The sequence below is a fragment of the Pseudomonas sp. No.21 genome, from assembly GCF_054558415.1.
In genome coordinates this window covers 112,462-343,147 of sequence record NZ_BAAJNO010000002.1, presented here as the reverse complement: position 1 = coordinate 343,147, position 230,686 = coordinate 112,462, and the positions used below count along the sequence as shown (strand labels likewise).

197 protein-coding genes, 2 tRNA genes, 2 pseudogenes and 1 riboswitch (1 of these 202 cut by a window edge) are annotated in these 230,686 nt (G+C 66.9%); of the genes and pseudogenes, 118 read left to right on the top strand and 83 right to left on the bottom strand.

All coding sequences use genetic code 11. The annotated features are described in order from the left end of the window. From ACYJSS_RS04275 to glnE, 11 genes are all read right to left on the bottom strand, one after another. Positions 1-430, bottom strand: partial view of a glycosyltransferase family 2 protein gene (locus ACYJSS_RS04275; RefSeq protein ID WP_111259836.1) — the 5' end (the start) only. The gene continues 473 nt to the left of window position 1, outside the view; 430 of the gene's 903 nt are visible here — the first part of the coding sequence; its start codon is at positions 428-430; the stop codon falls past the left edge of the window. Then, on the bottom strand, positions 420-2,177 hold the full coding sequence (locus ACYJSS_RS04270) for a carbamoyltransferase family protein (RefSeq protein WP_111259835.1): 1,758 nt from the start codon (positions 2,175-2,177) through the stop codon (positions 420-422). Before ACYJSS_RS04270 ends, ACYJSS_RS04275 begins: the two co-directional genes overlap by 11 nt. A gap of 113 nt (positions 2,178-2,290) precedes the next feature. Beyond that, positions 2,291-3,727: a lipopolysaccharide kinase InaA family protein gene (locus ACYJSS_RS04265; RefSeq protein ID WP_236204332.1), complete on the bottom strand. Its 1,437-nt coding sequence runs from the start codon at positions 3,725-3,727 to the stop codon at positions 2,291-2,293. After that, positions 3,724-4,479, bottom strand: coding sequence for a lipopolysaccharide kinase InaA family protein (locus ACYJSS_RS04260; RefSeq protein WP_111259833.1), 756 nt, complete (start codon positions 4,477-4,479; stop codon positions 3,724-3,726). The genes ACYJSS_RS04265 and ACYJSS_RS04260 overlap by 4 nt, the downstream gene beginning before the upstream one ends. After that, complete coding sequence (locus ACYJSS_RS04255) at positions 4,476-5,213, bottom strand: lipopolysaccharide kinase InaA family protein (protein ID WP_111259832.1); 738 nt, start codon at positions 5,211-5,213, stop codon at positions 4,476-4,478. The genes ACYJSS_RS04260 and ACYJSS_RS04255 overlap by 4 nt, the downstream gene beginning before the upstream one ends. Continuing rightward, complete coding sequence (gene rfaP / locus ACYJSS_RS04250) at positions 5,210-6,025, bottom strand: lipopolysaccharide core heptose(I) kinase RfaP (RefSeq protein WP_111259831.1); 816 nt, start codon at positions 6,023-6,025, stop codon at positions 5,210-5,212. Before rfaP ends, ACYJSS_RS04255 begins: the two co-directional genes overlap by 4 nt. Beyond that, the gene (locus tag ACYJSS_RS04245; RefSeq protein ID WP_111259830.1) at positions 6,022-7,143 is read right to left on the bottom strand and encodes a glycosyltransferase family 4 protein; all 1,122 of its coding nucleotides are present in this window, start codon (positions 7,141-7,143) and stop codon (positions 6,022-6,024) included. The genes rfaP and ACYJSS_RS04245 overlap by 4 nt, the downstream gene beginning before the upstream one ends. Next, the gene (gene waaC, locus ACYJSS_RS04240; protein ID WP_236204333.1) at positions 7,143-8,204 is read right to left on the bottom strand and encodes a lipopolysaccharide heptosyltransferase I; all 1,062 of its coding nucleotides are present in this window, start codon (positions 8,202-8,204) and stop codon (positions 7,143-7,145) included. The genes ACYJSS_RS04245 and waaC overlap by 1 nt, the downstream gene beginning before the upstream one ends. Beyond that, on the bottom strand, positions 8,201-9,238 hold the full coding sequence (gene waaF, locus ACYJSS_RS04235) for a lipopolysaccharide heptosyltransferase II (protein ID WP_111259828.1): 1,038 nt from the start codon (positions 9,236-9,238) through the stop codon (positions 8,201-8,203). The genes waaC and waaF overlap by 4 nt, the downstream gene beginning before the upstream one ends. 94 nt (positions 9,239-9,332) lie before the next feature. Then, the gene (gene ilvE, locus ACYJSS_RS04230) at positions 9,333-10,256 is read right to left on the bottom strand and encodes a branched-chain-amino-acid transaminase (protein ID WP_111259827.1); all 924 of its coding nucleotides are present in this window, start codon (positions 10,254-10,256) and stop codon (positions 9,333-9,335) included. Between the two features lie 186 nt (positions 10,257-10,442). Beyond that, entirely contained in the window at positions 10,443-13,391 is a 2,949-nt protein-coding gene (gene glnE / locus ACYJSS_RS04225) for a bifunctional [glutamate--ammonia ligase]-adenylyl-L-tyrosine phosphorylase/[glutamate--ammonia-ligase] adenylyltransferase (protein ID WP_236204334.1), read from the bottom strand. A 238-nt stretch (positions 13,392-13,629) separates the two neighbouring features. Between glnE and aceE the strand changes: the two genes are divergently transcribed. Together aceE and aceF are read left to right on the top strand one after the other, a co-directional pair. Beyond that, a complete protein-coding gene (aceE, locus tag ACYJSS_RS04220; RefSeq protein WP_111259825.1) occupies positions 13,630-16,275 on the top strand; it encodes a pyruvate dehydrogenase (acetyl-transferring), homodimeric type in 2,646 nt (881 codons plus the stop codon). Positions 16,276-16,286: 11 nt separating this feature from the next. Beyond that, entirely contained in the window at positions 16,287-18,266 is a 1,980-nt protein-coding gene (gene aceF / locus ACYJSS_RS04215; protein WP_236204335.1) for a dihydrolipoyllysine-residue acetyltransferase, read from the top strand. A gap of 219 nt (positions 18,267-18,485) precedes the next feature. Here aceF and ACYJSS_RS04210 read toward each other — a convergent pair whose 3' ends face one another. Further along, positions 18,486-18,965 (bottom strand): hypothetical protein, encoded by a 480-nt coding sequence (locus ACYJSS_RS04210; RefSeq protein ID WP_236204336.1) that lies wholly within the window; start codon positions 18,963-18,965, stop codon positions 18,486-18,488. 129 nt (positions 18,966-19,094) lie between these two features. On the opposite strand from ACYJSS_RS04210, the gene ACYJSS_RS04205 reads away from it, so the two are divergent. Beyond that, the gene (locus tag ACYJSS_RS04205) at positions 19,095-21,800 is read left to right on the top strand and encodes a putative bifunctional diguanylate cyclase/phosphodiesterase (RefSeq protein WP_236204337.1); all 2,706 of its coding nucleotides are present in this window, start codon (positions 19,095-19,097) and stop codon (positions 21,798-21,800) included. Between the two features lie 95 nt (positions 21,801-21,895). Continuing rightward, positions 21,896-22,543 carry a peptide-methionine (S)-S-oxide reductase MsrA gene (gene msrA / locus ACYJSS_RS04200; RefSeq protein ID WP_236204338.1) on the top strand — a complete coding sequence of 216 codons (648 nt, stop codon included), beginning with the start codon at positions 21,896-21,898 and terminating at the stop codon, positions 22,541-22,543. Positions 22,544-22,672: 129 nt separating this feature from the next. Here the strand turns inward: msrA and ACYJSS_RS04195 are convergent, their stop codons facing one another. Next, entirely contained in the window at positions 22,673-23,512 is an 840-nt protein-coding gene (locus ACYJSS_RS04195) for a 23S rRNA (adenine(2030)-N(6))-methyltransferase RlmJ (protein ID WP_111259821.1), read from the bottom strand. Between the two features lie 139 nt (positions 23,513-23,651). Between ACYJSS_RS04195 and ACYJSS_RS04190 the strand changes: the two genes are divergently transcribed. From ACYJSS_RS04190 to selO, 4 genes are all read left to right on the top strand, one after another. After that, on the top strand, positions 23,652-25,454 hold the full coding sequence (locus tag ACYJSS_RS04190) for an acyl-CoA dehydrogenase (protein ID WP_236204339.1): 1,803 nt from the start codon (positions 23,652-23,654) through the stop codon (positions 25,452-25,454). A gap of 359 nt (positions 25,455-25,813) precedes the next feature. After that, positions 25,814-27,562, top strand: a complete 1,749-nt coding sequence (locus ACYJSS_RS04185) for a potassium/proton antiporter (protein ID WP_111259819.1) — start codon at positions 25,814-25,816, stop codon at positions 27,560-27,562. Positions 27,563-27,641: 79 nt separating this feature from the next. Beyond that, positions 27,642-30,956 (top strand): mechanosensitive channel MscK, encoded by a 3,315-nt coding sequence (gene mscK / locus ACYJSS_RS04180; RefSeq protein ID WP_111259818.1) that lies wholly within the window; start codon positions 27,642-27,644, stop codon positions 30,954-30,956. Between the two features lie 70 nt (positions 30,957-31,026). After that, positions 31,027-32,487 (top strand): protein adenylyltransferase SelO, encoded by a 1,461-nt coding sequence (gene selO / locus ACYJSS_RS04175; protein ID WP_111259817.1) that lies wholly within the window; start codon positions 31,027-31,029, stop codon positions 32,485-32,487. Between the two features lie 22 nt (positions 32,488-32,509). Here the strand turns inward: selO and ACYJSS_RS04170 are convergent, their stop codons facing one another. Both ACYJSS_RS04170 and ACYJSS_RS04165 read right to left on the bottom strand, forming a co-directional pair. Further along, positions 32,510-33,967, bottom strand: a complete 1,458-nt coding sequence (locus tag ACYJSS_RS04170; protein WP_111259816.1) for an alpha/beta hydrolase — start codon at positions 33,965-33,967, stop codon at positions 32,510-32,512. A 27-nt stretch (positions 33,968-33,994) separates the two neighbouring features. Next, positions 33,995-34,693, bottom strand: coding sequence for an aspartate/glutamate racemase family protein (locus ACYJSS_RS04165; RefSeq protein WP_111259815.1), 699 nt, complete (start codon positions 34,691-34,693; stop codon positions 33,995-33,997). 242 nt (positions 34,694-34,935) lie between these two features. Here ACYJSS_RS04165 and ACYJSS_RS04160 point away from each other — a divergent pair, with 242 nt between their 5' ends. The 3 genes from ACYJSS_RS04160 (at position 34,936) to trxC (ending at position 37,819) form a co-directional block, all read left to right on the top strand. After that, a complete protein-coding gene (locus ACYJSS_RS04160) occupies positions 34,936-35,913 on the top strand; it encodes a sulfite exporter TauE/SafE family protein (protein ID WP_111259814.1) in 978 nt (325 codons plus the stop codon). A 130-nt stretch (positions 35,914-36,043) separates the two neighbouring features. Next, on the top strand, positions 36,044-37,321 hold the full coding sequence (locus ACYJSS_RS04155; RefSeq protein WP_111259813.1) for a bifunctional O-acetylhomoserine aminocarboxypropyltransferase/cysteine synthase: 1,278 nt from the start codon (positions 36,044-36,046) through the stop codon (positions 37,319-37,321). A 63-nt stretch (positions 37,322-37,384) separates the two neighbouring features. Continuing rightward, positions 37,385-37,819 carry a thioredoxin TrxC gene (gene trxC / locus ACYJSS_RS04150; protein ID WP_111259812.1) on the top strand — a complete coding sequence of 145 codons (435 nt, stop codon included), beginning with the start codon at positions 37,385-37,387 and terminating at the stop codon, positions 37,817-37,819. A 25-nt stretch (positions 37,820-37,844) separates the two neighbouring features. Here trxC and ACYJSS_RS04145 read toward each other — a convergent pair whose 3' ends face one another. Then, positions 37,845-38,288, bottom strand: a complete 444-nt coding sequence (locus ACYJSS_RS04145) for a VOC family protein (protein WP_236204340.1) — start codon at positions 38,286-38,288, stop codon at positions 37,845-37,847. A 214-nt stretch (positions 38,289-38,502) separates the two neighbouring features. On the opposite strand from ACYJSS_RS04145, the gene ACYJSS_RS04140 reads away from it, so the two are divergent. Together ACYJSS_RS04140 and ACYJSS_RS04135 are read left to right on the top strand one after the other, a co-directional pair. After that, positions 38,503-38,946: a YiiD C-terminal domain-containing protein gene (locus ACYJSS_RS04140; RefSeq protein ID WP_236204341.1), complete on the top strand. Its 444-nt coding sequence runs from the start codon at positions 38,503-38,505 to the stop codon at positions 38,944-38,946. A gap of 79 nt (positions 38,947-39,025) precedes the next feature. Next, complete coding sequence (locus ACYJSS_RS04135) at positions 39,026-39,844, top strand: universal stress protein (protein ID WP_111259809.1); 819 nt, start codon at positions 39,026-39,028, stop codon at positions 39,842-39,844. 39 nt (positions 39,845-39,883) lie between these two features. Here ACYJSS_RS04135 and ACYJSS_RS04130 read toward each other — a convergent pair whose 3' ends face one another. Beyond that, positions 39,884-40,651 carry a ParA family protein gene (locus tag ACYJSS_RS04130; RefSeq protein ID WP_236204342.1) on the bottom strand — a complete coding sequence of 256 codons (768 nt, stop codon included), beginning with the start codon at positions 40,649-40,651 and terminating at the stop codon, positions 39,884-39,886. 253 nt (positions 40,652-40,904) lie between these two features. Here ACYJSS_RS04130 and ACYJSS_RS04125 point away from each other — a divergent pair, with 253 nt between their 5' ends. The 23 genes from ACYJSS_RS04125 to ACYJSS_RS04015 all read left to right on the top strand — a co-directional run bounded on the left by ACYJSS_RS04125 (position 40,905) and on the right by ACYJSS_RS04015 (position 60,750). Then, the gene (locus ACYJSS_RS04125; RefSeq protein WP_111259807.1) at positions 40,905-41,627 is read left to right on the top strand and encodes a beta-ketoacyl synthase chain length factor; all 723 of its coding nucleotides are present in this window, start codon (positions 40,905-40,907) and stop codon (positions 41,625-41,627) included. Continuing rightward, the gene (locus ACYJSS_RS04120; RefSeq protein WP_111259806.1) at positions 41,600-42,412 is read left to right on the top strand and encodes a lysophospholipid acyltransferase family protein; all 813 of its coding nucleotides are present in this window, start codon (positions 41,600-41,602) and stop codon (positions 42,410-42,412) included. Before ACYJSS_RS04125 ends, ACYJSS_RS04120 begins: the two co-directional genes overlap by 28 nt. Beyond that, positions 42,393-42,653, top strand: coding sequence for a phosphopantetheine-binding protein (locus ACYJSS_RS04115; protein ID WP_021219835.1), 261 nt, complete (start codon positions 42,393-42,395; stop codon positions 42,651-42,653). The genes ACYJSS_RS04120 and ACYJSS_RS04115 overlap by 20 nt, the downstream gene beginning before the upstream one ends. 13 nt (positions 42,654-42,666) lie before the next feature. Further along, complete coding sequence (locus tag ACYJSS_RS04110) at positions 42,667-42,921, top strand: acyl carrier protein (protein WP_021219836.1); 255 nt, start codon at positions 42,667-42,669, stop codon at positions 42,919-42,921. Beyond that, complete coding sequence (locus ACYJSS_RS04105) at positions 42,918-43,463, top strand: COG4648 family protein (protein ID WP_111259805.1); 546 nt, start codon at positions 42,918-42,920, stop codon at positions 43,461-43,463. The genes ACYJSS_RS04110 and ACYJSS_RS04105 overlap by 4 nt, the downstream gene beginning before the upstream one ends. After that, on the top strand, positions 43,460-45,130 hold the full coding sequence (locus ACYJSS_RS04100) for an acyl-CoA synthetase family protein (protein WP_236204343.1): 1,671 nt from the start codon (positions 43,460-43,462) through the stop codon (positions 45,128-45,130). Before ACYJSS_RS04105 ends, ACYJSS_RS04100 begins: the two co-directional genes overlap by 4 nt. A gap of 405 nt (positions 45,131-45,535) precedes the next feature. Next, entirely contained in the window at positions 45,536-46,276 is a 741-nt protein-coding gene (locus ACYJSS_RS04095; protein WP_111259904.1) for a glycosyltransferase family 2 protein, read from the top strand. Next, positions 46,273-47,205, top strand: coding sequence for an LpxL/LpxP family acyltransferase (locus tag ACYJSS_RS04090; RefSeq protein ID WP_111259803.1), 933 nt, complete (start codon positions 46,273-46,275; stop codon positions 47,203-47,205). The genes ACYJSS_RS04095 and ACYJSS_RS04090 overlap by 4 nt, the downstream gene beginning before the upstream one ends. Then, entirely contained in the window at positions 47,186-48,727 is a 1,542-nt protein-coding gene (locus tag ACYJSS_RS04085) for an HAL/PAL/TAL family ammonia-lyase (protein ID WP_111259802.1), read from the top strand. Before ACYJSS_RS04090 ends, ACYJSS_RS04085 begins: the two co-directional genes overlap by 20 nt. Continuing rightward, complete coding sequence (locus ACYJSS_RS04080) at positions 48,720-49,145, top strand: acyl-CoA thioesterase (RefSeq protein WP_111259801.1); 426 nt, start codon at positions 48,720-48,722, stop codon at positions 49,143-49,145. The genes ACYJSS_RS04085 and ACYJSS_RS04080 overlap by 8 nt, the downstream gene beginning before the upstream one ends. Then, positions 49,142-49,747: an outer membrane lipoprotein carrier protein LolA gene (locus tag ACYJSS_RS04075; RefSeq protein ID WP_111259800.1), complete on the top strand. Its 606-nt coding sequence runs from the start codon at positions 49,142-49,144 to the stop codon at positions 49,745-49,747. The genes ACYJSS_RS04080 and ACYJSS_RS04075 overlap by 4 nt, the downstream gene beginning before the upstream one ends. Continuing rightward, positions 49,716-52,067 (top strand): MMPL family transporter, encoded by a 2,352-nt coding sequence (locus ACYJSS_RS04070; protein WP_111259903.1) that lies wholly within the window; start codon positions 49,716-49,718, stop codon positions 52,065-52,067. The genes ACYJSS_RS04075 and ACYJSS_RS04070 overlap by 32 nt, the downstream gene beginning before the upstream one ends. Next, positions 52,064-53,221, top strand: coding sequence for a cation:proton antiporter (locus tag ACYJSS_RS04065; RefSeq protein WP_111259799.1), 1,158 nt, complete (start codon positions 52,064-52,066; stop codon positions 53,219-53,221). The genes ACYJSS_RS04070 and ACYJSS_RS04065 overlap by 4 nt, the downstream gene beginning before the upstream one ends. Then, the gene (locus ACYJSS_RS04060; protein WP_111259798.1) at positions 53,208-54,449 is read left to right on the top strand and encodes an NAD(P)/FAD-dependent oxidoreductase; all 1,242 of its coding nucleotides are present in this window, start codon (positions 53,208-53,210) and stop codon (positions 54,447-54,449) included. Before ACYJSS_RS04065 ends, ACYJSS_RS04060 begins: the two co-directional genes overlap by 14 nt. An 11-nt stretch (positions 54,450-54,460) precedes the next feature. Further along, positions 54,461-55,189, top strand: a complete 729-nt coding sequence (locus ACYJSS_RS04055) for a class I SAM-dependent methyltransferase (RefSeq protein WP_111259797.1) — start codon at positions 54,461-54,463, stop codon at positions 55,187-55,189. After that, complete coding sequence (locus ACYJSS_RS04050) at positions 55,186-55,677, top strand: DUF3261 domain-containing protein (protein ID WP_111259796.1); 492 nt, start codon at positions 55,186-55,188, stop codon at positions 55,675-55,677. Before ACYJSS_RS04055 ends, ACYJSS_RS04050 begins: the two co-directional genes overlap by 4 nt. After that, entirely contained in the window at positions 55,674-56,861 is a 1,188-nt protein-coding gene (locus ACYJSS_RS04045; RefSeq protein WP_111259795.1) for a beta-ketoacyl-ACP synthase, read from the top strand. Before ACYJSS_RS04050 ends, ACYJSS_RS04045 begins: the two co-directional genes overlap by 4 nt. Further along, positions 56,858-57,307, top strand: coding sequence for a hotdog family protein (locus tag ACYJSS_RS04040; RefSeq protein WP_236204344.1), 450 nt, complete (start codon positions 56,858-56,860; stop codon positions 57,305-57,307). The genes ACYJSS_RS04045 and ACYJSS_RS04040 overlap by 4 nt, the downstream gene beginning before the upstream one ends. Beyond that, positions 57,304-58,032 (top strand): 3-oxoacyl-ACP reductase FabG, encoded by a 729-nt coding sequence (fabG, locus tag ACYJSS_RS04035; protein WP_111259793.1) that lies wholly within the window; start codon positions 57,304-57,306, stop codon positions 58,030-58,032. Before ACYJSS_RS04040 ends, fabG begins: the two co-directional genes overlap by 4 nt. After that, positions 58,032-59,258: a beta-ketoacyl-ACP synthase gene (locus ACYJSS_RS04030; RefSeq protein WP_111259792.1), complete on the top strand. Its 1,227-nt coding sequence runs from the start codon at positions 58,032-58,034 to the stop codon at positions 59,256-59,258. Before fabG ends, ACYJSS_RS04030 begins: the two co-directional genes overlap by 1 nt. 45 nt (positions 59,259-59,303) lie before the next feature. Beyond that, positions 59,304-59,750 carry an excinuclease gene (locus ACYJSS_RS04025; protein WP_111259791.1) on the top strand — a complete coding sequence of 149 codons (447 nt, stop codon included), beginning with the start codon at positions 59,304-59,306 and terminating at the stop codon, positions 59,748-59,750. Positions 59,751-59,878: 128 nt separating this feature from the next. Then, positions 59,879-60,106, top strand: a complete 228-nt coding sequence (locus ACYJSS_RS04020; RefSeq protein ID WP_111259790.1) for a hypothetical protein — start codon at positions 59,879-59,881, stop codon at positions 60,104-60,106. Between the two features lie 140 nt (positions 60,107-60,246). Then, positions 60,247-60,750 (top strand): hypothetical protein, encoded by a 504-nt coding sequence (locus ACYJSS_RS04015; RefSeq protein ID WP_236204345.1) that lies wholly within the window; start codon positions 60,247-60,249, stop codon positions 60,748-60,750. 48 nt (positions 60,751-60,798) lie between these two features. Here ACYJSS_RS04015 and hemE read toward each other — a convergent pair whose 3' ends face one another. The 11 genes from hemE to ACYJSS_RS03960 form a co-directional block, all read right to left on the bottom strand. Further along, positions 60,799-61,866 carry a uroporphyrinogen decarboxylase gene (gene hemE, locus ACYJSS_RS04010; RefSeq protein WP_236204346.1) on the bottom strand — a complete coding sequence of 356 codons (1,068 nt, stop codon included), beginning with the start codon at positions 61,864-61,866 and terminating at the stop codon, positions 60,799-60,801. 364 nt (positions 61,867-62,230) lie between these two features. After that, positions 62,231-63,649, bottom strand: coding sequence for an FAD-dependent oxidoreductase (locus ACYJSS_RS04005; protein ID WP_111259788.1), 1,419 nt, complete (start codon positions 63,647-63,649; stop codon positions 62,231-62,233). A 101-nt stretch (positions 63,650-63,750) separates the two neighbouring features. Next, positions 63,751-68,196 carry a glutamate synthase large subunit gene (gene gltB, locus ACYJSS_RS04000; RefSeq protein WP_111259787.1) on the bottom strand — a complete coding sequence of 1,482 codons (4,446 nt, stop codon included), beginning with the start codon at positions 68,194-68,196 and terminating at the stop codon, positions 63,751-63,753. 253 nt (positions 68,197-68,449) lie between these two features. Next, positions 68,450-70,123: an AAA family ATPase gene (locus ACYJSS_RS03995; RefSeq protein ID WP_111259786.1), complete on the bottom strand. Its 1,674-nt coding sequence runs from the start codon at positions 70,121-70,123 to the stop codon at positions 68,450-68,452. Between the two features lie 10 nt (positions 70,124-70,133). Then, a complete protein-coding gene (gene aroB / locus ACYJSS_RS03990; protein WP_111259785.1) occupies positions 70,134-71,237 on the bottom strand; it encodes a 3-dehydroquinate synthase in 1,104 nt (367 codons plus the stop codon). Positions 71,238-71,288: 51 nt separating this feature from the next. After that, positions 71,289-71,807, bottom strand: a complete 519-nt coding sequence (gene aroK / locus ACYJSS_RS03985; protein WP_236204347.1) for a shikimate kinase AroK — start codon at positions 71,805-71,807, stop codon at positions 71,289-71,291. A 5-nt stretch (positions 71,808-71,812) separates the two neighbouring features. Next, positions 71,813-73,891, bottom strand: a complete 2,079-nt coding sequence (gene pilQ, locus ACYJSS_RS03980; protein WP_111262833.1) for a type IV pilus secretin PilQ — start codon at positions 73,889-73,891, stop codon at positions 71,813-71,815. 53 nt (positions 73,892-73,944) lie between these two features. Beyond that, positions 73,945-74,478 carry a type 4a pilus biogenesis lipoprotein PilP gene (gene pilP, locus ACYJSS_RS03975; RefSeq protein ID WP_111262832.1) on the bottom strand — a complete coding sequence of 178 codons (534 nt, stop codon included), beginning with the start codon at positions 74,476-74,478 and terminating at the stop codon, positions 73,945-73,947. Continuing rightward, positions 74,475-75,098: a type 4a pilus biogenesis protein PilO gene (gene pilO / locus ACYJSS_RS03970; protein WP_111262831.1), complete on the bottom strand. Its 624-nt coding sequence runs from the start codon at positions 75,096-75,098 to the stop codon at positions 74,475-74,477. Before pilO ends, pilP begins: the two co-directional genes overlap by 4 nt. Continuing rightward, positions 75,095-75,667, bottom strand: a complete 573-nt coding sequence (locus ACYJSS_RS03965) for a PilN domain-containing protein (protein ID WP_111262830.1) — start codon at positions 75,665-75,667, stop codon at positions 75,095-75,097. Before ACYJSS_RS03965 ends, pilO begins: the two co-directional genes overlap by 4 nt. Continuing rightward, positions 75,667-76,731 carry a pilus assembly protein PilM gene (locus ACYJSS_RS03960; protein ID WP_111262829.1) on the bottom strand — a complete coding sequence of 355 codons (1,065 nt, stop codon included), beginning with the start codon at positions 76,729-76,731 and terminating at the stop codon, positions 75,667-75,669. The genes ACYJSS_RS03965 and ACYJSS_RS03960 overlap by 1 nt, the downstream gene beginning before the upstream one ends. A 184-nt stretch (positions 76,732-76,915) precedes the next feature. Between ACYJSS_RS03960 and ACYJSS_RS03955 the strand changes: the two genes are divergently transcribed. After that, positions 76,916-79,336: a penicillin-binding protein 1A gene (locus ACYJSS_RS03955; protein WP_178082990.1), complete on the top strand. Its 2,421-nt coding sequence runs from the start codon at positions 76,916-76,918 to the stop codon at positions 79,334-79,336. Positions 79,337-79,449: 113 nt separating this feature from the next. On the opposite strand, the gene ACYJSS_RS03950 is transcribed toward ACYJSS_RS03955, so the two are convergent. The 3 genes from ACYJSS_RS03950 to rpmE all read right to left on the bottom strand — a co-directional run bounded on the left by ACYJSS_RS03950 (position 79,450) and on the right by rpmE (position 82,683). Further along, positions 79,450-80,718, bottom strand: coding sequence for a malic enzyme-like NAD(P)-binding protein (locus ACYJSS_RS03950; RefSeq protein ID WP_111262827.1), 1,269 nt, complete (start codon positions 80,716-80,718; stop codon positions 79,450-79,452). A 99-nt stretch (positions 80,719-80,817) separates the two neighbouring features. Then, positions 80,818-82,272: a M48 family metalloprotease gene (locus ACYJSS_RS03945; protein WP_459479319.1), complete on the bottom strand. Its 1,455-nt coding sequence runs from the start codon at positions 82,270-82,272 to the stop codon at positions 80,818-80,820. Positions 82,273-82,470: 198 nt separating this feature from the next. Further along, positions 82,471-82,683, bottom strand: a complete 213-nt coding sequence (gene rpmE / locus ACYJSS_RS03940; protein WP_111262825.1) for a 50S ribosomal protein L31 — start codon at positions 82,681-82,683, stop codon at positions 82,471-82,473. Positions 82,684-82,845: 162 nt separating this feature from the next. On the opposite strand from rpmE, the gene ACYJSS_RS03935 reads away from it, so the two are divergent. The 10 genes from ACYJSS_RS03935 to ACYJSS_RS03890 all read left to right on the top strand — a co-directional run bounded on the left by ACYJSS_RS03935 (position 82,846) and on the right by ACYJSS_RS03890 (position 95,650). After that, positions 82,846-85,065, top strand: coding sequence for a primosomal protein N' (locus ACYJSS_RS03935; protein ID WP_236204349.1), 2,220 nt, complete (start codon positions 82,846-82,848; stop codon positions 85,063-85,065). Between the two features lie 147 nt (positions 85,066-85,212). Further along, a complete protein-coding gene (gene argS, locus ACYJSS_RS03930; protein WP_111262823.1) occupies positions 85,213-86,952 on the top strand; it encodes an arginine--tRNA ligase in 1,740 nt (579 codons plus the stop codon). A gap of 6 nt (positions 86,953-86,958) precedes the next feature. Continuing rightward, entirely contained in the window at positions 86,959-87,657 is a 699-nt protein-coding gene (locus ACYJSS_RS03925) for an SPOR domain-containing protein (protein WP_111262822.1), read from the top strand. A 96-nt stretch (positions 87,658-87,753) separates the two neighbouring features. Continuing rightward, a complete protein-coding gene (hslV, locus tag ACYJSS_RS03920; RefSeq protein WP_031288432.1) occupies positions 87,754-88,284 on the top strand; it encodes an ATP-dependent protease subunit HslV in 531 nt (176 codons plus the stop codon). Positions 88,285-88,310: 26 nt separating this feature from the next. After that, positions 88,311-89,648 (top strand): ATP-dependent protease ATPase subunit HslU, encoded by a 1,338-nt coding sequence (gene hslU, locus ACYJSS_RS03915; RefSeq protein WP_043245825.1) that lies wholly within the window; start codon positions 88,311-88,313, stop codon positions 89,646-89,648. A gap of 106 nt (positions 89,649-89,754) precedes the next feature. Beyond that, a complete protein-coding gene (locus tag ACYJSS_RS03910; protein WP_236204350.1) occupies positions 89,755-90,126 on the top strand; it encodes a gamma-butyrobetaine hydroxylase family protein in 372 nt (123 codons plus the stop codon). Positions 90,127-90,417: 291 nt separating this feature from the next. Beyond that, positions 90,418-92,097 carry a class II poly(R)-hydroxyalkanoic acid synthase gene (gene phaC, locus ACYJSS_RS03905; protein WP_111262820.1) on the top strand — a complete coding sequence of 560 codons (1,680 nt, stop codon included), beginning with the start codon at positions 90,418-90,420 and terminating at the stop codon, positions 92,095-92,097. 152 nt (positions 92,098-92,249) lie between these two features. Beyond that, the gene (gene phaZ, locus ACYJSS_RS03900) at positions 92,250-93,107 is read left to right on the top strand and encodes a poly(3-hydroxyalkanoate) depolymerase (RefSeq protein ID WP_111262819.1); all 858 of its coding nucleotides are present in this window, start codon (positions 92,250-92,252) and stop codon (positions 93,105-93,107) included. Between the two features lie 184 nt (positions 93,108-93,291). Beyond that, entirely contained in the window at positions 93,292-94,974 is a 1,683-nt protein-coding gene (gene phaC, locus ACYJSS_RS03895; RefSeq protein ID WP_236204351.1) for a class II poly(R)-hydroxyalkanoic acid synthase, read from the top strand. 61 nt (positions 94,975-95,035) lie between these two features. Then, positions 95,036-95,650, top strand: coding sequence for a TetR/AcrR family transcriptional regulator (locus ACYJSS_RS03890; protein ID WP_111262817.1), 615 nt, complete (start codon positions 95,036-95,038; stop codon positions 95,648-95,650). A 46-nt stretch (positions 95,651-95,696) separates the two neighbouring features. Here ACYJSS_RS03890 and ACYJSS_RS03885 read toward each other — a convergent pair whose 3' ends face one another. The 3 genes from ACYJSS_RS03885 to ACYJSS_RS03875 all read right to left on the bottom strand — a co-directional run bounded on the left by ACYJSS_RS03885 (position 95,697) and on the right by ACYJSS_RS03875 (position 97,565). After that, positions 95,697-96,638, bottom strand: a complete 942-nt coding sequence (locus ACYJSS_RS03885; RefSeq protein ID WP_236204352.1) for a phasin family protein — start codon at positions 96,636-96,638, stop codon at positions 95,697-95,699. Between the two features lie 10 nt (positions 96,639-96,648). Further along, positions 96,649-97,089, bottom strand: coding sequence for a phasin family protein (locus ACYJSS_RS03880; protein WP_111262815.1), 441 nt, complete (start codon positions 97,087-97,089; stop codon positions 96,649-96,651). Between the two features lie 200 nt (positions 97,090-97,289). Beyond that, positions 97,290-97,565, bottom strand: coding sequence for a polyhydroxyalkanoic acid system family protein (locus tag ACYJSS_RS03875; RefSeq protein WP_111262814.1), 276 nt, complete (start codon positions 97,563-97,565; stop codon positions 97,290-97,292). Between the two features lie 142 nt (positions 97,566-97,707). Between ACYJSS_RS03875 and ubiE the strand changes: the two genes are divergently transcribed. The 12 genes and pseudogenes from ubiE to ACYJSS_RS03815 all read left to right on the top strand — a co-directional run bounded on the left by ubiE (position 97,708) and on the right by ACYJSS_RS03815 (position 106,180). Further along, the gene (gene ubiE / locus ACYJSS_RS03870; protein ID WP_111262836.1) at positions 97,708-98,478 is read left to right on the top strand and encodes a bifunctional demethylmenaquinone methyltransferase/2-methoxy-6-polyprenyl-1,4-benzoquinol methylase UbiE; all 771 of its coding nucleotides are present in this window, start codon (positions 97,708-97,710) and stop codon (positions 98,476-98,478) included. Next, positions 98,478-99,095 (top strand): ubiquinone biosynthesis accessory factor UbiJ, encoded by a 618-nt coding sequence (locus tag ACYJSS_RS03865; protein WP_111262813.1) that lies wholly within the window; start codon positions 98,478-98,480, stop codon positions 99,093-99,095. The genes ubiE and ACYJSS_RS03865 overlap by 1 nt, the downstream gene beginning before the upstream one ends. After that, entirely contained in the window at positions 99,092-100,687 is a 1,596-nt protein-coding gene (gene ubiB, locus ACYJSS_RS03860) for a ubiquinone biosynthesis regulatory protein kinase UbiB (protein ID WP_111262812.1), read from the top strand. Before ACYJSS_RS03865 ends, ubiB begins: the two co-directional genes overlap by 4 nt. An 80-nt stretch (positions 100,688-100,767) precedes the next feature. Next, positions 100,768-101,169 (top strand): phosphoribosyl-AMP cyclohydrolase, encoded by a 402-nt coding sequence (gene hisI, locus ACYJSS_RS03855; protein ID WP_111262811.1) that lies wholly within the window; start codon positions 100,768-100,770, stop codon positions 101,167-101,169. Then, complete coding sequence (locus ACYJSS_RS03850; RefSeq protein WP_111262810.1) at positions 101,162-101,497, top strand: phosphoribosyl-ATP diphosphatase; 336 nt, start codon at positions 101,162-101,164, stop codon at positions 101,495-101,497. Before hisI ends, ACYJSS_RS03850 begins: the two co-directional genes overlap by 8 nt. Before the next feature lie 23 nt (positions 101,498-101,520). Next, on the top strand, positions 101,521-101,787 hold the full coding sequence (locus ACYJSS_RS03845; protein ID WP_111262809.1) for a twin-arginine translocase TatA/TatE family subunit: 267 nt from the start codon (positions 101,521-101,523) through the stop codon (positions 101,785-101,787). A 6-nt stretch (positions 101,788-101,793) separates the two neighbouring features. Further along, positions 101,794-102,204, top strand: coding sequence for a Sec-independent protein translocase protein TatB (tatB, locus tag ACYJSS_RS03840; RefSeq protein WP_111262808.1), 411 nt, complete (start codon positions 101,794-101,796; stop codon positions 102,202-102,204). Continuing rightward, on the top strand, positions 102,201-102,995 hold the full coding sequence (tatC, locus tag ACYJSS_RS03835) for a twin-arginine translocase subunit TatC (protein ID WP_111262807.1): 795 nt from the start codon (positions 102,201-102,203) through the stop codon (positions 102,993-102,995). The genes tatB and tatC overlap by 4 nt, the downstream gene beginning before the upstream one ends. Next, complete coding sequence (locus ACYJSS_RS03830; protein WP_111262806.1) at positions 102,992-103,699, top strand: 16S rRNA (uracil(1498)-N(3))-methyltransferase; 708 nt, start codon at positions 102,992-102,994, stop codon at positions 103,697-103,699. Before tatC ends, ACYJSS_RS03830 begins: the two co-directional genes overlap by 4 nt. 72 nt (positions 103,700-103,771) lie before the next feature. Continuing rightward, positions 103,772-104,785 (top strand): annotated as a pseudogene (locus tag ACYJSS_RS03825) (methyl-accepting chemotaxis protein); the annotation flags it as partial. Between the two features lie 30 nt (positions 104,786-104,815). Beyond that, entirely contained in the window at positions 104,816-105,688 is an 873-nt protein-coding gene (locus tag ACYJSS_RS03820) for a methyl-accepting chemotaxis protein (protein WP_373874581.1), read from the top strand. Between the two features lie 57 nt (positions 105,689-105,745). Continuing rightward, positions 105,746-106,180: a UPF0158 family protein gene (locus ACYJSS_RS03815; RefSeq protein ID WP_111262804.1), complete on the top strand. Its 435-nt coding sequence runs from the start codon at positions 105,746-105,748 to the stop codon at positions 106,178-106,180. A 58-nt stretch (positions 106,181-106,238) separates the two neighbouring features. Here the strand turns inward: ACYJSS_RS03815 and ACYJSS_RS03810 are convergent, their stop codons facing one another. The 5 genes from ACYJSS_RS03810 to pip form a co-directional block, all read right to left on the bottom strand. Continuing rightward, the gene (locus ACYJSS_RS03810) at positions 106,239-106,973 is read right to left on the bottom strand and encodes an amino acid ABC transporter ATP-binding protein (protein ID WP_111262835.1); all 735 of its coding nucleotides are present in this window, start codon (positions 106,971-106,973) and stop codon (positions 106,239-106,241) included. After that, entirely contained in the window at positions 106,966-107,928 is a 963-nt protein-coding gene (locus tag ACYJSS_RS03805; RefSeq protein WP_111262803.1) for an amino acid ABC transporter permease, read from the bottom strand. Before ACYJSS_RS03805 ends, ACYJSS_RS03810 begins: the two co-directional genes overlap by 8 nt. 110 nt (positions 107,929-108,038) lie before the next feature. Next, a complete protein-coding gene (locus tag ACYJSS_RS03800; RefSeq protein ID WP_111262802.1) occupies positions 108,039-108,830 on the bottom strand; it encodes a transporter substrate-binding domain-containing protein in 792 nt (263 codons plus the stop codon). Positions 108,831-108,968: 138 nt separating this feature from the next. Beyond that, on the bottom strand, positions 108,969-109,406 hold the full coding sequence (gene dtd, locus ACYJSS_RS03795) for a D-aminoacyl-tRNA deacylase (RefSeq protein ID WP_111262801.1): 438 nt from the start codon (positions 109,404-109,406) through the stop codon (positions 108,969-108,971). Further along, complete coding sequence (pip, locus tag ACYJSS_RS03790; RefSeq protein ID WP_111262800.1) at positions 109,406-110,380, bottom strand: prolyl aminopeptidase; 975 nt, start codon at positions 110,378-110,380, stop codon at positions 109,406-109,408. The genes dtd and pip overlap by 1 nt, the downstream gene beginning before the upstream one ends. Positions 110,381-110,472: 92 nt before the next feature. Between pip and ACYJSS_RS03785 the strand changes: the two genes are divergently transcribed. Both ACYJSS_RS03785 and ACYJSS_RS03780 read left to right on the top strand, forming a co-directional pair. Next, positions 110,473-110,904 carry a hypothetical protein gene (locus tag ACYJSS_RS03785; protein ID WP_111262799.1) on the top strand — a complete coding sequence of 144 codons (432 nt, stop codon included), beginning with the start codon at positions 110,473-110,475 and terminating at the stop codon, positions 110,902-110,904. Further along, positions 110,901-111,374 (top strand): NUDIX domain-containing protein, encoded by a 474-nt coding sequence (locus ACYJSS_RS03780; protein WP_111262798.1) that lies wholly within the window; start codon positions 110,901-110,903, stop codon positions 111,372-111,374. The genes ACYJSS_RS03785 and ACYJSS_RS03780 overlap by 4 nt, the downstream gene beginning before the upstream one ends. A 193-nt stretch (positions 111,375-111,567) precedes the next feature. Here the strand turns inward: ACYJSS_RS03780 and hutG are convergent, their stop codons facing one another. The 11 genes from hutG to hutC all read right to left on the bottom strand — a co-directional run bounded on the left by hutG (position 111,568) and on the right by hutC (position 124,430). Beyond that, a complete protein-coding gene (gene hutG, locus ACYJSS_RS03775) occupies positions 111,568-112,371 on the bottom strand; it encodes an N-formylglutamate deformylase (protein WP_236204354.1) in 804 nt (267 codons plus the stop codon). After that, the gene (gene hutI, locus ACYJSS_RS03770) at positions 112,364-113,572 is read right to left on the bottom strand and encodes an imidazolonepropionase (RefSeq protein WP_236204355.1); all 1,209 of its coding nucleotides are present in this window, start codon (positions 113,570-113,572) and stop codon (positions 112,364-112,366) included. Before hutI ends, hutG begins: the two co-directional genes overlap by 8 nt. Beyond that, positions 113,569-115,122: an HAL/PAL/TAL family ammonia-lyase gene (locus ACYJSS_RS03765; RefSeq protein ID WP_236204356.1), complete on the bottom strand. Its 1,554-nt coding sequence runs from the start codon at positions 115,120-115,122 to the stop codon at positions 113,569-113,571. The genes hutI and ACYJSS_RS03765 overlap by 4 nt, the downstream gene beginning before the upstream one ends. Before the next feature lie 7 nt (positions 115,123-115,129). Beyond that, complete coding sequence (locus ACYJSS_RS03760; RefSeq protein WP_173171091.1) at positions 115,130-115,945, bottom strand: quaternary amine ABC transporter ATP-binding protein; 816 nt, start codon at positions 115,943-115,945, stop codon at positions 115,130-115,132. Beyond that, positions 115,942-116,793, bottom strand: a complete 852-nt coding sequence (locus tag ACYJSS_RS03755) for an ABC transporter permease (protein WP_111262793.1) — start codon at positions 116,791-116,793, stop codon at positions 115,942-115,944. Before ACYJSS_RS03755 ends, ACYJSS_RS03760 begins: the two co-directional genes overlap by 4 nt. Before the next feature lie 43 nt (positions 116,794-116,836). After that, positions 116,837-117,805 (bottom strand): ABC transporter substrate-binding protein, encoded by a 969-nt coding sequence (locus ACYJSS_RS03750; protein ID WP_111262792.1) that lies wholly within the window; start codon positions 117,803-117,805, stop codon positions 116,837-116,839. Between the two features lie 346 nt (positions 117,806-118,151). Next, positions 118,152-119,471 carry a Na+/H+ antiporter family protein gene (locus tag ACYJSS_RS03745; RefSeq protein ID WP_236204357.1) on the bottom strand — a complete coding sequence of 440 codons (1,320 nt, stop codon included), beginning with the start codon at positions 119,469-119,471 and terminating at the stop codon, positions 118,152-118,154. 59 nt (positions 119,472-119,530) lie between these two features. Then, positions 119,531-121,063 carry a histidine ammonia-lyase gene (gene hutH, locus ACYJSS_RS03740; protein ID WP_236204358.1) on the bottom strand — a complete coding sequence of 511 codons (1,533 nt, stop codon included), beginning with the start codon at positions 121,061-121,063 and terminating at the stop codon, positions 119,531-119,533. Between the two features lie 2 nt (positions 121,064-121,065). After that, positions 121,066-122,736 (bottom strand): urocanate hydratase, encoded by a 1,671-nt coding sequence (gene hutU / locus ACYJSS_RS03735; RefSeq protein WP_111262789.1) that lies wholly within the window; start codon positions 122,734-122,736, stop codon positions 121,066-121,068. A 441-nt stretch (positions 122,737-123,177) separates the two neighbouring features. Next, a complete protein-coding gene (locus ACYJSS_RS03730) occupies positions 123,178-123,765 on the bottom strand; it encodes a HutD/Ves family protein (RefSeq protein WP_236204359.1) in 588 nt (195 codons plus the stop codon). Then, positions 123,762-124,430 (bottom strand): histidine utilization repressor, encoded by a 669-nt coding sequence (hutC, locus tag ACYJSS_RS03725; RefSeq protein WP_111262834.1) that lies wholly within the window; start codon positions 124,428-124,430, stop codon positions 123,762-123,764. Before hutC ends, ACYJSS_RS03730 begins: the two co-directional genes overlap by 4 nt. 202 nt (positions 124,431-124,632) lie before the next feature. On the opposite strand from hutC, the gene ACYJSS_RS03720 reads away from it, so the two are divergent. After that, the gene (locus tag ACYJSS_RS03720) at positions 124,633-125,991 is read left to right on the top strand and encodes a formimidoylglutamate deiminase (protein ID WP_236204360.1); all 1,359 of its coding nucleotides are present in this window, start codon (positions 124,633-124,635) and stop codon (positions 125,989-125,991) included. 3 nt (positions 125,992-125,994) lie between these two features. Here the strand turns inward: ACYJSS_RS03720 and ACYJSS_RS03715 are convergent, their stop codons facing one another. The 7 genes from ACYJSS_RS03715 to ACYJSS_RS03685 form a co-directional block, all read right to left on the bottom strand. Continuing rightward, positions 125,995-126,552 (bottom strand): lipocalin family protein, encoded by a 558-nt coding sequence (locus ACYJSS_RS03715; RefSeq protein WP_111262786.1) that lies wholly within the window; start codon positions 126,550-126,552, stop codon positions 125,995-125,997. After that, on the bottom strand, positions 126,549-126,803 hold the full coding sequence (locus tag ACYJSS_RS03710) for a hypothetical protein (protein WP_111262785.1): 255 nt from the start codon (positions 126,801-126,803) through the stop codon (positions 126,549-126,551). Before ACYJSS_RS03710 ends, ACYJSS_RS03715 begins: the two co-directional genes overlap by 4 nt. 68 nt (positions 126,804-126,871) lie before the next feature. Then, positions 126,872-127,471, bottom strand: coding sequence for a DUF924 family protein (locus ACYJSS_RS03705; RefSeq protein ID WP_236204361.1), 600 nt, complete (start codon positions 127,469-127,471; stop codon positions 126,872-126,874). Positions 127,472-127,474: 3 nt separating this feature from the next. Then, positions 127,475-128,485, bottom strand: coding sequence for a class 1 fructose-bisphosphatase (locus tag ACYJSS_RS03700; protein WP_111262783.1), 1,011 nt, complete (start codon positions 128,483-128,485; stop codon positions 127,475-127,477). 174 nt (positions 128,486-128,659) lie between these two features. Beyond that, the gene (locus tag ACYJSS_RS03695; protein ID WP_236204362.1) at positions 128,660-130,309 is read right to left on the bottom strand and encodes a histidine kinase N-terminal 7TM domain-containing diguanylate cyclase; all 1,650 of its coding nucleotides are present in this window, start codon (positions 130,307-130,309) and stop codon (positions 128,660-128,662) included. A 213-nt stretch (positions 130,310-130,522) separates the two neighbouring features. Beyond that, positions 130,523-131,899 (bottom strand): DUF3999 domain-containing protein, encoded by a 1,377-nt coding sequence (locus ACYJSS_RS03690; RefSeq protein ID WP_111262781.1) that lies wholly within the window; start codon positions 131,897-131,899, stop codon positions 130,523-130,525. Continuing rightward, positions 131,896-135,564 carry a DUF2339 domain-containing protein gene (locus ACYJSS_RS03685; RefSeq protein WP_236204363.1) on the bottom strand — a complete coding sequence of 1,223 codons (3,669 nt, stop codon included), beginning with the start codon at positions 135,562-135,564 and terminating at the stop codon, positions 131,896-131,898. The genes ACYJSS_RS03690 and ACYJSS_RS03685 overlap by 4 nt, the downstream gene beginning before the upstream one ends. Positions 135,565-135,829: 265 nt before the next feature. Between ACYJSS_RS03685 and ACYJSS_RS03680 the strand changes: the two genes are divergently transcribed. Beyond that, complete coding sequence (locus ACYJSS_RS03680) at positions 135,830-136,225, top strand: YkgJ family cysteine cluster protein (RefSeq protein WP_111264837.1); 396 nt, start codon at positions 135,830-135,832, stop codon at positions 136,223-136,225. Positions 136,226-136,376: 151 nt separating this feature from the next. Here ACYJSS_RS03680 and ACYJSS_RS03675 read toward each other — a convergent pair whose 3' ends face one another. Together ACYJSS_RS03675 and ACYJSS_RS03670 are read right to left on the bottom strand one after the other, a co-directional pair. Continuing rightward, on the bottom strand, positions 136,377-137,285 hold the full coding sequence (locus tag ACYJSS_RS03675) for a DUF808 domain-containing protein (protein WP_236204364.1): 909 nt from the start codon (positions 137,283-137,285) through the stop codon (positions 136,377-136,379). Between the two features lie 147 nt (positions 137,286-137,432). Then, positions 137,433-139,217 (bottom strand): phosphoethanolamine transferase CptA, encoded by a 1,785-nt coding sequence (locus tag ACYJSS_RS03670; RefSeq protein ID WP_236204365.1) that lies wholly within the window; start codon positions 139,215-139,217, stop codon positions 137,433-137,435. A gap of 198 nt (positions 139,218-139,415) precedes the next feature. Here ACYJSS_RS03670 and ACYJSS_RS03665 point away from each other — a divergent pair, with 198 nt between their 5' ends. From ACYJSS_RS03665 to ACYJSS_RS03635, 7 genes are all read left to right on the top strand, one after another. After that, entirely contained in the window at positions 139,416-139,877 is a 462-nt protein-coding gene (locus ACYJSS_RS03665) for a cell division protein (protein WP_236204421.1), read from the top strand. Between the two features lie 436 nt (positions 139,878-140,313). Then, the gene (locus ACYJSS_RS03660) at positions 140,314-141,795 is read left to right on the top strand and encodes a M4 family metallopeptidase (RefSeq protein ID WP_111264273.1); all 1,482 of its coding nucleotides are present in this window, start codon (positions 140,314-140,316) and stop codon (positions 141,793-141,795) included. A 239-nt stretch (positions 141,796-142,034) separates the two neighbouring features. Then, the gene (locus ACYJSS_RS03655) at positions 142,035-143,678 is read left to right on the top strand and encodes a methyl-accepting chemotaxis protein (protein ID WP_236204366.1); all 1,644 of its coding nucleotides are present in this window, start codon (positions 142,035-142,037) and stop codon (positions 143,676-143,678) included. 56 nt (positions 143,679-143,734) lie between these two features. Further along, a riboswitch (glycine riboswitch) is annotated at positions 143,735-143,825 on the top strand. Positions 143,826-143,945: 120 nt separating this feature from the next. Next, positions 143,946-144,566, top strand: coding sequence for a trimeric intracellular cation channel family protein (locus ACYJSS_RS03650; protein WP_111264271.1), 621 nt, complete (start codon positions 143,946-143,948; stop codon positions 144,564-144,566). Positions 144,567-144,866: 300 nt separating this feature from the next. Further along, the gene (locus tag ACYJSS_RS03645) at positions 144,867-146,441 is read left to right on the top strand and encodes a diguanylate cyclase (RefSeq protein WP_459479301.1); all 1,575 of its coding nucleotides are present in this window, start codon (positions 144,867-144,869) and stop codon (positions 146,439-146,441) included. 112 nt (positions 146,442-146,553) lie between these two features. Beyond that, on the top strand, positions 146,554-152,292 hold the full coding sequence (locus ACYJSS_RS03640) for a two-partner secretion domain-containing protein (RefSeq protein ID WP_275672209.1): 5,739 nt from the start codon (positions 146,554-146,556) through the stop codon (positions 152,290-152,292). Between the two features lie 2 nt (positions 152,293-152,294). After that, entirely contained in the window at positions 152,295-153,947 is a 1,653-nt protein-coding gene (locus ACYJSS_RS03635; RefSeq protein ID WP_236204368.1) for a ShlB/FhaC/HecB family hemolysin secretion/activation protein, read from the top strand. A 193-nt stretch (positions 153,948-154,140) separates the two neighbouring features. Here ACYJSS_RS03635 and ACYJSS_RS03630 read toward each other — a convergent pair whose 3' ends face one another. The 3 genes from ACYJSS_RS03630 to thiI all read right to left on the bottom strand — a co-directional run bounded on the left by ACYJSS_RS03630 (position 154,141) and on the right by thiI (position 157,997). After that, a complete protein-coding gene (locus tag ACYJSS_RS03630) occupies positions 154,141-154,491 on the bottom strand; it encodes a hypothetical protein (protein ID WP_111264268.1) in 351 nt (116 codons plus the stop codon). A gap of 104 nt (positions 154,492-154,595) precedes the next feature. Next, the gene (gene typA / locus ACYJSS_RS03625; protein ID WP_111264267.1) at positions 154,596-156,413 is read right to left on the bottom strand and encodes a translational GTPase TypA; all 1,818 of its coding nucleotides are present in this window, start codon (positions 156,411-156,413) and stop codon (positions 154,596-154,598) included. 129 nt (positions 156,414-156,542) lie between these two features. Continuing rightward, entirely contained in the window at positions 156,543-157,997 is a 1,455-nt protein-coding gene (gene thiI, locus ACYJSS_RS03620; RefSeq protein ID WP_236204369.1) for a tRNA uracil 4-sulfurtransferase ThiI, read from the bottom strand. 332 nt (positions 157,998-158,329) lie between these two features. On the opposite strand from thiI, the gene glnA reads away from it, so the two are divergent. The 5 genes from glnA to ntrC all read left to right on the top strand — a co-directional run bounded on the left by glnA (position 158,330) and on the right by ntrC (position 163,841). Continuing rightward, a complete protein-coding gene (gene glnA, locus ACYJSS_RS03615; protein WP_111264265.1) occupies positions 158,330-159,736 on the top strand; it encodes a glutamate--ammonia ligase in 1,407 nt (468 codons plus the stop codon). Between the two features lie 212 nt (positions 159,737-159,948). Further along, positions 159,949-160,509, top strand: coding sequence for a DUF4124 domain-containing protein (locus ACYJSS_RS03610; RefSeq protein WP_236204370.1), 561 nt, complete (start codon positions 159,949-159,951; stop codon positions 160,507-160,509). Positions 160,510-160,512: 3 nt separating this feature from the next. Further along, entirely contained in the window at positions 160,513-161,133 is a 621-nt protein-coding gene (locus ACYJSS_RS03605) for a DUF4124 domain-containing protein (protein WP_111264263.1), read from the top strand. A gap of 189 nt (positions 161,134-161,322) precedes the next feature. Beyond that, entirely contained in the window at positions 161,323-162,408 is a 1,086-nt protein-coding gene (glnL, locus tag ACYJSS_RS03600) for a nitrogen regulation protein NR(II) (protein ID WP_111264262.1), read from the top strand. Continuing rightward, the gene (gene ntrC, locus ACYJSS_RS03595; RefSeq protein WP_111264261.1) at positions 162,405-163,841 is read left to right on the top strand and encodes a nitrogen regulation protein NR(I); all 1,437 of its coding nucleotides are present in this window, start codon (positions 162,405-162,407) and stop codon (positions 163,839-163,841) included. Before glnL ends, ntrC begins: the two co-directional genes overlap by 4 nt. 846 nt (positions 163,842-164,687) lie before the next feature. Here the strand turns inward: ntrC and ACYJSS_RS03590 are convergent. Continuing rightward, on the bottom strand, positions 164,688-165,128 hold the full coding sequence (locus tag ACYJSS_RS03590) for a hypothetical protein (protein ID WP_111264748.1): 441 nt from the start codon (positions 165,126-165,128) through the stop codon (positions 164,688-164,690). On the opposite strand from ACYJSS_RS03590, the gene trmL reads away from it, so the two are divergent. Next, complete coding sequence (trmL, locus tag ACYJSS_RS03585) at positions 165,127-165,588, top strand: tRNA (uridine(34)/cytosine(34)/5-carboxymethylaminomethyluridine(34)-2'-O)-methyltransferase TrmL (RefSeq protein ID WP_111264747.1); 462 nt, start codon at positions 165,127-165,129, stop codon at positions 165,586-165,588. The two genes, ACYJSS_RS03590 and trmL, sit on opposite strands and share 2 nt — an antisense overlap. Before the next feature lie 64 nt (positions 165,589-165,652). Here the strand turns inward: trmL and secB are convergent, their stop codons facing one another. Genes secB through ACYJSS_RS03570 form a run of 3 tightly spaced genes read right to left on the bottom strand, consistent with a single transcriptional unit; the run spans position 165,653 to position 166,845 of the window. Further along, positions 165,653-166,138, bottom strand: coding sequence for a protein-export chaperone SecB (secB, locus tag ACYJSS_RS03580; RefSeq protein WP_021218677.1), 486 nt, complete (start codon positions 166,136-166,138; stop codon positions 165,653-165,655). Positions 166,139-166,174: 36 nt separating this feature from the next. Next, entirely contained in the window at positions 166,175-166,429 is a 255-nt protein-coding gene (gene grxC, locus ACYJSS_RS03575) for a glutaredoxin 3 (protein WP_111264746.1), read from the bottom strand. Positions 166,430-166,431: 2 nt separating this feature from the next. Then, positions 166,432-166,845 carry a rhodanese-like domain-containing protein gene (locus ACYJSS_RS03570; RefSeq protein ID WP_111264745.1) on the bottom strand — a complete coding sequence of 138 codons (414 nt, stop codon included), beginning with the start codon at positions 166,843-166,845 and terminating at the stop codon, positions 166,432-166,434. A gap of 144 nt (positions 166,846-166,989) precedes the next feature. On the opposite strand from ACYJSS_RS03570, the gene gpmI reads away from it, so the two are divergent. The 5 genes from gpmI (at position 166,990) to ACYJSS_RS03545 (ending at position 173,840) form a co-directional block, all read left to right on the top strand. Next, positions 166,990-168,525 (top strand): 2,3-bisphosphoglycerate-independent phosphoglycerate mutase, encoded by a 1,536-nt coding sequence (gpmI, locus tag ACYJSS_RS03565; RefSeq protein WP_111264744.1) that lies wholly within the window; start codon positions 166,990-166,992, stop codon positions 168,523-168,525. A 128-nt stretch (positions 168,526-168,653) separates the two neighbouring features. Further along, positions 168,654-169,913: a murein hydrolase activator EnvC family protein gene (locus ACYJSS_RS03560; protein WP_111264743.1), complete on the top strand. Its 1,260-nt coding sequence runs from the start codon at positions 168,654-168,656 to the stop codon at positions 169,911-169,913. Between the two features lie 31 nt (positions 169,914-169,944). Then, positions 169,945-171,273 carry a S41 family peptidase gene (locus tag ACYJSS_RS03555; RefSeq protein WP_111264742.1) on the top strand — a complete coding sequence of 443 codons (1,329 nt, stop codon included), beginning with the start codon at positions 169,945-169,947 and terminating at the stop codon, positions 171,271-171,273. 1 nt (position 171,274) lies between these two features. Further along, positions 171,275-172,252 (top strand): divergent polysaccharide deacetylase family protein, encoded by a 978-nt coding sequence (locus ACYJSS_RS03550; RefSeq protein WP_236204371.1) that lies wholly within the window; start codon positions 171,275-171,277, stop codon positions 172,250-172,252. A gap of 97 nt (positions 172,253-172,349) precedes the next feature. Continuing rightward, positions 172,350-173,840, top strand: coding sequence for a beta propeller repeat protein (locus ACYJSS_RS03545; RefSeq protein WP_111260735.1), 1,491 nt, complete (start codon positions 172,350-172,352; stop codon positions 173,838-173,840). Between the two features lie 398 nt (positions 173,841-174,238). Here ACYJSS_RS03545 and ACYJSS_RS03540 read toward each other — a convergent pair whose 3' ends face one another. The 8 genes from ACYJSS_RS03540 to ACYJSS_RS03505 form a co-directional block, all read right to left on the bottom strand. Then, entirely contained in the window at positions 174,239-174,994 is a 756-nt protein-coding gene (locus ACYJSS_RS03540) for a substrate-binding periplasmic protein (RefSeq protein WP_111260736.1), read from the bottom strand. A gap of 131 nt (positions 174,995-175,125) precedes the next feature. Next, positions 175,126-175,881, bottom strand: a complete 756-nt coding sequence (locus ACYJSS_RS03535) for a substrate-binding periplasmic protein (RefSeq protein ID WP_111260737.1) — start codon at positions 175,879-175,881, stop codon at positions 175,126-175,128. A 137-nt stretch (positions 175,882-176,018) separates the two neighbouring features. Further along, a complete protein-coding gene (gene hisF / locus ACYJSS_RS03530; RefSeq protein ID WP_111260738.1) occupies positions 176,019-176,789 on the bottom strand; it encodes an imidazole glycerol phosphate synthase subunit HisF in 771 nt (256 codons plus the stop codon). A gap of 83 nt (positions 176,790-176,872) precedes the next feature. After that, complete coding sequence (gene hisA, locus ACYJSS_RS03525; RefSeq protein ID WP_111260739.1) at positions 176,873-177,619, bottom strand: 1-(5-phosphoribosyl)-5-[(5-phosphoribosylamino)methylideneamino]imidazole-4-carboxamide isomerase; 747 nt, start codon at positions 177,617-177,619, stop codon at positions 176,873-176,875. 95 nt (positions 177,620-177,714) lie between these two features. After that, positions 177,715-177,975: a DUF2164 domain-containing protein gene (locus tag ACYJSS_RS03520; RefSeq protein ID WP_111260740.1), complete on the bottom strand. Its 261-nt coding sequence runs from the start codon at positions 177,973-177,975 to the stop codon at positions 177,715-177,717. Positions 177,976-177,978: 3 nt separating this feature from the next. After that, positions 177,979-178,617 carry an imidazole glycerol phosphate synthase subunit HisH gene (hisH, locus tag ACYJSS_RS03515; protein WP_111260741.1) on the bottom strand — a complete coding sequence of 213 codons (639 nt, stop codon included), beginning with the start codon at positions 178,615-178,617 and terminating at the stop codon, positions 177,979-177,981. Then, on the bottom strand, positions 178,617-179,210 hold the full coding sequence (gene hisB / locus ACYJSS_RS03510; protein WP_111260742.1) for an imidazoleglycerol-phosphate dehydratase HisB: 594 nt from the start codon (positions 179,208-179,210) through the stop codon (positions 178,617-178,619). Before hisB ends, hisH begins: the two co-directional genes overlap by 1 nt. 151 nt (positions 179,211-179,361) lie before the next feature. After that, entirely contained in the window at positions 179,362-181,017 is a 1,656-nt protein-coding gene (locus ACYJSS_RS03505; RefSeq protein WP_111260743.1) for an OFA family MFS transporter, read from the bottom strand. A 160-nt stretch (positions 181,018-181,177) separates the two neighbouring features. On the opposite strand from ACYJSS_RS03505, the gene ACYJSS_RS03500 reads away from it, so the two are divergent. Continuing rightward, positions 181,178-181,576 (top strand): acetyl-CoA sensor PanZ family protein, encoded by a 399-nt coding sequence (locus tag ACYJSS_RS03500; protein WP_111260744.1) that lies wholly within the window; start codon positions 181,178-181,180, stop codon positions 181,574-181,576. Positions 181,577-181,579: 3 nt separating this feature from the next. Here the strand turns inward: ACYJSS_RS03500 and ACYJSS_RS03495 are convergent, their stop codons facing one another. After that, on the bottom strand, positions 181,580-182,797 hold the full coding sequence (locus ACYJSS_RS03495; protein ID WP_236204372.1) for a sterol desaturase family protein: 1,218 nt from the start codon (positions 182,795-182,797) through the stop codon (positions 181,580-181,582). A 213-nt stretch (positions 182,798-183,010) separates the two neighbouring features. Here ACYJSS_RS03495 and ACYJSS_RS03490 point away from each other — a divergent pair, with 213 nt between their 5' ends. The 6 genes from ACYJSS_RS03490 to ACYJSS_RS03465 all read left to right on the top strand — a co-directional run bounded on the left by ACYJSS_RS03490 (position 183,011) and on the right by ACYJSS_RS03465 (position 187,505). Then, complete coding sequence (locus ACYJSS_RS03490) at positions 183,011-185,236, top strand: AsmA family protein (RefSeq protein WP_236204373.1); 2,226 nt, start codon at positions 183,011-183,013, stop codon at positions 185,234-185,236. Then, complete coding sequence (mutY, locus tag ACYJSS_RS03485; protein ID WP_111260747.1) at positions 185,233-186,300, top strand: A/G-specific adenine glycosylase; 1,068 nt, start codon at positions 185,233-185,235, stop codon at positions 186,298-186,300. Before ACYJSS_RS03490 ends, mutY begins: the two co-directional genes overlap by 4 nt. After that, positions 186,297-186,569, top strand: a complete 273-nt coding sequence (locus ACYJSS_RS03480; protein WP_111260748.1) for an oxidative damage protection protein — start codon at positions 186,297-186,299, stop codon at positions 186,567-186,569. Before mutY ends, ACYJSS_RS03480 begins: the two co-directional genes overlap by 4 nt. A 77-nt stretch (positions 186,570-186,646) precedes the next feature. Beyond that, a tRNA-Phe gene (locus ACYJSS_RS03475) sits at positions 186,647-186,722 on the top strand. Positions 186,723-186,871: 149 nt separating this feature from the next. Further along, entirely contained in the window at positions 186,872-187,321 is a 450-nt protein-coding gene (locus ACYJSS_RS03470; RefSeq protein WP_111260749.1) for a lysozyme inhibitor LprI family protein, read from the top strand. Positions 187,322-187,376: 55 nt separating this feature from the next. Then, a complete protein-coding gene (locus tag ACYJSS_RS03465; RefSeq protein ID WP_256604778.1) occupies positions 187,377-187,505 on the top strand; it encodes a hypothetical protein in 129 nt (42 codons plus the stop codon). 6 nt (positions 187,506-187,511) lie between these two features. Here ACYJSS_RS03465 and ACYJSS_RS03460 read toward each other — a convergent pair whose 3' ends face one another. From ACYJSS_RS03460 to ACYJSS_RS03445, 4 genes are read right to left on the bottom strand one after another with little or no spacing between them, the layout of a single operon-like run. Further along, the gene (locus ACYJSS_RS03460) at positions 187,512-188,696 is read right to left on the bottom strand and encodes a hybrid sensor histidine kinase/response regulator (protein ID WP_459479288.1); all 1,185 of its coding nucleotides are present in this window, start codon (positions 188,694-188,696) and stop codon (positions 187,512-187,514) included. After that, on the bottom strand, positions 188,686-189,270 hold the full coding sequence (locus tag ACYJSS_RS03455) for a chemotaxis protein CheB (protein WP_111260751.1): 585 nt from the start codon (positions 189,268-189,270) through the stop codon (positions 188,686-188,688). The genes ACYJSS_RS03460 and ACYJSS_RS03455 overlap by 11 nt, the downstream gene beginning before the upstream one ends. Next, positions 189,267-190,085: a CheR family methyltransferase gene (locus tag ACYJSS_RS03450; RefSeq protein ID WP_111260752.1), complete on the bottom strand. Its 819-nt coding sequence runs from the start codon at positions 190,083-190,085 to the stop codon at positions 189,267-189,269. Before ACYJSS_RS03450 ends, ACYJSS_RS03455 begins: the two co-directional genes overlap by 4 nt. Before the next feature lies 1 nt (position 190,086). Further along, a complete protein-coding gene (locus tag ACYJSS_RS03445; protein WP_111260753.1) occupies positions 190,087-193,587 on the bottom strand; it encodes a response regulator in 3,501 nt (1,166 codons plus the stop codon). A gap of 355 nt (positions 193,588-193,942) precedes the next feature. On the opposite strand from ACYJSS_RS03445, the gene ACYJSS_RS03440 reads away from it, so the two are divergent. From ACYJSS_RS03440 to ACYJSS_RS03355, 18 genes are all read left to right on the top strand, one after another. Then, the gene (locus tag ACYJSS_RS03440) at positions 193,943-196,411 is read left to right on the top strand and encodes an ATP-binding protein (RefSeq protein ID WP_236204376.1); all 2,469 of its coding nucleotides are present in this window, start codon (positions 193,943-193,945) and stop codon (positions 196,409-196,411) included. 265 nt (positions 196,412-196,676) lie between these two features. Further along, a complete protein-coding gene (locus ACYJSS_RS03435; RefSeq protein WP_111260755.1) occupies positions 196,677-197,450 on the top strand; it encodes an ABC transporter ATP-binding protein in 774 nt (257 codons plus the stop codon). Positions 197,451-197,467: 17 nt separating this feature from the next. Continuing rightward, on the top strand, positions 197,468-198,220 hold the full coding sequence (locus tag ACYJSS_RS03430) for an ABC transporter substrate-binding protein (RefSeq protein WP_021218649.1): 753 nt from the start codon (positions 197,468-197,470) through the stop codon (positions 198,218-198,220). Between the two features lie 56 nt (positions 198,221-198,276). Beyond that, positions 198,277-198,972 (top strand): ABC transporter permease, encoded by a 696-nt coding sequence (locus tag ACYJSS_RS03425; protein WP_173170942.1) that lies wholly within the window; start codon positions 198,277-198,279, stop codon positions 198,970-198,972. Beyond that, positions 198,969-199,658 (top strand): ABC transporter permease, encoded by a 690-nt coding sequence (locus tag ACYJSS_RS03420; RefSeq protein ID WP_213626877.1) that lies wholly within the window; start codon positions 198,969-198,971, stop codon positions 199,656-199,658. Before ACYJSS_RS03425 ends, ACYJSS_RS03420 begins: the two co-directional genes overlap by 4 nt. A gap of 69 nt (positions 199,659-199,727) precedes the next feature. Further along, positions 199,728-200,987: a methyltransferase gene (locus tag ACYJSS_RS03415; protein WP_111260758.1), complete on the top strand. Its 1,260-nt coding sequence runs from the start codon at positions 199,728-199,730 to the stop codon at positions 200,985-200,987. A gap of 235 nt (positions 200,988-201,222) precedes the next feature. After that, a tRNA-Thr gene (locus ACYJSS_RS03410) sits at positions 201,223-201,298 on the top strand. 204 nt (positions 201,299-201,502) lie between these two features. Further along, complete coding sequence (locus tag ACYJSS_RS03405; protein WP_111260759.1) at positions 201,503-202,507, top strand: glycosyltransferase family 2 protein; 1,005 nt, start codon at positions 201,503-201,505, stop codon at positions 202,505-202,507. 9 nt (positions 202,508-202,516) lie between these two features. Continuing rightward, positions 202,517-203,872 (top strand): ABC transporter permease, encoded by a 1,356-nt coding sequence (locus ACYJSS_RS03400; protein WP_111260760.1) that lies wholly within the window; start codon positions 202,517-202,519, stop codon positions 203,870-203,872. Next, a complete protein-coding gene (locus ACYJSS_RS03395) occupies positions 203,869-204,576 on the top strand; it encodes an ABC transporter ATP-binding protein (RefSeq protein WP_111260761.1) in 708 nt (235 codons plus the stop codon). The genes ACYJSS_RS03400 and ACYJSS_RS03395 overlap by 4 nt, the downstream gene beginning before the upstream one ends. Before the next feature lie 40 nt (positions 204,577-204,616). Then, positions 204,617-205,885: a rhamnan synthesis F family protein gene (locus ACYJSS_RS03390; protein ID WP_111260762.1), complete on the top strand. Its 1,269-nt coding sequence runs from the start codon at positions 204,617-204,619 to the stop codon at positions 205,883-205,885. Then, entirely contained in the window at positions 205,882-206,847 is a 966-nt protein-coding gene (locus ACYJSS_RS03385) for a hypothetical protein (protein ID WP_111260763.1), read from the top strand. The genes ACYJSS_RS03390 and ACYJSS_RS03385 overlap by 4 nt, the downstream gene beginning before the upstream one ends. 81 nt (positions 206,848-206,928) lie before the next feature. Next, positions 206,929-207,993, top strand: a complete 1,065-nt coding sequence (gene rfbB, locus ACYJSS_RS03380) for a dTDP-glucose 4,6-dehydratase (RefSeq protein WP_111260764.1) — start codon at positions 206,929-206,931, stop codon at positions 207,991-207,993. Further along, positions 207,990-208,862 (top strand): glucose-1-phosphate thymidylyltransferase RfbA, encoded by an 873-nt coding sequence (gene rfbA, locus ACYJSS_RS03375; protein ID WP_236204377.1) that lies wholly within the window; start codon positions 207,990-207,992, stop codon positions 208,860-208,862. The genes rfbB and rfbA overlap by 4 nt, the downstream gene beginning before the upstream one ends. Further along, positions 208,859-209,404, top strand: a complete 546-nt coding sequence (gene rfbC / locus ACYJSS_RS03370) for a dTDP-4-dehydrorhamnose 3,5-epimerase (RefSeq protein WP_111260766.1) — start codon at positions 208,859-208,861, stop codon at positions 209,402-209,404. The genes rfbA and rfbC overlap by 4 nt, the downstream gene beginning before the upstream one ends. Then, positions 209,401-210,267 (top strand): dTDP-4-dehydrorhamnose reductase, encoded by an 867-nt coding sequence (rfbD, locus tag ACYJSS_RS03365; protein ID WP_111260767.1) that lies wholly within the window; start codon positions 209,401-209,403, stop codon positions 210,265-210,267. The genes rfbC and rfbD overlap by 4 nt, the downstream gene beginning before the upstream one ends. A gap of 48 nt (positions 210,268-210,315) precedes the next feature. Continuing rightward, on the top strand, positions 210,316-212,127 hold the full coding sequence (locus ACYJSS_RS03360; protein WP_111260768.1) for a sensor histidine kinase: 1,812 nt from the start codon (positions 210,316-210,318) through the stop codon (positions 212,125-212,127). Continuing rightward, positions 212,124-213,497, top strand: a complete 1,374-nt coding sequence (locus ACYJSS_RS03355) for a sigma-54-dependent transcriptional regulator (protein WP_111260769.1) — start codon at positions 212,124-212,126, stop codon at positions 213,495-213,497. The genes ACYJSS_RS03360 and ACYJSS_RS03355 overlap by 4 nt, the downstream gene beginning before the upstream one ends. A gap of 295 nt (positions 213,498-213,792) precedes the next feature. Here ACYJSS_RS03355 and ACYJSS_RS03350 read toward each other — a convergent pair. Continuing rightward, positions 213,793-214,131: pseudogene (locus tag ACYJSS_RS03350) on the bottom strand (DUF5064 family protein); the annotation flags it as partial. A gap of 387 nt (positions 214,132-214,518) precedes the next feature. Here ACYJSS_RS03350 and arcD point away from each other — a divergent pair. The 5 genes from arcD to ACYJSS_RS03325 all read left to right on the top strand — a co-directional run bounded on the left by arcD (position 214,519) and on the right by ACYJSS_RS03325 (position 221,601). Continuing rightward, positions 214,519-215,946 (top strand): arginine-ornithine antiporter, encoded by a 1,428-nt coding sequence (arcD, locus tag ACYJSS_RS03345; RefSeq protein ID WP_111260771.1) that lies wholly within the window; start codon positions 214,519-214,521, stop codon positions 215,944-215,946. Between the two features lie 18 nt (positions 215,947-215,964). Next, a complete protein-coding gene (gene arcA / locus ACYJSS_RS03340) occupies positions 215,965-217,215 on the top strand; it encodes an arginine deiminase (protein ID WP_111260772.1) in 1,251 nt (416 codons plus the stop codon). A gap of 108 nt (positions 217,216-217,323) precedes the next feature. Further along, positions 217,324-218,334 (top strand): ornithine carbamoyltransferase, encoded by a 1,011-nt coding sequence (locus ACYJSS_RS03335; protein WP_236204378.1) that lies wholly within the window; start codon positions 217,324-217,326, stop codon positions 218,332-218,334. A 135-nt stretch (positions 218,335-218,469) separates the two neighbouring features. Further along, positions 218,470-219,399 carry a carbamate kinase gene (gene arcC / locus ACYJSS_RS03330; protein WP_111260774.1) on the top strand — a complete coding sequence of 310 codons (930 nt, stop codon included), beginning with the start codon at positions 218,470-218,472 and terminating at the stop codon, positions 219,397-219,399. A 294-nt stretch (positions 219,400-219,693) separates the two neighbouring features. Beyond that, positions 219,694-221,601: a beta-ketoacyl synthase gene (locus ACYJSS_RS03325; RefSeq protein WP_236204379.1), complete on the top strand. Its 1,908-nt coding sequence runs from the start codon at positions 219,694-219,696 to the stop codon at positions 221,599-221,601. Between the two features lie 72 nt (positions 221,602-221,673). On the opposite strand, the gene cysQ is transcribed toward ACYJSS_RS03325, so the two are convergent. Then, positions 221,674-222,492 (bottom strand): 3'(2'),5'-bisphosphate nucleotidase CysQ, encoded by an 819-nt coding sequence (cysQ, locus tag ACYJSS_RS03320; RefSeq protein ID WP_236204380.1) that lies wholly within the window; start codon positions 222,490-222,492, stop codon positions 221,674-221,676. Continuing rightward, entirely contained in the window at positions 222,489-223,055 is a 567-nt protein-coding gene (gene nudE / locus ACYJSS_RS03315) for an ADP compounds hydrolase NudE (protein ID WP_021218631.1), read from the bottom strand. Before nudE ends, cysQ begins: the two co-directional genes overlap by 4 nt. A gap of 132 nt (positions 223,056-223,187) precedes the next feature. Between nudE and yrfG the strand changes: the two genes are divergently transcribed. From yrfG to ACYJSS_RS03280, 7 genes are all read left to right on the top strand, one after another. Beyond that, positions 223,188-223,850 carry a GMP/IMP nucleotidase gene (yrfG, locus tag ACYJSS_RS03310; RefSeq protein WP_043240479.1) on the top strand — a complete coding sequence of 221 codons (663 nt, stop codon included), beginning with the start codon at positions 223,188-223,190 and terminating at the stop codon, positions 223,848-223,850. A 16-nt stretch (positions 223,851-223,866) separates the two neighbouring features. Further along, on the top strand, positions 223,867-224,757 hold the full coding sequence (locus ACYJSS_RS03305; protein ID WP_236204381.1) for a LysR family transcriptional regulator: 891 nt from the start codon (positions 223,867-223,869) through the stop codon (positions 224,755-224,757). A 94-nt stretch (positions 224,758-224,851) separates the two neighbouring features. Beyond that, on the top strand, positions 224,852-225,697 hold the full coding sequence (gene fdhD, locus ACYJSS_RS03300; RefSeq protein ID WP_236204382.1) for a formate dehydrogenase accessory sulfurtransferase FdhD: 846 nt from the start codon (positions 224,852-224,854) through the stop codon (positions 225,695-225,697). Beyond that, on the top strand, positions 225,694-228,015 hold the full coding sequence (locus ACYJSS_RS03295; protein WP_236204383.1) for an FdhF/YdeP family oxidoreductase: 2,322 nt from the start codon (positions 225,694-225,696) through the stop codon (positions 228,013-228,015). The genes fdhD and ACYJSS_RS03295 overlap by 4 nt, the downstream gene beginning before the upstream one ends. Positions 228,016-228,428: 413 nt before the next feature. After that, entirely contained in the window at positions 228,429-228,914 is a 486-nt protein-coding gene (locus ACYJSS_RS03290; protein ID WP_111260781.1) for a YMGG-like glycine zipper-containing protein, read from the top strand. Between the two features lie 137 nt (positions 228,915-229,051). Beyond that, the gene (locus ACYJSS_RS03285; RefSeq protein WP_236204384.1) at positions 229,052-229,450 is read left to right on the top strand and encodes a hypothetical protein; all 399 of its coding nucleotides are present in this window, start codon (positions 229,052-229,054) and stop codon (positions 229,448-229,450) included. Positions 229,451-229,509: 59 nt separating this feature from the next. Next, positions 229,510-230,112, top strand: a complete 603-nt coding sequence (locus ACYJSS_RS03280) for a nucleotidyltransferase family protein (protein ID WP_236204385.1) — start codon at positions 229,510-229,512, stop codon at positions 230,110-230,112. 29 nt (positions 230,113-230,141) lie between these two features. Here the strand turns inward: ACYJSS_RS03280 and ACYJSS_RS03275 are convergent, their stop codons facing one another. Continuing rightward, the gene (locus tag ACYJSS_RS03275) at positions 230,142-230,681 is read right to left on the bottom strand and encodes a DUF2087 domain-containing protein (protein ID WP_236204386.1); all 540 of its coding nucleotides are present in this window, start codon (positions 230,679-230,681) and stop codon (positions 230,142-230,144) included. Between the last annotated feature and the right edge of the window lie 5 nt (positions 230,682-230,686).

The following is a 230,686-nucleotide window of genomic DNA, read 5'->3' as shown; positions in this document are numbered from 1 at the left end:
CACCTTCAGGAACCTGCGAGGCAGGGTGTTCGCGCTCACGACCATCAGGCTGTACCGCGACATGGCCGGCCAGCCACAACCCAATGCTGGGCTCGGCACGCAACTGCTCGCACAGGCGGGGCAGCATGCCGGGTACCAACTCATCATCGGCGTCCAACAGCAGGATGTAGTGCCCACCCGCGAGGCGTACACCGTGGTTACGCGCAGCGGAGGGGCCTGCGTTTTCCTGCCGTACACCTTGGAAGCGCTCGCCATAGCGAGCGGCCAGCGTTTCGAATACAACCGGAGTGTCATCGCTGGAACCATCGTCGATGACCCAGAGTTCCACATCAGCGTCGGCCTGCGAGAGCACCGATTCGACCGCTCGCGGCAACACCCTGGCGTAGTTGTATGCCGGGATGATGACGCTGAGCAGCGGATTAACCGACATTGTCATACCAGTCCACGCCATCCTTGACGACCAATACATCCTCCATGATCAGGTACTGCAGGTCCGAGCCGTAGAACATGTTCAGCGCGTCGGTGGGCGAGCAGATCATCGGCTCGCCACGACGGTTGAGGGAGGTGTTCAGGGAGACGCCGTTACCGGTCAGTTTCTCCAGTTCGAGCATCAGGTCGTACCAGCGCGGGTTGTGGCGGCGCTCCAGGACCTGGGCGCGGGAGGTGCCGTCCTCGTGCACGACTTCGGAAACGCGCTCCTTCCACTCGTCGTTGACCTCGAAGGTGAAGGTCATGAACGGACTCGGGTGGTCCACCTTGAGCATCTTCGGCGCCACGGTGTCGAGCATCGACGGGCAGAAGGGCCTCCAGCGCTCACGGAACTTGATCTGCTCGTTGATGCGGTCGGCGACGCCGGGGATGCTCGGGCAACCGATGATGGAGCGGCCACCCAGGGCGCGCGGACCGAACTCCATGCGGCCCTGGAACCAGGCCACCGGATTGCCGGCGACCATGATGCTGGCGATGCGCTGCGGGGTGTTCTCGATGCGTTTGAACACCGGTTTGTTCGGGTGTTTGGCGCAGGCGGCGATGACGTCCTCGTTGGAGAACGACGGGCCGAGGTAGACGTGCTCCATCTTCTCCACCGGCACGCCGCGCTTGTGCGAGATGTAGGCGGCGGCGCCGACGGCGGTGCCGGCGTCACCGGAAGCGGGCTGCACGAACAGCTCCTTCACGTCCGGGCGGGCGATGATCTTCTGGTTCAGCTTGACGTTCAGTGCGCAGCCACCAGCGAAGGCGATCTTGCCGGTCTCGCGCAGGATGTCGCCGAGGTAGTACTCCATCATCTCCAGCGCCAGCTTCTCGAACAGCGCCTGCATGCTGGCGGCGTAGTGGATGTAAGGGTCGTCGGCGATGTCGCCCTGGCGCTTCGGGCCGAGCCACTCGATCAGCTTGGGCGAGAAGTAGTAGCCCTTGCCGTTTTCCTTGTAGCGGCGGAAGCCGATGACGTTGGCGTATTCGGTGTTGATCACCAGCTCGCCGTTCTCGAACTTGGCCAGGCGCGAGAAATCGTACTTGGCGGCGTCACCATAGGGCGCCATGCCCATGACCTTGAACTCACCGTCGAGCATCTCGAAGCCAAGGTACTCGGTGATTGCGCCATAGAGGCCGCCGAGGGAGTCCGGGTCGAAGAACTCCTTGATCTTGTGGATCTTGCCGTTCTCGCCCCAGCCGAAGAAGGTGGTGGCGTACTCGCCCTTGCCGTCGATCCCGAGGATGGCGGTCTTTTCCTTGAAGCCGGAGCAGTGGTAAGCGCTGGAGGCGTGGGCCAGGTGGTGTTCCACCGGCTCGATCTTCACCTTCTTGGCGTCGAAACCCAGTTGCTCCAGGCACCAGACGATCTTATTGCGGTAGCGCTTGTAGCGACGGTTGCCCATGAGGATCGCGTCCAGAGCGCGATCCGGTGCGTACCAGTAGCGCTTGGCGTACTGCCAGCGGGCCTTGCCGAAGAGGCTGATGGGCGCGAAGGGGATGGCCACAACATCGACGTCGGAAGGCTTGATACCGGCCTGCTCCAGGCAGAACTTGGCCGATTCGTAGGGCATGCGGTTCTTCGCGTGCTTGTCGCGCACGAAGCGCTCTTCTTCGGCGGCCGCGATCAGCTTGCCGTCGATGTAGAGCGCAGCGGACGGATCATGGCTGAGGGCGCCGGAAAGGCCGAGAATCGTCAGTGCCACAGTGTTATGCCTCTTCAAAGCAGCTGGAAGCACGGAGCGGGAAGCGCGAGCTTGCAGCGGTCATGGGGTTCACGCCCCGTAGGGCTCTTTCTTCCAGCTTCAAGCTCACGACTTCAAGCTGTCTTGGGTAAACGTCGGTCCAGCAACTGGTACAACGCCGAGTCGGCAGGCCAGTTGCGCAGGAAGCGGGCGCGATCACGGGCATAGGCCTTGGCGAAGCTGCGCTCGCTGCGGTGCTGCTGCACCGCGTCGAGATCGATGAGGCACCAGGCGCCGTCCTGCCAGAACAGGTTGTGTCCCTTGAGATCGCCATGGCTGATGCGCTCGCGGATCAACGCGGCGAACAAGCGGTCCAGCGCCTGCAGATCGGACTCTGCCGGCAGGCCATTGCCCTGCGGATCGACCTGGGCGTCTCGAAAACGGGCGATTATATCGTGCCCGGACAGATATTCGGTAATCAGGTAGGCACGCCCCCGGAGCCAGCACCAGCGGCGCTCGACCATCGCCAGCGGGCGCGGCGTGGCGATGCCGAGGAAGGCCAGGCGATTGCCCTCCTTCCAGCTGTGCCAGGCGCGGCTCGGGCGCCAGAAGCGCTTGAGCCAATGCAGCGGGCCCTTGATGTTGTAGCGCTTGAGCAACATCGGCCGCCCATCGATTTCCACCTGCGCCACGGTGGCGGTGCCGCCACCCTTGAGCAGGCGACCGGCGGCGATGGCCGCATCGGGATCGGCCAGCACCGGCGCCAGGGCACCCAGCGAATCACGCCGGGCAGCGCGGAAGCCGAAGGCCGAGCCGATCACGCTGAACAAGCTGCAATCGCGCCCGACCTTGCCGAGGAAGTCACGCAGGCGCCAGCGGCGTACCCGGGCGATTTCCTTCTGCAGCATCTCCAGCGGCAGCGCGTGCTCGCCGTTGGCCAGCAGGTAATGCACCAGCAGTTCTTCGAGGAAGGGGTCGAGGCTCGCCGGCAACTGGGCGAAGAACACGCCGAGATTGGCCAGCACCTTGTCCCGCGCCAGGCACTGCCCGGGGGTCTCGCCGCGCACGCCGCCGCCATCGATCAATTGCAGCGAACCCTGGTGGCGGAGAATGTTGTCCAGGTGCAGGTCTTCCTGGACCAGGCCCTTGCCGTGCAGTTGGCCGACCAGCGCCAGGGCCTCGCCCAGCACGGCCTGCTGGCCATCGGAGAGCGGCGCCTCGGCTTCAACCGCGCGCCAGTCGTCCCACAGGCTGCGGGCGCCTTCCAGGTAATCGAACAGCAGCCAGCCGCCCTGCCCCGCCACGAAACCCTGGGCCAGCAGCGCCGGCGTCGGCAGGCCCTGCCCGGCGAGCAGCCGTGCACCGGTCAATTCGCGCTGGTAGTGACGCTCCGCCTTGGCGCCCACCATCAGCTTGGCGAGCACGTCGCGCCCCTGCCAGCGGGCACGCCCGACATAACGCTGCCCGGGCAGCACGCGGAACAGCTGGGTCAGCTCCAGGCCGCCCTCGGCATCCACGAGCAGCGGCAGGGTCGGCGCACGACCGGCGTCGGCGAGTTCAGCCAGCTTCAAGCGCGGCGCTCCTTGTTGCGACGGCGCGCACCGAGGCGCCGGACCCAGGTGTCGACATCGCTGCTGGAGTGCCCGGCGCCCAGGTAGGCCACCAGCAGCTCGCGCAGTTCGCTCTCGCCCCAGGGGTTGGCCCGGCGCACCAGCGGCTCGAGGTCCTTGACCCGGTCACGACGGCCCAGCAGCAGTGGCCGGGTCTTCTCCAGGTCGATCAGGCAGCTCTCGTAATGCCCGCCGATCTCGCGCAGGAAGATGTGCTTGGGGTAGAAGCAGCCATGCACCTGGCCGGCCGCATGCAGCCGGCGGGCAAGGGTGCCCACGGCGAGGATGATCGCCGCGCGCTGGTCCTCGCCCAGGGAGGGCCAGCGATCCAGCAGCTCGGCCAGCTCGGTCCAGCCGTCCAGTGCGCGCGTCAGCAGGATGGCCCGGCGCTCGCCGTGCACCTCCCGCTCGGCGAAGAACGCGGCGCGCAGGGCCGGGACGTCCAGCGCCTGGTAGCGCTGGATATTGCGGAATTCACGGGCGAAGGTCGGCTCGCCGAAGGGCCGCGCCAGGCTGCGGCTGAGGTAGTTGCTCTGCCGCTTGAGGTAGTAGGCGGCATCGCCCAGGTCGAGGCGGAACACGCTGCTCCAGCCTCCCCGGCCGGTGTTGGGGGCGTCCACGGCCTCGAGCTGCAGGTTCCACAGCGCCTCGAAACTGTCGAGACCATGGCGGGCCAGGATGTCCCGGTCGCTGGTGGCGATGAAGTCGCTCATTCGCGTCCCTCGAAGAAACCGATGATCTGCCTGATCCGTCGCTTGTCACTGACGTTCAGGCGCTGGCGCCCGCGGTACTGCAGGTAGAAGCGCAGGCGCTGGGTGCGGCTCAGCTGGTACTTGGCGACCTTGTCCAGGCAGGCCAGGTCCTTGACGATGCGGCGCCGCAGGAAGGGGCCGAACCAGAAGGCGCCGGTGGGGCAATCGATGAGGAACAGCTCGCCCTCGTCGTTGACCAGCAGGTTGCGCCACTTCAGGTCGTTGTGGGCGAAGTGGTGGTCGTGCATGGCTCGGGTGGCGCGGGCCAGCTGGCGGCTGACGCCATCGACCCAGGTCGCGTCATCCAGGCGGGCGTCGTCGCGCTGCGCCAGGGCCGCCATGTCGGAGGTGCGTTCCAGCTCGCGAGTGATCAGCGCGCCACGGTGGAAGCGGCCCAAGCGTCGCTCCAGGCCCCAGCCCACCACCGGCGCCGTGGGGATGCCCCACTTGCTGAAATTCTTGAGGTTCTGCCACTCGGCCTTGACCCGCGGCCGGCCGATCCAGCGGCGCAGGCCCTTGCCCGCGCCCCAGTAGCGCTTGACGTAGTAGCGGATGCCGGCGTGCTCGACCCGCAGCACCTCGGAGAGCGGGTCACCGGTGATCCAGTCCCCTTGCAGCGCGAACACCGCATCGAGATCGCCGAACAGCCGGGCGACATCGGCGTCGAGCCCGGGCGCCAGTTTCCAGTCACTCAATCTGCGGCTCCTTCCACGTACTTGCGCTGGTAGCGCGCCAGCAGGCGAGCGGCTTTCTGCTCCATCCAGGCCAGCAGGCCGATCTCGTCCCGCAGCACCTGGCGCAGGGGCTGCTGGAAGTAGACCTTGAGGAAGCGCAGCTTGTCGTGCCGGGTCAGGCCGATGTTCAGCGCGGAGAAGTACAGCGCCGCCAGGTCCTTGTCGCGCCAGCGGCGCGGCGTGCTCTCGCGCACCTGGGCGCGGTGCAGGTCGATCACCGAGAGACGGAAGTCCCCTGCCGTGACCGGCTTGTCGGTGTGCAGGAGGAAGTGGCAGATGTAGCAGTCGCGGTGGTTGACCCCGGCGCGGTGCATCTCGCGCACCATGCGCGCCACCTCGTCGATCAGGGCGCGCTTGAGCGCCGGGGCCGGCGGGTTCTGCACCCAGTCGAGGCTGAAGTCCTCGAGGCTGATGGTCGGCGCCAGCTCCTCGGTGATGATGAAGGAATGCTGCTGCGCGGGGTTGCTGCCACGCTCGCCGAAGGCCGCCGCGGTCATGGTCGGCACCCCGGCGCGATGCAGGCGCTGGATGGCCGCCCACTCCAGGCCGGCGCCCAGCACCGGCGCCTTGGCGGTGACCAGGTTCTTGAAGATCTCGCCCCAGCCGATGCCACGGTGGATCTTCACGAAGTAGCCGCGCCCGTCGACCTCGGTGCGCAGGGTGCGCCGGGCCTCCAGCTCGCGGAACACCTCGCCCTGCAGCTTCTCCACCTCGGCGAACGGGTCACGCCCGGCCCAGAGGTCCTTGAAGGGTTGTTCCAGCATCAGCTTCATGGCCGTGCCTGCAGGATCACGTCGGCCGCGCGCTGCGGCATGCTGTAGAGGTCCGCCGTGTCGGCGAAGGCCAGGCCGTTGCGGGCCCATTCGGTGCGGGCGTTATCGTCGTCGAGCATTTCGGCCAGCATGCGGTTCAGCTGCTCCTGTTCGAAGGGGCTCGGCACCACGCGGCCTGCCCTGGCCTCGTCGATGTAGTGGGCGTAGCCGCAGACGTCGGTCACCAGGACCGGCAACCCGGCGACCAGCGCCTCCAGCAGCACGGTCCCGGTGTTTTCGTTGTAGGCGGGGTGGATCAGCAGGTCGGCGCCCAGCAGGAAGCGCGGGATGTCGCTGCGCCCCTTGAGGATCTCGACCTGGTCGGAAATGCCCAGCGCCTTCATCTGCAGGATGAAGGGCTTGGGGTCGTCCTGGCCGATGACGATCAGCCGGGTACGCGTCTTCAGTGCCCTGGGCAGCGCGGCGAGTGCACGCAGGCTGCGGTCGAGGCCCTTGGTCTTGAAGCCGGAACCGATCTGCACCAGCAGCAACTGGTCGTCCGTCAGCCTGAATTCACGGCGGAACTCGGCGCGGATCTCGGCGGCGTTGGCCGGGGCACGGCGGTCGGCGGCGATGCCCGGCGGCAGCAGGTGGAAGCGCTCGGCCGGCGTGGCGTAGTGCTTCACGAACAAGGGCTGCTGCACCTCGGAGATCATCAGCACCTCGGTCTTCGACTCGGGGGCGAATACCGCGCGCTCGTAGTCGGAGAAGTGCTTGTAGCGACCCCACTTGCGATACAGGCCGTTGCGCAGGGTCTGCGCCTTGTCCTCGAAGCACGGATCGGCGGCGTAGTAGACGTCCAGGCCCGGCATCTTGTTGAAGCCGATCACCCGGTCCACCGGGCGCCTGGCCAGGTCGGCCTCGACCCAGGCGGTGAATTTCTCGTTGCGCTTGTGGTTGAACAGCGCCTTGACCGGCGCGATCAGCACCTCGAAGCCGTCCGGGATGTCGCCTTCCCAGATCATGGTGTAGACGCGGATGGCATGCCCACGGCGCTGGCAGTCCTGGGCGATGCGCATGAAGTCACGCTGCAGGCCACCGAACGGGAAGTACTTGTAGAGCACGAATGCCAGTTGCATCAGTGTGTGTCCTCGGTCAGCAGCAGGGCCTCCAGCTGGGTGGCCACGCGCTGCGGGTTCAGCCGGGTGAAGCACAGGGGCTGCTCGCGCTTGAGGTCGAAGCGTCGCTTGTCGTCCTCGGTCGGCTGGTAGGTGCAGGTCTTCTTCAGGCACGGCGCGCAAGGGAAGTCGCTGCCCAGGTGCACCTGCGAACGCCCATAGGCACCGGTGAAGCCGGGATTGGTCGGCCCGTAGAGCGACAAGGTCGGCACATCCAGCGCCGCCGCCAGGTGCCCCAGGCCGGTGTCGACCGCTACGCAGGCACGCGCGCCGGCCAGTACCTTGGCCATCCCCGCCAGTGACAATCTGGGGAGCACCGCGGCGTTTTCCAAGCCCTCGGCAATGCGCTCGGCCCGAGCCTTCTCATTCGGATTGCCCCAGGGCAGGCGCAGGTTCCAGCCGTGCTCGCAGACCCGCTCGGCGAGGTCGCGCCAGTAGGCTTCGGGCCAGTGCTTGGTATCCCAGGTGGTGCCGTGGAGGAACAGCAGGTAAGGCGCGCCACCTGGCGCATCGGCCAGTTGCGCACGGTTGAGGCCGTAATCGCCGGTGGTCGCAGGCAGCGGGTAGTCCAGCGCCTTGGCGAACAGCTGGCGTACGCGCTCGACGGCGTGCTGCCCCCAGGCCACCGAGTGGGCCTGGTCGTAGAAGCGGGCGGCGACGGGCTCGCGGGCGGATTCGCGGTCCAGCCCGGCCACCGGTGCCTTGGCGTAACGGGTCAGCCAGGCGCTCTTGAACAGCCCTTGTACGTCGATCACCAGGTCGTAGCGGGTCTCGCGCAGGCGCGCCTTGAAGCGCTTCCACTCGCCGCTGCGGATGGTCTGCACGATGTTCTTGCGCCAGCGGCGGATGGCAACCGGGATGACCTGTGCCACGGCTGGGTGCCAGGCGGGGATCTCGGCGAACCCCTCCTCCACCACCCAGTCGAACTGGATGCCGGGAATGGCACGGGCGGCATCGGTGAGCGCCGGCAGCGTGTGGATCACATCACCCAGGGACGAGGTCTTGACCAGCAAAACCCTCATTCAGCGACCTCGGCCGGGTCGGCCACCAGGCGCCCCAGGGCATCCATCACCGGACGCGGCTTGAGCTGGCGCAGGCAGTTGTAGTGGCCGAAGCGGCAGGTGCGGTCGAAGCAGGGGCTGCACTCCAGACCCAGGCGCACCACTTCGACCTGTTCCGCCAACGGCGGGGTGAACAGCGGCGAGGTGGAGCCATAGACGGCCACCAGGGGACGGTTGAGCGCGGCGGCCACGTGCATCAGGCCGGAGTCGTTGGAGACCACGGCACCGGAGCAGGACATCAGGTCGATGGCTTCGGCCAGGCTGGTCTGCCCGGCGAGGTTGATCACCTCTTCGCGCAGGCCCGGGATCAGGCGCATGCGGATGTCTTCGCCACCGGGGTGGTCGTTCTTCGAGCCGAACAGCCAGACCTGCCAGCCATCGCGCACCTTCAGCTCGGCGACCTTGGCGTAGTGCTCGGCCGGCCAGCGCTTGGCCTCGCCGAACTCGGCGCCGGGGCACAGGGCCAGGACGGGGCGATCGAGGCTCAGGCCGAACTTGGCCAATGCCGCGTCGCGGCTCGCCGGGTCGATCTCCAGGGTCGGTCGCGGGTAGGGCTGCGGCAAATCGGCACCGGGCTCGTAGGCCAGGGCCATGAAGCGCTCGATCATCAGCGGGTAGCGGGACTTGTCCAGCTTGCGGATGTCGTTGAGCAGGCCATAGCGCAGCTCGCCCTTCCAGCCCGTGCGCTTGGGAATCCCGGCGAAGAAGGGCACCAGCGCCGACTTCAGCGAGTTGGGCAGGAGGATCGCCTGGTCATAGCGACCGGCGAGGGATTTGCCGATGCGGCGGCGCGTGGCCAGCTCCAGCACGCCGTGGCCGAGCGGGAAGCTCAGGGCCTGGCGCACTTCGGGCATGCGCTCGAGGATGGGCCGGCTCCACTCGGGTGCCAGGACGTCGATCTGGCAGTCGCCATGGCGGGCCTTCAGGCACTGGAAGAGTGTCTGCGCCATCACCATGTCGCCCACCCAGGAGGGGCCAACGATCAGAATATTCATAAAGGCAGCTTCGGGGCCTCAAGCGACAAGCCGCAAGCGCCAAGCAGTACCCACTGCTTGCGGCTTGCGGCTTGCACTGTGCAGCCTTGTCTATTTATTTGACCAGGGTACGCCACTCGGCGTGCGCGGCGGTCTTGCCGGTCACCAGGTCGAAGTAGGCCTTCTGCAGCTTCTCGGTCACCGGGCCACGGCTGCCGATGCCGATCTTGCGACCGTCGACTTCGCGGATCGGGGTCACTTCGGCGGCGGTGCCGGTGAAGAAGGCCTCGTCGGCGATGTACACCTCGTCACGGGTGATGCGTTTCTCCACCAGCTTCAGGCCCTGCTCTTCGGCCAGGCGCAGCACGGTGTTGCGGGTGATGCCGTTGAGGCAGGCGGTCACCTCGGGGGTGTAGAGCACGCCGTCCTTGATGATGAAGATGTTCTCGCCGGAACCCTCGGCCACGTAGCCTTCAGGGTCCAGCATCAGGGCCTCGTCGGCGCCGCCGGAAATGGCTTCCTGCAGGGCCAGCATCGAGTTGATGTAGGCACCGTTGGACTTGGCCCGGGTCATGGAGATATTCACGTGGTGGCGGGTGAAGGAGCTGGTACGCACCTTGATGCCCTTCTGCAGCGCTTCCTCGCCCATGTACGCGCCCCAGTTCCAGGCGGCGACGATGACGTGGACCTTCAGGCCGGTGGCGCGCAGGCCCATGCCTTCGCTTCCGTAGAACACCATCGGGCGGATGTAGGCGCTTTCTAGGTTGTTCTCACGCACGGCGGCGCGGGTGGCCTCGTTGATCTCGTCCTTGGACCACGGGATCTGCATGTTCATGATGTGAGCGGAGTCGAACAGGCGGTCGGTGTGCGCCTGCAGGCGGAAGATCGCCGTGCCGTCGGGGGTGTTGTAGGCGCGCACGCCTTCGAACACGCCCATCCCGTAGTGCAGGGTATGGGTCAGCACGTGAGTGGTCGCTTCGCGCCACGGCACCAGTTCGCCGTCATACCAGATCACGCCATCACGATCGGCCATCGACATATTTGCCAGCTCCTCAAGGGTTCGATTGATTCAGCACGGCGAGTTAGCAGGCTGTTGAAAAACTAACTGCGTTGCCGCTACGGCGTTGAAAACGCCCTCAAAATGCTCATTTGCCACACGTAAACTGCGCTTTCCGGCCGTTTTCGCCTTGTATCGGCTGCCTCGTCTACGTTCTTCAACGGCCTGCTAGCTCAAGCCCAACTCGCGCCAGATCCGCATCACGCCTTGGCGCTCCGCGTGAAACTGGTCACCACTCACTACGCCCGGCTGCTTCTGCAACGCCTGCCGGTGGGCGGCGGAGCGGTAGGCCTTGTAGGCCTCCTGCAGCAGGCTGACCGCCTCACCGGACAGCAATCCGACCTGCTCGAGGCCGTCGAGAATGCGGATGTTATCGGTGTAGCGCACCAGCTCAGGGTGCTGTCGCGACCAGGCAAGGGCCGCATATTGCACCATAAATTCGATATCGACGATACCGCCGGCGTCCTGCTTCAGATCGAAGGGAACGGTGCTTTCGAAGGCGTTCGCAGCGGTTCCCGCCGCAGTTTCGCGCGTTCCCAGGGTGGTACGCATCTTCGCCCGCATCTCGCTGACGTCCTGCTGCAGGGTGGCCAGATCGCGCTCGCGCCCCAGCACCGCCAGGCGTACCGAGTCGAACGCCGTCGCCACGCGCTTGCAGCCCACCAGCACACGGGCGCGCACCAGCGCCTGGTGTTCCCAGGTCCAGGCCTCGTTCTCCTGGTAGCGCTGGAAGGCACCCAGCGAGCTCACCAGCAGGCCGGACGCGCCGGAGGGGCGCAAGCGCATGTCCACTTCGTAGAGCGAGCCGGAGGTGGTCTGGGTGGTGAGCAGGTGGATGATGCGCTGGCCCAGGCGGGTGAAGAACTGCGCACCATCGATGGGCTTGGCGCCATCGGTCTCCGCCTGCGGATCGCCGTCATGGATGAACACCAGGTCGAGGTCGGAGCCATGGCCGAACTCCAGGCCGCCGACCTTGCCGTAGCCGACGATGATGAAGTCCGGGTCGCAGGCGCTGCCATCCGCGCGACGCGGCGCACCATGGCGGGCCACGGTGTGGCGCCAGGCCAGGGCCAGTACCTGGTCGAGAATGGCTTCGGCCAGCCAGGTCAGGTAGTCGCTGACCTTCATCAGCGGCAAGGTGCCGGCGATCTCGGAGGCCGCCACCCGCAGGCTGTGGGCCAGCTTGAAGTGACGCAGGGCCTCCATCTGCTGCTCGAGGTCGTCCTCGGGAATGCGGGTCAGCCGCTCACGCAGCTCGGCGGCGAGCTCGGGGGCCAGCGGCGGATGGTAGAGACGGCCTTCGTTGAGCAGCTCGTCCAGCAGCAGCGGGTAGCGGGCGATCTGCTCGGCGATCCAGGGGCTGGCGGCGCAGAGGGTGATCAGGCGTTCCAAGGCGCCAGGGTTCTCGCTGAGCAGCACCAGGTAGGCCGAGCGCCGGGCCACCTTCTCCACCAGCGGCAGCACGCGCTCCAGCACGAGGTCCGGCTTGCCGTGCTCGCTGGCCATGTTCAGCAAGCGCGGGATGAAGGCGTCCATGCGCTCGCGCCCGAGGCGCTGCATGGCGCGCAGCTGCGGGCCGTTGCGCAGGTCGACCAGGCGCTTGAGGGCGGCCAGCGGCTCAAGGAAGCCGGCTTCGCTCAACTGCCGGCAGGCGCTCTCTTCATCCAGGGCGTCTTCCCACAGCGGCAGCCACTCGCCGCCGATGCAAGCGTCCTGCGGGCCGGCGCCCTCGTCTTCGTCCGGGTCGGCGATGACCTGGTGGAAATGCCACTCGATACGGCCGCGCCAGTACATAAGGCGCTCATGGAAGGCCGACCAATCGTCGAAGCCCATGATGAAGGCGACGCGGGCGCGGTCCAGGTCGTTGTCCGGGAGCATCTGCGTCTGCCGGTCGGCGATGGCCTGCAAGGCGTGCTCGGTGTAACGCAGGAAGGCATAGCCGTCGCGTAGCTCGGCGACCACCGCCGGTGGCAGGTAGCCCTGGCCTTCGAGCGTCGCCAGCACCTTGAGCAGCGGGCGCTGCTGCAGGCTCAGGTCGCGACCGCCATGGATGAGCTGGAAGGCCTGGGCGATGAACTCAACCTCGCGGATGCCGCCGGAGCCGAGCTTGACGTTCTCGGTCATGCCCTTGCGGCGCACTTCCTGCTGGATCAGCTGCTTCATCGAACGCAGCGCCTCGATGGCCGAGAAGTCCAGGTAGCGGCGATAGACGAAGGGCCGCAGCATCTCCAGCAACTGCGCGCCGGCCTGCTGGTCACCGCCGACCACCCGCGCCTTGATCATCGCGTAGCGCTCCCAGTCGCGCCCCTGGTCCTGGTAGTACTGCTCCAGCGCATTGAAGCTGAGCACCAGCGCGCCGGACGAGCCGTAGGGGCGCAGGCGCATGTCGACGCGGAAGGCGAAACCGTCGACGGTGATGGCGTCCAGCGCCTTGATCAGCTTCTGGCCGAGGCGGATGAAGAACTCCTGGTTATCCAGCGCACGCTTGGCGCCTTCGGTCTCGCCGCCCTCGGGGTAGCCGAAGATCAGGTCGATGTCCGAGGACAGGTTCAGCTCATGGGCGCCCAGCTTGCCCATGCCGAGGATGACCAAATGCTGCGGCTGCCCGGAGCGGCGCCCGGTTGGGGTGCCGAACTGCGCGCAGTGGCGGCTGTAGAGCCAGTGGTAGGCGCCGTCGATGCAGGCATCGGCGAGATCGGAGAGATCACGGCAGGTTTCCGCGAGGTCCGCCTGGCGGGTCAGATCGCGCCAGATGATGCGCACTTGCTGGCGATTGCGAAAACGCCTCAGGTGGTGCGCCAGCTCGTCCTCACTCCCACAGGCGGAGATGACCGAACCCAATTTTGTACACAATTCACCACTTTTAAGTGTACATTCCAGCTCGCCCGATTCCGCCAGCTGCATGAGCATCGCCGGATCGCGCCGCGTCTGCTCGGCCACGAAATCACTGGCTGCGCAAACCCGCAGGAACGCCTGCTTCCGTTCGTCGGGCCAGCCGTCGAATACCGCACGCAGGGATTCCGGAAGGCCCTCCTGATCGGAGGTGAAGGCCTGGCGAGCACGGTCGGCGAGCGATTGCAGTTGCGGAGGGAGGGCGACAAGCGGGGGCAGGCTCATGGTCTATCCTGTGATCGGCGTACGCCGGGCCTGTGGTTGCTGGCCTCGCGCCGCCCATCTGTAGTTTTACTACGAAAGATTGTGTCCAGAGTGCTGAAACGGCCGTCGAAATGTAGTAAAACTACACAAGGCCGGTTCGACCCCCGGTAAATCCAAGAATTAGCAATCTGCCAGCCCATAAGGCTGTCAGTGAACATAGGCGTCCGATTCTGGAAGCCTTTCCGCCCTGGAGCAAGCCATGCAAGACCTCGATCCCGTCGAAACCCAGGAATGGCTGGACGCCCTGGAATCGGTTCTCGACAAAGAAGGCGAAGACCGCGCGCACTACCTGATGACCCGTATGGGTGAACTCGCTACCCGTAGCGGTTCGCAGCTTCCCTATGCCATCACCACGCCGTACCGCAACACGATCCCCGTCACCCACGAAGCACGCATGCCTGGCGACCTGTTCATGGAACGCCGCATTCGCTCGCTGGTACGCTGGAACGCGCTGGCAATGGTCATGCGCACCAACCTGAAGGACTCCGACCTGGGCGGTCACATCTCCAGCTTCGCGTCCTCGGCGACCCTCTACGACATCGGCTTCAACTACTTCTTCCAGGCCCCGACCGACGAACACGGCGGCGACCTGATCTACTTCCAGGGCCACGCCTCCCCCGGCGTCTACGCCCGCGCCTTCATGGAAGGCCGCATCACCGAAGAGCAGATGAACAACTTCCGCCAGGAGGTCGACGGCAACGGCCTGTCGTCCTACCCGCACCCCTGGCTGATGCCGGACTTCTGGCAGTTCCCCACCGTATCCATGGGCCTCGGCCCGATCCAGGCGATCTACCAGGCGCGCTTCATGAAGTACCTGGAAAGCCGCGGCTTCATCCCCGCCGGCAAGCAGAAGGTCTGGTGCTTCATGGGCGACGGCGAGTGCGACGAGCCCGAATCCCTCGGCGCCATCTCCCTGGCCGGCCGCGAGAAACTGGACAACCTGATCTTCGTCATCAACTGCAACCTGCAGCGCCTCGACGGCCCGGTACGCGGCAACGGCAAGATCATCCAGGAACTCGAAGGCGTCTTCCGTGGCGCCCAGTGGAACGTCAACAAGGTCATCTGGGGCCGCTTCTGGGACCCGCTGCTGGCCAAGGACGTCGACGGCATCCTGCAGCGCCGCATGGACGAAGTCATCGACGGCGAATACCAGAACTACAAGGCCAAGGACGGCGCGTTCGTCCGCGAGCACTTCTTCAACACCCCCGAACTCAAGGCCATGGTCGCCGACCTGTCCGACGACGAGATCTGGAAGCTCAACCGTGGCGGCCACGACCCGTACAAGGTCTATGCGGCCTACCACCAGGCGGTCAACCACAAGGACCAGCCCACCGTCATCCTGGCCAAGACCATCAAGGGTTACGGCACCGGTGCCGGCGAAGCGAAGAACACCGCGCACAACACCAAGAAGGTCGACGTCGACAGCCTGAAGTCGTTCCGCGACCGCTTCGACATCCCGGTGAAGGACGACGAGCTGGAGAACCTGCCCTTCTTCAAACCCGAGGAAGGCAGCGCCGAAGCCCGTTACCTGAGCGAGCGCCGTGCCGCCCTGGGTGGCTTCGTGCCCCAGCGTCGCGCCAAGAGCTTCAGCATCCCCACCCCGCCGCTGGACACCCTCAAGGCCATCCTCGACGGCTCGGGTGACCGTGAGATCTCCACCACCATGGCCTTCGTGCGGATCCTCTCGCAACTGGTCAAGGACAAGGAAATCGGCCAGCGCATCGTCCCCATCATCCCGGACGAAGCCCGCACCTTCGGCATGGAAGGCATGTTCCGCCAGCTGGGCATCTACTCCTCCGTCGGCCAGCTCTACGAGCCCGTCGACAAGGACCAGGTGATGTTCTACCGCGAGGACAAGAAGGGCCAGATCCTCGAGGAAGGCATCAACGAAGCGGGCGCCATGAGCTCCTTCATCGCCGCCGGCACCTCGTACTCCAGCCACAACCAGCCGATGCTGCCGTTCTACATCTTCTATTCGATGTTCGGCTTCCAGCGCATCGGCGACCTGGCCTGGGCCGCTGGCGACAGCCGCACCCGTGGCTTCCTGATCGGCGGCACCGCCGGCCGTACCACGCTCAACGGCGAAGGCCTGCAGCACGAGGACGGCCACAGCCACATGCTGGCCGGCACCATCCCCAACTGCCGCACCTTCGACCCCACCTATGGCTATGAGCTCGCGGTGATCATCCGCGAAGGCATGCGCCAGATGACCGAAGAGCAGCAGGACGTCTTCTACTACATCACCGTGATGAACGAGGCCTACACCCAGCCCGCCATGCCGGCCGGTGTCGAGGAAGGCATCATCAAGGGCATGTACCTGCTCGAAGAGGACAAGAAGGAAGCCGCGCACCACGTGCAGCTGCTGGGCTCGGGCACCATCCTGCGCGAAGTCCGCGAAGCGGCGAAGATCCTCCGCGACGAGTTCAACGTCGGCGCCGATGTCTGGAGCGTCACCAGCTTCAACGAACTGCGCCGCGACGGCCTGGCCATCGAGCGCCACAACCGCCTGCACCCGGGCCAGAAGCCCAAGTCGACCTACGTCGAGCAGTGCCTGAATGGCCGCAAGGGCCCGGTCGTGGCCTCCACCGACTACATGAAGCTGTTCGCCGAACAGATTCGCCAGTGGGTGCCGAGCAAGGAATTCAAGGTCCTGGGTACCGACGGCTTCGGCCGCAGCGACAGCCGCAAGAAGCTGCGCCACTTCTTCGAAGTGGACCGCTACTGGGTCGTCCTGGCGGCACTGGAAGCCCTCGCGGATCGTGGCGACATCGAACCGAAAGTGGTGGCCGAGGCCATCGCCAAGTTCGGCATCGACCCCGATAAGCGCAACCCCCTGGACTGCTGAGGAGACGCATTGTGAGTGAGTTGATCCGCGTACCCGATATCGGCGGCGAAGGCGAAGTGATCGAGATCCTGGTCAAGGTCGGCGACCGCGTCGAAGCCGACCAGAGCCTGGTCACCCTGGAATCCGACAAGGCCAGCATGGAAGTCCCCTCGCCCAAGGCCGGCGTGGTGAAGAGCCTGAAGGTTAAGATCGGCGACCGCCTCAAGGAAGGCGACGACCTGATCGAACTGGACGTCGAGGGCGCCGCTGCTGCGGCACCCGCGCCCCAGGCTCCGGCCGCTGCGCCCAAGGAACAAGAGCAGCCCGCCGCGGCGCCGGCACCCGCTGCCGCCGCCACCACTGAAAGCGTCCAGGACGTGCACGTCCCGGACATCGGTTCCGACAGCAAGGCCAAGGTGATCGAGATCCTGGTCAAGGCCGGCGATCGCGTCGAAGCCGACCAGAGCCTGATCACCCTGGAGTCCGACAAGGCCAGCATGGAGATCCCCTCGCCCGCCGCCGGCGTGGTCGAGAGCGTCGTGGTCACGCTGGATGCCGAAGTCGGCACCGGCGACCTGATCATCAAGCTGCGCACCGCAGGCGCCGCCCCGGCCGCCGCCAAGGCTGCCGAAGCACCTGCCGCCGCACCGGCTCCGGCCCCCGCTGCCGCCCCGGCCGCTCCGGCTGTCGAAGCCGTGCAGGACGTCCACGTCCCGGACATCGGCTCCGACAGCAAGGCCAAGGTGATCGAGATCCTGGTCAAGGCCGGCGATCGCGTCGAAGCCGACCAGAGCCTGATCACCCTGGAATCCGACAAGGCCAGCATGGAGATCCCCTCGCCCGCCGCCGGCGTGGTCGAGAGCGTCGTGGTCAAGCTGGATGCCGAAGTCGGCACCGGCGACCTGATCCTCAAGCTGCGCACCGCAAGCGCCGCCCCGGCTGCCGCACCAGCACCCGCCGCGCAGGACAGCCAGCCGGTGCATCGCGTACCAGCGGGCGCCAGCCCGGCCGTGGCCGCCGAAGTCAACGCCATCGCCTCGCTGTCGGCCGCCGCCGCCGGCAGCCCCGGCGCACCGGCGCGCTCCGACGGCGCCAAGGTCCATGCCGGCCCGGCCGTGCGCCAGCTGGCCCGCGAGTTCGGCGTCGAGCTGGGCGCGGTCACTGCCACCGGCCCGCACGGTCGTGTGCTCAAGGAAGACGTGCAGGCCTATGTCAAGGCCGTGATGCAGAAGTCCAAGGACGCCCCGGCAGCCGCCGCGGGTGCTACCGCTGGCGCCGGCATCCCGCCGATCCCCACCGTCGACTTCAGCAAGTTCGGTGAGATCGAGGAAGTGGCGATGACCCGCCTGATGCAGGTCGGCGCTGCCAACCTGCACCGCAGCTGGCTCAACGTCCCCCACGTGACCCAGTTCGACTCCTCCGACATCACCGAGCTGGAAGCCTTCCGCGTCGCCCAGAAAGCCGTCGCCGAGAAAGCCGGCGTCAAGCTGACCGTGCTGCCGCTGCTGCTCAAGGCCTGCGCCTACCTGCTCAAGGAAATGCCGGACTTCAACAGCTCCCTCGCCCCCAGCGGCAAGGCGTTGATCCGCAAGAAGTACGTGCACATCGGCTTCGCCGTGGACACCCCGGACGGCCTGCTGGTCCCGGTGATCCGCAACGTCGACCAGAAGAGCCTGCTGCAACTGGCTGCCGAAGCCGCCGCCCTGGCCGAAAAGGCCCGGACCAAGAAGCTCTCGGCGGACGACATGCAAGGCGCCTGCTTCACCATCTCCAGCCTCGGCCACATTGGCGGCAACGGCTTCACGCCGATCGTCAACGCGCCGGAAGTGGCGATCCTCGGCGTGTCCAAGGCCACCATCCAGCCGGTATGGGACGGCAAGGCCTTCCAGCCGCGCCTGATGCTGCCGCTGTCGCTGTCCTACGACCACCGTGTGATCAACGGTGCCGCCGCCGCGCGCTTCACCAAGCGCCTGGGTGACGTGTTGGCGGATATCCGCACCATGCTGCTGTAAACCTTTGCTTCATCGCGAGCACGCCACGCTCGCACCTCGACCCCGCCCCTTTAGGCGGGGTTTTTTTTGCCCTGGATTCACGCAAGGACACGCCTGCCGACGCAAAGGCCCGGTCCTGCGGTGGCCCGCATCGCGTCATCGAAGGAAGGAGGGAGGGAGGAGGGAGGAGGGAGAGGCGGAACCCACCCGCACCGGCAGGTGGGTCCGGTTGCAGCCGGGTCAGCCCTTCTGCAGGTTGCGGATCAGGAAGCTGAACGCCTTGGCCAACTGCCCGGCACCGTCCAGGTCACGCACGATGGTCAGCATCGGCTCGCTGGAGCCCGGCACGTTGAGCACACAGGCCTGGCCCTCGCGCGGGCAGGCATAGCTGATGCTCGGATCGACGCCGAACACCGGCAGCAGCCGGTTGCGCACCGCGACGCCGGTCCCCGTCGTGGCCCGGATTTCCTCGCGCAGCATCAGCTCACCCGGCCGCGCCAGGCTCACCTGGTACTGCAGGTCACGCCGATCACTGGAGCCGACCTGGTAACCGGCGCTTAGGGCATAGGTCTTCAGCAGCGCATTGGTGTGCGCGAACAGCGCCTTGCGCTCGTCATCGGTCAGGTAGAGACGCTTGATCTCGGCCAGGTAGCGGGTCTGCTCAGCGCTGCTGAGAACCGGCTCCGAACCGGCCGCCGAGACCGGTGATAAAAAAAACATACCGCACAGCACCAAAGCCCCACCAAGTTGTCTTGTCAGCCCCATCCGCATGATGCACCCTTGCCCGACGCCATATTAAGAAGTGGGCCGAGGCCCGACTCGGTCAGCATACTGGAACCCCCCCGCCCGATGAAAAGCCATCCCGATGCCGCCAGCCGTACGGTGGCCGAGGTTGTGACGCAGTTGCCAGTCCCTTCGCGGCTTGGCCTCATGCGTTTCGAGCGGATCAACGAGGCCAGCTGGGCGCTGCTGTTCCTCGACCCCAATTGCGAACGCCATATCGGCATGCCGGCCACCGAGCTCTGCGCCCTGGTCGGCTCCCCCTACGCCAGCCTGATGTCCCCCGAAGCCCGCTACCGCCTTCACGACGAAATCCAGCGCCAGCTGGCCGGCGGTGCCAGCTACCAGGTGCAGTACAGCCTGCACACGACCGACGGCGTGCGCACCATCCTCGAGCTCGGCGAAGCCTTCCAGCAGCACGGCCGCAGCCTGCTTCGCGGCTACCTGCTGCCGGTGGATGCCGAGGATGCCGAAGCGGGTGAAGACACCGACCAGCGCCTCAGCGAACTGGAAGCCCAGAACACCCGCCTCAAGAGCTCCCTGGACCTCTATCAGCGCTCCCAGGAAGACCACCTGCAACACCTGATCCGCTCCCGCGCGCAGCAGAGCCTGATCGTGCGCCTGGCCCGCCACCGCTACGGTGCCGGCGACCCCGCCCTGGAGGCGGCCAAGCTGATCACCCAGGCCGCCTGCGAAGCCTACGAAGTGTCCCGCGCGTCCCTGTGGATGTTCGACGACGACCTGTTGCGCGCCATCAACCTCTACCGGCGCGACCAGGACCACCACGAACACCCGGACGCCATCGACGTCAGCCGCTACCCGCAGTACCTCGAAGCCCTGCACAGCGGGCGCGCCATCGACGCCCACAATGCCCAGCGCGACCCCCGCACCAGCGAGCTGGCGGACGACTACCTCAAGCCCCAGGGCATCGTCGCCCTGCTCGATGCCAGCGTGCGCATCGGCGGCGATGTGGTCGGCGTGCTGTGCCTGGAGCACACCGGCGGCCAGCGCGTCTGGCAGACCGACGAGATCGCCTTCGCCGGCGAGTTGGCCGACCAGTTCGCCCAGGTCCTGGTCAACCAGCAGCGCCTCGACGCCACCAACGCCCTGCACCTGTTCCAGCGCGCCGTCGAGCAGAGCGCCAGCGCCTTCCTGCTGGTGGACCGCGACGGCCTGGTGGAGTACGTCAACCCCAGCTTCACCGCCATCACCCAGTACAGCTCGGATGAAGTCCATGGCCGCCGCCTGTCCGACCTGCCGGCCCTGGAGAACCTCAGCGACCTGCTGTTCGACGCCCGCTCCAGCCTCTCCACCAGCAACAGCTGGCAGGGCGAGTTCCGCAGCCGGCGCAAGAACCTGGAGCCCTACTGGGGCCAGTTGTCCATCTCCAAGGTGTTCGGCGAGAACGGCGAGCTGACGCACTACATCGGCATCTACGAGGACGTCACCCACAACAAGCTGGCCCAGCAGCGCATCGAGAAGCTGGCCTACACCGACAACCTCACCGGGCTGGGCAACCGCCCGTACTTCATCCGCAGCCTGGAGGAGCGCTTCCAGAGCGACCTCGAATCGCCCCTCTGCCTGCTGCTGGTGGACATCGACAACTTCAAGCGCATCAACGACAGCCTCGGCCACCAGACCGGCGACAAGCTCCTGGTCAGCCTCGCCCGCCGCCTGCGCAACACCCTCGGCCAGGGCGACATCCTCGCGCGCTTCGCCAGCAACGAGTTCGCCGTGCTGCTCGACGGCGCCGACCTGGAAAGCGGGCAGAGAACCGCCGGGCAGATCCTCCACACCCTCGACAAGCCGCTGTTCGTCGACAACCAGCTGATCAGCGTCACCGGCTCCCTCGGCCTCGCCTGCGCACCGCAGCACGGGCGCGACCCGCAGACCCTGATGAAGCACGCCGGCCTCGCCCTGCACAAAGCCAAGGCCAACGGCAAGCACCAGCTGCAGCTGTTCACCGAAACCCTCAATGCCGAGGCCAGCTACAAGCTGTTCGTCGAGAACAACCTGCGCCGCGCCCTGGCGCAGAACGAGCTGGAAGTCTTCTACCAGCCCAAGCTCTGCCTCAAGACCGGGCAACTGCTGGGCATGGAGGCGCTGCTGCGCTGGCAGCACCCGGAGCGCGGCATGATCCGCCCCGACCAGTTCATCAGCGTCGCCGAGGAAACCGGGATGATCATCCCCATCGGCAAGTGGGTGATCCGCGAAGCCTGCCGCATGAGCCGACGCCTCAGCGCCTCGGGCATGGGCGATGTGCAGGTGGCGATCAACCTCTCGCCCAAGCAGTTCAGCGACCCGGACCTGGTGGGCTCCATCGCCGCCATCCTCCACGAGGAGCAACTGCCCCCGGGGCTGCTGGAACTGGAGCTGACCGAAGGCCTGCTGCTGGAAGCGACCGACGACACCAAGCACCAGCTCAACCGCCTCAAGACCCTCGGCCTGACCCTGGCCATGGACGACTTCGGCACCGGCTACTCCTCCCTCAGCTACCTGAAGAAGTTCCCGATCGACGTCATCAAGATCGACCGCAGCTTCATCAAGGACATCCCCGATAACCAGGACGACATGGAAATCACCTCGGCGGTGATCGCCATGGCCCACAACCTCAAGCTCAAGGTCGTCGCCGAAGGCATCGAGAGCGCCCAGCAGCTGGCCTTCCTCCGCCGCCAGCGCTGCGATGTCGGCCAGGGCTACCTGTTCGACCAGCCCATCCCCGGGCACCTGCTGGTGGAAAGCCTGCGCCGCTACCCCTGCCGCCCGCAGCCCTGAGCCCTGAGCCCTGAGCCCTGAGCCCTGAGCCTGCTGTAACATCGGCCATTCCCGCAGGTCTATCGACCAGCCAGCCGCCCTTCGAGGAGAACGCCATGGTCCTGCGCTCGCAGATCCTTGCCCACAAAATCGAGCTGCCCACCGCGGCACAGGCATTGCCCGGCCGCGAATCGCCGATGCCGGTTCCCGATGCCCACTACGTCAATGGCCGCCCCCTGCAGGCGCCCTTCCCCGCCCACCTGCAACAGGCGGTGTTCGGCCTCGGCTGCTTCTGGGGCGCCGAGCGCCGTTTCTGGCAACAGGAAGGCGTCTGGACCACTGCGGTCGGCTACGCCGGCGGCCACACCCCGAACCCGACCTACGACGAAGTCTGCTCCGGCCTCACCGGGCACACCGAGGTCGTCCTGGTGGTATTCGACCCGCAGGTGATCAGCTACGAGAAACTGCTCTCGGTGTTCTGGGAAGCCCACAACCCGACCCAGGGCATGCGCCAGGGCAACGACATCGGCACCCAGTACCGCTCGGCCATCTACTGCAGCGACGCCACCCAGCTGGAAGCCGCCAGGGCCAGCGAAGCACGCTTCCAGGCCGAATTGAGCAAATCCGGCTTCGGCGCCATCACCACCGAGATCGACGAAATGCCGCCCTTCTATTACGCCGAGGCGTACCACCAGCAGTACCTGGCGAAGAATCCGGGGGGTTATTGCGGGTTGGGGGGGACGGGGGTTTGTATGCCGGTTTAGAGCTTGAGGCTGGAAGCTTGAAGCTGGAAGAAGGAGCGCCGGCCTGAGGCCTCTGGCTTCCGGCTTCAAGCTTCAAGCTTCAAGCTTCAAGCTTCAAGCTTCAAGCTTCAAGCTTCAAGCTTCAAGCTATCAACTGTCCGCAATAATCCAGTCCAACCGCCAACCACCCTGGCTCTGCGCAAGCTTGTCGCTCAGCCAGGGCAGCAGCTGGCGCAGTTCCTCTTCGATTCCCCACGGCGGGTTGGCGATGGCCAGGCCCGAGCCGTTGAGGCCGAGGGCGTTGTCCGCCGGGTGCACCATCAGCTCCACGCGCAGCAGCTTGGGCGCGCCGGAGGCCTCCAGGCCCTGGTAGAAGCGCTTGAGCTGGCGCTGGTCCTTGATCGGGTACCAGATCGCCACGACCGTCTGGCGCATGCGGCCGATGGCTTCCTTTAGCGCGGTGACGCAGCGCTCCAACTCGTCTGCTTTCTCGAAGGGCGGGTCGATCAGCATCAGCGCGCGCTTCTCCGCCGTCGGCAGCAGGGCCCGGGGCAGGTGCCAGCCTTCGCCCAGGTGAACGGCAACGCGGCGGTCGCCGGCCATGTTCTCCTTCAGCGCCTGGCCGTCTTCCGGGTGCTTCTCGTTCAGGTGCAGGCGGTCCTGCGGGCGGGTCAGCCGGCGAGCCAGTTCGGGGGAGCCGGGGTAATGACGAAGCTCGCCCTCCGGGTTCAGCGCCTGCAGCACGCCGAGGTAATCCACCATCAGCGCCGGCAGGTCGGGCTGGCCCCAGAGCCGGCCGATGCCCTCCTCCCATTCCCCGGTGCGGCTGGCCTGGTCGCCGGCCAGGTCGTAGAGGCCGACGCCGGCATGGCTGTCGAGGTAGGCGAAGGGCGCCTCCTTGCGCGACAGCAGGGCGATCAGGCGGGCCAGGGTCAGGTGTTTGAGCACATCGGCATGGTTGCCGGCATGAAAGGCGTGACGGTAGTTCATGGTGTGGGAATCCTCGCGAGGCGCGCAGTTTACCAGCCGCGACGCTGGCCGGGTTTTGCCGCTTTATCACCCTTATGGATGTTGCTAGGCGACCTTCATTCACCGATCTAGACTCCGGCCATCCAACCGGAGATCCGACATGTCCGAGACCCTGCTCAGTTCCCGCAACCTGGCCTTCGAACTCTACGAAGTGCTGGACGCCGAAGCCCTGACCCAGCGCGAGCGCTTCGCCGATCACAACCGCGAAACCTTCGACGCCGCCATCGGCACCGCCCGCAGCATCGCCGAGAAATACTTCGCCCCGCACAACCGCAAGGGCGACGAGATCGAGCCGGAATACCACGACGGCGCCGCCACGCTGATCCCGGAAGTGAAACCCGCCGTGGACGCCTTCCTCGAAGCCGGCTTCCTCAACGCCACCCGCAGCTTCGAGCAGGGTGGCATGCAGTTGCCTACCCTGCTGTCCCAGGCCTGCTTCGCCCACTTCCAGTCGGCCAACGTCGGCAGCTCGGCCTACCCCTTCCTCACCATGGGCGCGGCCAACCTGATCGAGAGCTTCGGCAGCGACGAGCAGAAGCAGCGCTTCCTGCAGCCGATGATCGAGGGCCGTTTCTTCGGCACCATGGCGCTCACCGAGCCCCACGCCGGCTCCTCGCTGTCGGACATCCGCACCCGCGCCGAACCGGCCGGCGACGGCACCTACCGCATCAAGGGCAACAAGATCTTCATCTCCGGCGGCGACCACCCGCTGTCGGACAACATCGTGCACATGGTGCTGGCCAAGCTGCCGGACGCCCCGCCCGGGGTGAAAGGCATCTCGCTGTTCATCGTGCCCAAGTTCCTGGTCAACGACGACGGCTCCCTCGGCAAGCGCAACGACGTGATCCTCGCCGGCCTGTTCCACAAGATGGGCTACCGCGGCACCACCTCCACCGCGCTGAACTTCGGCGACAACGGCGACTGCGTCGGCTACCTGGTGGGCAAGCCCCACGCCGGCCTTTCCTACATGTTCCAGATGATGAACGAGGCCCGCATCGGCGTCGGCATGGGCGCGGTGATGCTCGGCTACGCCGGCTACCTCTACTCCCTGGAATACGCCCGCGAGCGCCCGCAAGGCCGCCTGCCCGATGGCAAGGACCCGACCAGCGCCCAGGTGGCGATCATCGAGCACGCCGACGTGCGCCGCATGCTGCTGACCCAGAAGGCCTACGTGGAAGGCGCCTTCGACCTGGGCCTGTACGCCGCGCGCCTGTTCGACGACACCCAGACCCTCGCCACCGAGCAAGAGCGCAAGCAGGCCCATGAACTACTCGACCTGCTCACCCCCATCGTCAAGTCCTGGCCCTCGGAGTTCTGCCTCAAGGCCAACGAGCTGGCGGTGCAGATCCTCGGCGGCCACGGCTACACCCGCGAATACCCGGTGGAGCAGTACTACCGCGACAATCGCCTCAACCCCATCCACGAAGGCACCCACGGCATCCAGTCGCTGGACCTGCTGGGGCGCAAGGTGGCGCAGAATAACGGCGCCGGCCTCAAGCAACTGACCCGCCTGATCAACGACACCTGCCAGCGCGCCGCCGCCCATGGCTCCCTCGACGCCCTGCGCCAGCCGCTGGAGCAGGCCGTCGCGCGCCTCTCCGCCGTGACCCTGGCACTGCTCGGCGACCTGATGCAGGGCAAGGTCAACCAGGCCCTGGCCAACTCCGCGCTCTACCTCAACGCCTTCGGCCACGCGGTGATCGGCTGGCGCTGGCTGGAGCAGGCGATCCGCGCCGAGGAAGGCCTGGCCAGCGGCAACCCCGCCGACGCCGACTTCTACAAGGGCAAGCTGCAGGCCGCGCGCTACTTCCTCACCTGGGAAGTGCCGAGCGTCCATCACGCCCTGGCCATCCTCGAGGCCCGCGACGACACCTGCCTGGAGATGCGCGACGCCTGGTTCTGATTCCAACGCTTTCAGGGTTTCCCTGCCCCGCGCACATGCGGGGCTTTTTTTGCCCGCGTCGCGCTGCGCCACCGACGACGGTGCAAGGGGGGACGCGTCATCCCCGCGAACGCGGGGACCCACTGGAACGCCCATCGGTATCGTCCCTTCTCCCTCGGCAAAGCGGGCTCGGAGAACATCCTGACCGCCTGGTCGATTCCATGAACGGACGGCTCGGCTGCGGTCGAAAAAACCTGAGGATTTCTACCGATCAGCGCTTGCGGCGCGTTGCGGGTAGCAGGTTAGAATCCAGCTGGCATGCACGCTGCATGCATCCCTCCAGCGTCACCCCCCGACATCGTTACCAGGAGCTTCAATACGTGGATGCAGCCACCATCAATAGCCTGTTCCTGATCGGCGCGTTGCTGGTCGGCGCAAGCATTCTGGTGAGCTCGGTTTCCTCGCGCCTGGGCATCCCCATCCTGGTCATCATCCTTGCCGTCGGCATGGTCGCCGGCATCGACGGCCCGGGCGGGATCGGCTTCAGCAACTACCCGCTGGCCTACCTGGTGGGCAACCTGGCGCTGGCCATCATCCTGCTCGACGGCGGCCTGCGCACGCGGGTCTCCAGCTTCCGCGTGGCCTTGTGGCCGGCGCTGTCGCTGGCCACGGTCGGCGTGCTGATCACCACCGGGCTGACCGGCATGGCCGCCGCCTGGCTGTTCGACCTGGACGTCATGCAGGGCCTGCTGATCGGCGCCATCGTCGGCTCCACCGACGCCGCGGCGGTGTTCTCCCTGCTCGGCGGCAAGGGCCTCAACGAACGGGTCACCGCCACCCTGGAGATCGAATCCGGCAGCAACGACCCGATGGCGGTGTTCCTCACCGTCACCCTGATCGACATGCTGGCCAAGGGGCAGACCGAGATCAGCCTGTCCTTCCTCGGCCACCTGGTCAGCGAGTTCGGCATCGGCGCGCTGCTCGGCCTCTCCGGTGGCTGGCTGCTGCTGCAACTGATCAACCGCATCAACCTGCCCAACGGCCTCTATCCCCTGCTGGTGGTGAGCGGCGGCCTGCTGGTGTTCGCCCTCACCAACTTCCTGCACGGCAGCGGCATCCTCGCCGCCTACCTTTGCGGCCTGGTGCTGGGCAACCGGCCGATCCGCTCGCGGCACAGCATCCTGCACATGCTCGACGGCATGGCCTGGCTGGCGCAGATCGGCATGTTCCTCGTGCTCGGCCTGCTGGTCACGCCCCACGACCTGCTGCCCATCGCCGTCCCCGCCCTGGGCCTGGCGCTGTGGATGATCCTCTTCGCCCGCCCGCTGTCGGTGATGATCGGGCTGATCCCCTTCCGTGCCTTCCACGACCGCGAGAAGGCCTTCATCGCCTGGGTCGGCCTGCGCGGCGCGGTGCCGATCATCCTCGCGGTGTTCCCGATGATGGCCGGCCTGCCCCATTCGCAGCTGTACTTCAACCTGGCCTTCTTCATCGTCCTCGTGTCCCTGCTGCTGCAGGGCGCCAGCCTGCCACTCGCGGCCAGGCTGCTGCGGGTGACGGTGCCGCCGGAGCCGGCGCCCATCTCCCGCGCCGGGCTGGAGATCCACCCCACCAGCGAGTGGGAGCTGTTCGTCTACCGCCTGGGCGCGGAGAAGTGGTGCATCGGCGCCGCCCTGCGCGAACTGAAGATGCCCGAAGGCACCCGCATCGCCGCCCTGTTCCGTGGCACCGAGCTGCTCCACCCCTCGGGCTCCACCGTGCTGGAGGCCGGCGACATCCTCTGCGTGATCGGCCACGAGCATGATCTTCCCGCCCTCGGCAAGCTGTTCAGCCAGGCGCCCCAGCGCGGCCTGGACCTGCGCTTCTTCGGCGACTTCGTCCTCGAAGGCGACGCCCAGCTGTCCGCCGTCGCCTCGCTCTACGGCCTGAAGCTGGAGGACATCGATGGCAGCCAGCCGCTGGGACGCTTCATCGCCCACGAGATCGGCGGCGAGCCCATCGTCGGCGACCAGGTGGAATGGAACGGCCTGACCTGGACCGTGGCCCTGATGGAAGGGAACAAGGTGCGCAAGGTGGGCGTCAAATTCCCCGAAGGTCATGGCCGTCCAGGCCCCGGACTGTTCCTCTGAAGGCGCGGCACATCCCAGCACGGGGCCGCGTCCTGACATATCATCAACCGCACTTTTTCCAGAGCCGCCCCACGCGACCATGTCTTTTTTGCGCCCTCTCCTCGCCGCCGCCCTCATCGGCTTCTGCCTCGGTGCCACGCCCGTGCATGCCGCCGAACCACCGACCAGCGCCAAGGTCCAGCAGAGCCTGGACAACCTCGCCAGCCGCAAGCTGGCGGAAGCCGACCAGAAGGCCGTGCAGCAGGTGCTGGAGCAGACGCTCACCCAGCTGAGCAACCAGGCCGACAGCGAGAAACGCCTGGCCGACCTCAAGCGCCAGCTCAACGATGCACCGCGCCAGATCGCCGACGCCCAGCGTGAATTCACCCGCCTGAAGGCCAGCAAACCGGTCGATGTCGGCGAGCGCTACGGCAAATACTCCCTGGCCCAGCTCGACCAGTTGCTCAACCAGCGCAGCAGCCAGCTGGCCGGCTGGCAGAAGGACCTGGCCGAGGCCAACAGCCTGATCATCACCGCGCAGACCCGTCCCGAGCGCGCCCAGGCCGAGATCAGCAGCAACCAGGTGCGCACCCAGCAGCTCAACGCCATCCTCAAGGTCGGCAAGGACACCGGCAAGGTGATCACCGACGAGCAGCGCGACCAGTACAACGCCGAGCTGGCCGCCCTCGACGCCCAGACCCAGCTGCGCCGCCAGGAGCTGGCCGGCAACAGCCTGCTGCAGGACCTGGGCAACAGCCGCCGCGACCTGCTGGTCGAGCGCATCCACCGCCTGGAGCAGGAAACCCAGGCCCTGCAGTCGCTGATCAACGACAAGCGCCGGGAAAGCTCCGAGCAGACGGTGGCCGAACTCTCCCGCGAGGCGCAGAAGGCCACCCCCGACAGCCTGCTGGCGGCCGAAAGCTCCACCAACCTCAAGCTCTCCGACTACCTGCTGCGTTCCACCGACCGCCTCAACGAGCTGACCCAGCAGAACCTGCAGACCCGCCAGCAGCTGGACACCCTCAACCAGGCCGACCAGGCGCTGGAAGAGCAGATCAGCGTGCTCAAGGGCAGCCTGCTGCTGTCGAAGATCCTCTACCAGCAGAAGCAGGCCCTGCCGCACCTGAAGCTCGACGGCGACCTGGCCGACGAGATCGCCGACATCCGCCTCTACCAGTTCGAGCTCAGCCAGCAGCGCGACAAGCTCAACAACCCCCAGGCCTACGTCGACGACCTGCTGTCGCGCCAGCCCGCCGACCAGGTGACGCCGGAGCTGCGCGCCACCCTGCTCGACCTGGCCACCACCCGCACCGAACTGTTCGACCGCCTGAGCCGCGAGCTCAACGCCCTGCTCAACGAGTCCATCACCCTGCAGCTCAACCAGAAGCAGCTGCAGAGCACCTCCCAGGCGCTGCGCGCGACCCTGGAGGAGCAGATGTTCTGGATCCCCAGCAACAAGCCGCTGGACCTCGCCTGGCTGAAAAGCGCACCGCACTACCTCAAGCGCCAGCTGATGGACGTGCCCTGGGGCTCGGGCGTGGCCGAGCTGGGTGAAGGCCTGGTCGACCGTCCCTGGCTGTTCATCCCCCTGCTGCTGATGATCGGCGCGCTGTTGTGGCGCCGCAGCTGGCTCTACGAGAAGCTCACCGAGCTGCACCAGGACATCGGCCACTACAAGCGCGACAGCCAGATGCACACGCCCCTGGCACTGCTGCTGAACATTCTCCTGGCGATGCCGGTGACGCTGTTCCTCGCCCTCTGTGGCCTGGCCCTGCAGATCGACGCCCGCGGCCAGAACGCCACCCTCGGCGCCGCGCTGATGGAGATGGCCCAGGCCTGGCTGGTGTTCTACACCCTCTACCGCATCCTCGCCCCGGGCGGCGTCGCCGAGCTGCACTTCCGCTGGCCGCGCCCGCAGGTGGCGCTGCTGAGCAAGCAGATCCGCCGTCTCGGCATGGTGGTGATGGCCCTGGTGGCCGTGGTCACCGTGGCCGAGCACCAGCCCCAGGCCCTGGCCGAGGACGTCATCGGCATCATCGTCGTCATCACCTGCTACGCCCTGATGGCCCTGGTGCTGAGCAACCTGCTGCTGGCCGAGCCGATGCGCGAGCACACCTCGCCCTTCCGCTTCCTCATCGGCCTGGGCTTCACCCTGCTGCCGCTGGTGTTCATCGTCGCCGTCGGCTTCGGCTACTACTACACCTCGCTCAAGCTCACCGACCGCCTGATCAACACCCTCTACCTGCTGATCCTCACCCTGATCATCGAGGCCGCCTTCGTCCGCGGCCTGGCCGTCGCCGCCCGGCGCCTGGCCTACGCCCGCGCGCTGGCCAAGCGCCAGGCGCAGACCAAGGAGAACGCCGAAGGCGAGGAAGTGGCGGTGGAAGAGCCGACCCTGGACATCGAGCAGGTCAACCAGCAGTCCCTGCGCCTGATCCGCCTGGCCCTGCTCGGCGTCTTCATCGCCTCGATGTACCTGGTCTGGGCCGACCTGATCAGCGTCTTCGCCTACCTCGACGAAGTGACGCTCTACCAGTACGCCACCGGCACCGGCGCCGCCGCCACCCAGGTGCCCATCAGCCTGCTGGACGTGCTCGGCGCGCTGATCATCGCCGGCATCACCGCCGCGCTCGCACGCAACCTGCCGGGCCTCCTGGAAGTGCTGGTGCTGTCGCGCCTGAATCTGGCCCAGGGCAGTGCCTACGCCACCACCACGTTGCTCTCCTACGCCATCGCCGGCATCGGTTTCGTCAGCGCCCTGTCCACCCTCGGGGTCAGCTGGGACAAGCTGCAGTGGCTGGTGGCCGCGCTCTCGGTGGGTATCGGCTTCGGCATGCAGGCGATCTTCGCCAACTTCATCTCCGGCCTGATCCTGCTGTTCGAGCGCCCGGTGCGCATCGGCGACCTGGTGACCATCGGCACCGTCACCGGCACGGTGAACCGGATCCGCATCCGCGCCACCCACATCACCGACAGCGACCGCAAGGAAGTCATCGTTCCCAACCAGACCTTCCTCACCAGCCAGTTGATCAACTGGACGCTGACCGACACCGTCACGCGCATCGTGCTGGTCTACAACGTCAACCGCGGCGCCGACCTGGAGCTGGTGCGCAAGCTGCTGCTGCAAGCCACCCAGGAGAACACCCGCGTGCTGCGCGACCCGGCCCCCAACGTGCAGCTGAAGACCTACGGCGCCAGCACCCTGGAACACGAGCTGAAGATCTACGTGCGCGAACTGGGCGACCGGGGCCTGGCCACGGACGAGCTGAACCGGCGCATCGACCAGCTGTTCCAGGAGCACGGCATCAACATCTCCTCGGTGCCGAAGATGGACGTCATCCTCAGCCGCAAGAGCGTCGAGCACGCCCCCGCCGAGGAACAGGCGGCCGACGCCGCCGAAGAGCGCGCCAAGTAAGCCACCGCCACGCGGGGACCACCCATCCCCGCGATTTCCCCCGGCCCCGGCCGCGTGACAAGCTGAGCCCATGAAAAAACTCGACGACCTGCAGTTCGACAACCGCTTCGCCCGCCTGGGCGACGCCTTCTCCATCGAAGTCCTGCCCGACCCGCTGGACGACCCGCACCTGGTGGTGGCGAGCCCGGCGGCGATGGCCCTGCTCGACCTCGACCCGGCGCAAGCCGAGGAGCCCGTGTTCGCCGAGCTGTTCGCCGGGCACACGCTCTGGTCCGACGCCGCCCCGCGCGCCATGGTCTATTCCGGGCACCAGTTCGGCAGCTACAACCCGCGCCTGGGCGACGGCCGCGGCCTGCTGCTGGGCGAGGTGGTCAACCAGGCCGGCGAGCACTGGGACCTGCACCTCAAGGGCGCCGGCCAGACCCCCTACTCGCGCATGGGCGACGGCCGCGCGGTGCTGCGCAGCTCGATCCGCGAGTTCCTTGCCAGCGAGCACCTGCACGCCCTGGGCATCCCCAGCAGCCGCGCGCTGTGCGTCACCGGCTCCAGCACCCCGGTGTACCGCGAGAAGAAGGAGACCGGCGCCATGGTCCTGCGCCTGGCGCCGAGCCACGTGCGCTTCGGCCACTTCGAATACTTCTACTACACCCGCCAGCACGAGCAGTTGAAGACCCTCGGCGAGCACGTGCTGGCCTGCCATTTCCCCGAGTGCCTGGAGGCCGAGGAGCCCTGGCTGGCGATGTTCCGCGAAATCATCGAGCGCAACGCCGGGATGATCGCCCGCTGGCAGGCCTACGGCTTCTGCCACGGGGTGATGAACACCGACAACATGTCGATCCTCGGCATCACCTTCGACTACGGCCCCTACGCCTTCCTCGACGACTTCGACGCCAACCACATCTGCAACCACTCCGACGACAGCGGGCGCTACAGCTTCAGCAACCAGGTGCCCATCGCCCACTGGAACCTCGCCGCCCTGGCCCAGGCGCTGACGCCCCACATCGCCGTGGACGCCCTGCGCGAGGCGCTGGAGCTGTTCCTGCCGCTGTACCAGGCGGCCTGGCTGGACCTGATGCGCCGCCGCCTGGGCCTCACCCGCGCCGAAGAGGGCGACGAGGCCCTGGTGCAGCGCCTGCTGCAACTGATGCAGACCAGCGCGGTGGACTACACGCTGTTCTTCCGCCGCCTCGGCGAGACCACGCCCGAACAGGCGGTCGCGGTGCTGCGCGACGAGTTCGTCGACCTCGCCGGCTTCGATGCCTGGGCGGCGCAGTACGTGGAACGCGCCACCGGCGAAGGCGACGACCAGGACGCCCGCCGCCAGCGCATGCACGCGGTGAACCCGAAGTACATCCTGCGCAACTACCTGGCCCAGCGCGCCATCGAGGCCGCCGAGCAGGGCGACTTCGCCGAGGTGCGCCAGCTGCACGCCGTGCTCGCACGCCCCTTCGACGAGCAGCCCGGCATGGAGCGCTACGCCGAGCGGCCCCCGGAGTGGGGCAAGCACCTGGAGATCAGCTGCTCCTCCTGAGCCCCAGCGCGCGGCGAGGCCCTCAGCGCGCCAGCCCCTCCACCTGCTCCAGCCGCTGCAGCAGGTAGGGGAAGAAGGGATTGGACGTCGCCCGTTGCAGGGCGTCCATGTTCATCACCAGCACCCCGCGCTCACCCCGCAGCGACAGGTTGCCCAGGTGGATGCCGAAGTCGTCCGCCGCATCGGGGTGGCGGCCGTAGAGCCCGTCGCTGTCGGGGAACGGCAGCGCCACGTGGGACAGCGAGAACAGCTCGCGCGGGAAGGCCATGTCCAGGGGCCGGACCCACTCCTCGCGGCCACCGGCCTCGATCACCCGCTCGACCACCTCCCGGCTGCTCGCCGTGGCGTTGGTGATCACCGCCGTGCGATAGGCACGCGGTGGCGGCGGCAACAGCCGCGCCAGCGCCAGGCTGGCGTCCGGGCGCAACAGCGGGCCGAAGTCCACCGAGCGATTGATGTCGAACAGCACCAGCTCGCTGCCGTTGTCCGGGACCAGACGATAGAGCGACGCCACCACCGCCGAGGTGCTCACGGTCGCATCCACCACCGACTGGAAGGTCAGCAGCGGCGGCAGGCCCCGCAACCCGTCGCGCCGCGAGGCGCTCAGCAGCTGCTCCTGCAGCGCGGCGGTGAGCTGGTAGGACTGGCGCGCGCCGTTGACCGGGAAGGAGTTGTACTTGAAGGGGTTGTACTCGGGCAGCAGGTCGAGCCAGGCCGCCTTGGCGAAGGCCGGGAACACCGCCGGCAGGCCCGCCAGCCCGGCGAAACGCGCGTAGCCGGCGACCCCCAGCATGGGCGAGAGCAGCACCAGGCGTTCGGCACGCGGCAGGGACGGGTCCTCCAGCGCATCCAGCGAATATTTCAACGCCAGCGCACCGCCGTTGGAATAGCCCACCAGCCGCAACGGCCGCTGCGCCCCCACCAGCCGCCGGGCCTCGCGCATGGCCAGGCGGGTGGCGGCCAGCCACTGTTCCCAGCTCACGTCGGTCAGCGCCGCCGGCACCGTGCCGTGCCCGGGCAGGCGCAGGCCGAGCACCACAAAGCCCGCCTGGCGGTAACGCAGCGCCAGGTGGCGCAGGCTGTAGGGCGAATCGGTGAGGCCGTGCAGCATCACCACCGCGCCCACCGGCTCGCCTTCGGGACGCAGCACATAGGAGCGATTCCAGTCCTGGCGGAAACGGCCGGGGTACAGCGGGCTGCCCGGGAAATAGCGGTTGGCCGGCACCTGCTCCTCGGCGTCCAGCTGCTCGCTGACCTGTGCACGCACCTGCTCGAAGACGCGCGCCTCGGCGTTCATCCAGGCGCTCCAGTCGGCCTGGTCGAGCTCGCGCTCGTCGAGTTCCTCCGGCACGAACCTGTGCCAGGGCTCGAGTGTCGGCTCGCCCTGGATGTCCAGCACCCGCACGGCGAACACCAGTGACAGCGCCAAGGCCAGCAGCAGCGCGCCCCGGCCCGCCCACCGGATGATCCCAGCCCGCATCGTTCCCGCTCCGTCATGCCCCATGGTTCAGCCTTCGGCCAGCATCCAGCGCAGGCCCATGCGCACATGCTGCTCGGTGCTGTCCACCAGGGGCAGCGGTGAGTCGCAGCCCTCCAGCAGCAGGCCGATCTCGGTGCAGCCGAGGATCGCCGCCTGGGCACCCGCGGCTTGCAGCTGGCGCAGCTGGTCGAGGTAGAACGCCCGCGCCTCGGGGAGGAAGCGGCCCAGGCACAGCTCCTGGAAGATCACCCGGTCGATCTCCGCCATCGCCGTGGCGTCGGGCACCTGTACCTGGATGCCGAAACGCTCGTCCAGGCGCCGCCGGTAGAAATCCTCCTGCATGGTGAAGCGCGTGCCCAGCAGCGCCGCCCGCCCGCAGCCCAGCGCCTGCAGGGCCTCGCCCACACCATCGCCGATATGCAGCAGGGGGATGTCCACCGCCGCCTCGATCGCCGCCGCGACCTTGTGCATGGTGTTGGTGGCCAGCAGCAGGGCACCGGCGCCGGCGCGCTCCAATCCTTGCGCGGCGGCGGCCAGTTGGTGCCCGGCCTCGTCCCAGCCGCCGGACTTCTGCAGCGCGGCGATGCCGGCGAAATCCACCGAGTGCAGCAGCAACGGCGCCGAATGCAGGCCGCCGAGCTGGTCACGCACGCCCTCGTTGAGCAGCCGGTAGTAGCTCAGGGTCGACTCCCAGCTCATGCCGCCCAGTACACCCAATGTCCTCATCGCCACCTCTGCGCCAAAAGATCAAATCCTAGCCCAGCATCCCGGGGCGCCGGGCATACAGTTGCCGGGCAATCGGTGCGTACAGCCCCACGCTCGAGCGCCGCTGCGCACCGCCTCCGTCCAACAAAATTGGAATATGAACCTGCGGAAATCTTCTTAGACTCTCTAAGCAAAGCCGCTTATCTTCGCCGCCTGCTTATTCCGGCCTGTTCTACCACCCACTGTCAGGCGCCGTACCCCGCATGAAGATCCGCAACCTCGACCTCAGCCAGAGCCCGATCAACACCGAGCACGAGGCACTGGGCATTCCTCCCGTCGAGGATTTCGTCAGTCACCCCGACAACCATCCGGTGCTGCGCGCCGCGATGTGGTTCGCCGTGCTGGTGCTGGTCAGCCTGCTGGGCTTCCTCGCCTGGCGCCTGTTCTTCGGCGACCACGGCGGTGCCACCGGCCTGGACATCATCGAGCGTACCCTGAGCAGCCCGACCTTCTGGAGCGCCGTGGCCGTGGGCTTCCTCGCCCAGGTGGTCGATGGCGCGCTGGGCATGGCCTACGGCATCACCGCGACCACCTTCCTGCTCACCGCCGGCGCCTCGCCAGCGGCGGCCAGCGCCAGCGTGCACATCGCCGAAGTCTTCACCACCGGCCTCTCCGGCATCTCCCACGTGAAGCTGGGCAACGTCAACAAGTCCCTGTTCCTGCGCCTGCTGGTGCCGGGCATCATCGGCGCCGTGCTCGGCGCGGTGCTGATCACCACCTTCGACGGTGCCGCGCTCAAGCCCTTCATTTCCGCCTACCTGCTGCTGATGGGCCTGTACATCCTCAGCAAGGCCTACCGCCATGTGGCCCAGCGCCGGGCGCCGAAGCACGTGGCCAAGCTGGCCCTGTTCGGCGGTTTCGTCGACGCCGCCGGCGGCGGTGGCTGGGGCCCGGTGGTCACCAGCAGCCTGCTGGGCTCGGGCAGCGACCCGCGCACCACCATCGGCTCGGTGAACTTCGCCGAGTTCTTCCTGACCATTTCCAGCGCCACCTCCTTCATCCTCCTGGCCGGTGAGCTGAACACCTGGATGCTGGTGGCCGGGCTGGTCTTCGGCGGCCTGTTCGCGGCGCCCTTCGCCGCCATGCTGTGCAAGAAGCTGCCGGCGCGCACCCTGCTGACCCTGGTCGGCACCCTGATCACCCTGATCAGCGCCTTCAACATCTACATGGCCCTGCGCTGATCGGGCGGTTCTAGCCACCGAACTTTTCGGTCTAGCCGCGCCAGCCGCTGATTGCTCCAGGTCATTGACCGCACCCCTTCCGCTTTCACATGCTGCGCTCCTTCATCAGCCCCGAAGGAACGCAGCCACAATGAAACCGGAAACCCTCGCCATCCACGCCGGCTACAGCCCCGACCCGACCACGCGTGCGGTGGCGGTACCGATCTACCAGACCACCTCCTACGCCTTCGACGACACCCAGCACGGCGCCGACCTGTTCGACCTCAAGGTGCCCGGCAACATCTACACCCGCATCATGAACCCCACCAACGACGTGCTGGAGAAGCGCATCGCCGCGCTCGAAGGCGGCGTCGGCGCCCTGGCCGTGGCCTCGGGCATGGCCGCCATCACCTACGCCATCCAGACCGTCGCCGAAGCCGGCGACAACATCGTCTCGGTGGCCAAGCTCTACGGCGGCACCTACAACCTCTTCGCCCACACCCTGCCGCGCTCCGGCATCCAGGTACGCTTCGCCGCCCACGACGACATCGCCGCCCTGGAAGCACTGATCGACGAACGCACCAAGGCGGTGTTCTGCGAATCCATCGGCAACCCGGCGGGCAACATCATCGACCTCGCCGCCCTGGCCGCCGCCGCGCACCGCCATGGCGTGCCGCTGATCGTCGACAACACCGTGGCCACGCCCATCCTCTGCCGCCCCTTCGAACACGGCGCGGACATCGTCGTGCACTCGCTGACCAAGTACATCGGCGGCCATGGCAACAGCATCGGCGGCATCGTCGTCGACTCCGGGAAGTTCCCCTGGGCCGAAAACAAGGCGCGTTTCCCGCTGCTCAACACCCCGGACGCCTCCTACCACGGCGTGACCTACACCGAAGCCTTCGGCCCTGCAGCCTTCATCGGCCGCTGCCGCGTGGTGCCGCTGCGCAACATGGGCGCGGCGCTGTCGCCGTTCAACGCCTTCCTCATCCTCCAGGGGCTGGAAACCCTGCCCCTGCGCATGGAGCGCCACACCGAGAACGCGCTGAAGGTCGCCCACTTCCTCCAGGCCCACCCGCAGGTGGCCTGGGTGAAATACGCCGGCCTGCCGGACCACCCCGAGCACGAACTGGCCCAGCGCTACACGGCGGGCAAGCCGGCGGCGATCCTGTCCTTCGGCATCGTCGGCGGCGCGGAAGCCGGCGCACGCTTCATCGACGCGCTGAAGCTGGTGGTGCGCCTGGTGAACATCGGCGACGCCAAGTCCCTGGCCTGCCACCCGGCCTCCACCACCCACCGCCAGCTCAACGACGAGGAGCTGGAGAAGGCCGGCGTGCCGCGCGACATGGTGCGCCTGTCCATCGGCATCGAGCACATCGACGACATCCTCGCCGACCTCAGCCAGTCCCTCGAGGCCGCGCGGGGCTGATGCCCAGGGGTTGATATTCGGCGGGTCGGCTCCAGATCAGGGGAATCTGTTCCGGAGCCGACCATGACCGACCCCCTGATGATCCCCTGCGCCCACTGCGCCGGGCTCAACCGCATCCCCGCCGAGCGTCTGGGCGACTCGCCCCGCTGCGGTCACTGCAAGTCCGCCGTGGTCCCTGCCACGCCCTTCGACCTGAACGAAGCCGGCTTCGCCAAGCAACTGCGCGGCGACCTGCCCTTGCTGGTGGACGTCTGGGCCGACTGGTGCGGTCCCTGCAAGGCCTTCGCCCCCACCTACCAGCAGGCCGCCGCCCAGCTCCAGGGCCGCTGCCGCCTGGGCAAGCTGGACAGCGAGGCCAACCGCCAGCTGGCCGGGCAGCTCAACATCCGCTCCATTCCCACGCTGATCCTGTTCAAGGGCGGCGTCGAAGTCGCCCGGCAGAGCGGCGCCCTGCCCCTGCCGCAGTTGCTGGGCTGGCTGAAGAGCCAGGGGATCTAGAACGCCGGGGCGGGCTCAGCTCCGGCTAGCCTTGCCCGGCGTACATCTCGTTCAGCGCCCGCTGCATCTCCTCGGCGGAAACCTGCCGCGTGTGCGTGGAAATGGTCCAGGTATTGCCGAACGGATCGATGACCCGGCCCTCCCGCGAGCCGAAGAACATGTCGCTCACGGGGCTCAGCTCCCGAGCGCCTTCGCGGATCGCCCGGGCGAAGGTCGCGTCCGAATCGGGCACATAGATCTGCGCCAGCAGCGGCTGCTCCGGCCAGCCGTCCATGGCCTCGCCGAGGTTCACCCGCGAGTCGCCGAACCTCAGCTCGCAATGCACCACCTTGCCGTCCGGCGTCGTCAGGCGCAGCAGCTCCTCGGCGTCGAACACCGCCTGGTAGAACCTGACGGCGCTGGCCAGGTCGCTGACGATGCTGTTCGGTGTGACGGTGTTGAATCCCTGCGGCTTGAAGGTGGCGTTCATGGGCTTTCCCTGCTGGTTCGAGCGAGCGCGACATGCGCAGGCCCACTACTACCCTAGGCAATGAAGCACGTCCGTTACAGGCTCAACCTCCCGGTGAAAGTCCCACCTAACGGCCGGGTCCTGATCGTTTCGGTCACCCGGGCTGGTCGTCCCGGTCATTGCCGGCAGCGCGCATCCGGCTAGGCTCCTGGCATTCGCCCCGCCGGAGATCGTCATGCAATTCAACGAAGAGATGGCCCGCCACTTCACCGAGGACAAGATCGCCTTCGTGCGCCGCACGGGCCTGAAGGCCCTGACCCTGGAGCCCGGCTACGTGAAGCTGCTGGTGCCCCTGGCCGGCAACGAGAACCACATCGGCACCCTGTACGCCGGCGCCCTCTTCACCCTGGCGGAGATCCCCGGCGGCGCGCTGTTCATCACCAGCTTCGACACCCGCCGCTTCTACCCCATCATCAAGGACATGAGCCTGCGCTTCCGCCGCCCGGCCAAGGGCGACATCAGCGTCGAGGCGCGCCTCGGCGCCGAGGAGATCGAGCGCATCCAGGCCGAGGCGAGCGCCAACGGCAAGGCCGACTACCTGCTGGAGCTGGACCTGGTGGACGCCAGCGGCGAGGTGGTGGCGCAGAGCCGCGGGCTTTACCAGCTGCGTGCCCACTGAGCCAGGGGCGGATTGCCCTGGATCAAGTTGCCGCGCGGCGAATTGCCCCAGAGTGGCACCTCACCCGGAGGTGCCATCCATGTTCAGCCATATCCTCATCGCCCATGACCTGAGCCGCGAGGCCGACCTCGCCCTGCAACGCGCCGTGGACCTCGCGCGCCAGTACGACGCCCGCCTGACCCTGCTGCACGTGCTCGAAGACCACCTGCCCAACGCGCTGCAGGAAAGCCTGCGCGAAGCCGCTCAGCGCCTGTTCCAGCAACGCCTGGAGCAGCTCGGTGCGCCTCCCACCCAGGTGCTGCTGCGCAAGGGCCGCCCGGCGCTGCAGATTCTCGAAGAGGTGGAAGAGAGCCAGGCCGACCTGCTGGTGATCGGCAACCACCACCACAACGCACCGGAGCTGTTCATCGGCACCACACTGGAGCGTGTCGCCCGGCACATCGACATCCCCTTGCTGCTGGCGGTGGGCGAGAGGCCCGCCCCCTACCGCAAGGGCTTCACCGCGCTGGACTTCTCCCTCTGCGCCTGCGACGCCCTGCGCAGCGCCTGCAGCCTGCTGACCGCCGAAGGCCACCTGCAGGCCGTGAACGTGATGGAGGTGACCGGCCGCCTGCTGGCCAAGGCGGGCAGCGCCGGCGAATACCTCAAGACCCAGCGCGAGCTGCTGGAGCAATTGCTGAAGGATGAACTGGGCAACGTGAAGGCCGCCCCGAAGATCAGCCTGCAGGTCACCCACGGAACCCTGCCACGCGCCCTGGACGAGGCCATCGCCGCGACCCAGCCGCAGTTCATCACCCTCGGCAGCCACGGCCGCAGCATGATCTCCCAGGCGCTACTGGGCAGCCTGGCGCTGCATTACCTGCAGCGCCCGCCCTGTGATGTGCTGGTGGTGAAGTAGGAAGTCGAGCCGCAAGCTTCAAGCTTCAAGCTTCAAGCTTCAAGCTTCTAGAAGATTGTGCAGTTCGATGAATTGCTGGGTCAGCTTGTGGCCGCGGTCCAGGTGGATCAGCGGGGTGCAGGCCTGGTGGGACTCGCGCATCCTCACCGAGCTCATCAGGTTCACCGGCAGCACCGGCAGGCCCTCGGCGATGAGTTCGTCCAGCAGTTGCTGGGGCAGGCTGGCGCGGGGCTGGAACTGGTTGACCACGATGCCTTCGACCTCCAGGCCCTCGTTGTGGTCTTCCTTCAGCTCTTCGATCTCGGCCAGCAGGCCGTAGAGGGCATTGCGCGAGAAGCTGTCGCAATCGAAGGGGATCAGCACGCGATCCGCCGCGATCAGCGCCGAAACCGTGTAGAAATTCAAGGCCGGCGGCGTATCCAGGTAGATGCGGTCGTAGTCCTCGGCCAGCTCGTCCAGCAGCTTCGCCAGCTTGTTGATCTTGTGCTTGGCCTCGAGCTTGGGCTGCAGGTCGGCCAGCTCCGCCGTGGCGGTGATCACATGCAGGTTGTCGAAGGGCGTCTCGTAGATATCCACCTTGCCCTTCTTGCTGAAGGGCCCGGACGACAGGGTCTGCTTGAAGAAATCGGCGATCCCCATGGGAATGTCGTCGCCGGTGAGGCCGGTCAGGTAGTGGGTGGAGTTGGCCTGTGTGTCGAGGTCGATCAGCAGCGTGCGATAGCCCTCCGAGGCACTGACCGCCGCCAGGTTGCAGGCGATGCTCGACTTGCCTACGCCGCCCTTCTGATTGAACACCACTCGCCGCATCGCACACCTCCCGGATCCCTTGGATAGTCCCGGATTCTATGCAAAGCCCGTGACAAGGGCGAGCACTGCCGGGGCTTTCTTACCGGCGGGTATTTATGTGCCTTACATCTGAAGATTGTGTCTGAAGTTTGCGAAGTAACACGGCGCTCGGGGATAATGCGGCACTTTGCTATGGCGTCATCGACAAGGCCTTTGTCGTTCAGGGATTGCCAGTCGACAAGGACGCCCACAGGGGCCGAAAAGAGCTCTTAGCGTGACTCACTTCAGCATCGAACAATGGCGTGCCTGGGCCCCGGGCCTGGAAAGCGAGGACGACTGGCGCGCCTGGTGCAGGCAGCCGTTCGCGCCCGCCGACACCGAAATCCAGCCCGATGTCTCCTTCCTCCCCGCCATGCAGCGGCGTCGCCTGTCGCGCCTCGCACGCATGGCGATGAGCGTCGCCTGGCCCCTGGCCGCCGAGGGCGAGCAACTGCCCATGGTGTTCGCCTCGCGCCACGGCGAGACGCCGCGCACCCTGGCACTGCTGCAGGACCTGGCGCGCGGCGAGCCGCTGTCACCCACCCAGTTCAGCCTCTCGGTGCACAACGCGATCATCGGCCAGTGGTCGATCCTGCGCGGCGACACCAGCGAGATGACCGCCCTGGCCGCCGAAGGCGACGGCCTGGAGCACGCGGTCCTGGAAGCTGCCGGCATGCTCGCCGAGGGTGCCCCGGCCGTGCTGCTGGTGGTCACCGAGGAAAGCCCGCCGGAGATCTACCGCCCCTGGGTGGAGGATGTGCCCTTCCCCTACGCCGTCGCCCTCAGGCTCGCGCCCGGCGACCAGTGGCAGCTGAGGCTGTCCCCCGAAGCGCCGGAACAGGCGCCGGAACCCTGGCCCCACGCACTGGGCCTGCTGCAAGCACTGCTCAACGATCTGCCCCACCGTCAGCATCAATGGAAGAGCCGTAAATGGACCTGGCAACGCAACCGGCCCTGAACGCCCGCCCCAACGCCCCCTACTGGTGGCGCCTGATCGCCACCGCCCTGTCCTTCACCCTGTTCGGGGTCGGCGGGGTGCTGCTGCGCATCGTCGTGTTCCCGCTGCTCTCGCTGCTGCCGGGCGACGCCACCGACCACCGCCGCCGTGCCCGCGCCACCACCAGCCGGCTGTTCTGGCTGTTCGTCCAGTTCATGTACCGCAGCGGCGTGCTCACCTACGAGGTTGAAGGCGCGGAACGCCTGGGGCGCCCCGGGCAGATGATCATCGCCAACCACCCCTCGCTGATCGACGTGGTGGTGCTGATCGCCCTGATCCGCGACACCAACTGCGTGGTCAAGCAGAGCCTGTGGGACAACCCCTGCATGCGCGGCCCGATCCGCGCCGCCCAGTACATCAGCAACAGCGGCAGCATGGACATGCTCGACGAGGCCGCCGCCGCCCTGCAGGAAGGCCAGACCCTGATTGTCTTCCCCGAAGGCACCCGCACCACGCCGGGGCAGGCCCCGCAGTTCCACCGTGGCGCGGCCGCCATCGCCCTGCGCGGCGCCCGCATCGTCACCCCGGTGACCATCAGCGTGACCCCGACCACCCTGACCAAGGCCGAGCCCTGGTACAGCATTCCGTCGCGGCGCTTCCACTTCCACCTGCGCGTCGGCCACGACATCGACCCGCAGAGCTTCGCCTCACAGGGGTCGGCACCCATCGCTTCGCGCCGCCTCAACGACCATCTGCATCAACATTTCATGAAGGAGCTCGGCCTGGATGAGCGCTCTGCAGCTTGAGATCAAGAACCTGATCATCGAGGCCCTGGGCCTCGAAGACATCGGCCCCGACGACATCGACGCCGAACAGACCCTGTTCGGCGAAGGCCTGGGCCTGGACTCGGTGGACGCCCTGGAACTGGGCCTGGCCATCCAGAAGCGCTTCGGCATCAAGATCGACGCCGATGCCAAGGACACCCGCAAACACTTTGCCAACGTGGCCAGCCTCGCGGCCTTCGTCTCGGCACAGAAAGCCGCCTGAGGAAAAGACCGCGATGCAAACCCGTGACGAGATCTTCACCACCCTGCGCGACGCCCTGGTCGAACTCTTCGAGCTGGACCCGGCGCAGATCAGCCTGGAATCCAACCTCTACGAGGACCTGGAGATCGACAGCATCGACGCCGTCGACCTGATCGACCACATCAAGCGCCACACCGGCCGCAAGATCGCCGCCGAGGACTTCAAGGCCGTGCGCACCGTCAGCGACGTGGTCGAGGCCGTGCACCGCCTGGTGAACGAGCCCGCATGAGCCGCCTGATCGGGCTGCTGCTGGTGCTGGCCGGGCTGGGCTACCCCTTCGCCGTGTACTACGGCATGGAGCACCTGTCGCCGCGCCTGTTCGCCCTGCTGCTGGGCGGCCTCTGGCTGGCCCGCAGCCTGAGCGCCGCGCAACGCCCCGGCAACCGCTGGACGGCCGTCGCCGCCCTGGGTTTCTGCCTGCTGCTGGGGCTGGTCAACCAGGCCGAACTGCTGCGCTGGTACCCGGTGCTGATGAGCGCCGCACTGCTGGGCCTGTTCGGCGCCAGCCTGTTCCACGGCACCCCGCTGGTGGAACGCCTGGCACGCCTGCGCGAGCCCGAACTGCCCGAGGTGGCGGTGCGCTACACCCGTCGCGTCACCGCCGTCTGGGCCGGGTTCTTCCTCGCCAACGGCCTGGTCGCCGCCGGCCTCACCCTGTGGGCACCGCTGAGCTGGTGGACCCTCTACACCGGCTTCATCGCCTACCTGCTGATGGGCCTGCTGTTCGCTGGCGAATGGCTGGTGCGCCAGCGTGTACGGAGGTTCGCGTGAGCTGGATCGCCCTGCAGGACCTGCTGCTGCAGGCCGACCCGCGACGCCCGGTCACCCTGGCACCGGCACTGGACCAGACCGCCCTCGCCGAGCAGGCCCTGCGCCTGGCCGGTGCCTTCCAGGCCCGCGGCATCCAGCGCATTGCGCTGTATCTGGAAGACGGCGCCGAGCTGGCCGCAGCCCTGCTGGGCGCCTGGCGCGCCGGCATCGAGGTGCTGCTGCCGGCCGACGCCCAGGCGCAGACCCGCAAGCGCCTGGGCGAACACTGCGACCTCTGGCTCGACGGCCTCGATGGCCTCGATGGCCTCGACGCCGAGCCCCTGGCCCCCGCCGCGCTGGACCTGGAGGCCTGCCGCCTGGTGCTGTGCACCTCCGGCTCCAGCGGCGAAGCCAAGCTGATCGACAAGACCCTGCGCCAGCTGGCCAACGAAGTCGAAGCCCTGGAAGCCCTCTGGGGCGCCGACCTGGCCGGTGCCACCCTGGTCGCCAGCGTCTCCGCCCAGCACATCTACGGCCTGCTGTTCCGCGTGCTCTGGCCCCTGTGCGCCGGCCGCCCCTTCGTGCGCCGGGCCCAGCCCTTCGCCGAGGACATCCAGCAGGCCAGCCTGGAGGCCGGCGACTTCGCCTGGATCGCCAGCCCCGCCCTGCTCAAGCGCATGGGCGACAACCTCGACTGGCCCGCCCTGCGCGGCGTGCGCCGGGTGTTCTCCTCCGGCGGCGCCCTGCCCGAAGACGCCGCTGCCGAGCTGCAGCAGCGCCTCGGCCAGTGGCCCACCGAGATCTACGGCAGCTCCGAGACCGGCGGCATCGCCTGGCGCCAGGGCGGCGCCCTGTGGCAGCCCTTCGCCGGCGTGGCGGTCGGCCAGGACGCCGACGGCGCCCTGTACCTCGCCTCGCCCTACCTGCCCGCCGGCCACCGCGAGCAGACCGCCGATGCCGTGCGCATCGACGCCGACGGCCGCTTCGAACTGCTCGGCCGCCTCGACCGCATCGTCAAGCTGGAAGAAAAACGCATCTCCCTGCCCATGCTGGAGCAGGCCCTGGGCGAACACCCCTTCGTCGCCGAAGCGCGCCTGGGCGTGGTGCAGGAAGGCCGCGCCTTCCTCGGCGCGCTGGTGGCCCTGAGCGCCGAGGGCATCCATGCCCTGCGCAACCAGGGTCGGCGCACCGTCACCGAAACCCTGCGCCGCCACCTGGCCGGCCACTGCGAAGCCATCGCCCTGCCGCGCCGCTGGCGCCTCGTGCGGCAACTGCCGTGGAGCAGCCAGGGCAAGCTGCCCCAGGCGCTGGTGGAGAACCTGGTCAAGGCCCCCCGCCCGAAGACGGTGGAGCCGCTGGCCAGCCGCGAGATCGACGGCGAATGGCAGCTGGATCTGGAAGTACCGCTGGACCTGGCGCACTTCTCCGGCCACTTCCCGCGCACCCCGGTGCTGCCCGGCGTGGTGCAGATCGACTGGGCCCAGCACCTCGCCCGCCAGGTGATGGCCCTGCCCCCGCGCTTCGCCGGCATGGAGGTGCTGAAGTTCCAGCAACTGGTCCGCCCCGGCGACCGCCTGCAGCTGTCCCTGCGCTTCGACACCGACAAGGGCAAGCTCTACTTCGCCTACCGCAACGGCGAAGCCGCCTGCTCCTCCGGGCGCATCCTGCTGGTGGCCGACCATGCGTAAGGCCTTCGCCACCCTGAACGGCACGCGCGCCGGTTCCCACAGCGTTCAAGAACGCGTGCTGCACGAGGTTCCTGCGCAGTACATGGCCCTCTCCAGCTCGGCGGGTGGGGCGGGGACAACGCCCCTTCAGGAGGCCGAGCGGAATCGTTGCAGAGGGAGTCGAGCGGCATGGATGCCGCGAGAGGCGCGATCTGGCCAGGGATGGCCTGTCGCGCCGGGCTCCCGGCGCAACGATGGGAGCGAGGGCACCCCGGCGCAGCCGGGGCCGGATGCAGGGGCAAGCCCTTTTGGTTCCTTTTGGGGCGACTGCCAAAAGGGACTCGCCCGGCAAGGCGAAACAGAGACTCGACGCACACTCGGCCATGAACCGGGCCCCGAAACCCACCCGCAATGCCCGATGCCGACATGAACCCGTTCAAGCCCTGCGCCGTCATCCCCGTCTACAACCACGAGCATGCCCTGCCCCTGGTGGTCGACGCCCTGCGCCAGCACGGCCTGCCCTGCGTGCTGGTGGACGACGCCTCCAGCCCCGCCTGCGCCCAGGTGATGGACCAGTTGGCCACCCAGCCCGACGTCCACCTGGTGCGCCTGGCAGTGAACCAGGGCAAGGGCGGCGCCGTCATGGCCGGCCTGCGCGAAGCCGGCCGGCTGGGCTTCTCCCACGCCCTGCAGGTGGACGCCGACGGCCAGCACGACCTCGCCGACGTGCAGCGCTTTCTCGCCGCCGCCCAGGCCCGCCCGGGCGAGCTGATCTGCGGCTACCCGCAGTACGACGAAAGCGTGCCGAAAAGCCGCCTCTACGCCCGCTACCTGACCCACGTCTGGGTGTGGATCAACAGCCTCTCGCTGTCGATCCGCGACGGCATGTGCGGCTTCCGCGTCTACCCCCTGGCCCCGACCCTGGCGCTCACCGAGTCCACCCGCCTCGGCAAGCGCATGGACTTCGACCCGGAGGTCCTGGTGCGCCTGGCCTGGCGCAACCAGCCCATGCACTGGCTGCCGACCAAGGTGCACTACCCGCTGGACGGGCTCTCGCACTTCCGCCTGTTCCACGACAACGCGCTGATCTCCAAGATGCACGCCAAGCTGTTCTTCGGCATGCTCCTGCGCGCACCACTGATCCTCTGGCGCAGGTGCCGGCCATGAGCGAGGGGCACTGGGCGCGTCAGGACGAACGCGGCAGCTTCCTGCTGATGAAACTCACCGCCCTGGCGGTGCGCCACCTGGGCCGTCGCGTGCTCAGCCCGCTGCTCTACGTCATCGTCTTCTACTTCTTCCTCTTCGGTGCCAAGGCCCGCCGCAGCGCCCGGCGCTACCAGGCCAACCTCGCCGCCTGGAGCGGTCGCCCGGAGCTGGCGCCCACCCTCGGCTCGGTGTTCGCCCAGTTCATGGCCTTCGCCGACGCCCTGCTGGACAAGCTCGACATCTGGCGCGGCAAGCTGCCCCTGGAGCGCATCGAACTGGTGGACCCGACCGGCCTGCGCCAGCGGTTGCGTGGCGGGCGCGGCCAACTGCTGGTCGGCGCCCACCTGGGCAACCTGGAGGTGTGCCGCGCCCTGGCCGAGCTGGGCGAGAAGGTGCAGATGAACGTGTTGGTGCACACCCGCCACGCCGAGCGCTTCAACCGCCTGCTGGGCGAGGCCGGCGCCAGCCACCTGCGACTGATCCAGGTCAGCGAGCTGGACCCGGCGATCATGCTGCAACTGAGCGAGCGCCTGGAGCGCGGCGAGTGGCTGGCGATCGCCGGCGACCGCGTGCCGCTGCATGGCGGGCGCACCGTCCAGGTCGACTTCCTCGGCCACCCGGCCGCCTTCCCCCAGGGCCCCTGGCTGCTGGCCGGGCTGCTCAAGTGCCCGCTCAACCTGATGACCTGCCTGAAGATCGACGGCCGCTACAAGGTCTTCCTCGAACCCTTCGCCGAGCGCGTGCAATGGCGCCGCAGCGAGCGTGACGCGGTGATCGAAGGCTGGGTCCAACGCTATGCCCAGCGCCTCGGCGAGCTGTGCCTGAAGGCCCCCGAGCAATGGTTCAACTTCTATCCGTTCTGGAACGAACATGACGACACATCAGCCTGAACCCGTGGTCTTCGGCGAGCTGCCGCTGTCCATCGAGCAGGTCGTGGCCCTCTCCCAGCGCCGCGCCCCCGCCCTGCTGCAGGGCGACGCCGCCTGGCGCGAGCGCATCGCCAAGGGCGCGCGCTTCCTCGACACCCTGCTGGACAAGGAAGGCGTGATCTACGGCGTCACCACCGGCTATGGCGACTCCTGCGTGGTGGCCGTGCCGCTGGAGCAGGTCGAGGCCCTGCCGCGCCACCTGTTCACCTTCCACGGCTGCGGCCTGGGCAAGGTGCTGGACGAGGCCGCCACCCGCGCGGTGCTGGCGGCCCGCCTGCAGTCGCTGTGCCACGGCGTTTCCGGCGTGCGCGTGGAGCTGCTGGAGCGCCTGCAGGCCTTCCTCGAGCACGACGTGCTGCCGGTGATCCCGGAAGAGGGCTCGGTGGGCGCCAGCGGCGACCTCACCCCGCTGTCCTATGTGGCCGCCACCCTCTCCGGCCAGCGTGACGTGTTCTACAAGGGCCAGCGCCGCAGCGCCGCCGAGGTGCACGCCGAACTGGGCTGGGCGCCCCTGGTGCTGCGCCCCAAGGAAGCCCTGGCGCTGATGAACGGCACCGCCGTGATGACCGCCCTGGCCTGCCTGGCCTACGCCCGCGCCGACTACCTGCTGCAACTGGCCACCCGCATCACCGCGCTCAACGTGGTGGCGCTGGAGGGCAACCCGGAGCACTTCGACGAGCGCCTGTTCGCCGCCAAGCCGCACCCGGGGCAGATGCAGGTGGCCGCCTGGCTGCGCCAGGACCTGGCCATCGACGCGCCCACGCCGCCGCTGCACCGCCTGCAGGACCGCTACTCGCTGCGCTGCGCCCCCCATGTGCTGGGCGTGCTGGCCGACAGCCTGGGCCTGCTGCGGCAGTTCATCGAGACCGAGCTGAACAGCGCCAACGACAACCCGCTGATCGATGCCGAGGCCGAGCGCGTGCTTCACGGCGGGCACTTCTACGGCGGCCACATCGCCTTCGCCATGGACAGCCTGAAGAACCTGGTGGGCAACGTCGCCGACCTGCTCGACCGCCAGCTCGCCCTGCTGGTGGACGTGCGCTACAACCACGGCCTGCCGAGCAACCTCTCCGGCGCGCCCCAGGCCACGGCGATGATCAACCACGGCTTCAAGGCCGTGCAGATCGGCGCCAGCGCCTGGACCGCCGAGGCGCTGAAGAACACCATGCCGGCCAGCGTCTTCTCGCGCTCCACCGAATGCCACAACCAGGACAAGGTGAGCATGGGCACCATCGCCGCCCGCGACGCCCTGCGCAGCCTGGAACTCACCGAGCAGGTGGCCGCCGCCACCCTGCTGGCCGCCAACCAGGGCGTCTGGCTGCGCCAGCGCGAGAACCCGCGCGCGCTGCCCGAGCCGCTGACCGCCATGCACCGGCAACTGGCCGGGGACTTCCCGCCGGTGATCGAGGACCGCGCCCTGGAAGGCGAGCTGCGCCTGTGCCTGGAGCGTATCCGCGCCCGCCACTGGAGGCTCTATGCGTAGCGCCGGGGTGATCCAGGCCGAGGTGGAAGTCCTCGTGCCCTTCTTCGACGTCGACATGATGGAAGTGGTCTGGCACGGCCACTACGTCAAGTACCTGGAAGTGGCCCGTTGCGCCCTGCTCGACAAGCTCGGCCACAACTACTCGCAGATGCGTGACGCCGGCTACGCCTGGCCCATCATCGACCTGCAGCTGCGCTACATCCGTGGCGCCCGCTTCGGCCAGAGGATCGTCGTGCGTGCCGACCTGGTGGAATGGGAGAACCGCCTGAAGATCAACTACCTGATCACCGACGCCGCCACCGGTGAGCGCCTGACCCGGGGCAGCAGCGTGCAGGTGGCGGTGGAGATCGCCACCCGCGAAATGCTGCTGGCCTCGCCCAGGGTGTTCGTCGATGCCGTGGAGCGGGCACTGCCATGACCGCCCGCCTGCTGCGCGCCGCGCTGCTGGTGCCAGCCCTGCTGGCGGGCTCGCTCGCCCACGCCTTCGACCTCGACCAGCTCGCCGCGCAACTGGGCAAGCCCGCCGTGGTGCGCGGCCCCTTCGTGCAGGAGAAACACCTGCGCGCCCTGCCCAGGCCGCTGACCAGCGAAGGGCACTTCGTGCTCTCCCGCGAGCAGGGGCTGCTCTGGCTGCTGCGTAAACCGCTGCAGCAGGACTACCGCATCGGCGCCGCCGGCATCGCCCGTCGTGTCGACGGCCACTGGCAGGCCCAGCCCGGCCAGGACGTCGCCGCCCAGCAGAGCCGCCTGTTCCTCGCCGTGCTCAAGGGTGACCACCAGGGCCTGGCCCGCGACTTCCAGTTGCAGCTCAGCGGCGACGCCGCGCACTGGCAGCTGCACCTGACGCCGAACTCCCTGCTGCTCAAGCAGATCTTCAGTGCCATCCAGATCGAGGGTGGCGCCCTGGTGGAACGCATCGAACTGCGGGAGACCCAGGGCGACAGCACCGTGCTGCGCCTGCCGGCGAGCGAAGCGGGCGATGCCCTCGATGCCACGGAGGCGCGCGACCTTGCGCCCTGAACGCCTGCTGCCACGCCTGTTCCTGCTGGGCCTCGTTGCCCTGCTGGCGCTGGCCGCCTGGCAATGGCGCAACGGCCCGCCGGTGGCCGCCGACATGCTCGCCCTGCTGCCCCAGGGCGCCGGCGATGCCTGGGTGCAACGTGCCGAACAACGCATGCAGGAGCCGCTGAACCGCGAGGTCCTGCTGCTGGTGGGCCACACCGACGCCGGCCGTGCCCAGGCACTGGCCCGGCGCATCGCCGAGCGCTGGCAGCAGGAGCCGCGCTTCGAGCGCGTGCACTGGAGCCTGCAGGCCGACCTGCCGGCCTTGCGCCAGCAACTGCGGGACAACCGCCTGGCGCTGCTGCCCCGGGCCGATCGCGCGCTGCTGGAGCAGGAACCCGGGCGCTTCATCGCCCAACGCGCGGAACGCCTGTTCGACCCCTTCTCCGCCGTCGCCCTGGTGCCGACCGAAAGCGACTGGCTGGGCCTCGCCGGCCTCGCGCAGAAGGCACTGGTGCCCGCCAGCCGGGTGCAGGCCGACCTGGCCAGCGGCGCCCTGCAGGTGCAGGACGGCGATACCACCTGGGTGCTGCTGCGTGCCCGCACCCGGGACGGCGCCTTCGACATGCAGGCACCGCCCTGGCTGGCCGGCGAAGTGGCCGGCGCCCGCCGGCAGGTCGAAGCCGATGGCGGTCGCCTGCTCGCCGCCAGCGGCCTGCTCCACGCCGCCGCCGGGCAGGCCAAGGCCGCCCGCGAGATCAGCCTGATCGGTGGCGGCGCCAGCCTCGGCACGCTGTTGCTGATGCTGCTGGTGTTCCGCCGCCCGCGCACCCTGCTCAGCCTGTTGCCGGTGGGCCTGGCCCTGGGCGCGGGCTGCAGCGCCTGCGTGCTGGTGTTCGGCGAGATCAACGCGCTGACCCTGGTGCTCGGCGCCAGCCTCACCGGCGTCGCCGCCGACTACCCGCTGCACTACCTGAGCAAGAGCTGGACCGGCCAGCCCTGGCGCGCCTGGCAGGCGGTGCGCGACACCCTGCCGGGGCTCAGCCTGAGCCTGGGCACCAACCTGATCGGCTACCTGGCCCTGGCCTTCACCCCCTTCCCGGCATTGACCCAGATCGCGGTGTTCTCCGCCGCCGGCCTGGTCACTGCCTACCTCTGCTCGGTGTGCCTGCTGCCAGCGCTGCTGGGCAACCTGCGCCTGACACCACCACGCGCGCCCCTGCACCTGGCCGAGCGCCTGCTGGAGGGCCGCGAGCGCCTGCTGGCACGCACCGGCAGCCTGCCCTGGCTGCTGGCCCTGCTGGCCTTCAGTGCCGCCGGCCTGTGGCAGGTGCAGCTGCAGAACGACCTGCGCCAGTGGCTCGGTGCCGAGCCGCGCCTGCTCGACGAGGCCCGCGAGATCGCCCGCCTCACCGGCCTGCAGCCCACCAGCCAGTTCTTCCTGGTGCGCGGCGACAGCCAGGAGCAGATGCTCCAGCGCCAGGCCGAGCTGGCCGAGCGCCTCGACCGCGCCGTGGCCGACGGCAACCTGCAGGGCTACCGCGCCCTCAGCCAGCTGGTCCCACCCGGCACCGAGCGCCAGGCCCTGCGTGATGCCCTGGCGCGCCTGCCGCAACACTGGCAGCCATTGCTGGAGCTTGGCATCCCCGCCCAAGCGCTGGAGAACGAGATCGCCCAGCTGCGCACGCAGCCCGTGCAGGACCTCGACACGGCCCTGGCCGGCACCCTGGGCGAGGCCTGGCGCCCGCTCTGGCTGGGCGTCGACGCCCAGGGCCGCGCCGCCGGCATCGTCAGCCTGCAGGGCCTGGCCTCGCCAATGCTGATGGCCGACGCCGCCGAGGGCCTGGAAGGCGTGCAACTGGTCGACCGCATCGGCGAGCTGAACCGCCTGTTCGCCGCCACCCAGCTCAGCGCTGCGGAACTCAAGCTGGCGTCCTGCCTGGCCATCCTCCTCCTGCTGTGCATCCCCTTCGGCTTCGGCGGTTCGCTGCGCATCGTGGCGCTGCCGCTGCTGGCGGCGCTGGCCGCCCTGGCGTGCCTCGGCTGGCTGGGCCAGCCGCTGACCCTGTTCAGCCTGTTCGGCCTGCTGCTGGTCACCGCCATCGGCGTGGACTACGCGATCCTCATGCGCGAGGCGGTGGGCGGCGCGGCGGTGAGCCTGCTGGGCACGCTGCTGTCGGGCCTGACCAGTTGGCTGTCGTTCGGCCTGCTGCTGCTCAGCCAGACCCCGGCCATCGCCAACTTCGGCCTGACCATCAGCCTCGGGCTGTTCTTCTGCTTCCTGCTGGCGCCCTGGGCGCAGGCCGCGCAACCCCATGGCAAGGAGGTGCCGGCATGAGCGTCGTCCTGTTCTGGATCGGCCTGCTGGCGCTGTTCGCCCTGGCCACCTGGCTGGGTCGCCTGCTGGGCCTGATCCCCATCGTCAGCCAACTGTTGCTGGCCAGTTTCGGCCTGCCCCTGGTGATGCTCTGGCTGGCCGCGCCGGTGGGCCTGGACAACGCCCAGGTGCTGGCCGCGCCCTGGCTCGAGCCGCTGTACGGCGTGGCCTTCACCCTGCTGCTGGGGCACATCCTCAGCGATGTGATCGACCTGCGCCTGGAAGCGGCCAGCGTGAAGATCGCCCTGCCGAGCTTCTTCCTGCCGTTCTTCTGCGGCCTGGGCTGTGCCCTCTGGCTGCTGCCCGCCGACGGCCTGCTCTCGGCCACCGCCGTGGGCCTGCTGTTCGCCCTGACGGCGATCCCGGTGCTGTTCCTCTACCTGCGCCACCTGGGCTACGCCGAGGCGAGCATACGCCGCCTGCTGCAGGCGGCGATCCTGATGGACCTGATGTGCTGGAGCATCTTCGCCCTGGCCCAGGGCAGCGCCGCGCCCGGCACGCTGCTCTGGCCGCTGCTGGCCGCCCTGCTGCCCCTGGCGCTGCACCTGGCGCGGGTGCGGGCGCCGCTGGCCTACAGCCTGGCCTTCTTCGCGCTGCTGCTGACGCTGCAGCAGCTCGAGCTCAACGCCCTGGTGTTCGGCATCGCCTACCTGCTGGTGATGGCCCTGCTGCGCGTGCCGTTCCGCCTGCCGCTGCCGGTGCGCGTCTTCCATGGCGCGCAGGTGTGGCTGGCGGTGCCGCTGATCCTCGCCTTCGGCCTGCTGCAGATCGACTGGCACACGGCCTGGCAGAACTATTCCTGGCTGCAGTTCGGCGCCCTGCTGGTGTTGCCCATCGTCAGCAAGCTGGCGGGCAACTGGCTGGGCCTGTCCTGGGCCGAGGGCCGCCTGGCGGCCAGCCCGGTGAAGTGGCGCGAGACCGTGCTGCTCAATACCCGCGGCCTGACCGAGATCGTCTTCCTCAACCTTCTGTTCCAGCAGCACATCATCAGCGCGCAGCTGTATTTCGCGCTGATGCTGATGGGACTGATCGCCACCCTGTTGCCGGCCCTGACGCGCAGAGCGCACGCGGTCGCCACCCCCGCCCCGGAAAGGAGTCCCCATGAAGCCCATTGAAATCCAGCAGCGCCAGGTCGTGGTCATCGGTGCCGGCCCCTCCGGCGCCATCGCCGCCGCCCTGCTCAAGCGCAAGGGCCACGACGTGCTGATCCTCGAACGCCAGCGCTTCCCGCGCTTCTCCATCGGCGAGAGCCTGCTGTCCCATTGCCTGGACTTCATCGAAGAAGCGGGGATGCTCGACGCGGTCATGGCCGCCGGCTTCCAGATCAAGCACGGCGCGGCCTTCGCCTGGGGCGAGCGCTACACCGCCTTCGACTTCCGCGACAAGTTCACCCCCGGCAAGGGCACCACCTTCCAGGTACAGCGGGCCGACTTCGACAAGCTGCTGGCCGACCAGGCGGCGCTGCAGGGCGTGGAAATCCGCTACGAGGAAGAGATAGTCGCCGCCGAGTTCGGGGGTGATTGCCCGCAGCTCACCGTGCGCCGCCTGGATGGCAGCGAGTACCAGGTGGAGACCGCCTTCGTCCTCGACGGCAGCGGCTACGGCCGGGTGCTGCCGCGCCTGCTGGACCTGGAGGCGCCGTCCAGCTTCCCGGTGCGCCAGGCGGTGTTCACCCATATCGAGGACCGCATCGAGGACGCCGGCTTCGACCGCGAGAAGATCCTCATCAGCATCCACCCCGAGCACCGTGACATCTGGTTCTGGCTGATCCCCTTCAGCAACGGCCGCTGCTCCCTGGGCGTGGTGGGCGAGGCCGGCCGCTATGCGGGCCGCCCCGAGGACCTGGATGCCTGCCTCAAGGGCTTCATCGCCGAGACGCCGAACCTGCGCCGCCTGCTGGCCAATGCCGTGTGGGACACCCCGGCCCGCTCCCTGGGCGGCTACTCGGCCAACGTGAAGGCCTTGCACGGCCCGGGCTTCGCCCTGCTGGGCAACGCGGCCGAGTTCCTCGACCCGGTGTTCTCCTCCGGCGTGACCATCGCCATGCGCTCGGCGAGCATGGCCGCGGCCGTGCTCGACCGGCAGCTGGACGGCGAGCAGGTGGACTGGGAAAGCGAGTTCGCCACGCCGCTGAAGAAGGGCGTGGACACCTTCCGTGCCTATGTCGAGGGCTGGTACGAGGGCAGCTTCCAGGACGTGATCTTCCATGAAGGCGGGTCGCCGGAAATCCGCGGGATGATCTGCTCGATCCTCGCCGGCTACGCCTGGGACGCGCGCAACCCCTTCGTCGCCGAGCCCAAGCGCCGCCTGCGCATGATCAGCGAATTCTGCGCCACGGAATGAGGGAGCCGACCATGGAACGCGCCGCCGCCACCTACGTCGAGGAGACCCGCTTCGGCTTCTGGTTCCTGCAGAGCCGCACCTGGCAGCACCACGTGCTGCGCGTGGCGATCAACGACCTCAGGGGCCTGTTCACCGAGCCGCTGCCGGAGGCGCCGGTGCTGCTGGACGCCGGCTGCGGCCAGGGCAAGTCCTTCCGCCTGCTGGCCGAGGCCTTCGCCCCGGCGCGGATGATCGGCCTGGACGCCGACCCGCACAGCCTCGACTGCTCCCGCGCCGAGGCCGGTCGCCTGGGGCTGGAGGTGCAACTGGTGAGCAGCGACTGCGCCGCGATCGCCCTGCCGGACGCCAGCGTCGACGTCCTCTTCTGCCACCAGACCTTCCACCACCTGGTGGAACAGGAACGCGCCCTGGCCGAATTCTGGCGGGTGCTGAAGCCGGGCGGCTACCTGCTGTTCGCCGAATCCACCCGCTACTACATCGACACCTGGGTGATCCGCTGGCTGTTCCGCCACCCGATGCACGTGCAGCGCACCGCCGAGCAGTACCTGGACATGCTGCGCGGCCAGGGCTTCGTCTTCGAGGCGCGCAACGTGTCCTACCCCTACCTGTGGTGGAGCCGCTCCGCCGATTTCGGCCTGCTGGAGCGCTGGGGCCTGCGCAACCCGCCGCCACCCGGCCGGCGCAACGAGACCTTGGTCAACGCCGTGGCACGCAAACCCCTGGAGAATGACGGCCGATGAAGCGCCTGCTGCTCGCCGGCCTGTACCTGCTGCTCGCCGCCTGTGCGGCGCGTACGCCGGTGCCCGAGCACCCACCCGTGCTGGACCTGCCGCAGTCCTTGCAGGTGCAACGCCAGGCCGAGGGCGAGGTCCGCGACTGGCTGCTGGTGGTGCAGGCCGAGGGGCCGGCACTGCGCTGGTCGCTGTTCGACCCGCTGGGCGTGCCCCTGTCGCGCCAGCTGCTGCAGGACGGTTCCTGGCGCGACGACGGCCTGCTGCCGCCCAACGACGAGGCCCGCGAGCTCTTCGCCGCGCTGCTCTACGCCCTGGCCCCGGCCGAGGCGTTGCAGCCGGCCTACGCCGGCATCGAGCAACGCATCGCCACCGATGGCCGGCGCGAGCTGGCCGGACGCTGGAGCATCGCCTACCGCGCGCCGCTGGATTTCGACCTGCAGCGCCGCGACGGCCCGCACTACCGAATCACCGCTCTCGACGAGGAACCCCGATGATCGCCAATCTCAACGCCCTGGGCCTGGTCTGCGCCCTGGGCCAGGGCAAGCAGGCGGTGGCCGACGCGCTGTTCGCCGGCGACGCATCGGGCATGCGCCACCAGGCCGGCTGGGTCGCGGGACGCGAACTGAGCATCGGTGCGGTGCCCGGTGAACTGCCGGCCATGCCCGCCGGCCTGGAGGCCTGCCAGAGCCGCAACAACCAGTTGCTGCTGGCCGCCGCGCTGGAGATCGAAACGCAGCTGCGCGCCGCCATCGAGCGTCACGGCCTGGACCGCGTGGGCATCGTCCTCGGCACCAGCACCTCGGGCATCCAGGAAGCCAGCGAAGGCATCGGCGAGCACCTGCGCACCGGCACCCTGCCGGATGACTACCGCTACCCGCAGCAGGAGCTGGCCGCACCGGCCGCCTTCCTCGCCGCCTGGCTGGGCACCCGTGGCCCGGCCTATTGCATCTCCACCGCCTGCACCTCCAGCGCCCGCGCCCTGTTGAGCGCGCGTCGACTGCTGGCACTGGGCGTGTGCGATGCGGTGATCTGCGGCGGCGTGGATTCGCTCTGCGGCCTCACCCTCAACGGCTTCAGCGCGCTGGAAGCGGTCTCCGCCGAGCCCTGCAACCCGCTGTCGCGCAACCGCAACGGCATCAACATCGGCGAAGGCGCGGCGCTGTTCCTGCTCGACCGCGAGCCGGGCCCCATCGCCCTGCTGGGTGCCGGCGCCTGCTCCGACGCGCACCACATCTCGGCCCCCGAGCCCGCTGGCGTCGGCGCCCAACGCGCCATGCGCCTGGCCCTGGCTGACGCCGGAACGAGCGCCGAAGGCATCCACTACCTGAACCTGCATGGCACCGCCACGGTGCACAACGACGCCATGGAGAGCCATGCCACCGCCGCGCTGTTCCCCGCCGGGCTGCCGGTGTCGTCCACCAAGCCGCTGACCGGCCACACCCTGGGCGCCGCCGGTGCGCTGGAAGCGGCCTTCTGCTGGCTGGCCCTGAGCGAGCACAACCGCGACCGCCTCCTGCCGCCGCACCTGTGGGACGGCGAGGCCGACCCGGAGCTGCCCGCGCTGGAACTGGCGCACCGTGGCCGCGCCCTGGAGCCATCCTCGGGCCGCCGCCTGATGAGCAATTCGTTCGCCTTCGGCGGCAGCAACATCAGCCTGATCATCGGAGATGCGCCATGAACGACTGGCCGATTGCCGAGCTGGTCCCCCATGCCGGGGACATGATCCTCATCGACCGCGTCCTGCGCTTCGGCGACGAGGATGTGGAAACCCTCGCCACCGTGCGCCCCGGGCTGTTCAGCCAGGACGACGGCAGCCTGCCGGCCTGGGTCGGTGTGGAGCTGATGGCCCAGAGCATCGCCGCCTACGCCGGCTGCCATGCGCGCCAGGCGGGGCAACCCGTGGAGCTGGGCTTCCTGCTCGGCACCCGCAACTTTCAATGCGACGTCGACCGCTTCCCGGCCGGCACCGAGCTGCATATCCGCGCCACCCGCACGCTGCAGGACGACAACGGCATGGGCGTGTTCGAATGCCGCCTGGAGGGGCCGGGCCTGACAGCCTTCGCCCGCCTCAATGTCTTCCGTCCGCCGCAGGTGGCCCGTTACCTGGAGGAACCCCAAGCATGACCGAGACCATCCTGGTCACCGGCTCCAGCCGTGGCATCGGCCGCGCCATCGCCCTGCGCCTGGCGCGCGCCGGCTTCGACCTGGTGCTGCATTGCCGCTCGCGCCGCGATGAGGCCGAGGCGGTGAAGACCGAGATCGAGGCCCTGGGCCGCAGCGCCCGGGTGCTGCAGTTCGACGTCTCCGACCGCGCCGCCTGCCGCGCGCAACTGGAGGCCGACGTGGAAGCCCATGGCGCCTACTACGGCGTGGTGTGCAACGCCGGCCTGACCCGCGACGGCGCCTTCCCGGCGCTGACCGAGGAGGACTGGGACAGCGTGCTGCGCACCAACCTGGACGGCTTCTACAACGTGCTGCACCCGCTGTGCATGCCGATGATCCGCCGTCGCAAGCCGGGGCGCATCGTCTGCATCACCTCGGTCTCGGGGCTGATCGGCAACCGTGGCCAGGTCAACTACAGCGCGTCCAAGGCCGGCGTGATCGGCGCGGCCAAGGCCCTGGCCATCGAGCTGGGCAAGCGCCGCATCACGGTCAACTGCGTGGCCCCGGGGCTGATCGATACCGAGATACTCGACGAGCAGGTGCCGGTGGAGGAGATCCTCAAGATGGTCCCGGCCCAGCGCATGGGCACGCCGGAAGAAGTGGCAGGCGCCGTGAATTTCCTGATGTCCGAGGAGGCGGGGTACATCACCCGCCAGGTCCTCGCCGTGAATGGTGGGTTGTGCTGATGAAACGCGTCGTCATTACCGGCATGGCCGGCGTCACCTCCCTGGGCAACGACTGGGCCGGCATCTCGGCCAACTTCCTGGGCAACCGCAGCGGCATCCGCCGCATGGACGAGTGGGACCGCTTCACCGAGCTGAACACCCGCCTGGCCGGCCCCATCGATGATTTCGCCACGCCCTCGCACTGGACGCGCAAGCAGATGCGCAGCATGGGCCGCGTTTCCAAGCTGGCGGTCTACGCGGCGGAGCGGGCGCTGGCCGATGCCGGGCTCGCGGGTGAGGCGATGATCAAGGACGGGCGCATGGGCGTGGCCTGTGGTTCGTCCACCGGCAGCACCGACGAGATCAAGGCCTTCGGCAACATGCTGCTGAACTCGGTGGCGGACGGCCTCAACGCCAACTCCTACGTGCGCATGATGCCGCACACGGCAGCGGCCAATATCAGCATCTTCTTCGGCCTCAAGGGCCGCCTGATCCCCACCTCCAGCGCCTGCACCAGCGGCAGCCAGGGCATCGGCTACGCCTATGAGGCGATCAAGTTCGGCCGCCTGCCGATGATGCTCGCCGGGGGTGCCGAGGAGCTCTGCCCCACCGAGGCGATGGTGTTCGATGCGCTCTACGCCACCAGCCTGAAGAACGACGCCCCGCACACCTCGCCGCGCCCCTACGACAGCGGCCGCGATGGCCTGGTGATCGGCGAGGGCGCCGGCATCCTGGTGCTTGAAGAACTGGAGCACGCCCTGGCCCGTGGCGCGAAGATCCACGCCGAGATCGTCGGCTTCGGCTGCAACGCCGACGGCCAGCACACCACCAAGCCGGAGCAGGCGACCATGCGCGGCGCGATGGAGCTGGCCCTGGCCGACGCCGGCCTGGCGCCTTCGGCCATCGGCTACGTCAACGGCCACGGCACCGCCACCGAGCAGGGCGACGTGGCGGAGACGCTCGCCACCAGCAGCCTGTTCGGCGCACGCATGCCCATCAGCTCGCAGAAGAGCTTCCTCGGCCACACCCTGGGCGCCTGCGGCGCGCTGGAGTCCTGGTTCAGCATCGAGATGATGAACAGCGACCAGTACATCCACACCCTCAACCTCGACGCCGTTGACCCGGCCTGCGGCGAGCTCGACTACCTGCGCGGCGAGCCCCGGCAGATGAGCAACGAGTACGTGATGAACAACAACTTCGCCTTCGGTGGGGTCAACACCTCGTTGATCTTCCGGCGCTGGCGCTGAGCAGAAAACAACCGATATCCCAACAAGACCGTCAAGGAGACGACCATGAGCCTCAAGACCTGGACCGCTGTTGCTGTACTGTCCGCCGCTGTTCTGCCCGGCATCAGCCAGGCCCGTGACACCGCACACTTCCTCGACTTCAACACCGTGGTCACCGAGGCCGTGCAGGCGGGCCGCCTGGATGGCAGCGTGAAGTTCTTCCTGGCCGGCAACACCCCCGCCGGCAAGGTGACGGTGATCAACCCCAACATCACCACCAGCCAGAAGACCAACGCCTTCAACAAGAGCGACGAGGAAGCCTGCCGCTGGGTGCTGCAGTCCGCCCTGATCCGCCTGCAGGACGCGGCCAAGGCGGCCGGCGCCAACGCGGTGGTGGACATCGCCAGCAACTACAAGAACAAGGAATACAAGGACGCCACCAAGTACGAATGCCACGCGGGTGCCATCATGGCCGGCGTTGCTCTCAAAGGTAAGCTTGCCAGCATCAAGTAAGCCGCTGCAGTTGTTGGAGAAGGCCGCGCAAGCGGCCTTTTTCATGGGCGCGGGAAATGCCCTGAACGAATTAGCTGACCGGAAAGTCAACTCAATCGAGACCGACCCAGCCCTCGAGGAGACCCGGGATGCCCCAGCAGACCTTCACCATCCACTACCGCTTCCACAACGAACCACGACGCCATGAATTGGAGCTGGACCAGCGGCCCGACCCCGGCGAAGCCGCCATGCACCTGCTGGTGCTGCATTTCGCCGATGCCGAGAACAGCCTGGTGATGCCGCCGGCGGACGCCAGTGCGGAGGAAGTGGTCCAGCAGGCCGAGCTGCTGGGGATAAGCGATATCCGCCTTTCCTGAGCACGGCGGAGATAGACGCTCCTTGTCGATGAACGGCGCAGATGACATCAATTTGCCATCTCCGTATAGTGCCGCTGCCCACGCGCAACGCGAAAAGCCATCAGGGCCCGGGCACACGCCAAGACGACAAGGAGCTGATCTTGCGCAATTTCCAAAGGAACCTGTTTCTCTCGTTCGCCCTCTCCACCACGCTGCTTTCCGGGTGCGCCAGCATCGTCAGTGACAGCGCCTATCCGGTTTCGGTCAGCAGCACGCCGGTGGGGGCGAATTTCGAGATCAAGGACAGCACGGGGAAAGTCATCCACAGCGGCACCACGCCGGGGACGGTGACGCTGAAGTCCGGCCGCGGCTACTTCAAGAAGGCCAACTACACCATTGCCTTCAAGAAGGAAGGCTTCGCCGACCAGGAGATCAAGCTGAATTCGAGCCTCAACGGCTGGTACTGGGGCAACCTGCTGTTCGGCGGCCTGATCGGCATGCTGATCGTCGACCCGTTGACCGGCGCGATGTACAAGCTGCCGGAAAACACCGCGGCGGACCTGGGCAACCAGCTGGTCGGCCAGGCCGGCGGCAAGGACCTGACGCTGCTCACCATCGACCAGATCCCCGAGGACCGCAGGGCGGAACTGATCAAGGTGAACTGAGAAAGGAAAAAGGCCGCATCAGCGGCCTTTTTCATGGGCGAGTGCCCCTCAGCGGTGGTACTGCGCCGACAGCTCGTGGACGGCCTCGAAGAAGGCGCCGGCGTTGGCCGGGTCGACTTCCGGGGTGACGCCGTGGCCGAGGTTGAACACCTGGCCGCTGCCCTGGCCGTAGGCGGCGAGGATACGACCCACCTCGGCGCGGATGGCGGCGGGGTTGGCGTAGAGCACCGCCGGGTCCATGTTGCCCTGCAGGGCGACCTTGGAACCGACGCGGGCGCGGGCGCTGCCGATGTCGCAGGTCCAGTCCAGGCCCAGTGCTTCGGCGCCGCTGTCGGCCATGGATTCGAGCCACAGGCCGCCGCCCTTGGTGAACAGGATCACCGGCACGCGACGCCCGTCATGCTCACGGATCAGGCCGTCGATTATCTGCTTCATGTAGGCCAGGGAGAACTCCTGGTAGGCCGCCGCCGAGAGGCTGCCGCCCCAGGAGTCGAAGATCTGCACCGCCTGGGCGCCAGCGCGGATCTGCCCGTTGAGGTAGGCGATGATCGATTTCGCCAGCTTGTCGAGCAGGGCGTGCATGGCCTGGGGATCGTTGTAGAGCATCGCCTTGGACTTGCGGAAGTCCTTGCTGGAGCCTCCTTCGACCATGTAGGTGGCCAGGGTCCAGGGGCTGCCGGTGAAGCCGATCAGCGGCACGCGGCCGTTCAGCTCGCGGCGGATGTTGCGCACGGCGTCCATCACGTAGCCCAGGTCCTGCTCGGGATCGGGGATCGGCAGGGCCTCGACGTCGGCCAGGCTGCTGACCACCTTCCTGAAGCGCGGGCCTTCACCGGTCTCGAAGTACAGGCCCTGGCCCATGGCATCGGGGATGGTGAGGATGTCGGAGAAGAGGATCGCCGCGTCCAGCTGCGGGTAGCGGTCCAGCGGCTGGATGGTGACCTCGCAGGCCAGCTCGGGGTTCTTCATCAGGCTGACGAAGTCACCGGCCTTGGCGCGGGTGGCCCGGTATTCCGGCAGGTAACGACCGGCCTGGCGCATCATCCAGACGGGGGTGACATCAACGGGCTGCTTGAGCAGGGCGCGGAGGAAACGGTCGTTCTTCAAGACGGTCATGGCAGTGTCCAACGAAAAAGTGCGGGCATTTTCGCAAAGCCCAACGCAAAAGGCACGGCGGGTGCCGTGCCTTTTGTCTATCGCGACCATTTGACGCGCTGAAAGCCTACAAAGCTGGAAGCGTCTGGGGATCGACGGAGAGCGCTACCCCCTGGGCTCATTTGTTTGAGCAGCCCGGGCGTAGGGTGGACCACGCTTCACCGGTCCACCATTCGCGGTCATGCCGGACTCCGCTGCGCGTGGGTTTCGCTACGCTCTACCCACCCTACGAGCTTGAAGCGGAGCCCGGGTTGGCACCGCCGGTGGATGCAAAGAGCGGCATCCACCCTACGCCCCTTCCAGCTTCAGGCTTCAGGCTTCAGGCTCAGACCCCCAGATAATCGAGGATGCCTTCGGCAGCGTTGCGGCCTTCGAAGATCGCCGTCACCACCAGGTCGGAACCGCGGACCATGTCGCCACCGGCGAAGATCTTCGGGTTGCTGGTCTGGTGCTTGAACGCGTTCTGCTCGGGTGCGACGACGCGGCCCTGGCTGTCGATGCGGATGTCGAACTGCTCGAACCAGGGGGCCGGGCTCGGGCGGAAGCCGAAGGCGATCAGCACGGCTTCCGCCGGGATGATTTCCTCGGAGCCCGGGATCGGCTCGGGGCTGCGGCGGCCACGGGCGTCCGGTTCGCCGAGACGGGTCTCGACCACCTTGACGCCCTCCACCTTGTCTTCGCCGACGATGGCGATGGGCTGGCGGTTGAAGAGGAATTTCACGCCCTCTTCCTTGGCGTTCTTCACCTCTTTGCGCGAGCCGGGCATGTTCTCCTCGTCGCGGCGGTAGGCGCAGGTCACGGACTTGGCGCCCTGGCGGATGGAGGTGCGGTTGCAGTCCATCGCGGTGTCGCCGCCACCGAGGACGACGACGCGCTTGCCCTTCATGTCGATGAAGTCTTCCGGCGCCTTCTCGAAACCGAGGTTGCGATTGACGTTGGCGATGAGGAAGTCGAGCGCGTCGTGCACGCCCGGCAGGTCTTCGCCCGGGAAGCCGCCCTTCATGTAGGTGTAGGTGCCCATGCCCATGAACACGGCGTCGTACTCATCCAGCAGCTGCTGCATGGTGACGTCCTTGCCGATCTCGGTGTTCAGGCGGAACTCGACGCCCATGCCGGTGAAGACCTCGCGGCGGCGGCTCATCACGGTCTTTTCCAGCTTGAACTCGGGGATGCCGAAGGTCAGCAGGCCACCGATCTCGGGGTTCTTGTCGAACACCACCGGGGTCACGCCGTTGCGCACCAGGATGTCGGCGCAGCCGAGGCCGGCCGGGCCGGCGCCGATGACGGCGACGCGCTTGCCGGTGGGCTTGACCTTGGACATGTCCGGACGCCAGCCCATGGCGAAGGCGGTGTCGGTGATGTACTTCTCCACCGAGCCGATGGTGACCGCGCCGAAGCCGTCGTTGAGGGTGCAGGCACCTTCGCAGAGGCGGTCCTGCGGGCACACGCGGCCGCAGACTTCCGGCAGGGTGTTGGTCTGGTGGGACAGTTCGGCGGCGGCCAGGATGTTGCCTTCCGAGACCAGCTTCAGCCAGTTCGGAATGAAGTTGTGCACCGGGCACTTCCACTCGCAATAGGGGTTGCCGCAACCGAGGCAGCGGTGCGCCTGGTCAGCCGCCTGCTGCGGCTTGAACAGGTCGTGGATCTCGACGAATTCGCGCTTGCGCTGGCGCAGCAGCTTCTTCTTCGGATCCTTGCGCCCGACCTCGATGAACTGGAAGTCGTTGTTCAGACGTTCAGTCATTTGAAAAACCTCTTAACAGCAGCGGCAAGCTACAAGCTGCAAGCTGCAAGACTCATCACGGTACCCGGCAGGCCGGTGGGGCCTGCCGGGCTGGGCGTTTGTTATTGCGGGTTGGCTCGGGTGCTGGAGAGCAGCGAGGCGAGGTTCGCGGCCTTCGGCTTGACCAGCCAGAACTTGCGCAGGTAGTCGTCCAGGTTCTCCAGCAGGTGGGCGCCCCACTCGCTTTCGGTTTCCTTGACGTACTCGGCCAGCACGCTGTGCAGGTGGCTGCGGTAGGCCTCCATCGCCTCGTTGCTGATGCGCTGGATCTCGACCAGTTCGTGGTTCACCCGGTCGACGAAGCTGTTGTCCAGGTCGAGCACGTAGGCGAAGCCGCCGGTCATGCCCGAGCCGAAGTTGTAGCCGGTCTTGCCGAGGACGCAGACGAAGCCGCCGGTCATGTATTCGCAGCAGTGATCGCCCGTACCTTCCACGACGGTGTGGGCGCCGGAGTTGCGCACGGCGAAACGCTCGCCTGCGGTGCCTGCGGCGAACAGCTTGCCGCCGGTGGCGCCGTACAGGCAGGTGTTGCCGATGATGGCCGACTCCTGGGTCTTGAACGGGCTGCCCTTGGGCGGGGTGATGACCAGCTTGCCGCCGGTCATGCCCTTGCCGACGTAGTCGTTGGCGTCGCCTTCGAGGTACAGGTTCAGGCCGCCGGCGTTCCACACGCCGAAGCTCTGGCCCGCGGTGCCCTTGAAGCGGAAGGTGATCGGCGCCTTGGCCATGCCCTGGTTGCCGTGCACACGGGCGATCTCGCCGGAGACACGGGCACCGATGGAGCGGTCGCAGTTGCAGATGTCGAGGGCGAACTCGGCGCCGCTCTTGGCGTCGATGGCGGCCTTGGCCATCTCGACCATCTTCTCGGCCAGCAGGCCCTGGTCGAACGGCGGGTTCTTCTCGACTTCGCAGAACTGCGGCTTGTCGGCCGGGACCTTGTCGCTGCCCAGCAGCGGGGACAGGTCCAGGTGGCCCTGCTTCTCGGTCTCGCCGGGGAGCATTTCCAGCAGGTCGGTGCGGCCGATCAGCTCGCCCAGGCTCGGCACGCCGAGCTTGGCCAGCCACTCGCGGGTGTCTTCGGCGACGTAGGTGAAGTAGTTCATCACCATTTCGACGGTGCCGATGAAGTGGTCCTTGCGCAGCTTGTCGTTCTGGGTGGCCACGCCTGTGGCGCAGTTGTTCAGGTGGCAGATGCGCAGGTACTTGCAGCCCAGGGCGACCATCGGGCCGGTGCCGAAGCCGAAGCTCTCGGCGCCGAGGATGGCGGCCTTGATCACGTCGAGGCCGGTCTTCAGGCCGCCGTCGGTCTGCACCCGGACCTTGCCGCGCAGGTCGTTGCCGCGCAGGGTCTGGTGGGTCTCGGCGAGGCCGAGCTCCCAGGGGCTGCCGGCGTACTTGATGGAGGTCAGCGGCGAGGCGCCGGTGCCGCCGTCGTAGCCGGAGATGGTGATCAGGTCGGCATAGGCCTTGGCCACGCCGGCGGCGATGGTGCCGACACCGGCTTCCGCCACCAGCTTCACCGAGACCAGCGCCTTGGGGTTGACCTGCTTGAGGTCGAAGATCAGCTGCGACAGGTCTTCGATGGAGTAGATGTCATGGTGCGGCGGCGGCGAGATCAGGGTCACGCCGGGGACCGCGTAGCGCAGCTTGGCGATCAGGCCGTTGACCTTGCCGCCGGGCAGCTGGCCGCCTTCGCCGGGCTTGGCGCCCTGGGCGACCTTGATCTGCAGCACTTCGGCGTTGACCAGGTACTCGGGGGTGACGCCGAAGCGGCCGGTGGCGACCTGCTTGATCTTGGAGCTGCGCACGGTGCCGTAGCGCGCCGGGTCTTCACCGCCCTCACCGGAGTTGGAGCGGCCGCCGAGGCGGTTCATGGCTTCGGCCAGGGCCTCGTGGGCCTCCGGAGACAGGGCACCCAGGGAGATGCCGGCCGCGTCGAAGCGCTTGAAGATGGCGTCCAGCGGTTCGACCTGGTCGAGCGACAGGGGCTGGTCGGCGAGCTTGACCTTGAGCAGGTCGCGCAGCATCGACACCGGGCGGTTGTCCACCAGCGCGGCGTATTCCTTGTACTTGGCGTAGTCGCTCTGCTGCACGGCGGCCTGCAGGGTGTTGACCACGTCGGGGTTGTAGGCGTGGTACTCGCCGCCGTAGACGAACTTGAGCAGGCCGCCCTGCTGGATCGGCTTGCGGTTGTTCCAGGCTTCGAAGGCGAGCAGCTTCTGCTCGGCCTCGATGTCGACGAAGCGGGCGCCCTTGATACGGCTGGCGACGCCCTTGAAGCTGAGCTCGACCACTTCCTCGGAGAGGCCCACGGCCTCGAACAGCTGTGCGCCGCGGTAGGAGGCGATGGTGGAGATGCCCATCTTCGAGAGGATCTTCAGCAGGCCCTTGGAGATGCCCTTGCGGTAGTGCTTGAAGACTTCGTAGAGATCGCCCAGCACTTCGCCGGTGCGGATCAGGTCGGCCAGCACTTCGTAGGCCAGGTAGGGGTAGACGGCGGAAGCGCCGAAACCGACCAGGACGGCGAAGTGGTGCGGGTCACGCGCAGTGGCGGTCTCGACCAGGATGTTGCAGTCGCAGCGCAGGCCCTGCTCGGTCAGGCGGTGGTGCACGGCGCCGACGGCCAGGGATGCGTGGGCGGGCAGCTTGCCGGGGCCGATGTGGCGGTCGCTGAGGACCAGCAGCACCTTGCCCGAGCGCACGGCTTCCTCGGCCTGGTCGGCGATGTTGCGCACGGCGGCCTCGAGGCCGATGGACTCGTCGTAGTTGAGGTCGATCACCTGGCGCTCGAAGCCTTCGCGGTCGAGGCTCATCAGCGCACGCCACTTGGCCGGGGAGATCACCGGGCTGCTGAGGATCACGCGGGTAGCGTGCTCGCGGGACTCGGAGAAGATGTTGCGCTCGGCGCCCAGGCAGATTTCCAGGGACATGACGATGGCTTCGCGCAGCGGGTCGATCGGCGGGTTGGTGACCTGCGCGAATTGCTGGCGGAAGTAGTCGTAGGTGGAACGCACGCGGCGCGAGAGCACGGCCATGGGGGTGTCGTCGCCCATGGAGCCGACGGCTTCCTGCCCCTGCTCGCCCAGCGGGCGCAGCACCTGGTCACGCTCCTCGAAGGTGACCTGGAACATCTTCATGTACTGCTTGAGCTGGTCGCTGTCGTAGCTGGCCACGCCGTGGTCGTCGTCGAGCTTGGCCTGGATGCGCACGGCGCTCTGGCGCAGCCACTGCTTGTACGGGTGGCGCGACTTGAGGCGGTTGTCGATGTCGTCGGTGGTCAGGACCTGGCCGGTCTCGGTGTCCACGGCGAGGATCTGGCCGGGGCCGACGCGGCCCTTGGCGATGACGTCCTCGGGCTTGTAGTCCCAGACGCCGATCTCGGAGGCCAGGGTGATGTAGCCGTTCTTGGTGGTGACCCAGCGGGCCGGGCGCAGGCCGTTGCGGTCGAGCAGGCAGACGGCGTGGCGGCCGTCGGTCAGCACGACACCGGCGGGGCCGTCCCAGGGCTCCATGTGCATGGAGTTGTATTCGTAGAAGGCGCGCAGGTCGGCGTCCATGGTTTCGACGTTCTGCCAGGCCGGCGGAATGATCATGCGCAGGCCGCGGAACAGGTCGATGCCGCCGGTGACCATCAGCTCGAGCATGTTGTCCATGCTGGAGGAGTCGGAACCGACGCGGTTGACCAGCGGGCCGAGCTCGTCGATGTCGGGCAGCTGGTCGTTGGCGAACTTGGTACGACGGGCCAGGGCCCAGTTGCGGTTGCCGGTGATGGTGTTGATCTCGCCGTTGTGGGCGAGGAAGCGGAAGGGCTGGGCCAGCGGCCACTTCGGCAGGGTGTTGGTGGAGAAGCGCTGGTGGAAGACGCAGATGGCGGTCTGCAGGCGCTCGTCACCCAGGTCCGGGTAGAACTGCTGCAGGTCGGCCGGCATCATCAGGCCTTTGTAGATGATGGTCTTGTGCGACAGGCTGCAGATGTAGTGCTCGCTGTCGTCGGCGTTGGCCACCGAGGAACGACGACGGGCGCTGAACAGCTTGATGGCCATCTCCTGGTCGGAGAGGCCTTCGCCACCGATGAACACCTGCTCGATCTGCGGCAGGCGCTCGAGGGCCAGGCGGCCGAGGACGCTGGTATCGATCGGCACCTTGCGCCAGCCGATCAGCTGCAGGCCGGCGGCTTCGATCTCGCGGTTCATGTTGGCGCGTGCGGCGTCGGCGCGAGCCTGGTCCTGGTTCAGGAAGACCATGCCCACGGCGTACTGGGCAGGCAGCTCGACTGCGAACTCGGCCTTGGCCGTGGCACGCAGGAACAGGTCGGGTTTCTGGATCAGCAGGCCACAACCGTCGCCGGTCTTGCCGTCGGCGTTGATGCCGCCGCGGTGGGTCATGCAGGTCAGTGCTTCGATAGCGGTTTGCAGAAGATGGTGGCTTGCCTCGCCTTGCATGTGGGCGATCAAGCCGAAACCGCAGTTATCCTTGAACTCATCAGGATGGTACAGACCTGCTTTCATAGGGAACTCTCACCAGGAACTGCCTTGGTAAAAAGGCAAAATTGCTTTGTAGTTCAACCACTTACCACACGCGCAGGACTAGGCGCCAGCTTTGCGCAGGCAAAAGGGAGGTCATTGTACATATCCACTTGGTCCGTCACAAATCTTCGCGACGATTAAGTGAAAGTTTATGTCGCCAAACCGAAGGATTAGACCGGAAGGTCGTGCTAACGACCCTCCGGTCACGGAGGCGGGAGGGAGATGGTGCCCGCTGTCAGCGGGCGATTTCCTGCTGGATGCTGGCGAAGCTCTTGGGCCAGGGCTTGCCGGCCTGGACCTTGGCGGGGAGCCCCTTGATCGCGGCCTGGGCGGCATTGCGGCTGGGGAAATTGCCATAGGTGACGACGTACAGCGGCTTGCCCTGGTGGACCTTCTTGAAGTAGCGGTACTCGCCGCCGTTCTGCTGGACGAACGCCTTGGCGCTGCCTTCGGAGCTGGTGCCGAGGATCTGCACGGCGTAATGACCGCCGGCCTGGGAGCGATACCAGCCATCTCCGGCACCGGCGGACGCAGTACCGGAAGCGGCCACGGCCGGTGCGGCAGCAGGCTTGGCAGCGGGTTTCTCGGCCGGCTTGGCCGGAGTCGTGGCTGCAGCGGCGGGCTTGGCGGGCGCTGTGGGCACCGCAGCCGGGGCGGACGCGGCGGAAGTCGGTGCAGTGGCGATCGGCTGGATCGGCTTGACGGCCGGCTGCTGGGTGATCACCGGAGCTGGCGGCACGGCCGGAGCGGTGCCGGCGACAGCGCCCACAGGCGGCGCGACGGTGGTGACGGTCGGCGGAATGGTCGCCTGGGAGCCAGGCTGGGCACCCCCTTCATCGAGATCGTCCTGGCCTGCCGCCTGCGCCAGCGGCTCGCGGATCACCGGCTGGGCTTCGCCCACCAGGGGCAGCGGCAGGGGCTGCGAGGAGCCGGCGAATTCCACGGCGGGCGCTTCCGCCGGTGCCTGGGGCTGGCCAGCGGGCGCTTCACCGGCAGGCGTCGGCTGCTGGCCCATGGGCAACTGGGCGGTCGTGGGCTGCGTGGAAGCCGGGCTGTCCGAACGGTTCTGCATCAACAGGGCCGCGACGACGCCAATGGCGACGACCCCCAGTGCCAGCAGGTGCTTCTTCGGTAGATTCAAGCTGAACCCTCCTTTGCGCGAGGCCCCCCGCTCGGCGAGCATGGCCTCGACCAACAGTTCACGAGCGGACTGATTGATGCCGCCGGGCCAACCACCGGATTGCAGATGGATATCCTCGATCTGCTCCTCGGTCAGCAGCTCAATCCCCTGTCCGGCGCCTTCGAGCCGCTGCGCCAGATATTCGCGGGTTTCGTCCTCGCTGTAGGGCAGAAGTTCAATGGCGTGGAAACGTTCTTCGCCATCGGCCAGCAGTTCCAGGCGCGGCAGCAGGTTGGAGTCGGCGAAGAGGAAGACATGCGGGCGAGCCTCGCTGTTGCCAGCGGCCAGGGTCAGCAGGTTGTCGAGACCGGCGTCGTCGAGGTCTTCGGCATCGTCCACCAGCAGGTAGACCTCCTGGCCGGTCAGCGCGAGCTGGCCGACCTGGGCGAGGACCGAGCGCGCGTCGCTCTGGGCAACACCCAGCGCCTGGGCAACCAGGCGCATCAGGCCGCCCGCCTCGGCCGCGCCGCGCGCGGAAACCACCACGCTTTGCACCGCCTGCTTATTGGTGCTGGCGACCAGCGCCTGGCGCAGAAGCGTCTTGCCGCTGCCTTGGGGACCGGTCACCACCAGCAGCAGCTGGCTGTAGCGGGCCAGGTGGTGCAACTGCCCAAGCACCGGCTTGCGCTGGGCGGGATAGAACTTGAAGCCGGGTACCCGCGCGGCGAAGGGGTCGTGGGTGAACTGGTAGTGGGCCAGGAAGGCCTCGTCGGCGTGCAGGCTGGTCATGGGACTCTTTTTACTCTCCAAGCTGGTCAGCCAGGGCGCGATAGTCCGCGCTCAGGGTGTCGTCCAGAATATTTCGCGGGTAATCCGCAGTGACAACGGCCTCGCCGATCGCGCGCAACAGCACCAGGCGCAGCTGTCCGTCGAGGACCTTCTTGTCCACTGCCATGTGTTCGAGGAACTGCTCGGGCGTCATCTCCTCCGGCGGCACGATGGGCAAGCCGGCATCGCGCAGCAGGCGGACCGAACGATCACGCTCCTCTTCGTTGATCCAACCCAGGCGCCGGGACATCTCCAGTGCCATGACGGTGCCGGCGGAAACCGCCTCGCCATGCAACCAGACGCCATAGCCCATGTGGGTCTCGATGGCATGCCCGAAGGTGTGGCCGAGGTTGAGGGTGGCGCGTATGCCGGACTCGCGCTCGTCGGCCCCGACGACCCGGGCTTTCGCCGCGCAGGAGCGCTCGATGGCTTCGGTCAGGGGTTCCTGTTCGAGGCTGCGCAGGGCAGCCATATGCTCTTCCAGCCAGGACAGGAAGGGCTCATCGCAGATCAGGCCGTATTTGATCACTTCGGCGAGGCCGGCGGAGAGCTCGCGCGGTGCAAGCGTGCGCAGCGTCGCAGTATCGATGATCACGGCCCGGGGCTGGTAGAAGGCACCGACCATGTTCTTGCCCAGCGGGTGGTTGATGCCGGTCTTGCCGCCGACGGAGGAGTCCACCTGGGACAGCAGGGTGGTAGGCACCTGGATGAAATCGACACCACGCTGGTAGCAGGCCGCCGCGAAGCCGGCCATGTCACCGATCACGCCACCACCCAGTGCGATGACGGTGGTGCGGCGATCGTGACGGGCGGTGAGCAGGCCGTCGAAGATCAGTTGCAGGGTTTCCCAGTTCTTGAAGGCTTCACCGTCGGGCAGGACGATCGGCTGCACCTTGTAGTCGGAAAGCGTGCGGGTCAGCTGTTCGAGATAGAGAGGGGCGACGGTCTCGTTGGTGACGATGGCCACCTGCTTGCCGGCGATATGGGGCGCGAAAAGCTCGACCTGCGTCAGCAGGCCAGCGCCGATATGGATGGGATAACTACGCTCGCCAAGATCGACCTGAAGTGTCCGCATGGGGCCCCCACTATGAAAAGGGCACTAGGATAGCGCAGTTCGGCCCCTGCTTTAACGGGGAGGCAGCGCCTGCAATCGTTCGAGGATTTCCTGGACCACCAGACGCGGAGGCCGCTCATCGGTCTCGATGATGATGTCGGCGATCTCACGGTAAAGGGGGTCACGGATGGCCATGAGGTCACGCAGCACACGCCCCGGATCAGCGGTACGCAGCAGTGGTCGGTTACGGTCACGGGAGGTGCGGTCGATCTGCTGTTCAACCGAGGTATGCAGATAGACGACCCGCCCCCCCGCCCTGAGCGCCTCGCGGTTGGCAGGACGCAAGACAGCTCCGCCTCCCGTCGCAACTACGACGCCGTCGGCGAGGCAGAGCTCCTGAAGCATCGACTGCTCGCGATCACGAAAACCCTGCTCGCCTTCGACATCGAATATCCAAGGGATGTCCGCCCCTGTCCTCTGCTCGATTTCCTTGTCGGAATCCTTGAAGGGCAGGCGCAGTTCTTTGGCAAGCAAACGCCCGATGGTGCTCTTTCCAGCTCCCATCGGGCCAACGAGGATCAAATTACGCACTGATGTCAGCGACTCACCGCAATAGCCTGGTTGTTCATGATACGCGGGGTGAGGAAGACCAGCAGCTCGGATTTCTTGTCCTGGACCACATCACGCTTGAACATGCGGCCGAGGAACGGCAGGTCGCCGAGGAAGGGAACCTTGTCAGTTGCCTTGGTCTGGGTGTTGGAGAACACACCACCGATCACGATGGTCTCGCCATCGCTGACCAGAACCTTGGCATTGACCTCGTTCTTGTTGATCGGCGGTACGCCGTTCAGCGCGTTGGAGAAGTCCGGGGCGTCCTTGGTCACCTTGACTTCCATGATGATGCGGTTGTCAGGCGTGATCTGCGGAGTCACTTCCAGGGACAGGGCCGCCTCCTTGAAGGACGTCGTACTGGCACCGCTGGAGCTGGCTTCCTGATAGGGAATCTCGGCGCCCTTGAGGATCTTCGCGGTTTCCTTGTCCGAAGTTACGACCTTCGGCTGGGATACGATCTCGCCGTTGCCGGTCTTCTCCATGGCGGAGAGTTCGAGGTCGAGGATGGTGTTGTCGGTTACGAAGCCGATGCCGATGGAGGACGTGGCACCTGTAGCCCCCATATCAACAAAGGTACCAAGAGCCGCGTTGGGGCTGGTGCCACCGCCACCGGTACGAGTGCCACCCTCCCCGCCGATGACGAAGTTGTTGTCACCCACACGCGCACCGCGCCAGTTCACACCCAGCGATTTGTCATAGTCGACGTTCGCCTCGACGATACGAGCCTCGATCATCACCTGACGGACCGGGATATCGAGCTGGGCCACGATGCGGCGCAGTTCGTCCAGCTTGTCCTGGGTCTGGTAGGCGATGATGCTGTTGGTGCGGTCATCCACGGTGATCGAACCACGCTCATCCGACGACTCGTTGCCACTGGTCACGGACTGGAACAGCTTGGCGATATCGGCAGCCTTGGCGTAGTTCACCTGGATCAGCTCACGGCGCAGCGGAGCCAACTCAGCGATCTGCTTCTGGGACTCCAGCTCTTGGCGCTCACGAGCAGCAATTTCGTCAGCCGGCGCAACCAGCAGCACGTTACCGACCTTGCGCTTGTCGAGTCCCTTGGTTTTCAGCACCAGGTCCAACGCCTGGTCCCAGGGCACGTTCTGCAGGCGCAGCGTGATGTTGCCCTGCACGGTGTCCGAGGCCACCAGGTTGAGGTCGGTGAAGTCAGCAATCAGCTGAAGCACCGAACGCACATCGATGTCCTGGAAGTTCAAAGAGAGCTTTTCACCCGAGTAGGCAAAACGCTCGGACTTGCGCTTCTCGACATCTTCTTGCGTCAGCGGCTTGATGCTGACAGTCAACTTGTTATCAGTTTGATAGGCCAGATAATCGTAGAAGCCGGTCGGCTCGATGGTGATGCTGGCATTACCTGAGGAGCCCGACGCGCTGACGAACTGAACCGGGGTGGCGAAATCCTTCACATCAAGGCGGACGCGCAACGACTCGGGCAGTTGGGTCTTGGCGAAATCAAGGCGAATCTTGCCACCCTGCTCCTGAATATCCGGACTTACAGTGGGATCGGAAAGCGTGATGACGACATTGCCTTCACCCTGATCACCGCGCTGAAAATCAATATTGCTGATGGCCTTGCCTGCCGCAGCAAAGGTCTTGACGGGAGCAGCGGGGGCTACCGGAGCGGCTACAGGGGAGGTACGGGTCGCTTGCTGCGTGGCACCGCCCGCCTCACCCACCACGACGTAGAGATTGTTACCCTCGACACGCGTGCTGTAGGGCACGAGCGTCGCCAGGTTGATAATCATCCGGGTGCGGTCCTTGGCCTCGACTATGGTGACGCTCCGCGCGTTGCCCACACCCAGTTCGCGATTCTTGCTGCCTAGTTTGTTGGTCACCCCGGGCAGGTCCAGAGCAATACGCGCAGGCTGCTCGATGGTGTAGCCCCGAGGCGCGACAACCGGCTCGTCGAAGGCAAGTTTCAGTTCAACCTTACCGCCAGGCAAGGCTGCCACATCGAGACCCTGCAGGTCGGCAGCCAGCAATACTGGCGACAACATGGCGGCCAATAGGGTAAGGCCGAAGCGCGAAAACGAGCTGTTCATCATCTGGTTCCGTTGTGCAGACCGGTGTTTGTTTTTCATAAGTCACCCCGCCCTTAAGAGCGCTCCTTGAGCGTGAGACTGCGCGGGCGCTCGAGCCAGCCACCCTCGCCGTCCGGGACTATCTCTACGACGTCGATCTTGGATTCGTTTATCGCGACGACCTTGCCGTCATTGCGCCCGAGGAAATCACCCACTCGGATTCGATGCACCCCTCCAGCGCCTCGAACCAGAGCGAACATGCCTCCCTCATTGGAAAGCGTGCCGACCATCTCGAAGGACTCGATGTTGAACCCTTCAAGGAATTGCTTGACCCGGGTCTCATCCGGGTGCACGTCCTTGCTGCCCTTGACCTTGTTCGCCAGGTCGATCTTCACCGGCGGCTGGAAAGGGCTACGCAAAGCGGCGGCGCTGTAAGTAAAGGCCTCATAGGGCTGGAATTTCGGGAGCGGCTCGATCGTGCCTTTCGGGCGGGCACGAACTTCATCCATGTAGGCCTGGAGATCGGCGAAATCACCGCCACCTCCACATCCGGAAAGGCTAGCCAGCAGAAGACCACTGAGAATAAGACGGGAGCTGGTACGGATCATTTCTGCAGCCCCTTGTCGTTATAGCGGTAGGTCTTCGCCAGGATGCTCATCCGCAACTGAGTGGTGCTTCCAGCATTGGCAGGCGTGATGCTGAAATCATGCAGCGTCACGATACGGGGAAGACTGGCAACGCCGCTCACAAAGGTGGCCAGGTCGTGGTACGTCCCCACCACCGATATCTGGATCGGCAGTTCGATATAGAACTGCTGGGCAGCTTCCGGCAGGAGCTTGATCTCCTCGAACTCCAGGCCGCTTCCAAGACCAGTGCGAGTGATGTCCTCCAGCAAGCCGGGAACTTCGGTATCGCTGGGCAGTTGCCGAAGAAGGGCGCCAAAGGAAGTTTCCATTTCCTTCATTTGATCTTTATAGGCTTCGAGGTTGGCCGCCTGGAAAGCCTTGGTCGTGAACTGCTGCTTCAGCGTTTCTTCTTCGGCGCGCTGCTGATCGAGCTGAAGTTCCAGATCCTTGAGATGGAAGTTGTATCCCAGCGCAAGGACAGCTGCGACCAGCAAGACGCAGGCGATTACTTTTACAGCGACCGGCCAGGAGCCGACGTTGTTGAAGTCGAGGTCATTCAAATCGACCTTGCGGAGACTTTCGAGCGAATCAGCCAAGCTCATTTCTTGGCTCCTTCTACGTCGGCAGCAGGCTGGGTCTGCTGTACGGTCAACTGGAAGATATTTGCCTGGTCGACCGCGCCGGCAGTAATTGCCCTGACCTCGGTAAGGTTCGGAGCGGTCAACCATTCGGAGGCATCGAGATTACGCATCAGGTTGGAAACCCTGTTGTTGGACTCGGCAGCGCCAACGATGGCGATGCTCTGCCCTTTCATCGCTACGTTCGTGAAGAAGACACCATCCGGCAACGTGCGCACCAACTGGTCGAAAACGCGACCGATGATGGGACGGTTGCCCTGCAGGTCCTGAATGATCTTCATCCGCTCGAGCAGTTGCTGGCGGCGCGTCTTGAGCTCGCTGATCTCTTTGATCCGCGTGTCCAGCACCGCGATTTCCTTGCGCACGAACTCGTTACGCGCCTGCTGGTTCTCGATCTCGCCGTTCAGGTACTGATCGCCGAGGAAAACCAGACCGGCCGAGATCACCAGCACACCCGCCAGGGCCACGAGGAATCGCTGCTTGCGCTCCTCGCGCAGCTGCTCCCGCCAGGGGAGTAGGTTGATGCGTGCCATCAGTCGAAACTCCTCATCGCCAGTCCGCAGGCAATCATCAGCGCCGGGGCATCACTGGCCAATGCGCCCGCATTGACCTTGCTGCTCAGCGCCATCTCCGCGAAGGGGTTGGCAACCTGGGTAGGAGTGCCGATCTTCTGCTGGATCAAACGGTCCAGATCAGGAATGGACGCAGTGCCACCCGCCAGGAGGATGTAGTCGACATCGTTGAACTGGCCCGCAGCGAAGAAGAACTGCAGCGAGCGAGACACCTGCTGGACCACTGCGTCCTTGAACGGCTGCAACACTTCACTGTCGTAGTCATCCGGAAGACCGCCCTGCTTCTTGGCGAGCCCCGCTTCTTCGACGGACAGGCCATAGCGACGCTGGATCTCCTCGGTGAGCTGGCGCCCGCCGAAAAGCTGCTCGCGGCTGTAGATGGTCCGGCCGTTGTGCAGGACGCTCAGGGTCGTCATGGTCGCCCCGATATCCACGACGGCGACCGTCAGTTCGTCGCTTCCGTTGCCCAGTTGCGCGGCGAGAAGGCCGTAGGCACGTTCCAGCGCATAGGCTTCGACGTCGACGACCTTGGCGGTCAGGCCCGCCAGGGCCAGAGCAGCTTCACGGACCTCGACGTTCTCCTTGCGGCACGCGGCAAGGAGCACATCGACCCGCTCAGGGTTGCGCGCGGAAGCACCCTGTACCTCGAAGTCGATAGCGACCTCTTCGAGCGGGTATGGGATGTACTGGTCCGCCTCGATCTTCAGCTGATTCTCCAACTCATCGTCGGAAAGCCCAGCATCCATCTCGATCGTCTTGGTGATTACAGCGGAGCCCGCGACCGCTACGGCCACGGACTTTGAACTGGCCTTGGCCTTGCCGAGAACACGAGACAACGCCTGGCCGACCCCCTCCAGTTCGGCGATGTTCTTTTCGACCACAGCATTCGGTGGGAGCGGCTCGACGGCGTAGGCCTCTACCTTGTAGCGGCTTCCCGAGCGACTCAATTCAAGGAGCTTGACTGAAGTCGAGCTTATGTCGATCCCCAGCAGCGTATTCGCTTTCTTGTTGAAGAGCCCTAGCACGACCGATTTCCTATCAGCATCCGAGACTTACGGACGATTTATGTTTTTCCACATTAAATAACAGTCTTGACAGAAGCGCAAATGGCTACCCGGGAAAAAAAACGCATATAATGTGAACAGTTTTTCCCTTTTAAGATCTGCTTCCGCTTAACTCATTCTTTTATCTGGAAATCCAAGAGCCTTGATACGCCTGCTGAAGTTTTTCTGGTGGTCCTGCGTCGCCGTTTTTTGTGGGCTGTTGCTCAGTTTCAGCGGCGCTTACCTCTACCTTAGCCCGACTCTTCCTTCTGTCGATTCCCTGCGCAGCATCCAGCTGCAGATCCCGCTGCGCGTGTACAGCAGCGACGGCAAGCTCATCGCCGAGTTCGGCGAAATGCGCCGTGCGCCCATTCGTTTCGCGGACATACCACCGGAATTCATCCAGGCATTGTTGGCTGCCGAGGATGACAACTTCGCCAACCATTATGGCGTCGACCTCACCAGCCTGGTGCGCGCTGCCACGCAATTATTGAAGAGCGGCCATATTCAGAGCGGCGGCAGCACCATCACCATGCAGGTGGCGAAGAACTACTTCCTCACCAGCGAGAGAAGTTTCTCCAGAAAGATCAATGAAATACTTCTCGCCCTGCAGATCGAGCGGGAGCTCAGCAAGGATGAAATCCTCGAGCTCTACGTGAACAAGATCTACCTGGGCAACCGCGCCTACGGCATCGAAGCCGCCGCCCAGGTCTACTACGGCAAGTCCATCCGCGACGTCAGCCTGGCGCAGATGGCGATGATCGCCGGACTGCCCAAGGCACCTTCGCGCTTCAATCCCCTGGTCAACCCGACTCGCAGCAAGGAGCGTCGCGATTGGATCCTCGGCCGCATGTTCAAGCTGGGCCGTATCGACCAGGCCCGCTACGACCAGGCGATAGCCGAGCCGATCGACGCCAGCTACCACGTACCGACGCCGGAAGTGAACGCCCCCTACGTCGCCGAGATGGCCCGCGCCGAAATGGTCGGCCGCTACGGCAGCGATGCCTATACCGAAGGCTTCCGCGTCACCACCACGGTACCGAGCGACCTGCAGGAAGCAGCCAACAATGCACTGCGCAGCGGCCTGATCGAATACGACCAGCGCCACGGCTACCGAGGCCCGGAATCGCGCTTCCCCGGCATGACCCGCGAGAGCTGGGCCCAGGAGCTGGCCAAGCAGAAGTTCATCGGCGGCCTGGAGCCTGCGATCGTCACCCAGGTGGAGAAGAGCGGCCTCCTCGTGCTCACCCGTAGCGGCAAGGAAGAAGCCGTGGGCTGGGACAGCATGAAATGGGCCCGCCCCTTCCTCAACACCAACAGCCTAGGTCCGCGCCCCCAGCAGCCCGCCGATGTCGCGCAGGTAGGCGACCTGATCCGCGTCCAGCGGCAGGCGGACGGCACGCTGTTGTTCGTCCAGCAACCAGCGGCGCAGAGTGCCCTGGTATCCCTGGACCCGCAGAACGGCGCGATCCGCTCGCTGGTCGGCGGCTTCTCGTTCGAGCAGAGCAACTACAACCGCGCAGTCCAGGCCAAGCGCCAGCCGGGCTCCAGCTTCAAGCCGTTCCTCTACAGTGCGGCACTGGATAACGGCTTCACCGCCGCCAGCCTGGTGAACGACGCCCCGATCGTCTTCGTCGACGAATACCTGGACAAGGTCTGGCGCCCGAAGAACGACAACAACACCTTCCTCGGCCCGATCCGCCTGCGCGAAGCGCTGTACAAGTCGCGCAACCTGGTATCGATCCGCCTGCTCCAGGCGGTGGGCATCGAGTACGCGCTGAACTACATGAGCCGCTTCGGCTTCAACAAACAGGAGTTGCCGCGCAACCTGTCCCTGGCCCTGGGCACCGCAACCCTCACGCCGATGGAGATCGCCAGCGGCTGGAGCACCTTCGCCAACGGTGGATACAAGATCCAGCCCTACCTGATCGAACGCATCGAGAGCCGTGACGGCAAGGTCATCTTCACCGCCAACCCGCCGACCGTGCCGAAGAACGACGCCCCTGACACGCAAGTCGCCCAGACCGTCGCCGCGCCGGATACCCGCCTTCCCGGCGCCGAGCAGCAGGAACCCGCGGTCGCCGAGCGCATCGTCGATGCACGTACCACCTACATCCTCACCAGCATGCTGCAGGATGTGATCAAGCGCGGAACCGGCCGGCGCGCCCTGGCCATGGGGCGCGGGGACATAGCTGGCAAGACCGGCACCACCAACGAATCCAAGGACAGCTGGTTCTCCGGCTACAACGCGGACTATGTGACTACCGTCTGGGTCGGCTTCGACCAGCCGGAGAGCCTAGGCCGCCACGAATACGGCGGCACCGTGGCCCTGCCCATCTGGATGACCTACATGAGCGCAGCCCTGAAGGACAAGCCGGAGCACGTGCTGCCCGAGCCCGAAGGCCTGCTCACCCTGCGCATCGACCCACTCAGCGGTCGCGCTGCAGTCCCGGGGACGCCCAACGCGTTCTTCGAACTGTTCAAGAGCGAAGATTCGCCGCCACCCATGAGCGAATTCGATCCGGGCATGAGCGCACCGGGCAGCCCGCTGCCCGCCGACGAGGCAGCCCCCATCGATCTGTTCTGATCGCCTCGACGACAACAAGAAGCCCGCCTCGGCAGCGGGCTTTTTGTTGCCCGAAGGAAATCGCACCCAATAAAAAACCCGCCGTGAGGCGGGTTCTTCATCGACCAGGCCGATCAGCCGTTGAACACGTCTTCCACCGACTTCAGCGGATAGTGTTTCGGGTAGGGCAGGGTCGCGACACCGGACTCGATGGCAGCCTTGGCCACGGCATCGGACACCACGGTGATCAGGCGCTTGTCCATGGGCTTCGGAATGATGTACTCACGACCGAACTCGAGGGACGCGACGCCGTATGCATCGCATACATCCTTGGGAACCGGCTCCTTGGCCAGGTCGCGAAGGGCCAGGGCAGCAGCGATCTTCATCTCTTCGTTGATGCGGGTGGCGCGAACGTCCAGGGCACCACGGAAGATGAAGGGGAAGCCCAGCACGTTGTTGACCTGGTTCGGATAGTCCGAGCGGCCGGTGGCCATGATCACGTCATTGCGGGTCGCGTGTGCCAGTTCCGGCTGGATTTCCGGGTCCGGGTTGGAGCAGGCGAAGACGATCGGGTTCGGCGCCATGCGCTTCAGGTCTTCGGCGCTCAGCAGGTTGGCGCCCGACAGGCCGACGAACACGTCCGCGCCATCCAGTGCATCCGACAGGGTGCGCTTGGGGGTTTCATGGGCGAAGACCGCCTTGTACTGGTTCAGGTCATCACGACCGGCATGGATGACACCCTTGCGGTCGATCATGAAGATGTTCTCGACCTTCGCACCCATGCTCACCAGCAGCTTCATGCAGGAGATGGCCGCAGCGCCGGCGCCCAGGCAGACGATCTTGGCTTCCGGCAGGCTCTTGCCGGCGATCTCCAAGGCATTGAGCATGCCGGCAGCGGTCACGATGGCGGTGCCGTGCTGGTCATCGTGGAAGACCGGGATGTCGCATTGTTCGATCAGGGTGCGCTCGATCTCGAAGCACTCGGGCGCCTTGATGTCTTCAAGGTTGATGCCACCGAAGGTGATGGAGATGCGCTTGACGGTATCGATGAAGGCCTGGGGGCTCTCGGCATCGACTTCGATGTCGAACACGTCGACACCGGCGAAGCGCTTGAACAGCACGCCCTTGCCTTCCATGACCGGCTTGGAGGCCAGCGGGCCGAGGTTGCCGAGGCCGAGAATCGCGGTGCCATCGGAGATCACTGCCACCAGGTTGCCCTTGCCGGTGTACTTGAAGGCCAGCTCCGGATCGCGGGCGATCTCGCGGACGGGCTCGGCCACGCCCGGGCTGTAGGCCAGCGACAGGTCGCGGGCGGTGGCGGTCGGCTTGGTCAGCTCGACGCTGAGTTTCCCGGGACGGGGCTGGGCGTGGTACTCGAGAGCGGCAGTTTTCAGATCAGACATTTTGGCATTCCGCTTTTACTGTTGTGACAGACGGACGGGCGAGGATACGCAAGATACCGGGGGCCTACAAGACTGTTCAGTCACGCCACGTCAAGCCCTCTAACGTACGACTTTAAGCCAATCCCCGGCCTTGGGCTCGCCGATTGGATACAAATTATTGATCAATCGGATACGATTTTCCAGCTCCGCCTGATCCCCTGCCGCCCCACTGGCGCGAACGATGCCGGCTACGGTTTCCGCAGCCTTCACCTGGACCAGATGCAACCTCGGCGGCTGCGCCAGGGCCCTCTCCTCGGGCTTGAGGGCGCGGAAGCTGTGAATGACGGAAAGGAACCGGGCATCTTCGGTTTCCAGGGAAGCCCTGCCCTTCATGCCGGCGATAAACAGATACGCCTGATCCCCTTTGAAGACGACAGCCACACGTCGGGCGGAATTGCCGGGGACCACCGCCGTCACACCGATGATGCCGTCCTGGCTGAAGGTCTCCTCCATCACCAGGCGCTGGCGTCCGGCGCGCTGGTGCAGCAACTCGGACGGCGTCAGCCCCGGCGTGCGCTCCGCCAGCTGCATGGCGATGAAGGCCTGCTCATCGCGAGGATGGCCGATCAGCACTTCCGGGCGGTTCACCAGCTCCCAGCCGTCGGGGTAACGCAGCGTGAAGTCCAGTCCGACGTGATAGAACTGCTGCCCACGGCGGATGCCCGTATCGGCCGAATCACCGAAGGGCATGCCGTCGATGGCCTTCAGGTAAGCCTCGCGATTGACCTCCTGCTGCCCACCGGCCAGGGCGCGTGCCGGCCCGACCACCTGCTGCAGGCGCGTATCGTTATCCGGGTGGGTATCGAAGACGCCGTGATAGCTGCCCGCTTCGGGCACTTCCTGCCCCTTGCGCTTCGCTTCGTCGCGCGCGAACACCTCCTGGTTCTTCAGCACCTTGACCACCTCGATCATCGCCTGGGGGTCATAGCCACTGCGGGCCAGGTACTGCGCCCCGAGTCCGTCGGCCTGCAGCTCCATGTCGCGGCCGTAGCCCCGAACCATCGCGCCGCCCAGCACATTGGTCAGGTCGCCCGCCGCACTGACGCCGGTACCGATGGCGACCGCCTGGCCAAGGATGTTCCAGGCCTGGGACTGGCTCTGCTGCTGCACGCTGTGCCGAGCCGTGACGTGCCCCACCTCGTGCGCCAGCACGGCCGCCAGCTCCGCTTCGGAGTTCAGGTAGGCCATCAGGCCGCGATGTATATAGATGTAGCCACCCGGCAGGGCGAAGGCGTTGATGTCCGGTGAATCGACCACCGTGAAGATGTAGTTGAGGTTGGCACGATGGCTGTGCCGCGCCACGCGCTCCCCCACCCGCTGCACATAGGCTTGCAGCCGATCATCGGCATAGCGGGGGAATTCCTTCTGGATCTGCTGGTTGTAGCGGCTGCCAAGGTCGAGCTCCTGGCTTTCGCTCATCATCACGAAATTGCGCTCCCCGGTAGCCGGGTTGACGGCGCAGCCGGTGAGAAGAGACAGCAGCAGGCCTAACAGCAGAATCGGCAAAGCGGGCATGGATCACCTCGGCGACCGCTCGCGCAACCACTGCGTCCTGCGGGGCTAAGCGGCTTTTTACGCAGCCCCGGCTAGCCGGTCAATCGCCGGCCCGGACACGCCAGGACTGAACGCCAGAAACGAAAAAGGCGCCCATTGGGCGCCTTTCTCTGCACAGCTGGAAGGGCTTCGTCGAAGCCTCCCCGGTCACTCGGTCGCTTACTTGGCGCCGAATACACCGAAACGCTGCTTGAAGCGATCGATACGGCCGCCGGTGTCCAGGACCTTCTGCTTGCCGGTGTAGAACGGGTGGCACTCGGAGCACACGTCGAGGCTGATGTTCTTGGCCAGGGTGGAGCGGGTCTTGATGACGTTACCGCAGCTGCAGGTAGCTTCGATCGCTACGTATTCGGGATGGATTTCCGGTTTCATGGCTTGATCCTCAGGTCTGGCGTGCCGCCACCCGACCCTATGTCGAGCACCGCACGGAAACAGGCGCAGGATCATACCAGAGCCGCGCCGTCACGCAAGTCGGCCGCCGAGCCCGGCGACGTGCGGCCGTGCTAGGATCGCTCCGCCCGATCGGAGACCCCCGTGCCCAACGCCATCCTGCGCCTTGCCCTGCCCTCGCCCCTGCGCCGCCTGTTCGACTACCGCGCGCCCGCCGGCGTCCCGGCCAGGCAACTGCAGCCCGGCGTGCGCCTGCGCGTGCCCTTCGGCCGGCGCGAGGTGATCGGCGTACTGGTGGAAGTGGCCGAGCACAGCGAGGTGCCGGACGACAAGCTGCGCCCCGCCCTGGAGCTGCTCGACCAGAAGCCCCCGCTGCCCGCCGAGCTGTTCAAGCTCTGCCTGTGGACCGCCCAGTACTACCAGCACAGCCTTGGCGACACTCTCAGCTGGGCGCTGCCTGTGCTACTGCGCCAGGGCGAGCCCGCCGAAGCCCGCCAGGAGCGCTTCTGGCACGCCAGCGAAGGGGCTCGCGCCGACGATCCGCGCCTGGCCCGCGCGCCGCGCCAGCGCCAGGCACTGGCCACCCTCGCCCAGCACCCCCATGGCGTCGCCCACCAGTTGCTCAGCCAGTTGCAACTGAACAAGGACAGTCTCGACCTGCTGCTGGAAAAAGGCCTGGTCTACATCGAGACCCGCCGTGGAACGGCCGCGCCGCGCCACGAGCACTGGCTGGCGCAGGCCGAGTTGCCGCTCAACGCCGAGCAGCGCGCCGCCTACGACGCCGTGTTCTCCACATTCGGCCAGTTCAATGCCTTCCTCCTGGCCGGCGTCACCGGCAGCGGCAAGACCGAGGTCTACCTGCAACTGATCCGCGAAACCCTCGCCGCCGGCAAGCAGGCCCTGGTGCTGATCCCGGAGATCAACCTCGGCCCGCAGACGCTCGAACGCTTCTCCCGACGCTTCAACGCCCGCATCGCCCTGCTGCACTCCGCCGTCAACGACCGCGAGCGCCTGGACGCCTGGCTCGCCGCCCGCGACGGCGAGGCCGACATCATCATCGGCACGCGCTCCGCGCTGTTCACGCCGATGAAGAACCCCGGCCTGATCATCATCGACGAAGAACACGACGCCTCCTACAAACAGCAGGAAGGCCTGCGCTACCACGCCCGCGACCTGGCCCTGGTGCGGGCGCGGCAGGAGAACATCCCCATCCTCCTCGGCTCCGCCACGCCGTCGCTGGAAAGCCTGCAGAACGCCCACGCCGGCCGCTACGGCCTGCTGCGCCTGACCCAGCGTGCCGGCGGTGCCCGCCAGCCGCGCTTCCTGCGCCTGGACATCAAGAGCCGCCCGCTGGACTCCGGCATTTCCGGGCCGCTGCAACAGGCCATCGAGCAGACCCTCAAGGCCGGCCAGCAAGTGCTGGTGTTCCTCAATCGCCGCGGCTTCGCCCCGACCCTGCTGTGCCACGACTGCGGCTGGATCAGCCAGTGCCCGCGCTGCGACGCGCGCATGACCCTGCACCAGCGCTCCGGCGAACTGCGCTGCCACCATTGCGGCCACACCCAGCGCCAGCCCCGCGGCTGCCCGGACTGCGCCAAGGTCGACCTGCGCCCCGTCGGAGCCGGCACCGAGCGCGCGGAAGAGCGCCTGAACATCCTTTTCCCGGACGTCCCCGTGCTGCGCATCGACCGCGACAGCACCGCGCGCAAGGACGCCATGAACAAGCTCTTCGCCACCATCAACAAAGGCGAACCCTGCATACTCGTGGGCACCCAGATGCTCGCCAAGGGGCACCACTTCCCCCGCGTCACCCTGGTCGCGATCCTCGATGCCGACGGCGGGCTGTTCTCCGCCGACTTCCGCGCCAGCGAGCGCATGGCCCAGCTCATCGTCCAGGTGGCGGGCCGCGCGGGCCGGGCGGAAGAGCCGGGCCGGGTGATCATCCAGACCCACCTCGCCGACCACCCGCTGCTGGTGCAACTCACCGAGGAGGGCTACTTCGCCTTCGCCGAGCAGGCCCTGTCCGAGCGCCGCGCCGCCGGCCTGCCGCCCTTCGCCCACCTGGCCCTGCTGCGCGCCGAGGCGCACAAGCCCGGGCAGGCCGAGGAATTTCTCGATGCCGCCTGCGCCGAAGCGGAACATTTGCTCGCCGAACAGGGTCTGTCCGGCATCGAGTTGCTCGGCCCGGTGCCAGCCCCCATGGAGCGCCGCGCCGGCAAGCACCGCGCGCAATTGCTGGTCCAGGCCAATGCCCGCGCCAGCCTGCACCGCCTGCTGACACCCTGGAGCCTGGCCCTGGAGCAACTGCCCGGCGGGCGGGCCGTGCGCTGGTCGCTGGATATCGACCCGATCGACCTTTTCTAGCGGCAGGTCGCACCCCCAGGGCCTCCACAGGGGGGGGCCAGCACGCGGCCTGGCGCGCGGCGCTTGAAGCTGCGGGCTCAGCCCGCCGATAATGCCCAGTTTTCAACCAGCGCCCAGGCGCCGCCGCACACCGGCCGAGAGCAGAACATGAAAGACACCATTCGCCAGCTGATCCAGCAAGCCCTGACACGTCTCGCCAGCGAAGGCGTGCTGCCCGAAGGCCTGGCCCCCACCATCCAGGTGGAGAACACCAAGGACAAGACCCATGGCGACTTCGCCAGCAACATCGCCATGATGCTGGCCAAGCCCGCCGGCCTGAAGCCGCGCGACCTGGCCGAGAAGCTGATCGCCGCCCTGCCCCAGGACGACCAGGTGAGCAAGGTGGAGATCGCCGGCCCCGGCTTCCTCAACTTCTTCCAGAACACCCAGGCCCTGGCCCAGCGCCTCGACGCCGCCCTGGCCGACGCCCGGCTGAACGTGCGCAAGGCCGGCCCGGCGCAGCGCGTGGTCGTCGACCTCTCCGCCCCCAACCTGGCCAAGGAGATGCATGTCGGCCACCTGCGCTCCACCATCATCGGTGACGGCGTGGCCCGCGTGCTGGAGTTCCTCGGCGACGAGGTGATCCGCCAGAACCACGTGGGCGACTGGGGCACCCAGTTCGGCATGCTGCTGGCCTACATGCAGGAGCAGCCGGTGGGCAGCGATGCCGAGCTGTCGGACCTGGAAGGTTTCTACCGCGCCGCCAAGAAGCGCTTCGACGAATCCAGCGAATTCGCCGACCGCGCCCGCGAGCTGGTGGTCAAGCTGCAGGCCGGCGATGAAGAGTGCCTGCGCCTGTGGAACCGCTTCAACGACATCTCCCTCAGCCACTGCCAGGCCGTATACGACCGCCTGGGCGTGAAACTGACCATGGCCGACGTCAAGGGCGAGAGCGCCTACAACGACGACCTCGCCAACGTGGTCGCCGACCTGCGCGCCAAGGGCCTGCTCACCGAAAGCGACGGCGCGCTCTGCGTGTTCATGGACGAGTTCAAGAACGCCGAAGGCGACCCGCTGCCGCTGATCGTGCAGAAGGCCGGCGGCGGCTACCTCTACGCCACCACCGACCTCGCCGCCACCCGCTACCGCAGCGGCGTGCTCAAGGCCGACCGCGCCCTCTACTTCGTCGACCAGCGCCAGGCCCTGCACTTCCAGATGGTCTTCGCCGCCGCGCGACTGGCCGGCTTCGTGCGCCCCGAGTTCGAGATGGAGCACATGGGCTTCGGCACCATGAACGGCGCCGACGGCAAGCCCTTCAAGACCCGCGACGGCGGCACCATTAAGCTCATCGACCTGCTCGACGAGGCCGAAGAGCGCGCCTACGCCCTGGTCAAGGAGAAGAACCCGGAGCTGGACGAGGCCGAGCTGCGCCAGATCGGCCGCGCCGTCGGCATCGGCGCCGTGAAGTACGCCGACCTCTCCAAGCACCGCACCAGCGACTACAGCTTCAACTTCGAGCAGATGCTGAGCTTCGAGGGCAACACCGCGCCCTACCTGCTCTATGCCTACACCCGTACCGCCAGCGTGTTCCGCAAGCTGGGCAAGGGCATCGACGAGATCGGCGGGCAGATCGTCCTCGCTGCCGAGCAGGAGCAGGCCCTGGCGGCCAAGCTCGCGCAGTTCGCCGACATCCTCAACAACGTCGCCGCCAAGGGCGTGCCGCACATCCTCTGCACCTACCTGTACGACCTGGCCGGCCTGTTCTCCAGCTTCTACGAGAACTGCCCGATCCTCGCCGCCGAGGACGAAGCCACCCAGCAGAGCCGCCTGCGCCTCGCCGCGCTGACCGGCCGCACCCTCAAGCAGGGCCTGGAGCTGCTCGGCCTGCAAACCCTGGAACGCATGTAACGGACTATGGCGAAGAAGAAAGCAGCACCCAAGCGCGGGGCCAGCCGCTACCAGGCGCCGCCGAAGAAGCCGGTGCCCGGCTGGGTCTGGCTGGTGATGGGCCTGGTCATCGGCGGCTTCGTGGTCATGCTGATGAAGCTCGAGCCGGGTCGCGACGACATCCGTCGCACCAAGCCCGAGCAGCAGGCGGCGAACGGCAAGCCGACGCCGCGCCCGCAACCGGGTGGCCAGCCGCAAACCCAGGCCACGCCGGAACCGGCCAAGCCCAAGTACGACTTCTACACGCTGCTACCGGAATCCGAGGTCATCGTGCCGCCGGACGCCCTGCCCAAGGACCCGCCGCCGACGCCCCCCACCCAGCCGGTGACGCCCGAGGAAGCGGCGAAGATCGACGCCGCCCGCGCCGAGGCCGCCCTCGCCGGCCAGGTGCCGCCGCCCCCACCCACCGTGGCCAAGGCGCCGGTGACCCAGTTCTTCCTGCAGGCCGGCTCGTTCCGCAAGAAGGATGACGCCGATCGCGTGCGCGCGCAGATCATCCTGCTGGGCCAGAACGTCCAGGTGGAGTCCGGCACCGTGCGCGAGGAAACCTGGTACCGCGTGCTCGTCGGCCCCTTCGCCAGCCGCGAGCAACTGGCCGGCGCGCAGAAACAGCTGGCCGGCAGCGGCTTCGGTAATCTCCTGTTGCAACAACGGCAGGTACGCTGATCGGCCAATCGCAGGCGCGCGGTTGAAAAGCCGCGCCGCCTCCCCCATCTGGGTTTCCATTCGGGCATTTCGCCCCGCTGCGTGGAGACTCCCCCCTTGACCACCATCGTTTCAGTCCGCCGCAACGGCAAAGTCGTCATGGGCGGCGACGGCCAGGTTTCCCTCGGCAACACCGTGATGAAAGGCAACGCCAAGAAGGTGCGCCGCCTCTACCACGGCCAGGTCCTGGCCGGCTTCGCCGGTGCCACCGCAGATGCCTTCACCCTGTTCGAACGCTTCGAAGGCCAATTGGAAAAACACCAGGGCCACCTCGTCCGCGCCGCCGTCGAGCTGGCCAAGGACTGGCGCACCGACCGCTCCCTCAGCCGCCTGGAAGCCATGCTCGCCGTGGCCAACAAGGACGCCTCGCTGATCATCACCGGCAATGGCGATGTGGTCGAACCCGAGCACGGCCTGATCGCCATGGGCTCCGGCGGCGGTTTCGCCCAGGCCGCGGCCACCGCGCTGCTGCAGCGCACCGAGCTGTCCGCCCGCGAGATCACCGAGACCGCCCTGAACATCGCCGGCTCCATCTGCGTGTTCACCAACCAGAACCTCACCATCGAGGAGCTGGACGCCGCCGAGTGAGGCCGTCCAGACCGGAGTTTCCGTACATGTCCATGACCCCCCGCGAGATCGTCCACGAACTCAACCGCCACATCATCGGCCAGGACGACGCCAAGCGCGCCGTGGCCATCGCCCTGCGCAACCGCTGGCGGCGCATGCAGCTGCCGGTCGAGCTGCGCGCCGAGGTGACGCCGAAGAACATCCTGATGATCGGCCCGACCGGCGTCGGCAAGACCGAGATCGCCCGCCGCCTGGCCAAGCTGGCCAACGCGCCCTTCCTCAAGGTCGAGGCCACCAAGTTCACCGAAGTGGGCTATGTGGGCCGTGACGTCGAATCGATCATTCGCGACCTGGCCGATGCCGCCGTGAAGATGATGCGCGAGCAGGAGATGCACAAGGTGCGCTTCCGCGCCGAGGACGCCGCCGAGGACCGCATCCTCGACGCCCTGCTGCCGCCGGCCCGCAGCGGCTTCGGCGACGAGCCGCAACGCGAGGACTCCAACACCCGCCAGCTGTTCCGCAAGCGCCTGCGCGAAGGCCAGCTGGACGACAAGGAGATCGACATCGAAGTGGCCGAAAGCCCCGCCGGCGTCGAGATCATGGCCCCGCCCGGCATGGAGGAGATGACCAGCCAGCTGCAGAATCTCTTCTCCAACATGGGCAAGGGCAAGCGCAAGAGCCGCAAGCTCAAGGTCAAGGAAGCGCTGAAACTGGTGCGTGACGAGGAAGCCGCGCGCCTGGTCAACGAAGAGGAACTCAAGGCCCGCGCCCTGGAAGCGGTGGAGCAGAACGGCATCGTCTTCATCGACGAGATCGACAAGGTCGCCAAGCGCGGCAACGTCGGCGGCGCCGATGTCTCCCGCGAGGGCGTGCAGCGCGACCTGCTGCCGCTGATCGAAGGCTGCACCGTCAACACCAAGCTGGGCATGGTCAAGACCGACCACATCCTGTTCATCGCCTCCGGCGCCTTCCACCTGTCCAAGCCCAGCGACCTGGTGCCCGAACTGCAGGGCCGCCTGCCGATCCGGGTCGAGCTCAAGGCGCTCTCGCCCGAGGACTTCGAGCGCATCCTCACCGAGCCGCATGCCTCGCTGACCGAGCAGTACAGCGCGCTGCTGAAGACCGAAGGCCTGAACATCGAGTTCGCGCCCGAAGGCATCAAGCGCCTGGCCGAAATCGCCTGGCAGGTCAACGAGAAGACCGAGAACATCGGTGCCCGCCGCCTGCACACGCTGCTGGAGCGCCTGTTGGAGGAAGTCTCCTTCAGCGCAGGCGACCTGGCCGCCCAGCACGACGAGAAACCGATCCTGATCGACGCCGCCTACGTCAACAGCCACCTCGGCGAGCTGGCGAAGGACGAAGACCTGTCGCGGTATATTCTCTAAAGTTCAAAGCCTGAAGCGGGAAGCCTGAAGAAGGAGCCCTTCCCGCCTCAAGCTTCAAGCTTCAAGCTTCAAGCTTCAAGAACCGCTGACACCCGGACTAGCACCCATGCGCCTGCCAACGTCGATCCAACTACATAAAGCCTCCCGCACCCTGGTGCTGGGCTATGGCGATGCGCGCTACAGCCTGCCCGCCGAATTCCTGCGGGTGCATTCGCCGTCGGCCGAGGTGCAGGGCCACGGCAAGCCGATCCTGCAGTATGGCAAGGCGCGGGTCGCGCTCACCGGCGTCGAACCGGCGGGCAACTATGCCCTGAAACTGGTCTTCGACGATGGGCACGACAGCGGCCTCTTCACCTGGGATTACCTCTTCGAGCTCGCCACCCGCCAGGACGAACTCTGGAAGGACTACCTGGAGCAGCTTGCAGCCGCCGGCCGCTCCCGCGATCCCGACGAAAGCGTCGTCCGCCTGATGCTCTGATCCGGTGCACCGGCCAGCCCCCTTCTGGCCAGGCCGCACAAGGTTAGAGCGCATTTTCTAGAACCCCGCGACATACTCCCTCCGCGCGCGCCCGTCCCCGGGCCAGCTTGCGCAAATCCACAAACTCGGGTAACCAAGAACTGGCAGGTTCCATGCATTTGGCAACCACAGGTTCATAGAAATCGGCGAAGTTCTCTTCGCACCCCCGGTAACCCGAGCAGTACCAGGCACGCTTAACTGTCCCGTACAGCAGTCACCCGGTATCCGCCTCTGGACAATGGAGCGTCGTAGATGAGCAACAAGAACAATGAAGACCTGCAGCGACAAGCCTCGGAGAACACCCTGGGCCTGAACCCGGTGATCGGCATCCGTGGCAAGGATCTGCTGACCTCCGCGCGCATGGTCATGCTGCAGGCCATCAAGCAGCCCTTCCACAGTGCCAAGCACGTCGCCCATTTCGGGGTCGAGCTGAAGAATGTCCTGCTCGGCTCCTCCGCCTTGCAACCCGAAGCCGACGACCGTCGCTTCGCTGACCCGGCCTGGAGCCAGAACCCCCTCTACAAGCGTTACCTGCAGACCTACCTGGCCTGGCGCAAGGAACTGCACCAGTGGATCGAGCACAGCGACCTGTCCGCATCCGACACCAGCCGCGGCCACTTCGTGATCAACCTGATGACCGAAGCCATGGCCCCCACCAACACCATGGCCAACCCGGCGGCGGTGAAGCGCTTCTTCGAGACCGGCGGCAAGAGCCTGCTCGACGGCCTCTCGCACCTGGCCAAGGACCTGGTGAACAACGGTGGCATGCCCAGCCAGGTGAACATGGACGCCTTCGAGGTCGGCAAGAACCTCGCCACCACCGAGGGGGCGGTGGTGTTCCGTAACGACGTGCTGGAGCTGATCCAGTACAAGCCCATCACCGAGCAGGTGCACGAGCGCCCGCTGCTGGTGGTGCCGCCGCAGATCAACAAGTTTTACGTCTTCGACCTGTCCCAGGAGAAGAGCCTGGCGCGCTTCAACCTGCGCAACGGCATCCAGACCTTCATCGTCAGCTGGCGCAACCCGACCAAGGCCCAGCGCGAGTGGGGCTTGTCGACCTACATCGAAGCGCTCAAGGAAACCATCGAGGTGGTGCTGAAGATCACCGGCGCCAAGGACCTCAACATGCTCGGCGCCTGCTCCGGCGGCATCACCACCGTCGCCCTCCTGGGCCACTACCAGGCGATCGGCGAGCACAAGGTGCACGCCTTCACCCAACTGGTCAGCGTGCTCGACTTCAACCTCGACACCCAGGTCGCGCTGTTCGCCGACGAAACCACCCTGGAAGCCGCCAAGCGCCGCTCGTACCAGTCCGGCGTGCTCGAAGGCAAGGACATGGCCAAGGTCTTCGCCTGGATGCGCCCCAACGACCTGATCTGGAACTACTGGGTGAACAACTACCTGCTCGGCAACGAGCCGCCGGTGTTCGACATCCTCTACTGGAACAACGACACCACGCGCCTGCCCGCGGCCTTCCACGGCGAGCTGGTGGAGATGTTCAAGACCAACCCGCTGACACGCCCCGATGCGCTGGAGGTCTGCGGCACCCCGATCGACCTGAAGAAGGTCACCTGCGACTTCTTCTGCGTCGCCGGCACCACCGACCACATCACCCCCTGGGAAGCCTGCTACCGCTCCGCCCGCCTGCTGGGCGGCAAATGCGAGTTCGTGCTGTCCAACAGCGGGCACATCCAGAGCATCCTCAACCCCCCGGGCAACCCCAAGGCACGCTTCTCGACCAACAGCGAAATGCCGGTGGACCCGAAGGAATGGCAGGAGAACGCCACCAAGCACGCCGACTCCTGGTGGTTGTACTGGCAGGCCTGGCTGGCGGAGCGTTCGGGCAAGACCAAGAAGGCCAGCTTCACCCTCGGCAACAAGGCGTACCCGGCCGGCGAGGCATCGCCCGGGACCTATGTCCACGAACGTTGATCGCGCGGCTCGCGCATTGCTGCCCTGGCACCCGGACGTGCCGACCAGGCCCACCGCCAAGACCGGCGGCGGCCTGAACCAGGCTTGGCCTGGCGCTACAGGGAGGCCCCTCGCGGGTGCCTCCCGTCGTTTCAATCCATAGGGGCCAGCGCATGCCGCAACCTTTCGTCTTCCGCACCATCGACCTCGATGGCCAGACCATCCGCACCGCCGTCAGGCCCGGCAAGGACCACCTGACACCGCTGCTGATCTTCAACGGCATCGGTGCCAACCTCGAGCTGGTGTTCCCCTTCGTCCAGGCGCTCGACCCGGACCAGGAGGTGATCGCCTTCGACGTCCCCGGTGTCGGCGGCTCGTCCACCCCGAGCAAGCCCTATCGCTTCCCCGGCCTGGCCAAGCTCGCCGCACGCATGCTCGACTACCTGAACTACGGCCAGGTCAATGCCATCGGCGTGTCCTGGGGCGGCGCCCTGGCGCAGCAGTTCGCCCACGACTACCCCGAGCGCTGCAAGAAGCTGATCCTCGCCGCCACGTCGGCCGGCGCGATCATGGTGCCCGGCAAGCCCAAGGTGCTCTGGCGCATGGCCAGCCCGCGTCGCTATATCCAGCCGTCCTACGGCGTGCACATCGCGCCGGACATCTACGGTGGCGCCTTCCGGCGCGACCCGACCCTGGCGATGGCCCACGCCAGCAAGGTGCGCTCCTCGGGCAAGCTCGGCTACTACTGGCAACTGTTCGCCGGCCTCGGCTGGACCAGCATCCACTGGCTGCACCGCATCCGCCAACCGACCCTGGTCCTGGCCGGCGACGACGACCCGATCATCCCGCTGGTGAACATGCGCATGCTCGCCTGGCGCATTCCCAACTCGGAACTCCATGTCATCGACGACGGCCACCTGTTCCTCGTGACCCGGGCGGAGACGGTGGCGCCGATCATCATGAAGTTCCTCGCCCAGGAGCGTCAGCGAGCGATCATCCATCCGCAGCCCATGCAACTGCGCAATCCCTGAAACCCATGCGCGCCGGCGGCTCCGCTCCATGATGGGGCGGAGCCAGCGCATTCGCCCCTCCAGGAGCCGTTTGTAACGAACTTGAATTTCCAGCGCAGTAGTCTGGAATGCACCTATTGCGCTCAGTGGTACGAGCCTTGCCTAACCCTCCTTGACGACGGATTGATTACGGAGTGTTGCCCCCATGCGAGAGAAACAGGTGTCGGGTGCCTTGCCGGTCCCCGCTAACTACATGAACGCGCAGAGCGCGATCGTCGGCTTGCGAGGCAAGGACCTGGCCTCCACCGTCCGCACCCTTGCCCTGCAGGGGCTCAAGCACCCCGTGCACAGCGCCCGGCACGTGCTCGCCTTCGGCGGCCAGCTCGGCCGCGTGCTGATGGGCGACACCCCGCACAAGCCCAATCCCCAGGACACGCGCTTCGCCGATCCCTCCTGGAGCCACAACCCGTTCTACCGTCGCGGCCTGCAGGCCTACCTGGCCTGGCAGAAACAGCTCTACGCCTGGGTCGAGGACAGCGACCTCAGCGACGATGACCGCGCCCGCGCGCGCTTCGTCCTTGCCCTCGTCAGCGACGCCATGGCGCCGTCCAACAGCCTGCTCAATCCCCTGGCGGTCAAGGAGCTGTTCAACACCGGCGGCCTGAGCCTGATCAACGGCGTGCGCCACCTGTTCGACGACCTGCTGAACAACAACGCCATGCCCAGCCAGGTCAGCAAGCAAGCCTTCGAGATCGGCCGCAACCTGGCCACCACCACCGGCTCGGTGATCTACCGCAACGAGCTGCTGGAGCTGATCCAGTACAAGCCGATGAGCGAGAAGCAGTACCTCAAGCCCCTGCTGATCGTTCCCCCGCAGATCAACAAGTTCTACATCTTCGACCTCTCGCCGGAGAAGAGCTTCGTCCAGTACGCGCTGAAGAACGGCCTGCAGGTGTTCATTGTCAGCTGGCGCAACCCCGATGCCCGCCACCGCGAATGGGGCCTGTCCACCTACGTGCAAGCGCTGGAGCAGGCGGTCGACGTGGCCCGCTCCGTCACCGGCAGCAAGGACGTCAACCTCATGGGGGCCTGTGCCGGGGGCCTGACCATCGCGGCCCTGCAGGGCCACCTCCAGGCCAAGCGCCAGCTGCGCAAGGTCAGCAGCGCCAGCTACCTGGTGAGCCTGCTGGACAGCCAGGTCGACAGCCCCGCCGCACTCTTCGCCGACGAGCAGACCCTGGAGGCGGCCAAGCGCCGCTCCTACCAGCAGGGCGTGCTGGATGGCCGCGACATGGCCAAGATCTTCGCCTGGATGCGTCCCAACGACCTGGTGTGGAACTACTTCGTCAACAACTACCTGCTGGGCCGCCAGCCACCGGCCTTCGACATCCTCTACTGGAACAACGACAACACCCGCCTGCCTGCGGCGCTGCATGGCGACCTGCTGGATTTCTTCAAGCACAACCCGCTCACCCGCGGCGGCGCGCTGGAAATCTGCGGCACCCCGATCGACCTGCAGAAGGTCACGGTGGACAGCTTCAGCGTCGCCGGCATCAACGACCACATCACCCCCTGGGACGCGGTCTATCGCTCGGCACGCCTGCTCGGCGGCGAGAGCCGCTTCGTGCTGTCCAACAGCGGACACATCCAGAGCATCCTCAACCCGCCGGGCAACCCCAAGGCCAACTACCTGGAGAACGGCAAGCTCAGCTCCGACCACCGCGCCTGGTACTACGACGCGAAGAACGTCCAGGGCAGTTGGTGGCCCGAATGGCTGAGCTGGATACAGGCGCGCTCGGGGGAGCAGCGCGAGACCCTGGTCGCCCTCGGCAACCAGGCCCACCCACCCATGGAGGCAGCACCCGGCACCTACGTGCACGTGCGCTGAAGACGTTCGGCTGGCCGGGGCACACCCGGCCGGCCGCATGCACCGACGACAAGAAGACTGGATGAAGACCCGAGACCGGATACTCGAATGCGCCCTGATGCTGTTCAACCGCGAGGGCGAGCCCAACGTCACCACCCTCGAAATCGCCACCGAACTGGGCATCAGCCCGGGCAACCTCTACTACCACTTCCACGGCAAGGAACCCCTGGTGATGGCGCTGCTGGAGCGCTTCCAGGATGAGCTCGCGCCCCTGCTCGACCCACCCGAGGACGTGGAGCTCGGCGTCGAGGACTACTGGCTGTTCCTGCACCTGATCGTCGAGCGCCTGGCGCAGTACCGCTTCCTCTTCCAGGACCTGTCCAACCTCGCCGGGCGGCTGCCCAAGCTGGCCCGTGGCATGCGCAGCTGGCTGAACGCCCTCAAGCGCACCCTGGCCTCGCTGCTGGCACGGCTCAAGGCGCGGGAGCGACTGGTCAGCGATACCGAATCCCTCGGTCAGTTGGTGGAGCAGATCACCCTGACCCTGCTGTTCTCGCTCGACTACCAGCGCATCCTCGGCAACGAAGGGGAAGTACGCCTGGTGGTGTACCAGATCATGATGCTGGTGGCCCCGCACCTGCAGGACGAATCGCGCCAGGCCGCCGAACGCATGGCCCGGCGTTATCTGGAGGCCTGAAACGCAAACGCCCGGCGCAAGGCCGGGCGTCTGTGGTCCCTGGAGATCAGGACTGGCTTGGCGTGCTCGCCGGAGCGGCCGGTGCCGGAGTGGCGGCCGGGGTGCTCGGTGCAGCGGCCGGAGCCGGGGTCGCGGCCGGGGTCGCCGGCTTGGCGGCTGCCGGTTTCGGCGCAGCGGCTTTCTTCACCGCAGGCTTCTTCGCAGCAGGTTTGGCAGCGGGCTTCGCCGCAGGCTTGGCAGCGGCTGCGGGTTTGGCCGCCGCCGGCTTCGCCGCAGGTTTGGCTGCTGCCTTCGCAGCGGGTTTCGCGGCCGGCTTCGCAGCAGGCTTGGCGGCGGCCTTGGCTGCCGGCTTGGCAGCGGCGGTCTTCGCTGCAGGCTTCGCAGCGGCCTTCGCGGCCGGCTTGGCTGCCGGTTTGGCGGCGGGCTTGGCAGCCGGTTTGGCCGCAGCGGTCTTCGCAGCCGGCTTGGCAGCAGGTTTCGCTGCTGCCTTGGCGGCAGGTTTCGCTGCTGCCTTGGCGGCAGGTTTCGCTGCTGCCTTGGCGGCAGGCTTGACCGACTTGGCGGAGACGCCGGTGAGCTTCTCGATCTGCCGGGTCAGGCTGTCGACCTTGCTGTTCAGGTCCTTCACTTCGTTACGGCTGGGTACGCCGAGACGGGAGATGGCACTGTTCAGGCGCTTGTCGAACGCCTCTTCCAGCTCGCTCCACTTGCCGATCGCCTTGTCCTTGACCTCATCGACCTTGGACTTGGCGGAGCCGACGCGTGAACCAACGCGGGACTTGACCGCATCGACCTGCTTGTCGACTTCGGTCTTGGCCTGTTTTTCAGCCTTCTCACCATCCTTGACCAGCGCATCGAACAGCTTGGTGCCGTCGTTGCTGACCTTCGAGTAGGCCCCCAAGCCAGCCAGCCAGATCTGGCGCGAGTATTTCTCGATCTCGCCGATCCAGGAGTTGGTTTCTTTCGTGGTTTTTTTCTTACCAGCCATCCTGCTCTCCTTATTTGGTTCGCGCGACGTGCTCGAGCAACGCGCTCAGCTCGTCAAGCTTAGCAGAGAGTGCCTCAACGTCCTGTCGCGAGGGAATACCCAGGCGATTGAGGGCGACGGCGACACGGTTGTCGAACGCTTTCTCGATCTTGTCGAGCTGCACTTCGACCTTTTCCTTCACGCCGGTGACCGAGCCCTTGACGCTGCCCTTCACCGAATCGATCTGGCTGTTGGCGGCTTCGACGCGCGCATCGACGGCCTTGCGGCCCTGCTTCTCGACACCCTCGCCGGCCTTCACCAGGTCACGCAGGTAGTCGGCACCTTCCTGCCCGGCCTTGGCGTAGGCACCCAGGCCGGCCAGCCAGATCTTGCGGGCATAGAGACGGACATCGGAAAGGACGGTGGTCTTGCTTGCTTCGACTTTCTTCTTGACGACGGCTGCTTTGGCCATGGTGCACCTCACTCGGATAATGGAGGACTCGCCCTTTCTCAGGGCTTGGGGTGCACGTTAGCGAGGAAAATTAGAAACCGCATACTAGCCGCGGGTAGGGTTCGGTCGGCCGGGACGCCGCGTGGAGTCCATCATGGCGAAGCCGTTGCGACCCCACCGGAACCGGCATCCCCGACGGGGCAGGGATGCCGCTGGAACACTCAGACCAGGTACTCGTCCAGCGCCTTCTCGATCTCGCGCTTGATGCTGCCGCTCATGGCCGAGAGCAACAGGCCCAGCTTCACCTCGACGTTGACCTTGTCGTCGCTGACCTCGATCTGTCCGTCGGCGCCGCTGCGCTTGAACTCCAGGGTGTTGCCACGCCACTGGTAGCGCACGTCGTACTCGCGGGCCAGGCGCTCGGCGAGTTGCTCGGCCTTGGCCCTGACAGCGGTGCGACCCAGGCTGTGGGAACGTTCGACATTGATGCGGGCCATGGGCCAACTCCTGACTGCGACTTATGGTCGCGCGACTATAGCAGGCCGGCCCTGGGCCCTGGCGAGCCGGCACCGTTCGAGGCCAAGACAAAGCAGGGCAACCGCGCCTAAAATGGCCGCCAATTTCTTCCGGGGCAGCGACATGAACGATCCGCGCAAAGGCAGCGATGCCGAACCCACCACCCACTTCGGCTACCAGAGCGTTCCCGAGAGCCAGAAGGCCGACAAGGTCGCCGAGGTGTTCCACTCCGTGGCCGCCAAGTACGACCTGATGAACGACCTGATGTCCGGCGGCGTCCATCGGCTGTGGAAGCGCTTCACCATCGAGCTGTCCGGCGTGCGTCCGGGCAACCGCGTGCTCGACATCGCCGGCGGCACGGGCGATCTCACCCGCCAGTTCTCGCGCCTGGTAGGCCCGACCGGCGAAGTGGTGCTGGCCGACATCAACGCCTCGATGCTCAAGGTCGGTCGCGACAAGCTGCTCGACAGCGGCGTCGCCGGCAACGTCAGCTTCGTCCAGGCCGATGCCGAGCAGCTGCCCTTCCCCGACAACCACTTCGACGTGGTCACCATCGCCTTCGGCCTGCGCAACGTCACCCACAAGGACGCCGCCCTGCGCTCCATGCTGCGTGTGCTCAAGCCCGGTGGCCGCCTGCTGGTGCTGGAGTTCTCCAAGCCCACCAGCGGCCTGCTGTCCAAGGCCTATGACGCTTACTCGTTCAGCCTCCTGCCGCTGATGGGCAAGCTGATCACCAACGACTCCGAGAGCTACCGCTACCTGGCCGAGTCGATCCGCATGCACCCCGACCAGGAAACCCTCAAGGCCATGATGGTGGAGGCCGGCTTCGAACGCGCCACCTACCACAACATGACCGGCGGCATCGTCGCCCTGCACCGCGGCATCAAGCCCTGATGCTCACCCAGGCCCTGCTCGCCGGCGTCGAACACGGCATCAACCGCGTCCTCAGGCTCGACGGCACCGCGTTGCCACGCCTGTCGCGCCTCGAAGGCAAGGTGATCGAGATCGATTGCCAGGCCCCCGCCCTGCAGCTGTTCATCCTCCCCGGGGGCGACGGCCTGCAACTCGCGGCGAACTGGGCCGCCCCGGCCGATTGCCGCCTGCGCGCACCGGCCGCCAGCCTCCTGCGCCTGGCACTGAGCCGCGAGAAGACCGCCGTCCTGCACCGCCCGGAAGTCGAACTGGACGGCGACAGCGCCGCGCTCATGGAGCTCGCCGGCATCCTCCAGGACCTCGAGCTGGACTGGGAGTACGAACTGTCCCGCTGGCTCGGCCCGGTCGCCAGCCAACTGCTCGGCGCGCACGTCCGCAGCCGCGTCGACTGGACCACACAGAGCCTCGACAGCCTGCGCCTGAACCTCGCCGACTACCTGGCGGAGGAATCGCGCACACTGGTCGGCCAGCGTGAAGCGGATGCCCGCTTCGCCGAACTGGACCGCCTCAAGGTCGACCTCGACCGCCTCGACGCCCGCATCGGGCGCCTGACCCAGAAAAGCAAACCCAACGCATGAAGCTGCTCGCCGTCCGCCGTCTGCTGCGCATCCAGAGCGTGGTCATCCGCTACCGACTCGATGACCTGATCTTCGACCTGCCGCTGCCCTGGTGGCTACGCGCCCTGAGCTACCTGCTGCCCTGGCGCTGGTTCCCGCGCAAGCGCCTGGAGCTCTCCCGGGGTGCGCGACTGCGCCTGGCGCTGGAAGGCCTCGGCCCGATCTTCATCAAGTTCGGCCAGTTGCTGTCCACCCGCCGCGACCTGCTGCCGCCCGACATCGCCGACGAACTGGCCCGCCTGCAGGACCAGGTCCCGCCCTTCGACCCCGCCCAGGCCGTGGCACGCATCGAGGAGCAGCTCGGCGCCCGCGTCAGCGAGGTATTCGCCCGCTTCGACGTCGCCCCGCTGGCCTCCGCCTCGGTGGCCCAGGTCCACGCCGCGCAGCTGAAAAGCGGCGAGGAAGTGGTGGTCAAGGTGATCCGCCCCAACCTGCGGCCGATCATCCGCCAGGACCTCGCCTGGCTGTTCATCCTCGCCCGCGTCGCCGAGCGCCTGTCCAGCGACGCCCGCCGCCTGCGGCCGGTGGAAGTGGTCAGCGACTACGAGAAGACCATCTACGACGAACTCGACCTGCTCCGCGAGGCGGCCAACGCCAGCCAGCTGCGCCGCAACTTCGAAGGCTCGCCGCTGCTCTACGTGCCCCAGGTGTACTGGGACTGGTGCCGACCCAAGGTGCTGGTGATGGAGCGCATCTACGGCGTCCCGGTCACCGACCTGGCCACCCTCGCCGACCAGCGCACCGACCTCAAGCTGCTGGCCGAACGCGGTGTGGAGATCTTCTTCACCCAGGTGTTCCGCGACAGCTTCTTCCACGCCGACATGCACCCCGGCAACATCTTCGTCAGCACCCGCCAGCCCTGGAACCCGCAGTACATCGCCATCGATTGCGGCATCATCGGCAGTCTCACCCCCGAGGACCAGGACTACCTGGCACGCAACCTCATCGCCTTCTTCAAACGTGACTACCGCCGCGTCGCCCAGCTGCACATCGACTCCGGCTGGGTGCCCGCCGAGACCCGGGTCAACGATTTCGAGGCGGCCATCCGCACCGTCTGCGAGCCGATCTTCGAGAAGCCGCTCAGGGACATCTCCTTCGGCCAACTGCTGCTGCGCCTGTTCCAGACCGCGCGCCGCTTCAACATGGAGGTTCAGCCGCAGCTCGTGCTGCTGCAGAAGACCCTGCTCAACATCGAAGGCCTGGGCCGCCAGCTGTACCCGGACCTCGATCTCTGGAGCACCGCCCAGCCCTACCTGGAGCGCTGGATGCGCGAGCGCATCAGCCCCAAAAGCCTGCTGCACAACCTGCAATCCCAGGTCGAGCAGGTGCCGCACCTGGCCAACATGACCCGCGACCTGCTGGAGCGCATGAGCCAGCCCCACGCCGCCGACCCGCCGCCGCCCTGGCACAAGCCCCGCGACGGCCTGGCCCTGCGCCTGATCGGCGCCGCCCTGCTGGTGGGCGCCGCCACCCTCGGCCTGGAGCAGCATGCGGCGGCCTGGCCCGCCTGGCTGATGCTGGCCGGTGGTCTGTATCTGGTATTGCGCCGATAGCCAAGCCTGCGCCGGCGCTGGCACACTAACCGCCCCGGTCAGGCCACGCATGGTCGCCTGACCCGCTCGTGGAAGCACACATGAACGACTGGCTTGAACAGATCCACTGGAATGCGGACGGCCTGGTCCCGGCGATCGCCCAGGACCACAAGACCGGGCGCATCCTGATGATGGCCTGGATGAACCGCGAATCCCTGACCCTGACCGTCGCCGAGAACCGTGCCATCTACTGGTCACGCTCGCGCGGCAAACTGTGGCGCAAGGGCGAGGAATCCGGCCACGTGCAGCGCCTGCACGAGCTGCGCCTGGACTGCGATGCCGACGTGGTGGTGCTGATGGTCGAGCAGATCGGCGGCATCGCCTGCCACACCGGCCGTGAAAGCTGCTTCTACCGCGTCTTCGAAAATGGCGACTGGAAGACCGTCGACGCGGTCATCAAGGACCCCGATGCGATCTACCACGCAGGACATACGCATGAGTGACACCCTCACCCGCCTCGCCGAGGTCCTGGAGGCGCGCAAGGGCGCCGCTGCGGACTCTTCCTACGTGGCCAGCCTGTACCACAAGGGGCTGAACAAGATTCTCGAGAAGGTCGGCGAGGAATCGGTGGAAACCATCCTGGCCGCCAAGGACGCCGCCACCAGTGGCGACTGCAGCGATCTGATCTACGAAACCGCCGACCTCTGGTTCCACAGCCTGGTCATGCTCGCCGCCCTCGGCCAGCACCCCCAGGCCGTTCTGGACGAACTGGATCGTCGCTTCGGCCTGTCCGGGCACGCTGAAAAAGCCGCCCGCCAGCCTTCCGCATAACGCATTAGCCTCAGGAGCAAACCATGGGTATTTTCGACTGGAAACACTGGCTGGTCATTCTGATCGTCGTCGTCCTGGTGTTCGGCACCAAGCGCCTGAAGAACCTCGGTTCGGATGTCGGCGAAGCCATCAAGGGCTTCCGCAAGGCGATGAACACCGAGGAAGACCAGAAGGCCGAGCAGGCCGCCGCCCAGCCGCAGGCACCGCAGCCCGGCGCCCCGCTGAACCAGCCGCACACCATCGACGGCCAGGCGCAGAAGGTCGAAGAGCCGGTAGTGCGCAAGGACTGACCCAGCATGTTCGGTATCAGCTTTGGTGAACTGCTGCTGATCGGCCTGGTGGCATTGCTGGTGCTCGGCCCCGAGCGCCTGCCCGGTGCCGCCCGCACCGCCGGCCTGTGGATCGGCCGCCTCAAGCGCAGCTTCAACGCCATCAAGCAGGAAGTGGAACGCGAGATCGGCGCCGACGAGATCCGTCGCCAGCTGCATAACGAACAGATCATGGCGCTGGAGAAGCAGATCAAGGAGAGCATCGTGCCTCCCGCTGCGGAACCCGTGCCCACGCCGGCCGCCCCGCAGCCGGCGCCCGAGGCCGTGCCAGCAGTGGCGGCCGAGGCGAGCCCCGCCGTACCGGCCGCTGACGCCGTAGCGGCCAGCGCACCTGCCGTCGCGCCCATCGAACAGCCACAGCCGCCCCGCCCCCTATGAGCGATCAGAAGCCGGAAATGGACCAGGAAATGCCCCTGGTCTCGCACCTCACCGAACTGCGTACCCGCCTGCTGCGTTGCGTGGCCGCGATCTTCCTGATCTTCGCCGGGCTGTTCTACTTCGCCCAGAAGATCTACACCCTGGTCTCCGCCCCGCTGCGCCAGTACCTGCCCGAAGGCGCGACCATGATCGCCACCGACGTGGCCTCGCCCTTCCTCACGCCCTTCAAGCTGACCATGGTGGTGGCGCTGTTCCTCGCCATGCCGGTGATCCTGCACCAGGTCTGGGGCTTCATCGCGCCCGGCCTGTACAAGCACGAGAAGCGCATCGCCATGCCGCTGCTGGTGTCCAGCATCGTGCTGTTCTACGCCGGCATGGCCTTCGCCTACTTCCTGGTGTTCCCGCTGATCTTCCACTTCTTCGCCAGCGTCACCCCCGAGGGCGTGTCGATGATGACGGACATCAGCAGCTACCTCGACTTCGTCATGACCCTGTTCTTCGCCTTCGGCGTCGCCTTCGAGATCCCGGTGGCCGTGGTGCTGCTGATCTGGATCGGCGTGGTCGACGTCAGCTACCTGAAGAAGATCCGCCCCTACGTGATCATCGGGTGCTTCGTGGTCGGCATGATCCTCACCCCGCCGGACATCTTCTCCCAGACCCTCCTGGCGATCCCCATGTGGCTGCTGTTCGAGGTCGGCGTGTTCTTCGGCGGGTTGATCCGCAAGCGTGGCGACCATCCCGAGGACAGCACCGACGAGCCCGGCGACCAGCCGCCCGCCACCCAGCCGTGAACCTGCTGCTGCTCGAAGAGGGCGACCTGATCGCCCCCGATCGTGTCCTGCTGCAGGGCCGCCGCCTCAGGCACCTGCACGAGGTGCACCGCGCCGAAGCCGGTGACAGCCTGCGCGTCGGACTGCTCGGCGGCGCCATGGGCGAAGGCCGCCTGCTGAGCCTGGAGGCCGACCGTGCCGAGCTGCAGTTCAGCCTGGAGCAGGCGCCGCCAGCCAAGCTGCCGATCACCCTGCTGCTGGCCCTGCCGCGCCCGAAGATGCTCCGCCGTGTGCTGCAGACCGTCGCCGCCATGGGCGTACCGCGCCTGGTGCTGCTCAACAGCTACCGGGTGGAAAAGAGCTTCTGGCAGACCCCCTTCCTCGAACCCGCCGCCATCCGCGAGCAGCTCGTCCTCGGCCTGGAACAGGCCCGCGACACCGTGCTACCCGAGGTGGTGATCGAGAAGCGCTTCAAGCCCTTCGTCGAAGACCGCCTGCCCGCGCTGGCCGCCGGCACCCTCGGCCTGGTCGGCCACCCCGGCCCCTGGCCCGCCTGCCCGCGCGCGGTGGAGGGCCCCATCACCCTGGCCATCGGCCCGGAGGGCGGCTGGATTCCCTACGAGGTGGAAAAGCTCCAGGAAGCCGGCCTGGCTCCGGTGCAACTGGGCGAGCGCATCCTGCGCGTGGAAACCGCCGTCACCGCCCTGCTCGCCCGCCTGTTCTGACATCGCAGGCTTCAAGCCGCGCCCGGCGCTGCCGATAACCACGGAACTGCCTCGTTCGCTGGAGAAGTCCCCATGTTCCGCTGGTTCGGCAATATCAGTGTCAACCTCAAGCTGACCCTCGGCTTCGGCCTGGTACTGCTGCTCACGGTGCTCATCACCCTCACCGGCTGGCTGGCCCTGGACGCCACCCTGGAGCGCGGCGACAAGCTCGGCGCCAGCGCCAAGCTCAGCGAGATGACCAAGGACCTGCGCATCGCCCTCCAGGAGTACCAGGCCAAGCAGGAGCCGGCGACGGCCGACAAGGTCGACGCCGCGCTCGGCGCAATGGAAGCCTTCGCCCGGGAACTGGACAAGGAACTCAGCGACCCCAAGGACCACGCTCTCATCGAACAGGAGGAAGCCGCGCTCGGCGCCTACAGGCAGGCCTTTGGCCAGCTCGGCCAAGCCTACCAGGCCCGTGAGGCCTCCCGCGCGCAGCTCGGCGCCAGCGCCGATGCCGCCGTATTGGCGATCGGCGAGATCGAGCAACGCATTCTCGCCGACATCGCCCTGGACGAAGCCTCGCGCCTCGACCAGTACCGCCAGATCAGCGGACTGCGCCTCTCCGTGCAACAGGCCCGCTTCCAGGTACGCGGCTACACCTACAGCAACGACCCCAGCCTGGAGCAGGCCGCCCTCACCGCGGTGGACACGGCCCTGGCCGGCCAGGTGAAGCTCGGCGAAACCCTCGGTGAGGACGAGGACCTGGCCAAGGTCGCCACCGGCCTCAAGGCCTACCGCGCCGCCATCGGGGCCTTCCGCAGCGCCACCGACGCCACCCTGGTGCAGGCCCAGGCCATGAGCACTCTGCGCGACAAGCTGTTGCAGATCAGCAACCAGTTGTTCGAGAGCCAGTCAGCCAAGCGCGAGAGCGAATCCACCCAGACCCGCACCCTGCTGCTGGCTGCCATCGCCATCGCCCTGGCCATCGGTGTCGCCGCCGCCGTGATGATCACCCGGCAGATCGTCCTGCCCCTGCAGCGCACCCTGGCCGTGGCCGAGCGCATCGCCTCGGGCGACCTCAGCGAAGACCTCAAGGTCGATCGCGCTGACGAGCTCGGCCAACTGCAGAAGAGCATGCAGCGCATGACCCTGAGCCTGCGCGAACTGATCGGCCACATCCGCGACGGCGTCACCCAGATCGCCAGCGCCGCCGAGCAGCTGTCCGCCGTCACCGGGCAGACCAGTGCCGGGGTCAACAACCAGAAGGTCGAGACCGACCAGGTCGCCACCGCCATGAACGAAATGGCCGCCACGGTGCAGGAAGTCGCGCACAACGCCGAGCAGGCCTCCGAAGCCGCCAGCTCCGCCGACCGACTGTCCCGCGAGGGCGAGGTGGCGGTGAATGAGGCGGTCGAGCAGATGGATCGCCTGGCCACCGAAGTGGGCCGCTCCAACGAGGCCGTCGGCCGCCTCAAGCAGGAAAGCGAGAAGATCGGCAGCGTGCTCGACGTGATCAAGTCGGTGGCCGAGCAGACCAATCTGCTGGCCCTCAACGCCGCCATCGAAGCCGCCCGCGCGGGCGACGCCGGGCGTGGGTTCGCCGTAGTGGCGGACGAAGTGCGCGGCCTGGCCCAGCGCACACAGAAATCCACCGAGGAGATCGAAGAACTGATCGCCGGCCTGCAGAGCGGCACCCAGCAGGCCGCCAGCCTGATGGACACCAGCCGCAGCCTGACCGAAAGCACCGTCGAACTGACTCGCCGTGCCGGCCGCCGCCTGGGCACCATCGCCCAGGCCGTCTCCACCATCCAGCAGATGAACCAGCAGATCGCCGCAGCCGCCGAGCAACAGGGCGCGGTGGCCGAGGAGATCAACCGCAGCGTCATCAACGTGCGCGACATCTCCGAGCAGACCGCCTCGGCCAGCGAGGAAACCGCCGCTTCCAGCGTCGAGCTGGCGCGCCTGGGCAATGAACTGCAATCGATGGTCTCGCGCTTCCGCGTCTGACAAAACGGTGCCCCGAGGGTAGGATCACGCAGTCATCCTTCCCCCAAGGCCCCCGTCATGCGCCCACTGACCATCGACCTCGACGAACTGGCCTTCGCCCTCAACACCAATGGAGAAGACCTGGATCACTACCTGGATCTCCAGAGCGGCAAGGTCCTCTTGATGTACTCGGAAATTCCAGACCCCGAAGTCGCGGCCCTGCTTGAGTCCGAACCCGAGCGAATGCTGCTGATCGAGCCGATCACTTCGGCAACCGGCTTCACCATCATGGAAGACTTCATACAGACGGTGACGCAGGAGGAAATCTATCTTGCCCTCGAACAGGCCCTGTCTGGCCGGAAACCGTTCAGAACATTCAAGAACGTGCTCATGGGTTATCCGGACGTACTGCAGGCCTGGTACAGCTTCGAAGCCAATGCCATCCGGCAAATGGCGCTGGACTGGCTTGAGGAAAACGGCCTGCATCCCGCCAACGAACCTCGCGATGCATAGCCTGCAACCTCGCTGATTCGCCACACCATGAAAAAGGGCCGCATCGCGGCCCTTTCCGTTACAGCACCTGGCGCAGGAAAGCTTGCGCGCGCGGGTCCTGTGGCTGGTCGAAGAACTGCGCCGGCGGCGCATCCTCCAGCAACTTGCCCTGGTCGAAGAACAGCACCCGGTCGGCCACCTCGCGGGCGAAGCCCATCTCGTGGGTGACGCAGACCATGGTCATCCCCTCGACGGCCAGCTGCTTCATCACGTCCAGCACCTCGCCGACCATCTCCGGGTCCAGCGCCGAGGTGGGTTCGTCGAACAGCATCACCTTCGGTTCCATGCACAGGGCACGGGCGATGGCCACGCGCTGCTGCTGGCCGCCGGAGAGGCGCGAGGGGTATTCGTCGACCTTCTGCGAGATGCCGACCTTGGCCAGCAACGCCCGGGCCTTCTCCTCGCGCTCGGCCTTGCCGCGCTTGCGCACCACCTTCTGCGCCAGGCACAGGTTCTCCAGCACCGTCATGTGGGGGAACAGGTTGAAGTGCTGGAACACCATGCCCACCTCGCGGCGGTAGGCATTCACATCGGTCCTGGGGTTGGCCAGGTCGACGCCGTCGATGCTCACCGAACCGGAATCCAGCACCTCCAGGCCATTGAGGCAACGCAGGAAGGTGGACTTGCCGGAACCCGAAGGCCCGATCACCACCACCACTTCGCCACGCGCCACCCGGGTCGTGACGTTGTCGACCGCGCGCACTTCATGGCCACGGGCGTCGAAGACTTTTACCAGCTCACGGACTTCAATCACTTTGCGCAAGCCTCCGTTCCAGGCGGTTGGCGATCTGCGACAGGGGCAGGTTGATCACGAGGTAGAGCGCGGCGACGCAGAACCAGATCTCGAAGGTGGAGAAGGAAGTGGTGATCGCCTCGCGGCCGCTCTTGGTCAGTTCGGTGATGGCGATGACCGACACCAGCGAGGTGTCCTTGACCAGGCTGATGAACTGCCCGGCCAAGGGCGGCAGCACGCGCTTGAAGGCCTGGGGCAGGATCACGTGGCGCATCGACTGCCCGGCAGAGAGGCCGAGCGAGCGCGCCGCCTCGTTCTGCCCACGGGCGATGGACTGAACGCCGGCACGGACGATCTCGCCGACGTAGGCGCCGGTGAACAGCGCCAGTGCCGCCACCCCGGCGAACTCGCGGGACAGGTCGAGCACGGTGCCGATGAAGAAATAGAAGATGAAGATCTGCACCAGCAACGGCGTGCCGCGCACCAGTTCGACGTAGACGGTGGAGAGGTCACGCAGGGTGGGGTTCTGCGACAGCCGGCAGAGGCCGGTGAACAGGCCGATGGCCAGGCCAAAGGCACCGGACAGCACGGAGATCCACAGGGTGGTCCAGAGGCCCCACAGCAGCGGGCCGGCGGCCCAGTGGCGGGTCACCCCGACGACGTCGCCCTCGGCCACGTCATCCCCCTGGGAGATTTGCAGGCTGTCCCTGGCGACGACCAGCTGCTGCTCCTCGCCCGCATCGTTGACCAGCGTCACCCGGGCGTTCGCGCCCTCCTCGGTGATGCTGTCGACCCGCGCATACTCGGCGGCGCGCTGGGCCTCTTCGGCGTGGTAGGCGAAGTACTGGGGCACCCGGTTCCAGCGCCACTCGTAGGAGATCAGGGAGGTTGAGTACCAGAGGCCGTAGGCGACCACGACCAGGATCAGGCCGGTCAGTACGTGCCAGGGCCAGGTGCGACGTTGTTTTCTAGTCACGGGCTATCTCTTGCATGGCGGGAGGCCATAGAAGGCAAAAAGGCAGGCCCGGCCTCGTGAGCCGGAACCTGCCGTCTGCAGCGTGAAGCGTCGGGGCTTCGCGGCTGCGGTTACTCCATATCCTTCAGCCAGGCGGTGTTCTTGAACCACTTGGCATGGATGCGATCGTAGGTGCCGTCCTTCTGGATCTGGTGCAGCCAGTTGTTGATCCAGTTGATGCTGTCGTAGTCACCCTTCTTCAGGCCGAAGGCCAGGGGCTCGTAGGTGAAGGGCTCCTCCAGGTACACCAGCTTGCCGGCGCCGGCCTTGTTCACCGCGACCACGTTGTAGGGCGCGTCGTAGATGAAGGCGTCGGCCTTGCCGTTGACCACGTCCATCACCGCTTCCTGCTCGTTGTCGAAGCCGTTGTACTTGGCCTTGGCGATCAGCTTCTTGGCGACCATCTCGCCAGTGGTGCCGATCTTCGAGGTGATGCGGTACTGGGCGTCGTTCAGGTCCTTGTAGGACTTGATCTTGCCTTCCAGCTCCTTGCGGATCAGCAGCGTCTGGCCGACCACGATGAAGGGCTCGGAGAAGTTGACGCGCAGGTTGCGCTCCTGGGTCAGGGTCATGCCGGAGCCGATCATGTCGAACTTGTCGGTCAGCAGGGCCGGGATGATCCCGTCGTAGCTGGTGGAGACCAGTTCCAGCTTCACGCCCATCGCCTTGGACATGGCCTTGAGCAGGTCGACTTCGAAGCCGACGATCTCGCCACGCTTGTTGGTCATCTCGAAGGGCATGTAGGTGGGGTCCATGCCGACGCGCAGGGTGCCGCGCTTGACCGCATCATCGACGACGCCAGCGTGGGCCAGGCCGGTGACGGCGCAGGCGGAGAGCAACAGGGACGCGAGAAGCTTCTTCATTCTTACTCCTGGTTGGGCAGATCGTTATTGTGTGCAGCCCACGGACCTCGGGCAGGCGCAGAATGCTAACCGCCCGAACCGTGGATGGCGAGTCAGAGGCAAGAAGTACGCCAGAATCGGACGGGTGGCGGGTGAAGCCTAGCTTTCCAGGAGGAAGGTGACCGGCCCGTCATTGACCAGGTGCACCTGCATGTCGGCACCGAAGCGCCCGGTGGCCACCTGCGGGTGCTTGAGGCGCGCCTGCTGCACCAGGTAGTCGAAGAGCTCCTCGCCCAGGGCGGGCGGCGCCGCGCTGGAGAAGCTCGGGCGCAGGCCGCTGCGGGTATCGGCGGCGAGGGTGAACTGGGAGACAAGCAAGAGGCCGCCGCCGACCGCGCCGAGGGAGAGGTTCATCTTGCCCTCGGCGTCACTGAACACCCGGTAGTTGAGCAGCTTGTGCAAGAGCTTGTCGGCGCTGGCCTGGCTGTCCTGGGGCTCGACGCCCACCAGCACCAGCAGGCCCCGGTCGATGGCGCCGACGGTTTCGCCGGCGACGTCCACGCGGGCTGCGGAGACCCGCTGCAGGAGGCCCTTCATCAGGCCTCGTCTTCCGGCGGCAGGTCGAGCAGGCGGCGGGCGATCTGGTCGGTGGCGCGCACCAGCGCATCGGTGATGCCCGGCTCGGATGCGGCATGGCCGGCGTCACGGACGATCTGCAGCTCGCTGTTGGGCCAGGCCTGGTGCAAGGCCCAGGCGTTGTCCAGCGGGCAGATCACGTCGTAGCGGCCATGCACGATGATCCCCGGCAGGTGGGCGATCCTGTGCATGTCGCGCAGCAACTGGTTGGGCTCCAGGAAGGCATCGTTGACGAAGTAGTGGCATTCGATGCGGGCGATGGACAGGGCGCGCATCGGCTCGCTGAAACGTTCCACCACCGGGCCGCTGGGGCGCAGCGTGGCGGTGCGGCCCTCCCAGGTGGACCAGGCCTTGGCCGCGTGCATCTGGGCGATCTGGTCGCTGCCGGTCAGGCGCTTGTGGAAGGCGTGCAGCAGGTCGCCCTGCTCGTCGGCCGGGATCGGCGCGACGTAGTCCTCCCAGTAGTCTGGGAACAGGCGGCTCGCGCCTTCCTGGTAGAACCAGGTGATCTCCTGCGGACGGCAGAGGAAGATGCCGCGCAGGATCAGCGCATGAACGCGCTCGGGGTGCTTCTGCGCATAGGCCAGCGACAGGGTCGATCCCCAGGAGCCGCCGAACAGCACCCACTTGTCGATGCCCAGGTGCTCGCGGATCAGCTCGAGGTCGGCGACCAGGTCCCAGGTGGTGTTGTTCTCCAGGCTGGCATGGGGCGTCGAACGGCCGCAGCCACGCTGGTCGAAGGTGACGATGCGATAGAGGTTGGGATCGAAGAACCGGCGGCTCATGGCATCGCACCCGGCCCCCGGGCCGCCGTGGATGAACACCACCGGCAGGCCGTCGGGCGAACCGCTCTCGTCGACATACAGCACATGCGGTTCGTCCACCGCCAGCTCATGGCGGGCGTAGGGCTTAATCTCCGGATACAAAGTCTGCATTCTGGGCTCCGATACTGTGCGTAAGCTCGACCCCTTGCGGGTCTGCGCCACCTGTCCTGCCGGGCATCATAACGAGGAAAAGGGAGTTAGGCATGTCACCTGGGAAGATGATTTTCGCGCTCGCGCTGATTCTGCTCACGCTCACCGGTTGCGGCCGGGACGATCCCGCCGCCGCGCTGGATTCCGCCGTGCAGCAACTGCAGGACAACCTCGAAGCGAAGAAGACCGGAGCGGTGCTCGACCAGTTGCACCCGCAGTTCACCGCCCAGCAGGAATTCGACCGCGAATGGGCCAAGCGCACCATGACGCTGCTGTTCCTGCGTCACAAGAATGTGCGCATCCTCGCCCTGGGCAAGGCCAACCGCATCGATCCGACCTACAGTACCAAGGGCTACACCGAGGCCCAGGTGGGGCTTGCCGGCGCCGAGGGGCTGATCCCCGATGCCGCGCGGCACTACGCCGTGAAGCTCGAATGGTGGCTGGAGGACGGCGAATGGAAGCTGGCACGACTCGACTGGCAATGACGCCCAAGCTGCAACACCGCATCCGTGCCGCCGGCCTGCTGGTGGAGGCCGGCCGCATCCTGCTGGTCAAGCACGTGGTCGGCGACGACACCTACTGGATACCGCCGGGCGGGGGCTTCGAGTCCGACACCGACGCCTCCACCCGCGACACGGTGAGGCGCGAGTTCTTCGAGGAGACCGGGCTGGTGGTGGACGTCGGCCCGCTGGTGTACGTCCGCGAGTTCGCCGAGCCGGCGATGGGCCGCTTCCACATGGAGCTGTTCTACCGCATCGATGCCCGCCACGGCGAACCCACCCTGGCCAACCTCAAGGGCCTGGGTGGCGACGAGTTCGACATCCGCGAACTGGCCTGGATCAGCCGCGAGGAACTGGCCGCCCTGCCCTTCTACCCCGCCGAGCTGCTGGACGACGCCTGGGATCGCCTCGCCCCCGCCCTGCCGACCATCCGCCATCTCGGTTTGCAGACCTAGCCCGCGAAATCATTCGCGAAAAAGCGACCGGAGGGCTGAAGCGGAGCGCCGCCCGGCCCACCCTACGAGAGTGCCGCTCCGGCCATCGATGGGATTCGCTGCGCTCTTCCCATCCTACGAAAGCCCTTCACCGCATGCCCCTGTAGGGGCGAATTCATTCGCCCAAGGGCCGCGAAGTGGCCCCGGACCGCAACTATTTCCCGTACCGCTCCCGCCCCCAGGCGAGCATCGCCAGCAGCAGTTGGCGGATGACCTTGCGGGTGGGCACGGCGAGGTCTTCGCGGAAGGCGAAGGGTTCGACTTCGTTCATGTAGGTGCGCTGGGCCAGTTCCAGCTGCACGGCGTGGATGTGCTGGTCGGGCTGGCCATAGTGGCGGGTGATGTGGCCGCCCTTGAAACGCCCGTTGAGCACATGGCTGTAGCCCTCGGCGCGAGAGCAGACGCTGACCAGCGCATCGGCCAGGCCGGGGTCGCAGCTGGCGCCGGCATTGGTGCCGAGGTTGAAATCCGGCAGGTGGCCATCGAACAGGCGCGGGATGAAGGCGCGGATGGAATGGGCGTCGAACAGCAGCGCATAGCCGAACTCGCGCTTGAGCCGCGCCAGCTCCTGGGCGATATGCCGGTGGTAGGGCGCCCAGATGCCCTCCAGGTAACCGGCGCGCTCCTCGGCCGAAGGCTCGCATCCCGCCCGGAACAGCGGCTGGCCATCGAACATCACGTCGGGGAACAGGCCGGTGGTGGCGGTGGCGTAGAGCGGCGTGTCGTCGGCCGGGCGGTTGAGGTCGATGACGTAGCGCGAGTAGTTGGCCGCCAGCAGCCCGGCGCCCAGCTCGGCGGCGAAGTCGTAGAGCAGCGGGATGTGCCAGTCGGTGTCGATCAGCGAGCGTGCGCCGTCGACCAGGCCGGCCTCCACCGCCGGGGTCAGGCGGGTGCCGGGGTGCGGCATGCTGATCAGCAGCGGCACGCGGCCGGGGGTGAAGTCGAGGACGTTATCCAAGGTCGATCTCCTGTCCGTGGCGCACCACCCGCTTGGGCAGGTCGCCGCCGAGCCAATAGGCCAGTTGCGCCGGGCGCTCGATGTCCCAGGCGACGAAGTCGGCGAGCTTGCCCGCCTCCAGGCTGCCGCAGCGCCCGGCCAGGCCCAGGGCGCGGGCGGCGTTGAGGGTGACGCCGGCCAGGGCCTCTTCGGGGGTCAGGCGGAACGAGGTGCAGGCCATGTTCAGCATCAGCCGCAGGGACAGCGCCGGCGAGGTGCCGGGGTTGAGGTCGCTGGCCACCGCCATGGCCACGCCGTGGCGGCGCAGGGCCTCGATGGGTGGCAGCCGGGTCTCGCGCAGCAGGTAGAAGGCGCCGGGCAGCAGTACGGCGACGGTGCCGGCGGCGGCCATGGCGATGGCGTCTTCCTCGGTCATGTACTCCAGGTGGTCGGCCGACAGCGCGCCATAGCGCGCCGCCAGGCTGGAGCCGTGCAGCGACGACAGCTGCTCGGCGTGCAGCTTGACCGGCAGGCCAAGCCCGCGCGCGGCCTGGAACACCCGCTCGACCTGGGCCGGCGAGAAGGCCAGGTGCTCGCAGAAGGCGTCCACCGCATCCACCAGGCCTTCACCGGCCAGTTGCGGCAGGATCTCGGTGCATACCCGCTCGATGTAGTCGTCGGCACGCCCGGCGTATTCCGGCGGCAGCGCATGGGCGGCGAGGCAGGTGGTGGTCACCGTCACCGGCAGCACCTCGCCCAGGCGCCGGGCGACCCGTAGCATCTTGCGCTCGCTGGCCAGGTCCAGGCCGTAGCCGGACTTCACCTCCAGGGTGGTGACGCCATCACGCAGCAGCTGCCGGGCGCGCGTCACCGCGCTGGCCAGCAGCTCATCCTCGCTGGCCTCGCGGGTGGCGCGCACGGTGCTGGCGATGCCACCGCCCTTGGCGGCGATCTCGGCGTAGCTGACGCCCTCCAGGCGCTGCTCGAACTCGGCGCTGCGGTCGCCGCCGAACACCAGGTGGGTGTGGCAGTCGATCAGCCCCGGGGTGACCCAGGCGCCGCCCAGGTCGATGCGCTCGGCGCCGGTGGTATCGGGCGCCTCGGCCAGCGGGCCGACCCAGCGGATCAGCTCGCCTTCGGTGAGCAGGGCGCCGTCCTCGATCATCGAGTAGCGCCCGCCCTGCAGGGTGGCGAGACGGCAGCCGTGCCAGAACCTCTTCATTGCAATCCTCCTGTCCGTGCGGAAATCGTCTCCAGGGCCGGCCCCTCGCGCAGCAACGCCACGGCGGCGCCGATATCGGGGGCCAGCCAGCGGTCCTCCTCGAAGGCCGGCACCCGCTCGCGCAGCAGCGTTCGGGCCGCCGCGGTGCCGACGCCGGTGGCCAGCTCGCCGAGGAACTCCTGGGCCTGCGCCGCCAGCAGGTATTCGATGGCCAGTATCTGCCGGCAGTTACCGAGGGCCCGGCCGAGCTTGAGCGCGGCACTGGTGCCCAGGCTGAGGTGGTCTTCCTGCAGGGCCGAGGTGACGAAGTTGTCCACCACCGCCGGTTGCGCCAGGTGGCGGTTCTCGCCGGCCAGGGCGGCGGCCACGTACTGCAGGATCATCATCCCCGAGTTGACCCCGGGGCGGCTGACGAGGAAGGCCGGCAGGCCGCTGACCAGCGGGTTGACCAGGCGATCCAGGCGCCGCTCGGCGATGCCGCCCAGCTCGGCGACGGCGATGGCCAGCAGGTCGGCCGCCATGGCCACGGACTCGCCGTGGGGGTTGGCCTGGGAGATCACCCGGTAGTGGTCCGGCGTGCCCAGCACCAGCGGGTTGTCGTTGGCGGAATTGAGCTCGGTCTCCACCTGCCGCGCGGCGTGGTCGAACTGGTCGCGGCAGGCGCCGTGCACCTGCGGGATCGAGCGGATGCTCAGGGCGTCCTGGGTACGCAGGCCCTGGCTGGCGGCGATCACTTCGCTGCCGGCGAGCAGCGCGCGCAGGTTGGCGCCGACCTTCTGCATGCCCGGGTGCGGCTTGAGTTCGAGTATCGCCGGGTCGAAGGCGGCGAGCTGGCCGCGCAGGGCCTCGAAGCTCATGGCGCCGATCACGTCGGCCCAGCGCAGCAGGTGCTCCAGGTCGGCCAGGGCCAGGCAGGCCAGGCCGGTCATGCAGGGCAGGCCGTTGACCAGGCAGAGCCCGTCCTTGGCCCCCAGCTGCAGCGGTTGCAACCCTTCGGCGGCCAGCGCCTGGGCGGCCGGCACCACAGCGCCGCGATGGCTCACCTCGCCGACGCCCAGCAGGGCGATGCCGACATGGGCCATGTGGGTCAGGTAGCCCACCGAGCCCTGGGACGGCACGCGCGGGGTGATGCCGCGGTTGAGCAGGTTGAGCAGCCCTTCCACCACCTGAGGCTGCAGCCCGGACTTGCCCTGGCTGTAGTTGGCGATGGCGCAGCAGATGATGGCGCGGGTCTGCTCGTCCTCCAGCACCGGGCCGACGCCGCAGGCGTGGCTGAGCAGGGTGTTGCGCGACAGCGCGGCGAGCTGGTCGCCCTCCAGCAGGATGTCGCTCAGGGCCCCCAGGCCGGTGCTGATGCCATAGGCGCGCTCGCCACGCTCGACGATGCGGCGGACGATGGCGTGGGCGTTGTCGATGCGCGCCCAGGCTGCCGGGGCCAGCTCCAGGCGCCGGCCGCCACGGGCCACATCGACCACGTCGCGCCAGCGCAGCGGGCCGTTGCCGAAGACGGTGGTTTCGAGGGTGGTGCTGCTGGTCTTCACGGTATCCATGCCGCCCTCACAGGTTGGCCACGCGGCGCTGGACGAAACGGTCGACGTAGTCGTCAGCGGGCTGGTGGAGGATTTCCTTCGGCGCGCCGACCTGGATCAGCTGGCCGTCCTTAAGGATGGCGATGCGGTTGCCGATGCGCACCGCCTCGTCGAGGTCGTGGGTGATGAAGACGATGGTCTTGTTCAGGCCCTTCTGCAGCTCCAGCAACTGGTCCTGCATGTCGGCGCGGATCAGCGGGTCGAGGGCGCTGAAGGCTTCGTCCATGAGGATGATGTCGGTGTCCGCCGCCAGCGCCCGGGCCAGGCCCACGCGCTGGCGCATACCGCCGGACAGCTGGTGCGGGTAGGACTTCTCGTAGCCGGCCAGGCCGACCGTGGTGATCCAGTGCTGGGCGCGCTCCTGGCACTGCGCCTTGCTCTCGCCGCGCACCTTGAGGCCATAGGCGACGTTGTCCAGCACGCTCTTGTGCGGCAGCAGGCCGAAGCTCTGGAACACCATGCTGATCTTGCGCCGACGGAAGTCGCGCAGGGCCTGCATGTCGTAGCGCAGGATGTCCTCGTCATCCACCAGGATCTCGCCGCTGGTGGGGTCGATCAGGCGGTTGAAGTGGCGCACCAGGGTGGATTTTCCCGAGCCGGACAGCCCCATGATGACGAAGATTTCCCCCGCCTCGATGGACAGCGACAGGTCGTTGACCCCCACCACGCAGCCGGTGGCGGCCAGAACCTCGGCCTTGCTGCGCCCCTGGCGGATCAGCGCCATGGCCTCCTCGGCGCGCGGACCGAAGATCTTGTAGACGTTCTTCACCTGGATCTTGCTCATTGGCTGGCCTCGTGGCGGGAGCGGCCGTAGGCCTGGGTGATGCGGTCGAAGACCACGGCGAGGATGACGATGGCCAGGCCGGCCTCCAGGCCCTTGCCGACGTTGAGCGTCTGGATGCCGATGAGCACGTCCTCGCCCAGGCCACGGGCCCCGATCATGGAGGCGATCACCACCATCGACAGCGCCATCATGGTGGTCTGGTTGACCCCGGCCATGATGCTCGGCAGCGCCAGCGGCAACTGCACGCCGAACAGCTGCTGCCAGCGGTTGGCGCCGAAGGCGTTGACCGCCTCCATCACCTCGCCGTCCACCTGGCGTATCCCCAGGTCGGTGAGGCGGATCAGCGGCGGCGCGGCGTAGATCACCGTGGCGAAGATGGCCGGCACCTTGCCCAGGCCGAACAGCATCAGCACCGGGATCAGGTACACGAAGCTGGGCATGGTCTGCATGATGTCCAGCAGCGGCATCAGCAGCGCCCGCAGGCGGTTGCTGCGCGCCGAGAGGATGCCCAGCGGGATGCCGATCAGCACCGAGATGAAGGTGGCCACCAGCATCAGCGCCAGGGTCTGCATGAGCTTGTCCCACAGCCCCACCGCGCCTACCAGGAACAGCAGGCCGGTGATCACCAGGGTCGGCAGGACGCGGCGGGTGGCGTGCCAGGCGATGGCCGCCACCAGCGCCAGCATCAGCCACCAGGGCGTGGCGCGCAGCAGCCACTCCAGGTTGACGATGGCCCACAGCAGGGTGTCGGAGATGTGCCGGAACACATCCCCGTAGTTGGTCACCAGCGCATCGACCCAGCCATTGACCCAGTCGGCGATGGAAAATGTGAAGCGTTCGGGAAACATCGGGAGCTCTCCGGGTGAGTGGATGCGCGGGTGCCGTCAGGCGTCAGAGCGATGCGTCGACCTTCTTCGCCGCATCCTCGCTGACCCAGGCGTGCCAGATTTCCGGGTGCTCCTTGAGGAAGGCCTTGGCCAGCTTGTCCGAGGCGATCTTCTCCTTGGCCATGCGCGCCAGATTCTGGTTCAGCAGGTCGATGGGCAGGTTGACCTTCTTGAGCATCTCCACCAGCTCCGGCGCCTCGTCGTGGAAGGTCTTCGACAGGCCCACCTGGATGGTCACGCGCTTGTCGACGCCGGGCTTCTCGTCCAGCTTCACCAGGTCGGCCTGGCCCATCAGCGGTGTCGGCGACCAGTAGTAGAAGAGGATAGGCTCGCCACGGCGGTAACTGGACAGCACCGCGGCATCCAGCGCCGGGCCGGTGCCGGGGCGGAAGTTGGTGAATCTGTCCTCGAGGCCGTACTCCTTGAGCATCTCGCTGTTCTCCAGCTCGCAGGTCCAGCCGGCCGGGCAGTTGTAGAAGCGGCCCTTGGACGGCTCTTCCGGGTCGCGGAACAGCTCGGCGTACTGGCCCAGGTCGGCGATGGCCTTGAGCGTCGGCGCCTTGGCTTCCAGGCCGCGCTTGGCGTCACCCTCCACCAGGTAACGCGGCACGTACCAGCCTTCCACGGCACCGACGATCGGTGCGCCCACGCCCACCACCTTGCCGGCCTTCTCGGCCTTGTTCCAGGCGTCGCTGCGGCCGATCCACTCCTCGGCGAAGATCTGGATGTCGTTGTTGCCCAGGGCCTGCTCCATGGTGATGGAGTTGCCCGGCAGGCTGTCGGTCTCGCAGCCGTAGCCTTGCTTGAGGATGACCTGCAGCAGGTCGGTGAGCAGCATGCCGCTCTCCCAGTTGAGGCCGGCGAACTTCACCGGCTTGCCGGCTCCGCACCAGCTTTCGGCCTGGGCGGTCCCATGGCCCGCCAGCAGTCCCACGGCACACACCAGGCCCAGCACTTTCTTGTTGAATCGCATGTTCCGACGCTCCTCGAACTTGGTAAGGGTTAAGGCAGAGCAAATGCCCGGAGGGCAGGCCATCGGCTTCCGGGCAGGAAACCGGCCAGAGCCGGTTCCCGTACGTCGGCGACGACGAATTCTCGTGGATGGCGGGTTCGCCCAGGCGCCCCGCTCATCCCGCGTACGACCACTCAGTCATCCAGACTCAACACGGACGGCATCTCCTGCCGCCCCTCACCAGCGCCCGGCCGCACCCAGATGAACCAGGCGATGACCAGCAGGGCGATCCACACCGCGCCTACCTGCAGCGCGGCCTCACAGCGGTCACCGCTCCAGGCGGTGACCTGACGGATTGAAGTCCCCCCTACAGCACCATCGCCGCCACCCAGCCGAAGGCCAGCAAAGGCAGGTTGAAGTGCAGGAAAGTCGGTATGACGGTGCCCCATATGTGATCGTGCTGGCCGTCGGCGGCCAGCCCCGCCGTCGGCCCCAACGTGGAGTCGGACGCCGGCGACCCGGCATCGCCCAGGGCCGCAGCGGTGCCCACCAGGGACAGGGTCGCCAGAGGCGAGAAGCCGAAGCCTACGGCCAGCGGCACGTAGATGGCGGCGATGATCGGCACGGTGGAAAAGGACGAGCCGATGCCCATGGTGATCAGCAGCCCCACCACCAGCATCATGAACGCCGCCAGGGCGCGGTTGCCGCCCACCAGTTCGGCGGAATGGGCCACCAGGGACTGGATTTCGCCGGTGGCCTTCATCACCCCGGCGAACCCCGAGGCGGCGATCATGATGAAGCCCACCAGGGCCATCAGCCGCATGCCCTGGAGGAAGACCCCGTCCTGTTCGTTCCAGCGGATCACCCCGCTCATGGACACCAGCGAGAACCCCACCAGGCCACCGAACACCATCGAGCCGGTCCAGAGCTGCACCACCAGGGCCAGTACCAGCGCCAGCAGCACCATCGCCGATTGCCGGCGGGACAGGCGCGCCGGGGCCTCCCCTTCCTCGCCCGCGACCGGACGGTCGGCATAGGCGCGGGGCTGGCGGTAACTCCAGAGCAACGCCAGAGCCAGGCCGAAGACCATGCCCAGCGCCGGAATCAGCATGGCCACCGGCGCCATCTCGCGGGACACCAGTTGACCACTGCCGGCGCCGTTGATGTTGGCCACCAGGATGTCGTTGAGGAAGATCGCGCCGAAGCCCAGGGGCAAGGTCATGTAGGTGGTGGTAATGGCGAAGGTGATGGCACAGGCCACCGCCCGGCGATCCAGTTGCAGGCGGTTCATCACGTGCAGCAGGGGCGGCACCAGCAGTGGGATGAAGGCGATGTGCACCGGCACCAGGGTCTGCGAGGCGATGCCCGCCAGCACCATGGACAGCAGGATGGCCCATTTGATGAAGCGCCCGCCGCCCTCGCCCAGCCGGTCGGTGAGGTTGGCGGACAAGCGCTGGGACAGGCCGGTACGGGACAACGCGATGGCGAAGGCCCCCAGCGTCGCGTAGGCCAGGGCCACGGGGGCGCCGCCGCCCAGGCCTTCGTTGAAGGACTTCACCACGGTTTCCATCGGCAGGCCGGCAAACAGCCCGCCCACCAGCGCCGAGGCGATCAGGGCGAAGACCACCGAGACCCTCAGCATGCACAGTGCAACCATGACCAGCACGGCCAGGATGATCGCGTTCATAACCACTCCTTGTTCTTGTTGTGTCAGGCGGGCCGAGCGCACGGCCCGCTGGGGTGAGTTCAGAGGCTCGGCAGCAGGCCCTCCGGCATCAGCGCATTGAGGCAACCGCTGGCCAGCAGCGCGCTGGCGGCCTCGATGTCCGGGGCGAAGAAACGGTCCTCCTGGTAGTAGGGCACCTGGCCCCGCAGCAGGGCGCGGGCCTCCTCCAGCTTCGGCGAGCTCTTCAGCCCTTCGCGGAAATCCAGGCCCTGGCAGGCGCCCAGCCACTCCACGGCGAGGATGCCGCGCACGTTCTCGGCCATGGCCCAGAGGCGCTTGCCGGCGTTCGGCGCCATGGAGACGTGGTCTTCCTGGTTGGCCGAGGTGGGCAGGCTGTCGACGCTGTGCGGATGCGCCAGCGCCTTGTTGTCGCTGGCCAGGGCGGCAGCGGTGACCTGGGCGATCATGAAGCCGGAGTTGACCCCGCCGTTGGCCACCAGGAAGGGCGGCAGCTGCGACATGTGCTTGTCCATCATCAGTGAGATGCGCCGCTCGGAGAGCGAGCCGATCTCGGCGATGGCCAGGGCCAGGTTGTCGGCGACCAGGGCCACGGGCTCGGCGTGGAAGTTGCCACCGGAAACCACGTCACCCTGTTCGGCGAACACCAGCGGGTTGTCGGAAACGGCGTTGGCCTCGACCTCCAGCACCTCGGCGGCCTGGCGCATCTGGGTCAGGCAGGCGCCCATCACCTGCGGCTGGCAGCGCAGGGAATAGGGGTCCTGCACCTTGTCGCACTGGGCATGGGAGCGCGCCACCTCGCTGCTCTCGGTGAGCAGCGAGCGGTAGGCGGCGGCGACGTCGATCTGCCCGCGCTGGCCCCGGGCGGCATGGATGCGCGCATCGAAGGGCGCCCGCGAGCCAAGCATGGCCTCGACGCTGAGCCCGCCACAGACGGCGGCGGCGGCGAACAGGTCCTCGGCCTCGAACAGCCCGCGCAACGCGTAGGCGGTGGAGGCCTGGGTGCCGTTGAGCAGGGCCAGGCCCTCCTTGGCGGCGAGGGTCAGCGGCTCCAGCCCGGCGATGGCCAGGGCCTCGGTGGCCGGCAGCCACTGGCCCTTGTGGCGGGCGCGGCTCTCGCCGAGCAGCAGCAGGGACATGTGCGCCAGGGGCGCGAGGTCACCGGAGGCGCCCACCGAGCCCTTGAGCGGGATGTGCGGGTAGACCTCGGCGTTGATCAGGGCGATCAGCGCGTCGATCACCTTGCGACGGATGCCGGAGAAGCCACGGGCCAGGCTGTTGACCTTGAGCAGCATGATCATCCGCACCAGGGCGTCGTCCAGTGGCTCGCCGACACCGGCGGCATGGGACAGCACCAGGGAGCGCTGCAGCTTCTCCAGGTCCTCGCGGGCGATGCGGGTGGAGGCCAGCAGGCCGAAGCCGGTGTTGATGCCGTAGGCGGTACGGTCCTCGGCGATGATCCGCTCGACGCAGGCGACGCTGGCCTCGATAGGCGCGTCGGCGCTGGCGTCCAGGCTCACGCGCACCGGCCCGAGATGGACCTGGCGCAGCTGGGCCAGGGTCAGTCGGCCGGGCAGAAGATGGAGGTCGAACATGCTCATTCCCCCTTGCCGATCATCGGCAGGTTGAGGCCCTGCTCGCGGGCGCAGTCGATGGCGATCGGGTAGCCGGCGTCGGCATGGCGCATCACGCCGGTGCCCGGGTCGTTGGTCAGCACGCGGGCGATGCGCGCGGCGGCCTCGTCGGTGCCGTCGCAGACGACGACCATCCCCGAGTGCTGGGAGAAGCCCATGCCCACGCCGCCGCCATGGTGCAGCGACACCCAGGTGGCGCCGCTGGCGGTGTTCAGCAGGGCGTTGAGCAGCGGCCAGTCGGACACGGCGTCGGAGCCGTCGGCCATGGCTTCGGTTTCGCGGTTGGGGCTTGCGACCGAGCCGGAGTCGAGGTGGTCGCGGCCGATGACGATGGGTGCCGACAGCTCGCCGCTGCGCACCATCTCGTTGAACGCCAGGCCGAGCTTGGCGCGCTGGCCCAGGCCGACCCAGCAGATGCGCGCCGGCAGGCCCTGGAAGGCGATGCGTTCGCGGGCCATGTCCAGCCAGCGGTGCAGGTGGGCATCGTCGGGGATCAGCGCCTTCACCTTGGCGTCGGTCTTGTAGATGTCCTGCGGGTCACCGGACAGCGCCGCCCAGCGGAACGGGCCGACGCCGCGGCAGAACAGCGGGCGGATATAGGCCGGGACGAAGCCGGGGAAGTCGAAGGCATTGGCCACGCCTTCTTCCTTGGCCATCTGGCGGATGTTGTTGCCGTAGTCGAAGGTGGGAATGCCCTGCTTCTGGAAGTCGAGCATGGCCTGCACGTGCACGGCCATGGACTGCTTGGCGGCCTTGACCACGCCGGCCGGGTCGCTCTGCGCGCGGTCGCGGTACTCCTCCCAGGTCCAGCCGGCCGGCAGGTAGCCGTTGAGCGGGTCGTGGGCGCTGGTCTGGTCGGTGACCATGTCCGGACGCACGCCACGGCGCACCAGCTCGGGGAGGATCTCGGCGGCGTTGCCGTGCAGGGCGATGGAGATGGCGCGGCCTTCGGCGGTGTAGGTGGCGATGCGCGCCAGGGCGTCATCCAGGTCCTTGGCCTGCTCGTCGACGTAGCGGGTCTTCAGGCGGAAGTCGATGCGGCTCTGCTGGCACTCGATGTTCAGCGAGCAGGCGCCGGCCAGGGTCGCGGCCAGGGGCTGGGCGCCACCCATGCCGCCGAGGCCGGCGGTGAGCACCCAGCGACCGGCAAGCTTGCCGTCGTAATGCTGGCGGCCCGCCTCGACGAAGGTTTCATAGGTGCCCTGGACGATGCCCTGGCTGCCGATGTAGATCCAGCTGCCGGCGGTCATCTGGCCGTACATGGCCAGGCCCTTGGCATCCAGTTCGTTGAAGTGTTCCCAGGTCGCCCAGTGCGGCACCAGGTTGGAGTTGGCGATCAGTACGCGCGGGGCGTTGGCGTGGGTCTTGAACACGCCGACCGGCTTGCCGGACTGCACCAGCAGGGTCTCGTCCTCGTTCAGTTCCTTGAGGGTGCGGACGATGGCGTCGTAGCACTCCCAGTTGCGCGCGGCACGGCCGATGCCGCCGTACACCACCAGCTCCTTGGGGTTCTCGGCCACTTCCGGGTCCAGGTTGTTCATCAGCATGCGCAGCGGCGCTTCGGTCAGCCAGCTCTTGGCGTTGAGCTGGGTACCGCGCGGGGCGCGGATCTCGACATCACGGAATTTGGTCATGGCAGGCTCCTGGGAGGCGTGGGGTGCAGAGGGACGGGAATCGTGCCCGGATATCTACACACATATGAACTTGTACATACAAGCATATGCAAGTGGAAGGCCAGTTCGGCGAAACAGGCTTCAGCTGCTCGCACAGAACCCCTGGAAGCAGCGAACGACACGGGCCTCGGCAGTGGGCGGAGAATCGATGACGAGCAGAAGGGAAAGTAGCCGACCTGTTACCGGGGCGCGCTTGTGGGGCGAAGCGCAGCGTTTCATGCACGCTAATGGGGCGTTCGGTAACGCAGCGGGGAACAGGAGGAGGGAAACGCAGGCTGGGCCGGGAGGCGTTTCGCCGAGGCACGCAGCCGGCCGCAGCAGAGCCGAGCCAAATCAGGCGATGCACCGTTGGCGCCTCGCTGCTCGGCGCCAACCTGGGTTGTCATGTACGACCCAACGGGATCAGCGCGGCTGCAGCTCGATCAGGCAGCAATCCACCACGGTCAGGGCGTCGAGCACCAGTTCGCGCAAGGCCCCGTCACCTTCCAGGTGCAGGCAGTCATGGCGGCCGAGGTGCAGCGCCTCGCCGCCCACCTGCACATCCAGCCCCTCACCGGCACTGAACAGCACCAGGGTGCGGGCGGAGCTGAACAGGCGCAGCGGCCCGTTGACGCGCTGCCATTGCAGGCGAGCGCCGAAGCGTTGCGGGGCGTAGATCAGGTTGAAGTCGCGGATGGCGCCACCCAGCAGCTCGCACTCCACGCGGCTGCCGCCATCGAAGGCGAAGGCGTCGCCGGGCTTCAGCTCGCGAGAGGGCATGCCATCCACCACGAGGCGCATGCCGTCACCCTCCAGTACGGTGATGACGCGCTGGTAGCCGGTGAAGGCGGAAAAGGGACCGGGCTGGCCGACATCGGCGATGGACAGGCGCCAGCCGAAACCCTCGAGGTCGGCGCCGCCGTCGCGGAGGATTTCCTGGGTGGAGCCGGCGCCGTTCTTCCACGGCATGCGCGGGTAGTCGACCGCGCGCAGGACCCGGGGCGCCCTCATGAGCCGAACCGCCCTTCGAGGCGGTAGCGCGAGCCGGGGTAGAGCAGGCGCGCGCTGGTCACGGTATTGCGGCCCGACCAGGTACGGCGGCGGATCAGCAGGCAGGGTTCGCCGCGCTCGATCTGCAGCAGCCGGCATTCGTCGGCCTCGGCGAGGATGGCCTCGACCACGTGCTCGCCCTCGGTGAGCGGCGCGACCTGGGACAGGTAGGCGTGGGGCGTCTGCTGGGTGAAGTCCTGCCTGAGGTAGTCCGGCGCCACCGAGGCGTTGACGTAGCGGTCCTCGATCTGCACCGGTACGTCGTTCTCGAAATGCACGATGACCGAGTGGAACACCCGCTGGCCTTCGCGCACATCCAGCGCCAGGGCGCGCTCGGAACCGGCCAGCTCCTCGCCCAGGGCGATCACTTCGCAGCGGTGCGCATGGCCCCGCGCGGTGATTTCCTCGGCGATGTTGTGCACCTCGAACAGCGCGGCCTGGCCCTTGGGCTCGGCGACGAAGGTGCCGACACCCTGCATGCGCACCAGGTAGCCCTCGGCGGTCAGCTCGCGCAGCGCTCGGTTGACGGTCATGCGGCTGACGCCCAGTTCGTTGACCAGCTCGCTCTCGGAAGGCACGCGGTGGTGCGGCGGCCAGGTGCCGTCGTCGATCTGCCGGCAGATCATCTGCTTGACGCGGGCGTACAGCGGCGCGGGCGCCTCGCCGGGCTGGACGGCGAAGGACGGGATGTCGACGGACGGGTTGGGCACGGGGATCACTCCTTGGCGGCGTGCCCGGCGGGGCAGGCCGGGGGTCTGGACGAGTTTACGGTCTCGATATACGTCTGTATATGTATATACAAATAACAACCTTCGCAGGTCGCCAATCATGCCAGCCTTCTTCACCGAACGAGCCCTGCTTCCCCGGGGCTGGGCCAGGGACGTCCGTTTCGAGGTGGCCGCGGACGGCCGCCTGGGCCGCGTCGAGCCGGGCGCCACGGCCGATGGCGCCGAACACCTGAAAGGCCCGGTCGTGCCGGGGATGCCCAACCTGCACTCCCACGCCTTCCAGCGCGCCATGGCGGGGCTGGCCGAAGTGGCGGGCGACCCCAATGACAGCTTCTGGACCTGGCGCGACCTGATGTACCGCCTGGTCGGCCGCATGCAGCCGGAGCAGGTGGAAGTGATCGCCCGGCAGCTCTATATCGAGATGCTCAAGGCGGGCTTCACCGGCGTCGCCGAATTCCATTACCTGCACCACGACCGCGACGGCCGCCCCTATGCCGACCCGGCGGAGCTGGCCTTGCGCATCAGCCAGGCCGCCCGTCGCACCGGCATCGGCCTGACCCTGCTGCCGGTGCTCTACAGCCATTCCGGCTTCGGCGGCCAGGCGCCCAATGACGGCCAGCGCCGCTTCATCAACGGCACCGACGGCTACCTCGCCCTGCAGCAGCGCCTGCGCGAGGCACTGCCGGCCGACCAGGTACTGGGCACCTGCTTCCACTCCCTGCGCGCGGTCACCCCGCAGCAGATCGACGCCGTGCTGGCGGCGGATGCGGGCGATGCCCCCATCCACATCCACATCGCCGAGCAGCGCAAGGAAGTGGACGACTGCCTGGCCTGGAGCGGCCGCCGCCCGTTGCAGTGGTTGTACGAGAACGTCGACGTGGATCCGCGCTGGTGCCTGGTCCACGCCACCCACGCGGAAGCCGACGAGGTCGAGGCGATGGCCCGCAGCGGCGCGGTGGCCGGCCTGTGCCTGACCACCGAGGCCAACCTGGGCGACGGCATCTTCCCGGCGGTGGAGTACCTGGCCCGGGGCGGGCGCTTCGGTATCGGCTCGGACAGCCACGTCTCGGTCAGCCCGGTGGAGGAACTGCGCTGGCTGGAATACGGCCAGCGCCTGCGCGATCAACGCCGCAACCGCCTGCACCAGCCCGGCCAGCCGCGCGTGGGCGACGCCCTCTACCAGGCCGCCCTGGCCGGCGGCGCCCAGGCGCTGGGGCAGCCCGGTGGTGCCCTGGAAGTGGGCAGGCGCGCGGACTGGCTGGTGCTGGATGGCAACGACCCCTACCTCGCCACCGCTGCGGACGATGCGCTGCTCAACCGCTGGCTGTTCGCCGGCGGCGATCGTCAGGTACGCGATGTGATGGTGGCGGGGCGCTGGGTGGTGCAGGACGGCCGTCACCCCGAGGAAGAGGCGACGGCCCGAGAGTTCGCCGACACGCTGCGCGCGCTGCTGGGGTGACCCTCAGCGCGGCATCTCGTCGTCCGGCGTACGCCAGATCAGGGCATCGGTGTCGTAGCCCTGCTGCCGTGCCAGTTCCAAGAGGTGCGTGCGGGTGTGTTCCGGCACCTCGGGCGTGCGCGAGAGCATCCACAGGTAGGTGCGATCCGGATGCCCCACCAGCGCCGTCTGGTAGTTCTCGTCCAGGTAGAGCACCCAGTACTGGCCCTTGGTGAGATCCGGCGCCAGGCGGCTGAACCAGTTGTCGAAGCGCACCCAGAGCTTGTCGGTCTGCCCGGCGACCTGGGGCACGGCCTGGCCCTGGGCCTCCTGCCATTCGCCCTCGGCGGTGCGGCAACGGTTGAGCACGCCGACCGCGCCATCCGGCTGCAGGCTGTAGTGGGCCTCGGATTGCGCGCAGTGGCGCTGGAAGAACATCGGCAGCCGAGCCAGCTCGTACCAGGTGCCCTGGTAGCGCTCCAGGTCCACCGAGCCCACGGTACGCGGCGGCGCGGCGGGCTCGCCGGAGCCGGCACAGCCCGCCAGCAGCAATGCGCCGAGCAGCAGTGACAGGCGGGTCATTTCAGGCCCTGCCCCTGGTACATCATCACCTTGTCACCCGCGAACTGGATGCTGATGTAGGCCTTCTGGTCGCCCCAGGTGCAACTGGTCAGCCCCACGGCGCCCGAGCACTCGGTCGGCTCGCCGATGATCTGCTCGACCTCGGCCTTGGCCATGCCGGCCTTGAGCTTCGAATAGTTCTCCTGGTTGATCTTGTTGCAGGCGGCGAGCGCGACGCAGACGGACAGCAGGGCAAGGATGCGCAGTTGCATGGATGACTCCGTGATGGATGGGATGCCGCGCAAGCTTGGCACAGCGTTGCGCGCGATGCCCATTGGAGTCAGAAGCGCGAGCCGGGTTCCTTCAGGAAGGCGGCTTCCTCGGCGCTTGAAGGACGACCGAGGATGGCGTTGCGATGGGGGAAACGGCCGAAGCGGGCGATCACCGCGTGGTGGCGCACGGCGTAGTCGAGGAAGCCGTCGAACAGGTCGCGCTCGGCGGGGCTGACGGCGTCGCGCAGGGCGGTGTAGCGCTGCACGGCGAGTTCCTGGGCGGCCAGGTCCTCGGCATGCTCGAAGACGATCTCGATGAAGACGCGTCGGATCGGCGCGAGCGAAGCGTCCAGGCCCCGGGCGATGCCCTCGCGCACCAGCGCCTGGGCGCGGGCGTCACCGGCGAAGGCGCGCGGCTGCTCGCGGAAGAGCATGCGCGGCAGCTGGTCGAGCAGCAGGACCAGCGCCAGCCAGCCCTCGGGCTGCGCGGCCCAGTCGCCGAGGCCGCCGGCCAGGGCCTGCTCCACCTGCTCGGCGAAGCGCTGGCGGGCATCCTCGTCCTGGCTGTCGCGCTTGCCGAACCACAGCCCCTGGCGCGAGGCCGCCACCTCGACGGCGCCGGCCTCGGGGCCGAACCACCAGTCGAGCAACGGCTGCCAGGGTGCCATCGGTTATTCCTGGTGGTAGCCGGTGACGCGCTCGACTTCCTGCTTGGAGCCGAGGAACACCGGTACGCGCTGGTGCAGCGACGTCGGCTTGATGTCGAGGATGCGCTGGCGGCCGTCGGTGGCGGCACCACCGGCCTGCTCGATGATGAAGGACATCGGGTTGGCCTCGTACATCAGGCGCAGCTTGCCGGGCTTCTCCGGCTCACGGGCGTCCCAGGGGTACATGAACAGGCCGCCACGGGTGAGGATGCGATGCACGTCGGCCACCATGGAGGCGATCCAGCGCATGTTGTAGTTCTTGCCCAGCGGGCCTTCCTTGCCGGCCAGCAGTTCGTCCACGTAGCGCTTCACCGGGGCTTCCCAATGGCGCTGGTTGGACATGTTGATGGCGAACTCGGCGGTGGCCTCCGGCACGCGGATGTCATCGTGGGTCAGCACGAAGCTGCCCAGCTCGCGGTCCAGGGTGAAGCCCTTGACGCCATCGCCCAGGGTCAGCAGCAGCATGGTCTGCGGCCCGTAGATGGCGTAGCCGGCGGCGACCTGGCGGGTGCCCGGCTGGAGGAAGGCCTGCTCGTTGAGGCTGTCGTTCTGGGAGAGGTATTCGTCCGGGCAGCGCAGCACCGAGAAGATGGTGCCGACCGAGACGTTGACGTCGATGTTGGAGGAGCCGTCCAGCGGGTCGAACACCAGCAGGTACGCACCCTTGGGGTACTTGCCGGGGATCTGGTAGGCGTTGTCCATCTCTTCGGAGGCCATGCCCGCCAGGTGGCCGCCCCATTCGTTGGCCTCCAGGAGGATCTCGTTGGACAGCACGTCGAGCTTCTTCTGTACCTCGCCCTGCACGTTCTCGGTGCCCATGCTGCCGAGCACGCCACCGAGGGCGCCCTTGGATACGGCGTGGCTGATTTCCTTGCACGCGCGCGCGACGATCTCGATGAGGAAGCGCAGATCGGCAGGGGTGTTGTGGCTGCGGGTCTGCTCGATCAGATAGCGGCTCAGGGTTACGCGGGACATGGAAGAGGCTCCGGAGGGGAAGGAAAAACGCGCGCAGTTTAGCGCGACTCGCGCCGCAATGCTGCACGCCGCTCGGCAGCCCTGTGCAACGCCCGGATCAGAGGCGCAGAAGGCCGTCGGGGGCGGCACGCAGAATCATCTGACGCAGCAAACGCCAACTGGTTCAGCGCAGGCTCAGAGCCCCACCCGGGCCAGGGCGCAGACCTGGTTGCGGCCGCTGCGCTTGGCCTCGTAGAGCGCGCCGTCGGCCACCTGCAGCAACTCGTCGAGGCTCCTGCCCTGGGCGGGCCAGACGGCCAGCCCGGCGGACAGGGTGACGCGCAGCTCGCCGATGCGGGTGGCCAGGGCCGTATCCGCCAGCTCGCGGCGGATCGCCTCCAGGCGCAGCCGTGCCTCGTCGCTGTCGGCACCGGGGAGGATCAGCAAAAACTCCTCGCCGCCGATGCGGAACACCGCGTCGGTACTGCGCAGGCTGCATTCGAGCAAGCCGGCGACGCCCTTGAGCACGTCGTCGCCAACCAGGTGGCCATGGCGATCGTTGAGCTGCTTGAAGTGGTCCAGATCGATGAGCGCCAGGGCGATGGGGGTTTCCTCGCGCAGGCTGCGGGCCTGCTCGCGGGCGAAGAACTCGTTGAGGTAGCGCCGGTTGTAGAGCCCCGTGAGCGGGTCGCAGAGCGCCTGCTCCTGCAACTGCTCGTGCAGGCTGGAGATGGTCCGCAGGCGCTCTTCGCTGAGGGCCAGGGCCTCGGCCAGCTGCAGCTCGCTGCGGTGGCGCTCGGTGACCTCGCGCAGGTAGACCATCCGCCCCAGCATGTGGCTGCCACTGCGGGTGATGCGTTCGATGGCACGCGCACGCACTTCGAAGTAGCGCGGCGGATCGCCCAGGGTCAGCATCGGCTCGCCGCTGGCCTGGGCCTGCAGCAGGCCGTGCAGCTCGACGCCGAACACCGGCCAGCCCAGCAGCGCCCTGCCCTGCCAGCCGCCGCGCAGGCCCGCGAGGCGCAGCGCCGCCGGGTTGGCTTCGATGACCCGGCCCTTGGCGTCGATCACCAGCACCGGATCGGGCAGCTCCTCCAGCAGCAGGTGGCGCGCCACCGGCAGCAGGTCGAACAGGCGCACGCCGAGGATCAGCCAGGCGAAGGCCAGCAGGGTGAAGGCGAAACTGAAGGGCGTCGGATCGAAGCCGAACAGGGTCCAGCCGAACACCACGTAGCTGATATTGGCGGCCCAGGGCACGCAGGTGACCACCCCGAACGCGAGGTAATGGCGACGGTGCAGGCCATGGCTGGTGATCACCGCGCGGCTCACCACCGCCAGGCAGAACAGCATCATCACGTAGACGTAGACGGCCGCACCGTGGAACAGCACGCCATGCTCGTACACGACCGGCGCGCCGGGCAGGTCCGACGCCGGCCCCGTCGCCGGCCCATAGAACGCCTGGTGCCAGGGATTGCTCAGCGCCAGCCCCCAGACCAGCAGCGGCACCACCGCCAGCGGCAGGTAGCGATGCATGGGCAAGGGTTCACGGATGCTGTTGACGTACTGCCAGAGGAACACCGCCCAGAGCGTGGGCACGGCGACGATTCCCGGCCAGGCCATGCTGGCCCAGAACACCTTGCACTCGGCGCCGGTGGCGGCGAGTTCGAGGCCGGCGGTGGACAGCCACCAGAGGATGCACAGGTGCAGGATGACGAAGCTGGCGCGCCCGGGGAAATAGCGTTGCCGGCCGATCCAGCGGGCGAGGAACATGATGCCGACGCTCAGCATGCAGGTGAACAGGACGGGGCTGGTCAGGGCCCAGCCGGAAGCACCGCACAGGCTCATGGTCGGTCACCGGGGCCGGGCCGGAGGGGAACCGGGCACCCGGAAGAGTACTGGCCGAAAAGGCGGGCAGCGAACCGCTGCGGAATGTTGTCGAGCACCGGCCTTCCTGACCTGACGCAAAAAAGAACGGCGCGTGACCCCTGTCACGCGCCGCTCTAGAAGATACATCAAAAAGCCAGCATTGAAGTGACAACTTCGCGCAACGTGGCGCCCTCAGGCGCCCTTGCCCTGGCCTCTCAGCAGGCTCAACGCCATCAGCACCAGCAGCCCCACGCCGAGCAGCAGCACCGCCCACAGGCCGATGCGCTTCCAGGCCAGCGCCGAGTCCTTTTCCGCTGCGACCACCACGGCCTTCCGCTCGGCCAGGCGCAGGTCGCCGTCGAGCTGGGCGCGCCCCATCTTCTCCAGGCTGCCGGGGCCGTAGCCGGGCACCAGGGTGGTCAGCGGCAGCTCGGCGGTCGCGGCACCCGGTTGGCCGATGGCCAGGGTAAAGGGCGGCGTGCCCCGGGCCAGGAACACCACCTGCAGCGCGCGCATGCCTACCTGCAGGGTCGGGGCCTTGGCGCCGAAACCACCGGCACGCGGGTCGACGCTCATCTTCAGGTGCTGCACCGGCGTCCAGCCGGACAGCACCAACTGGTCCTGCACCACCTCGCTACCGTCCTGCGGCAGGCGATAGAGCAGCCCGGACGTCAGGCCCTGCCATTGCGCGGTGTCGTTGCGCCGCGCCTGCAGCTGCACCGGTGCCAGGGTATTGGCCTGGTCGAGGGAGAACTTCAGCCGCTCGATCGGCAGGGGCAACGGCAGGTCCCAGGCGTACTCGCCCTTGCCCGTCGTGCTCGCGACCAGCGGCTCGGACCACACCAGCGGCGCCGGACGGCTCTCCTGGCTGGCACCGGTGACACGGGCCTCGGTCAGCAGCGGTGCCTCGCGATCCAGCCAGAGCAGGCGCAGGTAGCGCGCCTTCTGCCCTGGCAGCACCACCTCGCGCTGGTAGATATGGTCATCGCCGAAGCTCAGCCGGGCGATCTGCCCGGTGCCCCAGGAGCGCCAGCCCTGCAGGTCGTCGCTGGCCTCGATGCTGAAGCGCTGGAAGCCTTCGCCCGCCTCGCTCCAGTCGATCACCAGCTTCTCCAGCGGCGTCTTCACCGCGCTGGCGTCCAGCAACCAGCCACGCAGGCGCTCGCCCGTGGCGGCCGGGTCCTCCGGCAGCACCTCGACCACGGTGCCGGTGGTGCTGCGCTCCACCCTCACCCGCGGCGCACCCTGGCCGGCATCGGCCGGGCCACGCAGGGGGAACCACTTGAGCGCCACGTCCTGCTCGCTCCGCGTGACCTCCGACTCGCTGCGGGTCAGCGCATAGGCCAGCGGTTCGCCCTCGGCGTTGAAGATGCGCAGGTCGCGCAGGTCCGCATGACGGGCGACGAAATGCAGCGACATCGGCAGGTCGACGCGGTACCAGGGGCCGTTGCCCTCGACCTTGAGCGGCACCCGGGCGGCGAAGTCGTCCAGGCTGTCCTGGGCCTGGGCCGGCTGCGTCACGCACAACAGGCCCAGGCAGATGTTCAGCAAGAGGGGGAAACGGCTCATGCGTTGATCTGCTCCGATTCAGGCGCCGCCCGCTTGGGCGGGAGCGGCGCGAAATAGCCGACGACCAGCAGCAACACGCCGACGCCGATGAAGGAAATGATGCGCTCCAGGCCACCCCGGTTGCCCAGCTCGACGAAGAACAGCTTGGCCACCACCACCGCGATCAGCGCGGCGCCCACCAGCCACAGCTCGCGATGGACGCGCCTGTGGCCGCCGATCATCAGGCCCAGGGCGATACTGGTCCAGACGATGGACAACCCGGCCTGCACCAGCATCGAATCCAGCTGCGCATCCAGCACGAAGGGCACGCCGCCCCAGTGGTGGGCGCTGCGGAAGACGATGGCCGTGGCCAGGGCGAACAGCGAGGCGCCCACCACCCATTGCGGCGCCAGGCGCTGCACGGTGGCGTCGAAGCCGAATTCGCCGAGGTTCTCGCGCAGCCATAGCCAGACCCCCAGCAGGGCGAACAGCAGCCCCAGCTCCAACGGGTTGACCAGCGGCAGGTAGGGCAGCGGATCGGCACTGCCGTCGCTCCAGGCGTTGGCGATCCAGAACCAGGCCAGCATCATCGCCGCCAGCGGCATGGCCGCCCACAGGCGGTACTCGCGCGCGAAGGCGGCGACCGGCCAGGGCAGGCGCATCACCCGGGTGACCAGCAGCAGGTAGAGGCTCGGCAACAGCGCCCAGCCCAGCCAGCGCCAGGCGTTGTAGTGCTCGGACAGCAGCATCAGCAGGTAGCGCAACTCCAGCGCCAGCACGCCGAGGATCAACCAGCAGCCGAGCACGTGGGCAGCGCTGCGGGCTCCCTCCGGCAGCAGGCCGTGCAGCGTGCGCAGCGCCAGCAGGTGCACCGCGAACAGCGCACCCCAGCCCAGCCAGCCGAAGTCGGCGGCCGGATGGTAGTTGGGGTGCCAGGCCTGCATCAGCGCCACGAGGGCCGCCGGCACCAGCAACAGGCAGAGCAGCGCGAGGGTGCGCCAGTGGGCACGCAGCGCCAAAAGCATCCACAGCGCCACGGTCACCGAGGCCGCCAGCAGCGCCAGCGGCACCTGCAGCCCTGGTGCGGCGAAGCGGCCGATCTCGGCGACCCAGGCCAGCGTCCACCAGCCGGCGCTCCAGACCAGCAAAAGCTGCGACAGGTGCCCCAGGCTCACGCCTTGCAGGCGCGGGTCTTCGCGCCGGGCCTCGCTGTGCAGGCGCCAGGCACCGGCCAGGGCCGCCAGGGACAGCACCAGCGGCGTCCAGAAGCCGGCGTGGGCCAGCGGACTCAGGCCCTCGGCGCTGAGCTGGCCGAGCAACAGCGGGCTGACCGCCAGGAAGCTGAGGCCGGCCACCACCTGCAGCGCCAGGCCGAAGATGAAGCTGGCGCGCAGCTGCAGGTGCAGGCTGAGCCAGACGATCAGCAGGCCGCTTCCGCCCCAGACCGCGCTGGCCGTGCGCCAGGGCAGGACGAAGAGCACCGCCAGGTTGATGAACGCCAGGCCCACCAGCAGTACCACGGACATGCTGCGCAGCAGGCGCTTGTCGTTGCGCACCATGTCGTCGCGGGCCGCCACCAGCATGCCGCCGATCAGCGCCAGGCCGATCAGCGAGGCGGTGACCAGGCCGTTCCAGCCCAGCGCACTGCCGCTGCCCAGCCCGCTGCGGTCCATGCCCAGGAGGAACACGGCGCCACCGAGCAGCTGCACGGCGAAGGCGCTGAAGAGGAAGGTGCGCGAGGCCAGGCGCAGGCCGACGTAGAGGGTCGCCAGGCCGGCCAGGGCCCAGACGATGGCAGTGCCTTCGGCGCGCAGGCACAGCGGCGCGATCAGGTAGAGGAAGGCCAACCCGCTGCAGGCCAGCATCGGCAAGCCGCTGCGCTCCCAGACGGACGCCTCTTCCTCCTGCGCCCCGCGCAGTTGCCAGAAGCTGAACAGCAGCGCCACGCCGAGCATCAGCGCGCCCAGCGGCGCGCCGTCCAGCAGGCTGTCGACGCCCACGCGCAGGCTGCCGAGGAAGGCCAGGGCCGCCCCCACCTGCAACAGCAGGGCGAAGGCACGGGCCAGCGGCCGGCGCTGACGCAGGCCCAGCCAGAAGATGCCGGCGCCTTCAACGGCCCAGGCGGCGGAGGTCCAGCGTGCATCCAGGCCCAGCGGAATGGCCAGGGTGCCGAACACCACGCCGAGGGCCATGCAGGTTTCCACCAGCAGCAAGGCGCGGCCCGGCGCGCGGCCCGACAGCACCCGGGCGATCAGCATGTACAGCAGGCCCAGGGCCAGGGCGCTGAAGGCGGCGCCGAACTCGATGTGGTGGATCACCGCGTACTGCAGGCCGAAACCGACCAGGGGCGGGCCGAACAGCACGGTGCCGTCGATGTAGTCGCCCTGGCGCGCCGACCAGCGCAGCAGCGCATCACGCTCGCCATCCGGCGCGGCCGCCGCCTCGCGCAGCTTGCGCCGGGCGAACAGCAGGCCGATGGCCAGGTACATGAGGAAGAACAGCACCAGGAAGGGCTCGGTGCTGGCGAACAGCTCCGGCTTATAGGAGCGCATGCCCCAGGCGAAGCCGATGCCGAAGGTGCCGACGAAGCCGATCAGGTTGAGCAGGCGCCAGGCCTTGAACCAGGCAATGGCGAAGATGCCCGCGTTGAGCAGGGCGAAATAGGAGAACAGCGCGACATGGTTGCCGCTGCCGGTGGAGGTGAGGATCGGCGCGGCGAAACCGCCCAGCGCCGCGGCGGCGGCCAGGCCCAGGGCATCCTGCAGCACGGCGAGGATGGCCGAGCAGATCGTCACCACGATCAGCAGGATCAGCGCCATCTTCGGGTCCAGCAGCGGGTGCAGGCGCATCGCCGCGAACACCGTCAGGTAGAGCACCGCGATGCCCGCGCCCTGCAGCATCAGGCCGTAGTTGGGGTTGCGCCGGCGCAGCCACCAGCCCAGCCCCAGCAGGGCGATGGCGGCAGCCGCGACGCCCGCATAGCGCACCTCGATGGGCACCACCATGCCTTCGGTGGCATAGCGCAGGAGGAAGGCCAGGCCGAGGAACAGCAGCAGCACGCCGACCCGCAGCACGGTGTTGCCGCCGAACAGCCAGTTGCGCGCGGCCGCGAAGCCGCGCTCGAACAGCGAGGGCTCGCGGGGCGGCGGCGGTGGGGGCGGGGTGACCGGGGCGCGAGCGACCCTGGGTTCCGGCTGGCGCGGCGGCAGCGGCTCGGCCAAGGGCTCGGGGAGGGGTTCCAGGGTCCAGTCGCTGACATCCGGCTGGCGCGGGGGCGGGGTGACCACCAGGGGCTCCGGCTCGAGCTCCGCAGGCAGTTCCCAGACCAGCTCGCTGTCGTCCAGCGGTTGCTCCGGCCTCCCCGGCGCGGCGGCCTGGGCATGGGCGACGGGCGCTTCCGGCACCGATGCGGGCGCCTCGGAGGGCGGCGCGGCGGGAGCGGCGGGTTGCACCCCGCTGCGCTCGACCTTGAGCAGCCGCTCGTGGATGGCCTGGGTGCCGACGTCGAAGCGGGCGGCGAACTCGCGCAGCTGCTTCTGCAGGGCGGCGTTTTCCGTACTCAGCCCGTGCAGGCGGATCGCCTGTCCGAGGCCCAATCCGAGGAGGCCGCCCAGCAGGGCTCCGGTGATCGATTCACCGGCTGCCGCTCCCATGGCCAGACCCACCAGCATGAAGATCCATTGCATGCACTGAATTCCCAAGTGATTGAGAAGAAACGCCAGATCCCTGCACGTTCAACGCCGCCGCCCGGCGTAAATGGCGACGCGCCAGTATATCGAGCGAAACGGAACACTCCCTACAGACGAATGCTGGCCATCTCACAGACACAGAAAATTCACCCGATTGCGCACAGACGGTAGAAATCGTCTCGCCGGCCGGCGGCAAACTGTTCACAAATTCGCCAATCCCGCTATGATGCGCGCCCTCCCAGCCCCCACCCGTACCCAAGCCATGAAGACCATGCTCATCGTCGGCGCCGATATCGATCGCACCGAAACCTGGATCCGCTACGAAAAGAGCATGTGCCACGCCTGCGTCTCCAGCTGCTGCACCCTGCCGGTGGAAGTGCGCATCAGCGACCTGATCCGCATGGAGCTGGTGGCCGATTTCGAGCGCGGCGAGCCGCCGAAGAACATCGCCAAGCGCCTGATGAAGGAGGGCCTGGTGGAGCGCTTCAACCAGAAGTCGGGCATCTTCACCCTGACCCGCATGTCCAACAACGACTGCTACTTCCTCGACCGCAAGTCGCGCCTGTGCACCATCTACGACAAGCGCCCGGAAACCTGCCGCAACCACCCCCGGATTGGCCCGCGCCCCGGCTACTGCGCCTTCAAGCCCAACGCCTGATCCCGCGCCCTCTGCCTGTAGCCGCGAATTCATCCGCGCTGCCCCGGCCCCCGGGCTGAAGCCCGGGCTACGATCCGAACGGCAACACGAACCCCTGAAAACGAAAACGCCCCGCGGGCGATGCCGGCGGGGCGTTTTTCATGGGCGGCTATCAGCCCTTGGCGAACAGCTTCTTGGCCAGGCTGACCACCACCAGCACCAGCGCACCGGCGACGATGCCGACCACGCCATTGACCAGGGTCGGCACCAGCCAGCCTGCGGCGCCCGCCGCTTCGGCCAGGTGGTGGATGGGCTCGTGGGCGGCCGGAATGCCGTGGGTGAGGATGCCCCCGCCCACCAGGAACATCGCGGCGGTGCCGATCACCGACAGCCCCTTCATCATGTAGGGCGCGGCACGCAGGATGGCGCGGCCGATGCTCTGTGCGGCCTGGCTGGCCTTGCGGCTGAGGTACAGGCCCAGGTCGTCCAGCTTGACGATGCCGGCCACCAGGCCGTACACGCCGACGGTCATGATCGCGGCGATGCCCACCAGCACGGCCACCTGCACACCGAAGGTGGACTCGGCGACGGTGCCCAGGGTGATGGCGATGATTTCGGCGGAGAGGATGAAGTCGGTGCGGACGGCACCCTTGACCTTGTCCTTCTCGAAGGCCACGACATCGACGTCGGTCTTGGCCAGCGCCTCGACATGGGCCGCGTGGCTCTGCTGGTCTTCCTCGGCGCTGTGCAGCCACTTGTGGGCGAGCTTCTCGAAGCCCTCGAAGCACAGGTAGGCACCGCCCACCATCAGCAACGGGGTCACCGCCCAGGGCGCGAAGGCGCTGATCAGCAGCGCGGCCGGCACCAGGATCGCCTTGTTCACCGCCGAGCCCTTGGCCACCGCCCAGACCACCGGCAGCTCGCGCTCGGCCTGCACGCCGGAAACCTGCTGGGCGTTGAGGGCCAGGTCGTCCCCCAGTACGCCGGCGGTTTTCTTGGCGGCGACCTTGGTCATCAGGGAAACGTCGTCGAGGACGCTGGCGATATCGTCGAGCAGGGTGAGCAGGCTGGCTCCGGCCATGTGGAAATCCTTGAGTGGGTAAGCGTTGCGAGGGCGGAATGATGCAACAGCCTACGACGCCGTTCCATGCGTCAGACGGATTTCCGAGCAAAAAGCTGATGGAACGCCACCCCGGCAGGTTGCCTGCCGGGGCAATCGGGCCCAGCCCTAGCCGCGCGTGCGGTCGGGGCCGCTCTTCAACGGCTGGTCGCCCTCGTTCGCCAGCTCCACCGGCTTGGGTGCGTCCTTGGGTTTGGGCTTGATCAGGCTGAAATCGATCATCGCCTTCGGCGTGTAGGGGTTGCCGATCATCAGCGGGCGCGCCTTGAAGTCCGCGCTGACCAGGCTGCGGCTGGGGTCCAGCTCGTCGAAGCGCAGGCCGGCCAGGTCCGCCCAGGTGTGCACCAGCCCGGCGCTGCTGAAGGGACGGTCGAGCGTGCCGGCGAAGCTGCGCGGATGGCTGCGCTGCCACGCGGGGCTGGTCCAGACCATGAAGGGGATGGTGTACATCGGCGCGGTGGGCGCCGCCTCGTTACGGCCCAGCACCTGCGGGTGCTCGGGGTCGAACACCGCCTCGCCGTGGTCGGACAGGTAGAGCAGGAAGCCGTTCGGGTCGGTGGCCCTGAAGCGCTCGATCAGGGTGGAAACCACGTGGTCGTTGAACAGCACGGCGTTGTCGTAGCTGTTGTAGGTGGGCAACTGGTCGTCGGTGACGTTCGGCGGCACGCCCTGGCGGTCGGTGAAGCGCTCGTACTCCGGCGGGTAGCGGTACTGGTAGCTCATGTGGGTGCCCAGCAGGTGCACCACGATGAACTTGCGCGGCGCCTGGTCGGCGAGGACCTTGGAGAAGGGCTCGAACACGTCGTCGTCGTACTGGCGGGCGTTCTGGTTGCGGTTGTTGTTCAGGTAGACCTGCTCGTCGGCCTGCTTGGAGAAGGTGGTGAGCATGGTGTTGCGCTTGGTCAGGGTCTGCTGGTTGGTGATCCAGAAGGTCTTGTAGCCCGCCTGTTTCATCATGTTCAGCAGCGAGGGCTTGCTCAGGTAGGCGTCCGGGTTGCTCGCGTCGGCGAAGCTCAGCACCTGCTGCAGCGCCTCGATGGTGTAGGGGCGCGGGGTCACCACGTTGTCGAACACCTGCAACTCGTCGCGCAGCTTGTCGAGGTTGGGCGTGGTCGGGCGTGAATAGCCATAGAGGCTCATGCGCTGGCGGTTGGTGGATTCGCCGATGACCAGCACCAGGGTCGAGGGCTGGTTGCCGTTGATGTCGCGCAGGTTGGCGAGCGGCGCGATGCGGGCGTTGCCTTCCAGCAGGTCCTGCATGTTCGACAGCTGCTGGCGGTACTGCCGGTAACCCACCGCCAGTTGCCAGGGCGCGGCCGGCTCGAGGCGCTTGTCGATACCGTCCATGGCCTGCTCGAAGCTGTCGTTGACCATGAGCTGCTTGGTCACCGGGTAGCCGAGCAACCCGACCAGCAGCGCGGCACTGACCGCCAGCGCCTGGCGGCGGGGCAGGTACACCGGGCGCAGGCGCCGCCAGATCAGCCAGGCGACGGCGGCATAGGCCAGCAACACCAGGGGTATCCACCAGGTCATGTACTGGGTCAGGTACTCGCTGGCCTCGGCGGCGTTGGACTCGAACATGATGAAGATGACGCTCTGGGAGAACTCCTGGCCGTACACCAGGAAATAGAAGAGCGCCGGCAAGGAGGCCAGCCAGAGCATCACGCCGATCACTGCGGCGAGGGTGCGGGTGCGGGCCGGGAACAGCAGCACCGGGATCAGCCACAGGCCGCTGAGCAGGAAGGCCTGGCGGAAGCCGGTGAAGCCGCTGGTGTCGGTGGCGAGGATCAGCGCCTGGGTGAGGCCCGAGAAGCACCAGAAGAACAGGAACAGCCAGCCCAGACCGGCCCAGTCGAGTTTCCGGGCCCCTTGATCACGCACGTGCGACGGCATAAGAACTCCATCAGTCGGATACAGGCTGCCGAACGAGACGGCAGAAACCTCAGGGACTGTGCACAAGCCCATGTGAAAACTTCGTCAAGAAGGTGCGCGAGGCCCTGGAATCCGCATCCGCACCCGACGAACCGTCGCACCGGCTTCGAAAATCGCTACACTCCCCCGCCACCAGCGCCCTCAGGACACGGAATGTCGATGCCCGCCCCCGACCCGACCCCCCGCCTTCGCCAACTGCTCGTCTACTGGCTGTACGCCGCCGCCTTCGGCCATCTCTGCGCCGGCATCGCGCTGACCTGGGCCAATCACCTGCCGCTGTTCGAGCTCTACCAGCAGAGCGTGGAGCGAGCCTTCTGGGCCGGCACGGTGCCGGAGGGCGCGCGCGCGCAGCAGCTTTGGTGGCAGGCCCTGTTCGGCGCGACCATGCAGAGCTACGCGGTGTTCATGTTCGCCCTGGTGCGCCTCGGTGACCGCCGGCGCAACGCCTCGGCCTGGGGCTGGATGATCCTCGGCATCCTGCTGTGGGCCCCGCAGGACATGCTGCTCTCGGCGCAACGGGGTATCTGGACGCACCTGTGGGTCGACGGCTTCGCCCTGCTCGCCCTGCTGCCGCCCCTGGCCTGGCTGTACCGCCACGACCGCCGCAACACCCCGGACTGACCGTTCATCGGCGGCGACGAGCCGCTCCCAGCGCAGGCTACGGGTAAAAAGCCCCGGGAGCCGACGATCGGCGCCGTTTCGCTTCCAATTCCCCGGGCTTCCCAGCCGTTGCGCTTTGCCGCCCCGATGCCCCGTGGTGACTGGGCTGCAGGCTTTCCCGCCATGGGCCCGGCCACCGCGCCAAGCGCAACGGCTGGAAATTGACACCCTGTCAATTCGCGACAAATAACCACCTTATTGCCGAAATTTGCAGAAAATATCGCGATTATTTCTGCAAAATTCGTTGATATCTCTTTCCTTCCGTCTATACCTACCTCCTTGTCGCCACCCCAACCGGCCATACGCCGGACACCGGCGTCACCTCGCTCCTAGAGCGCCCACAAGGCCACTGGAGCACCACGGAGATACCCTCCGACCATCACCAAGGAGCTACACAATGCAAAGGAAGTTCGTAGGAAAGTCGTTGATCCTGGCCACTCTTGCCTCTCCCGCGATAGGACTCGCGGCCGAGCTGGTAGACGTCGCCAAACTGCCGGCCCGGGCGGGAGTAGCCGGTGGCAGTGATATCCACTCCGACCTGGGCCTGGACGCAGAGGAACTCGACAAGGGCACCAGCGCGAAGCTGCCGAACGGCACCCAGGTCACCCGCTACCAGCAGTACTACAAGGGTGTGCGGGTCTGGGGCGAAGCCATCACCGAAACCCGCAACGGCAGCACCAAGCGCAGTGGCCGGATGCTCGTGGGCATCGAGCAGGACCTGGTGCGTGACGCCACCCCCACCCTCACCAAGGAGCAGGCCCTGCAGCAGGCCAAGGCGCTGGTGCAGAGCAGCCAGCCGCTGAGCAACGAGCAGAGCGAACTGGTGGTGCGGCTGAACGAGCAGAAGCAGGCGCAACTCGCCTACGTGGTGTCGTTCTTCGTGGGCGGCGAGCAGCCGTCCCGCCCGCACTTCATGATCGAAGCCAACACCGGCGAGGTCCTGCAACGCTGGGAAGGCCTCAACCACGCCGAAGCCACCGGCCCGGGCGGCAACGCCAAGACCGGCAAGTACCTCTACGGCACCCAGTACGGCCCGCTGATCGTCAACTCCCGCTGCGAAATGAACAGCGGCGACGTGATCACCGTGAACCTCAACAACAGCACCAGCAACACCAGCGTCAAACCCTTCCGCTTCGCCTGCCCGTACAACGAGTACAAGCTCACCAACGGGGCCTACTCGCCGCTCAACGATGCCCACTACTTCGGCAACGTGGTGTTCCAGATGTACGGCAACTGGTTCGGCGGGCTGCGCCCGCTCAACGAGAAGAAGCTGTACATGAAGGTGCACTACGGCAACGGCTACGAGAACGCCTTCTGGGACGGCCAGGCCATGACCTTCGGCGACGGCAAGAGCCGCTTCTACCCGCTGGTGTCGCTCGACGTCTCGGCCCACGAAGTCAGCCACGGCTTCACCGAGCTGAACTCGGGGCTGGTCTACGACGGGCAGTCCGGCGGCATGAACGAGGCCTTCTCGGACATGGCCGGCGAAGCCGCCGAGTACTACATGAAGGGGCAGAACGACTGGAAGGTGGGTGCCGAGATCTTCAAGGGCAACGGCTCGCTGCGCTACATGGACCAGCCCAGCCGTGACGGCAGCTCCATCGACCACGCCAGCGACTACTACGACGGCATCGACGTGCACCACTCCAGCGGGGTGTACAACCGCGCCTTCTACCTGCTGGCCAGGTCGACCGGCTGGAACACCCGCAAGGCCTTCGAAGTGTTCGTCGACGCCAACCGCTTCTACTGGACCGAGACCAGCACCTTCGACCAGGGTGCCTGCGGCGTGATCAAGTCGGCGCAGAACCGCAGCCTGCCGACGGCGGATGTGGTCAACGCGTTCAAGACCGTGGGCGTGACCTGCAAGACCTCGCTGTAGAACGGGCCAAGGCCCCTGCCAAGCCCCCTGCCGGCGCCCGCCGCAGGGGGTCATGAAGACGGGCGTCGAACAGCGGAACGGGGCAAGACGCCTGCACGACGGCCCCGGCGCGGTTCCTCTTTCAAAAAACACCCGGGTCCAACTGGCCAATTGCCACTCAAGTTCTGTCAGAGTATTCCGAAACAAAAGTAAGCCGCTGCAAGAGCGGCTGGACTCTCCACTCGGATGGAACTGAACCGATGCCCTCGCTGCGCTCCGTCAGCCTGCAGACGAAGATCCTGCTGGCCTTCACCCTGGTCAACCTGATCAGCATCGCCACCTTCATCAGCTATGCGCAGTACGTGAAGTCCCTGGACATCCGCGAGCAGATGGACAACCGCCTGCGCGCGGCGGCCCATGCGGTGCCGCGCCTGCTGGGCAACGACTACCTGGAGCGGGCGCGGACGGCCGACGGCCTGCGCGAGGGCGAGTACCTGGAGCAGGTGCGCAACCTCGGCGAGTACGCCGGCGAGGTGGACCTGAAGTTCGCCTACACCCTGATGGTCGACAGCGGCGGCCGGGTGTTCTACCTCTCCGACGGCGCCAGCAGCGGCGAAATCGCCAGCGACAGCTATGCCAAGCACCTGGAGGAATACACCGACGCCAGCCCGGCGGTGACCCGGGCGGCCCGCAGCAACCAGGCGCAGTTCGACGAGTACACCGACAGCTACGGGACCTTCCGCTCGATCTTCCTGCCCATGCGCACCACCGCGGGCCAACCCTATGTGGTCGGCGTGGACGTGACCCTGAGCAGCCTCGATGAGGCCATCGCCGACAGCCTGCGCAGCCTGCTGCTGATCGGCGCGGTGACCCTGGGCATCGGCCTGCTGCTGTCCTGGCTGGCCACGCGCATGCTGGTCCAGGCCATCCGCCAGCTCACCGGGCAGCTCAACCGCATCGCCCAGGAACGCGACCTCTCGCACGCCCTCGCCGTCACCAGCAACGATGAACTCGGGCAGATGGGCACGCGCCTGTCCGGCCTGCTGCAGGATCTGCGGCAAACGCTCTCCGGCGCCCTCGGCATGGCCGACAGCAACCAGAAACTGGCAGAAACCTTCCTCCACCGCGCCGACGACATCACCCAGCAGATCCAGCAGGCCGCGCACCAGCTGGCCGACGTCGACCAGCACGGCCAGTCGATCCAGCACGCCGCGGGGCAATCCCACAGCCTCGCCGGCGCGGTGCGCAGCAACCTCGAACGCACCAGTGCCGAGCTCAGCCGCGCCCACCAGGAGCTGCAGCAGCTGATCGCCGACGTACACGGCAGCACCTCTTCCAACATCGAACTGGCCACCGACCTCGACGGCCTCAGCCGCGAGGCCGAGCAGATCGGCAAGGTGCTGCAGATGATCGCGGGCATCTCCGAGCAGACCAACCTGCTGGCGCTCAACGCCGCCATCGAGGCCGCGCGCGCCGGTGAAGCCGGCCGTGGCTTCGCCGTCGTGGCGGATGAGGTGCGCAAGCTCGCCGGCCAGACCAAGAGCGTGCTGAGCGATGCCCACCAGGTGATCGACCAGGTGACCAGCGCCATCCGCCAGATCGCCCAGCGCATGGGCAGCACCGCCGAACGCTCGCGCGCCCTGGCAGGCAATGCCGACGAGGCGCTGGACGCCCTCGATGCGCTGGTCCGGCAGATGGACGAGGTGAACGCCAACGTCGAGCAGGCGCTGACCAGCAGCGAGAACATCCAGCATGCGGTGGCCGACATGTCCGGCCGCCTGGGCGACATGCGCGGCGCCTTCGAGCACACCCGCCAGGACGTCGACGCCATCAACCACTCCGCCGCCGAACTGGGCGAGACGGCGCGCGCCCTGAAAAGCGGCCTGGGCGCCTTCCGCACCTGATCGGTGCAGGCGCGAAAACTGACCGCTCGCACAAGATCGCCAGCGCCCCTATAATCCGCGCCCCCGCAGGAGAGCGAGGCGCCATGCGCCTCCGCCGAAGGCGCAAACTCCCATAATCGCTCAGGCAGAAGTCACTGCGGGTTCCATGATCGCCAACTGGAGAGCGGCCGCCGGCGAGCGGCCCACCGAAGGGGCAAGCGGCCAGCGCCGCGCAAACTCTCAGGTACACAGGACAGGGGGAGGGGCAGCACAACGCAGGAGTTCTGTGTGCTCACCTACGTCTACCTGATCGCCATCGTCGCCGAAGCCATGTCCGGCGCCCTCGCCGCCGGCCGGCGCAACATGGACCTGTTCGGCGTCAGCCTCATCGCCTTCCTCACCGCCCTCGGCGGCGGCACCGTCCGCGACATCCTCCTGGGCCACTACCCGGTGAGCTGGACCCAGCACCCCGAATACATCTTCCTCACCATCGGCGCCGGCCTCGTGGCCATGCTCCTGTCACGCTTCATGCACCACCTGCGCCAGCTGTTTTTGGTGCTCGACGCCATGGGCCTGATCGCCTTCACGGTGATCGGCTGCAACGTCGCGCTGGGCCTGGACTATGCGCTGCCGGTGGTGGCCATGGCCGGGATCATCACCGGCATCTTCGGCGGCATCCTCCGCGACATCCTCTGCAACCGCACCCCGCAGGTGCTGCGCCAGGAGCTCTACGCCAGCGTCTCCCTGCTGGTCGCCCTGCTCTACCTCGGCTTGCGCCAGCAAGGCGTCGACGACGACCTCAACCTGCTCGCCTCCTTCAGCGTCGGCCTGCTGCTGCGCCTCTCGGCGATCCGCTTCGGCTGGTCGCTGCCGATGTTTTCCTATGCGCCGGGGCGGTGGGAGCATTGAAAGTCTCCGCACCCACCGAGCCCGACTCGGTTCGGTGCGCCCCATCTCCGGCCTGCCAGCGCAGCCCCGGGCACAGCGGTATCGCCCGATCCCGGAGCGCACACATGATGGCACATCGCCGTTTCGGCCTTGGTTTCACCTTGCACGAAGGGTAAAATCCACACGTTTTCCCGGGTTTTTCTACGGGCCTGTGACGGCCCTGGCCAGAGCCCGTTCGCTCACCACGACGATGCGTCGCCCGTAGGACCCGCTGCAAGGATCGCAGTCGCCTTGAGCGCTAGACCCATCGGGACATGACCCATGCCGTTCGGGCCGCCCCCCAAGCTCAACCTGCGCAACCTCATCCTGCTGTTCGCGCTCGCCGCGACCCTGGCGACGCTGGCCAACAACCTGCTGGTGACCTATGGCATCCAGCGCCAGGCGCTGGTGCAGAACGCCCTGGAGGCCAACCGCGCCTATGCGGCCAAGCTCGCCGCCAGCATCAACGAGAACCTGGCCGGTGACCTGGAGCGCCTGCGCTTCAGCGCCAACCTGCTGGGCAACGTGCCGGGCGATACGAAACAGATGGCGCTGGAAGCGGAGCGCCTGCTGACGCAGGACCACAGCTTCAACACCGTGCTGGTGGCCGATGCCGAGGGCACCGTGGTGGCCTCCAAGCCCGACAGCCTGGGCATCAACGGCCAGGCCCTGCGCTCGCGCGAGGCCCTGCAGCAGCGCCGGGCGATGGTCAGCCCGGCGTTCCGCTCCCTGGCGGGCAACCTCATCGTCTTCGTCTCCCACCCCATCTGGGGCCCCGATGGCCAGTACCGGGGGCTGATCGGCGGCACCATCTACCTGGGCAAGCCCAATGCCCTGGATTCGCTGGTCAGCCAGCACTTCCACCATGACGCGTCCAACGTCTACCTGGTGGACCCGGACCGCAAGGTGCTGTTCCACCCCGACGCCAGCCGCGTTGGCGAGCGCCTGGGCGCCAACCCCATCGTCGATGCGGTGCTCAAGGGCGAGAGCGGCGCCATGCAGGCGGTCAACACACGGGGCGTGGAGATGCTGGCCGGCTACGCCAGCGTGCCGCTGAGTGGCTGGGGCGTGGTGGCGCAGCAGCCCCTGGCTGCAGCCCAGGCGGCGCTGGAGGAGTTGATGAAGCGCCTGCTCGCCGGCCTGCTGCCCATGAGCCTGCTGGGCATCGGGCTGATCCTGTGGATTTCCGCGCGCATCAGCCGCCCGCTGCGGCAACTGGCCGAGAGCGCCGCGCAGCCCGAGCGGGCGGAGAAGGCCCTGCGGGTGAAAGCCTGGTATGCCGAGGCCTGGATGATCAAGCAGGCGCTGCTGGCCGGGCTGGAGGTCACCCGGGCCAAGCTCGGCCAACTGGACCAGCAGGCCAAGAGCGATCCGCTCACCGGGCTGGCCAACCGCCGCGCCATGGAGGAGCGCTTGCAGGCCTGGCAACGGCTGGGCACGCCGTTCTCCGTGATCAGCCTGGACATCGACCACTTCAAGCGGGTCAACGACACCTTCGGCCACGACACGGGTGACGATGTGTTGCGCCAGTTCGCCGACCTGCTGCGCCAGAGCTGCCGGGAGCGGGACCTGCCGTGCCGTGTCGGCGGCGAGGAGTTCATCCTGCTGCTGCCCGAGGCGTCCCTGCGCACGGCAGCAGAGGTGGCCGAACGCTTCCGCGCCCGGCAGGAGGCCACCCCGATCGACCCGGTGGGGCAGATCACCGTTTCCCTCGGTGTGGTGCACTGGTCGCCCCGAGGCGGGCGCAGCGTGCAGGACGTGCTCAAGCGCGCGGACGAGCTGCTCTACCAGGCCAAGCAGGCCGGGCGCAACCGGGTGATGGCGGACGAGATACGGGCATTCGAGTCAATCAGCTGACGCCAAAAACAAGGCTGTAAAAAATTCCTGACAGCCAATTCCTAGGTAAAAGTCGCCGTGATATACAGCGGCGGCTTTCTCGAGCCCTTCTTGCCGTCAAAGGACTGCTGTCATGAATCGAGCCTTCTCGCTGGTCTGGAATCCCCGTCTGCGCGCCTGGTGTGTCGCCGATGAGCAGGCCCGGAGACGCAAGGCGGGCTCCGGCGCGGTCCTGGCGTGTGCGCTGCTGGCCCCGGTGGCGGGCCTGGCGGCCGACCTGCCGACCGGCGGCCAGGTGGTTTCCGGCAGTGGCGCCATCAGCCAGCCCAACGCCCAGCAGATGGTCATCGACCAGTCCAGCAGCAAGCTGGCGATCAACTGGCAGAGCTTCGACATCGGCGCCGGCAAGCGAGTGACCTTCAACCAACCCGGCAGTGATTCCATCGCCCTCAACCGCGTGGTGGGCAGCGACGGCTCGAAGATCATGGGCCAGCTGGATGCCAACGGCCGGGTCTTCCTGGTCAACCCCAATGGCGTGCTGTTCGGCAGCGGTGCCCAGGTCCAGGTCGGCGGCCTGGTGGCCTCGACCCTCGACATCGACCCGCAGGATTTCGAACGCGGCAACTACCGCTTCAAGGGCGACGGCACGCCGGCGGCCGTGGTCAACCAGGGCACCCTCACCGCAGCCGACGGCGGCGCCGTGGCGCTGCTGGGGGGCACCGTCAGCAACCAGGGGGTGATCGTCGCCCAGCAGGGCAGCGTGGCCCTGGCGGCCGGCAATGCCGTGACCCTGGACTTTGCCGGCGACGGCCTGCTCAACGTCCAGGTGGACGGCGCCGCAGCGGATGCGCTGGTGGAGAACCACAAGCTGATCCGCGCCGACGGCGGCAAGGTGCTACTCACCGCCGATGCCGGCGATGCGCTGCTCAAGACCGTGGTCAACAACACCGGCGTGATCGAGGCCCGCACCCTGGGCGAGAAGAACGGCAAGATCATGCTCATGGGCGACTTCGACGGCGGCGTGGTCAAGGTGGCCGGCACCCTCGATGCCAGTGCCCCGAACGGCGGCAATGGCGGCTTCATCGAGACCAGCGGTGCCCACGTGCAGGTTGCCGATGACGTGAAGGTCACCACCCTGGCCAAGCCCGGCAAGGGCAAGACCGGCGAATGGCTGATCGACCCCTACAACGTGACCATTTCCAATGCCGGCAGCACCGGCATGGGTGGCTTCAACGGCAACGCCAACGACAGCGTGCTCAACGTCAACACCCTGACCAACGCCCTGGCCAGTACCGGGGTGACGGTGACCACCGGAGTCGGTGGCAGCCAGGCCGGCAACATCACCGTCGATGCGCCCATCAGCTGGAGCGCCGACACCACCCTGACGCTGAACGCCGCCGGCAGCGTCATCATCAACAAGGACATCACCGCCACCGGCACCAACGCAGGGCTCTCGCTGGTCTACGGCAACGGCTACCGGCTGGGCAGCGGCGCCCGCGTCACCCTGTCGGGCAGCAACGCCAGCCTCAGCCTGGGGGGCACCAGCTACACCCTGATCCATGACCTCGCCGGTTTGCAGGGTGTCGGCGCCAGTGGCAACTACGCCCTCGCCACCGACCTTGACGCCAGCGCCACGCGCACCTGGAACGGCGGTCAGGGCTTCGCGCCGCTGCAAGGCTTCAGCGGCACCTTCACCGGCCTCGGTCACGCCGTGGATGGCCTGACCATCGCCCGTGGTTCCGAGAACAACGTGGGCCTGTTCCAGGCCGTCAGCGGGCAGGTGCGCGACCTGACCCTGTCCAATGCCGCCATCACCGGCAACATCACCGTCGGCGCCATCAGTGGGTCCCTCAGCGGCACGCTGTCGGGCATCCACGTCACCGGCTCGGTGCTGGGCAACGGCTCCAACGTCGGCGGCCTGGTCGGCCAGGTCACCAATGGCACGCTGCAGGGGGCGTCCTCGACCGCCAGCGTGACGGGCCTGAGCAACGTGGGCGGCCTGGCCGGCACCGTGCAGAACGGCACCCTGGCCGATGCCTATTCCACGGGGTCGGTGACCGGCACCATCAGCAACAGCAGCGCCTTCGCCGGCGGGCTGGTGGGCAATGTCTTCGACTCGGCGACCCTGACCAACACCTACGCCAGCGGCCGGGTCCAGGGCTACACCGCCACGGGCGGCCTGATCGGCGGCACCTTCCTGTCCACCATCACCTTCGCCAACAGCTACTGGGACGTGAACAGCACCGGGCAGGCCAGCAGCGCCAGCGGTGGCACCGCCATCACTTCGGCCAATGCCCGCACCCAGTCCACCTACAACGGCTTCGACTTCGCCAACACCTGGGTGATGTTCGAGGGTGATACCCGGCCGATGCTGCGCAGCGAGTACTCCACCGCGGTGTACACCCCCCATGCCTTGCAACTGATCGGCATGAACCTGGCCGGCAACTACCGGCTCGGCACCTCCCTCGACCTCGGCGCCGCGCTTGCTGCCGGCGGCAACGGTTACTACGCCGATGTCTGGGGTGCATCGGGCTTCAAGCCCCTGGGCAGCGACACCGGCAGCTTCACCGGCAGCTTCAATGGACAGGGCTTCGGCCTCAGCGGCCTGGCCATCAACCGGGCGAGCACCAACTACGTGGGCCTGTTCGGCTACACCTCCGGCGCGACCCTGGCCAACGTCAAGCTGGTGGGCGGCAGTGTCACCGGCAACGACGGTGTCGGTGCGCTGGTCGGCTACATGACGGGCGGGACCCTTGGCAGCGCATCAGCCAGCACCACCGTCAGCGGCACCAGCACTGGCGAGGCCAATACCGGTGGGCTGGTGGGCACCAACGACGGCGGCGCCATCGCCGATGCCTCCGCCAGTGGCAACGTCACCGGCGCCGGCTACCAGGTCGGCGGCCTGGTCGGCTTCAATTTCAACGGCGGCAGCATCACGCGCGCCCATGCCACCGGCAATGTGACCGGCACCAACCCGAACAACGGCCTCGGCTATGTCGGTGGGCTGGTCGGAGCCAACGGCTACAGCGGCGATGGCGGTTCCATCAGCCAGTCCTACGCCACTGGCACGGTGAGGGCGGCGGCGGGCCCCATCGGCGGTTTCGTCGGCCATAACGAAGGCAGCATCACCGACTCCTACGCCACCGGCGCGGTGATCGGCCAAGGCTCCGCCAGCAACATCGGCGGCTTTGTCGGGGTCAACTTCGTCAACGGCACCATCGGCAACAGCTACTCCACCGGCTACGTCGCCGGCGGCAGCCAGATGGGCGGCTTCGCCGGCTACAACAACGGTGGCAGCAGTGCCATCACCAACGCCTACTGGGACATCCAGACCAGCGGCCAGACGCTGGGCAGCGCCGGTGGGGTGGCGGCTGGAATCACCGGACGCACCACCGCCCAGTTGCAGGGCAGCCTGCCGGCCGGTTTCTCCTCCTCGATCTGGGGCATCGGCACCAACCTCTATCCGTATCTGCAATGGCGCTACAGCACCACACCCAACGCCGTGAGCGGCCGGGTGTTCAGCGACGCCGGCAGCACGGCATTGGCCGGTGCCACCGTCAGTGCCGTGTCGGGTGGACAACTGATCGGCAACGCCTCCACCGGGGCGAACGGCTACTACTACGTCCTGGGCGAAGCCAGCCGCTTCGACAGCAATGGCACGCTCACCTACCTGGAGGGTGGTTCCAGCCAGGGCGCCGCGTTCAGTGATCGTGTCGGCTACCTCGGTATCCAGGGCCTGGACATCTATGCCTCGGCCATGCGCCTGATGACCGGGCAGGGCAGCCTCACGGCAACCCGCAGCCGCTACCTGGCCGCTCGGGGCAGCTACGCCGACAGCGACCTGGGCTTCCTCGCGCTCTCCGACTTCGGCGGTCTCACCGATACCGGCTATGGCCTCTACCTGAGCGCCACTCCTGCCAGCTACAGCCTGGACACCGACCTCGGCTCCGGCGGGCTGCTCAGCCTCGACAGCGGCGGTGCCTTCGGCATCAGCGGTACCCGCCAGCTGTCGGCAGCCGGCAACCTCGGCGTGGCCGACCGCCTGACCTGGGGCGACAACGCCGGGCTGACCCTCAGCACCAGCAACAGCGGCAACATCCTCCTGGGTGATGGCATCGACGCCGCCAACGGCAGCCTGACCCTGTCTGCTGCCGGCACCGCGACCAGCAACGGAGGCGTCAACCTCGGCCTGCTGAATCTCACCGGCGGCACCTGGAACCAGGTGGCGGCCAGCCTGCCGAGCTTCAACGCAACCGACTTCCGCCTCAGCCCCAGCGCCACCTTCATACGGGCCCTGGCCGGGGACGGCAGCGCCGTCACCCCGTACCGCATCGCCGATGTCTATGGGCTCCAGGGGCTGGCCTCCAACAGCCTGGCGGGCAGCCGCTTCGTCCTGGCGAACGACATCGACGCCTCCAGCAGTGCGCTGTGGAACAGCGGCACCGGCTTCCTCTCCATCGGCAGCCTGTCCAACCCCTTCACCGGCCGATTCGACGGGCAGGGGCATCGCATCAGCGGCCTGGCCATCAACCGCCCCGGCAGCACCTACAGCGGCCTGTTCGGCTACAACGCCGGTTATGTCGGCAACCTCAACCTGGTGGGCGGCAGCGTGGCCGGCGGCACTTACACCGGCGCCCTGGTGGGCTACAACGCATCGGCCGGTGTGATCGAGCGAGTCAGCAGCGACACCGGCGCCACCGGTACGGGCAACGTCGGCGCCCTGGTCGGCACCAACGCCGGCACCCTCAGCGAGTCCCTGGCCACAGGCAGTGCCAGCGGCGGTCTCAATGGCGGCGGCCTGGCGGGCAGCAACACCAGCACCGGCATCCTCCGCGACAGCTACGCCACCGGCAGCGCCCAGGGCAGCGCCACGGCGGGCGGCCTGGTCGGGTTCAACGACGGCAGCCTGCTGCGTGTCTATTCCACGGGCACGGCCAGTTCCAGTGTCGGTGCGGTCGGCGGCCTGGTGGGCAGCAATGCCGGCACCGCCACCGGCAGTTTCTGGAACACCACCACCAGCGGCCTGGCACAGGGCGTCGGGGCCGGCAATGCCTCGGGCGTATCGGGGTTGACCAGCACCCAGCTCACCACCCTGGCGCCCTTCGTGGCGGCCGGCTGGAGCATCGACGACGCCGGCGGCACGGGTGCCACCTGGCGCATGTACGAGGGCCACAGCGCACCCCTGCTGCGCAGCTTCATGACCGCCCTCAGCGTCAACGTCGGCAATGCCAGCAAGACCTACGACGGCACCGCCACCAGCAGTACCGGTGCCCTGATGTTCCCCATCGGCTACGACCCGGCCCTGGTTTCCGGCAGCGCCTTCTACACCGCCAACAGCGCCAATGCCGGCACCTACACTGGCGCCAACCTGCGCGCGAGCGGGCTCTATTCCAGCCAGTTCGGCTATGACATCGAGATGCTCGCCGGCACCCTGACCATCGACAAGGCAGCGCTGACCATCACCGCCAGCGACGCCAGCAAGACCGCCGGCCAGGTGGCGAACCTCAGCGGCTTCACCACCGCCGGGCTGGTGGCGGGGGACCTGGTCAGCGGTGTCAGCCTGGCCAGCAGCGGTGCCGGGGCAGGGGCTGCGGCCGGCAACTACGCCATCGTCGCCAGCAACGCCCTGGGCAGTGGCCTGGCCAACTACGACATCAGCTATGTCGACGGCCTGCTCACCGTCACCGGGACTCTGCCTTCCAGCACCGTCATCGACCCGCGCGTGCAGGTGGCGCAGATGACCGGCAAACAGCCTGGCAGCGAAACCGAACGGCCCCTGGTGGTGGTCACCCCGGCACTCTTCGCACCGGCCGAGTTCGGCGCGCAGCTCAACCTCGTCAACAACGGCATTCGTCTTCCCGAAGGAATCTGAAGATGCGTTCGACACCCGTGCTGGCCGGCCTCGCCGCCTCGCTGCTCAGCCTATCCGTCTCCGCCGCCACCGCGCCGGATGCCGGCCAGGTGCAGCAGGGCCTCGACCAGCAGCCCCTGCAACTGAGTCCCCGGCAGTCCCTGCCGATCAACCTCCCGGACGCACCCGCCGACCCGTCGGCCGAGGCCGGCCCGCGCCTGCAGGTCAACGGTTTCACCCTGGAAGGCAACAGCGCGCTGGGCAGCGAAGAGCTGCTGGGCCTGCTGGCCGACCTGCCCGGCAAGGAACTCAGCGTTGGTCAATTGCAGGCGGCCGCCAACCGCATTACCCGGCGTTACCGCGAACAGGGTTACCCCCTGGCGCGTGCCTACCTGCCGGCCCAGGAGATCGACGGCGGGGTGGTGAAGATCGCCGTGCTGGAAGGGCGCTACGGCGAGGTCCGCGTCGACAACCCGGTGGGCCTGGGTGGCAGCGCGCTGGCGCCGCTTGCCGCACTGAAAGCCGGTGATGCCGTGCAGGGCCAACCCCTGGAGCGCAGCCTGCTGCTGCTGCAGGACACCCCCGGCGTGGAGGTGAAGTCCACCCTGCGCCCTGGTGCCAGCACCGGCACCACCGACCTGCTGGTGGGGTTGCAGAAGTCCCCGCTGGTCACCGGCTCGGTGGACATGGACAACTACGGCAACCGCTTCGTCGGTCAGTACCGCCTGGGCGGCACCCTGAACCTGAACAACCCGCTCAACCTCGGCGACCGCCTCAGCCTGCGGGCCATGGGTAGCGACCAGGACCAGCACTACGGCCGCGTGGCCTACCAGTTGCCGCTCGGCCCCTGGGCCACCCAGTTCGGCGTCGCCTACTCGGACATGGACTACGAGCTGGGCAAGGACTTCGAGGACCTGCGCGCCCACGGCAACGCGCGCATCGCCAGCGTCTACGCCATCCAGCCCCTGGTGCGCTCGCGGGACTTCAGCCTGTTCACCCAGCTGCAGTTCGACGACAAGCGCCTGAAGGACGACATCGACCTGTTCGACGAGAAGAGCGACAAGCACGCCCGCGTCGTCACCCTCACCCTCAACGGCAACAGCCGTGACGACCTGCTCGGCGGCGGGATCAACAGCTTCGCCCTCGGCTGGAGCCAGGGCAGCCTGACCCTCGACGGCGCCCAGGCCCAGCGCACCGACGACGCCACTGCCGGCACCCGTGGACGCTTCCACAAGCTCAACCCCAGCCTGGTGCGCCTGCAGCGCCTGAGCGACCGCTTCAGCCTCTACACCCAGCTCCAGGGCCAGTGGGCCGACGGCAACCTGGACAGCTCCGAGAAGCTCTACCTGGGCGGCGCCTACGGCGTTCGCGCCTACCCCCAGGGCGAGGCCTCGGGCGACCAGGGCTGGCTGGCCAACGTCGAGTTGCGCTACGCCCTCACCGAGGCCTGGCAGCTGTCCACCTTCGTCGACCACGGCGAAGTGCGCCTGAACAAGGACACCTGGACCTCGGACGACAACCACCGCAGCCTCTCCGGCGCCGGCTTCGGCGCCCTGTGGGCGGCCCATGGCTGGCAGGTCAACGCCGTGGCGGCCTGGAAGCCGGGCAACGCCGAAGCCGAGAGCGACGTGGAACGCACGCCGCGCGTCTGGGCCCAGGTGGTGCGCGCCTTCTGAGCCCATGCCCCTGCCCGATGGGCAGGGCATGGCGGGGTTTGCCGGTGCCACGGGCGACAGGTCGCAATCAATGGTCGACTGCTGGCCCGACCGTGCACGGTGGTGAGCCGAACCCCGCCTCCGGGCACCTCTTCATCCCCGTCGGTGTCGGCTCCGGTGACGCCCCTGACCAGGTTCATGCGCTCCTTGCGGATCAGCACTCGATACCGACCATCCACTGGGTCTTGTCAGCGTTGCTGCGGTCCAGATCGGCACGACGGACGAGCGGTTCCGTGCATCCCCGAGGCTTGATGTACTCCTCCGCTGCGCGCGCTGCCTCATCGATCGACATGGGGCGGCGGTCATCCCGCTGCACGGTGATATAGAAGGGCTTCTGGAACATCACGATGTAGGCATCCAGCGTGTAGCGCTGGCCGGCGATCTCGAGGTTGGCGTGGTACTCGTCGAAGCGTGTGAGATGGCGGGTGTCGAGGGCGCGCGGTGATGCGCAACCGAGGATCAGCAAGGCCAGCCCCGCCAGGCAAGCCAGGGAAGTCACTTTCATGGTTCTCTCCTGATGAACAGCGGACTGCCAGGGGCGGCAGGCCTCTCAATGAAAAGCCCCCGCCGGATCGCTCCGGCGGGGGCTTTTCAGTTACTGATCGGAGATCAGACCTTGCTGCGCTCGTAGCGCTTGCGGTCGTTCTCGTTCAGCATTTTCTTGCGCAGGCGGATGGACTTCGGCGTCACTTCCACCAGCTCGTCGTCGGCGATGAATTCCAGCGCCTGTTCCAGGGTGAACTTGATCGGCGGAACCAGGGCGATGACTTCGTCCTTGCCGGAAGCGCGCATGTTGTCGAGCTTCTTGCCCTTGGTGGGGTTGATCACCAGGTCGTTGTCACGGCTGTTGATGCCGGCCAGCTGGCCTTCGTAGATCTCGTCGCCCGGGGCCAGGAACAGCTTGCCGCGGCTCTGCAGGGTTTCCAGCGAGTAGGTCAGGGCGGTGCCGGTGGCCATGGAGACCAGTACGCCGTTCTGACGGTTGCTGACTTCGCCGGCCTTGATCGGGCCGTAGTGGCTGAAGGTCGAGGTCAGGATGCCGGTGCCCGAGGTCAGGGTCAGGAAGTTGTTGCGGAAGCCGATCAGGCCACGCGCCGGGATGGTGTATTCCAGGCGCACACGGCCCTTGCCGTCGGGGATCATGTTGGTCAGATCGCCCTTGCGCAGGCCCATCTGCTCCATCACCGAGCCCTGGTGCTGCTCTTCGATGTCGATGGTGACGTTCTCGTAGGGCTCCTGCTTCTCGCCGTCCTTCTCGATGATCACCACTTCCGGACGGCCCACGGCCATCTCGAAGCCTTCGCGGCGCATGGTTTCGATCAGTACGGACAGGTGCAGTTCACCGCGGCCGGAGACCTTGAACTTCTCGGCGGACTCGCCCGCTTCGACGCGCAGGGCGACGTTGTGCAGCAGTTCCTTCTCCAGGCGGTCCTTGATGTTGCGGCTGGTGACGAACTTGCCTTCCTTGCCGGCGAAGGGCGAGTCGTTAACCTGGAAGGTCATGCTCACGGTGGGCTGGTCGACGGTCAGGGGCGGACGGGCTTCGACGTTCTGCGGGTCGCACAGGGTGTCGGAGATGAACAGCTCTTCCATGCCGCTGACGCAGACGATGTCGCCGGCTTCGGCTTCGGCGACTTCGACGCGCTGCAGGCCGGAGTGACCCATGATCTTCAGGATGCGGCCGTTGCGCTTGGTGCCGTCGTCGCTGATGGCGACCACCGGGGTGTTGGACTTGATCTTGCCGCGGGCGATGCGGCCGATGCCGATCACGCCGAGGAAGCTGTTGTAGTCCAGCTGGGAGATCTGCATCTGGAACGGGCCATCGACGTCGACGTCCGGAACCGGGACGTGGTCGATGATCGCCTGGAACAGCGCGTCCATGTTGTCGTCCATCTTCTCGTGGTCGAGACCGGCGATGCCGTTCAGGGCGCTGGCGTAGACGATCGGGAAGTCGAGCTGCTCGTCGGTGGCGCCGAGGTTGTCGAACAGGTCGAAGATCTGGTCGATGACCCAGTCAGGGCGCGCGCCCGGACGGTCGATCTTGTTGACCACGACGATCGGACGCAGGCCGGCCTTGAAGGCCTTCTGGGTCACGAAGCGGGTCTGCGGCATGGGGCCGTCCTGGGCGTCGACCACCAGCAGCACGGAGTCGACCATCGACATCACGCGCTCGACCTCACCGCCGAAGTCGGCGTGGCCGGGGGTGTCGACGATGTTGATGTTGTAGCCGTTCCACTTGATGGCGGTGTTCTTCGCCAGGATGGTGATGCCGCGCTCTTTCTCCTGGTCGTTGGAGTCCATCACGCGCTCGGATTCCGCTTCTTTGCGGTCGAGGGTGCCGGAGAGCTTCAGCAGCTTGTCGACGAGGGTGGTCTTGCCGTGGTCGACGTGGGCGATGATGGCGATGTTGCGTAGTTTTTCGATCACTTGTGTATCTCGATCAGAGGATTCGGTTCGCCGCTGAGTCTAGGCGGCCTGTATGAAAAACGTTCGATTCAGCCCACCCACTGGTCGGGGGGGCGGTGGCGGATGCTGCCGCCATACAGCCCGGGCTGTTTAGGCCGGGCGATAAACGCGCACATTGGCATGCCCCTCGCTGAGCAGATGGTGAGCATGCAGGCGGCTCATGACGCCTTTATCGCAATACAGGAGGTACTGGCGGTTTTCGTCCAGTTCCTTGAAGCGGCTGTTGATGGCGTAGAACGGCAGGGCCTGGACTTCGATGCCGGGCAACTCCAGCGGTTCATCTTCCTGGGCATCCGGATGGCGGATGTCGATGACGATCTGGCCCGGCAGCGCCTCGCCGACCTCTTCCACCTTCAGGTCCTGGCCCAGTTCCTCGATCACGCGGTCGATGGGGATCAGGCGGGCACGCTCGAAGGCACGCTCCAGCACGGCCATGTCGAACTGCGCCTCTTCGTATTCGATGCGGCTCTGCTTGGCGCGGGTGGTCGGATTCACCGAGATCACGCCGCAGTACTCGGGCATGTGCTTGGCGAACTCGGCGGTGCCGATGCGGGTGGCGGTGTCGATGATGTCCTGCTTGTGGCTGGCGATCAGCGGGCGCAGCACCAGCATGTCGGTGGCCGAGTCGATCACCGAGAGGTTCGGCAGGGTCTGGCTGGACACCTGGGAGATGGCCTCGCCCGTGACCAGCGCCTCGATGCGCAACTGCTCGGCCATGCGCGTGGAGACCCGCAGCATCATGCGCTTGAGGATCACGCCCATCTGGCTGTTGTCGACCTTGCCGAGGATCTCGGCCACCACTTCCTCGAACGGCACGCTGATGAACAGCACGCGCTGGGAGCGGCCGAACTTCTCCCACAGGTAGTGGGCCACTTCCATCACGCCCAGCTCGTGGGCGCGGCCACCGAGGTTGAAGAAGCAGAAGTGCGCCATCAGGCCACGACGCATCATCTGGTAGGCGGCGACGGTGGAATCGAAACCGCCGGACATGAGCACCAGGGTCTGCTCCAGCGAACCCAGCGGGTAGCCGCCGAGGCCGTCGTGCTGGTGATGGATGACGAACAGGCGCTGGTCGCGCACCTCGATGCGCACTTCCACTTCCGGGTTCTTCAGCGAGATGCCGGCGGCGTTGCATTCGCGACGCAGGCGGCTGCCCACGTGGCTCTCCAGCTCCATCGAGGTGAAGGTGTGCTTGCCGGCGCGCTTGCAGCGCACGGAGAAGATCTTCCCGGGGATCTGGTCGGCGTAGTGCAGCTTGCACTTTTCCAGCACGTCGTCGAAGTCGCCGAGCGGGTACTCGTTGACCTCGAGGAAGTGGGTGATGCCCGGGGTGCAGGTGAGGCGCTCGATCATCTCGGCGAGGAGCTTCGGATCGGTTTGCGTCGTGACCAGCTCCAGGTTGTCCCAGATGCCGCTCACTTCGACTTCCGGGTCGAGATCACGCAGCACCACGCGAATGTTCTTCGCGAGCTGGCGGATGAAATGCTTGCGCACCGGCCGGCTCTTGATGGTGATTTCGGGGAAGACCTTGATGATGAGTTTCATGAAAACAGCGCTTGCTGGGACAACGGAAAAAGAGGGGCGCGGATTATAGCGGAAATTGTTCAAGCTTTGACCAAAATCAATCACACCTCCTGATCGCGCACCAAACAGGTGCAATCACGACGTGCGGAGCACGGAATTGGTGCGCAAAAATGTACACAATCATTCTTCAGCCCCCGGCCTGCCTGTGTTCTAGGGCTCTTGCCCATTCCAGGGCACTGGCACGCAATTTGCTCCCTTGTGAGGCAGGTTGCCCTGGCGGACCATGCCGCCCCGGCTTCACCTTTTATCGGGGGCTCAAACTTTTCCAGCTCCCCATTCACCTGGAGGACACCATGTCGAAGTCGCTTCAACTGATCAAAGACCATGACGTGAAGTGGGTAGACCTGCGCTTCACCGATACCAAAGGCAAGCAGCACCACGTGACCATGCCGGCACGCGACGCACTCGACGACGAGTTCTTCGAAGTCGGCAAGATGTTCGACGGCTCGTCCATCCACGGCTGGAAAGGCATCGAAGCCTCCGACATGATCCTGCTGCCGGTCGACAGCACCGCCGTGCTCGATCCGTTCACCGAAGAGCCGACCCTGATCCTGGTCTGCGACATCATCGAGCCGAGCACCATGCAGGGCTACGACCGCGACCCGCGCTCCATCGCCAAGCGCGCCGAGGAGTACCTGAAGACCACCGGTATCGGTGACACCGTCTTCGTCGGCCCGGAACCCGAGTTCTTCATCTTCGACGAAGTGAAGTTCAAGTCCGACATCTCCGGCTCCATGTTCAAGATCTACTCCGAGCAAGGCTCCTGGATGACCGACCAGGACGTCGAAGGCGGCAACAAGGGCCACCGCCCGGCCGTCAAGGGCGGTTACTTCCCGGTTCCGCCGTGCGACCACGACCACGAAATCCGTACCGCCATGTGCAACGCCATGGAAGAGATGGGCCTGGTCATCGAAGTTCACCACCACGAAGTGGCGACTGCCGGCCAGAACGAAATCGGCGTGAAGTTCAACACCCTGGTCGCCAAGGCTGACGAAGTCCAGACCCTGAAGTACTGCGTGCACAACGTGGCCGATGCCTATGGCAAGACCGCCACCTTCATGCCGAAGCCGCTGTATGGCGACAACGGCTCGGGCATGCACGTGCACCTGTCGATCGCCAAAGACGGCAAGAACACCTTCGCAGGTGAAGGCTATGCCGGCCTGTCCGACACCGCCCTGTACTTCATCGGCGGCATCATCAAGCACGGCAAGGCCCTGAACGGTTTCACCAACCCGTCGACCAACTCGTACAAGCGCCTGGTTCCCGGCTTCGAAGCCCCGGTCATGCTGGCCTACTCCGCCCGCAACCGTTCCGCCTCGATCCGCATCCCGTACGTATCCAGCCCGAAAGCCCGCCGCATCGAAGCGCGCTTCCCGGACCCGGCTGCCAACCCCTACCTGGCCTTCGCCGCCCTGCTGATGGCCGGCCTGGACGGCATCCAGAACAAGATCCACCCCGGCGATGCCGCCGACAAGAACCTGTACGACCTGCCGCCGGAAGAGGCGAAAGAGATCCCGCAGGTTTGCGGCAGCCTGAAAGAGGCGCTGGAAGAGCTGGACAAGGGCCGTGCGTTCCTGACCAAGGGCGGCGTGTTCAGCGACGACTTCATCGATGCCTACATCGAGCTGAAGAGCGAAGAAGAAATCAAGGTGCGCACCTTCGTGCACCCGCTGGAATACGACCTGTACTACAGCGTCTGATCCAGCTGCCTGCATAGGCAACGTGCCGCGCAAGCGGCGCGGACTGAGAGGCCTCCTTCGGGAGGCCTCTTTTTTTGTGGCATGGATTGCGTGCAACAACGCCCTCGAACCGAGCGATTTTCCGGCTGCGCCGCACAGCCGCATCAGGCCGAACTTGCCAGCTTGGCGCGCGGGTGCAAGGCTTAGCGGCATCATCCAGAGGAGACCGGCCCATGCGCCTCCTGCTCGCCTGCCTGCTGCTGTCGCTGACGCTCCCCGCCACGGCGCAGATCTACAAGTACACCGACGCCAACGGCAATACCGTCTTCACCAACCAGCCGCCGGATGGCACCAGGACCGAAGAGGTCACCCTGCCCACCCCCAACACCGTGGAAGCGCAGAAGCCCTCCGCCCCGGCCGCCGCCGCGAAGGACCAGGCAGCCGAAGCGGCGTACCAGGAACTGCGCCTGACCGACGTCCCCAGCGACGAAGCCCTGCGCGCCAACAACGGCACCTTCTCCGTCGGCGTGCACCTGGTTCCGCGCCTGCGCACCGGCCACCGGCTGCAACTGCTGCTGGACGGCAAGCCCGAGGGCCAGAGGGTCAACGTGCCGCGCCTGCAGGTGATCAACGCCGACCGTGGCGAGCACAGCCTCGCGGTCCAGGTGCTCGCAGGCGACCAGGTCGTGCAACAGAGCGAAACCGTCACCTTCACCGTGCAGCGGGTCAACACCAGCAGCCCGGCGCTGCGCCCGCCACCCCCTCCGAAACCCACTCCGAAGCCAGCCACCTGACCCATGCGCACGATCCTGTTCTGCCTGCTGTTCGCCTGCCTGCCGGCGATGGCCCAGGTCTACACCTACATCGACGAGGAAGGTAACCGCGTCTTCACCGACCGGCCCAAGCCCGGCAACGCCGAGCGCATCGAACTGGCGCCCTCCAACGGCATGACCGCCCAGCCGGCGGCCCCGGCCGTATTGCCGCCCGCCGCCATCCCCCGCGAGCTGGGCTACCAGGTGCTGCGCATCCTGGTGCCCGAGCCGGACGCCACGGTGCGCGACATGGAGGGCAACCTCATCGTCACCGCCATGAGCGAGCCCGGCCTGCGCGACGGCCACAACTACCGCCTGGTGCTGGACGGCAAGGCCCAGGGTGAACCCGGCCGCAGCCCGGTGTTCCCACTGACCAACCTGGATCGCGGCACGCACCAGCTGGCGGTGGAGATCATCGACGACAAGCAGCGGGTGGTGGAGCGCACACCGAACCAGCCGGTGCACATCATGCGCATCACCCTGGCGCAGAAGCGCCAGGCGCGCCCCTGCCAGAAGGCCGATTACGGTGTCCGCCCCGAATGCCCGCTCAAGGACAAGCCCAAGGAGCCGGACAAGGGCATCATCGGCATCCTCCCGTTCTTCTGATTGCGCGGCGCACCGCAATGGTGCGCCAGGCTGCACCGATTTCTATACTCTCCCCATTTTGGTTCGCCCACATGCGGCCGCACTGCGCTGAAAAGCAGCCGCAAGCGGCTGGCGGCCTGTTCCAGCGCGTCTTTTCAGGGCTTGGTTTGCTTCTTGCATTTTCCTGCCCATCGCCGAGATGCCCGACCTATGACCATCAACGACGCCCTGCACCGACTGCTGCTCGACAACCTGACCACTGCGGTGATCCTGCTCAACGCCGACCTGCGGCTCGAGTACATGAACCCCGCGGCCGAGATGCTCCTGGCCGTCAGCGGCCAACGCAGCCACGGCCAGTTCATCAGCGAGCTGTTCACCGAGTCGCCCGAGGCCCTGACCTCGCTGCGCCAGGCGGTGGAACAGGCGCACCCCTTCACCAAGCGCGAGGCCATGCTCACCTCCCTCGCCGGGCAGACCCTGACGGTGGACTACGCGGTGACGCCCATCCTCAACAAGGGCGCTACCCTGCTGCTGCTGGAAGTGCACCCGCGCGACCGGCTGTTGCGTATCACCAAGGAAGAGGCCCAGCTGTCCAAGCAGGAAACCACCAAGTTGCTGGTGCGCGGCCTCGCCCATGAGATCAAGAACCCCCTGGGCGGTATCCGTGGCGCCGCCCAGCTGCTTTCCCGCGAGCTGCCGGAAGAGCACCTGAAGGACTACACCAACGTCATCATCGAGGAGGCCGATCGCCTGCGTAACCTGGTGGACCGCATGCTCGGCTCCAACAAGCTGCCATCGCTGGCGATGACCAACGTCCACGAAGTGCTGGAGCGTGTCTGCAGCCTGGTGGAAGCGGAGAGCCAGGGCGGCATCACCCTGGTGCGCGACTATGACCCGAGCATCCCGGACGTGCTCATCGACCGTGAACAGATGATCCAGGCCGTGCTCAATATCGTGCGCAACGCCATGCAGGCCATCTCCGCCAACAACGACCTGCGCCTCGGGCGCATCACCCTGCGTTCGCGCACCCTGCGCCAGTTCACCATCGGCCACACCCGGCACCGCCTGGTGACCAAGGTGGAGATCATCGACAACGGCCCGGGCATCCCGCCCGAACTGCAGGAAACCATCTTCTACCCCATGGTCAGCGGGCGCCCGGACGGTACCGGGCTCGGGCTGGCCATCGCCCAGAACATCATCAGCCAGCACCAGGGGCTGATCGAGTGCGAAAGCCATCCCGGCCACACCGTCTTCTCGATCTTCCTGCCGCTGGAACAAGGAGCCGCATCCTCATGACTCGTAGTGAAACTGTCTGGATCGTCGACGACGACCGCTCCATCCGCTGGGTCCTGGAAAAGGCCCTGCAACAGGAAGGCATGACCACCCAGAGTTTCGAAAGCGCCGACAGCGTGCTCACCCGCCTGACCCGCCAGCAGCCGGACGTGATCATCTCCGACATCCGCATGCCCGGCGCCAGCGGCCTGGACCTGCTGGCGCGCATCCGCGAACTGCACCCGCGCCTGCCGGTGATCATCATGACCGCCCACTCGGACCTGGACAGCGCCGTGGCGTCCTACCAGGGCGGCGCCTTCGAATACCTGCCCAAGCCCTTCGACGTCGACGAGGCGGTCTCCCTGGTCAAGCGCGCCAACCAGCACGCCCAGGAGCAGCAGAGCCTGGAAGCCCCGGCCAACCAGCCGCGCACCCCCGAGATCATCGGCGAGGCGCCGGCGATGCAGGAGGTGTTCCGCGCCATCGGCCGCCTCAGCCACTCCAATATCACCGTGCTGATCAACGGTGAATCCGGTACCGGCAAGGAGCTGGTGGCCCATGCGCTGCATCGCCACAGCCCGCGCGCCGCCTCGCCCTTCATCGCCCTGAACATGGCGGCGATCCCCAAGGACCTGATGGAATCCGAGCTGTTCGGCCACGAGAAGGGCGCCTTCACCGGCGCGGCCAACCAGCGTCGCGGCCGCTTCGAGCAGGCCGACGGCGGCACCCTGTTCCTCGACGAGATCGGCGACATGCCCGCCGACACCCAGACCCGCCTGCTGCGGGTGCTGGCCGATGGCGAGTTCTACCGCGTGGGCGGCCATACCCCGGTGAAGGTGGACGTGCGCATCATCGCCGCCACCCACCAGAACCTGGAAAACCTGGTGCAGGCCGGCAAGTTCCGCGAAGACCTGTTCCACCGCCTCAACGTCATCCGCATCCATATCCCGCGCATGTCCGACCGCCGCGAGGACATCCCGGCGCTGGCCCGCCACTTCCTCGCCCGTGCGGCCCAGGAGTTGGCCGTGGAGCCCAAGCTGCTCAAGCCGGAGACCGAGGAATACCTGAAGAACCTGCCCTGGCCGGGCAACGTGCGCCAGCTGGAGAACACCTGCCGCTGGATCACCGTGATGGCCTCGGGTCGCGAAGTCCACGTGGACGACCTGCCGCCGGAACTGCTGACCCAGCCCCAGGACGCGGCGCCGGTCACCAACTGGGAGCAGGCCCTGCGCCAGTGGGCCGACCAGGCGCTCGCCCGCGGCCAGTCCAGCCTGCTGGACAGCGCCGTGCCGTCCTTCGAGCGGATCATGATCGAGACCGCGCTCAAGCACACCGCGGGCCGTCGCCGCGACGCCGCCGTGCTGCTGGGCTGGGGCCGCAACACCCTCACCCGCAAGATCAAGGAACTGGGCATGAAGGTGGATGGCGGCGACGAGGACGACGGCGACGACGCCTGATCCGCCCTGCTCCACCCTCCACTCCGACCTCGCGGGCCTGCTGGCCCGCGACGCATTTCAGGCGGCCCCCCCGCCTCACCGCGTTGTAGGAGCGAGTTCGTTCGCGACGGACCGCCAGCCGGTCCATGGAAGCCCCTCGGAAAGGCCGCCCGCGAATGGATTCGCTCCTGCTCCCCTCCCCCGCGTTTTCCCCATGAAGCCAGCTCGAGGCCCACCCGCCCCCTGTCCAGGGCGCACCCGCGCAGGCGGCAGCCGGGGGAAAACGTTCACGACTGGTGCCATGCACCGCTTCGGCGCATCAAAAATGTGCTCAGAAAATGTTCAGGAGCTGACTGCCGCCTGCCTGGAACAGGGCATTCCGTGATCCGCCCGGAAAAGCCAGGAAAGGCCAGAGCCCAATGAATACGGGGCCTCTGGCCATGTGACGGGGAATCCAACGGAGGTGGAAAGAGGCCGAATGCGAAAACTGGCACAGCCTCTGCATTGGTAGAGACAACCCGTTTCGGGGACCTTGGTACAGGCAGGCCGGGGATCCCTCTTTTATGCAAGACCCTTCGCTGCCACCGCCATCGCGTCGAGCCGAGCTCCGCGGGCGAGCTGTGAAGGACGATGGTTTTGGGGGCCTTGGTACAGGCAGGCCGGGGAATCCCCTTTCTTACAGCGCCACGCTGTCACGACGGCTTCGAGCCCGGACAGCGCAGCGACGACCCGTTTCGGGGGCCCAGGTACAGGCAGGCCGGGGATTCCCCTTTCTTATCCCGCCCGGGAGCCGAGACAACGGCACCGGACAGCAGCGACGACCCGTTTCGGGGACCTTGGTACAGGCAGGCCGGGGCATCCCCTTTCTTATCCCTCCCGCAGGCTGATCTGCAGCCGCCACTTGCCGTCCACCTCGGCTCCACTCCACTCCCCATGCAGGGGGCGGGTCGCCACGAAGTGCAACAGCAACCCATTGCGGGTCATCTGCAAGCGCCAGTTCAACGCCTTGCCGCCCAATTGCAGGCGGCCCTTCTGCGGCTCGGCGCTGGCGTCGAAGACAAAGGCCAGCGCCCCGTCCATGTGTTCGGCCCGCTGGCGCGGCTCGCCGTCGAACCACAGCGCCAGCCCGTCGGGCAACGCCTCCACCCGCTCCAGGTGGATCGGCCCCGGCGCGGTCAGGCGGCCGATCATCAGCCCGACCAGCAGTCCGAAAATCGCCAGCGACCCCAAAAACCGCGGCCACATGCGCCGCCTCGGGTCTTCATCGGGAGTAGAATGCCGCCGGTTTTGGGGCAGGGGGCCACGCATGTTTCACGTCATCCTTTTTCAACCGGAAATTCCGCCGAACACCGGCAACATTATCAGGCTGTGCGCCAACTCGGGCTGCCACCTGCACCTGGTCGAACCCCTGGGTTTCGAGCTCGACGACAAGCGCCTGCGTCGCGCCGGGCTGGACTACCACGAGTACGCCACCCTGCAGCGCCACGCCGACCTGGAGAGCTGCCTGGCGAGCCTGGGCCACCCCCGCGTGTTCGCCTTCACCACCAAGGGCACCCGGTTGTTCCACGAGGTCGCCTTCGAGAAGGGCGACGCTTTCCTCTTCGGCCCGGAAAGCCGCGGCCTGCCGGAAGAAGTGCGCGAGGCCCTGCCGCCCGAGCAGCGCCTGCGCCTGCCCATGCGTCCCGGCTGCCGCAGCCTGAACCTGTCCAACAGCGTGGCCGTGGCGGTCTACGAGGCCTGGCGCCAGCACGGCTTCAGCCTGGACTGAGCCGGGCGATCAGGCGCCCACAAAAAAGCGCCCCGAGGGGCGCTTTTTCTTCATCCAGCGCGGATCAGGCGTTGGCCGGCGCTTCGCCGGCGGCCTGCAGGCGCGCCATTTCCTGCGCGTACAGGGCGTCGAAGTTCACCGGGGCCAGCATCAGCGCCGGGAACGAGCCACGTACGACGAGGCTGTCCAGGGTTTCGCGGGCGTAGGGGAACAGGATGTTCGGGCAGAAGGCGCCCAGGGTGTGGCTCATGGAAGCCGCGTCCAGGCCCTTGATCAGGAAGATGCCGGCCTGCTGCACTTCAGCGATGAAGGCGGTCTCTTCGCCGTTCTTCACGGTCACGGAAAGGGTCAGCACCACCTCGTGGAAATCGCCGTCCAGCGACTTCTGGCGGGTGTTGAGGTCCAGCGCCACGCTCGGGGTCCACTCCTGGCGGAAGATCTCGGGGCTCTTGGGGGCCTCGAACGACAGGTCACGCACGTAGATGCGCTGCAGCGAGAATTGCGGGTTCTGTGCTTCCTGGGAAGCGCCGTTGCTTGCTTGTTCAGTCATGGCAGAGCCTTCTTGTTCGTACGTTTTAAAGTTCGGTCACGCCTTGAGCAGAGCATCCAGCTTGCCCGCCCGCTCAAGGGCATAAAGGTCGTCACAGCCGCCCACATGGGTCGAACCGATCCATATCTGCGGCACCGAGGTGCGGCCCGCCTTGCGGGTCATCTCGGCGCGGACGTCGGGCTTGCCATCGACGCGGATCTCTTCGTACTGGACGCCCTTGCTGCCGAGCAGTTGCTTGGCCCGGATGCAGTAGGGGCACCAGTCACTGGAGTAGATGACGACGGCAGCCATGTTCACTTCACCAACGGCAGGTTTTCGCCACGCCAGCTGCCGATGCCGCCGGACAGCTTGAACGCGGTGAAACCGGCTTTCTGCAGGTCACGGCAAACGGTGCCAGCATGCTGGCCCATGGTATCGACCACTATGATGGTCTTGTCCTTATGCTTATCCAGCTCCGCAAGGCGAGCAGCCAGCTTTTCGTAGGGGATGTTCAGCGAGTCGACGATGCGGCCGCTGGAGAAATCCTTGTTGCTGCGCACGTCGAGGACGACGCCCTGGCCACTGTTGACCAGCGCTGTGAGCTCGCGGGTGCTGATGCTGCGGCCGCCACGGCGCAGTTCGTGGGCGATCAGGAGCACCAGCAGGACGACGAAGGATGCGCTCAGTACATAGTGGTTAGTGGCAAATTCAATCAGGTGGGCGAACATCGACGGGTCCCGGGACGGTAAAATGCCGGCCAGTATACACAGCACCACAGGTCCACCAAACCCCGCACGGCGGTGACGCACAAGGAACTTGTACGTAAAATGCCGCTCCCTTTTTGATCTTCTTGTGCCATGCGAGTCGGACTTATGACAGCCACGCCCAAACCCCTGGTTCTGATCATCCTGGACGGCTTCGGTCACAGTGACAGTCCCGAGTACAACGCCATCTACGCTGCCACCAAGCCGGTCTATGACCGCCTGCTGGCCACCCAGCCGCACGGCCTGATCTCGGGCAGCGGCATGGACGTGGGCCTGCCGGACGGGCAGATGGGCAACTCCGAGGTCGGCCACATGAACCTCGGCGCCGGCCGCGTGGTTTACCAGGACTTCACCCGCGTCACCAAATCCATCCGTGATGGCGAGTTCTTCGCCAACCCGGTGATAGTCGAGGCCGTGGACAAGGCCGTTGCCGCCGGCAAGGCCGTGCACTTCATGGGCCTGCTTTCCGATGGCGGCGTGCACAGCCACCAGGACCACCTGGTCGCCATGGCCGAACTGGCCGCCCGGCGCGGTGCCGAGAAGATCTACCTGCACGCCTTCCTCGACGGCCGCGACACCCCGCCGAAAAGCGCCGAGCCCTCCATCGAGCTGCTCGATGCCACCTTCGCCCGCCTGGGCAAGGGCCGCATCGCCAGCCTGATCGGCCGCTACTTCGCCATGGACCGCGACAACCGCTGGGACCGCGTCGAAGCCGCCTACAACCTGATCACCGAAGGCCGGGCCGAGTTCACCGCCGCCAGCGCCCGTGAGGGCCTGGCCGCCGCCTACGAGCGTGGCGAGAGCGACGAATTCGTCAAGGCCACCCGTATCGGCGAAGCCGCCCCGGTGCAGGATGGTGACGCGGTCATCTTCATGAACTTCCGTGCCGACCGCGCCCGCGAGCTGTCCCGCGCCTTCGTCGAGCCCGGCTTCAAGGAGTTCCCGCGCCAGCGCGAAATCGCCCTGGCCGGCTACGTGATGCTGACCCAGTACGCCGCCAGCATCCCCGCGCCCAGCGCCTTCAAGCCCGAATCCCTGGACAACGTGCTGGGTGAATACCTCGCGGCCAACGGCAAGACCCAGCTGCGCATCGCCGAGACCGAGAAGTACGCCCACGTGACCTTCTTCTTCTCCGGCGGCCGCGAGGAGCCCTTCGAGGGCGAAGAGCGCATCCTCATCCCCTCGCCCAAGGTCGCCACCTACGACCTGCAGCCGGAGATGAGCGCCCCCGAGGTGACCGACCGCATCGTCGACGCCATCGAGAACCTGCGCTACGACGTGATCATCGTGAACTACGCCAACGGCGACATGGTCGGCCACACCGGCGTCTTCGAAGCCGCGGTCAAGGCCGTCGAGTGCCTGGACACCTGCCTGGGCCGCATCACCGCTGCCCTCGACAAGGTCGGCGGCGAGGCGCTGATCACCGCCGACCACGGCAACGTCGAGCAGATGGAAGACGAAGCCACCGGCCAGGCGCACACCGCGCACACCTGCGAGCCGGTGCCCTTCATCTATTACGGCAAGCGCCAGGTCAGCCTGCGCGAAGGCGGCGTGCTCGCCGACGTGGCCCCGACCCTGCTGACCCTGATGGGCCTGCCGGTGCCGGCCGAGATGACCGGCAAGAGCATCGTCGAACTGAAATGACCCGCGCGCCGACCACCGGCGCCGCGGTTTCGCATCGAACGCCCCGCAGCTCAGGCTTCGGGGCGTTTTTTTTGCCGAGCGCGACGGGCATACTAGGCCCGTCTTCCTCCCTGGTGCCGCACGCCCCCATGTTTCGCGCCCTCACCCTCATTCTCCTTGCCTGCCTGCTCGCGCCGGCCGTCGCCGACGAGCGCGCGCAGACCCAGCAGCAGCTGGACCAGGCCGCCAAGGACGTCACCGAACTCAAGAAACTCCTCAAGCAGTTGCAGGAGGAGAAGTCCGGCGTGCAGGCGGACCTGAAGAAAACCGAATCCGAGATGGGCCAGCTGGAAAAGCAGGTCAAGGACCTGCAACAGGAACTCGACAAGGGCGAAGGCGAAGTGAGGCGCCTGGACCAGGAGAAAAAAAAGCTCCAGGGCGCGCGCCTTGAACAGCAGAGGCTGATCGGCATCCAGGCGCGCGCCGCCTACCAGAGTGGCCAGCAGGAATACCTCAAGCTGCTGCTCAACCAGCAGCACCCCGAGAAATTCGCCCGCACCCTCACCTACTACGACTACCTCAGCCAGGCCCGCCTGGAGCAGCTCGACGCCTTCAACGAGACCCTGCGCCAACTGGCCAACGTCGAGCGCGACATCGCCACCCAGCAGGCCGCGCTCATCGAGCAGAAGAGCGCCCTGGACAGCCGCCGCGAGCAGCTCGCCGGCCTGCGCAAGGAGCGCCAGCTGGCCCTGGCCAAGCTCAACCGCGACGTGACCGACCGCGACCAGAAGCTCAAGGCCCGCCAGCAGGAGCAGGCCGAGCTGGGCCGCGTGCTCAAGACCATCGAGGAAACCCTCGCCCGCCAGGCCCGCGAGGCCGAAGAGGCCCGCAAGCGCGAACTGGCCGAGCGGCAGCGCCAGGAAGACGAGCTCAAGCGCTCCCCGGCCGCCGCCAAATCCCTCTCCGGCCCCCTGGTTTCAAGTACCGGCGGCAACTTCGGCGGCCCCTTCGCCAGTGCCCGGGGCAAGCTGCCCTGGCCGGTCGACGGCCGTCTCGTTGCGAGATTTGGAACTCCTCGCGGCGAAGACGCACGAACTAAGTGGGACGGCGTACTGATCGGCGCCGCCGCAGGCAGCCAGGTGCGCGCCGTGCATGGGGGCCGCGTGGTCTTCGCCGACTGGTTGCGCGGCGCGGGGCTGTTGGTCATCCTCGACCACGGCAACGGCTTCCTGAGCCTGTACGGCCACAACCAGAGCCTGTTGAAAAATGCCGGCGACATCGTCAAGGCGGGGGAGTCCATCGCCACCGTCGGCACCAGTGGCGGGCAGGATTCGCCCGCGTTGTATTTCGCCATCCGCCAGCAGGGCCGCCCCAGCGACCCCGCGCAGTGGTGCCGAGCGCAAGGATAAGCGCCACTTCATTCCGTAGGAGTTGATTCGCATGCCGCATCTGTCCCGCCTTACCTCCCTGGCCATGGCCCTGGCGCTGCTCGGCGGTGCATCGCTCGCCTCCGCCGCCCAGGAGCCCGCAGCGCCGGCGCCCGCCCCGGCAGCGGCGGCGAACGGCAAGGCACCGCTGCCCCTGGACGAGCTGCGCACCTTCGCCGAGGTGCTGGACCGGATCAAATCCGCCTACGTCGAGCCGGTGGACGACAAGACCCTGCTGGAGAACGCCATCAAGGGCATGCTCAGCAACCTCGACCCACACTCCGCGTACCTGGAGCCCGAGGCCTTCCAGGAGCTTCAGGAAAGCACCAGCGGCGAGTTCGGCGGCCTGGGCATCGAAGTGGGCACCGAGGACGGCTTCATCAAGGTCGTCTCGCCCATCGACGACACCCCCGCCTCCAAGGCCGGCATCCAGCCGGGCGACCTGATCGTCAAGATCGACGGCCAGCCGACCAAGGGCCTGTCGATGATGGAAGCCGTGGACAAGATGCGCGGCAAGGCCGGCAGCCCCATCGTCCTGACCCTGGTACGCGAGGGCGGCCAGCCCTTCGACGTCGAGCTCAAGCGCGCCGTGATCAAGGTCAAGAGCGTGAAGAGCCAGTTGCTGGACAAGAACTACGGCTACATCCGCATCACCCAGTTCCAGGTCAACACCGGCGAGGAAGTGGGCAAGGCGCTGGCCAAGCTGCGCAAGGACAACGGCGACAAGAAGCTCGCCGGCCTGGTCCTCGACCTGCGCAACAACCCCGGCGGCGTGCTGCAGTCCGCGGTGGAGGTGGCCGACCACTTCCTCACCAAGGGCCTGATCGTCTACACCAAGGGCCGCATCGCCAACTCCGAGCTGCGCTTCTCCGCCGACCCGGCCGACGCCAGCGAAGGCGTACCGCTGGTGGTGCTGATCAACGGCGGCAGCGCCTCGGCGGCCGAGATCGTCGCCGGCGCCCTGCAGGACCACAAGCGTGGCGTGCTGATGGGCACCGACAGCTTCGGCAAGGGCTCGGTACAGACCGTGCTGCCGCTGAACAACGACCGCGCCCTGAAGCTCACCACCGCGCTCTACTTCACCCCCAACGGCCGCTCCATCCAGGCCCAGGGCATCGTCCCCGACGTGGAAGTGGCCCGCGCCAAGGTGACCCGCGAACAGGACAGCGAGAACTTCAAGGAAGCCGACCTCGCCGGCCACCTCGGCAACGGCAACGGTGGCGCCGACAAGCCCAGCTCCGGCAAGGCCAAGGCCGCCCAGGCCCGCCCGCAGGACGACGACTACCAGTTGAACCAGGCGCTGAACCTGCTCAAGGGCCTGAACGTCACCCGCGGGGATTGAGGTGAGCCGGGGAGCCTGGCTGCTGGCGCTGCTGCTCGGCGCGTCGGCGATCCAGGCCCGCGATCCCCTTCCGCCCCTGCCCCGGCTGCCCCTCGCGGCGCCGGAGCCGGCGGCGCCCGCCCAGGCGCTGCCCATCCAGCCCGGCCCCTTGAGACTTGGCCCCGAGCAGCCGGCCACGGCCTCGCCCACCGCCCCGTCCAACCCAGGCCCGGCAACACCGCCCGCCAAGGCCGACGGGCCGGCGCAGGCCGCTCCCGCCGCTCCGGCCACCCCGCTCGACAGCCGCCCGCGCCTGACCCTGGTGATCGACGACCTCGGCCAGACACCCGAGCGCGATCGACGCGTGCTCGCCCTGCCCGGCCCGGTGGCCCTGTCGATCATCCCCGATGCGCCCCACGCCACCCAGTTGGCCAACAACGCCCACGCCGCCGGCAAGACGGTGATGCTGCACCTGCCCATGGACCCGGCCGGCGGCCCCTTCGCCTGGCACCCGGACATGCCGGTGGACGAACTGCAGCGGCGCCTCGACGCCGCCTTGCGCGTGGTGCCTCACGCCCAGGGCCTGAACAACCACATGGGCAGCCGCATGACCGCCCAGCCCCAGGCCATGGCCTGGCTGATGCACCGCCTGCAGGGCGATCACCGCTTCTTCATCGACAGCCGCACCAGCGCCGCCACCGTGGCCGCCGCCGAAGCGCAGAAGATCGGCCTGGCGAGCCTCTCGCGGGATGTCTTCCTCGACGACGACATGCACCCCGAAGCCATCGCCGCACAGTTCCAAGCCGCGCTCAAGCTCGCCCGCAAGCAAGGCTCGGCGGTGATGATCGGTCACCCCCACCCCGCCACCCTGGCGCTGCTCGAACGCGAGCTACCGCGCCTGAAGGCACAGGGCTTCGAGCTGATCGGGGTGCAGCAGATGATCGCCCTGCGCAGCAACCGCGCCATGGCGGCCCACGGCAAGGGCGGCGTCTATCGCTGAATCGGCGTGCGCCAGCGCAAATTCCCCGGCATCGCGGCTGGGCAAACGTGCGGCGAATACTTAGGCTTCAGCGCCTCTTCTGCAAGGATGCCGCTCCATGTCCCGTCGCGTTTCCCTGATCAAGGCCCTCCTCCTCCTGGCGTTCGCCATCGCCGCGGCGGTGCCCACGGGCTATATCTGGATCATTGTCAGCGCCAAGCTGGAACTCGGCGGCGCCAGCCCGGGCGAAGAGGTCGTGGGCACCACCAGCCGCGTCGAGCAACGGGCCCGCCAGCAATACTGCACCGGCGTGCTGGCGACACCGAAGAACACCTGGCTGGTCGGCCGAATGGACCGCGCGGAAAAGGCCGAGGAACAGCCCGGCATCGACCTCGATGCACTGATCCGCGGCGGCGCTGCCGAACCGGACGACGAGGAGCCCTCGGGCTTCGGTGGCCTCTTCGGCGGCGGCCTCTCCAGCGATCCGCAGACCACCTACCTGTCGCGGCTCGACGCCAACGGCGAGTTCGTCCAGGTCGCCCACCTCGGCGAAACCGCCTGCCTGGTGGCGACGCCCGATGGCGACGCCCTTTACCTGCTCACCGGCGTCAACCGCCCCGATGAGTGGCAGCAGGCGGATATCCGGCAGACGGTGGTCCTGCGCAGCGACGACCAGGGCGCCAGCTGGGCGCCCCTGGACCAGGGCCTGCTGGCGGAGGCCAACGACCTGGCCTGGGCGCTCGAACCCTATTTCTTCGACAACCGGCAGGTCTGGGCCTGGGCCAGCCTGCCGCAGAGCGGCAGTGCCTACGGCGCGCCCGAGAACCTGCGCGGCGGCCTCTACTACTCGCCCGACCAGGGCGCGACCCGCGAGGCGATCGTCGCCAGCGACGATCTGCTGGTCAGCCTCGACACCATCCGCAGTCGCGCACCTGAAGGCGTCAACTGGGGCGACTACAACGGCGAGTACGGCCGCATCACCAGCCACATCCGGCAGTTCGACGACCAGCACGCGGCGATCTGGGTCTCGCAGTCCTTTCTCTACGGCGAGCCCGACGGCATGTACCTGACCACCCCGGTGTTCGTCACCAGCAAGGCCCGCCTGGTACGTGAACAGGGCCAGTGGCGGATGGGCCCGCTGGAACGGGAGTTCGGCCTGCACCTGGACGAGGTGGTGAGCAACGACGACAAGCGCGTGATCGCGGTGATCGAGCGCGAAGGAGACGAGGCCACCCGGGTCGCCGAACTGGACCGGCAGACCCTCGACTGGCAAGCCCGGGGCAGCCTGCCCAGCCCATTCTGGCCGCTGCCCTCCAGCACCGGCCTGCGCGGGTTCAGCATCGGCAAGGGGGTTCTGCTGGCCAATACCGACAGCAGCTACAGCGTCCCCCTGTGGCTCTACCCAAAGGGCAACGGCGAGCCGGCGACCATTTCCTCCGATGCGGTGTTCTATTCACGTGACTGGGGTCGGAGCTGGAGCCGCCTCGCCATCGAAGGCTACCTGGGCGTGCAGGGGCTGGACCCGCGCACCGACCGGGTGTTCTGGGCAGAAGGCGACTGGTACGACGTCAACCCGGACAAGCGCATCCACAGCTACCGCCTGGACTGACGCGCACGGCAGAGCCTGCCAGAGCAGCCGTATGAGGGGGTTCATTTGAGCTTGGGAAACCACGCCCTTAGGGCGTGGTCATGAGTTATCGGCTCTGCCCCTGACGATTCGAGTTGAGAACCCAGCAGGATGAACGCGTGCCGTGGGGTGTGCCGTGCGCACCGCCACACGGTGCTTCTGGCAGGCTCCCCTGGTGCGCGTGGCACACCCTATGTCCACACGCCGAAGTCTGGCTACGCCCCTTCATAGGGACCAAGGCACGTCCACGCTCTACGAATCCGGATTTTTACCCGGTGATGGGCAGCCCGTGTGCACACGGGGCCTAATCGACAGAACGTCAAAGCACCAGAACGGTGCAAGCGCTACCCACCCAGCGGGGTGGATAGCGGCAGGCGGGGTTACAGGTAGTTCTTGGTCACTTCGTCGACGAAGCCATCGGCACGCATCTGGTCGAGGGCCTTTTGCAGGCGCTCGATCACCTCGTCCGGGGTGTCCTTGTTGAAGGCCAGGTACAGCTCGGCATCATTGAAGCGCAGCACGGTCTGCAGGCCGGTGACGCCTTCCTGCTTGGCCAGGTAGCGGCCGACCGGGTCGGTGGTGGCCCACAGGTCGATCTGCCCCTTGATCAGCTTCTTCACGTTCTCCTGGTCACGCAGGGCGTTCTGCGGGGACAGGCCCTGGCTTTCCAGGTGCTGGCTCACGGCGTCGTTCTTGTACGCGCCGATGCGGTACTGGCCGGCGCTCTTCAGGTCCTTGAGGGCGATGTTGTTGCCCGGGGCGGCGAGCAGCACCCAGCCGGTCTTGGCGACGGGGCCGACCCACTTGAACAGCGGCTGGCGCTCGGGCGTGAAGGTGGTGGAAAACAGGCCGTAGTTGGGCTTGTCCAGGGTCAGGCGATAGAGCCGATCCCAGGGGAAGCGCAGGGTGAGGGTGTATTCGATGTTCGCGCGCTTGAACATCTCGCGGACGATATCGGTGCTGATGCCGTCGATGCCGTCGTCACGGGCGAAGTTCTTGTCGTCCACCGCCATGTTGAAGGGCGGGAAGTTCTCGGTCAGCAACACGACCTTGTAGTCGGCCGGAAGCTCGGCGCGGGCCCCGAAGGCCAGGAACATCAGGCCCAGGGTCAGGGCGTTTCTCATCAGTTTGTGCATTGTCATCCGCTCGCTTGAATTTGTGGTTATGGCTAGCGACTTCCCTGCATGGGCCTCGGCCCACGGACGTATGGATCGCCCCGTCCTGCCATCCAATGGCAAGCGACCGGCTCTTGGCCGGTCGCTGGGTATCACAGGTAGCTGTTGAGGATCTGGTCGACCAGGCCCTCGGCGCGCATCTTGTCCAGCGCGTCCTGCAGGCGCTTGACCACCTCGTCGGGGGTCTCCTTGTTCAGCGCCAGGAACAGTTCGGCCTTGTTGAAGCGCAGCACGGTCTTCAGGCCCGAGACGCCTTCCTGCTTGGCCAGGTAGCGGCCGGCGGGGTCACCGGTGGCCCAGAGGTCGATCTGGCCCTTCTCCAGCTTCTTGGCGTTCTCCTGGTCACGCAGGGAGGTCGTTGCCTCGATGCCTTTCTCGGCCAGGGCCTGGGAGATGGCATCGCCCTTGTAGGCGCCGACCTTGTATTGCTTGGCCTGCTCCAGGCTGGTGAGGCTGATGGTGCTGTCGCCACGGGCGAGCAGGACCCAGTCGTCCGGGCCGATGGGGCCGACCCACTTGAAGGACTGCTCGCGCTCCGGCAGGCGGGCGGTGACGAAGATGCCGTAGTCGGGCTTCTCCAGCGCCAGCTTGTAGATGCGCTCCCAGGGGAAGCGCAGGGTCAGGTTGTACTTGATGCCTGCGCGCTTGAACATTTCCTTCACCACGTCCACGGCGATGCCGTCGACGTTGTCTTCCTGAGCGAAGTTCTTTCCGTTGATCGCCATGTTGTAGGGCGGGAAATTCTCCGTCAGCAGCACCACCGAGTAATTCTCATCCACATCGGCGCGGGCGAATCCGGCCAGCACCATGAGAGTGCCCGCCAGAGCGAGCAGGAGGCGTTTCGACATATACAACTACCTTGTAAGGAGGGATGGGAAAAACCGCTGATTCGGTCCCCGTGGGTACAGGGTAACGACGTCAGCCGCCCAGGCTGCGAACCGGATCACGGTTGCAGCCGAAGCTCAATTAAAGGCAAGAATCGTGCTCAACGCACGACGATGCCGCGACTTGCGAGATAGGCCTTGGCCTCCGGCACGGTGAATTCGCCGAAGTGGAAGATGCTCGCCGCCAGCACCGCGTCGGCCTTGCCTTCGAGGATGCCGGCCGCCAGGTGCTCCAGATTGCCCACGCCACCGGAGGCGATCACCGGGATGCCGACGGTTTCGCTGATGGCCCGGGTGACGCCCAGGTCATAGCCGCTCTTCACGCCGTCCTGGTCCATGCTGGTCAGGAGGATCTCGCCGGCACCCAGCTCTTCCATCTTCTTCGACCAGGCCACGGCATCCAGGCCGGTGGGCTTGCGCCCGCCGTGGGTGAAAATTTCCCAGCGCGGCGTTTCCCCGGGTGCGGAAACCTTCTTCGCGTCGATGGCGACCACGATGCACTGGGAACCGAAGCGCGCGGCGGCCTCGCCGACGAACTCCGGGTTGAACACCGCGGCGGTGTTGATGGAGACCTTGTCGGCACCGGCGTTGAGCAGGTTGCGGATGTCCTGCACGGTGCGCACGCCGCCGCCCACGGTCAGCGGGATGAACACCTGGCTGGCCATGCGTTCCACCGTGTGCAGGGTGGTGTCGCGGCCATCGACGCTGGCGGTGATGTCGAGGAAGGTGATCTCGTCCGCGCCCTGCTCGTCGTAGCGACGGGCGATCTCCACCGGATCACCGGCATCGCGGATGTTCTCGAACTTCACGCCCTTGACCACGCGGCCGTTGTCCACGTCGAGGCAGGGGATGATGCGTTTAGCCAGGGCCATGCTTTTTCTCCGAAAAACAGCTGCAGGCTGCAAGCGGCGCGCTTCAGGAGCGGGCCAGGACCAGCAGCGCCGTTACGTGTCGCTTATCGCTTGCCGCTTGTCGCTGCATCGCAGAAGGCCTGGGCCTCGGCGACGTCCAGGGTGCCTTCGTAGATGGCGCGGCCGGTGATGGCGCCGATGATGCCGGGGGCCTTGGCGGCCAGCAGCTTCTCGATGTCACCCAGGTTGTGGATGCCGCCGGAGGCGATCACCGGGATGCGGCTGGCAGCGGCCAGGGCCGCGGTGGCCTCGACGTTGCAGCCCTGCATCATCCCGTCCTTGGCGATGTCGGTGTAGACGATGGCGGAGACGCCGTCGGCCTCGAAGCGACGGGCCAGGTCCACGGCCTGCACGGTGCTGACCTCGGCCCAGCCGTCGGTGGCGACGAAGCCGTCCTTGGCGTCCAGGCCGACGATGACCTTGCCCGGGAAGGCCTTGCACGCCTCGGTGACGAATTCCGGCTGCTTCACCGCCTTGGTGCCGATGATCACGTAGCTGACACCGGCCTTGACGTAGTGCTCGATGGTTTCCAGGGAGCGGATGCCGCCGCCGATCTGGATCGGCAGGTTCGGGTAGCGCCTGGCAATGGCGGTGACCACCTCGCCGTTCACCGGCTGGCCTTCGAAGGCACCGTTCAGGTCCACCAGGTGCAGGCGGCGGCAGCCACCCTCCACCCATTTGGCGGCCATGCTCACCGGGTCGTCGGAGAACACCGTGGAATCTTCCATGCGGCCCTGGCGCAAGCGCACGCAGGCACCGTCCTTCAGATCGATTGCGGGAATAATCAGCATGTCTTTTTTCCTAACGTCTAAAAGAGCGGCAAGTTGCGAGCCTCAAGCTGCAAGCAGGCGCATTGGTTTCTCTTGCAGCTTGGGACTCGTCGCCCTCAGTTACCTTTCTCGAGCGCCCACAGGTCGCTCTCGATGCTCTCGAACCTGTCTTTCAGGTGCGCCTGCACGTCGAAGATCGCCTTGTTATAGAAGGTCGGGGCGAATTCCCGGGCGAAGAAATCCAGTACTTCCTCGGCCTCGAACGAGCCCAGCTCCAGCTCGAAGCGCTCGGCCATGAAGCGCTTGATCGCCAGCACGGCGCCTTGCGTCTGGGCGGCATCGAGTTGCAGGACGGGGGCTTTCTTCGCGCGGCTCATGGCTTACCAGCGGCCATCCCAGGCGGCGAAGTTCTGCAGCAGCTGCAGGCCGTTGGTGTGGCTCTTCTCCGGGTGGAACTGCACGGCGAAGCGCGAGCCTTCGGCCAGCGCGGCGGCGAAATCCTTGCCGTAGTGGCCGCGACCGGCCACCTGGCGGGGGTTGCCGGCCTCGATGTAGTAGCTGTGCACGAAGTAGAAGCGGCCGTGGTCGGGAATGCCGTGCCACAGCGGGTGGTCGAGGGTACGGGCCACCTCGTTCCAGCCCATGTGCGGCACCTTCAGGTGCTCGCCATCCTCAACCATGCCCTTGCCGAAGAAGCGCACCTTGCCGGGGAACAGGCCGATGCAGTCGACCCCGCCGTTCTCCTCGCTGTGCTCCAGCAGCGCCTGCATGCCGACGCAGATGCCGAGGAAGGGACGGTCCCTGCTCACTTCGCGCACCAGTTCGTCGAAGCCCAGGCGGCGGATCTCGGCCATGCAGTCGCGGATCGCCCCCACGCCGGGGAAGACCACGCGATCGGCCTCGCGGATGACGTTGGCGTCGCTGGTGACCATCACCCGCCCGGCGCCCACGTGTTCCAGGGCCTTGGCAACCGAGTGCAGGTTGCCCATGCCGTAATCGATGACAGCGACCGTCTGCATCAGAGCACGCCCTTGGTGGAAGGCATCTGGCCGGCCATGCGCGGGTCGAGCTCGATGGCCATGCGCAGCGCGCGGCCGAAGGCCTTGAACACGGTCTCGATCTGGTGGTGGGTGTTGTGGCCACGCAGGTTGTCGATGTGCAGGGTCACCAGGGCGTGGTTGACGAAGCCCTGGAAGAACTCCTGGAACAGGTCCACGTCGAAGCCACCGACCACGGCGCGGGTGAAGGGCACGTGCATCTGCAGGCCGGGGCGACCGGAGAAGTCGATCACCACGCGCGACAGCGCTTCGTCCAGCGGCACGTAGGAGTGGCCGTAGCGGACGACGCCCTTCTTGTCGCCGATGGCCTGGGCGAAGGCCTGGCCGAGGGTGATACCGACGTCTTCGACGGTGTGGTGGTCGTCGATATGCAGATCACCCTTGCACTCGATGTCCAGGTCGATCAGCCCATGGCGGGCGATCTGGTCGAGCATGTGCTCGAGGAAGGGCACGCCGATGTCGAAGCGCGCCTTGCCAGTGCCATCCAGGTTGATCGAGACCTTGATCTGGGTCTCCAGGGTGTTGCGTTCGACGGATGCCTTACGTTCGGCCATCACCAGCTCCGCAAAAATCATTGGGCAAAAGGGGCGACATTATAGGCCGAGAATGCGACGGGCTTGAAGCCGATCGGCGGGAGGACTGCAGGAGGGCTGAAACGCTCGGGGCCGACATGCTGTCGGCCCCGGCGATTCAAAGGCGTGGCACTCAGCTGAACAGCGCAGCTGTCTTCTGCAGGGTGATCCACACGCCCCATGCCAGCGGCAGGCCCACGGCCAGCCAGGCGGCGATCACCAGCGGCTTGCTGGACGGATCGGCCGCCCACTCGAGGTCCGCGGCTTCCTTGCTGGCGTCATGGCCGATGGCACGCTCGGCGGCCAGTTCGGCGTCGGTCATGAAGTACTTCGGATCCACCGGGCGCACCAGCATGTTGCAGATGAAGCCCAGCACCAGCAGGCCGGCGAGGATGTACAGGGTGATGTCGTACGCGGCGGCGCGCTCGACGCCGATGCTCAGCTGGTATTCGCGGATGTAGTTCACCAGCACCGGGCCGAGGATGCCGGCGAAGGCCCAGGCGGTCAGCAGGCGTCCGTGGATGGCACCGACCATCTGGGTGCCGAACAGGTCCGCCAGGTAGGCCGGCACGGTGGCGAAGCCGCCGCCGTACATGGACAGGATCAGGCAGAAGCAGAACACGAAGAACGCGACGCTGCCCAGGTGACCGGTCCAGGGCACCAGCGCGTAGAGCACGAAGCCGAGGGCGAAGAACACGAAGTAGGTCGCCTTGCGCCCGATCAGGTCGGAGAAGGACGCCCAGAAGAAGCGGCCACCGATGTTGAACAGGCTCAGCAGGCCGGTGAAGCCCGCGGCGATGGCGGCGATTTGCGCCAGCTGCGCGGCATCGAGCTGGTTGAAGCTCAGGTGGTTGCCGATCAGCTTGCCGGCGAAGACTTCCTGCAGCAGCGGGGAGGCCATGCCGATGATGCCGATGCCGGCGGAGACGTTGAGGCACAGCACGGCCCAGACCAGCCAGAACTGCGGGGTCTTCCAGGCGGTGTTCACGTGGACGTGGCCCTTGGTGATCATCGCGTTGTTGACGCGCTTCACCGGTGCGGTCCAGCCCTTGGGCTTCCAGCCGGTCGGCGGTACGCGGTAGGCCAGGGCGCCACCGACCATGAAGACGAAGTAGATCGCCGCCATGACCACGAAGCTCTGCCAGACGCCGACGCTTTCAGCGCTGGCGAAGTGGTTCATCAGCTCGGCAGCCAGGGGCGCACCGACCATCGCGCCACCGCCGAAGCCCATGATCGCCATGCCGGTGGCCATGCCGCGCTTGTCCGGGAACCACTTGATCAGGGTCGAGACCGGCGAGATGTAGCCGAGACCGAGGCCGATGCCGCCGATCACGCCCAGGCCCACCCACATCAGCCAGATCTGGTGGATATAGACGCCGAACGCCGCGATCAGCAGGCCGCCGCACCAGCAGAAGGCCGAGACCAGGCCCGCCTTGCGCGGCCCGGCATGTTCCAGCCAGCCGCCCCAGACGGCGGCCGAGCAGCCGAGGAAGATGAAGAACAGGGTGTAGATCCAGCCGAGCATCGAGATCTGCCAGTCGCAATCGCTGGCGAAGACCTGGGCGAAGAAGCCCAGCTCGGGGGCACAGGCGACCGGCGCGGTGATGCCGATGGCCTTGGACAGGGGCAGCCAGAACACGGAGAAACCGTAGGCCATGCCGATGCACAGGTGGATGGCGAGGGCCGCCGGCGGAACCAGCCAGCGGTTGAAGCCCTGTCGGGCCACCGTCCGTTCCTTCGACAGGAACGCCGGCCGGGCGTCGCTGCCCGGACTCAAGGTACTGCTCATTGATTATTTATCCTTTATAGGTGCACGCAGGTGGGCGGCCCGTACCGAACTGGTTGCTCCCCAAGCACGGGCCACGCGCAAAACCGCAAGTCCCACGAGACTGCGGCATTGCGTCGCGTATTATCCCGTCCTCACCGCCCGCGCCTCAATAAGGACTCGCATGCCCGTCATCGTCGAAACCCCCAGCACGATCAGCGACCAGGACAGGAACGACCTCGCCCGCATCTATGCCGACGCCCCCGATTGGCTGTTCGCACCTTTTGCCGGGACTGAGCACCTGGTCACATCCGCGCTGGCCGAAGGCAGCCTGATCACCGGCCGCTTCAACGATCGCCTGCTCGGTGCAGCCCTGCTGCGCCGTGGCGAAAAGCACTGGCAGCTCTCGCACCTCTGCGTGCGTGCCATCACCCGCCAGCGTGGCGTGGCCGGGCGCCTGCTCGACGAAGCCCGGCGCATGGCCCGTGAAGCCGGCTGCGAGCTGCAGCTGGCAGCCCCCGCCGACCACCTGGAAAGCCAAGCGCTGGCCGCCCGCACCCACCTGCCGCTCGTCGGCTTCTAAGCCTCAGGCCGTCGCGGCCCCCTGCGCCGTGCGGCCCAGCAGCACCAGCCAGGCCAGGCTGCCCAGGCACACCCCCACCAGCACCAGCCCCAGCCACCACAGCCCCGGCGCCAGCCAGACGCTCCAGCCCAGCGCGAGGCCGGCCATCGCCACCAGGCGCAGCGCCTCGACTCTCCAGAGGGTGCCGCGCCCCTCGAACAGCACCCCCAGGCTCAGGCAGCCCGCAAGGATCGCCACCACCAACAGCCAGGGCTCCCACACCGCCGCGCGGCGCACGCTGGCGAGAAAACCCAGCGCCAGCAGGTTGATCAGCAGGAACTGCACGAAGGCGTAGGCCACCAGCTGCCGGGGGTAGTTGGCCTCGAAACGCTCCTCGGTCATCGCCGGCCAGGGCCGCTCGCGCACATCCGCCGGGCGCCAGCCGGTAGGCATCCACCACAGGCGCAGCCTGTCCCACCAGGAGCGGGTCGCCCGGGCGTCGGCCCAGAGCAGCCGCCACCAGCTGAACTGCAGGCGGATCGGGTCGAAGGTGCGCACCGGCGTGGTCACGCCATAGATCACCGGCTCGCGCTCCTCGGTGAAAGTGCCGAACAGCTTGTCCCAGAGGATGAACACACCACCGTGGTTGCGATCGATGTAGCAATCGTTCTGCCCGTGATGCACGCGGTGCAGCGAAGGCGTCACCAACACCTTCTCCAGCCAGCCAAGGCGCCCTACGTGCTGGCTGTGGATCCAGAACTGATAGGTGAGCTGCACGCCCAGCAGCACCAGAAACAGTGGCAACGGCAGCCCGAGCAGCGCCAGGGGCAGGTAGAAGGGCCAGTCGAAGGCGGTCTGGAAGGCCCCCTTGCGCAGCGCGGTGGACAGGTTGAAGTCCTCGCTGGAATGGTGCGGCTGGTGCGCGCCCCACAGCAGGTTGTAGCGATGCAGGGTGCGGTGGGCCCAGTAGAAGCAGAAATCCACCGCGACGAAGCCGCCGAGCCAGACCCAGGGCGAGGCCGCATCCAGCTCCAGCAGCCGCCCGTGTTCGTAGAGCCAGGCATAGGGCAGCACCAGCAGCAGGCGCAGCGGACCTTCCAGCAGCACCCGCAGCACGGCGGTGTTGATGCTGGTGGCGGCGTCCGCCAGGCGGTAGGTGGAGCGACCGGAATACCGCTCGTAGGCGAGCTCCAGCAGCATCAGCAGGATGTAGAGGGGGAAGGCCAGCACCGCCACGTTCATGGGCACCTCGTCATTGTCATACCGGTGGCGGCCAGACTAGATCAGCGCCACGCCGCCCTTCCCGGCCGCTCGCGCCAAACGGCGGTGCGACGCGCGCCAGATCCGCCGGGCAGCCGGTGAACCGCCGGGCGATTTCATCATCCAAACACCTGACCTCACGGGCGCTATACTCGGCGCCCTCAATCCAACTGCATCCACCACAAGGACTCGTCCATGAAATCCATCGGCAAACTCCTGGGCCTACTCCTCCTCGGACTGTTGCTGATCGTCGTGGCGCTGGGCTTCGCCCTGACCCACCTGTTCGACCCTAACGACTACAAGGACGAGATCCGCCAGATCGCCCGCGACAAGGCCAACCTGGAACTCGACCTCAAGGGCGACATCGGCTGGAGCCTGTTCCCCTGGCTGGGCCTGGAACTGCACGACACCACCCTGGCCAGCGCCGCCACCCCCGACAAACCCTTCGCAGACCTGGCCATGCTCGGCCTCTCCGTGCGCGTGCTGCCGCTGCTGCGCAAGGAAGTGCAGATGAGCGACATCCGCATCGAGGGCCTCAACCTGACCCTGGTGCGTGACGAGAAGGGCCACGGCAACTGGGAAGACATCGGCCGCCCGGCCCAGGCTACCCAGGCCGCGCCCACCGACGCCACCGAGCCGGGCACCCCGGGCGATGCCCCGGCCCAGCAGCCCGACAGCGCGCCGGCGCGCCCGCTGAAGCTGGACATCGACAGCCTCACCGTGAACAACGCCCGCGTCGACTACACCGATGCCAAGACCGGCAAGCAGTACAGCGCAGAAAGCATCGAGCTGACCACCGGCGCCATCCGCGAAGCCGCCAGCATCCCGTTCAAGCTCACCGCTTTCTTCGGCAGCAACCAGCCGCTGATGCGCGCCAAGACCGAACTGGCCGCCAACCTGCGCTTCGACCGCGCCCTCAAGCGCTACCAGCTCGAAGACGCCAGGCTCAGCGGTGAAGCCTCGGGCGAGCCGCTCAAGGGCAAGACCCTCACCTTCAACGCCCAGGGCCAGCTGCTGGCCGACCTCGCCGCCAACGTCGCCGAGTGGAACGGCCTGAAGCTCTCCGCCAACCAGCTGCGCGCCCTCGGCGAGCTCAAGGTCCACGACCTCGACAAGACCCCACGCCTGGAAGGCGGCCTGTCCATCGCCCAGCTCGATTTGCGCGAGTTCCTCACCGGGCTCGGCGTCGAACTGCCTGCCATGCAGGACGCCGGCACCCTGAAGAAATTCGAAATGGCCGCCAAGCTGGCCGGTACGCCCGGCAGCCTCGCCCTGGAACAGCTCAACCTGAAGCTGGACGACAGCACCTTCAACGGCCGCCTGGCCATCGCCGACCTCGACAAAGAGGCCCTGCGCGTGCAGCTCAAGGGCGACAAGCTCGACCTCGACCGCTACCTGCCGCCGCAGAAGAAGGACAAGGACACCAGCGCGCGCCAGGCCGAAGTGCAAGGCGCCGTCGCCGCTGCCGGCCAGGCCGGCACCACGCCGCTGCCCGACAAGCCCACCCAGCAGGCCTGGAGCCAGGAACCGGTGCTGCCGCTGGAGACCCTGCGCAAGCTCGACCTGGAAGCCGACCTCGCCTTCGGCCAGTTGACCGTCGACAAGCTGCCCCTGGGCGACGCCCGCCTCAAGGCCCGCGGCAAGGGCGGCCTGGTCGAACTGGAACAGCTGCGTGGCGCCCTCTACGGCGGCGACTTCGAGGCCAAGGCCAGCCTCGACGTACGCCCGCCGGTGCCGCTGCTGACCGCGCAGAAGCGCATCAACCACATCCCGGTGGAGAAGATCCTCACCGCCCTGGAACAGAAGCCCCCGGTACGCGGCGCCCTCGACCTCAGCGCCGACATCCGCACCAGCGGCAACAGCCAGAAGGCCTGGGTCGACGGCCTCAACGGCACCGCCAGCTTCGTCCTGAACGACGGCGCGCTGCTCGACGCCAACCTCGAACAGCAACTGTGCCAGGGCATCGCCACGCTCAACCGCAAGGCCCTCACCACCACCTACAGCGGCAAGGAGACCCCCTTCGAGCAGCTGCAGGGCAGCCTGGTGTTCAACAACGGCGTGGCCAGCAACCCCGACCTCAAGGCGCGCATCCCCGGCCTGTCGCTGAGCGGCAACGGTGATGTGGACCTGCGCGTGCTCGGCCTCGACTACCGCATCGGCATCGTCATCGAGGGCGACAAGGGCGAGATGCCCGATCCGGCCTGCCAGGTGAACAAGCGCTATGTCGGCATCGAATGGCCGCTGCACTGCCGTGGCCCGCTGGAGATCGGCGCCAAGGCCTGCCGCCTGGACAAGGACGGCATGGGCAAGATCGCCGCCAGGCTGGCCGGCGACAAGATCAGCGAGAAGCTCGAAGAGAAGCTCGGCGACAAGGTCAGCCCGGAACTCAAGGACGCACTCAAGGGGTTGTTCAAGCGATGAGCCCCGAGCAGTTCTCCAGCGCCGTCCTCGACTGGTACGACCGCCACGGCCGCCATGACCTGCCCTGGCAGCTGGGCATCACCCCGTACCGCGTCTGGGTTTCCGAAATCATGCTGCAGCAGACCCAGGTCAGCACCGTGCTCGGCTACTTCGACCGCTTCATGGCAGCCCTGCCCACCGTGCGCGACCTGGCCGAGGCCCCCGAGGACGAGGTGCTGCACCTGTGGACCGGCCTGGGCTACTACACCCGTGCGCGCAACCTGCAGAAGACCGCCAAGATCGTCATGGAACGCCACGGCGGCGAGTTCCCCCGCGATGTCGAGCAGCTCGCCGAGCTGCCCGGCATCGGCCGCTCCACCGCCGGCGCCATCGCCAGCCTGTCCATGGGCCTGCGCGCGCCGATCCTCGACGGCAACGTCAAGCGCGTACTGGCCCGCTACGTCGCCCAGGAGGGCTACCCGGGCGAGCCCAAGGTCGCCAGGCAGCTGTGGGCGGTCGCCGAGCGCTTCCTGCCCCACGAACGCGTGAACAACTACACCCAGGCGATGATGGACCTGGGCGCCACCCTCTGCACCCGCAGCAAGCCCAGTTGCCTGCTGTGCCCGCTGCAGAGCGGCTGCCAGGCGCACCTGCTCGGCCTGGAGATCCGCTACCCGATCCCCAAGCCGCGCAAGGAACTGCCGCAGAAGCGCACGCTGATGCCCATCCTGGCCAACCGCGAAGGCGCCATCCTGCTCTACCGCCGCCCCTCTACCGGGCTCTGGGGCGGGCTCTGGAGCCTGCCGGAGCTGGACGACCTGGCCGCCCTCGAACCCATCGCCAGCCAGCACGCCCTGCGCCTGGGCGAGCGCGAGGCGCTGCCGGAGCTGACCCACACCTTCAGCCACTTCCAGCTGGCCATCGAACCCTGGCTGGTGCATGTGGAGGGCGACCAAGGCGTCGTGGCCGATGCCGACTGGCTCTGGTATAACCTCGCCACCCCGCCGCGCCTGGGCCTCGCCGCCCCGGTGAAGAAGCTGCTCAAGCGCGCGGCCGATGTATTGAATGCAGGAGAAAAGCCATGACCCGCACCGTCAAGTGCCGCAAGTACAACGAAGAGCTGCCCGGCCTCGACCGCCCGCCCTACCCCGGTGCCAAGGGCGAGGATATCTTCAACAACGTCTCGAAGAAGGCCTGGGACGAATGGCAGAAGCACCAAACCCTGCTGATCAACGAGCGTCGCCTGAACATGATGAACGCCGAGGACCGCAAGTTCCTCCAGGCCGAGATGGACAAGTTCTTCTCCGGCGAGGAATACGCCAAGGCGGACGGCTACGTCCCCCCGAGCGCGTAAGCGCCCGTAAAGGCTGAAAATTTTTTTCGAAACACGCTTGACGACCCCCGATGAAATCCGTTTAATAGCGCCCCGTTGCCCAGGTAGCTCAGTTGGTAGAGCAGGGGATTGAAAATCCCCGTGTCGGCGGTTCGATTCCGTCCCTGGGCACCACCTTCAAGCTTTCAGGTGGTGCCGGCATCAGCTGAAAGCAAACGAAAAACCCGCCTAGTGCGGGTTTTTTGTTGCCTGCGATTCGGTGTCCGGAACTCGCCCATACCTCGACACTCTGAGGCCTGTACTAACCGTAGTCAGGCCATCTCATGCGCGCCCCCCTCCTCCTGCTCCTTGGCCTCACCCCCCTGTTCGCCTGGGCCGCTACGCCCTCGCCGTGCATGGAGCGCGGCTCGGCAGCGGAGACCAACGATTGTGCATACGAACTCCGCCAAAGGGTCGACGACCGTCTCCAGGCCCGGCATGACCAGTTGCTGGCCAGGGAGGGCACGCAACAGAGGGCGCTTCATCGGAAGCAGTTCAAGGCCTGGCTGGAGACACGCGCGCAACGCTGCGAGATCCGGACCCGGAATGTCCGCGACACGCCCCTGGGGGAGGCGCATTTCCAAGACTGCCTGCGCGACGCCAGCGAACAGCGCCTGCGCAGGATCAATGAAGACGCCGCCGCATCCTGCACCCTGCGCCATGCCACTCGTCCTCTCGGCGAGGCCCGGTGCGGCCATGGACGGCCGGATGCAGCGCCTGCCTTTGATTTCTAGTTGAACGCCCGAGGAGCCCTCCAGCTCGAAACAGCATGACCCCAGGAGGTGCCCCATGACCGGAAAAGACGACCTGCCCGTGGACAAGGACCCGCAGAAACCCGGACGCGACCCCGAACCCGTCGACCCGGACCGCGACGATGGCGAGCAGCCGCGGGACCCGGACGAGTCGCAGGTGGAGTGAAGGGCCTCAGCCCAGGGGCAGCACCAGGCTGAAGGTGGCGCCCTCGCCCTTCTCGCTGGTGACGTCGATGCGACCGCCGTGGGCCGCCACGATCTGCTCGGAGATGTACAGGCCGAGCCCGAGGCCGGCGATCTTCTCCGAGCCGTTGACCCGCTCGAACTGCTGGAAGATACGGCGCTGGTCGGCCGGCGAGATGCCCACACCCCGGTCGATCACGTCCACCCAGGCCTCGCCCGCGTCCGCCCGCACCCGCACCCGTACCGGCTTGCCCGGCCCGTAGCGCAGGGCGTTGCTCAGCAGGTTGCTGATCACCTGCTCGATGCGGAAGGCATCCCAGACGCCATGCAGCTCGCCCTCCACTTCCAGGGCGAGCTCGCAGCCGGCGCTCTGCATCTGCTGCTCGAAGTTCTCGGTGACGTTGCGAACCAGCCGCCCCAGTTCGGTGCGTTCGGGACGGATGGAGAGTTTGCCGGTACGGATGCGCGAGACGTCGAGCATGTCCTCGACCAGGCGGATCAGGCTCCGGATCTGGCGCTCGTCGCGATCGAACATGGCCTTGAGCTTGTCCTCGGTGAAGATCGCCGAGTTGCCCTTGGCCAGGTACATCTGGCGCAGCTGGGTGTCGAGGATCAGGCCGTTGAGCGGCGTGCGCAGCTCGTGGGAAACGATGGACATGAAGTCGTCGCGCATCTGCACCGCGCGCTGCAGCTCGGCCTGGGTGGCACGCAGCTCGGCCAGCAGGGCGTCCTGCTCGCGGCGGCCCTGCTCCAGGGCCTCCAGCTGGCAGGCCATGAGCTTGCGCTGGCGGTGCAGCTCGACGAACACCGCCACCTTGCTGCGCACCGCGTGGTTGTCCAGCGGCTTGTAGAGGAAATCCACCGCGCCGCTCTCGTAGCCCTTGAAGGCGTAGTTGAGCTCGCGCCCGGCGGCGCTGACGAAGACGATGGGGATGTGCTTGGTCTTTTCCGTCCCGCGCATCAGCTCGGCCAGCTCGAAGCCGTTCATGCCCGGCATCTGCACGTCGAGGATGGCCAGGGCGAATTCGTGCTCCAGCAGCAGCGCCAGCGCCTCGTCGGCGGAGCCCGCCTTGTACACCTCGCGCCCCTCGCCCTTGATCAACGCCTCCAGCGCCAGAAGGTTTTCCGGCAGATCGTCGACGATCAGCAGCTTGCTCGTTTGGCTAGTCGGCATGGGAGGGGTCCAGTTGGGCCAGGAGTGCGCGAATGCCGCGCAACGGAAGAATGTAGTCGGGCACGTGGGTCGCCAGGGCGGATTCGGGCATGGTCGGCACCTGCGCCTCGGCCGGGTCCTGGACGATGCTCAGGCCGCCGGCGCGCTTGATCGCGGCGAGCCCGGCGGCACCGTCCTGGTTGGCACCGGTGAGCAGCACGCCCACCAGGCGCTCCCGGTAGCTGTCCGCAGCCGACTCGAACAGCACGTCGATCGAGGGCCGCGAATAATGCAGCGGCTCCTCGCGGCTCAGGGAAAAGCTGTGGTCACTCTCGATCGACAGGTGATAGCCGGGGGGTGCGAAGTACAGCGTACCGGGGCTCAGGTCCTCCTTGTCCTGGGCCTCCTTGACGCGCAGTGCCAGGCGCCGGCCGAACAGGTCGGCCAACAGGCTGTCACGGGATTCCGGCAGGTGCAGCACGCAGACCAGGGGCAGGCCGTAGCCGGCGGGCAGCCCGCTGAACACCGTCAGCAACGCCTCCACGCCACCGGCGGAGGCCCCGACCACCACTGCGTCACGCCTCTGCGCGTTCATAGTTTGCGGAACACCCTTTCCTGGCGGTTGAGCGCTTCGAAGCGGCTGGAGTAGGCGGAGAAATCCAGGCTCTCCTTGCTACCCAGGCCGAGGAAGCCCCGGTGGCAGAGCGATTCGTGGAACAGGCCCAGGGCCCGGTCCTGCAGCTGCTTGTTGAAATAGATCAGCACGTTGCGGCAGGAGATCAGCTGGGTCTCGGAGAACACCGCATCGGTCGCCAGGCTGTGGTCGGCGAAGGTGACGTTCTCCCGCAGCGACTTGTCGAACAGCGCGCCGTCGTATGCCGCAGTGTAGTAATCCGACAGCGACCCGCGCCCACCCGCCTTGCGATAGTTCTCGCTGTACTGGCGCATGTCGTCGAGGGAATAGATGCCGCGACGGGCCTTCTCCAGGGACTGCGGGTTGATGTCGGTGGCGTAGATCAGGGTGCGCTCCAGCAGCCCCTCCTCGTGCAGGAGGATGGCCAGGGAATGCACCTCCTCGCCGGTGCTGCAGCCGGCGATCCACACCTTGATGGAGGGGTAGGTGCGCAGGATGGGCACCACTTCCTGGCGCAGCGCGAGGAAGTAGGAGGGGTCGCGGAACATCTCGCTGACCGGGATCGTCAGGTACTGCAGCAGCTCGTGGAATGCCTGGGCGTCGTGGATGATGCGTTCCTGCAGCGCCGAGATGGTGGCGCAGTCGAACTGGCGCAGGGCGTAGAGCACGCGACGCTTGAGGGACGCGCCCGAATAGTCGCGGAAGTCGTAGCTGTACTTCAGGTAGATCGCCTCGATCAGCAGGCGCAGCTCGATTTCCTGGGTGCGTTCGGACATCTCAGATGCGCTCCAGCTTCGGCAGCCAGACGCGGATCAGCGAGAACAGCCGATCCAGGTCGATGGGCTTGGCCAGGTAGTCGTTGGCGCCGGCCTTCATGCACAGGTCCTGGTCGTCCTTCATCGCCTTGGCGGTGACGGCGATGATCGGCAGCTTGGCCCAGCGTGCGTCCTGGCGGATCAGGCGCGTGGCCTCGTAGCCGTCCATCTCCGGCATCATCACGTCCATCAGCACCAGGTCGATGTCGGCCACCTCGTTGAGCTTGTCGATGGCCTCGCGACCGTTGCGGGCGATCTCCACGCGCGCGCCCTTCTGCTCCAGGGCACTGGTGAGGGCGAAGATGTTGCGTACGTCGTCGTCCACCAGGAGGATGCGTCGCTCCTCGAACACCTTGTCGCGGCTGCGTGCGGTCTTGAGCATCTTCTGCCGCTCGCTGGAGAGCTCCGACTCGACCTTGTGCAGGAACAGCGTGACCTCGTCCAGCAGCCGCTCGGGCGAGCGCGCGCCCTTGATGATGATAGAGCGCGAGTACTTCATCAGCTCGGCTTCTTCGTCGCGGGTGAGGTTGCGCCCGGTGTAGACGATGACCGGCGGGAAGGAGCAGATGTCCTCGCTGCCCATGCGCTTGAGCAGGTCGTTGCCCTGCATGTCCGGCAGCTTGAGGTCGATGATCATGCAGTCGAACAGCGTGTTGCGCAGCAGCTCGAGGGCCTGCTCGCCGAACTCGACGGCGGTGATCTCGATATCCTCGTCGCCGATCAGGCGGGCGATGCTGTCGCGCTGCAGGGCGTCGTCCTCCACCAGCAGCACGCGCTTGACCTTCTGCGTGAGCTTGGCTTCCAGCTTGCCGAACACATCCTTGAGCTGCTCACGGGTGGTGGGCTTCACCGCGTAGCCGATGGCGCCCAGGTGCAGGGCCGCCTCGCTGAGGTCCTCCACCGAAATGACGTGCACGGGAATGTGGCGGGTGCGCGGGTTGCCTTTCAGGCGCTGCAGCACCGAGAGCCCGGACTCGTCCGGCAGGCGCATGTCGAGGAGGATGGCGTCCGGCGAATGACCGTCGGCCAACTGGTAGCCCTCGTCGGCGCCGTGGGCCACCAGGCAGCGGTAGCCCAGCTCATGGGCCAGGTCGTAGAGGATCTGCGCGAACTTGGGCTCGTCCTCGATCACCAGCACGCAGCGCCCGCCCAGCTCGGCCAGGCCGCGATCATCGGGGAAGCTGGGGATGGGTTCGGCGCGGGGCGCCTCCGGGGCCGGCGGCGGGGCGAGGCGCGGAGCCTGGCGTTCCACCGGCGGGCGCTCGACCAGCGCCAGGGGGCCGGCCTCGGCCTCGCCAAGGGGCTGGTAGGTTTCCGGCAGCAGCAGGGTGAACAGGCTGCCCTTGCCCGGCTCGCTGGACACCAGGATGGAGCCACCGAGCAGTTCGGCAAGATCACGGGAAATGGACAGCCCCAGGCCGGTGCCGCCGAAGCGCCGGTTGGTGGTGCCGTCGGCCTGGTGGAAGGCCTCGAAGATCGGCCCGAGCTGGTCACTGCGGATACCGATGCCGCTGTCGCTGACGGCGAAGGCGATACCGCCCTGGGCGCGGCTGACACGCAGGCCGACGGCGCCCTGGTCGGTGAACTTGAAGGCGTTGGAGAGCAGGTTCTTGAGGATCTGCTCGACGCGCTGGCGGTCGGTGTAGAGCACGGTCGGCGCGTCGGCGTCGATCTCCAGGTGGAAGGCCAGGCGTTTCTCGTCGGCCAGCGGCTGGAACACCCCCTTCAGCCCCTCGACCAGGCGCTGGACGTTGGAGTTCTCGGCACGCACGTCGAGCTTGCCGGCTTCGACCTTGGAGATGTCGAGGATGTCGTTGATCAGGTTCAGCAGGTCGTTGCCGGCGGAGTAGATGGACTCGGCGAACTTGATCTGCTCCTCGTTGAGGTTGCCCGCCTGGTTGTCCGCCAGCAGCCTGGCCAGGATCAGCGAGCTGTTGAGCGGCGTGCGCAGCTCGTGGGACATGTTGGCGAGGAATTCGGACTTGTAGCGGCTGGCGCGCTGCAGCTCCTCGGCGCGGGCCTCCAGCTCCAGGCGTGCCTGGTTGAGCGCGTTGTTCTTCTCGTCCAGGTCGTCGCGCTGGGCGGCCATTTCCTGGGCCTGCTCGCCGAGGCGCTCGTTGGTCTGCTCCAGTTCGGCCTGCTGGGTCTCCAGGTGGGCCTGGGACTCGCGCAGCACGCGGGACTGTTCCTCCAGCTCCTCGTTGGCGGTCTTGAGCTCCTCCTGCTGCACCTGCAGCTCTTCGTTGAGCTGCTGGGTCTCCTCCAGCACCGCCTGCAGGCGCTGGCGGTAGCGGGACGCCTCGAGGGCGGTGCCGAGGTTGCTGGCGATCATTTCCAGCAGCGCGGAGTCGCGGGGCTCCAGGCGCCTGAGGAAGCCCAGCTCGATGACGCCATTGACCTCGCCATCGCTGAAGGTCGGCACCAGCAGCACGGACTGCGGCTCGACGTCACCCAGCCCGGAATTGACCTTGATGTAGCCCGCCGGCAGGGCATCGAGCACGCGCGCGCGCTTCTCGATGGCCACCTGGCCCACCAGGGTCTCGGCGCTGCCGAAGTTCTGCTCGCGTGCTTCCTGCTCGCGGGAGAAGCCATAGGAGGCAACGCGCTGCAGGCCGCCATGCTCGTCGCGCCCATAGAGCGCGCCCACGGCCATGTCGAGGTAGCCGGCCAGGAACTCCAGCATGTTGCGCCCCAGCACCGGCGGGGTCTGCTGGCCGATGATGCGTTCGGAGAGCCGCGCCTGGCCGTCACGCAGCCAGGCCTGGCGCTGCAGGTGCTCGCTGTGGGCCCGCTGCTGCTCCAGGGAGGCGCTGTAGGTCGAAGACAGCGAGAGCAGTTCGCGGCGCCCGAAATAGGCCAGCAGGCCACTCAAGCTGAGGCTGAAGAGCAGGTAGAGGACGATGGTGAGGATCGCCGTATCGCTGGCCTTCTCGTTGCGCTCGTGGCGCAGCTGGCGCTCCAGGTTGATGAAGATGCGGTACTGCTCGCGGATGCCATCGACCAGTTGCTTGCCGCGCCCCTCGCTGACGGTGTCCACCACGTCCAGGCCGTTGCGCTTGCGCTCGATCATTTCCTTGGCGAAGCGGTCCCACTCCTCCTGCAGCGCTTCGATGGTGCGCACGCGCTCCACCTGGGGCGGGTTGTCCTTGACCATCTCGCGCAGGCCGGTCATGGCCGCCTTGATGCGCGGGCGCGCCTGCTCGTAGGGCTGCAGGAAGGTGGCATTGCCGGAGATCAGGTAGCCGCGCAGGCCCGACTCTTGGTCCACGGACAGGCGCAGGCCGTCGTTGGCGTTGCTGATGACGATATCGGTGTGTTCGACCCAGCTCAGCACATAGAGCAGGTAGGAAATCAGCGCGACGAAGAGCATGGCCCCGAGCACGCCGACACCCAGCGGAAGGGCGACGTTGCGGGCGAGAATGCGCCGGAAACTCTTCTCGTCGGTGGAATTTTCGTGAGTCATCTGGGGTTCCCTGGCCTGGTGCCTAAAATCACCGATCTATTGGGGATATCGAAGGGTTTCGCATGGTAATGCGCTCGTTCCCTTTAACCAATCACCCTCGTCACATGGCCAATCGACACCAAGTGCCAGGGTTCCGCTTGGAACACGGGGAGCGGGAAAAAGGTTCATCAAGAAAAAGGGAATTTTTTCCGGCCGCCAATTTCAAAGTTATCCCGTTCCGGATTGCGCGCATGCGCCTCGAATGAATGCCATGGAAGCCAGCCATCACGGCCCCCTCCAACCCATGCAGGCGACGCCGCCGGACCCTTGTGCCGGGCCTGCGGCAGCGGGCGACTTCCTCACCAGCAGCGGGGCCATGGCTCCGCTGATACGCGCCCACGACTGGAGCGCCACGCCGCTGGGCCCCCTGGAGGGCTGGTCGGCGCCCCTGAAGTCGATCCTCGGCGTCGGCCTCAATGCGCGCTTTCCTGTCTGCATCTATTGGGGCCGGGACTACCACCTGCTCTACAACGATGCCTACAGCGCGATTCCCGGCGACAAGCATCCCGCCGCCCTGGGCCGGCCGGCGCGGGAAGCCTGGTCGGACATCTGGGACACGCTCGAGCCGATGTTCGACGGCATCATGCAGACCGGCATCGCCGTGCACACCGAGGACGGACTGTTGCCGATGCAGCGCTTCGGCTATGTCGAGGAGTGCTACTTCAACTACAACGTCAGCCCGATCTTCGGCCCCGACGGCCGCCCGGTGGGGCTGTTCAACACGGTGATCGAAACCACCGCGCAGGTGCTGGAGAAACGTCGCGCGCGCCTGCTCAGCGACCTGCGCAACAGTACCCGCAACGCCACCAGCCCCGACGAAACCTGCCAGATCGCCCAGACGATGCTGGCCATGGCCGGCGCCGACCTGCCCTTCTGCCTGCTCTACCGCCTCGACGGAGACGGTCGCAGCGCCCGGCTTGCCATGCGCTGCGGGCTCGAAGCGGACAGCCCCCTGGCCCCGGCGACAATCGACCCGGGCGATGCCGACGGGCCCTGGGCACTGTCGATCGGCATGCCTGCGCAGGACTGCACGCTCGCCACGGCACTGCCGCTCGCCCCCTGGCCGGAGGCGGTGACCCGTGCCCGCATCCTGCCGTTGCCGGAGCAGCAGGATGAAGCCAGGACGCTGGGCTTCCTGGTCTGCGGCATCAGCCCCCGTCGGCAGCTGGATGAGCGCTACAGCGCCTTCCTCGACGAACTCGCCGGCAGCCTGGCGAACGACCTGCAACGCAGCGCCCGCCACGCCGAGGAGGCCCAGCGCCTGCACTTGCGCACCCTGGAACGCGACCGCATCTGGAACCTGAGCCAGGACCTGCTCTGCGTCGCCGACCAGCAGGGGCGCCTGCTCAGCATCAACCCGGCCTGGACCGCCACCCTGGGCTGGAGCGAGGAGGAACTGCTGGGCCGCACGACACATTGGCTGGAGCACCCGGACGATATCCCCAGCACCGACAAGACCCGTCAGGCGCTGGCCGAAGGGCAGCGCATCTGGCGCTTCGAGAACCGCCTGCGTCACCGCGACGGCAGCTACCGCTGGCTGTCCTGGAGTGCCACCCCGGAAAACGACATCCAGTACGGCAACGGCCACGACATCACCGAGGAAAAACGCACCGCCGAGGTGCTCCAGCGCACCGAAGAAGCGCTGCGCAACGCCCAGCGCATGGAGGCGGTCGGGCAACTCACCGGCGGCATCGCCCACGACTTCAACAACCTGCTGGCGGGCATCCGAGTCGGCCTCGATCTGATCCGCCGGCGCCTGCCCGACGACACGCGCCGTGATCTGGAACGCTTCATCGACGCGGCCACCGATTCGGCGGAGCGCGGCGCCGCGCTGACCCACAACCTGCTTTCCTTCGCCCGTCGGCAGGCCCTGGACATCCAGCCGGTACGCCTGGAAACCCTGCTCGCGGCGCATCGCCAGCGCCTGGCGGAACGGGCCGGCCCCGCGGTCGAGCTGGAGCTGCAGGTGGAGGAGCTGCCCGCCAGCGTGCTGTGCGACGCCGAGCAGCTGCGCAAGGCGCTGGAGCACCTGGTGGACAACGCCCGCGAGGCGATGCCCGACGGTGGCCGGCTGCTGATCCGCGCCAGCGCCCCGAAGGCTGCCTCGGGAGATGCCGAGGACGCCGCCGCGGACCATCTGCTGCTGGAGGTCCGCGACACCGGGCGGGCCATGGACGAGCAGGTGCTGAGCCACGCCTTCGAGCCCTTCTTCACGACGAAACCACTGGGTCAGGGAAGCGGGCTGGGGCTGTCCATGGTATATGGCTTCGTCAAACAGACCGGAGGCCAGATCCGCCTGCAGAGCAGCGTCGGCCAAGGCACCTGTGTCAGTCTTCTTTTACCGCGAGGTCCCGTTTTGTCGGAACAAACACAGAACCCAATCGAGCCGCCCACGGCAGCCGCCAGCCGCGAAACCGTACTGGTGGTGGAAGACGCCGACGTGGTGCGCATGCTCACGGTCGAGGTGCTGGAAGAGCTCGGCTACCAGGTGCTGGAGGCCTGCGACGGCCAGCAGGCCCTGGCGATCCTGCGCAGCGACACCGAGATCGACCTGCTGCTCACCGACATCGGCCTGCCCGGCATGAACGGCCAGGAACTGGCGGCGGTGGCCCGAGAGCTGCGCCCGGGCCTGCGGGTGCTGTTCGCCACCGGCTATGCCGAGATCGTCAGCATCGATGGCAGCGAACTGGCCACCCAGATGGACATGATCGCCAAGCCCTTCTCCATCGACGAGTTGCGCGACAAGGTCTCCAGCCTGCTGGAAGGACGCGGCAAGGCCCGCTGATACGCCCCGCGCACGAGCTACCTGGCACTGGAATTGCCAGGGGTTTGCGCGTAGGGTGCGCCGCCTTTGCGCCGAACCCAGGCAAAAACCGTCTTTTCTTGCGTCTGCGCGACAATCGACTGCATCCATGCGACAAGCCCCACAAGCGAGCCGGCGCGGTGCCAGTACCGCCCTTGGCGCCCCTTGGGGCCTATGCTAGGTTGGCCTCCTTCGCCAGGAAGGCCGATCGCAGCCGGAGCGCATCCGAACAATAAGAGGAACCCCCATGGCCGAGGCCACGCCCGCGCTAGAAATCCGCAACCTGCACAAACGCTACGGCGATCTTGAAGTGCTCAAGGGCATCTCCCTTACCGCCCGTGATGGCGACGTCATCTCCATCCTCGGCTCTTCCGGTTCCGGAAAATCCACCTTCCTGCGTTGCATCAACCTGCTGGAAAACCCCCACAAGGGCCAGATCATCGTCGCCGGGGAAGAGCTCAAGCTCAAAGCCGCCCGCACGGGCGAACTGGTCGCCGCCGACAGCCGGCAGATCAACCGCCTGCGCAGCGAGATCGGCTTCGTATTCCAGAATTTCAACCTGTGGCCGCACATGACGGTCCTCGACAACATCATCGAGGCGCCGCGCCGCGTGCTCGGCCAGAGCAAGGCGGAAGCCACCGAGATCGCCGAGGCCCTGCTGGCCAAGGTCGGCATCGCCGACAAGCGCCACGTCTACCCCGCCCAGCTCTCCGGCGGCCAGCAACAGCGCGCGGCGATCGCGCGCACCCTGGCAATGCAGCCTAAAGTGATCCTGTTCGATGAACCCACCTCGGCGCTCGACCCCGAGATGGTACAAGAAGTGCTTAACGTGATCCGCGCGCTCGCCGAAGAGGGCCGGACCATGCTGCTGGTGACCCACGAGATGAACTTCGCCCGCCAGGTCTCCAGCGAGGTGGTCTTCCTCCACCAGGGCCTGGTCGAAGAGCAGGGGACGCCCCAGCAGGTGTTCGAGAACCCGAACTCGGCGCGCTGTAAACAATTCATGTCCAGCAATCGCTAAACACGGAGCAACATCGCATGAAGAACTACAAGAAGATCCTGCTGGCCGCTGCCGCCACCCTGGCCTTCGGGACCAGCGCCGTCGCCGCCGACAAACTCAAGATCGGCACCGAAGGCGCCTACCCGCCCTTCAACCTGATCGACGCCAGCGGCCAGGTCGGCGGCTTCGACGTCGAGATCGCCCAGGCCCTCTGCGCCAAGATGAAGGCCGAGTGCGAAGTGGTCACCTCCGACTGGGACGGCATCATCCCGGCCCTGAACGCCAAGAAATTCGACTTCCTCGCCGCCTCCATGTCGATCACCGAGGAACGCAAGCAGGCCGTCGACTTCACCGACGCCTACTACACCAACAAGCTGCAGTTCATCGCTCCCAAGGACGCTGACTTCAAGACCGACAAGGCCAGCCTGAAAGGCAAGGTCATCGGTGCCCAGCGCGCCACCATCGCCGGCACCTGGCTCGAAGACAACATGGCCGACGTCGTCGACATCAAGCTCTACGACACCCAGGAGAACGCCTACCTGGACCTGTCCTCCGGTCGCCTCGACGGCGTGCTGGCCGACAAGTTCGTCAACTGGGAATGGCTCAAGAGCGATGCCGGCAAGGGCTTCGAATTCAAGGGCGAACCGGTGTTCGACAACGACAAGATCGCCATTGCCGTGCGCAAGGGCGACCCGCTGCGCGAGAAGCTGAACGCGGCCCTGAAGGAAATCGTCGCTGACGGCACCTACAAGAAGATCAACGACAAGTACTTCCCCTTCAGCATCTATTGATGCCCGCCTGACCGGCGCCGCCCACGCGGCGCCGGTCCCCAGCAGTAGCCTTGCAGATGAACCTCGACCTCTACGGATTCGGCCCCGCCCTGGCGGCCGGCACCCTCATGACCATCAAGCTGGCGCTCTGCGCGCTGTCGCTCGGTCTGGTGCTGGGCCTGCTCGGCGCCCTGGCCAAGACTTCCCCCAAAAAGCCGCTGCAGTGGCTTGGCGGAACCTACTCCACCCTGGTACGCGGTGTGCCCGAGCTGCTCTGGGTGCTGCTGATCTACTTCGGCACCGTGAACCTCATGCGCGCCATCGGCGAGAAGATCGGCGTGCCCGGCCTGGAGCTGTCGGCCTTCGCCGCCGGCACCATCGCCCTGGGCCTGTGCTTCGGCGCCTACGCCACCGAGGTGTTCCGCGGGGCCATCCTGGCGATCCCCAAGGGGCACCGTGAGGCGGGCCTGGCGCTCGGGATGTCCAACGGGCGCATCCTCTGGCGCCTGATCCTGCCGCAGATGTGGCGCATCGCCCTGCCGGGCCTGGGCAACCTGTTCATGATCCTGATGAAGGACACCGCGCTGGTCTCGGTGATCGGCCTCGAGGAAATCATGCGCCGCTCGCAGATCGCCGTGACCGCCAGCAAGGAGCCCTTCACCTTCTACATGGTGGCGGCCTTCATCTACCTGGGCCTGACCATCCTCGCGATGATCGGCATGCACTGGCTCGAAAAACGCGCCGGACGCGGCTTCAAGAGGAGCGCGGCATGAACTGGGACGTGATCGTCAAATACCTGCCGCGCCTGTTCGACGGGGCGCTGCTGACCCTGGAGCTGGTGGCCATCGCCGTGGTCGCCGGGCTGATCCTCGCCCTGCCCATGGGCATCGCCCGCTCCTCGCGCCACTGGTACGTGCGCGCCCTGCCCTACGGCTACATCTTCTTCTTCCGTGGCACGCCGCTGCTGGTACAGCTGTTCCTCGTCTACTACGGCCTCGCCCAGTTCGACCTGGTGCGCAAGGGCCCGCTCTGGCCCTACCTGCGCGACCCGTTCTGGTGTGCGGTCATCACCATGACCCTGCACACGGCGGCCTATATCGCCGAGATCATCCGCGGCGCCATCCAGGCCATCCCGCCGGGCGAGATCGAGGCCGCGCGGGCGCTGGGCATGTCGCAGTTCAAGACCCTGGTGCACATCGTGCTGCCCCGCGCCGCGCGTATCGGCCTGCCGGCCTACAGCAACGAGGTGATCCTGATGCTCAAGGCCAGCGCCCTGGCCAGCACCGTGACCCTGCTGGAACTCACCGGCATGGCCCGCACCATCATTGCCCGCACCTACCTGCCGGTCGAAATCTTCTTCGCCGCCGGGATGTTCTACCTGGTGATCGCCTTCCTGCTGGTACGCGGCTTCCGCCTGCTGGAACGCTGGCTGCGCGTCGACGCCTGCCAGGGCCGCTGACCGCCCGCCGCCCCTCGTCACGAGGGGCGGCGCTATACTGCGCACCCGATCGCCGTCATCTCCCTCGCCATGCCAAGCCCCGCCCCCCTTCAGGGCCCCCTGCTGCTCGAACGCTTCACCGCGCTGGATGAGTTCCTCAGCCACGGCTACCCGTTGTGGCACCCGGAGCCCTTCACCGAGCTGCACCTGGGCTGGGAAGACGAACTGCCCGATCTCGCCCGCTGGCTTCGCAGCCGCAGCCTGGAACAGGCGGAAGCCAGCCACGGTCTGCTGGACCTGCCCGATGCCCCTGCGCCCTTCCCCGGGCTGGCCGGCCGCTCGCGCGAGCTGGCCGAGATCGGCGCCTTCGCCCCGGCCCCAGCGCGCACGTGGCCGCCCGCCCTCTGCCTCGACGTACCCGGGCGCAAATGGCAGCAGATCCAGGCCTTCGCCGGCAGCCTGCGATTCAGCCGGGCGCCCCGTCATTGGCTCGATTGGTGTGCCGGCAAGGGCCACCTGGGGCGCAGCCTGGCCCACCCTGATGCGGCGCTCACCTGCCTGGAATTCGACTCCCTGCTGGTGGAAGACGGCCAGCGACTCAGCGACCGGCTCGGGATCGACGCGTCGCACCGCCTGCAGGACGTGATGGCCTGCAACACCGCCGACCAGCTGCGCCCCGAACACACCGCCATCGCCCTGCATGCCTGCGGCGACCTGCACGTACGCCTGCTGCACCTGGCCAGCGACCAGGGCTGTGGACAACTGGCCGTGGCCCCTTGCTGCTACAACCGCATCGACGAGGCGCAGTACCGCCCCCTGTCCGCCGCCGCGCAGGACTCGAGCCTGCGACCGGACCGCCGCGACCTGCGCCTGGTGCAGAGCGAAACCGTCACCGCCGGCGCCCGCGTCCGTCGCCAGCGCGACCAGTCCATGGCCAGGCGCCTGGCCTTCGACCTGCTGCAGCGGGAACAGCGCGGCATCGACCACTACCTGCCCACGCCCTCGTTACCGGTGAGATGGCTGGAGAAATCCTTCGAGCGCTACTGCCGCGACCTCGCCGAATTGAAGGGCCTGGACACCCCCGCCTCACGCGATTGGGATCGACTGGAAGCCCAGGGCTGGGAACGCCTGGCCCAGGTGCGCAACCTCGAACTGCTGCGCGCCCTCTTCCGCCGCCCGCTGGAGGTCTGGCTGTTGCTCGACCGCGCCCTGTTCCTCCAGGAACGCGGCTACCGGGTGCAGGCCGGTCGCTTCTGCGAACACCGCCTCACCCCCCGCAACCTCCTGCTACTCGCGGAGCGCAGCGATTTGCCCACAGAACCTGTGGATAACTTTGTTGATGATTTATGAGCAACTGCCCGAACGCCCACCCAGGCAAGGCCTGCTGAGAATTGATCGCTTTTTGAGCAAAAAATAAATCATCGGAAAAACAGCCAGTTACGCCATTCCGCGACCCAGATCACAGATCGCGAGTACTCCCGTGCCAAAAACCTCACACTTGTGCATAAGCACACGCCTTCTGATTCTGAGCAGCACCATCAGGTGGTTTACTCAGCCCAGCCAATCGCTATAATGGCCGCCCCTTGCCGGTATAGCTCAGCTGGTAGAGCAACTGACTTGTAATCAGTAGGTCCCGGGTTCGATTCCTGGTGCCGGCACCAAGACATGAAAAAAGCCCCGCAGCGATGCGGGGCTTTTTTGTGTCCGCCAATTGGCAAACCCTTGCTCGGATTTTTCCTTCACCCGAAGGAAGGAAGTCACCAATCCCTCGGGGAATCAGCCTGGTTCATCGGCACGTCATCCTCTTTATGCTCCCTGCCCTGTGTAAATAACCACCCGGGGCCCGCTCCGGTGCAGGAGAAGGGATGCTCGCAACAATACCTCCCAAGACATATGCGGCCCGGGATACCGCAAGCCGAAACCACACGGTCCAGGGTCTGGCCTGTACCTCGCCGAGAGTGGCGATACTCCTCTGTACCTTCCAGGGCTCGCGCTTCCTGGGCGAACAGCTGGACTCCATAATCGGCATGAAGCATCGGAACTGGAAGATATTCGCCTCCGATGACGCGTCATCGGACACCACAGGCTCAATTCTGTCGAGGTATCAGCAACGTATCGGCAAGAGTCGGCTCTGCATCCTCAAAGGCCCGGAACGCGGGTTCGCAAGCAATTTCCTGTCCCTGGTGCATAACACGTCCATCGATGGCGACTACTTCGCCTGGTGTGATCAGGACGACAGATGGCACCCGGACAAGCTTTCCGTAGCGCTCCGATCCCTGAAAGCAATCCCCCCGTCCATACCCGCCCTTTACTGCGGCCGGACCTACCTGATCGCCGAAGACGGCAGTCGACTGGGTCATTCCCCTCTGTTCGAGAGACCACCGGGCTTCGCCAATGCGCTCGTGCAGAACATCGGTGGAGGCAACACCATGGTGTTCAACCGCGCAGCCCGGGACGTGCTGCGCGCAGCCGGCAAGGCACTGAATCCCATCTCCCATGACTGGTGGAGCTATCTCCTGGTGAGCGGGGCGGGTGGCGAGGTCATCTATGATTGCCATCCCACGGTCAGCTACCGACAGCACTCAGCCAATCTCGTAGGCGCCAATACCTCCATGCGTGCTCGAGCCGTCCGGATCGCCATGGTGCTGAACGGTCGCTTCCGGTGCTGGAACGAATCGAACATTCGTAACCTCGGAGAAGTCGCCCATCTTCTGACCGATGAGAACCGCCGGTTGCTGATGCAATTCCGCAAGGCTCGACGCTCGTCCGCTATCAAGGGCTATCTGATGCTTCGGGCGGCCGGGATACACAGGCAGACCCGGCTAGGCAACCTGGGGATACTCTTCGCCCTGCTCTGCCGACGCTTCTGAGGTGCTGCCATGACCCGCAATTGCAGCATCGTCGATACTCCAGCCACACCTCGGCTCCCCCCGGCCACAGCCTTCGCCGAAGGCAATCGGCTGATGTCCGAGGGCCGCTGGAAAGAGGCCTCTGCCCTCTGGAAAGTCTTTCGCACGCACTATGCCGGGCATCCCGCTCCCTGGTTGCAGGGGGCCATGAGCCATATGGCCATAGGTGAGCCAGGCAAGGCTGGAAGCCTCTTGGCGGAAGCACGTGGCATGTTCCCCGATCATCTGCGCACCTGGCTGGCCTCTGCCGAGTGGGCGATGAAGGCAGGCAGTCCGGAACAGGTCGACGCCTTCACCCAGGAGGTGATGGAGCGAGACCAGGACCGGTCAGGTGCTCTGGCCGCTATCGCCGAAATGGCAGAGCAATCGGGGCACGTTCATCGAGCCGTCGCCTGCTGGCAAGAGCAGCACCTGATGAATCCGGATGCTCCTGAGGCGCTGGAGCGCCTCTCTTCTCTGCATCGTCGCCTGGGAAATCTTTCCGAGGCCAGGCGCTATCGCCTGATGGCCGAATACGGCACCCAGCCTCCACCCTCGATAAGCACCTCGAAACAGCAACCCGGCGTTCACTTCCTGCAACTGATATGGACCCGTGCCCTGCTGAACCTGAAATCGGAATCATCCCGTACCCGACTGAACCTCGCTTGGGTGGTCGTGGAGCCCCTGCTGCACCTGCTGGTCTATTACTTCCTCTTCGGCAGCCTGCTGCATGCCGGGCGTGAAGGTTACGGCACGTTCCTCCTTACTGGATTGCTGCCCTGGATGTGGTTCGCCAAGGCGATCACTGCCAGCAGCAACAGCATCCTGGGGGGACAGACACTGTTACTGAACACAGGCATCTCTCCGGCGTTTTTCCCACTGGTTGGGATACTCCAGACCAGCCTCAAACAATTGCCTGCCTTTGCCCTGCTACTGGTTCTGCTGCTGGTTACCGGGCACTTGAAGACCGGAAGCGGCCTGCTCATGTTGCCGTTGCTGCTCGCCCTGCAACTCATGTTCACCTGCGCGGTGGGCCTGCTGGTGGCCGCCATCATTCCCTTCATCCGCGACCTGTCGAACCTCGTGGGCACGGGGCTGACGCTCCTGATGTTCCTCTCCGGAGTGGTCTACGACCCACGCAACCTGAGCGGGCGCTTCGCCGACCTAATAGCCTGCAATCCATTGCTGCACCTCATCGCGCTCTATCGCCAGGCACTGCTGGGGAACGGCAGCATGGACATGGCAGGCATTCTCTATCTGCTCATAGCCTCCACGCTGCTGCTTATCGCCACGGGGATCGTTTTCACCCGCTATCGCGACCGCTTCGCCAGACGGGGTATGGAATGAGCAAGGGTACGGTGCTTTCACTTCATCAGGTCGGCGTACGCTTCCGTCTCAAAGGCACGAAGGGTGACTTTGCCGAGCCACTTCGCTCGGTGAACCTCAGGGTTTCGGCTGGAGAGACGCTTGGCATCCTCGGACGCAACGGTTCGGGCAAGTCCACTTTGCTGAAAATACTATCGGGAGCCCTTCGCCCGGATAGGGGCTCCCTGGTTAACCATGGAGTCTCGGTTGCTCTCCTCGCCTTGCAATCAGGCTTCGACGGAAACCTGAGTGGACGCGACAACGCCCTGTTTGGCGGCATGCTGCTAGGCCATCCCCAGGCAGAGGTGAAAGCGCGCCTGGAAGAGGTCAAAACGTACTCCGAGCTGGGCCGGTACTTCGAAGAGCCCCTGCGCACCTATTCGACGGGCATGGCAGCCAGGTTGGGCTTTTCCATAAGCACCATCCTCAATCCCGACGTTCTGCTCGTGGACGAAGTCCTCAGCGTTGGTGATGCCCAATTCCGCCGCAAGGCCGAGCGCACCATGATGCAAAAGATCGCCTTGGGCCAGACGGTAGTCATGGTTTCCCACTCCCGAGTACAGGTGGAAAAGGTCTGCGATCGCTGCGTGATCCTCGAAGACGGACAGATCATCGAGGGCACCTCGGTGACCCAGGTTCTGGACCTCTACGAGTCCCTCCTTGAACGCAAGCCCCCCAAGACCTGAGCCGTTCTGCAGTACGAACCCCACGAATGATGAGACTCCCATGTTGAAAAGGATCAGAACCGAGGCGACCTACCGGGCCGCGTACTTCTATCTCTGGCTCCAGTCGTTGAAGAATGGCGTCGGCAATCTCGGCTCCAGAGAGCGGGGCATCTTCACGGCCCCTTACCAGGGCCAGAAGCTGATGCTGCTGGCCTTGTACGAGAAGGGTCGGTTGAGAGACGACGTCATCCAACTTCTTGAAGCTGCCAAGGAGTTGGGTATCTACACGCTCTGCGTCAACACCCTGAAACTGGATAGCCCCAAGGATTACCGGCATCTGATCGATTGCTACATTGAACGGCGCAACTTCGGTCGCGATTTCGGCAGCTACAAGACCGGCTTCGAGTTTCTCTATGAGTCCGCCATGGCCGACAGCTGCCCAAGGCTGCTGATGGTCAATGACAGCATCTATTTCAGCACCAAGCACTGCAAAAGCTTCCTGCAGGAAATGTTCGAGTCGAGTTGCGATGTCCTGGGTGCGACCGAGAACCATGAGATCGAGCACCACCTCGGCTCGTTCTGCATCGCCATGAGCGGCGAAGTGCTGAGAAGCAAAGGCATACGAGGGTTCTGGAAGCGATACCGCTGCAGCGACGTACGACCTCTCGTGATCAAGCGTGGCGAAATGGCCCTGTCACGCCACCTGCGCAAGGCCGCTCGCTCAGCGGAGCATTTTCGGGCCCTGTACGACACGACGCGAGCCGCCCATGCGCTGCGGGACGACGATGGATTGCTCGAGAAGATGGTCGAGCTGACCCGCAACTCCAAACTGGTGTCCTGGAGGACCTTCTCCCTTGGGGATGCCGCAGTACGGATCACATCCAGGTATCTGTACAACACCACCCAACTCCTGAGCACCACCCCCGCCACCACCCGACTGACGGACATGAAGAGCGTCGACGTATTCTTCTCAGGCACCGTGACGCAGTTCGTGGAGGCACTCTGCAATTCACTCAGCAATGAAAGCGAGGATAGGGCACGCATCCAGCAGGAGGTGAGGGCCGAACTCCTTGCAGGCTTCCTCGATTGCTTCTCGGTGGGCTCGCAAATTCACCAGAACAATGCCTTCCTCCATGCGATGGGCCTTCCGCTGATCAAGATGGATGGTCTCTACCGCGGCATCTTCAACCCACGAGACATCGAGAACCTGGCCAATAGCCTCGACCCCAATCAGCGCGAGCATTTCCGGCGCACCATGTATGGCCGGCCGTTCGGCGGACAGGCACTTTCGGGTTGGCGACGAGCAGCGTTCTACAGGGGCCTGATATGACGTTCAGGTGCTCGGTCGACATCAATCTGAGGACCCCGGCGCTTTCTGGCTGGGCGTCCTGTGCGCAGCCGGTCAGGGCTGAACTCCATCACCATGACCAGTTCCTCGGGGCCGTACCTTGCACCTTGAACAGGCCCGACGTACTCGCGGCACGCCTGCACGAAACGGGGCACTGCGGGTTCGCATTCCACGCCGCCGAATACGGCATAGCCCCCGGGAACATCTACAAGGTGGTACTCAGAACCACCGATGGCCAGCGAGAGTTCCTCCGGCTCTACGGCGACCACACAGCACTGCTGAACACCTTCATCCACTTCGAACTGCTACCCAGGGACGACCCGCAGTATCTGCGCGCCAGCACCGAGCAGATCCTTGCCAAGGGCTCTGATCTGGAGGCCTACAAGAGCTTGATGATCCGGTTGCGCAGGGGCAAGCGCGGCCAGGGCTGGCGAGGGCGCTTCAGCGGCATCGACTATGAGGCGAAGGATAGCGACCTGGCTGCCTTCACGGCATTCACAGAGCGCTATCTAAGTGTTCTGCTGGGCTTTCTGGACGCCCGTTACCTCTGGTCGATACTGGACACACTCGCCGACTATGGCCCCCAGGAGCAGCGACTGGCCGCCCTCGCGGCATCGAACTTCCTGACGGCGGAAAAGATGCAGCAGACCAGGAGTTGCCTTTTTGTCAGCCAGAGCAGACCCGCTGCAGAGTGTGTCACTACCCATCAGTTGCTTTATTGGGGGGGCATGAAGACCTTCCAGCTGTCCACGGACGATGCACTGGATATATTCCTCACCCGGAACATCGAACTGCTGTCGGGTTTTCCGGTTGTCGCCGCGCTCTTCTTCGAGCTGCTGAAGCGAGCGGCCAGAACTTCCGATTCAGGACTCGGCTTCAACCTGGGCAATAGCCGCTACATGCAGGAAGCCTTCGATTTCTATGAGAAAAGCCGACTGATCTGAATTACCGTGCATGCGTTGGATGAACCCTGGAGAGTCCACCGCCACGCTGGATATAATCGTTTCATTTTTCCGGATTCGAACATGCGCATCCTCATCACCGGCGGAGCCGGCTTCATTGGCTCCGCACTCGTCCGGCATCTGCTGGTCCACACCGATCACGAAGTCCTCAACCTCGACAAGCTGACCTATGCCGGCAACCTCGAGTCCCTGACCAGCGTCGCGGACAACCCCCGCTACCAGTTCCTCAAGGCCGATATCGCCGACAGCGCCGTCGTAGGCGCCGCCCTGCAGCGCTTCCAGCCCGACGCCATCATGCACCTGGCGGCCGAGTCCCATGTCGACCGCTCCATCGACGGCCCGGCCGAATTCATCCAGACCAACATCGTCGGTACCTATGCGCTGCTGGAAAGCACCCGCGCTTACTGGTCCGGACTGGATGCCGAGCGCAAGGCCGCCTTCCGCTTCCATCACATCTCCACCGACGAGGTGTATGGCGACCTGCATGGCGTGGACGACCTGTTCACCGAGACCACGCCCTATGCGCCCAGCTCGCCCTACTCGGCGAGCAAGGCGGCGTCCGATCACCTCGTCCGCGCCTGGAACCGCACCTACGGCCTGCCGGTGCTGCTGACCAACTGCTCCAACAACTACGGCCCCTATCACTTCCCCGAGAAGCTGATCCCGCTGATGATCCTCAATGCCCTCGAAGGCAAGCCGCTGCCGGTCTATGGCGACGGCCTGCAGGTGCGCGACTGGCTGTTCGTCGAGGACCACGCCCGCGCCCTGGTCGAAGTCGTCACCCGTGGAGTGGTCGGCGAGACCTACAACGTCGGCGGCCATAACGAGCAGAAGAACATCGATGTGGTGCGCGGCATCTGTGCGCTGCTGGAAGAGCTCGCACCCGCCAAGCCCCAGGGCGTCTCCCGCTTCGAGGAGCTGATCACCCATGTGAAAGACCGCCCGGGGCACGACCTGCGCTACGCCATCGACGCCGGCAAGATCGAACGCGAGCTGGGCTGGAGGCCTCAAGAAACCTTCGAGACCGGCCTGCGCAAGACGGTGCAGTGGTACCTCGACAACCTGGAGTGGTGCCGCCGCGTACAGGACGGCAGCTACCAACGCGAACGCCTGGGAGCCCAAGCATGAAAGGCATCATCCTCGCCGGGGGCTCCGGCACCCGCCTGCACCCCATCACCCTCGGCGTGTCCAAGCAGCTGCTGCCGATCTACGACAAGCCGATGATCTACTACCCCATCTCCGTGCTGATGCTCGCCGGCATCCGCGAGATCCTGATCATCTCAACCCCCCAGGACCTGCCCCAGTACCGCAACCTGCTGGGTGACGGCAGCCAGTTCGGCGTGCGCCTAAGCTACGCCGAGCAGCCTTCACCGGATGGCCTCGCCCAGGCCTTCCTGATCGGCGAGGAATTCATCGGCGGAGACCCGGTCTGCCTGATCCTCGGCGACAACATCTTCCACGGCCAGCACTTCACCGAAAAGCTCAAGCGCGCGGCCGAAGGCAGCAAAGGCGCGACCGTGTTCGGCTACTGGGTCAACGACCCGGAGCGCTTCGGCGTCATCGAGTTCGATGCCCAGGGCCAGGCCATATCCATCGAGGAAAAACCCGCCAAGCCCAAGTCCAGCTACGCCGTCACCGGACTGTACTTCTACGACAACGACGTCATCGACATCGCCAAGGCGGTTAAGCCCTCCCCCCGCGGCGAGCTGGAAATCACCGACGTCAACAACGCCTACCTGCAACGTGGTGACCTGCGTGTCGAGAAGCTCGGCCGCGGCTTCGCCTGGCTCGACACCGGCACCCATGACAGCCTGCTCGAAGCCTCCCAGTACGTGCAGACCATCGAGCACCGCCAGGGCCTCAAGGTCGCCTGCCTGGAAGAGATCGCCTTCCAGAACGGTTGGATCGACAAGGCGCTGCTGCTGGAACGCGCCAAGGCCTTCGGCAAGACCGGCTACGGCCAATACCTCTACAAGCTGGCAGGGGAACTGGCATGAAGGCCATCGCCACCGAACTGCCGGAGATGCTGATCCTCGAACCCCGCGTCTTCGGCGACGAGCGCGGCTTCTTCTTCGAGAGCTTCAACGCCCGGGCCTTCGAAGAGGCCACCGGCCTCAAGCGGGAGTTCGTCCAGGACAACCACTCGCGCTCGCAGAAGGGCGTGCTGCGGGGCCTGCACTACCAGCTGCAACAGGCCCAGGGCAAGCTGGTGCGGGTCACAGCCGGCGAGGTGCTCGACGTCGCTGTCGACGTGCGCCGCAGCTCGCCGAACTTTGGCCGCTGGGTCTCCGTGCACCTGTCTGCCGAGAACAAGCGCCAGCTCTGGATCCCGGAAGGCTTCGCCCACGGCTTCGTGGTGCTCAGCGAGTTCGCGGAGTTCCTCTACAAGACCACCGACTACTACGCCCCGGCCCACGAGCGCTGCATCCGCTGGGACGACCCGACGCTGGCCATCGACTGGCAACTGAGCGAAGCGCCCCAGCTCTCCGCCAAGGACCAGGCCGGCCTGAGCCTCGCAGAGGCCGACGTATTCCCATGAAGATCCTCATCACCGGCCACAACGGCCAGGTCGCCCGCGAACTGCAACTGGCTCTCGCCGACCGGGCCGAACTGCTGGTCCTGGGCCGCGACCGCCTCGATCTTGCCGACAGCGAGGCCATCCGCCAGCGGGTCCGCGCCGAGCGCCCCGACCTGATCATCAACGCCGCCGCCCACACCGCCGTGGACCAGGCCGAGAGCGAGCCCCAGGCCGCCTTCGCCCTGAATGCCAGCGCCCCCGGCGTGCTGGCCGAAGAAGCCGCCGCCCTGGGCGCGCCGCTGATCCACTACTCCACCGACTACGTCTTCGACGGCAGCAAGCCCGCCCCTTATGACGAGGACGACCCAACCAACCCGCTGGGCGTCTACGGCCGCAGCAAGCTGGCCGGGGAAGAGGCGATCCGCGCGGTGGGCGGTGCGCACCTGATCCTGCGCACCAGTTGGGTCTACTCCCTGCACGGGCGCAACTTCCTGCTCACCATGCAGCGCCTGCTGCAGGAGCGCGAACACCTGCGCGTGGTGGACGACCAGATCGGCGCACCCACCTGGGCCGGCCACATCGCCGCCGCTACCGCCACGCTGATCCAGCGCTGGCAGGACGGCCGCCAGGCCTGGGGCACCTATCACTTCAGCGCCGGCGGCGAGACCTCCTGGTTCGGCTTCGCCAGCGCCATCGCCGACGCGCTCAAGGCCGAGGACAAGCCCAGCGCCCGCCTGGAGCCCATCCCCAGCAGCGCCTACCCGACGCCGGCCCAGCGGCCACTCAACTCGCGGATGGACGGCAGCAAGCTGCTGCGCGACTGGGACGTCGCCCTGCCCGACTGGCGCCAGGGCCTGGACGAGTGCCTGCGTCACCCTCGCTGAGTCCGCCGGTGTCATAATGCGCCGCATCCCCGGCGCATTCCGACACCCATGACCGCCAACGCCCTCCCCTATCGCCCCCGCTGGCGCAGCCTCGTCCTGCTGGCCCTGGTCCTGGCGCCCTTGCTGTGGCCGGCCCACCACCTGGCCGAGCGCTACTACAACCAGGCCCTTGCCGAGCAGAACCGGCAGACCCTCGACCTCTACGTCGCCAACCTGCTGGGCACCCTGCGTCGCTTCGAAGTACTGCCGCCGATCCTCGCCGACCTGCCCGCCCTGCGCAGCCAGCTGGCCGAGCCGCACGACCCGACGCGCCTGGAAGCCGCCAACCGGTTGCTGAGCGAGGTGCGCGAGGAGACCGGTGCCGACGTCATCTACCTGATGAATCCCCAGGGCATCACCCTCAGTTCCTCCAACTGGGACAAGGCGGACAGCTTCATCGGCCGCGACTTCGCCTTCCGTCCCTATTACCGCGAGGCGCTGCAGGGCCGTCAGGGGCGCTTCTTCGGCCTCGGCACCACCTCCGGCAAGCGCGGTTACTTCTACGCAAGTCCCGTGCGCGAGGGCCAGGCGGTGATCGGCATACTGGTCGTCAAGGTCGATCTGGACGATGCCGAATCGCTCTGGGGCAATACCCCGGAACAGCTGCTGGTGACGGACTCCAACGGCGTCGCGATCATCACCTCGCGCCCGCAGTGGCGCTTCCATGCCACCCGTGAGCTGGACAACGCCGAACGCGCAGCCATCGCCGCCAACCAGCCCTACCCGACCCAGTCCCCCGAGCCCATCCGCCTGCGCCCCGGCGAGTGGATCACCCAGAGCCGCGAGCTCCGTGAAACCGGCTGGACGGTGAGCATCCTCGCGCCGCAGGTCCTGGTCGACCGCCAGGTGCGTACCACCGACGCCATCGCCGCCGCCACCCTGCTCGCCCTGCTGCTGCTGCTCGGCCTGATGATGCAGCGCCGCCGCCACTACCTCGACCGCATCGCCCTGGACACCCGTGCCCGCCGCGAACTGGAGCAGCGCGTGCAGGAGCGCACCCAGGACCTCGAAGCCCTCAACAGCCGACTCAAGGTCGAGGTGCTGGAGCGCGAACAGGCCCAGCAGGAGCTGGTGCGCGCTCAGGACGAAGTGGTGCAGGCCGGCAAGCTCTCCGCCCTCGGCACCATGTCCGCGAGCATCAGCCACGAACTCAACCAGCCGCTGGCCGCCATCCGCAGCTACGCCGACAACGCCGGCGTGCTGCTGGACCACGGGCGCTATGACGATGCCCGCGGCAACCTGCGGCAGATCAGCGAGCTGACCGGACGCATGGCCTCGATCATCGCCCACCTGCGCGCCTTCGCCCGGCGAGACCGCCACGCACCGGAGAACGTCGCCCTGCAACCGGCGCTCGACGATGCCCTGGCGCTGCTGGCCAAGCGTCGCCGGGCGATGGAGGTGGAACTGATCCGCGACATGCCCGAGGCCCAGCTCTGGGTCCAGGCCGGTGAAACCCGCCTGCGCCAGGTGCTCGGCAACCTGCTGGCCAACGCCCTCGACGCCCTGGGCGAGAAGCCGCAGCCCCGGCGTATCTGGCTCAGCGCCGAAGCCCATGCCGAAGGCGTGACCCTGACCCTGCGCGACAACGGCCCGGGCTTCAGCCGCGAAGCCCTGCAGCGCGCGCGCGAGCCCTTCTTCACCACCAAAACCAGTGCCCAGGGCCTGGGCCTCGGCCTGGCCATCTGCGACAGCCTGATCCGTGCCCTCGGCGGCGAACTGCTGCTGGCCAACCACCCCGAAGGCGGCGCCCTGCTGACCCTGCACCTGCGCTCGGCCATCCCCGGCGCCAACCCCCTCTCACCCGAGGACCATTCCGCATGACCCAGCCACTCGAAGCCGGCACCCAGGTCCTGCTGGTCGATGACGACCCGCACCTGCGCCAGGCCCTGAGCCAGACCCTCGACCTCGCCGGCCTCAAGGTCGCCACCCTGGGCGACGCCAAGGGCCTGGCCGCGAACCTGCCCGCCGACTGGCCGGGCGTGGTGGTCAGCGACATCCGCATGCCCGGTGTCGACGGCCTCGAACTGCTGCGCCAGCTTCACGAACGCGACCCCCAGCTGCCCGTGCTGCTGATCACCGGCCACGGCGACGTACCCCTGGCCGTGCAGGCCATGCGCGCCGGTGCCTATGACTTCCTGGAGAAGCCCTTCGCCAGCGAAGACCTGCTCGACAGCGTGCGCCGCGCCCTCGACCTGCGCCGCCTGGTGCTGGAGAACCGCAGCCTGCGCCTGGCCCTCTCCGACCGCCAGCAGCTCAGCGGCCGCCTGGTGGGCCAGTCGACCGCTGCCCAGCGCCTGCGCGAGCAGATCGGAGCCCTCGCCGGCACCAGCGCCGACGTGCTGATCCTCGGCGAGACCGGCGCCGGCAAGGAGGTGGTGGCCCGCGCGCTGCACGACCTGTCCGCGCGCCGCGACGGCCCCTTCGTCGCCATCAACGCCGGCGCCCTGGCGGAGTCGGTGGTGGAGAGCGAGCTCTTCGGCCACGAACAGGGCGCCTTCACCGGCGCGCAGAAGCGCCGCATCGGCAAGTTCGAGTACGCCAACGGCGGCACCGTATTCCTCGACGAGATCGAGAGCATGAGCCCCGACGTGCAGGTCAAGCTGCTGCGCCTGTTGCAGGAGCGCGTGGTCGAACGGCTCGGTGCCAACCAGCTGATCCCGCTGGATATCCGCGTCATCGCCGCCACCAAGGAAGACCTGCGCCAGGCCGCCGACCAGGGCCGCTTCCGTGCCGACCTCTACTACCGCCTCAACGTCGCCAGCCTGCGCATCCCGCCGCTGCGTGAACGCGGCGAGGACATCCTCCTGCTGTTCCAGCACTTCGCCGAAGCCGCCGCCGCGCGCCACGGCAGCCAGCCGCGCACGCTGGACAGCTCGCAGCGTGCCCTGCTGCTGACCCACGATTGGCCCGGCAACGTGCGCGAACTGCAGAACGCCAGCGAGCGCTTCGCCCTCGGCCTCGACCTGGCCCTGGACAACGGTGCGCCGGAACTGCCCAGCAGCAGCGGCGGCCTGAGCGAGCAGGTGGAAGCCTTCGAGCGGGCGCTGATCCTCGCGGAGCTGGCCAACCCGCACAACTCCATGCGCAGTCTCGCCGAGGCCCTGGGCCTGCCGCGCAAGACGCTGTCGGACAAGCTGCGCAAGCACAACCTCAGCTTCGGTGGCGGAAATCCCGCCGACGAGCAGGACTGATAGGCGGACTTCCGCTCAGATCGGAGCCGCTCCCCGGGCCGAAGCCAGCAATCCCGGCGCCCACCGGCACTGGCACAGGCCTTGCTCCGTACACCGCATCTCAATGCCAAGGCATTGAACCAGGGCATCCCGCCTCCCCGGGACGCCTGCCCGCAGCGGCCACAAGCCGCCACCGGGTTTCTTTCCCCAGCGCAGCCTCGGTCCTCCCCGGCCCTGGCGGCAGGCGGCGGACCATCAGCCCGTCGTCTTCCACGTCGAACCCGGCCCTCGCGCCGGGTTCGTCGTATCTACCCGGTCAAAGCGACCTGTCGAGAAGAAAGCGCGCGAGGTCCACCGGCATTCCCGGCGCAGCGTGCAATTGCCTGCGCAGGTCGGCGAAGACCCGCTCGTAATCCCACGCATGCCCGCAGTGATCCGCAAATCCATGCCGTCGCAGGCGCCGGCAGGCGCTCTGCAGCACGTTGTAGGCGACATCGCCATGCAACGCGAAGCGTTCATGGAGACCGCGCCCGGTCACCTCGCCTCGCAGGTCGACGTGCACGTAGGTTTCGCGATCACGCTGCCGGAGCTGGTATTCCATGTCGACGAGACAGCCAGGGCAGCGCCCTGCCCTGGCCCGTCTGACGGCCAGGTGCCCAGGTCGAAACGTGCTCCATCCACCTTATGGAAAGTTGATGTAGGAAACTTCCAAGTTAGTTGGCTTATATCCATTCGAAATCAAGTGAAACTTGAATAATTCCAATATAAGCAAATGGCATTTGGCCATGTTTCTTACAACAAATTCTTACAGCTTGAACTGTCACAAAAACCAACTAGTTTGAACTGGGCGCCGCCTGGGATGGCTTGCCGACCCCCTATTCTGCTCATTCCGAGCATGCCTCCGAAGCCGCCACGCCCCCTCCGAAATCTGTAAGGAAATTGTCCCGCGCGGATTGATAGCTAGCTATTGACCTACGTCATAACTCTTCCCCGAAAGGAAGAGCCAACTAAGCACAGTTCCTACTCCTACTGGAGGTGCAAGATGTCAGACTCCACCCAAAAACTCCGACTAGGCGCTTTGGTGGCGCTGGTAGTTGGCTCCATGGTCGGCGGCGGTATCTTCTCGCTGCCGCAGAACATGGCAGCCAGTGCCGATGTCGGTGCCATCCTCATCGGCTGGGGCATCACCGCCGTCGGCATGCTGACCCTGGCCTTCGTCTTCCAGACCCTGGCCAATCGCAAGCCCGATCTCGACGGCGGCGTGTACGCCTATGCCAAGGCCGGCTTCGGCGACTACATGGGTTTCTCCTCGGCCTGGGGCTACTGGATCAGCGCCTGGCTGGGCAACGTCGGCTACTTCGTCCTGCTGTTCAGCACCCTCGGCTACTTCTTCCCGATCTTCGGCGAGGGCAACACCCCGGCGGCCATCATCGGTGCCTCGGTGGTGCTCTGGGCCGTGCATTTCCTGGTGCTGCGCGGGATCAAGGAGGCAGCCTTCATCAACCTGGTGACCACGGTCGCCAAGATCGTGCCGCTGTTCCTGTTCATCCTCATCTGCCTGTTCGCCTTCAAGCTGGACATCTTCACCGCCGACATCTGGGGCTCGATGAACCCCGAGCTCGGCAGCGTGATGAACCAGGTGCGCAACATGATGCTGGTCACCGTCTGGGTGTTCATCGGCATCGAGGGCGCGAGCATCTTCTCCGCCCGCGCCGAGAAGCGCAGCGATGTCGGCAAGGCCACCATCATCGGCTTCGTCACCGTGCTGCTGTTGCTGGTGCTGGTGAACGTGCTGTCGCTCGGCATCATGACCCAGCCTGAACTGGCCAAGCTGCAGAACCCGTCCATGGCGGCGGTGCTGGAGCACGTGGTCGGCCACTGGGGCGCGGTGCTGATCAGCGTCGGCCTGATCATCTCCCTGGTCGGTGCCCTGCTGTCCTGGGTGCTGCTGTGCGCGGAGATCCTCTTCGCCGCCGCCAAGGACCACACGATGCCGGAGTTCCTCCGTCGCGAGAACGCCAACCATGTGCCGGCCAACGCCCTGTGGCTGACCAACGCCATGGTCCAGCTGTTCCTCATCGTCACGCTGTTCAGCGCCAGCACCTACCTGTCGCTGATCTACCTGGCGACCTCGATGATCCTGGTGCCCTACTTCTGGTCCGCCGCCTACGCCCTGCTGCTGCCGATCCGTGGCGAGACCTACGAGACGGACGGCCGCGACCGCAACAAGGACCTGGCCATCGCCGCCGTCGCCCTGGTCTACGCCGTGTGGCTGCTCTACGCCGGCGGCGTGAAGTACCTGCTGCTCTCGGCCCTGCTCTACGCCCCTGGCGCGATCCTCTTCGCCAAGGCCAAGCACGAGCTCGGCCAACCCATCTTCACCAACGTTGAGAAGCTGATCTTCGCCGCCGTGGTCATCGGCGCGCTCGTGGCGGCCTACGGCCTCTACGACGGCTTCCTGACTCTGTAACTCGTAAGGAGACCTGCCATGTCCAAAGTCAAACTCGGCGTTCATTCCGAAGCCGGCAAACTGCATAAGGTGATGGTCTGCTCGCCTGGTCTGGCCCATATGCGCCTGACCCCCAACAACTGCGACGAGCTGCTGTTCGATGACGTCATCTGGGTCAACCAGGCCAAGCGCGACCACTTCGACTTCGTCACCAAGATGCGCGAGCGCGGCGTCGAGGTGATGGAGATGCACAACCTGCTCACCGACATCGTGCAGAACCCCGAGGCCCTGAAATGGATCCTCGACCGCAAGATCACCGCCAACCAGGTCGGCATCGGCCTGACCAACGAAGTGCGCTCCTGGCTCGAGGGTCTTGAGCCACGCAAACTCGCCGAGTTCCTCATCGGCGGGGTCGCAGGCTCCGACCTGCCGGACAGCGAGGGCGTCAGCGCGGTCAAGATGTACCGCGACTACCTGGGCCACTCCAGCTTCATCCTGCCGCCGCTGCCCAACACCCAGTTCACCCGCGACACCACCTGCTGGATCTACGGCGGGGTGACGCTCAACCCGATGTACTGGCCGGCGCGACGCCAGGAAACCCTGCTCACCACCGCCATCTACAAGTTCCACCCCGAGTTCACCAACGCCGAGTTCGAAGTCTGGTACGGCGACCCCGACCAGGACCACGGCAGCGCCACCCTCGAAGGCGGCGACGTGATGCCCATCGGCAACGGCGTGGTGCTCATCGGCATGGGCGAGCGCACCTCGCGCCAGGCCATCGGCCAGCTGGCCCAGTCGCTGTTCGCCAAGGGCGCGGCACAGAAGGTGGTGGTCGCCGGCCTGCCGAAGTCCCGCGCGGCCATGCACCTGGACACCGTCTTCACCTTCTGCGACCGCGACCTGGTCACGGTCTTCCCGGAAGTGGTCAAGGAGATCGTCCCCTTCATCCTGCGCCCGGACGAAAGCCGCCCCTACGGCATCGACATCCGTCGCGAGGAGAAGAGCTTCATCGACGTGGTCGCCGAGTCCCTCGGGCTCAAGCAGCTGCGCGTGGTGCAGACCGGCGGCGACAGCTTCGAGGCCGAGCGTGAGCAGTGGGACGACGGCAACAACGTCGTCTGCCTGGAGCCCGGCGTGGTGGTCGGCTATGACCGCAACACCTACACCAACACCCAGCTGCGCAAGGCCGGTGTCGAGGTGGTGACCATCAGCGCCAGCGAACTCGGCCGCGGCCGTGGCGGTGGCCACTGCATGACCTGCCCGATCCTGCGCGACCCGATCGACTACTGATAGCAAAAAGCCGAACCCCGGCGGCCGCCACCCGCGGCCGCCCGCCCCGCCAGCCACGAGCTGTTCTGACGGGACCTGGATTCCGACCTGCCCAAAAGGAGAAAGACCATGGCTTTCAACATGCACAACCGCAACCTGCTCAGCCTGATGCACCACAGCACCCGCGAGCTGCGCTACCTGCTGGACCTCTCCCGCGACCTGAAGCGCGCCAAGTACACCGGCACCGAACAGCAGCACCTGAAACGCAAGAACATCGCGCTGATCTTCGAGAAGACCTCCACCCGCACCCGCTGCGCCTTCGAGGTCGCCGCCTACGACCAGGGCGCCAACGTCACCTACATCGACCCCAACTCCTCGCAGATCGGCCACAAGGAGACCATGAAGGACACCGCCCGCGTGCTCGGGCGCATGTACGACGCCATCGAGTACCGCGGCTTCAAGCAGGAGATCGTCGAAGAGCTGGCCAAGTTCGCCGGCGTCCCGGTGTTCAACGGCCTGACCGACGAATACCACCCCACCCAGATGCTCGCCGACGTGCTGACCATGCGCGAGCACAGCGACAAGCCGCTGCACGACATCAGCTACGCCTACCTGGGCGATGCCCGCAACAACATGGGCAACTCGCTGCTGCTGATCGGCGCCAAGCTGGGCATGGACGTGCGCATCGCCGCACCCAAGGCGCTGTGGCCGGAGGACGACTTCATCGCCCAGTGCAAGCAATTCGCCGAGGAAAGCGGCGCGCGCATCACCATCACCGAAGACCCCAAGGCGGCGGTCAAGGGCGTCGACTTCATCCACACCGACGTCTGGGTCTCCATGGGCGAGCCGGTGGAAGCCTGGGGCGAGCGCATCAAGCAGCTGCTGCCCTACCAGGTCAACGCCGAGATGATGAAGGCCTCCGGCACCGCGCGGACCAAGTTCATGCACTGCCTGCCGGCCTTCCACAACAGCGATACCAAGGTCGGCAAGCAGATCGCCGAGCAGTATCCGCACCTGGCCAACGGCATCGAGGTGACCGACGACGTGTTCGAGTCCCCGGCCTGCATCGCCTTCGAGCAGGCGGAAAACCGCATGCACACCATCAAGGCGATCCTGGTCTCGACCCTCGCCGACGTCTGACTCCAGGTCGCCACAGGGGCGCTGGCTTTGTCGGCTGCGTTGCGCGCCATCGTCCCCTGTGGCTTCCCGGAATGTCCCTGATATCGGAGAAGGAGCAGCCTATCGCTCCCTCTCCACCGCAACAGGAGAACAATCATGCGAATAGTCGTCGCATTGGGCGGCAACGCCCTGCTGCGTCGTGGCGAGCCGATGACCGCGGAGAACCAGCGCATCAACGTGCGCATCGCCGCCGAGCAGATCGCCAAGATCCAGCCCGGCAACGAACTGGTGGTCGCCCACGGCAACGGTCCCCAGGTTGGCCTCCTGGCCCTCCAGGGTGCCGCCTACACGGCGGTCAGCACCTACCCGCTGGACGTCCTCGGCGCCGAGACCGAGGGCATGATCGGCTACATGATCGAACAGGAACTGGGCAACCTGCTGCCCTTCGAGGTGCCCTTCGCCACGCTGCTCACCCAGGTGGAAGTGGACGCCAAGGACCCGGCCTTCCAGAAACCCACCAAGCCCATCGGCCCGGTGTACTCCAAGGAAGAAGCCGAGCGCCTGGCCGCAGAAAAAGGCTGGACCATCGCCCCCGACGGCGACAAGTTCCGCCGCGTGGTGGCCAGCCCCCGGCCCAAGCAGATCTTCGAGATCCGCCCGGTGAAGTGGCTGCTGGAAAAAGGCTCGGTGGTGATCTGCGCCGGTGGTGGCGGCATCCCCACGCTCTATGACGACAACGGCAAGCTCAAGGGCGTCGAGGCGGTGATCGACAAGGACCTGTGTTCCGCGCTGCTGGCCCAGCAGCTGGAGAGCGACCTGCTGGTGATCGCCACCGACGTCGACGCGGCCTACATCGACTGGGGCAAGCCGACCCAGAAGGCCATCGCCGAAGCCCACCCGGATGAGCTCGAACGCCTCGGCTTCGCCGCCGGCTCCATGGGGCCCAAGGTCCAGGCCGCCAGCGAATTCGCCCGCAACACCGGGCGCGTCGCGGTGATCGGCTCCCTCGCCGATATCGAAGCCATCGTCCAGGGCAAGGCCGGCACCCGCGTCAGCACCGCCAACCCGGGTATCAGCTACCGCTGAAGCCCAAACCACGGGGCCGTGCAAGCGGCCCCGGTTCCTCCCGCCCGCCCTCGCGACCACACCTGGCGCCCATGCACACGGGCAGTACCGATCAATCCTCAAGTGACTCGACGGTCAGCTGCCGCGTCAGGTTAGGCATTCGAATCTTTCGAGCTGCCACCTGGTTCGTACCCGGTGGCCGGACATCCCCGACGCGTCCCCTGGCCAGCCGCACCTGCGGCCATCATGGCCCCTCTTCACCGCGCTCGGCCCGGCCCCGGTCACGAAATGGTCTATTTGAGGAGTTCCCGCGTCATGTCTCGACTTCCGGTCATCGTTGGTTTCGGCGGCTACAACGCAGCGGGCCGAAGCTCGTTCCACCATGGCTTCCGCCGTACCGTGATCGAGTCCGTCGACGCCGCCGCGCGCCAGGAGACCCTGGCCGGCCTGGCGGTGATGACCAAGCTGGTGACCGTGGTCGATGGCCAGTACCTGGACGCCGACGGCGCGCCGCTGACCCTTGCCGACATCGAGTCGCGCTTCGGCGAACGCCTCCTCGCCTCCACCCTGGTGCGCCGCATCGAGAAGCAGCACCTGGACGTCGACGCCGCCCCCTGGCAGAAGAGCATCGGCGTCGCCGCCGAGCCGGGCTCCAGCATCCGCTTCGTCACCTCGCGCAAGCAGTTGCCCGAGCCGCTGCCGGCCAGTTGGTCGGTCGAGCCGCTGGAATCCGGCGAGGTGCGCGTCACCCTCACCGACGCCACCGAGTTCAAGGTCGAGAGCTTCCGCGCCCTGCCGGTCAAATCCGCCGGCCAGCTGCCCACCGGCTTCGAGCCGGGCGAGCTGTACAACTCGCGCTTCCACCCGCGCGGCCTGCAGCTGTCCGTGGTCGCCGCCACCGACGCCATCCGCTCCATCGGCCTGCCCTGGCAGCGCATCGTCGACCGGGTGCAGCCCGATGAAGTCGCGGTGTTCTCCGGCAGCATCATGAGCCAGCTCGACGAGAACGGCTTCGGCGGCCTGATGCAGTCGCGCCTCAAGGGTGGCCGGGTCACCGCCAAGCAACTGCCGCTGGGCCTGAACACCATGCCCGCCGACTTCATCAACGCGTACGTGCTGGGCAGCGTCGGCACCACCGGCAGCGTCACCGGCGCCTGCGCCACCTTCCTCTACAACCTGCAGAAGGCCATCGAGCTGATCGGCTCCGGCCGCGCGCGGGTCGCCCTGGTGGGCAACGCCGAGGCACCGATCAACCAGGAATGCATCGACGGCTACGGCGCCATGGGCGCCTTGGCCACCGAGGACGGCCTGCGCCAGGTCGGCGGCCGCGAGGACGTGGACTTCCGCCGTGCCAGCCGCCCCTTCGGCGAGAACTGCGGCTTCACCCTGGCCGAGTCCAGCCAGTACGTGGTGCTGATGGACGACGCCCTGGCCCTGGAGCTGGGTGCCGATATCCATGGCGCGGTGACCGACGTCTTCATCAACGCCGACGGCTTCAAGAAATCCATTTCCGCCCCCGGCCCGGGCAACTACCTGACCCTGGCCAAGGCCGTGGCCAGCGCCACCCAGCTGTTCGGCAGCGAGACCGTGCGCCAGCACAGCTTCGTCCACGCCCACGGCTCCAGCACCCCGGCCAACCGCGTCACCGAATCCGAACTGCTGGACCGCGTCGCCGCCGCCTTCGGCATCGAGTCCTGGCCCATCACCGCGGTCAAGGCCTTCGTCGGCCACAGCCTGGCCACCGCCAGCGGGGATCAGGTGGTCTCGGCCCTCGGCACCTTCCGCTACGGCATCCTGCCGGGCATCAAGACCATCGACCGGGTCGCCGACGACGTGCACCAACAGCACCTGTCGATCTCCACCCGCGACCAGCGCATGGAGCAACGCAGCCTGGATATCTGCTTCGTCAACTCGAAGGGTTTTGGCGGCAACAACGCCAGCGGCGTGGTGATCTCGCCGCGCCTGACCGAGAACATGCTGCGCAAGCGCCATGGCGAGAAAGCCTTCGCCGCCTACTGCGAGAAGCGCGAAGCCACCCGCGCCGCCGCCCGCCAGTACGACGAGCGCGCGCTCAAGGGCGAGCTGGACATCATCTACAACTTCGGCAACGACCTGATCGACGACAAGGCCCTGGAAGTCACCGCCGAGGGCATCAAGGTCCCCGGCTTCGCCCAGCCGCTGCGCTACGGCAAGGACGAACGCTTCAAGGACATGCTCGACTGATCGTCACGAGGTAAGCGGGGTGGGAGGAACCCCGCGCCACCCTGCGTGATAGCCCGACAGGCGCGTTCCGGATCAATCCAGGGCGCGCGCCAGCTCCAGCAGCTCGCCACGCCACGCGGCTGCCGCCGGCAGGGCCAGGAAGGACGGGTTGAGGAAGGATTCGCGGGCGCCGTAGCCCAGCGGTTCGCCGGCCAGGTCGAGCACCTCGCCACCGGCGCCTTCCAGCACGCCCTGCGCGGCAGCGGTGTCCCACTGCGAAGTGGGCGCCAGGCGCGGGTAGCAATCCGCCGCCCCTTCGGCCAGCAGGCAGAACTTCAGCGAGCTGCCGATATTGGCCAGCTGCAATTCCCCGAAGCGCTCCCCCAGCCCGGCCAGCAGGCGTTCCTGCGCGGGGCTCGAATGGCGCTTGCTGGCCACCAGGGTGAAGGCTTGTGCAGGGGCCATACGCACCCTGATCGGTTCGCGCTCGCCCGCATCGATGCGCCAGGCACCCAGGCCGGCACCACCGAGGTAGCAGCGGCCCGTGACCGGCACGCCGACGACGCCGAAGACCACCCGCCCGCGCTCGATCAGCGCGACGTTGACGGTGAACTCCTCGGAGCCGGAAATGAACTCCTTGGTGCCATCCAGCGGGTCGACCAGCCACCAGCGCTCCCAGGCGGCGCGCTCGGCGAGCGGGATGTCCGCCGCTTCCTCGGATAGCACCGGGATGCCGGCATCCAGCGCTGCCAAGCCGTCGGCGAGGATGCGGTGGGCAGCCAGGTCGGCGGCGGTGACGGGGGACGCATCGGCCTTCTCGACCACGGCGACGTCCGCGCGCCAGAACGGCAGGATGGCCTGGCCGGCGAGGCCGACCAGCTCGATGACGGCGGGCAGCAGCGGATGGCTCATAGGAGGAACTCCCCGCGCTGGCCCAGCAGGTCGCGGGCCAGGTAGAGCGCCGCCAGGGCGCGCCCCTCGCTGAACTGCGGGTGCTGCAACAGGCTGGAAATCTCGCGCAGGCTGACCTTCTCCACGCCCAGCGGCTCGGGCTCGTCGCCCGGCAGGCGCTCTTCGTAAAGGTCACGGGCCAGCACCACCTGGATCTTCTGGCTCATGTAGCCCGGCGACAGCGACAGCTCGGTCAGCAGCTCCAGCTTGCGCGCGCCGTACCCCGCCTCTTCCTTGAGTTCGCGGTCGGCCGCCACCAGCACGTCCTCGCCCGGCTCGATCAGCCCCTTGGGCAGCGACAGCTGGTAGTCGTCGGTGCCGGCGCAGTACTCCTCCACCAGCAGCACGTGCTCGGCGTCCACCATCGCCACCACCATCACCGCGCCATAGCCGGAGCCCTTGCCCACCAGACGCTCGTAGGTACGCTCGACACCGTTGGAGAAGCGCAGCTGCAGCTCCTCGACACGGAACAGGCGGCTGCTGGCGACGATCTCGCGAGCGAGCACGGTGGGCTTCTGACGCATAACGGAACTCCTTGGCATGACCGGCGGGTTATCATACCCCGGCTTTTCCGATTATCTGCGTAGGAGATTGCACGCCGACGACCGTCCAGGGTGCAATCGCGACAGCCCTCCCACCTACAGCCCCGGACACGCATGCCACAGCTCAACTGGTCCGCCATCGACACCGTCCTGCTGGACATGGATGGCACCCTCCTCGACCTGCATTTCGACAACCACTTCTGGCTGGACTACCTGCCCCAGCGCTACGCCGAACACCACGGCATCAGCCGCGAGGCGGCCGACGCCGAACTGGTGCCGCTGTTCAGGCACCACGCCGGCCAGCTCAACTGGTACTGCACGGACTTCTGGAGCCGCGAGCTGAAGCTGTCGATCCGCGACCTCAAGCGCGAGGTCGCCGACCTGATCGCCCTGCGCCCCGACGCCGACCACTTCCTCGCCGCCCTGCGCCGCGCCGGCAAGCGCGTGGTGCTGATCACCAACGCCCACCGTGACTCGCTGTCGCTGAAGATGGAACGGGTCGAACTGGCGCCCTGGTTCGATCGCCTGATCAGTTCCCACGACTACGGTTTCCCCAAGGAAGATCAGCAGTTCTGGCACGCCCTGCAGGCGGATTCGCCCTTCGACCCGGCGCGTACGCTGTTCATCGACGACAGCCTGCCGATCCTGCGCAGCGCACGGGCCTACGGCGTCGCCCACCTGCTGGCGGTGCTGCAGCCCGACAGCCGGGGTGCGCTCAAGGACACCGAGGAGTTCGCCGCGGTCGACGGCTACCGCGAACTGGTGGACGGGCTCTAGCCCGGCGGGAGCGACCATGGACATCAAGCAGCTCAAGTTCCTCGTCGCCCTCGACGAGACCCGCCACTTCGGCCAGGCCGCCGCGCGCTGCCACGTCACCCAGCCCACCCTGTCCATGCGCCTGCGCAGCCTGGAAGAGGAGCTGGGCCTGGAGCTGGTGCAGCGCGGCCAGCGCTTCGAAGGCTTCACCGATGCCGGCCAGCGCGTGCTCGCCTGGGCCCGCACCCTGCTTGCCGCCCATGACGGCCTGCACGCCGAGGCGGCCGCCTGCCGCGGCCACCTGGTCGGCACCCTGCGCCTGGGCGTGGTGCCCCTGGCCGGCTACGACCCCATGCGCCTGGTCCAGGCCTTCGCCGGGCAGCATCCCGACCTGCGCTTCCAGCTGTTCGCCCTCAGCTCCGAGCAGATCCTCGAACGCCTGGCACGCAACCAGCTCGACCTCGGCCTCTCCTACCTGGACCGCCTCGATCGCGAACACTTCGACAGCCTGGAAGTCGCCGACACCCGCATGGGCCTGCTGCACGACCGCCGCTACTTTGCCTTCGACGCCCCGCAACTCACCTGGGAGGCTCTCGCCGGCCTGCCCCTGGGCCTGCTCTCCGCCGGCATGCACTTCCGCCAGTCGATCGACCACGGCTTCCGCAGCCGGGGCCTCGCGCCGCAGCCGCGCCTGGAGACCGACGCCGTGCACCAGCTGCTGCAGGCGGTCAACGCCGGCCTGTGCTGCGCCATCATGCCGCTCGCCAGTGGCCTCGACGAACTCACCGAACACCTCGCCCTGCTGCCCATCGAGCACGCCCACACCCTGGCGCCGCTGGGGCTCATCCAGCGTCGCGGGCAACCCCGCTCCGCGCTGGCGGATGCCTGCTTCGAAGAGGCCCGCCGGCTGTTTTCCCCGACCCGATAGACACCGTCGATCACAGTATCGGCAATAGCGATTAGACGGACCCCGCCACCAGCGCCTAGGCTGCCTGTGTCAATCCGTCGCAGGGGCGCCACCCGTGCCACGCCAGCCATCCCTCCCCCCCGTCAACGACACCGAGCCCGTGACCCAGGCGCGGGGCTATGCCTATGCCGAACTGGGCGGCTCCGCCACGTCCGGCGAGGGCCTGCTGGCCGAGGAATGCGCCCTGGCCATCGCCTACAACGGCATCAGCCACGCGGTGATGATGGTCTCGCCCGCCAATCTGGAAGACTTCATCGCCGGCTTCAGCCTCAGCGCCGGCATCGTCGATTCGATCGATGACATCTATGACACCCGCCTCGGCGGCTGCGACGACGCCCGCCAGGCAGACGTGGAAATCGCCAACCGCGCCTTCTGGGCCCTGAAGGACCAGCGCCGCCAACTGGCCGGCACCACCGGCTGCGGCCTCTGCGGCGTGGAGGCCCTAGAGCAGGCCCTGCCCACCCTCACCGTGCTGCCTCCCCAGCCGCTGCCCCCGGCGGAGCACCTGGCCGACCTGCGCCAGCGCATCGCCGCCAAGCAGGACCTCGGGCGCCGCAGCGGCGCCCTGCACGCCGCGCTCTTCGTCGACGCCAGCGGCGAACTGGCGCTGTGCCGCGAAGACATCGGTCGCCACAACGCCCTCGACAAACTCATCGGCGCCCTCCTGCGGCACAAGCTCGACCCGCGCGCCGGTTTCGCCGTGGTCACCAGCCGCTGCAGCCTCGAACTCATCCACAAGGCGGTGCGTGCCGGCCTCGGCACCCTGGTCAGCCTCTCAGCCCCCACGGCACTCACCGTGCAATGGGCGCGCCGGCACAACCTGAACCTGATCCACCTGCCCCATCACAGCGCGCCCCGGGTCTACAGCCCGGCGCCCCGGACAGAAGAAGTACAGCCATGAGCCTGCAACCCGTGCATCCCCGCTACAAGCCCTACAACGGCGCCGCCGCCGGCTGGGGCGCGCTCAAGAGCGTCGCTCACTTCTGGCTCGACAGTAAGCAGCCGTTCAAGAACCTGCGCGCCCTGCTCAAGACCAACCAGAACGGCGGCTTCGACTGCCCCGGCTGCGCCTGGGGCGACTCCCCCGAAGACGGCCGCATCAAGTTCTGCGAGAACGGCGCCAAGGCGGTGAACTGGGAAGCCACCAAGCGCCGCGTCGACGCCGCCTTCTTCGCCCGCTACAGCGTCAGCCAGCTGCGCGAGCAGAGCGACTACTGGCTCGAATACCAGGGCCGCCTGACCCAGCCGATGCGCTACGACGCCGCCAGCGACCACTACCTGCCGGTCAGCTGGGACGACGCCTTCGCCCTGGTCGCCAGCCACCTCAAGCGCCTGCCCGACCCGAACCAGGCCGAGTTCTACACCTCCGGCCGCGCCAGCAACGAAGCCGCCTACCTCTACCAGCTGTTCGTCCGCGCCTACGGCACCAACAACTTCCCCGACTGCTCGAACATGTGCCACGAGGCCAGCGGCGTGGCCCTCGGCCAGAGCGTGGGGGTCGGCAAGGGCAGCGTGACCTTCGCCGACTTCGAGCACGCCGACGCCATCTTCGTCCTCGGCCAGAACCCCGGCACCAACCACCCGCGCATGCTCGAACCGCTGCGCGAGGCGGTGAAGCGCGGCGCCCAGGTGGTCGCCTTCAACCCGCTCAAGGAGCGCGGCCTGGAACGCTTCCAGCATCCCCAGCACGCCCTGGAGATGCTCACCAACGGCTCCGCCCCGCTGAACACCGCGTTCTTCCGCCCGGCCCTGGGCGGCGACATGGCTGCCATGCGCGGCATCGCCAAGTTCCTCCTGCAGTGGGAGCGCGAGGCCCAGGCCGCCGGCCAGCCGGCGGTGTTCGACCACGCCTTCATCGCCGAACACACCGACGGCGTCGACGCCTACCTGGCCGAGCTGGACGCCACCGACTGGGAACACATCGAGCGCCAGTCCGGCCTCGCCCTCGCCGAGATCGAACAGGCCGCGCGCATGTACCGCCGCGCCGAGCGCGTGATCATCTGCTGGGCCATGGGCATCACCCAGCACCACCATTCGGTGCCGACCATCCAGGAAATCGTCAACCTGCAACTGCTGCGCGGCAACCTCGGCCGCCCCGGCGCCGGCCTGTGCCCGGTCCGCGGCCACAGCAACGTGCAGGGCGACCGCACCATGGGCATCAACGACCGCCCGCCGGCGGCCCTGCTCGACGCCCTGGAGAAGCGCTTCCAGTTCAAGGTGCCCCGCGAGAACGGCCACAACACCGTGGAAGCCATCAACGCCATGCTCGACGGCCAGGCCCGCGTCTTCATCGGCCTGGGCGGCAACTTCGCCCAGGCGACCCCGGACAGCCCGCGCACCCACCAGGCGCTGATGAACTGCGACCTCACCGTGCAGATCAGCACCAAGCTCAACCGCAGCCACCTCACCGTCGGCCGCGACGCGCTGATCCTGCCCTGCCTCGGCCGCACCGACATCGACCACCAGGCCCACGGTCCGCAGGCGGTGACGGTGGAGGATTCCTTCAGCATGATCCACGCCTCCAACGGCCAGCTGGAGCCGCTGTCCCGCGAGATGCGCTCGGAACCGGCCATCGTCGCCGGCATCGCCAAGGCCACCCTGGGCAACCACCCGGTGGACTGGGACGCGATGATCGCCAACTACGACCGCATCCGTGAGCTGATCGCCGACACCATCCCCGGCTTCGCCGACTTCAACCAGCGCGTGCAGCACCCGGGCGGCTTCTACCTGGGCAACTCGGCCGGCGCCCGCACCTGGAAGACCGCCAGTGGCCGTGCCAACTTCAAGGCCAACCCGCTGCCGGAGACCCTGATCCACGAACGCATCCGCGCCAGCGGCCTCAAGCCCGACCTGATCCTCCAGACCCTGCGCTCCCACGACCAGTACAACACCACCATCTACGGCCTCGACGACCGCTATCGCGGCGTGCGCGGCCAGCGCCAGGTGGTGTTCGCCAACGAAGCCGACATCCGGCGCCTGGGCTACCAGAGCGGGCAGAAGGTGGACATGGTCTCGCTCTGGGACGACGGCATCGAGCGCAAGGTCGAAGGCTTCACCCTGCTCGCCTTCGACATCCCCGCCGGCCAGGCCGCCGCCTACTACCCGGAAACCAACCCCCTGGTGCCCCTGGACAGCTTCGGCGTCGGCAGCCACACGCCCACCTCAAAGTTCATCGCCGTGCGCCTCCAGCCGGCGCAGGAAAGCGGGCGCATTCTCTGACCGTTCGGCACGCATCACACCCTACGGCGGGCACGGAGCCTCCCATAGGGTGTGCCGCGCGCACCTGCCCCCTCCGCGCTCGCACACAGGTCCAGGCACGCGATAGAAACGGTGCGAACGACGCAAACAGGTTGCATCGATCATGCGCATCGAAGGGCTGGGAAAAAGCGCAATCACCCCCACTGCAGGGGGCGCAAGGACAAGGCGCAATGCCATCAGGAAATGGCCTGAAAAAGGGCCGAAACGCAGTGCTGGAATAGGCCTCTGACACCGCCGAAACAGCCAAAGTTCTTCAGCAAAAACAATTATTTAGAGATTGTGAAAAACCCTGCGCAATTCGTCGGGAGGCGCTTGTACGGCGCCGTTTCGCTGGCAACTATCGCCTCGTCCAAACCACAGAGGCTCTCCTCTCCATGAAGCACTCCTCGATCCTCCTTCTGTCTTTCTGCCTTGCCAGTGGCGGCGCCTTCGCGGGCGGCACCACCGAAGCCGGGGTGGGTGGCGCGCTGGGCGGGGTACTGGGCGCGGCCGTCGGTCAATCCATCGGTGGCAACACCGGCGCGGCCATCGGTGCCGGCGTCGGCGGGGCTGCAGGCAGCGCGGTCGGTGCCGACCGGCGCAACCGCACCGAAGCGGCCCTCGGTGGCGCCCTGGGCGCGGCGGGCGGCAACGTCATCGGCCGCCAGGTCGGCGGCAACACCGGCAGCCTGATCGGCGCCGCAGCCGGCGGCGGTGCAGGTGGCGCACTGGGCAACTACATGGGCAACGAGAGCCGCGACGACGACCGCGACGATCGCCGTCACTACGATCGCCGTGGCGATCGCCACGAACATGGCCGCGGCCACGGCTGGGGCCACCGCAAGCACAAGCACCGCCACCACCACGACTGGGATGACTGATCGCGACCGTTAGTCGCCAATCCCGGCCGATCGCATCCCCTCACAGAACTCCCGTAACACTCTCAGCCTCTTAATCTTCGAGGGCCACTTGCCACGCAGGCGAGCGGCCCTCGTCACCTTGCCTGGAGAAACACCCGATGCGCCTCACTCTTCCCGCCCTGGCCCTGAGCCTGCTCGCGACCCAAGCCGTGGTCGCCGGCGAAACCACCAGAAACGCCCTCGGCGGCGGCATCGGCGGTGCGCTGGGCAACGTGGTCGGCCAATCCATCGGTGGCAGCACCGGCGCCGCCATCGGTGCCGGCCTCGGCGGTGCCGCCGGTGGCGTGATCACCGCGCGTGACGGCAACAAGACCGGCGCTGCGCTGGGTGGCGGCCTGGGTGCCGCCGGCGGTTCGGTGGTGGGCGGCAAGCTCGGCGGCAGCACCGGCTCGACCCTAGGTGCCGGCCTCGGCGGCGCGGCCGGTGGCGCCATCGCCAGCGAGCTGGACAAGGACAGCGGTGGCAAGAAGCACCGCAAGCACAGGCACCGCGATTGAGCATCATGGAGCCACACGCCCAGCCTCCGCGTTGCACGCTGCGGGGGCCGGTGCTGCCGGTGGCTTACCGGAACCCCCTGCCCCACCTGCAGCGCTGGCTGCGCGGCGACGGCCAGCGCCTGCTGGCCCTGCGTTGCGTCGCCAGCCTGGGCCTGCGCGATGCCTGGCTGGCTGCCGGCTTCGTGCGCAACCTGGCCTGGGACCGGCTGCACGGCTACCGCGACGCAACGCCGCTGGCCGATCTCGACCTGATCCACTTCGACCCCCATGACCTCGACCCCGAGGCCGACCTGCGCATCGAACGCACCCTGCGCGGCATGACCGGGCACCTGCCCTGGTCGGTGAAGAACCAGGCGCGCATGCACCTGCGCAACGGCGACGCCCCCTACCGCGACAGCCGCGACGCCATGAGCCACTGGCCCGAAGTGCAGACAGCCATCGGCGTGCGCCTGCGCCCGGGCGGCGGCATCGAGATCATCACGCCCTTCATCCAGTCCGGCCTGCTCGACCTGCGCGTCACCCCCAACCCGCTGCACCCGCGCCAGGAAGCCTTCAGCGAACGCCTGCGGGAAAAAGGCTGGCTGCAACGCTGGCCGCGCCTGCAGGTGGACACGGCGCCCCTGGGTTGCCTGCTGCATAGCAGCCACTTCGACGAAGCCTGAAAGGCGCGCCTCCCTGCGCGCCGGGCACATCAGGCCGAACGCCTGCCCAACTGCTCGCGCAGGGCCATTGCCAGCGGCTCCGGGCGCAGCTCCACGCGACGGTACTCACGCCCGTCCGGCGTACGCAACAGCCAGCCGGCGTCGACCATCTCGCGCCGCAACAACACGTGGTCACCCAGGCTCGCAGCCGCGCGGATATGGCCGTCGACCTCGCGCTCGCTCATCGCGATGCGCGGCGGCAAGGCCATCCAGGTCATCCACAGGCAGGGGCGCCGATGGCTGTGCTTGCCCGGCCAGGCCTGCAGGCGGCCCTGCTCGTCGAAGTAGCGCAGCAGGCGGCGGACCAGCACATAGTCCACCGCATCGCCGGTGGGCGCCTCGGCCAGCTGGCGTTCGGCGACCTGGCTCGCGCGCAGCGCCTGGAAGCTGCGAAAGCCCCTGGCGCGGGCCAGCAGGTTGAGCATCTCCACATGCCCCGGCGGCCGCTCGCGTCCCTCCAGCTGGCGGACCAGCGAGCGGGCGAGCGCGGACATGTCATGGGCGGCGAAAGGGATAAGCGTCTTGGACACCGTTC

Coding starts and splice junctions, on each gene's coding strand:
- ACYJSS_RS04260 (WP_111259833.1), bottom strand. CDS start 4,479: ATGAGCGACTTCATCGCCACCAGCGACCGGGACATCCTGGCCCGCCAT.
- rfaP (WP_111259831.1), bottom strand. CDS start 6,025: ATGAAGCTGATGCTGGAACAACCCTTCAAGGACCTCTGGGCCGGGCGT.
- ACYJSS_RS04245 (WP_111259830.1), bottom strand. CDS start 7,143: ATGCAACTGGCATTCGTGCTCTACAAGTACTTCCCGTTCGGTGGCCTG.
- waaC (WP_236204333.1), bottom strand. CDS start 8,204: ATGAGGGTTTTGCTGGTCAAGACCTCGTCCCTGGGTGATGTGATCCAC.
- waaF (WP_111259828.1), bottom strand. CDS start 9,238: ATGAATATTCTGATCGTTGGCCCCTCCTGGGTGGGCGACATGGTGATG.
- ilvE (WP_111259827.1), bottom strand. CDS start 10,256: ATGTCGATGGCCGATCGTGATGGCGTGATCTGGTATGACGGCGAACTG.
- glnE (WP_236204334.1), bottom strand. CDS start 13,391: ATGAGCCTGCCCCCGCTTGTCGCCCTCCCTCCGCAACTGCAATCGCTC.
- aceE (WP_111259825.1), top strand. CDS start 13,630: ATGCAAGACCTCGATCCCGTCGAAACCCAGGAATGGCTGGACGCCCTG.
- ACYJSS_RS04210 (WP_236204336.1), bottom strand. CDS start 18,965: ATGTTTTTTTTATCACCGGTCTCGGCGGCCGGTTCGGAGCCGGTTCTC.
- ACYJSS_RS04205 (WP_236204337.1), top strand. CDS start 19,095: ATGAAAAGCCATCCCGATGCCGCCAGCCGTACGGTGGCCGAGGTTGTG.
- msrA (WP_236204338.1), top strand. CDS start 21,896: ATGGTCCTGCGCTCGCAGATCCTTGCCCACAAAATCGAGCTGCCCACC.
- ACYJSS_RS04195 (WP_111259821.1), bottom strand. CDS start 23,512: ATGAACTACCGTCACGCCTTTCATGCCGGCAACCATGCCGATGTGCTC.
- ACYJSS_RS04190 (WP_236204339.1), top strand. CDS start 23,652: ATGTCCGAGACCCTGCTCAGTTCCCGCAACCTGGCCTTCGAACTCTAC.
- mscK (WP_111259818.1), top strand. CDS start 27,642: ATGTCTTTTTTGCGCCCTCTCCTCGCCGCCGCCCTCATCGGCTTCTGC.
- selO (WP_111259817.1), top strand. CDS start 31,027: ATGAAAAAACTCGACGACCTGCAGTTCGACAACCGCTTCGCCCGCCTG.
- ACYJSS_RS04170 (WP_111259816.1), bottom strand. CDS start 33,967: ATGCGGGCTGGGATCATCCGGTGGGCGGGCCGGGGCGCGCTGCTGCTG.
- ACYJSS_RS04165 (WP_111259815.1), bottom strand. CDS start 34,693: ATGAGGACATTGGGTGTACTGGGCGGCATGAGCTGGGAGTCGACCCTG.
- ACYJSS_RS04160 (WP_111259814.1), top strand. CDS start 34,936: ATGAAGATCCGCAACCTCGACCTCAGCCAGAGCCCGATCAACACCGAG.
- ACYJSS_RS04155 (WP_111259813.1), top strand. CDS start 36,044: ATGAAACCGGAAACCCTCGCCATCCACGCCGGCTACAGCCCCGACCCG.
- trxC (WP_111259812.1), top strand. CDS start 37,385: ATGACCGACCCCCTGATGATCCCCTGCGCCCACTGCGCCGGGCTCAAC.
- ACYJSS_RS04145 (WP_236204340.1), bottom strand. CDS start 38,288: ATGAACGCCACCTTCAAGCCGCAGGGATTCAACACCGTCACACCGAAC.
- ACYJSS_RS04140 (WP_236204341.1), top strand. CDS start 38,503: ATGCAATTCAACGAAGAGATGGCCCGCCACTTCACCGAGGACAAGATC.
- ACYJSS_RS04135 (WP_111259809.1), top strand. CDS start 39,026: ATGTTCAGCCATATCCTCATCGCCCATGACCTGAGCCGCGAGGCCGAC.
- ACYJSS_RS04130 (WP_236204342.1), bottom strand. CDS start 40,651: ATGCGGCGAGTGGTGTTCAATCAGAAGGGCGGCGTAGGCAAGTCGAGC.
- ACYJSS_RS04120 (WP_111259806.1), top strand. CDS start 41,600: ATGGACCTGGCAACGCAACCGGCCCTGAACGCCCGCCCCAACGCCCCC.
- ACYJSS_RS04115 (WP_021219835.1), top strand. CDS start 42,393: ATGAGCGCTCTGCAGCTTGAGATCAAGAACCTGATCATCGAGGCCCTG.
- ACYJSS_RS04110 (WP_021219836.1), top strand. CDS start 42,667: ATGCAAACCCGTGACGAGATCTTCACCACCCTGCGCGACGCCCTGGTC.
- ACYJSS_RS04105 (WP_111259805.1), top strand. CDS start 42,918: ATGAGCCGCCTGATCGGGCTGCTGCTGGTGCTGGCCGGGCTGGGCTAC.
- ACYJSS_RS04095 (WP_111259904.1), top strand. CDS start 45,536: ATGAACCCGTTCAAGCCCTGCGCCGTCATCCCCGTCTACAACCACGAG.
- ACYJSS_RS04090 (WP_111259803.1), top strand. CDS start 46,273: ATGAGCGAGGGGCACTGGGCGCGTCAGGACGAACGCGGCAGCTTCCTG.
- ACYJSS_RS04085 (WP_111259802.1), top strand. CDS start 47,186: ATGACGACACATCAGCCTGAACCCGTGGTCTTCGGCGAGCTGCCGCTG.
- ACYJSS_RS04080 (WP_111259801.1), top strand. CDS start 48,720: ATGCGTAGCGCCGGGGTGATCCAGGCCGAGGTGGAAGTCCTCGTGCCC.
- ACYJSS_RS04075 (WP_111259800.1), top strand. CDS start 49,142: ATGACCGCCCGCCTGCTGCGCGCCGCGCTGCTGGTGCCAGCCCTGCTG.
- ACYJSS_RS04070 (WP_111259903.1), top strand. CDS start 49,716: ATGCCACGGAGGCGCGCGACCTTGCGCCCTGAACGCCTGCTGCCACGC.
- ACYJSS_RS04065 (WP_111259799.1), top strand. CDS start 52,064: ATGAGCGTCGTCCTGTTCTGGATCGGCCTGCTGGCGCTGTTCGCCCTG.
- ACYJSS_RS04060 (WP_111259798.1), top strand. CDS start 53,208: ATGAAGCCCATTGAAATCCAGCAGCGCCAGGTCGTGGTCATCGGTGCC.
- ACYJSS_RS04055 (WP_111259797.1), top strand. CDS start 54,461: ATGGAACGCGCCGCCGCCACCTACGTCGAGGAGACCCGCTTCGGCTTC.
- ACYJSS_RS04050 (WP_111259796.1), top strand. CDS start 55,186: ATGAAGCGCCTGCTGCTCGCCGGCCTGTACCTGCTGCTCGCCGCCTGT.
- ACYJSS_RS04045 (WP_111259795.1), top strand. CDS start 55,674: ATGATCGCCAATCTCAACGCCCTGGGCCTGGTCTGCGCCCTGGGCCAG.
- ACYJSS_RS04040 (WP_236204344.1), top strand. CDS start 56,858: ATGAACGACTGGCCGATTGCCGAGCTGGTCCCCCATGCCGGGGACATG.
- fabG (WP_111259793.1), top strand. CDS start 57,304: ATGACCGAGACCATCCTGGTCACCGGCTCCAGCCGTGGCATCGGCCGC.
- ACYJSS_RS04030 (WP_111259792.1), top strand. CDS start 58,032: ATGAAACGCGTCGTCATTACCGGCATGGCCGGCGTCACCTCCCTGGGC.
- ACYJSS_RS04025 (WP_111259791.1), top strand. CDS start 59,304: ATGAGCCTCAAGACCTGGACCGCTGTTGCTGTACTGTCCGCCGCTGTT.
- ACYJSS_RS04020 (WP_111259790.1), top strand. CDS start 59,879: ATGCCCCAGCAGACCTTCACCATCCACTACCGCTTCCACAACGAACCA.
- hemE (WP_236204346.1), bottom strand. CDS start 61,866: ATGACCGTCTTGAAGAACGACCGTTTCCTCCGCGCCCTGCTCAAGCAG.
- ACYJSS_RS04005 (WP_111259788.1), bottom strand. CDS start 63,649: ATGACTGAACGTCTGAACAACGACTTCCAGTTCATCGAGGTCGGGCGC.
- gltB (WP_111259787.1), bottom strand. CDS start 68,196: ATGAAAGCAGGTCTGTACCATCCTGATGAGTTCAAGGATAACTGCGGT.
- ACYJSS_RS03995 (WP_111259786.1), bottom strand. CDS start 70,123: ATGACCAGCCTGCACGCCGACGAGGCCTTCCTGGCCCACTACCAGTTC.
- aroB (WP_111259785.1), bottom strand. CDS start 71,237: ATGCGGACACTTCAGGTCGATCTTGGCGAGCGTAGTTATCCCATCCAT.
- pilQ (WP_111262833.1), bottom strand. CDS start 73,891: ATGAACAGCTCGTTTTCGCGCTTCGGCCTTACCCTATTGGCCGCCATG.
- pilP (WP_111262832.1), bottom strand. CDS start 74,478: ATGATCCGTACCAGCTCCCGTCTTATTCTCAGTGGTCTTCTGCTGGCT.
- pilO (WP_111262831.1), bottom strand. CDS start 75,098: ATGAGCTTGGCTGATTCGCTCGAAAGTCTCCGCAAGGTCGATTTGAAT.
- ACYJSS_RS03965 (WP_111262830.1), bottom strand. CDS start 75,667: ATGGCACGCATCAACCTACTCCCCTGGCGGGAGCAGCTGCGCGAGGAG.
- ACYJSS_RS03950 (WP_111262827.1), bottom strand. CDS start 80,718: ATGTCTGATCTGAAAACTGCCGCTCTCGAGTACCACGCCCAGCCCCGT.
- ACYJSS_RS03945 (WP_459479319.1), bottom strand. CDS start 82,272: ATGCCCGCTTTGCCGATTCTGCTGTTAGGCCTGCTGCTGTCTCTTCTC.
- rpmE (WP_111262825.1), bottom strand. CDS start 82,683: ATGAAACCGGAAATCCATCCCGAATACGTAGCGATCGAAGCTACCTGC.
- argS (WP_111262823.1), top strand. CDS start 85,213: ATGAAAGACACCATTCGCCAGCTGATCCAGCAAGCCCTGACACGTCTC.
- ACYJSS_RS03925 (WP_111262822.1), top strand. CDS start 86,959: ATGGCGAAGAAGAAAGCAGCACCCAAGCGCGGGGCCAGCCGCTACCAG.
- hslU (WP_043245825.1), top strand. CDS start 88,311: ATGTCCATGACCCCCCGCGAGATCGTCCACGAACTCAACCGCCACATC.
- ACYJSS_RS03910 (WP_236204350.1), top strand. CDS start 89,755: ATGCGCCTGCCAACGTCGATCCAACTACATAAAGCCTCCCGCACCCTG.
- phaC (WP_111262820.1), top strand. CDS start 90,418: ATGAGCAACAAGAACAATGAAGACCTGCAGCGACAAGCCTCGGAGAAC.
- phaZ (WP_111262819.1), top strand. CDS start 92,250: ATGCCGCAACCTTTCGTCTTCCGCACCATCGACCTCGATGGCCAGACC.
- phaC (WP_236204351.1), top strand. CDS start 93,292: ATGCGAGAGAAACAGGTGTCGGGTGCCTTGCCGGTCCCCGCTAACTAC.
- ACYJSS_RS03890 (WP_111262817.1), top strand. CDS start 95,036: ATGAAGACCCGAGACCGGATACTCGAATGCGCCCTGATGCTGTTCAAC.
- ACYJSS_RS03885 (WP_236204352.1), bottom strand. CDS start 96,638: ATGGCTGGTAAGAAAAAAACCACGAAAGAAACCAACTCCTGGATCGGC.
- ACYJSS_RS03880 (WP_111262815.1), bottom strand. CDS start 97,089: ATGGCCAAAGCAGCCGTCGTCAAGAAGAAAGTCGAAGCAAGCAAGACC.
- ACYJSS_RS03875 (WP_111262814.1), bottom strand. CDS start 97,565: ATGGCCCGCATCAATGTCGAACGTTCCCACAGCCTGGGTCGCACCGCT.
- ubiE (WP_111262836.1), top strand. CDS start 97,708: ATGAACGATCCGCGCAAAGGCAGCGATGCCGAACCCACCACCCACTTC.
- ACYJSS_RS03865 (WP_111262813.1), top strand. CDS start 98,478: ATGCTCACCCAGGCCCTGCTCGCCGGCGTCGAACACGGCATCAACCGC.
- ubiB (WP_111262812.1), top strand. CDS start 99,092: ATGAAGCTGCTCGCCGTCCGCCGTCTGCTGCGCATCCAGAGCGTGGTC.
- hisI (WP_111262811.1), top strand. CDS start 100,768: ATGAACGACTGGCTTGAACAGATCCACTGGAATGCGGACGGCCTGGTC.
- ACYJSS_RS03850 (WP_111262810.1), top strand. CDS start 101,162: ATGAGTGACACCCTCACCCGCCTCGCCGAGGTCCTGGAGGCGCGCAAG.
- ACYJSS_RS03845 (WP_111262809.1), top strand. CDS start 101,521: ATGGGTATTTTCGACTGGAAACACTGGCTGGTCATTCTGATCGTCGTC.
- tatB (WP_111262808.1), top strand. CDS start 101,794: ATGTTCGGTATCAGCTTTGGTGAACTGCTGCTGATCGGCCTGGTGGCA.
- tatC (WP_111262807.1), top strand. CDS start 102,201: ATGAGCGATCAGAAGCCGGAAATGGACCAGGAAATGCCCCTGGTCTCG.
- ACYJSS_RS03820 (WP_373874581.1), top strand. CDS start 104,816: ATGCAGCGCATGACCCTGAGCCTGCGCGAACTGATCGGCCACATCCGC.
- ACYJSS_RS03815 (WP_111262804.1), top strand. CDS start 105,746: ATGCGCCCACTGACCATCGACCTCGACGAACTGGCCTTCGCCCTCAAC.
- ACYJSS_RS03800 (WP_111262802.1), bottom strand. CDS start 108,830: ATGAAGAAGCTTCTCGCGTCCCTGTTGCTCTCCGCCTGCGCCGTCACC.
- dtd (WP_111262801.1), bottom strand. CDS start 109,406: ATGAAGGGCCTCCTGCAGCGGGTCTCCGCAGCCCGCGTGGACGTCGCC.
- pip (WP_111262800.1), bottom strand. CDS start 110,380: ATGCAGACTTTGTATCCGGAGATTAAGCCCTACGCCCGCCATGAGCTG.
- ACYJSS_RS03785 (WP_111262799.1), top strand. CDS start 110,473: ATGTCACCTGGGAAGATGATTTTCGCGCTCGCGCTGATTCTGCTCACG.
- ACYJSS_RS03780 (WP_111262798.1), top strand. CDS start 110,901: ATGACGCCCAAGCTGCAACACCGCATCCGTGCCGCCGGCCTGCTGGTG.
- hutI (WP_236204355.1), bottom strand. CDS start 113,572: ATGAAGAGGTTCTGGCACGGCTGCCGTCTCGCCACCCTGCAGGGCGGG.
- ACYJSS_RS03765 (WP_236204356.1), bottom strand. CDS start 115,122: ATGGATACCGTGAAGACCAGCAGCACCACCCTCGAAACCACCGTCTTC.
- ACYJSS_RS03760 (WP_173171091.1), bottom strand. CDS start 115,945: ATGAGCAAGATCCAGGTGAAGAACGTCTACAAGATCTTCGGTCCGCGC.
- ACYJSS_RS03755 (WP_111262793.1), bottom strand. CDS start 116,793: ATGTTTCCCGAACGCTTCACATTTTCCATCGCCGACTGGGTCAATGGC.
- ACYJSS_RS03750 (WP_111262792.1), bottom strand. CDS start 117,805: ATGCGATTCAACAAGAAAGTGCTGGGCCTGGTGTGTGCCGTGGGACTG.
- ACYJSS_RS03745 (WP_236204357.1), bottom strand. CDS start 119,471: ATGAACGCGATCATCCTGGCCGTGCTGGTCATGGTTGCACTGTGCATG.
- hutH (WP_236204358.1), bottom strand. CDS start 121,063: ATGTTCGACCTCCATCTTCTGCCCGGCCGACTGACCCTGGCCCAGCTG.
- hutU (WP_111262789.1), bottom strand. CDS start 122,736: ATGACCAAATTCCGTGATGTCGAGATCCGCGCCCCGCGCGGTACCCAG.
- ACYJSS_RS03730 (WP_236204359.1), bottom strand. CDS start 123,765: ATGAGGGCGCCCCGGGTCCTGCGCGCGGTCGACTACCCGCGCATGCCG.
- hutC (WP_111262834.1), bottom strand. CDS start 124,430: ATGATCTGCCGGCAGATCGACGACGGCACCTGGCCGCCGCACCACCGC.
- ACYJSS_RS03720 (WP_236204360.1), top strand. CDS start 124,633: ATGCCAGCCTTCTTCACCGAACGAGCCCTGCTTCCCCGGGGCTGGGCC.
- ACYJSS_RS03715 (WP_111262786.1), bottom strand. CDS start 126,552: ATGACCCGCCTGTCACTGCTGCTCGGCGCATTGCTGCTGGCGGGCTGT.
- ACYJSS_RS03710 (WP_111262785.1), bottom strand. CDS start 126,803: ATGCAACTGCGCATCCTTGCCCTGCTGTCCGTCTGCGTCGCGCTCGCC.
- ACYJSS_RS03705 (WP_236204361.1), bottom strand. CDS start 127,471: ATGGCACCCTGGCAGCCGTTGCTCGACTGGTGGTTCGGCCCCGAGGCC.
- ACYJSS_RS03700 (WP_111262783.1), bottom strand. CDS start 128,485: ATGTCCCGCGTAACCCTGAGCCGCTATCTGATCGAGCAGACCCGCAGC.
- ACYJSS_RS03695 (WP_236204362.1), bottom strand. CDS start 130,309: ATGAGCCTGTGCGGTGCTTCCGGCTGGGCCCTGACCAGCCCCGTCCTG.
- ACYJSS_RS03690 (WP_111262781.1), bottom strand. CDS start 131,899: ATGAGCCGTTTCCCCCTCTTGCTGAACATCTGCCTGGGCCTGTTGTGC.
- ACYJSS_RS03685 (WP_236204363.1), bottom strand. CDS start 135,564: ATGCAATGGATCTTCATGCTGGTGGGTCTGGCCATGGGAGCGGCAGCC.
- ACYJSS_RS03680 (WP_111264837.1), top strand. CDS start 135,830: ATGAAGACCATGCTCATCGTCGGCGCCGATATCGATCGCACCGAAACC.
- ACYJSS_RS03675 (WP_236204364.1), bottom strand. CDS start 137,285: ATGGCCGGAGCCAGCCTGCTCACCCTGCTCGACGATATCGCCAGCGTC.
- ACYJSS_RS03670 (WP_236204365.1), bottom strand. CDS start 139,217: ATGCCGTCGCACGTGCGTGATCAAGGGGCCCGGAAACTCGACTGGGCC.
- ACYJSS_RS03665 (WP_236204421.1), top strand. CDS start 139,416: ATGCCCGCCCCCGACCCGACCCCCCGCCTTCGCCAACTGCTCGTCTAC.
- ACYJSS_RS03660 (WP_111264273.1), top strand. CDS start 140,314: ATGCAAAGGAAGTTCGTAGGAAAGTCGTTGATCCTGGCCACTCTTGCC.
- ACYJSS_RS03655 (WP_236204366.1), top strand. CDS start 142,035: ATGCCCTCGCTGCGCTCCGTCAGCCTGCAGACGAAGATCCTGCTGGCC.
- ACYJSS_RS03645 (WP_459479301.1), top strand. CDS start 144,867: ATGCCGTTCGGGCCGCCCCCCAAGCTCAACCTGCGCAACCTCATCCTG.
- ACYJSS_RS03640 (WP_275672209.1), top strand. CDS start 146,554: ATGAATCGAGCCTTCTCGCTGGTCTGGAATCCCCGTCTGCGCGCCTGG.
- ACYJSS_RS03635 (WP_236204368.1), top strand. CDS start 152,295: ATGCGTTCGACACCCGTGCTGGCCGGCCTCGCCGCCTCGCTGCTCAGC.
- ACYJSS_RS03630 (WP_111264268.1), bottom strand. CDS start 154,491: ATGAAAGTGACTTCCCTGGCTTGCCTGGCGGGGCTGGCCTTGCTGATC.
- thiI (WP_236204369.1), bottom strand. CDS start 157,997: ATGAAACTCATCATCAAGGTCTTCCCCGAAATCACCATCAAGAGCCGG.
- glnA (WP_111264265.1), top strand. CDS start 158,330: ATGTCGAAGTCGCTTCAACTGATCAAAGACCATGACGTGAAGTGGGTA.
- ACYJSS_RS03610 (WP_236204370.1), top strand. CDS start 159,949: ATGCGCCTCCTGCTCGCCTGCCTGCTGCTGTCGCTGACGCTCCCCGCC.
- ACYJSS_RS03605 (WP_111264263.1), top strand. CDS start 160,513: ATGCGCACGATCCTGTTCTGCCTGCTGTTCGCCTGCCTGCCGGCGATG.
- glnL (WP_111264262.1), top strand. CDS start 161,323: ATGACCATCAACGACGCCCTGCACCGACTGCTGCTCGACAACCTGACC.
- ntrC (WP_111264261.1), top strand. CDS start 162,405: ATGACTCGTAGTGAAACTGTCTGGATCGTCGACGACGACCGCTCCATC.
- trmL (WP_111264747.1), top strand. CDS start 165,127: ATGTTTCACGTCATCCTTTTTCAACCGGAAATTCCGCCGAACACCGGC.
- ACYJSS_RS03590 (WP_111264748.1), bottom strand. CDS start 165,128: ATGCGTGGCCCCCTGCCCCAAAACCGGCGGCATTCTACTCCCGATGAA.
- secB (WP_021218677.1), bottom strand. CDS start 166,138: ATGACTGAACAAGCAAGCAACGGCGCTTCCCAGGAAGCACAGAACCCG.
- grxC (WP_111264746.1), bottom strand. CDS start 166,429: ATGGCTGCCGTCGTCATCTACTCCAGTGACTGGTGCCCCTACTGCATC.
- ACYJSS_RS03570 (WP_111264745.1), bottom strand. CDS start 166,845: ATGTTCGCCCACCTGATTGAATTTGCCACTAACCACTATGTACTGAGC.
- gpmI (WP_111264744.1), top strand. CDS start 166,990: ATGACAGCCACGCCCAAACCCCTGGTTCTGATCATCCTGGACGGCTTC.
- ACYJSS_RS03560 (WP_111264743.1), top strand. CDS start 168,654: ATGTTTCGCGCCCTCACCCTCATTCTCCTTGCCTGCCTGCTCGCGCCG.
- ACYJSS_RS03555 (WP_111264742.1), top strand. CDS start 169,945: ATGCCGCATCTGTCCCGCCTTACCTCCCTGGCCATGGCCCTGGCGCTG.
- ACYJSS_RS03545 (WP_111260735.1), top strand. CDS start 172,350: ATGTCCCGTCGCGTTTCCCTGATCAAGGCCCTCCTCCTCCTGGCGTTC.
- ACYJSS_RS03540 (WP_111260736.1), bottom strand. CDS start 174,994: ATGCACAAACTGATGAGAAACGCCCTGACCCTGGGCCTGATGTTCCTG.
- ACYJSS_RS03535 (WP_111260737.1), bottom strand. CDS start 175,881: ATGTCGAAACGCCTCCTGCTCGCTCTGGCGGGCACTCTCATGGTGCTG.
- hisF (WP_111260738.1), bottom strand. CDS start 176,789: ATGGCCCTGGCTAAACGCATCATCCCCTGCCTCGACGTGGACAACGGC.
- hisA (WP_111260739.1), bottom strand. CDS start 177,619: ATGCTGATTATTCCCGCAATCGATCTGAAGGACGGTGCCTGCGTGCGC.
- ACYJSS_RS03520 (WP_111260740.1), bottom strand. CDS start 177,975: ATGAGCCGCGCGAAGAAAGCCCCCGTCCTGCAACTCGATGCCGCCCAG.
- hisH (WP_111260741.1), bottom strand. CDS start 178,617: ATGCAGACGGTCGCTGTCATCGATTACGGCATGGGCAACCTGCACTCG.
- hisB (WP_111260742.1), bottom strand. CDS start 179,210: ATGGCCGAACGTAAGGCATCCGTCGAACGCAACACCCTGGAGACCCAG.
- ACYJSS_RS03505 (WP_111260743.1), bottom strand. CDS start 181,017: ATGAGCAGTACCTTGAGTCCGGGCAGCGACGCCCGGCCGGCGTTCCTG.
- ACYJSS_RS03500 (WP_111260744.1), top strand. CDS start 181,178: ATGCCCGTCATCGTCGAAACCCCCAGCACGATCAGCGACCAGGACAGG.
- ACYJSS_RS03495 (WP_236204372.1), bottom strand. CDS start 182,797: ATGAACGTGGCGGTGCTGGCCTTCCCCCTCTACATCCTGCTGATGCTG.
- ACYJSS_RS03490 (WP_236204373.1), top strand. CDS start 183,011: ATGAAATCCATCGGCAAACTCCTGGGCCTACTCCTCCTCGGACTGTTG.
- mutY (WP_111260747.1), top strand. CDS start 185,233: ATGAGCCCCGAGCAGTTCTCCAGCGCCGTCCTCGACTGGTACGACCGC.
- ACYJSS_RS03480 (WP_111260748.1), top strand. CDS start 186,297: ATGACCCGCACCGTCAAGTGCCGCAAGTACAACGAAGAGCTGCCCGGC.
- ACYJSS_RS03470 (WP_111260749.1), top strand. CDS start 186,872: ATGCGCGCCCCCCTCCTCCTGCTCCTTGGCCTCACCCCCCTGTTCGCC.
- ACYJSS_RS03465 (WP_256604778.1), top strand. CDS start 187,377: ATGACCGGAAAAGACGACCTGCCCGTGGACAAGGACCCGCAGAAACCC.
- ACYJSS_RS03460 (WP_459479288.1), bottom strand. CDS start 188,696: ATGCCGACTAGCCAAACGAGCAAGCTGCTGATCGTCGACGATCTGCCG.
- ACYJSS_RS03455 (WP_111260751.1), bottom strand. CDS start 189,270: ATGAACGCGCAGAGGCGTGACGCAGTGGTGGTCGGGGCCTCCGCCGGT.
- ACYJSS_RS03450 (WP_111260752.1), bottom strand. CDS start 190,085: ATGTCCGAACGCACCCAGGAAATCGAGCTGCGCCTGCTGATCGAGGCG.
- ACYJSS_RS03445 (WP_111260753.1), bottom strand. CDS start 193,587: ATGACTCACGAAAATTCCACCGACGAGAAGAGTTTCCGGCGCATTCTC.
- ACYJSS_RS03440 (WP_236204376.1), top strand. CDS start 193,943: ATGGCTCCGCTGATACGCGCCCACGACTGGAGCGCCACGCCGCTGGGC.
- ACYJSS_RS03435 (WP_111260755.1), top strand. CDS start 196,677: ATGGCCGAGGCCACGCCCGCGCTAGAAATCCGCAACCTGCACAAACGC.
- ACYJSS_RS03430 (WP_021218649.1), top strand. CDS start 197,468: ATGAAGAACTACAAGAAGATCCTGCTGGCCGCTGCCGCCACCCTGGCC.
- ACYJSS_RS03425 (WP_173170942.1), top strand. CDS start 198,277: ATGAACCTCGACCTCTACGGATTCGGCCCCGCCCTGGCGGCCGGCACC.
- ACYJSS_RS03420 (WP_213626877.1), top strand. CDS start 198,969: ATGAACTGGGACGTGATCGTCAAATACCTGCCGCGCCTGTTCGACGGG.
- ACYJSS_RS03415 (WP_111260758.1), top strand. CDS start 199,728: ATGCCAAGCCCCGCCCCCCTTCAGGGCCCCCTGCTGCTCGAACGCTTC.
- ACYJSS_RS03405 (WP_111260759.1), top strand. CDS start 201,503: ATGCTCGCAACAATACCTCCCAAGACATATGCGGCCCGGGATACCGCA.
- ACYJSS_RS03400 (WP_111260760.1), top strand. CDS start 202,517: ATGACCCGCAATTGCAGCATCGTCGATACTCCAGCCACACCTCGGCTC.
- ACYJSS_RS03395 (WP_111260761.1), top strand. CDS start 203,869: ATGAGCAAGGGTACGGTGCTTTCACTTCATCAGGTCGGCGTACGCTTC.
- ACYJSS_RS03390 (WP_111260762.1), top strand. CDS start 204,617: ATGTTGAAAAGGATCAGAACCGAGGCGACCTACCGGGCCGCGTACTTC.
- ACYJSS_RS03385 (WP_111260763.1), top strand. CDS start 205,882: ATGACGTTCAGGTGCTCGGTCGACATCAATCTGAGGACCCCGGCGCTT.
- rfbB (WP_111260764.1), top strand. CDS start 206,929: ATGCGCATCCTCATCACCGGCGGAGCCGGCTTCATTGGCTCCGCACTC.
- rfbA (WP_236204377.1), top strand. CDS start 207,990: ATGAAAGGCATCATCCTCGCCGGGGGCTCCGGCACCCGCCTGCACCCC.
- rfbC (WP_111260766.1), top strand. CDS start 208,859: ATGAAGGCCATCGCCACCGAACTGCCGGAGATGCTGATCCTCGAACCC.
- rfbD (WP_111260767.1), top strand. CDS start 209,401: ATGAAGATCCTCATCACCGGCCACAACGGCCAGGTCGCCCGCGAACTG.
- ACYJSS_RS03360 (WP_111260768.1), top strand. CDS start 210,316: ATGACCGCCAACGCCCTCCCCTATCGCCCCCGCTGGCGCAGCCTCGTC.
- ACYJSS_RS03355 (WP_111260769.1), top strand. CDS start 212,124: ATGACCCAGCCACTCGAAGCCGGCACCCAGGTCCTGCTGGTCGATGAC.
- arcD (WP_111260771.1), top strand. CDS start 214,519: ATGTCAGACTCCACCCAAAAACTCCGACTAGGCGCTTTGGTGGCGCTG.
- arcA (WP_111260772.1), top strand. CDS start 215,965: ATGTCCAAAGTCAAACTCGGCGTTCATTCCGAAGCCGGCAAACTGCAT.
- ACYJSS_RS03335 (WP_236204378.1), top strand. CDS start 217,324: ATGGCTTTCAACATGCACAACCGCAACCTGCTCAGCCTGATGCACCAC.
- arcC (WP_111260774.1), top strand. CDS start 218,470: ATGCGAATAGTCGTCGCATTGGGCGGCAACGCCCTGCTGCGTCGTGGC.
- ACYJSS_RS03325 (WP_236204379.1), top strand. CDS start 219,694: ATGTCTCGACTTCCGGTCATCGTTGGTTTCGGCGGCTACAACGCAGCG.
- cysQ (WP_236204380.1), bottom strand. CDS start 222,492: ATGAGCCATCCGCTGCTGCCCGCCGTCATCGAGCTGGTCGGCCTCGCC.
- nudE (WP_021218631.1), bottom strand. CDS start 223,055: ATGCGTCAGAAGCCCACCGTGCTCGCTCGCGAGATCGTCGCCAGCAGC.
- yrfG (WP_043240479.1), top strand. CDS start 223,188: ATGCCACAGCTCAACTGGTCCGCCATCGACACCGTCCTGCTGGACATG.
- ACYJSS_RS03305 (WP_236204381.1), top strand. CDS start 223,867: ATGGACATCAAGCAGCTCAAGTTCCTCGTCGCCCTCGACGAGACCCGC.
- ACYJSS_RS03295 (WP_236204383.1), top strand. CDS start 225,694: ATGAGCCTGCAACCCGTGCATCCCCGCTACAAGCCCTACAACGGCGCC.
- ACYJSS_RS03290 (WP_111260781.1), top strand. CDS start 228,429: ATGAAGCACTCCTCGATCCTCCTTCTGTCTTTCTGCCTTGCCAGTGGC.
- ACYJSS_RS03285 (WP_236204384.1), top strand. CDS start 229,052: ATGCGCCTCACTCTTCCCGCCCTGGCCCTGAGCCTGCTCGCGACCCAA.